Here is a 211,973-nt window from a genome sequence, read left to right as displayed (position 1 = left end):
GTCTCCCACGGTCTGTACTGGTCAGAGTCAGAATCGAGTCTGTAGTCCCGCCCACCCCTTCAAGTCTAAACATACAAGCGAGCCTGCTCGCGAAGGCATCAGTTCAAACAACGCAGATCAACCGGCCGAAACTCAAAGCCCCGCCGTCACCTTGCTCGCCACCTCCCCCGGCACCCACGCCCTCCACACCTGCGGCTGATCGCGTAAAAATGCTTCGGCTACCTGCCGTGGTGGCTGGCGTTTTTCGCTCATCCCGGCCAGCGTCTGGTTCAGCAGATCAATCGGCAAATCGACTTTCTCGAAGAACGACACCAGCTCCGGGTATTGCGCCTTGAACGGCGCCGACACGCCAATCGCCAGGCTGGCCGGCATCGAGCGGGTGCCCTTGGGATTCGGGTTGTTGGCATCGGCCAGGGTTTTCCAGGCTTCAGCATCGAACGGCGGCTCTTCGAGCTTCACCAGTTTGAAGCGCCCGAGCAACGGCGTCGGCGACCAGTAGTAGAACAGCACCGGTTTGCCGCGTTTGATCGACGACGCCACCTCGGCATCCAGCGCCGCGCCGGAGCCGGTGCGGAAGTTGACGTAGCTGTCGGTCAGCGCATAGGCCTTGAGCTTCTGGCTGTTGACGATCTCCGAAGTCCAGCCGGTCGGGCTGTTGAGGAAGCGTCCACGGCGCGGGTCTTCCGGGTCGCGGAACACGTCCTTGTAGCGCGGCAGGTCGGCCACCGATTTCAGCTCCGGGGCCAACGGTTTGATCCCGCGTTCGGGGTCGCCCTTGATCACGTATTCCGGCACCCACCAGCCCTCGGTCGCGCCCTTGACCGTATCGCCAAGGCCGAACACCTTGCCTTCATTGGCCGCCTTGACCCACGCCGGACTGCGCCCGGCCCATTCCTCGCCGATCACCTGAATATCGTTTTTCGCCAGCGCCGCTTCCAGGCTGACGGTGCTGCCCGGCAGCGTGTCGGTCGGGTACCCGTAACCTTTTTCGACGATCAGGCGCAGCACTTCGGTGATGAAACTGCCGCTTTCCCAGGTGATGTCACCGAAGTGGATCGGTGCGGTTTTTTCCGCCGCCGAAACAGCGCCGACGCTCAGGCTCAGCGCCAGCAACGAACGGCCAAGCAGGGTTTTGATCGATCTCATGCGGACCTCTTGTCTGTCAGGATTTGGTTGGCGCTGTGGCGATCGCACAGGGCTTGGGAGCGGCTCATGTAAACGCTGACCGAACGCTGGGAGATGCCCAGTTCGGCGGCGATTTGCGGATAGGTCAGGCCATCGATCCGTGCCAGCAGGAAGGTCGAACGGACCTTGCCCGGCAGGCGTTGCAGGCTGTGATCGAGGCGTTTGAGGGTCTGGCTCAGTTGCGCGAGGTCTTCAGGCGAGATAGCGACCTCGACGTCGATCTGCTGCGCATGCCGGCGCTCCAGATCCGCCCGGCGCCAGCGCTGATAAAGCAAGCGCTGAGCAATCGTGGTGAGCATCGCGCGGGGTTCGCGAATCGCCGTGATACTGGGCGCCTGAAGCAATTGCGCGAAGGTTTCGGCGGCTATGTCTTCCGCGCCTGCGGAGTCGTGCAGATGTCGGCTCAGGTAAGTGCACAGCCAGCGGTAGTGGGCGCGGAACAGAGCGTCGAGATGATTGCGGTGAGCGGTGTCGGCGCCGGACATAAGGGCTCCTGGGTAAGGGTCGCTGAATGTCCGGTGATCCGGTGGCGCGATCGTAGCAAGGCGCCTTATGCATTAATAATATTTATATTTCATCCTTATATTCTTTTTGGCGATATAAGGCTGTTCAGCGCAAGCGGCCGTAGCCCAACTCTTCAGCCTCACGTTGATAGTCGAGCAAGATCTGATAATCGCTTTCGCTGGCGGGCAACACTTCAGGCAAGCCGAGGATCTGCGCCACATCAGGCAATTCACGCAACGCCTGATTCATTACCCGGCGCAACTGTCCGATCTGCTCATTCGTGGCAGTCGCGGCGGTGATAAACGGCAACGTCGGGCTGAACGCACTACGCGCCACAACCCGCAATCCGTTGACCTCCTCAGGTGCGTATTGCGCAAGGCAGGCATAGGTCACGCTGTCGATCGCCGCCAGATCGGCGCGCGCTTCACGCAACCAACGCAGACTTTCGCGGTGCGCCCCACTGATGCCGACCGTGGCGAAAAACTGCCCGTCGCGGTGTAAGGGCGCCAGACGCTGGCGCAACAGGTTCATGCCGCTGTTGGAGTCGTCACTGTTGATCACCCCACGGCTGCCGCGAAAATCCGCCAGGGTTTTGCGCGTATCGTCAGCACGGCTGAGAATCAGGCTGCAGTGATTGCCGGCGCTGGCGTCGGGCAGTTCGTAGCGTGGACGTCCGACGATGCGCACCTGATCGCGCAGCAAGGTCATCAAGGGATAGCCGCAGGTCTGGGTCAGCAGCAGATCCGGCGACAACCAAAGCTCGGGGAGCGACAGGCTTGCGGCGTTGAGGCGGGAGTGGCCGAGATGTTCGAGAATGCGAGAGATCCAGCGTTCGTTGGCCAAGCGGATGGGCTCGGGGGCGGTGTACATCAGCAGTTCGAGGTGGTGTTGGGTCATACACATTATTCCCGGACAACAGATTTCCACTGTAGGCCTTCGCCTGCTCGCGAATGCGGTGTGTCAGCCTCCATATGCGTTATTGACACACCGCTTTCGCGAGCAAGCCCGCTCCCACAGGGGTTTTGTGGTGTTTTTGAGGTTAGTGGTAAGGATGTTGCGGACTGTCGATCGGCCTGAATCCATGCTGCCGCCACAACTGCCCATAACCCTGCACCAGAAACCCGCCACTGCGCGCTACCCACTGCTCGCGGCGCATCCGGTAGGCCGCCGGCAAGTCATACCACGCCAGCCCCGGCAGGTCGTGATGCACCAGATGAAAATTCAGATTCAGAAACAGCCAGCGCCACGGCCAGCCGGCTTCGTTAAGCACGGTGCGCTGCTCCGGCTGAACGTGCGGGCGGTGTTCATAGTAGGAGCGGATCATCGCGATCGACAGTGCCGGCACACTGATCAGCAGCAGGTAATGCCAGACCGGCAACACGCTGAAGCGCGCGATAAACCACAGCATCAACACGCTGAACGCACCGTGGGTCAGCCACATCGACCAGGCCTGACGCTCGCGGTTTTTCAGGCGTTGCAGTTCTTCGGCAGCCAGTGCGATCAATCCCAGCGGCGCACCAATGATGAAGCGGCCGATTACGGTTTTATTCAGCCAGTGCAGGCTGCGTTCGAACAAGGAACTGCCCTGCCAACGCACGGCCGTCAGATAACGGCTTTCCGGATCGATACCGGGCACAGTCAGGTGTTCATCGCGGTGATGCAGCAGGTGGCTGTCGCGATACAAGGTATACGGGTACCACACCGCAAAAGGTGCGTAGCCGAGGATTTTATTGAAAAGCACCGAGCGGGTCGGATGCCCATGCAGCAACTCATGCTGCACCGACAGCCACAGCACCAGCAGCGGAATCAGCAGCAATGTGCTCAAGCCGCGACCGAGCCAGTGGCTGTTGAGGATGATTGCGAACCAGCCGCCATACACGCCGATCAGCAGCAGCCACGTCGGCCATTCGGTGCGGGCGGTGAAGCGCTGGCGCAGGGTTTCGATCTGCTGGCGATGGTCGGCATCGAAGTAATTCGGCATGGCGTGGCTCGGAACGGGAGTCTTCCCCTTCTGTGCAACGAAGCCGAGCAATCTTGCAGATTATTTTTGCGCTGAAACGGGAGCCCGGGGGACGGGCTCCCGAAGGACGTGATCAATGACCGAAAATATCGACCTTCTTGGCTTTCTTCTCCGCACGCTTTTCAATCGCCGTCTTCACCGGTTTCTTCTTCGCGGCTTTCTTTGAATCCATACCTTTGGACATGATGCGTACTCCACTCACAGGGATGTAGGCTCAGGTATACACCTATCGCGCGGCGCGCGTTCTTTTATAATCGGCGCTTTGCCCGCCGCCAGTCCGATCCCATGCCCGATACCCGATACGTCCTGCTCGACGAGCCTTTGTGGCCGTTGATGAACAAGTTTTACCGTAGCCACCAATCGTCGATGAAGGCGGTGCGCGATGCACAGTTGTGGGTGGCGCGGCGCGAGGACATCGTCGCCGCGCTGTGCCTGCGGCCAGTGGCGGGCGGGTATTGGCTGACCGGGCTGTTTGTCGATCCGGGTTGCCGTGAGCAAGGGATCGCCGCGCAGTTGATCGCGGCGGCAGTGAAGGATCTGCAGGAGCCGGTGTGGCTGTTCTGTCATCCGGATTTGCGCGGTTTTTATGAGCGGCGTGGCTTCAGTTTCGACCCTGCCCTGCCCTACGCGCTGGCCGAACGCTTGAGCCGGTATGCGCGGAGCAAGCCGATGATTGCGATGGGGCTGGAACCACATTCAATCTAAGATCACAGATACCCTTGTGGGAGCGAGCCTGCTCGCGAAAACGGTGTGTCAGTCACCAAATTGATCACTGATCGAGCACATTCGCGAGCAGGCTCGCTACCACATTGGAAAGTGAAGGTAGTCTCAGGATCAGTCGTCGGCTGCGGGATCCAGATCCGGGAACATCACTTCGGTAAAGCCGAACTTGCTGAAATCGGTAATCCGCGACGGATACAAGCGGCCGATCAGGTGATCGCATTCGTGCTGCACTACCCGCGCATGGAAGCCTGACGCCACGCGTACGATCGGCTCGCCCTTGGGATCAAAGCCTTCGTAGCGAATCTGCTGATAACGATCCACCGCACCGCGCAGGCCGGGCACCGACAGACAGCCCTCAAAGCCCTCCTCGGTCAGCGGACTCAGCGGCGTGATCAGCGGATTGATCAGGATCGTCTGCGGCACCGCTTCGGCGTCCGGATAACGTTCGCTGTGCTCGAAACCGAAGATCACCAGTTGCAGGTCGACGCCGATCTGCGGCGCGGCGAGGCCGACGCCACCGACACTTTCCATGGTCTGGAACATGTCATCGATCAGTTGCCACAGCTCGGGGCTGTCGAACATTTCCGGTGGCACCGGCGGAGCGATGCGCAGCAGGCGTTCGTCGCCCATTTTGAGGATTTCACGGATCATGGTCGGGCTTCGTCAGTGTCCGGCTTGAGCGAGTGGTCGCGCCCCAGGCCAGAGACATGTTGTTTGGGATATTCATCGAGTTCGCCGGGGACTTTCTCGCCCTCGTCCTTGCCCTCGCTGGACATGTGTTCGATCACCGCATTCATTTCGGCGCCGAGCAGCAGCACCGCCGAGGAAATGTAGAAATACAGCAACAGCACGATGATCGCCCCGATGCTGCCATACATCGCGTTGTAGTTGGCGAAGGTTTTGACGTAGAACGCAAAGCCCAGTGAGGCGATGATCCACACCACCACGGCGAGTACCGAGCCGGGGGTGATGAAACGGAATTCCTGTTTGACGTCGGGCATCACGTAATAGATCAGCGCCACCGCGACCATCATAAGGATCACGATCACCGGCCAGCGCGCAATCGTCCACACGGTGACGATGAAGTCTTCCAGCCCTACCTGCGCGGCAATCCAGCCCATCACTTGCGGCCCGAGCACCATCAGTGCGGCCGCCACCAGCAACATGCCGGCAATGCCGACGGTGTAGAACACCGACAGCGGAAAACGCTTCCAGATCGGCCGGCCCTCGACCACGTCGTAAGCGGCGTTCATCGCACTCATCATCAAGCGCACACCGGCAGATGCGGTGTACAGGGCGATGACGATACCGACCGAAAGCAAGCCGCCCTTGGACTGCTGCAATTGATCGATCACCGGGTTGACCTGTTCCAGCGCCTGCGGTGGCAGCACCAGTTCCGACTGCAGGCGCAACCAGGTGAAGAAGTCCGGCAGGTGCAGGAAACCGATCAGGGCAATCAGGAACAGAATGAACGGGAACAGCGAGAACAGCATCTGGTAGGCCAGTGCCGAGGCGTAGGTCGACATCTCGTCGTCGACGAATTCAGTGACCGTGCGCACCATCACCCGGTGCAGTGGCAGACCTTTCATGTCTGGAAAAATCATTCGCGTCTCCTTTCGCCGCATTACAGGTTGAAGTCGTGGCGACTCAGGGGCCGTTTTCTACATCACGGTAGCCTACTTGGCGACCTTCGTGGATGGCTGTCGGTTTTTGACACAAAAACGGCCATCCTTGGATGGCCGCTCGTGTGTTTCGTTCAAGGCGGAATTACGCCTTGTCGACACCTTTCTTGATGGCGTCTTTGGCTTTGCCGACAGCTTGCTGGGCTTCGCCTTTTTTCTCTTGCAGTTTGCCTTCGGCTTGCAGCTTGGTGTTGTCGGTGGCTTTGCCGACGCCTTGCTTGACGTTGCCGACTGCTTCGTTAGCCATGCCTTTTACTTTATCGCCAGTGCTACTCATGGTGTTTCTCCTTGGTGCATTGAAGGGGAAAAGTCAGTACGTAATGATTGACTGGCCGGGTTTGCCACGAGTTTCATTTATTTTTGCCCTTCATTTCGTCGTGCCATGCAGGTTGGGCTTTATGTTTGCCCCGCAAGCCCCGAGAATGCGCACCTATGGGCGCCGTGCGCCAACGATCAGATCCCGCAGGAATGTTATGAAACTCGATAAAAAGCAGGCCATTGCCCGTCGCAACCAGGAACTGGGCGGCGCTGTGCTCGGCACCAACAACTGCCACTTCGCCGAATTGAACCGCAACCGCAACATCTGGTGGTTCGACCTGCCGGTGACGCGCCTCGCCGTCGGTCAGTACGAGTGGATTCACCTGCTGATGCACACCCCGGCCACCGACGAACTGCTGCACCTGAAAGTGCCGACGGTGTTCCTGCGGGAAAAGCTCGAAGGTCTGGTGATTCGCAACGAAGGCAAGCGCAAGGCGGCGTTGAGCCTGGAATTGAGTGCAGACAAGGATTCGTATCTGCAGGACATGCGTCCGGCGGGAACCAACGTGAATTTCGCGCCGTTCCGGCAGTAACCGAAAAGCTTCGCGAGCAAGCCCGCTCCCACATTTGACTGTATTCCAACTGGAGGAACGCGGTTGAGTGTGGGAGCGGGCTTGCTCGCGAAGGCGGCATCACAGTCACTACAGATCCACCACCTACTCCAACAAAAAGCCCCGCATCTGCGGGGCTTTTGCTTCAGGCGGCGGACTTGGCCTTGATCTTCTTCAGCTCTTCATCACGCAACTCACGGCGCAGTATCTTGCCGACGTTGGTGGTCGGCAGCGCATCGCGGAACTCCACCGAACGCGGCACCTTGTAACCGGTGACGTTGGCGCGCATGTGGTCCATCACGGTTTCCTTGGTCAGGGTCACGCCCGGTTTGGCCACGATAAAGATCTTGATCGCCTCGCCCGACTTCTCGTCCGGCACGCCGATGGCCGCGCACTGCAACACGCCCGGCAGGGTCGCCAGCACGTCTTCCAGTTCGTTGGGGTAAACGTTGAAACCGGAGACCAGGATCATGTCTTTCTTGCGATCGACAATGCGCATGTAGCCATCGGGCTGGATCAGCGCGATATCACCGGTCTTCAGCCAGCCTTCGCTGTCGAGGATCTCGTCGGTGGCTTCCTGACGCTGCCAGTAGCCCTTCATCACTTGCGGGCCCTTGACGCACAGCTCGCCGATTTCGCCCATAGGCTGCTCGACACCGGCATCGTCAATGACTTTGCACAGGGTCGACGGCACCGGAATGCCGATGGTGCCGATCTGAATGTTCTGGATCGGGTTGACCGTGGCCACCGGGCTGGTTTCGGTCATGCCGTAACCTTCGCAGATCGAGCAACCGGTCACTGCTTTCCAGCGCTCGGCGGCGGCCAGTTGCAGGGCCATGCCGCCGGACAGGGTGACTTTCAGATTGGAGAAATCCAGCTTGCGGAAACCTTCGTTGTTGCACAGCGCGACGAACAGCGTGTTCAGGCCAACGAAGCCGCTGAACTTCCACTTCGACAGTTCCTTGACCATCGCCGGCAGGTCGCGCGGGTTGCTGATCAGGATGTTGTGGTTGCCGATCAGCATCATCGCCATGCAATGAAAGGTGAACGCATAGATGTGGTACAGCGGCAGAGGGGTGATCAGGATCTCGCAACCTTCATTGAGGTTGGAGCCCATCAGCGCCTTGCACTGCAGCATGTTGGCGACGAGGTTGCGATGGGTCAGCATCGCGCCTTTGGCCACGCCGGTGGTGCCGCCGGTGTACTGCAACACCGCGACATCGCTGCTGTGCGGATTGGCTTCGGCCACCGGCTGACCCTGGCCCTTGCTCAGCACGTCGTTGAACTTGACGGCTTTGGGCAGGTGATAAGCCGGGACCATCTTCTTCACGTACTTGATCACGCTGTTGATCAGCAGGCGCTTAACCGGCGGCAGCAGGTCGGCGACTTCGGTGACGATGACGTGCTTGACGCCGGTCTTCGGCACCACGGCTTCCGCCAGGTGCGCCATGTTGGCCAGGCAGACCAGGGCTTTGGCGCCGGAGTCGTTGAATTGGTGTTCCATTTCCCGCGCGGTGTACAGCGGGTTGGTGTTGACCACGATCAGCCCGGCGCGGATCGCACCGAAGACGGCCACCGGATACTGCAGAACGTTGGGCAGTTGCACGGCGATTCGATCACCGGGCTGCAAGTCGGTATGCTGTTGCAGATACGCGGCAAACGCACCGGACAATTCGTACAGTTCACCGTAGGTGATTGTCTTGCCCAGGTTGCTGAAAGCCGGCTTGTTGGCGAAGCGTTGGCAGGATTGCTTCAACACTGCCTGAATATTCGGGTACTCGTCTGGATTGATGTCGGCAGCAATTCCAGCCGGGTATTTATCCTTCCAAAAGTCTTCGATCATGGAAGCCCACTCCTCAGCAACGCGAATTCTTCACCGCATTTGATGCGATTATTATTGGTGTGTGTTTTGTATTGGTGAATCTGGCTTTTCTACAGGCCGAGAAGTCACAAAGCGCGCCGAGAGTAGCAGCTTTGCCGAGGGCCGACTAGAGCCAAAAGCGTCCTCCATGGTCACTTTAGTGACTCAAGACTTTCCAGCAGTCATTTTAGAGCAAAAATCCTATACACCCCTGAAAGCCCCGGTTTTCCGGGACTTGAAAGCAAAAGATCGCAGCCTGCGGCAACTCCAACAGGGAATACATTTCCCAGGTAGGAGCTGCCGCAGGCTGCGATCTTTTCGCTTCTGCTCTTTAAGCGATATCGCGCAACTCCCGCCGCAGAATCTTCCCGACCGGCGTCATCGGCAACGACTCACGCAGCACGATGTGTTTTGGCACCTTGTAAGCGGTGAAATTCTCTTTGCAGTACGCCTTCAGTTCTTCGAGGCTGACCCCGGTTTCCCGCGCCACCACAAACAGCTTCACCGCTTCGCCCGAACGCTCGTCCGGCACACCGATCACCGCGCAGTTGGCGACTTTCGGGTGGGCCATCACCACGTCTTCGATCTCATTGGGATACACGTTGAAACCGGAGACGATGATCATGTCCTTCTTGCGATCGACGATGCGCACAAAACCGTCCGGGTCGATCACCGCAATATCACCTGACTTGAACCAGCCCTCGGCATCCAGCACTTCGGCGGTGGCTTCGGGTTTGTGCCAGTAGCCTTTCATGATCTGCGGGCCTTTGATGCACAGCTCGCCACGCTCGCCCATCGGCTGCTCGACACCCTCGTCATCGATGACCTTCAGCAGCGTACGCGGCACCGGCAGACCGACGGTGCCCAGACGCGACTTGTCGCCATACGGGTTGGTGCAGGCCACCGGCGACGTTTCCGTGAGGCCGTAACCCTCGGTGATGCGGCAACGGGTGATCTGCTCCCAGCGCTCGGCGGTGGCCTTGACCAGCGCGGTACCGCCGGAGTTGGTCAGCTTGAGGCTGGAGAAATCCAGAGTCTTGAAGTCCGGGTGCTCCATCAGCGCGACGAATAACGTATTCAGTCCGAGCAACGCCGAGAAGCGCCAGTTCTTCAGCTCTTTGATGAAGCCTGCGATGTCCCGCGGATTGGTGATCAGCACGTTGTGGTTGCCCGATACCATCATGCACATGCAATTCGCGGTGAAGGCATAGATGTGGTACAGCGGCAGTGGCGCCACCATCACCTCCTGCCCTTCGCGCAGCAGCGGCTGACCGTCAGGCCCCAATTGCGCAAGACACGCGCGCACCTGCTGCATGTTCGCCACGAGGTTGCCGTGGGTCAGCATCGCGCCCTTGGCCAGGCCGGTGGTGCCGCCGGTGTATTGCAACACGGCGATGTCGTCGAGACCGACCTTCAACGGCTTGATCCCCAGACCACGGCCCAGGCGCAGCGCACTCTTGAACGAAATCGCCTGCGGCAGCGAATAGTCCGGGACCATTTTCTTCACTTTGCTGACCACGGTGTTGATCAGCCAGCCCTTGGCGGTGGGCATCATGTCGCCCATCTTCGCTTCGATCAGGTACTGGATGTCAGTGTCCGGCAGCACTTCCTGGACCTTCTGCCCGAACATGTTCAGGTACACCAGCGCGCGGGCACCGGAATCCTTGAACTGGTGGCGCATCTCGCGCGCGGTGTACAGCGGGTTGGTGTTGACCACGATCAGCCCGGCGCGCAAGGCACCGAACACGGCAATCGGATATTGCAGCACGTTGGGCATCTGCACCGCGATGCGATCCCCCGGCACCAGATCGGTGTGGGCTTGCAGGTAACCGGCGAACGCCGCGCTGTAGCGCTCGAGTTCAGCGTAGGTCAGGGTCACGCCCATATTGCTGAAGGCCGGACGGTCCGCGAATTTCTTGCAGGAACGCTCAAACACCTCGATCACCGACTTGAACTCGCCCATGTCGATGTCCAGTGGTACGCCGGCGGGGCGTTTGTCATTCCAGAAATCAGGTTGCATTGTTCTTGTCCTCTTTACCTGAATCGATCCGGGAGCCGCTTTTCTGTGGTTTCGCGCTGATCCCTGAGGGCACAAAGCAAAAAGCGGAGCTTCACGGACACTAGCAGTTATGGCCATTGAGGCAAATATGGGCGATGGCGACATTGATCGTATGAATCTTCCTGCCGTGGCGTGAGCTGATCTGACGCGCTATACAATGCAACGACTGCGGGCCGATACCGCTCGATAAAAAGGAATTGCCATGATCCACCGAGGCTTTTGGCTGGACGCGAGTGACCGCAGCCGCCTGTTCGTCAACCAGTGGCTGCCCGCCGCGCCCTTGAAAGCGCTGATCCTGCTGGCCCACGGCATGGCCGAACACAGCGCGCGCTACGAGCGGCTGGCGAATGCGTTCTGTGAACAAGGCTACGGTGTGTACGCCCCGGATCTGCGCGGCCATGGCAAGACCGCCGAACACGGGACGCTCGGGCATTTCGCCGATGACGACGGCTGGTGCAAGGTGATCGGCGATCTGGCCAGCCTCAATCAGCACATCGGCCAGCAGCATCCCGACGTGCCAATCATCCTGCTCGGGCACAGCATGGGCAGCTACCTCGCTCAGGGTTACCTGCTGCATCACAGCGCCAGCCTGCATGGGGCGATTCTCAGCGGTTCGAACTTCCAGCCGGTGGCGCTTTACGGCGCGGCGCGACAAATCGCCCGTTTCGAAAAACTGCGTCAGGGTGGCAAGGGCCGCAGTGCGCTGATCGAGTGGTTGTCGTTCGGCTCGTTCAACAAGAAATTCAAACCGGCGCGCACGCCGTTCGACTGGCTGAGCCGCGACCCGGTCGAGGTCGATCTGTATGCCAACGACCCGTTGTGCGGCTTCCGCTGCACCAATCAATTGTGGATCGACCTGCTCGGTGGCTTGCAGCAGATCAGCAAAGCGTCCAATCTCGCCCAGATCGACCCGGGCCTGCCGCTGCTGGTGATCGGCGGTGAATGTGATCCGGTGAGCGAAGGCAAGCGTCTGACAGATCTGGCCGAAGCGTTGCGCTCGGCCGGCAGCCAGAACCTGCAACTGAAGATCTACCCGCAGGCGCGGCACGAATTGTTCAACGAAACCAATCGCGACGAAGTGATTGCCGATGTGCTGACCTGGATCGACCAGGCGCTGAGCCATCGCCGCCCCCATCGCAGCGAATAATTTTTTGTGGATTCACTTTAATCCGTCACAGGAATCAAGACCGATGACCCAGGTTACCAACATCCCTTACGAAGCCCTCGAAGTCGGCCAGACCGCCAGCTACAGCAAGACTGTCGAAGAGCGCGACATTCAGCTGTTCGCCGCGATGTCGGGCGACCACAACCCGGTGCACCTGGATGCCGAGTTCGCCGCCGCCAGCATGTTCAAGGAACGCATCGCCCACGGCATGTTCAGCGGTGCACTGATCAGCGCGGCCGTGGCGTGCGAGCTGCCTGGGCCGGGCACCATCTACATCGGTCAGCAGATGAGCTTTCAGAAGCCGGTGAAGATCGGCGATACCCTGACCGTGCGCCTGGAAATCCTCGAGAAGCTGCCGAAGTTTCGCGTGCGCATCGCCACTCGCGTGTTCAACCAGCGCGATGAGCTGGTGGTGGATGGCGAGGCCGAGATTCTCGCACCGCGCAAGCAGCAGACCGTGACCTTGCCGACGTTGCCGGCGATCAGCATCGGCTGATCATCAGGTACACAAAACAAAAGTGGGAGCGGGCTTGCTCGCGAAGGGGTCGTGTCAGCAACAGCATCGTTGCATGACACACCGCTTCGCGAGCAAGCCCGCTCCCACAGTTTTTTAGCGTGGCTTACGAACGAGCGCGAGCCTGGTTACGCAGGGCTTTCACCTGGTCGTGATTGCGTTGTACGCCGTGGTACTGACGCTCAACCAGGTCACGAATACCGACCAGGCCGTGCTTGTTGATTTTCTCGATGGCTTCACGATAAGCCTTCAGGGCATGGTCTTCACCGCGCTCGGCTTCGTTCAGTACAGCCTCTTCGTCCTTGCCAGTGAACATGGCTTTGACGTCGACCCAACGACGGTGCAGGTCACCGCTGACGCTGGTAGAGGTTTCCGGATCACCGCCCAGTTTACGCACTTCAGCCTGCAGTTCAGCGGCGGCAGTCGCGCAATCGGCAGAACGGGTCACGAACAGGGTTTTGAGTTCTGGATGCTTGATGTCTTCAGCGCAAGTCTTGAACCCTTCCTGGCCGTCCTTGCAGGTTTCGATCAGGTCGTTGAGTACAGAGATCGCTTCTTTATTCATGTCAGTCATTTTTCAATTCCTTGCGGTTGGTTGAAGATGCAAGGGTTATTGCAGTGTGCGTGCCAGTTTTTCATTCAAAAATAAATCGTTATTTTTCAATAAGTTAAAGATATTTGAACTATCTGTATCACGGTTATTTGCATGATCTGTCATTTGGCCTGCATGCAGAATGCCTGTATTTTCCTGACTGATTGAATCCAGATGACTGCCACTGATGAATCCTGAAAAGCTTGAGCTGTTGATCACCCGTGAAATGCCCTTCGGCAAGTACAAGGGACGGATCATTGCCGACCTGCCGGGGCCTTACCTCAACTGGTTCGCCCGCGAGGGTTTTCCTCACGGCGAACTCGGCGGACTGCTGGCGCTGATGCAGGAAATCGACCATAACGGCCTGTCGGATCTGCTCGAACCACTACGCGCCAAACACGGCAAACCTGCCCCGCGCCACTGAAGCGCCCTCCTCCCTAGAGCCTCGACCATGCCTGACAACACCCGCCGCGCCCGTGACGAAGCATTCTGGCAAACCTTCGCCGATCGTTACGAAGCGCAAACCGGCCCGCTGAACCTGGAGAACGGTTACTTCGGGCGCATGTCGCGCACAGTGATCGAGGACTATCAGCGCAATATCGAGCTGATCAACACCAACAACTCGGTGTACGTGCGCCAGCGTTTCGAACAGCACGACAGCCTGGAGATCCGTGCGCAACTGGCCGAGACCATCGGTGTGCGCGCGCAGAGCGTGGCCTTCACCCGCAACGCCAGTGATGCGCTGCAATCGCTGATCCGCAATTACAATCGCCTGCTTCCGGGCGATCAGGTGCTGATCAGCGACCTGGAATACGACACGGTCAAAGGTGCCATGCGCTGGCTGTCACGCCATCGCGGCGTCGACGTGATCGAGATCAACCACACTCACCCGGCCAGTTTCGACAGCCTGCTGGACAGTTACCGCGAAGCCTTCATCCGCTATCCGAAACTCAAACTGATGGCCCTGACCCATGTCACCCACCGCACCGGTCTGGTGATGCCGGTGCAGGCCATCGCCGAACTGGCGAAACAGCATGGCGTGGACATCATCCTCGACGGCGCTCACGCCCTTGGCCAGATCGAGTTCAATCTGGAAGCGATGGGCATCGCCTTCGCCGGTTTTAACCTGCACAAGTGGATTGGCGCGCCATTGACCCTGGGCTTTCTGTACATCGCCCCGCAGCGCCTGGCCGACATCGATCCGGACATGGGCGAAATGCACTTTCCGGCCAGCGACATCCGCGCGCGCACGCCGTACAGCACGCCGAACATTCCGGCGCTGATGTCGCTGCCGCTGGCGCTCGAGGAGCACCGCTCGCTCGGCGGCGCTGCGGCCAAAAGCGCCCGGCTCAATTACCTGCGCAACCTGTGGGTGAGTGCCGTGCGGCACCTGCCGGGGATCGAGGTGATGACCCCGGACGATCCGCGCCTGTATTGCGGAATCACCTCGATGCGTTTCACTCGCCACGCCGATCAACAGGCAATGGTCGAGCGCCTGCTCAACGAGTACAACCTGTTCACCGTGGTACGCAACGGCGCAGCGAGCGGGCCGAGCATTCGCATCACGCCGGGGCTGACCACCACTGCGGCTGACATGCAGTTGCTGACCCGTGCACTCAACGAGCTGCGTTGATCGGTTCACACGGTGTACTTGTCGAAGTCCTCGGGTTTGATCTGCGACGAGGCGGCAAAGGTGTCGATGCCGATGGTCAGGTGGCCGAAGAAACCGTCCTCGTGAGAGTCGCGGCCGATCGGCCACACGGTCAGGGTCGAATCTTCGCCGCGCATGTTGCTGTAGTAGCTGTCATCGGCATTGTTCAAGGGTGTCGAGGCTCGCCCGCGATAGTCACGGGCATTGAGCACCGCGCGTGACACCACTTCGGGAAAATACAGCTGACCGACCCAGGCCACGTTGCGCTCCTCCAGATATTCACTGCCGCTGACCATGCGCACCGCCACATGAATGTGCAGCGCCCGACCGGCATAGAACCCGGGATAGATGGTGGTGAAGCGCACCCGCCCCTGCTGATCGCAGAACTGGCTGCCACGCAGATAGGTGTCATCGTCGGTGCGCGGCACTGAGCCGATGGCATCGGAGTCGACCTCCAGATCCGGATTGATCCGGCTCCACCCTGAATAGGCGCCTCGTGCATTGCAGTGCCAGATGTCCACCAATGCTCCGCTCACCGGTTGACCGGTCATCGCATCGACAATGCTCAGGCGCAGCAGCAAGGGCAGGCCTTCAGCGCCTTCGCTGATGTTGCGCCGCAGCAATTTGGGATTGCGAAAGTACGGCCCGGCGATCTGCTCGGGGGCCAACTGATAGATCGATGGTGACGGTGCGGTTGAAGTGTCTCGTTCCATGACGCGTTCTCTTTTCCATAAGATGAACGCAGATTAACGGCGCACGAGCCCCGCGGTGCGGTAACTATGTGTCGCGCCGTTTCCATGAGTATTTTTGCCGGGCAAAAAAAACGGTGCACCGACCAAGCGCACCGTAAAGCCGTAGAACACACAACGAAGTGTCAGGTAAAACGTTTAGTCCAGCAGCGCCAGGGCCTCGGCGGTGCATTCCTGAATGCGCGCCCAGTCGCCGTTCTTGATCCATTCGGGATCGAGCATCCAGCTGCCGCCCACGCACATGACGTTTTTCAGCGCCATGTAGCTCTTGATGTTGGCCGGGCCGACGCCACCGGTCGGGCAGAATTTCACTTCGCCGAACGGGCCGCCGAGGGCCTTGATCGCTGCCACGCCACCGCTGACTTCCGCCGGGAACAGCTTGAAGCGGCGATAGCCCAGGCCATAGCCTTCCATGATGCCAGAGGCGTTGCTGATGCCCGGCAGCAGCGGAATCGGGCTGTCGACGCTGGCTTCGAGCAGGTCACGGGTGATGCCCGGGGTGACGATGAATTGCGAACCCGCCGCTTCCGCTGCTGCAAGCATGTTGCGATCAAGCACGGTGCCGGCACCGGTCACCAGTTCCGGACGCTGCTCACGCAGGATCTGGATCGCCTTGAGACCGAACTGCGAACGCAGGGTCACTTCCAGCGCGGTCAGGCCACCGGCGGCCAGAGCGTCGGCCAGTGGCAGCACGTCCTGCTCACGGGCGATGGTGATCACTGGCAGGATCCGCGCCTTGGCGCAGAGGCTGTCGATCAGGGCAACTTTGTCCGCCATGGAAACGGTCGGGGATGGATTTTTCATAGCGGCTGATCCTTGGCTCATGGGCACCAGTAAATCTCTAACGTAGGTTGCAGAAACGCGCGCACCGGCATGGCCGCGACGTCGTCGGATGCCAGTGCGGCATTCAGAGTGGTCAGTTTCGACTGACCGGAAATCGACAGAATCTTGTGCTTCGCCGAAGCCAGCAGCGCACGGCTCATGGTCAGACGTTGACGCGGCACACTCGGCGCCAGCATCGGCCAGCAGCGACGGCTGCCGTCAGCCTGCAAGGCTTCAGTCAGGTTCGGGCTGTCGGGGAACAGCGACGCGGTGTGACCGTCATCGCCCATGCCCAGCACCAGCACGTCGATCGGCGGCAATTCCGCGAGCAGACGGTCGGCCTGTTCCGCAGCCTGCTCGACGTTGGCCGCCGCGCTGTAGAGGCTGAGGAGCTGCGCCTTGGCGGCCGGGCCTTTGAGCAGGTACTGCTTGAGCAGGCCGGCGTTGCTGTCGGCGTGTTCGACCGGTACCCAGCGTTCGTCGGCGAGGGTCACGACGACCTTCGACCAATCCAGCTCCTGCTTGGCCAGGTGCTGAAAAAACGCCACCGGGCTGCGACCGCCTGAGACCACCAGCACCGCGTTGCCGCGTGCAGCGATGGCATCGCTCAACTGCTTGGCGACGTTCAGCGCCAGACCTTCGGCCAACAGCACCGGGCTCTTGAATTCGTGGGCATTCACGCCCGCGGGCAGTTTCACATCAGATATCGCCATACCACGACCTCCCGTCCCGCGTGATCAGTGCAATCGAGCTCATCGGCCCCCACGACCCGGCCGCATACGGCTTGGGCGCGTCACCGGACTTCTTCCAGCCGGCGATCAACTGGTCACACCACTTCCACGCGGCTTCGATTTCATCTTTACGGACAAACAGGTTCTGATTGCCGTTCATCACTTCCAGCAACAACCGCTCGTAGGCGTCGGGGATCCGCGCACTGCGCCAGGTGTCGGAGAAATTCAGTTGCAGCGGGCCGCTGCGCAGTTGCATGCCCTTGTCCAGGCCTTGCTCCTTGGTCATCACACGCAAGGAAATGCCTTCGTCCGGTTGCAGACGGATGATCAGTTTGTTGCTGATCTGCAGACGTTGTTCCGGCGCAAAGATGTAGTGCGACGGTTCCTTGAAGTGGATGACGATCTGCGACAGTTTCTGCGGCATGCGCTTGCCGGTCCGCAGGTAGAACGGCACGCCGGCCCAGCGCCAGTTGCGGATGTCGGCACGCAGGGCGACGAAGGTTTCGGTGTCGCTCTGGGTGTTGGAGTTCGGCTCTTCGAGGTAGCCCGGCACGGACTTGCCTTCGCTGTGCCCGGCGATGTACTGACCGCGCACCACTTGGGTGGTCAGGCCTTCCGGGCTGATCGGCGCCAGGGCCTTGAGCACTTTCACCTTTTCGTCACGGATGCTGTCGGCGGACAGGTCGGCTGGCGGGTCCATCGCAATCAGGCACAGCAGCTGCAACAGGTGATTCTGGATCATGTCGCGCAGCTGGCCGGCCTTGTCAAAGTAGCCCCACCGGCCTTCGATGCCGACCTTCTCGGCCACGGTGATTTCCACGTGGGAGATGTAATTCTGGTTCCACTGGGTTTCGAACAGGCTGTTGGCGAAACGCAGCGCGATCAGGTTCTGGACGGTCTCTTTGCCCAGGTAGTGGTCGATGCGATAGGTGCGGTTCTCCGGGAAGAACTGCGCCACGGCGTCGTTGACTTTGCGCGAGGATTCCAGATCGGAGCCGATCGGCTTTTCCAGCACCACGCGGGTGTTTTCTGCCAGACCGACTTTTGCCAGGTTCTCGCAGATCGCGCCGTACACCGCTGCCGGTGTGGCGAAGTAGGCAATCATGCGTTGCGCGCTGCCGGCCGCTTCGGCCAGCGCCACATAGTCTTCAGCCTTGAGGAAGTCGACGTGCAGGTAGCTCAGGCGCGCCAGAAAGCGCTCGGCCACGGCCTCGTCCAGCTCTTTGCCGACGTAACGGCGCAATTCGGCGGCGATGAACGCCATGTGCTGCTGCTCGGAGCCGGGTTCACGGGCCAGCGCGATGATGCGCGTGTCCTCGTGCAACAGGTCGGCGCCATCGAGGTGATAAAGGGCAGGAAACAGCTTGCGCAGGGCCAGATCGCCCAGAGCGCCGAACAAGGCAAAGGTGCACGGTTCAACCGTAATCGAAGGCATGATGTTTGTTCTTTTATCAAGTTAAGCTACAAATACCTTTTTTCAAGGCATCACTCAAGGGAAAATGTAGTAATAACCACAACATTTTCGCAAAATACAGATTCCGAGTGGTGGTCGGTCGGAGCCACCAGTAGGATAGGCCACCGTTACGGGCCATATCAAAGGCCCAATTTGCATAGCCCGGCGCACCTTTGCGCAGGTGAATTAGGAATTCCATATGGACCGCGTGCGAAATTTACTGGAACAGATCCAGAGTCGCCTTGAAGAGCTTAACAAGGCCGAACGCAAAGTCGCCGAGGTGATCCTGCTCAACCCGCAGCAGGCCACCCGCTTCAGCATCGCCGCCCTCGCCCAGGCCGCATCAGTGAGCGAGCCGACGGTCAACCGTTTCTGCCGTTCGTTCGGTGTCAGCGGCTACCCTGAACTCAAGCTGCAACTGGCGCAAAGCCTGGCCAGTGGCGCGGCATATGTCAGCCGCGCGGTGGAGGCCGATGACAATCCCGAGGCGTACACGCAGAAGATTTTCGGCAGCGCCATCGCCTCACTGGACAGCGCTTGCCAGGCGCTCGACCCGAACCTGATCAGCCGTGCCGTCGACCTGTTGATTCAGGCCCGGCAGATCCACTTCTTCGGCCTCGGTGCTTCGGCCCCGGTGGCGCTGGATGCGCAACACAAATTCTTCCGTTTCAACCTCGCCGTCACCGCCCATGCCGATGTGCTGATGCAGCGAATGATTGCTTCGGTGGCGCATACCGGTGAGCTGTTCGTGATCATTTCCTACACCGGCCGCACCCGCGAACTGGTGGAAGTGGCGCGCATCGCCCGGGAGAACGGCGCTTCGGTGCTGGGCCTGACCGCCGAGAATTCGCCTCTGGCCAAGGCCAGTACCCTGAGCCTGAACATTCCGCTGCCGGAAGACACCGACATCTATATGCCGATGACCTCGCGGATCATTCAGTTGACGGTACTGGATGTGCTGGCGACCGGCATGACGCTGCGTCGCGGGGTGGACTTCCAGCCGCATCTGCGCAAGATCAAAGAGAGCTTGAATGCCAGCCGGTATCCGGTGGGTGATGAGTTCAACTGATCCAGAATTTAGGCTGATTGATCCGGCCTCTTCGCGAGCAAGCCCGCTCCCACAGGTGATCGGGTTCCTTCAATTGGAATGCCATCTACTGTGGGAGCGGGCTTGCTCGCGAAGGCGCCAGTCGACTCACCGCAAATCTAGGCCGCCGCCCACGCCTGCAAACTCAAATGCGCCTTCTCCCCCGGCGCCAGATGCAGGCTGTCGGTACCGCCCGCCGCCGCTTCGACACAGACGAACTCCGTCACTTCATCCCAGCTCACGCCCAACAGGGGGCGCGAGCCAGGATGCCAGACCACGGTATCGCCGCTATCACCGGTATCGATGCACAACTCGCGCTGCCAGGCGTGATCCTTGAGCTGTAATTCGCCGTCGTGCTGGAACACCCGCTGACAGCCGCCATCGACGCGCAACTCGCCTTCCTGCTGACAGGACTGGCGGCTCAGTTGGTCATAACCCTGCGCACCTTCGAGCCCAGACAGCGCTATCTCACCGACATCACCAATACGCCAGTAAGCGTGCAAAGCCTGGCTCAATTGGCACGGCATGTCGTCCTGATGCTCGGTGCTCAGGCGTAACTCCATGCGTTCACCCAGGTGCGCGTGCAGGTCAACCTGCCAGTCGCACAGCTGCAATTGCCAATGCAGACGTACGCCATCTTCGGCGCTGCTGCTGTCGAGCAACTTCCAGTCAAGCAGTCGCGCCCAGCCATGGGACGGCCAGGCGTTTTCGCTCGGATGGCGGCCATACCACGGCCAGCACACCGGCACGCCACCACGAATGGCGCCAACGTGGGGCCACTTTGCCGCACACCACAGCCACGGTTTCTGCCCGCGTGGCTGAAAGTGCAGCAACTGCGCGCCCTGGCGGCTGAACACCGCCTGACACAGCGGATGGTCGATCACCAGCACATCGCGCATCTGATAGCGCTCCCAGGCAAACACCGGTCGTTCGCGCAAGGATTTGAAGAAGCGTTGCAGCGGATGCTCATGCATTGGCTACGGTTCCGAATTCGACTGTCATGGGTTGCGCCACCCTCAAAAAAAAGCGGACAGCCTTGGCTGTCCGCAAATATGCGCACATAGAGAGGAGCTTATCGCAACAACGTCAGAACGTAGACTGAATTTTCAGGCCAGCGACCAATGCGTTGTCCACTTCATCCACACCACCCGGGTGAGTGATGTATTGCAGGTTAGGGCGTACGGTCAGCCAGTTGGTGACGTGGAAGCCGTAGTTGATCTCGTAGTTGTATTCGGTTTCACGAATTGGCGAGAACACCGGATTGTCGTAGTCCGAAACACCGTTGGACGCATTCAGGAACTCGGCGTTTTTCTTCACGTCATCGTTGACATGAATACGCGCCGCACCGATACCGACGTCATCTTTAGGACGCGCGTCGAACGGGCCCTTGTAGACAAACATCACCGACTGGTAGTTGTCGATGAAGTTGGTGTCCTTGTCGTGGAAGGTCGCGTTGGCGGCGATGTTCAGACCGCGAGTAGCATCACCGTTGTGGCTGGTGAGTTGCTGCTGCGCGACGAACCAGTAGCCGTGTTTGCTGCTGTGGGTCTTGTACGCGTCGCCAGTGGTTGCAGCGTCGAAGCCGTTGACGTCTTCACGGACGTCATTGGCGTCAGCCGTGCTCTTGTAGTAACCGACGCGGTATTCGCCCGGCAGGCTGTTGACCTTCGGCGACCAGACCAGTTCGACTGGCAGAACGGTGCCTTTGGTGCCGCTGCCGCTGAGCTTGAAGCCGTTGCCGTGTTCCAGTTGCGACGGGTTCTGGTTGTAAGCACCGATCTGCGCGTAGAGCTCGTCGTTGATGTTGTACTTCACACGGATCGCGGCCTGGCTGACCGGCCAGTTGTACCAGATGTTGGTCGCCCAGTTACCCACTTGCGAGCCGCAGAACGCCAGGTTCTGGAAGTCGCACGGGAAGGTGTTGAAGTCTTCGCCTTCACCGAAGTAACCGGCCTTGACGTCCAGCTTGTTGTCGAAGAACTGGTGCTGAATCCACAACTGGGTCAGACGCACCATGTGGCCACGACCGTAGACTTCCTGCGAAGACGACAGAGTGCCGGCACGCGGATCGCCAACGCGGTCGTTGGAGATGTTTTGCCCGTTACGGTTAGTCAGCTGGATCTTGGCCTGAGTGTTGTCCCAGCCCCAGAGTTTTTGCAGGTCCAGCGCCACGCCCAGACCGAACTGATCGCTGTAGCGACCGGTCTTGTCGTCGTTGTAGCCGCCATGCAGGTTGGCGCCCATTTCCCCAACGTAGTCAGCCTTGATGTCGATACCTTGCTCGATCAGCTTGGTCCGCTCGCCACCCCAGTCACCGGTCATCCATTTCGAGTCGGAGCTGAAGGCATCCGCCGCCATGGCGTTACCGGCCAGCACCAATGCCGCCGCAGCTGACACTTGGCAGATCAACCGGGCATTGACGTGTTTCTTTTTCATCCCTACATCCTCGTCTTTATTGTTATTAACTGTTTTTTTCCAACGCGGTTTACATAAATTGCGATGCTCGACAGGCCGAACACCACTTTTCCCCTGTGGGAGCGGGCTTGCTCGCGAAGGCGTCATGTCAGTCGCCATGTGTGCTGCCTGACACTCCGTTTTCGCGAGCAAGCCCGCTCCCACATTTTTGATCTTCAGCGCCCCTTGAACTGGGCGACGTTGGCGCCGTGCGCTTCGGTCTTCGGTTGCCCCGCAGTCCCCAGACGCTCGCCAGTCTTGGCATCGAACAACAACACTTTCGACGGATCGAATTGCAGGGTCAGGGTCTCACCCACCTGCGGTGCCACGTCCGGCGCCAGGCGGCAGCAGACCTTGGTCTCATTCAGGTTGACGAACACCAGGGTGTCCGGACCGGTCGGCTCGGTGACCTGCACTTCGGCCTTGATGCTCGGCAGGCCATTGCCCTCGCCGTTCGCCAGAACAATCTGTTCCGGGCGCAGGCCGAGGATCACTTCGCGATCTTCCAGCCCTGCATCCTGCATGCTCATCGGCAACTCGCAACGCGCCTGACCGCTGTCGAGCAGTGCCAGCAAACGACCGTCCTTGCGTTGCAGACGCAGCGGAATGAAGTTCATCGGCGGCGAACCGATAAAGCTCGCCACGAACAGGTTGGCCGGATCGTTGTAGATCTCTTTCGGCGTGCCGAACTGCTGAATGATCCCGTCCTTCATCACCGCCACTTTGTCGCCCAGGGTCATCGCTTCGATCTGGTCGTGGGTCACGTAGACCGTGGTGGTTTTCAGGCGCTGGTGCATCAGTTTCATTTCGGTGCGCATCTCGACGCGCAGCTTGGCGTCGAGGTTGGACAGCGGTTCGTCGAACAGATAGATCTTCGGCCGACGCGCCAACGCACGGCCCATCGCCACGCGCTGTTGCTGACCACCGGAGAGCTGGCCCGGCTTGCGGTTGAGCAAGTGTTCGATCTGCAGCAGCTTGGCCACGCGCGCGACTTCTTCGTCGATCGCCGACTGGCTCATCTTGCGGATCTTCAGACCGAACTCGATGTTCTCGCGCACGCTCATGGTCGGGTACAGCGCGTAGGACTGGAACACCATGGCGATGTCACGATCCTTCGGGCTCATGCCGCTGACATCCTGATCGCCGATCATGATCGCGCCACCGGTGATGGTCTCGAGGCCGGCGATGCAATTCATCAGGGTCGATTTGCCGCAGCCCGACGGGCCGACCAGGATCAGGAACTCACCGTCCTTGATCGACAGTTCGATGTTCTTCAGGGTGTCCGGCAGGCCGGCACCGTAGGTCTTGTTGACGTTGCGAAGTTCGAGCGTTGCCATGATTACCCCTTGACTGCGCCGGCCGTCAGCCCGCGCACGAAATACTTGCCTGCGACCACATAGACCAGCAGGGTCGGCAGGCCGGCGATCATCGCCGCTGCCATATCCACGTTGTATTCCTTGGCCCCGGTGCTGGTGTTGACCAGGTTGTTCAGCGCCACCGTGATCGGTTGCGAATCACCGCTGGAGAACACCACACCGAACAGGAAGTCGTTCCAGATCTGGGTGAACTGCCAGATCAGGCAAACCATGATGATCGGGGTCGACATCGGCAGAATGATCTGCCGGAAGATCGTGAAGAAACCCGCGCCATCCAGCCGTGCAGCCTTGATCAGCGCATCGGGAATGCTCACGTAGTAGTTACGGAAAAACAGCGTGGTAAACGCCAGACCGTAGACCACGTGGACGAAGACCAGGCCGGTGGTGGTGCTCGCCAGGCCCATCTTGCCGAGCGTGAACGAGGCTGGCAGCAGCACGGTCTGGAACGGCAGGAAGCAGCCGAACAGCAGCAGACCGAAGAACAGCTGCGAACCGCGGAAGCGCCAGAACGACAGCACGTAGCCGTTCAACGCGCCGATGGCAGTGGAAATGACCACGGCCGGCACGGTGATCTTGATCGAGTTCCAGAAGTAGCCGTCCACCGTGGCCCAGGCCTTGACCCAGCCGATGCCGCTGACCACGGTCGGCCAGCTCAGCAGGTTGCCGGTGCTGATGTCTTCCGGGGTCTTGAAGCTGGTCAGCAGCATCACCACCAGCGGAATCAGGTACAGCAGGACCGCGAGGATCAGCACCGCGTAGATCGCGACGCGACTCAGGCTGAAAGCGGGTTTGGCAGCGAGACTAGTCATTACGCTTGGTCCTCAGCTCGGAGTACAGGTAAGGCACGATGATCGCGAGAATCGCACCGAGCATCAGAATCGCACTGGCCGAGCCCATGCCCATCTGGCCGCGACTGAAGGTGAAGGAGTACATGAACATCGCCGGCAGGTCGGAGGAATAACCCGGGCCACCCGCCGTCATCGCCGCGACCAGGTCGAAGCTCTTGATCGCGATGTGCGCCAGAATCATCACCGCACTGAAGAACACCGGACGCAGGCTTGGCAACACGACTTTCCAGTAGATGGTCGGCATGCTCGCGCCATCGATCTGCGCGGCACGGATGATCGACTGATCAACCCCGCGCAGGCCGGCGAGGAACATTGCCATGATGAAGCCCGAGGCTTGCCACACAGCAGCGATCACCAGGCAGTAGACCACGCGATCCGGGTCGATCAGCCAGTCCAGACGGAAGCCTTCCCAGCCCCAGTCACGCAACAATTTGTCCAGGCCCATGCCCGGGTTGAGCAGCCATTTCCACGCGGTACCGGTGACGATCATCGAGAGCGCCATCGGGTACAGGTAAATGGTGCGGATAAAGCCTTCGCGACGGATGCGCTGGTCGAGGAACACTGCCAGCAGCACACCGATCACCAGGGTGATGCCGATGAACATGCCACCGAACACCGCGAGGTTCTTGCTCGCCACCCACCAGCGATCGTTGTCGAACAACCGCGCGTATTGCGCCAGGCCGGCCCACTTGTAGTTGGGCAGGAACGTCGAGGTGGTGAACGACAGCACGAACGTCCACAGGATGTAGCCATAGAAGCCCACCAGCACGATGAACATGCTCGGCGCCAGCACCAGTTTCGGTAGCCAGCGCTGCAGTGCATCGAACGGCGAGGCCTTGCTGAACACAGCAACAGAACTCATGGGGAAATCCAGTACAGGGAATAAAAACTACAGTGAGATCCCTTGTGGGAGCGAGCTCTGTGGCGAGGGGATTTATCCCCGATCGGCTGCGAAGCAGTCGCAAAAGCTTTGCACGCGGTCTTTCTGTTACTCCACCGCTGCAACTTTCTGGGGCCGCTGCGCGACCCATCGGGGATAAATCCCCTCACCACAAAGCCCGCTCCCACAAAGAGGGGCCTGCGCTACCGACGGTTATTTGGCCGACTGAACCGCCGCGCCCAGTTTCTTGGCCGCATCGGCCGGGTCGGCTTTCGGGTCGTTGATGTAGTTGGTCACGACATCAAAGAACGCGCCCTGCACCGCCAGCGTGGTCGCCATGTTGTGCGCCATGCTCGGCTGCAGGCCACCGGACTTGGCGTCTGCCAGGAAGTCCTTGGCAGCGGTCTGCGCGCAGGAGTCGAAACCGAGTTTGTCCATGTTGTTCAACATGTCGTTACGTACCGGGATCGAGCCTTTGTTGATGCTGAAGACTTTCTGGAAGTTTTCACCCAGCACGACTTTGGCGATGTCCTGCTGACCGGCCGCAGTGCCTTTGTCTTTCTGCTTGAACACCGCCAGGGAGTCGATGTTGTAGGTGAACGCCTTGTCGGTGCCCGGGAAGGCTACGCACTCGTAATCCTTGCCGGCGACTTTCTTGGCAGCGGTCCATTCGGACTTGGCCCAGTCACCCATGATCTGCATGCCAGCCTTGCCATTGATGACCTTGGCCGCTTCCAGGTTCCAGTCCTGACCCTTGCCGTCCTGGTCCATGTAGGTCGCGACTTTCTTCAGCTCGGTCAGCGCCTTGACCATTTCCGGACCGGTCAGCGCTTTGTTGTCCAGGTCGACCAGGGCTTTCTTGTAGCCATCAACGCCCATGACCGAGAGCACCACGGCTTCGAACACGGTGCTGTCCTGCCAAGGCTGACCGCCGTGGGCCAGCGGGATGAAGCCCGCAGCCTTGAGCTTGTCGCCGGCGGCGTAGAATTCTTCGAGGGTGGTCGGGTTCTTGGTGATGCCGGCCTTTTTGAAGACTTCCGGGTTGATCCACAGCCAGTTCACCCGGTGAATGTTCACCGGTACGGCCACGTAATCACCGTCGTACTTCACGGTATCGGAGACTTTCTTGTCGAGCAGGCTGTCCCATTTCTCTTCTTTGGCCACGTCCTTCAGGACGTCGGTGTCGAGCAGACCGGTGGAGGCCCATTCCTGGATGTCCGGGCCCTTGATCTGGGCGACACCCGGCGGGTTACCGGCAACGGCGCGGCTTTTCAGCACGGTCATCGCCGTGGCACCGCCACCGCCGGCGACAGCGCCGTCTTTCCAGGTGAAACCGTCTTTTTCAACTTGTGCCTTGAGCACATCGACAGCGGCTTTTTCGCCACCGGACGTCCACCAGTGCACGACTTCGACCGAACCTTTGGATTCGGCAGCGGAAACACTGAGAGGCAGAATTGCGAGCGGGAACAGGGAGGCGACAGAAATGACAGTAGCGAGGCGAGAAATCGCATTCATCTGAGATGTACCTTTCTTGTTGTTATGCATGCAAGTCTGGTGCTTGCGCTGCACAGGAGTTTAAACAGGGCGATTCCCTTCGCAGGTAACGAAGGGACGCGCAAATGTCACCACATGGTTACACAGGAACAGCCCGGGATATTTGCGCCAGAGCTGTCGCCATACTCGGTGACAAGGGTAGACGAGGGATCAATACCGCCTGCCAGGCATGATACAGATCGGGTTTGCCCGGCCAGATATCGGCGCTCGGACGGTTTTGCGGATCGAGTTCGTGATGCCAGCTGCCGTCGCAGCGATCGATGAAATGGCCTTCACAGAATTCCCAGAACAGCCGGTACCAGGTTTCGTATTGCGCATCACCGGTGCGTTTGAGCAAGGCGCTGGCAGCCGCGCTGGCCTCGGCATGGGTCCAGTGCAAACGGTGACGCACAACGGCTTTGTTGTCCCAGTCGAGGGTGTAGACGATCCCCGGGGCGCCATCGACGTCCCAGCCGTTTCGGCAGTTCTGTTCGAAGAGTTTTTGCGCATCGGTCGCCAGCCAGCCCGGCGTGAGCATCCCGGCCTGAACCCGCGCGGCTTCGAGGTGCAGCAGCAGCCGCGCCCACTCGAAACCGTGGCCCGGGGTGGTGCCGTAAGGGCGGAAGCCGTCGGCCGGATTGTCGCGGTTGTATTCGCGCAGCGGTTGCCAGTCGCGGTCGAAGTGTTCGATGACCATGTAGCCATTGGCGGCGGCGTGACCGTGAATCACCCGCTCGACAATGCGCTGCGCACGCACCAGCCAACGCGGGTCTTCAGTGACATCGGCCAGCGCGAGGAATGCTTCGGTGGCGTGCATGTTGCTGTTGGCGCCGCGATAGGCTTCTTCTTCGCGCCAGTCGCGGTTGAAGAATTCGCGCATGGCGCCCTCTTCTTCGCTCCAGAAATACGTGTCGATGATGTCGATCGCATCATCCAGCAGCGCCTGGGCGCCGGGACGCTGCGCGACCACCGCCGAGCTGGCCGCGAGCGCGACAAAGGCATGCAGATAGGCGTTCTTGCCGGTGTTGCCATCGCGGTGTTCAGCGACCGCAAACCAGCCGCCGTGCAGCGCATCCCGCAACGGCCCGCGCAGCGCCGCAATGCCGTGATCGACCAGCTCCGCGAACCCCGGCAGACCCTGAATGTGAGCCATGGCGAAACTGTGGGTCATGCGTGCAGTGTTCATGGTTTCGGCTTGCGCGTGCGCCGGCAAACGGCCGCGCTCGTCGAGATTGCCGAAACCCTCGGGCAGTCTGGAAGCCTTGGCGAATGCCAGCAGGCGCAGACCTTCGTCGGCGAGCCATTGCTGGTGGGCAGGGGCATTCAGCCAACTGCTGAAGTCTGGGTGAAAGGTGTCCATGAGTGGCCCTTTTTTGTTGTTATGACTGCGGGCAGTCTAAACAACGGGCCGGGGTGGGCTTGTAACGAAGGGGGCGGGTTTTGTCACCAGCTCGTGACATTTGTGTTGGATGGACCGACGCCTTCGCGAGCAGGCTCGCTCCCACATTCGACTGCGTTCCTTCAGTTGAAACGCAATCAACTTGTGGGAGCGAGCCTGCTCGCGAAGAACGATAACTCGGTCTGACTAATCAACACTGCGCGGCAACTGCAACGTCACCCGCAACCCGCCCTCACGCAAATTCTGCAACGTCACCTCACCGCCATGGCTGTGAGCAATGTTGCGCGCAATGCCCAATCCGAGACCATAACCCTGCTGCTGCCCGGCCAAGCGAAAGTGCGGCTCGAACACCTGCTCCAGCCGCTGCTCCGGTACGCCCGGGCCTTCGTCGTCGACGTGCAGGACAAACGCGCGCTCATCGTCATCGATGTGCAGGTGCGCGTTCTGCCCGTACTTCAACGCGTTGTCGATCAGGTTGCCGATGCAGCGCTTCAACGCCAGAGGCTTGCCCGGATACGCCGCCAGTGCCTTGCCCTGCTGGGTCACGCGGCCATTGCCGTTGGGCGCCAGATACGGTTCTACGAGGCAGTCGAGCACATGATTGAGATCCACCGGCTCGATGTTCTCGTGGATGTCGGTGTCTTTCACGCACTGCAGCGCGCCTTTGACCAGCAACTCCAGTTCATCCAGATCGCGGCCGAACTTGGCTTGCAGCTTCTCATCTTCGAGCAGTTCGACGCGCAAGCGCAGACGGGTGATCGGCGTACGCAAGTCATGGGAAATCGCGCTGAACAACTGGCTGCGTTCGGTCAGGTAACGGCTGATGCGTTCGCGCATGGTGTTGAACGCACGGCCCACTTCCACCACTTCACTGCCGCCGCCCTCGGCCACCGGCTCGACATCGGCACCCAGGGACAGATCCCGCGCCGCCCGCGCCAGACGCTTGAGCGGCCGGCTCTGCCAGTGCACCAGCAGGCCGATGAACAGCAGCAAAAAGCCGCTGGTGAGGACGATGAACCACACCTGCTGCGCCGGCAGGCCTTGCTCTTCAAGACTGGTGTAGGGTTCGGGCAACAGCGAGGCGATGTACAGCCATTCGCCCGGCGCCATCTGAATCTGCGTGACCAGCACCGGCGGATTCACCGGTTCCAGCGTCAGCGCGTAATGCGCCCACGAGCGCGGCAGCTCATCAAGCTTCAGCCCGGCATTGAAGATCCGCAAATCCTCGGGGCTGACGAAGGTCACCGAGATATCAGTGTCATGGCCCAGCGACTGGCGCAGCACTTCATCCACCGCTTGAATCACCGCGGCCTTTCGCGGAGTGATCGGCAGCACGTCCATACCCAGTGGCTTGTCGTTGAGCGTCACCACGAAACGGGTGCCGCCCATGCTGCGCAACTGGTCGAGCACCAGCGGCCGGTAAGCCACCGGCAGCGAACGGAAGTAGCTGACGCTGGCGGTCATAGAATGGGCGAGGCTGCGGGCACTGGTGACCAGGCCTTCGAGCTGGGTGGCGCGCAGTTGCGAGACCCAGATCACGCTCGACAACGTCTGCGCAAACAACACCGCCAACAAGGTCAGCAGCAGCATCCGCCCGAGCAGCGAACGCGGCACCGGGACTTTGCTGGCGAGGCGGCGCAGCGACTCAGTGAGCATTGCCGGCAACCACATTGGCTGCCAGTTGGTAGCCACTGCCGCGCACGGTGCGGATCAGGCGCGGCGGTTTTTCTGTATCGCGCAGGCGCTGGCGCAAGCGGCTGACGGCCATGTCGACAATCCGGTCGAGCGGCATCAGGTCGCGGCCACGGGTGGCGTTGCCGATGGTGTCGCGGTCGAGGATTTCCTGCGGATGATCGAGAAACAGCTTCAGCAGCGCGAAGTCGGCGCCGGAGAGAATCACTTCTTCGCCGTCGGTATGGAACAGTCGATGACTGACCATGTCCAGCCGCCACTCGTCGAAGGCCAGTACGTCGCTGCCGCTGCGTTCCTGACCGAACTGCGCGCGACGCAGCAAAGCCTTGATTCGCGCTTGCAGTTCACGAGGGCTGAAGGGTTTGCCGAGGTAGTCATCAGCGCCGAGCTCCAGCCCGATCACGCGGTCGGCTTCGTCGGAACTGGCGGTGAGCATGATGATCGGCACCTGCGCCTGACGCGGATGCTGGCGCACCCAGCGGCACAGGCTGAAACCGTCTTCATCGGGCAGCATCACATCGAGGATCACCAGATCGCTGGGCGCCTCGTTGAGGGCCTGGCGAAAACTGGCGCCATCGGCCGTGGCCCGCACCTGAAACCCGGCGCGGGTCAGGTAGGTTTCCAGCAACTCGCGTATTTCCTGGTCGTCATCGACCAACAATATCGACTTGTTGACTGAGCTCACTTCGAAGGCATCCTTGTTGTTGGAATTGGGGCGGATTATGCCTTAAGCATCGAACTTGCAAACACCACAGAACCACTGTGGGAGCAGGCTTGCTCGCGAAAGCGGTGTATCAGAGACATCTACGGTGACTGACACCCCGCTTTCGCGAGCAAGCCCGCTCCCACAATTGGATCGTGTTTCAGGCAGGGATTGCTTGTTCCAGTGCGACACCGGCCCCCACCAGCCCGGAATACGGCGCCGTCACCAGCCACACCGGAATGCCCTTGAAGTAATCGCTCATGCAGCCCTTGTCGGCAAAGCTGCGGGCGAAGCCGCTTTCGACGAAGAAATCGGCAAAGCGCGGAATCACCCCGCCAACGATGTACACGCCGCCACGCCCACCGGTGGTCAGCACGTTGTTGCCGGCCACGCGGCCGAGCCAGCAGCAGAACTGCTCCAGCACTTCCAGCGCGATCGGATCGCCAGCCAGACCGGCCGCGGTGATCGCTTCCGGCGTATCAAGCGTTGGTTCATGTCCGTCCACCGCACAGATCGCCCGGTACACACGAGGCAAGCCGCCGCCGCTCAACGCAGTCTCGGCGCTGACGTGGCCGATCTCGTTGTGGATGTGCTGCCACAGCTGGGTTTCACGCGGGCTGCTCAGCGGCAGATCGACGTGTCCACCCTCCCCCGGCAGCGCGGCAAACCGGCCTTCGCCGAGATCGAGCAACGTGCCGACGCCCAGGCCGGTGCCCGGGCCGATCACCACCGCCGGGCGCAAAGGTTCCGGCGTGCCTTCGCAGACCACACGGAATTCGCCGGGCTGCAAACGGGTCATGCCCAGCGCCATCGCCGAGAAATCGTTGATCAGCAGCAGTTGCTCGACCTGCAAGGCCTTGCAGAACGCCGTGCGGCTCAGGCGCCAGTGGTTGTTGGTGAACTTGAACTCATCACCACTCACCGGCCCCGCCACCGACAGGCACACCGAACCGATCGAACCCGGCGCCAGACCGAGGCCGCTCAGGTAGAGGCTGATCGCCTCTTCCGGGCTGGCGTGGTCGGCTGTCGCCAGCACCTGAACCGATTGCAGTTGCTGGTTTTTCCACAACGCGAACCGCGCGTTGGTGCCTCCGATATCACCGACCAAAGCCAGTTTCAATTAAGCGTCTCCAGGGCAGAAGTGAAGGCGCTGGCGCCCTGCTCCGCCGAGCTGAAGGCCAAACGCATGAAGCCAAACAGTTCGCGACCGCTGCCGATGTTGTTGCCCAACAGGCCTTTGGCAGGTTCACGAGCTGCAAATTCGGCGGCGTCGACCTTGAGTTCCAAAGTGCCTTTGACGCCATCGACGCGGATGATATCGCCCTCTTGCACCCGCGCCAAAGCACCACCGACATAAGCTTCGGGGCTGACGTGAATCGCCGCCGGGATTTTCCCCGACGCGCCGGACATGCGCCCGTCGGTGACCAGCGCGACTTTGAAGCCGCGATCCTGCAGCACACCGAGGAACGGCGTCATCTTGTGCAGCTCGGGCATGCCATTGGAGCGCGGGCCCTGGAAGCGCATCACTGCGACAAAATCCTTCTCCAGCAAACCGGCCTTGAACGCATCGGCCAGATCCTGCTGATCCTGGAACACCATGGCCGGTGCTTCGACGATCTGGTTTTCCAATGCCACCGCAGAAACCTTCATCACACCGCGACCGAGGTTGCCTTCCATCACCCGCAAGCCACCCTCGGCGGAGAATGCACGGGCAACCGGGCGCAGGATGTTTTCGTCGAGGCTTTCGATCGGGCCTTCGCGCCACACCAGTTCACCGTTATCGAGGAACGGCTCTTTGGTGTAACGGCTCAGACCGTGGCCGAGCACGGTGTTGACGTCTTCGTGCAGCAGGCCGGCTTCGAGCAGTTCGCGGATCAGGAACGACATACCGCCAGCAGCCTGGAAGTGGTTGATGTCGGCTTTACCGTTCGGGTAGACGTGGCTCAGGGTCGGCACGACTTCGGAGAGGTCGGCCATGTCCTGCCAGGTCAGCTGGATGCCAGCGGCCATGGCGATGGCCGGCATGTGCAGGGTGTGGTTGGTCGAGCCGCCGGTGGCGTGCAGCGCGACGATCGAGTTGACCAGCGCCTTCTCGTCGACGATTTCGCCGATCGGCATGAAGTTGCCGTTCTGCTTGGTCAGGCGTGTGACCTGATGCGCGGCTTCGCGGGTCAGGGCATCACGCAGCGGGGTGTTCGGGTTGACGAACGAGGCGCCCGGCAAGTGCAGGCCCATGACTTCCATCAGCAACTGGTTGGTGTTTGCGGTGCCGTAGAAGGTGCAGGTGCCCGGGCTGTGGTAGGACTTCATCTCCGATTCCAGCAGCTCTTCGCGGGTCGCCTTGCCTTCGGCGTACTTCTGCCGCACGTCGGCTTTTTCCTTGTTGGAAATCCCCGAGACCATCGGCCCGCCCGGGACGAAAATCGTCGGCAGATGGCCGAAGCGCAGCGAACCCATCATCAGGCCCGGGACGATCTTGTCGCAGATGCCGAGCATCAGCGCGCCGTCGAACATGTTGTGCGAAAGCGCCACCGCCGTGGACATGGCGATCACTTCGCGGCTCGGCAGGCTCAACTCCATGCCTGGCTCGCCCTGGGTCACGCCATCGCACATCGCCGGCGTACCACCGGCGAACTGGCCGACCGAGCCGATTTCGCGCAAGGCGTTTTTGATCTGCTGGGGAAAGACTTCGTACGGCTGGTGCGCCGAGAGCATGTCGTTATACGAAGAAACAATGGCGATGTTCGCCGAGTTCATCATCCGCAAGCTGTGCTTGTCTTCGCTACCGCACCCGGCCACGCCGTGGGCGAAGTTGGCGCATTGCAGCTTGCCGCGCATCGGCCCGTCGGTGGCGGCGCCGCGAATCAGTGCAAGGTAAGCCTGACGCGTGGCGCGGCTGCGGGCGATAAGCCGTTCGGTGACCTCAAGAACGCGGGGATGCATGTGTAGAACTCCAGGCTAACGGATGTGGCGACCTGATTGTCTATGCTGATCAAACGCCGTTGTTGTTGGAATGACAGACGGCTTTTTTGACCACTCGGACCAGTTGATTCAGGTCACTCGTTGTAGATAAAACAAAATATTGCCACTAAAAAGGCTTGTTTTCTATTTTTATGCGAATAATCTTGTAATTCCAACAACAAAACGACGGCGGCGCTGTTCAATGACTCTTCGAATCGCAATCAATGGTTTTGGCCGCATCGGCCGTAATGTCCTGCGCGCACTGTATACCCAAGGCTATCGACAGGATTTGCAGATCGTCGCCATCAACGATCTGGGCGACAGCGCCATCAACGCCCATCTGCTCAAATACGACACCGTTCACGGCACATTCGACGCCGAAGTGGCCCATGACAATGAGAGCCTTACGGTCAATGGCGACCGCATTGCGGTCAGCGCCATTCGCAACCCGGCCGAGCTGCCATGGGCGGCGGAAAAAATCGACGTGGTGTTCGAATGCACCGGTCTGTTCACCGACCGTGCCAAAGCCGCCGCGCATCTTACTGCCGGCGCGCGCAAAGTCATCATCTCGGCCCCGGCCAAAGGCGCCGACGCCACTGTGGTTTACGGCGTGAACCACGACATTCTGCGCCAGTCGCACCAGATCATCTCCAACGCTTCGTGCACCACCAACTGCCTGGCGCCGGTGGCACAGGTCCTGCACCGCGAGTTGGGGATCGAAAGCGGTCTGATGACCACGATTCATGCCTACACCAACGACCAGAACCTCACCGACGTCTACCACACCGACCCGTACCGCGCGCGTTCGGCCACGCAGAACATGATCCCGAGCAAGACCGGCGCCGCTGAAGCGGTAGGCCTGGTGCTGCCGGAACTGGCGGGCAAACTGACCGGCATGGCCGTGCGGGTGCCGGTGATCAATGTGTCGCTGGTGGACCTGACAGTGCAGTTGAAAAAAGAAGCCTCGGCCGATGAGGTCAACGCGCTGATGAAAGCCGCCAGCCAGCACTCGAAAATTTTGGGTTACAACACGTTGCCGCTGGTTTCCAGCGACTTCAACCACAACCCGCTGTCGTCGATCTTCGACGCCAACCACACCAAAGCCAGCGGCAAACTGCTGAAGGTACTGGCCTGGTACGACAACGAATGGGGCTTCTCCAACCGTATGCTGGATAACTGCCTGGCGCTCTGCAACGCGGAGTAATTCCCTCCTCCCATGTGGGAGCGGGCTTGCTCGCGAAGGCGTCGTGTCAGGCAATTAATGTATCGACTGACTCACCGCATTCGCGAGCAAGCCCGCTCCCACAGGTTTTTGATTTCAATCTGAAATCAACACTTGACCACTCGGATGGATGATAAGCATTATCATTCGCTCGAAATGGATCAGGTTCCCCCGTGAGTCAATCGCGCTTCAATCATGTCTTCCTCTCTCAGCGCACGTCCCTGCTGCGCACGATCGAACGGATGGTCAACAACCACAGCACCGCCGAAGACCTGTTGCAGGAGACCTACCTGCGCGTCACGCGGGCGCTGAGCGAGCGCGCCATCGATCACCTTGAACCCTTCGTGTTCCAGACCGCGCGCAACCTGGCGCTGGATCACCTGCGTGCGCGCAAGATCCATTCGCGGACCATGGTCGATGACGTGCCACAGGACGTGGTGCACAGCGTCGCCGCCCCCGCCAGCAGCGCCGAAGACGCCGCCCACGCCGAACAATTGCTGGAGCGCCTGAACGTGAGCCTCAGTCAACTCAGCCCGCGTCAGCAGCAGATTTTCATCCTCAGCCGCCTGCACGGGCACAGCTATCAGGAAATCGCCGACGAACTGAATGTTTCCCTCAGCACCGTGCAAAAGGAGCTGAAGCTGATCATGACCATTTGTATTGGCGTCGCCGAACGTCTGAATGGCGACTGAAGTCGTAGGGCTTTTCTGTAAGTGTCAGGATCGCCTGCACTGATCATCGGGCTTTGCTACCCTTGGCCGACTTTTACGCTTCACTTAAAAAACAGCCGTGCACAGACACTGCCGAGGAAACACCGTGACGGACACCCACCGCTCGCCTTCGCCGGATTCGGCGCAGGACGCTGCCAACGCAATGGATCAGGCTCTGGACTGGCTCATTGTGCTCGGCAGCCCGGACGAGGAACAGACCCGGCAGTTCCATGCCTGGCTGGCGGCCGATCCGTTGAATGCCGAGGCGTTCGCCAAGGCGCAGGCGATCTGGGACGGGCCGCAAGTCGCCCAGTGCGCGCAAAGCCTCGCGGCCAAACCGGCGAAAGTCACCGTTCTCAAGCGGTTGCGTCCGCACTGGAAACCGTTGGCCACCGCTGCGGTGCTGATTCTGGGCCTGTTCAGTTTCAGCAATCTGCCGATGCGCATTCAGGCCGATCACCTGACCGTGGTCGGCGAGCGTCAGCGCCTGCAACTGGAGGATGGCTCCAAGGTGCTGCTCAATACCAACTCGGCATTCTCCAGCACCATCAATGACCAGCAGCGCGTGGCGCGGCTGTATCAGGGCGAAGCGTTTTTCGAAGTGGCCGCCAACCGTGGCCAGCCGCTGCAAATCGATGCCGGCCCGGTGCAGGCCAGCGTGCGCGACACCGCGTTCGCCGTGCGCTATCTGGACGGCGTCGCGCAGGTCAATGTGCAGCGCGGCGATGTCGATTTGCGTGCCACGCACAACGACGCGCGGGTGCGTTTGAGCGCCGGCGAAAGCATCCGCATCGGCCCCAACGGTTTCGATCGTCCGGCCAAACTGGATACTGCCACCGACCTGGCCTGGGTTCAGGGCCGGTTGATCTTCGAGAACTGTCCGCTCGACAAGGTGCTTGCCGAACTGCGCCGCTACTACCCAGGCTGGATCATCAACACCAACGAGCAGTTGGCCGACGTCAACGTCACCGGCAACTACCGCCTTGACCAGCCGCTGGACGTGGTGCGTTCCCTCGCCCACATCACCTCGGCGCGCCTGCAGGAATTCCCCGCGCTGGTGATCCTGAACTAAATGAGAATTATTTTTACTCGATAGCCAAAGCCCGTTCGTCTCGTTATAGCCAATGCAATTGATTCGCATCTTCGGAGGCGGATCAGCACCTATAAAGATTCGTGCGACACGGAGCGCTATCGATGTCCTCTCGCCTTACCCGCCAGACTGCTACCCCTTCCCGCGTATTGTCGCTGCTGACGGCCGCCATCCTCATGGCCGGCACTGCACCGCTGATGGCTGCCAGCGAACAACCGGCGCGCAACATGGGTGATTATTCGTTCTCGATCGGCCAGCAACCGCTGGTGTCGGCGCTCAATGCCTTCACCAGCGTCACCGGCTGGCAGGTCGGCTTGCCGGCAGAACTGGGTCAAGGCGTGTCGTCGCCGGGTGTGCGCGGTTCGCTGCCGCCGGAAAAAGCCCTGGAGCGCCTGTTGGTGGGGACCAACCTGAGCTTCCGCAAGCTGAGCAACAACAACGTGGTGCTGGAGAAGCGCAGCTCCAGCGGCGCACTCAATCTGGATCAGGTGACCATCAGCGCCACCCGCCAGGAACAGTCGGTCAATAGCGTTCCGGCCACCGTCACTGTGCAGACCCGCCAGGATCTCGACCGCAACAACGTCAACACCATCAAGGATCTGGTGCGCTACGAGCCGGGCGTATCCGTCGGCGGCGCCGGCCAGCGTGGCGGCATCAGCGGCTATAACATTCGCGGCATCGATGGCGACCGCATCCTGACGCAGGTTGACGGCGTCGAAGTACCGGACGGTTTCTTCAACGGCCCGTATGCCAAGACCCAGCGCAATTACGTCGACCCGGAAATCGTCAAACGCGTGGAAATCCTCCGTGGCCCGGCCTCGGTGCTGTACGGCAGCAACGCCATCGGCGGCGCCGTCAGTTACTACACCCTCGACCCGGACGACATCATCAAGCCCGGCAAAGACGTCGGCGCTCGCCTGAAAACCGGTTACAGTTCCGCCGATGAGAGCTGGCTGAAATCCGCCACCGTCGCCGGCCGCGCCGAGCAGTTCGACGGCTTGTTGCATTTCAGCCAGCGCGACGGTCACGAAACCGATTCCTACGGTAGCAACAACAGCACCGGCCTGACGCGCACCGCCGCCAACCCGGAAGACGTCAAAGCCACCAACGTCCTGGCGAAGATCGGCTGGAACTACAACGACGATTCGCGCCTGGGACTGACCTACGAGAAGTACAAGGACGATCGCGACACCGATCAGAAAAGCGCTTACGGCGGCCCGTACTTCAATGGCGCGCCGACCATCCCCAACAGCGTGCTGCCCGGCGGCATGTACCAGTGGCGTACCGGCAACGACACCATCACCCGTGAGCGTTTCGGCCTCGAGCACAGTTTCGCCCTCGACAGCCTGCTGGCCGATAACGTGAAGTGGAGCCTCAATCACCAGATCGCCAAGACCGATCAGAGCACCGAAGAGTTCTACTACCCGATGACCCGTAAAGTGCTGCGCACCCGCGACACGGTCTACGAGGAAAAACAGTGGGTATTCGACGCGCAACTGGACAAGGCCTTCGCCATCGGTGACACCGATCACGTGCTGACTTACGGCACCACGATCAAACAGCAGAAAGTCACCGGCTCGCGCAGCGGCGATGGCAAGTGCCTGGCAGTCGGCCGAGGCTGCACCGCCATCGGCGCCACCAGCGCGGCGGATGTGCTGAAAAAATCCAGCGACTTCCCGGACCCGACCATCAACACCTACAGCCTGTTTGCCCAGGATCAGATCAGCTGGAACAAGTGGACCTTCCTGCCGGGCCTGCGCTACGACCACACCCAGCTCAAGCCGCACATCACCCAGGAATTCCTCAACACCGTGGCCGCCGACGGCAACGGCACCGTCAGCGACGCGAACAAGAGCTGGCACAAAGTTTCGCCCAAATTCGGCCTGACCTACGCCCTGACCGATAACTACACCTGGTACGGCCAGTACGCCGAAGGTTTCCGCACGCCGACCGCGAAAGCGCTGTATGGACGCTTTGAAAACAGCACCACCGGCTACAACGTGGCGCCGAACCCGAACCTGGAACCGGAGAAAAGCAAAAGCTATGAAACCGGTCTGCGCGGCAACTTCGAGCAAGGCTCGTTCGACGTGGCGGTGTTCTATAACAAGTACCGCGATTTCATCAACGAAGACGCGGTCACTCCCGGCTACGACGAGCTGACCTTCCAGTCGAGCAACATCAAGCACGCGACCATCAAGGGTGCCGAAGTCAAAGGTCGTCTGAACCTCGATGCATTCGGCGCGCCGCAAGGCCTCTACACCCAAGGCTCGATTGCTTACGCCTATGGTCGCAACAACGACAACGGCGAGCCGCTCAACAGCGTCAATCCGCTGACCGGCGTATTCGGTCTGGGTTACGACCAGGACAACTACGGCGGCCTGCTGAGCTGGACCGTGGTGAAGAAGAAGGACCGCGTCGACGACAGCAACTTCAAGTCGCCGGATGGCGTCAGCAGCCAGTTCAAGACCCCGGGCTTCGGCATTCTCGATCTGGCCGGCTACTACAAAGTCACCGACGACGTCACCGTCAGCGGCGGCATCTACAACCTGACCGACAAGAAGTACTGGCTGTGGGATGACGTGCGCGGTTACGACAGCGTCGGCGAAGCCTCTGTAACGCAACCGGCCAACCTCGATCGCCTGACCCAGCCGGGCCGCAACTTCGCGATCAATCTGGTCTGGGACATCTGATCCGCACGGCCCTGCGACGCGCATTGATCAGCGCGTCGCGGGGCTTTTTTTACGGTTTGGCAGTTGCCCGTTCGTCTCGTTATCAAGCGCCTCTTTTATCAAGGACACCCCCATGACCACTTCGGAAAAAGCCCTGCGTTCACAACGCCTGAACCAGATCACCCACGAGCCGCACAGCAAGCTCGACGCCCTGGTCAAGGCCCACGCGCCGTTCGAAACCCGCGCCAACTTCGCGCGTTTCGTGGTCGCGCAATACCTGTTCCAGTCGGAACTGGTCGATCTCTATAACAACGCCGAACTGGCTGCCATCGTCCCGGATCTGCCGGCCCGTTGCCGCGCGGATGCGGCCAAGGCTGACCTGGCGGATCTCGACACCGACATCCCGGCACCGGTGGCCGGCGCTCTGAAAAACCCGAGCAAGGCCCGCGCCCTGGGCTGGATCTTTGTCTCCGAAGGTTCGAAGCTCGGTGCAGCGTTCCTGATCAAACGTGCGGTGGCGCTGGAGCTCAGCGAAACCTTCGGCGCCCGGCACCTGGGTGAACCGGAAGGCGGCCGTGCCGAAGGCTGGAAAAGCTTCGTGCGCACCCTCGATTCCCTGCAGTTCACCGCCGAAGAGGAAGCCGAAGTCGAGCAAGGCGCAATCGACGCGTTCAACCGCTTCACCGTGCTGCTGGAACAGGCTTACGCCACAGAAGCCGAACCGGCCTGATACACAGCAAATTCCCCTTGTAGGAGTGAGCCTGCTCGCGATGGCGGTGTATCAGTCGACATTAATGTTGAATGACCGGATGCCATCGCGAGCAGGCTCACTCCTACAGGGGAACGGTGTAAGCCTGTAAGATTCCCGTCCCGCTTCAGAAGCAACCGCTGAGCCCATGCCGCAACCCGCCACCTCAAAACTCGCCCGTCTGTTGTTCGGCCTGCTGGCCTATGTCAGCCTCGGCATTGGCCTGATCGCCATCGTCGTGCCCGGCCTGCCGACCACCGAGTTCATCCTGCTCGCCGCCTGGGCCGCGACTCGCAGCTCGCCGCGCCTGAGTGCCTGGCTGGAAAACCATCGGCTGTTCGGGCCGATCCTGAGCAACTGGCGCAACGGCAAGATCATCGCGCGCAAGGCCAAGGTCAGCGCCACCGTCAGCATGCTGCTGTGCGCGACGCTGATGCTGGTGATGCTCGATCACGGCTGGCCGGTGTATCTGGCGATTGCCGGGATGAGTCTGGGCAATCTGTGGATCTGGTCACGCCCGGAAACCATGCCCTCCTCCTGACTCACAGATCCCCCTGTGGCGAGGGAGCTTGCTCCCGCTGGAGTGCGAAGCGCTCCCCTGCATTTCTTCTGATTCACCGTGTTTACCGGGTTTGCGACGGCTTCGCCGCCGAGCGGGAGCAAGCTCCCTCGCCACAACAGCCTCATCACCTCCCCGGTGTTCATCAGGCTGAAACTTCCCTGTAATTAATCGCCTTTTCAGCACATTCCCCTGCGCAAACGTTTAGCGCTGACCGTTCGTCGGCAAGCGGCTCATGCCCTCTCGCTGCGCGCCGATGAGCAATGCATGGCGCTGAATGGATTTGGCGAACCGGGTAGTTCATCCCGTGGCCACCTGCTCATTCATTCACGAGATCGCCCCATGTTCGACTCTCTCTCCATTCGCCTGAAAATCGTCCTGCTCTCCGGCCTGTGCCTGCTGGGTGTGGTTGCGCTGATCGTCGGCATGAACATTTACCAGACCAACCAGAACGACGAACTGGTCAGCAACTCCAGCAACCAGTTGCTCACTGCCAGTGTGCAGAACCTGTTGCAGGCCAAAGCCGCTGAACAAGCAGTGCGGGTGCAGAAGACCTTTGGCGAAAGCCTGACGGTGATCACTGCGCTGGCCGATCAGATCAAGGACATGCGCGTGCTGGCCGCCAAGCATTCGCTGGACGCCGGGGCCCTGCGTGAAGAGTTGAACCTGAGCCTGAAAACCGCGTTCGAGCGCAACGACAAGGTGCTCGGCATCTGGCTCGCCTTCGAACCCAACGGCCTCGACGGCAAGGACAGCGAATTCGTCAACGACGCCGCGCGTCAATCCAACGAAGCCGGGCGTTTTGCGACCTACTGGAGCCGCGCTGCCGGCTCGGCGCTGAACACGATCATGGTCGAAGAAGACATGACCAAGACCACCCTCAGCGTCAGCGGCACCCCGTACAACAGCTGGTACACCTGCCCTCGCGACAACAAGCGTACTTGCCTGCTCGACCCGTATGCCGACACCGTGGGCGGCAAGGAAATGTTGATGACCACCATTTCCGTGCCGTTGATCGTCGACGGCAAGGCCATCGGCGTGGTCGGTGTCGACATCGCCCTCGATGCCCTGCAAGCGGCGGCGGTGGAGTCGCAGCGCAACCTGTTCAACAACGCCGGGCACATGCTGATCGTCTCCGGCAGCGGCGTGCTCGGCGCCGACAGTTCCGATGCGACCAGGGTCGGTAAAAAGATCAGCGATACCCTCGGCGCCGACGGCAAGGACCTGCTGCAACTGGTCAGCAGCGGCACGCCGAAGATTCTCGAACAGGGCGAGCTGATTCGTGCGGTGTACCCGGTCGACCCGATTGGAAATTCGCGGGCCTGGGGTGTGGTCATCGACCTGCCGAAACAGGTGCTGCTGGCCGACTCGGTGAAGCTGCAGGCAGTGCTCGACGATGCCCAGGAAACCGGTGTGCTCACCGCATTGGCGGTGGCTGCCGTTGCCGGTTTGATTGGCTTGCTATTGATTTGGCTGACCGCCTCCGGTGTCACTCGCCCGATCAACAATGTCGCCGAGATGCTGAAGAACATTGCCAGCGGTGAAGGCGATCTGACCCAGCGCCTGAACTACAGCAAGAAAGATGAACTGGGCGAACTGGTGAACTGGTTCAACCGCTTCCTCGACAAGCTGCAACCGACCATCGCCCAGATCAAACAGAGCATCACCGAAGCGCGTGGCACTGCTGATCAGTCCTCGGAAATCGCCCGCCAGACCAGCGAAGGCATGCAGGTGCAGTTCCGCGAAATCGATCAGGTCGCCACCGCGTCCAATGAAATGAGTGCCACCGCCCACGACGTCGCCAACAGCGCATCGAACGCGGCCAACGCCGCCAAGGGTGCCGATCAGTCGGCCAGGGACGGCATGTCGATCATCGAGCGCAGTACCCGCGACATCAATCAACTGGCCGATGAAGTCAGCAAAGCGGTAACCGAAGTTGAAGCCCTCGCAGTCAACAGCGAGCAGATCGGTTCGGTGCTGGAAGTGATCCGCAGCATCGCCGAACAGACCAACCTGCTAGCGCTCAACGCTGCCATCGAAGCGGCCCGCGCCGGGGAAAGCGGTCGTGGTTTTGCGGTGGTGGCCGACGAGGTGCGCAACCTCGCCAAGCGCACTCAGGATTCGGTGGAAGAAATCCGCATCGTCATCGAACGTATCCAGACCGGCACCCGTGGCGTGGTCGCGACCATGCATTCGAGCCAGACCCAGGCGCACAACAACGCCGGGCAGATCCGTCAGGCGGTGGACGCGCTGGGCAAGATCAGCGACGCGGTCACCGTGATCAGCGACATGAACCTGCAGATCGCCAGCGCCGCCGAACAGCAGAGCGCCGTGGCCGAAGAGGTCAACCGCAACGTCTCGGCGATTCGCACCGTGACTGAAACCCTGACCGAGCAGGCCACCGAGTCGGCGGCGATCAGCAGCCAGCTCAATGCGTTGGCGAGTCAGCAGATGAAGCTGATGGATCAGTTCCGCGTCTAGCAAACTGCAAAAATCCCTGTGGGAGCGAGCCTGCTCGCGAAGACGGCAGCACATTCAACATCAACGTGACTGATCCACCGCTTTCGCGAGCAGGCTCGCTCCCACAGGGGTAAGTGTTCACCTGCCGGAATTTCATCTGGCCCGAGATTTTTTTGCACTATCATCGCCCTCTCTCCCGGAGGGCCTTCGATGACTGATTTACTCACGTCCATTCAAGCCGCGCTCGGCTTGCCCCACACGCCGATTCCGTTCATCGCCACGGGCGCCCTGCCCTCGGCTTTTGCCGTCACCGACCTGGCCTGCGCCAGCATCGGCGCTGCCGGTCAGGCCGTCAGCGAACTGCTCCGGCAACAGACCGGGCACTTGCCCGCCGTGGAAGTCGATCGGCGTCTGGCGTCGTTCTGGTTTGCCACCTCGTTGCGGCCGATCGGCTGGGAAGTCCCGCCGCTGTGGGATCCGGTCGCTGGTGACTACGCAACCAAGGACGGCTGGATCCGCCTGCACACCAACGCCCCACATCACCGTGCTGCGGCTGAAAGCGTGCTCGGTACCTGCGCCGATCGCGCCGCGATGGCGACGAAAGTCGCGCAATGGCGCAGTGCCGATCTGGAGCAAGCGGTGGTCGAGGCCAAAGGCTGCGCCGCCGAAATGCGCAGCTGGGCGCAATGGCAGCAGCATCCGCAAGGGATGGCAGTGAATGCCGAGCCGCTGGTGCATTTCATCGATTCGCAGGATGAAAAGGCCAACGCGTGGCAAGGCTCGGTGGCGCAACCGCTGGCCGGGCTCAAGGTGCTCGACCTGACCCGCGTGCTCGCCGGTCCCACCGCCAGCCGTTTTCTCGCGGGCCTCGGTGCCAACGTGCTGCGCATCGATCCGCCGAGCTGGAACGAGCCGGGTGTCATTCCCGACATGACTCTTGGCAAACGCTGTGCGCGGCTGGACCTGCAGCAACCGGACGATCGTGCAGTGTTCGAAAACCTGTTGAAGGACGCCGACATCCTCATACATGGCTACCGTGCCGATGCCCTGGAACACCTCGGTTTCGGCGCCGAACGCCGCCGACAACTGGCGCCGGGGCTGATCGACGTCTGTCTCAATGCCTACGGCTGGAGCGGCCCGTGGCGCAACCGGCGGGGTTTCGACAGCCTGGTGCAAATGAGCAGCGGCATCGCCGAGGCCGGACAGCGCTGGAAACAGGCTAACAAGCCGACGCCGCTGCCGGTGCAGGCGCTGGATCACGCGACCGGGTATCTGATGGCGGCGAGTGCGATACGGCTTCTGACGCAGCGATTGAAGACGGGCCGCGGTGGTTCGGCGCGCTTGTCGCTGGCGCGTACCGCCCTGCTATTGATCGAACAGGAGCCGGGGTCGAGCGAAGCGTTGCGGGCTGAAGATGCGCAGGATCAAAACTCGCATCTGGAGCAGACCCCGTGGGGGCCGGCGCACCGCTTGCTGGCACCGATGACGATCAGCGGAACGCCGCTGCAGTGGGCGTTGCCGGCCACCGAACTGGGTTCACATCGCCCGTTGTGGTGAATTTGAAATCGCTATCGCGAGCAGGCTCACTCCCACATTTGAAATGCATTCCCCTGTGGGAGCGGGCTTGCTCGCGAAGAGGCCCGCACTGACACCACCGATGCACAATCAATCCACCTACAGCGACAACACCCCACTGTACAAACCATACGCTGCCAGCCCCGCGCCGATCAGCACACAGGCAAAAATACCTTTCTCGACAGGGGTGAACAGCGGCTCGCCCTGCTCATGCTTGGCCTTGGCGAACAGGACCACCCCCGGCGCATACAGCAGCGCCGACAGCAGCAGGTATTTCACCCCGCCGGCATACAACAACCACACCGCATAACACAGAGCAATCCCGCCAATCAGCAGATCCTTGGTACGTTCGGCCGAGGCATGTTCATAGGTTTCGCCACGTCCGCTGAGCAGCACCGCATACGCCGCCGACCACAGGTACGGCACCAGAATCATCGACGAGGCCAGATAAATCAGACTGGTGTACGTGCCCGCCGAGAACAGGGTGATCAGCAGGAAAATTTGAATCATCACGTTGGTCAGCCACAGCGCATTGACCGGCACATGGTTGGCGTTTTCCTTTTTCAGGAACGCCGGCATGGTCTTGTCCCGGGCCGTGGCGAAGAGGATTTCCGCGCAAAGCAGCGCCCATGACAGCAATGCGCCAAGCAGCGACACCGCCAGACCGAGGCTGATCAACAATGCGCCCCACGGCCCGACGATGTGCTCCAGCACCGCCGCCAGCGACGGGTTCTGCAAAGTCGCGAGTTCGGGCTGGCTCATGATCCCCAGCGACAGCACGTTGACCAGCACCAGCAGCGCCAGCACGCCGAGGAAGCCGATCACCGTGGCGCGCCCGACGTCGCTGCGTTTCTCCGCCCGCGCCGAATACACGCTGGCGCCCTCGATGCCGATGAACACGAACACCGTGACCAGCATCATGTTGCGCACCTGATCCATCACCCCGCCGAAGCTCGGGTTGCTGCGGCCCCAGATGTCGCGGGTGAAAATGTCGGCCTTGAACGCCACGGCGGCAATCACGATGAACATGATCAGCGGCACGATCTTGGCGACCGTGGTCACCTGATTGATGAACGCCGCCTCCTTGATCCCGCGCATCACCAGAAAATGCACCGCCCACAACAGCACCGATGCGCAGCCGATGGCGATTGGCGTGTTGCCTTGGCCGAACACCGGGAAGAAGTAACCGAGGGTGCTGAACAGCAGGACGAAATAACCGACGTTGCCCAGCCACGCGCTAATCCAGTAGCCCCAGGCGGACGAAAAACCCATGTAGTCGCCAAACCCGGCCTTGGCGTAGGCATAGACCCCCGAGTCCAGCTCGGGCTTGCGGTTGGCCAGGGTCTGGAACACGAACGCCAGGGTCAGCATGCCGATGGCGGTGATCCCCCAGCCGATCAGGATTGCCCCGGCATCGGCGCGGGCCGCCATGTTCTGCGGCAGGGAAAAAATCCCCCCGCCAATCATCGAACCCACCACCAGGGCGATCAACGCACCCAGTCGCAGCTTTTGCGTCGGTTGCGACATTCTTGTCTCCCTTCATTCATTTGTAACAACTATTAACTAAACGCCTGATACCAGACGACGTTTATCAGGTAATACCGAGAAACACTCGTTTATATATAGCGACTGACGCTAACGCCTAGCACGCTAAGACAGTTTTGTGCGCGAATCCTAATAAATCAATTCTGTACTGAAAACAGATGCTGAAAATTTGCCAAAAGCTGAAAAACAACTAGCGTGATAACTCTAAAGTAATAAGACCAATTCCCAACCACATCAGGCAAAAGCCTCTAGGACGGGCTTTTCAGGCGATAGCGTTATGCCTCCAGTTGTTTCATAAGTCATTCATTAACAATGGAATGTGGCCATGCACTGATCTATGTCAGCTGATTGAACAGACAACAGATCTACGCTGTGAACTCTTCTCTCCTGCAATGGAGTCATGCAATGTCTGAAGCTCCCGGAAAACTACGACTAGGTGCACTGGTTGCCTTGGTAGTCGGCTCAATGATTGGTGGCGGGATATTCTCTTTGCCACAAAACATGGCCGCCAGCGCCGACGTCGGCGCGGTACTGATTGGCTGGGCCATCACCGCTGTCGGCATGCTCACCCTCGCTTTTGTCTTTCAAACCCTCGCCAATCGCAAGCCTGACCTGGACGGCGGTGTCTACGCCTACGCCAAGGCCGGATTTGGCGACTACATGGGTTTCTCGTCCGCCTGGGGTTACTGGATCAGTGCCTGGCTGGGCAACGTTGGCTACTTTGTTCTGTTGTTCAGCACCCTCGGGTATTTCTTTCCGGTTTTCGGTGAAGGCAACACGGTGGCGGCGGTGATCGGCGCCTCGGTGCTGCTCTGGGCCGTGCACTTTCTGGTACTGCGCGGGATCAAGGAAGCGGCGTTCATCAACCTGGTGACCACCGTCGCCAAGGTCGTGCCATTGCTGCTGTTCGTGCTGATCGCGATCTTCGCCTTCAAACTGGACATCTTCACCGCCGACATCTGGGGTGTGAAAAACCCGGATCTGGGCAGCGTGATGAACCAGGTGCGCAACATGATGCTGGTTACCGTGTGGGTGTTCATCGGCATCGAGGGCGCGAGCATCTTCTCGGCGCGGGCGGAAAAACGCTCCGACGTCGGCAAGGCTACCGTCATCGGTTTCATCACCGTGCTGCTGTTCCTGGTGCTGGTCAACGTGCTGTCGCTGGGCATCATGACCCAGCCGGAACTGGCCAAACTGCAGAACCCGTCGATGGCCGCCGTGCTTGAGCACGTGGTCGGTCATTGGGGCGCGGTGCTGATCAGCGTCGGCCTGATCATCTCGCTGCTGGGCGCGCTGCTGTCGTGGGTGCTGCTGTGTGCGGAGATCATGTTCGCCGCCGCCAAAGACCACACCATGCCAGAGTTCCTGCGCAAGGAAAACGCCAACCACGTACCGGTCAACGCCCTGTGGCTGACCAACGCGATGGTCCAGCTGTTCCTGATCATCACCCTGTTTTCGGCCAGCACTTACCTGTCGCTGATCTACCTCGCCACTTCGATGATTCTGGTGCCGTACCTGTGGTCGGCGGCCTATGCCCTGCTGCTGGCGGTGCGCGGCGAAAGCTACGAGGGCTTCGCGGCCGAACGACGCAAGGATCTGATTATCGGCGGCATCGCGCTGATCTACGCGGTGTGGCTGCTGTATGCCGGCGGGGTCAAGTATCTGCTGCTCTCGGCCCTGCTCTACGCACCCGGCGCGATCCTGTTCGCCAAGGCCAAGCTGGAACTCAACCAACCGATTTTCACTAACGTCGAGAAGCTGATTTTCGCCGCAGTGGTTGTGGGTGCCCTGGTGGCTGCCTACGGTCTCTACGACGGCTTCCTGACCTTGTAACCCTTGATTTGTAATCTGGAGGATCACTGCAATGACCACGGAAAAAGTTAAGTACGGCGTCCACTCCGAAGCCGGCAAACTGCGCAAAGTCATGGTTTGCTCCCCAGGTCTGGCCCACCAGCGCCTGACCCCGAACAACTGCGATGAACTGCTGTTCGACGACGTGCTCTGGGTCGCCCAGGCCAAGCGCGACCACTTCGACTTCGTGACCAAGATGCGTGAACGCGGGATCGACGTGCTGGAAATGCACAACCTGCTGACCGACATCGTCGCCATCCCTGAAGCGCTGGACTGGATTCTCGAGCGCAAGGTCACCGCCGACTCGGTGGGCCTGGGCCTGATCAGCGAAGTGAAATCCTGGCTGAAGAGCCTTGAGCCGCGACACATCGCCGAATACCTGATCGGTGGCGTGTCCGCCGACGATCTGCCGGACAGCTTCGGTGGCAAGACCATCCAGATGTTCCGCGACTTCCTCGGCCACTCCAGCTTTATCCTGCCGCCGCTGCCGAACACCCAGTTCACCCGCGATACCACCTGCTGGATCTACGGTGGCGTGACGCTGAACCCGATGTACTGGCCGGCGCGACGTCAGGAAACCCTGCTGACCACCGCCATCTACAAATTCCACCCGCAGTTCACCAACGCCGATTTCGAGATCTGGTACGGCGACCCGGACAAGGACCATGGCAGCTCGACCCTTGAGGGCGGCGACGTGATGCCGATCGGCAACGGCGTGGTGTTGATCGGTATGGGCGAACGCTCATCCCGTCAGGCCATCGGCCAACTGGCGCTGAACCTGTTCAAGAACAAAGCCGTGGAAAAAGTCATCGTCGCCGGCCTGCCGAAGTCCCGCGCCGCGATGCACCTGGACACCGTGTTCAGCTTCTGCGATCGCGACCTGGTGACGATTTTCCCGGAAGTGGTCAACCAGATCGTCGCTTTCACCCTGCGTCCTGACGAAAGCAAACAGGGTGGCATCGACATCCGCCGCGAAGAAGGCAGCTTCCTCGACACTGTCGCCGCTGCGCTAAACCTGCCGAAGCTGCGCGTGGTGGAAACCGGCGGCAACAGCTTCGCCGCCGAACGCGAGCAATGGGACGACGGCAACAACGTGGTGGCCGTGGAACCGGGCGTGGTCATCGGCTACGACCGCAACACCTACACCAACACCCTGCTGCGCAAGGCGGGCGTGGAGGTCATCACCATCAGCGCTGGCGAACTCGGTCGTGGTCGCGGCGGCGGCCACTGCATGACCTGCCCGATCATCCGCGACCCAATCGATTACTAAACCTCTGAGCCTTGGCCGCGACTTACAAAGCGCGGCCAGGGGGATAACCGACACCGAAGGAGATCCATCATGGCTTTTAACATCCACAACCGTAACCTGCTCAGCCTGGAACACCACACCCCACGTGAGCTGCGTTACCTGCTCGACCTGTCCCGCGATCTGAAACGCGCCAAGTACACCGGCACCGAGCAGCAACACCTCAAGGGCAACAACATCGCCCTGATCTTCGAAAAAACCTCGACCCGCACCCGTTGCGCGTTCGAAGTGGCGGCCTACGACCAAGGCGCCAACGTCACCTACATCGACCCGAACTCGTCGCAGATCGGCCACAAGGAAAGCATGAAAGACACGGCCCGCGTGCTGGGTCGCATGTACGACGCCATCGAATACCGTGGTTTCAAACAGGAAATCGTCGAAGAGCTGGCGAAGTTCGCCGGGGTGCCGGTGTTCAACGGCCTGACCGACGAATATCACCCGACGCAAATGATCGCCGACGTGCTGACCATGCGTGAACACGCCGACAAGCCGATCCACGAAATCAGCTACGCCTACCTCGGCGACGCGCGCAACAACATGGGCAACTCGCTGCTGCTGGTCGGCGCCAAGCTCGGCATGGACGTGCGCATCTGCGCGCCGAAAGCCCTGTGGCCGCACGACGATCTGGTCGATCGCTGCAAGAAATACGCGGAAGAATCCGGCGCCCGCATCACCCTGACCGAAGACCCGAAAGCCGCAGTCAAAGGCGTCGATTTCATCCACACCGACGTCTGGGTGTCGATGGGCGAGCCGGTTGAAGCCTGGGCCGAACGTATCCAGCAACTGCTGCCGTACCAGGTCAACAAAGAGCTGATGAAAGCCACCGGCAACCCGCGCACCAAGTTCATGCACTGCCTGCCGGCGTTTCACAACAGCGATACCAAGGTCGGCAAACAGATCGCCGAACAGTATCCGCACCTGGCCAACGGCATCGAAGTGACCGACGACGTGTTCGAGTCGCCCGCCTGCATCGCCTTCGAGCAAGCGGAAAACCGCATGCACACGATCAAGGCGATCCTGGTCTCGACCCTGGCTGATCTGTAAACCAATACAGCTCTCACTGACACGACACGGTCACTGTGGGAGCTGGCTTGCCAGCGATAGCGGTGTGTCAGCCAGCGACAATGTTGCCTGATCCACCGCCATCGCGGGCAAGCCCGGCTCCCACAGGGACCGCATTCGTCCTGCGAGCTTTCACTGTTTTCCAGAAGGACATGCACCATGCGTATCGTCGTAGCTCTGGGCGGTAACGCCCTGCTCCGCCGTGGCGAACCGATGACCGCTGACAACCAGCGCGCCAACATCCGCATCGCCACCGAGCAAATCGCCAAGATCCATCCCGGCAACCAACTGGTCATCGCCCACGGCAATGGCCCGCAAGTCGGCCTGCTGTCGCTGCAAGCGGCGGCCTATACCTCCGTCACCCCTTACCCGCTGGACGTGCTCGGCGCCGAAACCGAAGGCATGATCGGCTACATCATCGAACAGGAACTGGGCAACCTGCTGGACTTCGAAGTGCCGTTCGCCACCCTGCTGACCCAGGTTGAAGTGGACGCCAAGGACCCGGCCTTCCAGAATCCGACCAAACCGATCGGCCCGGTCTACGACAAAGCCGAAGCGGAAAAACTCGCCGCCGAGAAAGGTTGGGCCATCGCTCCGGACGGCGACAAGTTCCGTCGTGTGGTGGCCAGTCCACGGCCGAAACGCATCTTCGAGATCCGTCCGATCAAGTGGCTGCTGGACAAGGGCAGCATCGTGATTTGTGCGGGTGGCGGCGGGATTCCGACCATGTACGACGAGCACCGCAACCTCAAGGGCATCGAGGCGGTGATCGACAAGGATCTGTGCTCGTCGCTGCTCGCCGAGCAACTGGAAGCTGACTTGCTGGTGATCGCCACCGACGTCAACGCGGCGTTCATCGACTACGGCAAGCCGTCGCAGAAAGCCATCGCCGAAGCCCACCCGGATGAACTGGAACGCCTCGGTTTCGCCGCTGGCTCCATGGGACCGAAGGTGCAGGCAGCCTGCGAATTCGCGCGCCATACTGGCAAGGTCGCGGTGATCGGTTCGCTCGCGGACATCGAAGCGATCGTCCAGGGCACTGCCGGCACACGCGTCAGCACGGCGAAGCCGGGCATCAGCTATCGATAATTAGAAACTCAAGGGCAGGCCCAGGGGGCTGCCCTTCTCCCATGCCTTGAAAGGAGAAACCCATGGCCATATTCGAACCGGGTCATTTGCACATCGAGCGGCACGCGTTGACCAAGGACGATGTCGATTACGACCTGTGCCTCGACTACCAAGTGTTCACCGATCCCAAAGAAGGCAAAGGGATGCAGTTCACCCTGCACGGCAATATCCAGGGCAAGGACATGAAGGAAACCTTCTTCCTGCCCAAGGACCAGGCCTACAACTTCGCCAGCAACGTGACCAAGATTGCCGAAAAGTACGGCATTCCCAAAACTCACAGCAGCATCGGCTCGCAGCACAAACATTACGACCTGATGTTCGAGGATGTGCGGGTGCAGTTGAATATGAAGTCCGGGGATCCGGTCAAACCGGAACACCTCGAATAACCCGAACCCAGCACATTCCTCCTGTGGGAGCGGGCTTGCTCGCGAAGGCGCCAGGTCAGTCACCATTTATGCTGTCTGACCTGGCGCCTTCGCGAGCAAGCCCGCTCCCACAAGGTATCAGTGTAGCGCTGACAATCGTTGCAGATTTCACCATTGCCCCGCCCCAAGGCATACTTGCCCCCCTCCGCATTCCAGAACACTGAACCGCCCCCATGCGTATCCACGTCAGCTTCATCGACCGCGTCGGCATCACCCAGGAAGTCCTGGCTATCCTCGGTGGGCGCAATCTCAATCTGGATGCGGTGGAGATGATTCCGCCCAACGTCTACATCGATGCACCGACCTTGAGCCCGCAAGTGCTCGAAGAGCTCAAAGATGCGTTGTTCCGGGTGCGCGGCGTGGAGGCCGTGGTGGTGGTCGATATCCTCCCCGGCCAGCGGCGGCATCTGCAGCTTGATGCACTGCTCGCGGCGATGACCGATCCGGTACTGGCCCTCGATAGCGCCGGCAAGGTGCTGCTGGCCAACCCGGCACTGATCGCCCTGTACGGGCGTGAACCGGCGGGGGAAAGTGTCTCTGAGCTGTTCAACGATCCCGGTCTGCTGGAAACCCTGCTCGAACAAGGCTTCCGCCTGCCGCTGCGGGAGATCACCGTCAATGGCCAGACCCTGCTGCTCGACGCCACACCGATCACCGACGCCGGCGCCTTGCTCACGCTGTATCAACCGAACCGCATCGGTGAACAACTCTCGGCATTGCACCATGACCACGCCGAAGGCTTCGATGCGCTGCTCGGCGAATCCCCGGCGATCCGCACGCTGAAGGCCCGCGCGCAACGAGTCGCAGCCCTCGACGCACCGCTGCTGATTCAAGGCGAAACCGGCACCGGTAAAGAACTGGTGGCCCGCGCTTGCCACGCGATCAGTGCGCGGCACAGTGCGCCGTTTCTCGCGCTGAACTGCGCGGCGCTGCCGGAAAACCTCGCCGAGAGCGAACTGTTCGGCTACGCCCCCGGCGCCTTCACCGGCGCGCAACGTGGCGGCAAACCAGGGCTGATGGAACTGGCCAACCAGGGCACGGTATTTCTCGACGAGATCGGCGAGATGTCGCCCTACTTGCAGGCCAAGTTATTGCGCTTTCTGAATGACGGCAGCTTCCGTCGGGTCGGCGGTGATCGCGAAGTGAAGGTCAACGTGCGGATCCTCAGCGCGACCCACCGCGACCTGGAAAAAATGGTCAGCGAAGGTCTGTTCCGCGAAGACCTGTTCTACCGCCTCAACGTGCTCAACGTCGAAGTGCCGCCGCTGCGTGAGCGAGGTCAGGACATTCTGCTGCTGGCGCGTTACTTCATGCAGCAGGCCTGTGCGCAGATTCAGCGTCCGGTCTGCCGCCTCGCCCCCGGCACCTATCCTGCGCTGCTCGGTAACCGCTGGCCGGGCAACGTGCGCCAGTTGCAGAACGTGATCTTCCGCGCGGCGGCGATCTGCGAAAGCAGTCTGGTCGATATCGGTGATCTCGACATCGCCGGCACCTCGGTGGCGCGGCAGACCGACAGCGACGTCGACAGCCTCGAACAGGCCGTCGAGTCCTTCGAAAAATCGCTGCTGGAAAAACTCTACGTCAGCTACCCCTCGACCCGCCAACTGGCCAGCCGCCTGCAGACCTCGCACACGGCGATTGCCCATCGATTGCGCAAATACGGCATTCCGGGCAAGTCTTAAACTCACCGTAAATTCTCCTGTGGGAGCTGGCTTGCCAGCGATGACGTCGGCACATGCACCAATGGTGGTGACTGATCCACCGCTATCGCTGGCAAGCCAGCTCCCACAGAGTTATGTGGTGGATTCGAAATCTGTTCAAAACCGACCTCCATCTGTACTGAAAGCGCTACAGCGGAACGATATCGCTACACCCTCCTCCGATCACCGCTGCGCAAGGCTTTGATCCGCTTCAGCTTTTCTCCCCGCCCCAAGCTGTAGCGATTTCGCTACAGAAGCCCCACACCCATCACAACCAGAAACACATAACCATTTGATTTATATACATAAATACAATCTGGCCGCGTTCTTGCTAAGTAACCGCTCATAAAACCAGGGCTTTCCCGCCCAAGCCTTCCACCGCGTCCACCAGACGAGTCTGGCCCCTTAGGAGTTTCCATGAGCGAGTTGCGTTTTACTGAAGATCACGAATGGCTGCGCACCGAAGCTGACGGCAGCGTTACTGTCGGCATCACCGCTTTCGCGCAGAACGCTTTGGGCGACGTGGTGTTCGTGCAACTGCCTGAGCTGCAGGCTTACGAAAAAGGCGCTGAAGCCGCCACCGTGGAATCGGTGAAAGCCGCCAGCGGCGTGTACATGCCGCTCGATGGTGAAGTTGTGGAAGTCAACCCGGCACTGGACGGCAGCCCGGAACTGGTCAACGAAGATCCGCTGGGCGAAGGCTGGTTCTTCCGCTTTCAGCCAAGTGACGCCGCCGCTGTCGGCAAACTGCTCGATCAAGACGCCTACGACCGCCTGATCAAAGCTCAAGCCGAAGCCTGAGGAGTAACGACATGACCCAAGTAAACCTCGGCACTGCCAACGAATTCATCGCCCGTCACATCGGCCCGCGCGCCGGTGACGAGCAAGCCATGCTCAACAGCCTCGGCTTCGACTCGCTCGAAGCGCTGAGCGCCAGCGTCATCCCGGAAAGCATCAAGGGCACCAGCGTGCTCGGCCTGGACGACGGCCTGAGCGAAGCCGACGCACTGGCGATGATCAAATCCATCGCCGGCAAAAACCAACTGTTCAAGACCTACATCGGCCAGGGCTACTACAACTGCCACACGCCGTCGCCGATCCTGCGCAACCTGTTGGAAAACCCGGCCTGGTACACCGCTTACACCCCGTACCAGCCGGAAATTTCCCAGGGTCGCCTCGAAGCGCTGCTGAACTTCCAGACCCTGATCAGCGACCTCACCGGCCTGCCGATCGCCAACGCCTCGCTGCTCGACGAAGCCACCGCCGCTGCCGAAGCCATGACCTTCTGCAAACGCCTGAGCAAAAACAAGGGCAGCCACCAGTTCTTCGCCTCGATCCACAGCCACCCGCAAACGCTCGACGTGCTGCGCACCCGTGCCGAGCCGCTGGGCATCGACGTGGTGGTTGGCGATGAGCGTGAACTGAGCGACGTCACGCCGTTTTTCGGCGCGCTGCTGCAATACCCGGCGAGCAACGGTGATGTGTTCGACTACCGCGAACTGACCGAGCGCTTCCACGCCGCCAACGCGCTGGTCGCCGTGGCCGCTGATCTGCTGGCCCTGACGCTGCTGACCGCTCCGGGCGAGTTCGGCGCCGACGTCGCTATCGGTTCCGCGCAACGCTTCGGCGTGCCGCTGGGCTTCGGTGGCCCGCACGCGGCCTATTTCTCTACCAAGGATGCGTTCAAGCGCGACATGCCGGGCCGTCTGGTCGGAGTGTCGGTTGACCGCTTCGGCAAACCGGCCCTGCGTCTGGCGATGCAGACCCGCGAGCAACACATCCGCCGCGAGAAGGCCACCTCGAACATCTGCACCGCGCAGGTGCTGTTGGCCAACATCGCCAGCATGTACGCCGTGTATCACGGCCCGAAAGGCCTGACCCAGATCGCCAACCGCGTGCATCACCTGACCGCGATTCTGGCCAAGGGCCTGAGCGCACTGGGCCAGACCGTCGAGCAGACAAGCTTCTTCGACACCCTGACCGTAGCCACCGGCGCACACACCGCCACGCTGCACGACAAGGCACACGCCGCGCAGATCAACCTGCGAGTCATCGATGCCCAGCGTCTGGGCCTGTCGGTGGACGAAACCACCACTCAGGCTGACATCGAAACCCTGTGGGGCCTGTTCGCCGACGGCAAGGCCCTGCCGGACTTCGCTGCGCTGGCCGCGTCGGTGCAAAGCACCATCCCGGCGGCGCTGGTACGTCAGTCGCCAATCCTCAGCCACCCGGTGTTCAACCGTTATCACTCGGAAACCGAGCTGATGCGCTACCTGCGCAAACTGGCGGACAAGGACCTGGCACTGGATCGCACCATGATCCCGTTGGGCTCGTGCACCATGAAACTCAACGCCGCGAGCGAAATGATCCCGGTGACCTGGGCCGAATTCGGCGCCCTGCACCCGTTCGCCCCGGCCGCACAAAGCGCCGGTTATCAGCAATTGACCGACGAACTGGAAGCGATGCTCTGCGCCGCCACCGGTTACGACGCGATCTCGCTGCAACCGAACGCCGGTTCGCAAGGTGAGTACGCAGGCCTGCTGGCGATTCGCGCTTACCACCAGAGCCGTGGCGACGAGCGCCGCGACATCTGCCTGATCCCGTCGTCGGCCCACGGCACCAACCCGGCCACCGCCAACATGGCCGGCATGCGCGTGGTGGTGACCGCGTGCGATGCGCGTGGCAACGTCGATATCGAAGACCTGCGCGCCAAAGCCATCGAGCACCGCGAACACCTCGCGGCGCTGATGATCACCTACCCGTCGACCCACGGCGTGTTCGAAGAAGGCATCCGCGAAATCTGCGGAATCATTCACGACAACGGCGGCCAGGTGTACATCGACGGCGCCAACATGAACGCGATGGTCGGCCTCTGCGCGCCAGGCAAGTTCGGCGGCGACGTGTCGCACCTGAACCTGCACAAAACCTTCTGTATTCCGCACGGCGGTGGCGGCCCGGGCGTCGGCCCGATTGGCGTCAAGTCGCACCTGACCCCGTTCCTGCCGGGTCACGGCCAGATGGCACGCAAGGAAGGCGCGGTCTGCGCAGCACCGTTCGGCAGCGCAAGCATTCTGCCGATCACCTGGATGTACATTCGCATGATGGGCGGCGCCGGTCTCAAGCGGGCTTCGCAACTGGCGATCCTCAATGCCAACTATATTTCCCGTCGCCTCGAAGAGCACTATCCAGTGCTGTACACCGGCAGCAACGGGCTGGTGGCGCACGAATGCATCCTCGACCTGCGGCCGCTGAAAGACAGCAGCGGCATCAGCGTCGATGACGTCGCCAAGCGTCTGATCGACTTCGGCTTCCACGCCCCGACCATGTCGTTCCCGGTCGCCGGCACGCTGATGATCGAGCCGACCGAAAGTGAATCCAAGGAAGAACTGGACCGCTTCTGCGACGCCATGATCCGCATCCGCGAAGAAATCCGCGCAGTGGAAAACGGCACGCTGGACAAGGACGACAACCCGCTGAAGAACGCCCCGCACACTGCTGCGGAACTGGTCGGCGAGTGGACCCACCCGTACAGCCGCGAGCAGGCGGTATACCCGGTGGCGTCGTTGGTCGAAGGCAAATACTGGCCGCCGGTCGGTCGCGTCGACAACGTGTTCGGCGACCGCAACCTGGTCTGCGCCTGCCCGTCGATCGAAAGCTACGCTTAAACGATGGAGGGGCAGGTTTATCTGCCCCTTTCTCCAGAACACCACAAATCCCTGTGGGAGCTGGCTTGCCAGCGATGAGGGTGGATCAGTCTCCATCTCTGTTGCCTGACACATCGCCATCGCTGGCAAGCCAGCTCCCACAAGGAACGCATCAAGCCTGATATTGCGCCAATTCCTATAACAAGAAACCGGAGAACCACTCATGTCGTTAAGCGTGTTCGACCTGTTCAAGATTGGCATCGGCCCTTCCAGCTCCCACACCGTCGGCCCGATGCGTGCCGCTGCGCGCTTCGCCGAAGGCCTGCGCCGCGATGACCTGTTGTTGGCCACCAGCACCGTCAAAGTCGAGCTGTACGGCTCGCTCGGCGCCACCGGCAAGGGGCACGGCAGCGACAAAGCCGTGCTGCTTGGCCTTGAAGGTGAACACCCGGACACCGTCGATACCGAAACCGTCGCCGCACGCCTGCAGGAGATTCGCGGCAATGGCCGGCTGAATCTGCTCGGAGAACACAGCATTGCGTTCAATGAGAAAGAACACCTGGCGATGATCCGCAAACCGTTGGCCTACCACCCCAACGGCATGATTTTTCGTGCCTTCGATGCTGCCGGTATTCAGATCCGCAGCCGCGAGTACTACTCGGTCGGTGGTGGTTTCGTCGTTGATGAAGATGCGGCCGGTGCCGACCGCATCGTCGAAGACGCCACCCCGCTGACCTTCCCGTTCAAAAGTGCCAAGGACTTGCTCGGCCATTGCGCCACCTACGGTCTGTCGATCAGCCAGGTGATGCTGACCAATGAAAGTGCCTGGCGCCCTGAAGCGGAAACCCGCGCTGGTCTGCTGAAAATCTGGCAAGTGATGCAGGACTGCGTTGCCGCTGGCTGTCGCAACGAAGGCATTCTGCCGGGCGGGCTGAAGGTCAAACGCCGGGCGGCGGCGCTGCATCGGCAATTGTGCAAGAACCCGGAATCGGCGCTGCGCGATCCGCTGTCGGTGCTCGACTGGGTCAACCTGTACGCCCTGGCGGTCAACGAAGAAAACGCCAACGGCGGCCGCGTGGTCACCGCGCCCACCAACGGTGCGGCGGGGATTATTCCGGCGGTGCTGCATTACTACATGCGCTTTATCCCGGGTGCGAACGATGACGGCGTGGTGCGCTTTCTGCTGACCGCCGCCGCGATCGGCATTCTGTATAAGGAAAACGCCTCGATCTCCGGCGCCGAAGTCGGCTGTCAGGGTGAGGTCGGCGTGGCCTGCTCGATGGCCGCTGGCGCGTTGTGTGAAGTGCTCGGCGGCAGCGTGCAGCAAGTCGAGAACGCGGCGGAAATCGGCATGGAACACAACCTCGGCCTGACCTGCGATCCGATTGGCGGGCTGGTGCAGGTGCCGTGCATCGAGCGCAACGCCATGGGCTCGGTGAAAGCGATCAACGCGGTGCGCATGGCCATGCGCGGTGACGGGCAACACTTCGTCTCCCTCGACAAGGTCATCCGCACCATGCGCCAGACCGGCGCCGACATGAAAAGCAAATACAAAGAGACCGCCCGTGGCGGTCTCGCGGTCAACATTATCGAATGCTGATTTATGTCCTCGCCCTTGGGGAGAGGACCGCACTTAGCCCCCTCTCCCTCCGGGAGAGGGCTGGGGTGAGGGGCTTTTGATCTTAATCTAAATCTAGCCCCATGCCCCCAAACTCAAACTTTCAAGGAGCCACGCATGTCCACCGAACAACTGTCGAAAACCCCGCTGCACGCTCTGCATATCGAACTCGGCGCCCGCATGGTGCCGTTCGCCGGCTACGACATGCCGGTGCAATACCCGCTGGGCGTGATGAAAGAACACCAGCACACCCGTGAGCAGGCCGGGCTGTTCGATGTCTCGCACATGGGCCAGATCCGCCTGACCGGCGCCAATGCCGCCAAGGCTCTGGAAACCCTGGTGCCGGTGGATATCATCGACCTGCCGGTGGGCATGCAGCGCTACGCAATGTTCACCAACGACAACGGCGGCATCCTCGACGACCTGATGGTCGCCAACCTCGGAAACGACGAGCTGTTCCTGGTGGTCAACGCGGCGTGCAAGGATCAGGACCTGGCGCATCTGCAAAAACACATTGGCGATCAGTGCACCATTACCGAGCTGTTCGAAGCGCGCGCGCTGCTGGCGTTGCAAGGCCCGGCTGCGGTCACCGTGCTGGCGCGCCTGGCCCCTGAAGTCGCAAAAATGACTTTCATGCAGTTCAACCGCGTGCAACTGCTGGGCGTGGATTGCTTCGTCAGCCGTTCGGGCTACACCGGTGAAGACGGTTTCGAAATCTCGGTGCCGGCCGCCGATGCAGAAAAACTCGCCCGCGCCCTGCTGGCCGAACCGGAAGTTCAGGCCATCGGCCTCGGCGCCCGCGACTCGCTGCGCCTGGAAGCCGGCCTGTGCCTGTACGGGCACGACATGAACACCGAGACCACGCCGATCGAAGCCAGCCTGTTGTGGGCAATCTCCAAGCCACGCCGTGCCGATGGCGCGCGGGCCGGTGGTTTCCCGGGGGCAGAGACAGTTTTTGCTCAGCAGCAGAATGGCGTCGCGCGCAAACGCGTCGGTCTGCTGCCACAGGAACGTACGCCGGTGCGTGAAGGCGCAGAAATCGTCAACGACGCGGGCGAAATCATCGGCAGCGTGTGCAGCGGCGGCTTCGGTCCGACCTTGGGCGGGCCGTTGGCAATGGGTTACCTCGACAGCGCTTATGTCACCCTGGATACGCCAGTCTGGGCCATCGTTCGTGGGAAAAAGGTGCAAATGCTTGTAAGCAAAATGCCATTTGTTCCACAACGCTACTATCGTGGTTGATTGACTGTTTCTATAAGTAACGCGATTGCGTTATGCGTGCACTAATGTGTAACGCAATCGCCACAAAAAAGTGCATTTTCTAACATCTGATTCGATTATGAACTTTACTTATAACGTTCGAAAACTTTTGAACAAGCTAATCGTCTAAGCCGCACTAGCAGACTGACTAACTGCCAGCAGGGACAGTAAAACCGGGGCCTTCGCGGGGCTTGTTTTTTCTCCCGTAGTTGGCGTAGAGTTTGTCCACTGTGTTTGCATGGGTCAGCTTGGAATCGTGACCTGGGCAGTAGCCTACAAGTTAGCTACATCCCGCTCGACGTCTTCTTACTCTCCTGCAACCAGCCCCAGTACTCTTTCATGAGAAAGAGGCTGTCATCAATTTATGCGTCAAAGGAAATAAGAAATGTCCCAACGTCAGAGCGGTACCGTCAAGTGGTTTAACGACGAGAAAGGTTTTGGTTTTATCACTCCAGAAAGCGGTCCGGATCTGTTCGTGCATTTCCGCGCTATTCAGGGCAACGGCTTCAAGAGCCTGAAAGAAGGCCAGAAAGTGACCTTCGTTGCTGTGCAAGGCCAGAAAGGCATGCAGGCTGATGAAGTACAAGCAGAAGGTTAATCTTCTGTAACGAAAAAGCCCCTGATATTGATATCAGGGGCTTTTTTGTGCGCGCGAATCCGTAAAATGGCGCTTCATTTTGCGTCCAGAGGCTGCCATGTCGAAGAACCTGCTCACTCCCCAGGGCGACTTTCCTGCTGTTGGCCTCGGCCGGCGCCTGGCCGCGATGTTCTATGACTTCCTGTTGTGCACTGCCCTGCTGATCGTCACCGGATTCGTCTACAAGTTGATCCAGGCAGCGATCATCGGTGAAGAACGCCTGCGTGTGCTGACCGACGCCGGAAAAATGGATGGCGATCCGCTGTATTCCACAGTGTTGCTGTTGGTGCTGTTTGCGTTCTTCGCCAAGTTCTGGACCCACGGCGGGCAGACACTGGGCATGCAGGTATGGGGCATCCGCGTACAGAACGCCGATGGCAGCGCGATCAGCCTGTGGCAGGCGCTGCTGCGCTTCATGGTATCGATCGCTTCGTGGCTGTGCGCAGGGCTTGGATTCTTCTGGTCGCTGTACGACAAGCAGAAGCGCACCTGGCACGACATCTACTCCGATACCCGCGTGGTGCGGATTCCGAAGAAGAGCAAATAACTTCCTGACACCAGATACCAATGTGGGAGCGGGCTTGCTCGCGAAGGCGGTGTATCAGTCACCTTTTGCATCGACTGATACACCGCCTTCGCGAGCAAGCCCGCTCCCACAGTTTTTTGTCTGGCAGAAAGAGCTTAGGCGTTACCCGCCAGCTTCATCCGCGCCGCCTGGGTGAAATCCAGCATGCGCTTCAACGGACGGATCGCCTGCGGAATCAGCGCCGGATCGACAAAGATCTCGTTCGTCCCTTCCTTCAGGCTCTTGAGCGTGCGCTCAAGGGTGTTCATGGCCATCCACGGGCAATGTGCGCAACTGCGGCACGCGGCGCCGTTACCGGCGGTTGGCGCCTCGATGAAGACCTTGTCCGGGCACAGCTGCTGCATCTTGTAGAAGATGCCACGGTCGGTGGCGACGATCAGGGTCTTGTTCGGGAGGCTTTGCGCAGCAGCGATCAACTGACTGGTGGAACCGACGGCGTCTGCCAGTTCGATCACCGAGGTCGGCGACTCCGGATGCACCAGAATCGCGGCGTCCGGATACAGCGCCTTCATGTCTTCGAGCTGCTTGGACTTGAACTCTTCGTGGACGATGCAGGCACCGTCCCACAGCAGCATGTCAGCGCCGGTCTTGCGCTGGATGTAAGTGCCCAGGTGCTTGTCCGGGCCCCAGATGATGGTCTCGCCGTTGTCCATCAGGCTTTCGACGATCTCCAGTGCGCAGCTCGACGTTACCACCCAGTCAGCCCGGGCTTTGACCGCGGCCGAGGTGTTGGCGTACACCACCACCGTGCGCTCCGGGTGCTGATCGCAGAATGCCGAGAACTCGTCCACCGGGCAACCGAGGTCCAGCGAGCAGGTCGCGTCCAGGGTCGGCATCAGCACGCGTTTTTCCGGGTTGAGGATCTTCGCGGTCTCGCCCATGAACTTTACGCCGGCGACCACCACGGTCTTGGCCGGGTGAGCGTTGCCGAAGCGCGCCATTTCGAGGGAGTCGGACACACAGCCGCCGGTTTCTTCGGCCAGGGCCTGAATCACCGGATCGCAATAGAAGTGGGCCACCAGCACCGCGTCCTGAGCCTTGAGCTCGGCGGCGATGGCGGAACGGTAGTAGGCCTCTTCCTCGGCAGTCAGCGGTTTGGGCTGTTTGGCATCGAGGTGGGCTTGAACCAGAAGGCGTTCGGAAATCTGCGTCATGTTCGCAAGACCTGCAGGCGCTTTCGCGCGAAAGTCGAGTATACACCCGGCTCCGGACCACTTGAGGGTACCGCCGGGAGAGTGAGTATTATCAGGCACGGACAGCGTTGAAGCTGCGCAAGGCTACAGAATATCCCGTTGATACAAAAGATGATTCTGACCTGTGTCAGCGCAGGCAACGATCAAGGGAGAGGTGCCTGAATCGCAGGCAAAAAAAAACCCGGAAATCCTCACTTTCGTGGGCCTTCCGGATTTTCTAAACCGCCAAATATGGTGGGTCGTGTGGGATTCGAACCTACGACCAATTGGTTAAAAGCCAACTGCTCTACCAACTGAGCTAACGACCCGCTGTGTGGTGGCGCGTATAATACTGATTTTTAAGGACTATTCAACACCTTTTTGAAAAAAATCAAAAATAAGGTGTTGGATCGCTTACACCGGCCGCTGCGAAGCCTTCTGCACGCAGGCGGCAGCTGTCGCATTTGCCGCACGCACGGCCGTCATCGTCCGCCTGATAGCAGGAAACTGTCAGGCCGTAATCCACGCCCAGCTTCACGCCCGCCTGGACGATCTGCGCCTTGCTCAGGTTCTGCAGCGGTGCCTGGATGCGGAAACCGTTGCCTTCCACGCCCGCTTTGGTCGCCAGGTTGGCCATGCGCTCGAACGACTCGATGAACTCCGGACGGCAATCCGGGTAACCGGAATAGTCCACCGCGTTGACACCGATAAAGATGTCACGCGCGCCAAGCACTTCAGCCCAGCCCAGTGCCAGCGACAGGAACACCGTGTTGCGCGCCGGCACGTAGGTCACCGGGATGCCCTCGCCCAGCTCTTCCGGGATGTCGATGCTGGTGTCGGTCAGCGCCGAGCCGCCCATGCCGTTCAGGTTCAGGCCGATCACTTTGTGCTCGACCACACCCAGATCGCGGGCGACGCGCGCTGCGGCATGCAGCTCTGCATGGGAGCGCTGGCCGTAATCGAAACTCATGGTGTAGCAGGCGAAACCTTCGGCTCGGGCCATCGCCACGACCGTGGCCGAATCCAGACCGCCCGACAGTAAAATCACTGCACGCTGTTCGGTGGTGTTCAGTTGTTCAGTCATCTCAGCGCCCCGGCTCGTCATTCCAAAGATACTTGTGCAGCTGTAATTGCAGACGCACCGGCAGGTTGTCTGCCACCACCCAGTCCGCCAGATCCCTGGCATTGAGGTCATGATGACTTGGGGAAAACAGCACTTCACCCGCACGTTGATCGAGACCGTACTGGATCAGTTTGGAAACCGCCCAGTCATAGTCGTCCCGCGAGCAGATGACAAACTTCACCTGATCGTTGGGCGTCAACAGTTCGATGTTTTCGTAGCGGTTGCGGTGCGCCTCCTTGGAGTCCGGCGTCTTCAAGTCGACTACGCGACTGACGCGCGAATCTACCGCCGAGATATCGAGTGCACCACTGGTTTCCAGTGACACTTCGTAACCGGCATCACACAATTGCTTGAGCAACGGGATGGCATTGGGCTGCGCCAGCGGTTCACCGCCGGTCACGCAGACGTAGCGCGGGCGAAACCCGGCCACTTGTTCGAGGATATCGTCGAGGGTGCGGATCGTACCGCCGCTGAACGCGTAGGCGCTGTCGCAGTATTGGCAACGCAATGGGCAACCGGTCAGGCGCACAAAAACCGTGGGCAGCCCGGCAGTCCGCGTTTCCCCCTGCAACGAGTAGAAAACTTCGGTAATTCTCAATGTGTCTTGCATAGTCGCCACGGGCGTAACAGCTAAACAGGCTGTCCGCCTCCGTCAGGCACTTCAGGCAACCCCGCCAACGCGTAGATCACCAGAAGCGTGTTTCAGAAAAAGGGCGTGAATTCTAACGAATAAACCCGCGACAAGCGCGGGTTTGTTCCAAACGGGTCAAACACACTTACATGCGTTGCAGATCGCGTTGGGCCAACTGAGCAGCGGAGGTCCCCGGGTATTGGGAAACCACCTGTTGCAAAATGCCTTTGACCTTGTCGGTGTGACCGAGGCGGCGCTCTACATCAGCCAGCTTGTACAGCGAATCCGGCACTTTGGCGTGCTTGGGATAAAGCTGCGACACCTTGGCGAAAGCCTGACCTGCACCTTGCAGATCGCCCTTGGCCAGGTTCACTTCGCCCAACCAGTACTGGGCATTGCCCGCGTATTGGCTGTTCGGGTATTTGCGCAGGAATGCCGAGAAAGCCTGGCTGGCCTTGTCGAAATCCTTGGCTTTGATCAGGTCGAAAGCGGCATCGTAATACAGCTTTTCCTTGGCCGGATCACCCGGTTCGCTACTTGCAGCAGGTGCCTGGGCGGCAGCAGCCCCGGCGCCAGCGGCAGCACCGGCAGCAGCACTTGCATCGCCACCGGCAGAAGAATTCTCAGGAGTCGCGGCAGGTGCAACACCGGATCCTATGCGCCGATCAAGATCCTGGTATCGCTCCAGGGATTCCTGTTTCATGCGCGCAACCTGATTCTGCAGTTCTTCGATCACACCTTGCTGGCGCGATATCTGATCCTGCATCTGTTGCAGTTGGTTGAACAGCATGCCCTGTGCCGAGGCAGGGGCCGAAGCCGCTCCCCCGGCATAGGCGCCGTTCGTACCGTAACCCGCAGGCGGATAACTGCTCCCGCTATTGTTATAACCGGAGTTGTCATCGACCACAGGAACCGCAGCCCACGCCGCAAGCGGCGCGAGGCTGAGAGCCAGAACAGTTACAGCACGACGGCACGTTCGCATATCGAATTACTTACGCAGTTCGACGCGACGGTTTTGAGCCCAGGACTGCTCGTCGTTGCCAGTAGCAACTGGACGCTCTTCGCCGTAGGAAACCAGTTCCAGCTGAGCTGGGGAAACACCTTGCAGTACCAGGTAGCGCTGAACGGCTTTCGCACGACGCTCGCCCAGTGCCATGTTGTACTCACGAGTACCACGTTCGTCGGTGTTGCCTTCCAGAACAACGCGAGCGCCGTTTGCTTTCAGGTCTTTGGCGTGAACGTCCAGAGCGCGCATGGCTTCTGGCTTCAGGTCCGAGCTGTCGTATTCGAAGTAGAAGGTGGTGATTGCGCGCAGAGCAGCTTCTTCGCTCAGGGAACCGTCAACGGCACCAGTGTTTGCGCCGTAACCAGCGTTTGGATCAACAGCGCCTTCACCGGCGTTGTCGCCGCCTTTGGACGAGCAACCTACAGCTACAGCCATGGCCAGAGCCAGCGCAGCAAATTTACCAAACTTCAGCATTTCCATCGTGAAACTCCTAATGAACCCCAGTGTGTTAAGTAAAACGTAAAGCGCCGCGTCAGTTCAGGTAAGGGGACCAGGACGGTTCTCTGACTTCGCCTTGTGCGGTAGGAAGCGGGAGCCTCACGCGTCCATTAATGGACACGAGCATCAAGACTCCCCGGCCCTGCTGGCGGGTGGCGTAGATTACCATGGTGCCGTTGGGCGCAACAGTAGGTGACTCGTCCAGAGTGCTATCAGTGAGGATCTTTACACTACCTCGCTGCAAATCCTGGGCCGCCACCTTGAAATTGGTGAAACCATCCTGGCGATGAATCATCACCAGCGTCTTTTCATCAGCCGACAGCTTCGGGTTGGCGTTGTAGTTGCCAATGAACGTCACACGCTCGGCACCGCCGCCGCTGGCGCTGGTTTTGTAGATCTGCGGCTTGCCACCACGGTCCGAGGTGAAGTAGATGGTCGAACCATCCTTGCCCCAGTACGGTTCGGTGTTGATGCCAGGACCTGCAGTCACGCGAGTGATCTGACGCGAACCCAGGTTCATCACATAGATATCCGGGTTGCCGTCTTTCGACAGTACGAAAGCCAGGCGATTACCATCTGGCGACCAGGCTGGCGCGCCGTTCAGGCCTTCGAAGTTGGTGATCTGCTCACGGCGACCGGTGTCGATGTTCTGCATGAAGATCCGTGGACGCTTCTGCTCGAACGACACGTAGGCGATGCGCTTGCCATCCGGTGCGAAACGCGGCGACAGAATCGGCTCGCGCGATTGCAGCAGAGTCACGGCACGGGCACCGTCGTAGTCCGAACGCTGCAGGGTGTAGCGAGTGTTCTTCTCGGAGAAACGCTCGGCTGTCACGTACAGCAGACGGGTCGAAAACGCACCTTTGATACCGGTGAGTTTTTCGAACGACTGGTCAGAGATGAAGTGCGCCATGTCACGCAGTTGCTCGGTGGTACCGGAAACACTGCCGTCAGCCACTTTCTGCTCGGTGGCCACGTTGAACAGTGCCCATTGCACCTGCAGACGACCGCCCGCAGGAGCAATGCTGCCGACCATCATGTATTGAGCACCCACCGCCTTCCAGTCACGGAAGATGATTTCGCTCGGCTGGCTTGGCTGGCTGATCATGTTTTGCTTTGGAATCGGCGAGTAGTAGCCCGAGTTCCGCAAATCGTTACCAATGATTTCGGCCATGTCGTCCGGCAGCACGGCACCGCCCTGCATACCGAACGGTACGACGGCGATCGGGGTGGCCCGATCGCTGCCGCTGGTGACCAGAATGTTCTTTTCATCAGCCATCGCGATCCCTGCCATGCAGCAGATCACGACCAGCATTCCTCGAAGAAGGTTTCTCACAAGGCTAGATCCTCAGGTGTGAATGTCATCTTGAATGAACGATACGGAGCGAAATCGCTCGGCTTCATTCCCTGCATTTCTGTCAAACGTCCAATATTCTTCACTGCCGCAACTGCCGACGCATCGAACGGACCATCGCCACTGGACTTGGCCACGCTGACCGAAGTCACCGTACCGTCCGGCAACATGCCAATTTGCAGCACGACCGTCATGCCTTTGCGTGCCGAAGGCGGACGCGCCCAACCTTCCGCTGCTCGCGCACGAATCAGGTCATCGAAACTGCCCGCGACTTCGTCACCCTGTTCATCGGCCAAGGCCTGCTGACGCTGTGGCGTGTCGGAAAGCAAATCTGCCAGGGCCTGAGCCTTTTTCTCTTCAGCGGATTTACGTGCCGCTTCCTGCGATTTCTTCTTCGCAGCATCGGCAGCAGCTTTCTTCTTCGCTTCGTCGGCGACTTTCTTCTTCGCCTCTTCAGCTTCAGCTTTTTTCTTGGCGTCTTCGGCGGCTTTCTTCTTCGCGTCTTCGACGATCTTCTTCTTGGCTTCTTCAGCGGCCGCTTTCTTGGCCTCTTCTTCAGCCGCCTTCTTGGCTTCTTCTTCGGCTTTCTTCTTGGCTATATCAGCCAATTGTTTCTCTTCTGCCTTCTTGGCCTCGGTTTTCTTCGCATCGTCGGCTTTCTTGGCTTCATCAGCCTTTTTCGCCTCGTCCGCTTTCTTCGCCTGATCGGCCTTCTTGGCTTCCTCGGCCTTTTGAGCCGCTTCTTCTTTCTTTTGTTCCGCAGCCTTCACCGCTTCCTGCTCGACCTTTTTCTGTTCCATCTGCTCGACTTCGGTCTGGCGCGCGGCGGATTTCTTCGCCTCACCCGCAATCTTCTGATTGGTCTGGGTGGTTGCCTGACTTTTCGATTTCAACTGGTACAGGGTCGCCTGGACAATCGGCTTGGCCGGCGGCAACTCGGGTGTAAAGGCGAAACTGACGAACAGCATGCCGAACACCAGCACGTGCAGGACAATCGCCAGAACACTAGGCCAGAAGTAGCTTTCCGAGGCGGACGGCTCTCGCTGTTGCTGCATCAGGGGGCCTCGGTAATCAAACCAACATTACCGACCCCGGCTTTCTGCAACCCGCCCATGGCACCCATCACGGCGCCGTAGTCGACCGACTTGTCGCCTCGGATAAAGACCTGGGTTCGCTTGCCGCCTTCAGTGCCGGCGCGAATGATCTTGGTCACCGCGTCAGTCATCTGCGGCAGGGTCATTGCCCTGTCCTGCTGCTTTTCGGTATCGACTTCGCTGCCAAGGTTCCAGTAGTAGGTCTTGTCAGCCTTGATCGAAATGGTCAGCACCTGAGTGTTGTTGTCCTGCGGCAAGGCTTCGCTGGAAACCTTGGGCAGATCCACTTTCACGCCCTGATTGAGTATCGGCGCGGTCACCATGAAGATAACCAGCAGCACCAGCATCACGTCGATGTATGGCACCACGTTCATCTCGGCGACCGGCTTGCGCTTGTTTCGGGCTCGAGCGATTAAAGCCATCGGGAAATACCTGCTTATTCTTCGCTGGTGTGCACTTTGCGGTGCAGGATCGCCTGGAACTCATCGGCGAAGGTGTAGTAGCGGCTCAGCAAGGTTTCGCTGCGGGCAGAGAAACGGTTGTAAGCGATAACGGCCGGGATCGCGGCGAACAGGCCGATCGCGGTGGCGATCAGGGCTTCGGCGATGCCCGGGGCCACAGTGGCCAGGGTCGCTTGCTGGGCGCTGGCCAGACCGCGGAAGGAGTTCATGATGCCCCACACGGTACCGAACAGACCGATGTACGGGCTGACCGAACCAACGGTGGCGAGGAACGGCAGGCTCTGCTCCAGCTTCTCTTCCTCACGGGAGATGGCAACGCGCATGGCACGGGCCACACCTTCCATCACCGCTTCCGGGTCGACGCCTGGCTGCTGACGCAGACGGGAGAATTCCTTGAAACCGGCACGGAAGATCTGCTCTACGCCCGAATCCGGATCAGGGTTGCTGCCGGCCTGACGGTACAGCTTGGACAGATCGATACCCGACCAGAAGCGCTCTTCGAAGCTCTCCAGGGCGCGTCGACCGGCACGCAGCAGATTGCTGCGCTGAAAGATCATGATCCATGAGGTCACCGATGCGGCCACCAGGGTCAACATTACCAACTGCACCACGATGCTGGCATTGCTGACCAGGCTCCACATGGAGGAATGGTCGACGACGTTAGCTTCCACGCTTTATCTCCTGCTTTGAGTGTGTACCCGTGCCGCCCGCGTCGGCAAAGGCCGCACGCAAGGATTCGGGCATGGCCCGGGGTTTCAAACTGTCGGTGCGCACGCAGGCCACCAGAAACTGCCCTTCACAGAGCAGCACATTATCCGTGGCCCGCCTGACCTGCTGTTTAAAGCGCAGGCTGGCACGGTTCAATTCGATTACATCAGCGCTTACCAGCAGTTCATCGTCCAGTCGCGCCGGCGCGTGGTAGCGCGCTTCGCTGGAATGCACGACAAACAACAGGTCCTCCCCGGCCAGTTCCGACTGGGCAAAGCCCAGCGTCCGGAGCCGCTCGGTTCGAGCCCGTTCCATAAACTTGAGGTAATTAACGTAATACACGATGCCGCCCGCATCGGTGTCCTCGTAATAAACGCGACAACGATGTGCGAACGGCTCAAGCCCGTTTTGCGCGCGCATACTCTAGTGCTTACTCCTCGGGTTGCCAATCCGGCCAGGCAACTGTTTTTTCAGTGTTTAAGGCTTTACCGCAAAAGTACCGTCCTGTGACAGTACAAACGCTGAATAAATCGCCAAAAAATGTGTATCAATCGTCCACGGCATCGAGAAACTCGTCTGCCACAGGCATTTCACCCATTCGTGACGGAATGTTTAAACCGAAATGCAGGTACGCATGCCGTGTCACCACCCTGCCCCGTGGCGTACGCATGATGTAACCCTGTTGAATCAGGTACGGCTCCAGCACATCTTCGATGGTATGGCGCTCTTCACTGATCGCCGCCGCCAGACTGTCGATGCCCACCGGACCGCCATCGAACTTCTCGATCATGGTCAGCAGCAGGCGCCGGTCCTGATGGTCGAAACCGTGTTCATCGACGTCCAGCAGGTTCAACGCCAGATCGGCAACCGACTTGGTGATATGGCCCTTGGCCCGGACTTCGGCAAAATCGCGCACCCGCCGCAGCAGACGGTTGGCGATCCGTGGCGTACCACGGGCTCGACGAGCGATTTCGAAGGAACCCTCCGGATCCAGCGGCAGACCGAGAATCGCCGCCGACCGACTTACAATCGTCGCCAGATCCGCTGTGCTGTAGAACTCAAGACGCTGGACGATACCGAAGCGGTCACGCAACGGGTTGGTCAGCATGCCGGCACGAGTAGTAGCGCCCACCAGAGTGAACGGTGGCAGATCCAGCTTGATCGAGCGCGCCGCCGGCCCTTCGCCGATCATGATGTCGAGCTGGAAGTCTTCCATGGCCGGGTACAGCACTTCTTCAACGATGGGCGACAGACGATGGATTTCGTCGATGAACAACACGTCGTGCGGTTCCAGATTGGTCAGCAGTGCCGCCAGATCTCCCGGACGCTCAAGCACCGGACCGGACGTGCTCTTGATCGACACGCCCATTTCCTGGGCAATGATGTTGGCCAGCGTGGTTTTACCCAGACCCGGCGGGCCGAAGATCAACGTGTGATCCAGCGATTCACTGCGACCACGCGCCGCCTGGATGAACAGTTCCATCTGCTCGCGCACGGTCGGCTGGCCAATATAGTCGGCCAGACTGACCGGGCGAATGGCCCGATCCTGGACTTCTTCGCGCTCGCGCGGGCTGTGCGCGGCGGCGATCAGACGATCAGCTTCAATCACTTAAATCATTCCCTTCAGGGCGCGGCGGATCAGGTCTTCACTGCTCAAATTCTTGTCCTTGATGGCGGTAATCGCCTTGCTCGCTTCCTGCGGCTTGTAGCCCAGGGAAATCAGCGCGCTGACCGCATCGTTTTCAGCGGTGTTGACCGGCGCCGGGCCGTCCGGCTGATTCGGCACCAGGGCGAACATGGCCGGCGAGGTTTCCCAGGCCTTGAAGCGATCCTTGAGTTCAACCAGCAGGCGCTCAGCAGTTTTCTTGCCGACCCCCGGGACCTTGGTCAGCGCCGAGGTGTCCTGGGATTGCACGCAGCGAATCAGTTCATCGACTTCCAGGCTCGACATCAAGGCCAAGGCCAGTTTCGGCCCGACACCATTGAGACGGATCAACTCGCGAAAAAAGTCTCGCTCACGCTTGCCGGCGAAACCATAGAGTAACTGCGCGTCTTCGCGTACGACCAAATGGGTGTGCAGCGTCAGCGGTTCACCGACCGACGGCAAGCGATAAAGGGTGGTCATGGGCACTTCCAACTCATACCCGAGGCCGTTTACATCCAGAATCAGGTGCGGCGGCTGTTTCTCAGCCAGGGTGCCGCGCAAGCGTCCAATCACGTTTCAGATCCTTGAGCGTTGGCCAGCCGTGGGCTGGCGACAGATGGAAGGCGGGAATCGGGCCGACGACCCAGGCGCGAAATCCGCATTCCGCAAAAATGATTGCTGATGCTATCAGAGACGCAGGCGCCCGCCACGACTGCGTGCGGTTCCCAGGCCATGCGGCAGCAGGCTGGAACGGGTGTGCGCGTGACAAATCGCGATGGCCAGGGCATCCGAGGCATCGATCTGCGGTTTGCTGGTCAGCTTGAGCATGTGCATGACCATCATCTGCACCTGTTCTTTATTGGCGGCGCCGGTGCCGACCACGGCTTGCTTGACCTGGGTGGCGGTGTATTCGGCAATCTCCAGGCACTCTTCAGCGCCAGCCACAATGGCGGCGCCGCGAGCCTGCCCGAGCTTGAGCGCCGAGTCGGCGTTTTTCGCCATGAACACTTTTTCGATGCCCATGGTCACCGGGCCATAGGTCTGAATGATTTCACGCACGCCGCGATAAACGATTTGCAGCCGCTCATGCAGCTCGCCGGCGCCGGTGCGGATGCAACCCGACGCCACGTAGATGCAGCCGCCGCGGCCGGTATCGCGAACAATCCCGTAACCGGTGATGCGCGAGCCGGGGTCGATACCCAGAATTAAAGTCATAACGCCTGCGGAGTCGGTAAAAACAAGAAATTCATAACAGCGAATATCCAATGTGGGAGCGGGCTTGCTCGCGAAGGTGGTGTGTCATTCAGCATTAATGCTTGCTGATACGCCGCCTTCGCGAGCAAGCCCGCTCCCACATTGAAGCCTAGTCGCTCTTAACCGAGCTGAGCGGCCACATCTTCGGGAATGTCTGCGTTGGAGTAGACGTTCTGCACGTCATCCAGATCCTCGAGCATGTCGATCAGCTTGAGCACCTTCTCCGCGCCTTCCAGATCCAGTTCGGCGCTGGTGGTCGGCTGCATGACGATTTCTGCGTCGTCACCCTTGAACCCGGCCGCTTCCAACGCGTTACGCACCGCGTAGAAGCTGGTGAACGAGGTGAACACGTCGATCGAGCCGTCTTCATGGCTGACCACGTCGTCGGCATCCGCTTCCAGCGCCGCCTCGGTCAGGGCGTCTTCGTCGACGCCCGGGGCGAAGCTGATCTGCCCTTTGCGTTCGAACAGGTACGCAACCGAACCGTCGGTACCAAGGTTGCCGCCACACTTGCTGAACGCATGGCGCACGGCAGCTGCGGTACGGTTGCGGTTGTCGGTCATGCACTCGACCATCACCGCCACGCCGCCCGGGCCGTAACCTTCATAGGTCAGCTCTTCAACGTTGTCCGCTTCGGTCGCACCGGCGCCACGCGCAACGGCGCGGTCGATGATGTCGCGGCTCATGTTCGCACCGAGGGCCTTGTCCAGGGCCAGGCGCAGACGCGGGTTGGAACCCGGATCGCCGCCGCCCTGACGGGCCGCAACGGTCAGCTCACGGATCCACTTGGTGAAGATCTTGCCTCTCTTGGCATCCTGACGTTCTTTGCGGTGCTTGATGTTCGCCCACTTGGAATGACCTGCCATAACTCGCTCCGAATTCTCTTGAAACGTTGCCCGCCCTGCTCACGCAGTGGCCAGCAAACAAAAAATCTCGACCTGCTCTCTATAGAAAGAAAAAAGGCGCATCCGAAGATGCGCCTTCAGGCCCGTCTTACTCAGCCTTTGGCGTTTCGCGCAAACGAATGTGCAGCTCGCGCAGCGCCTTGGCATCCACCACACCCGGCGCTTGCGTCATGACGTCCGCAGCACTCTGGGTTTTCGGGAAGGCGATCACTTCACGGATCGACTGGGCGCCGGTCATCAGCATCACCAGACGGTCCAGACCGAAGGCCAGACCACCGTGCGGCGGTGCACCGTACTTCAGCGCGTCGAGCAGGAAGCCGAACTTCTCTTCCTGTTCCGCTTCATTGATACCCAGCAGACGGAACACCGCTTGTTGCATTTCCTTGCGGTGGATACGGATCGAACCGCCACCCAGCTCGGTACCGTTCAGCACCATGTCGTAGGCGCGGGACAGAGCGCCGGCCGGATTGGCTTCCAGCTCTTCAGGGGAGCACTTCGGTGCGGTGAACGGGTGGTGCAGCGCCGAGAAGCTGCCGTCGTCGTTTTCTTCGAACATCGGGAAGTCGACGACCCACATTGGCGCCCACTTGCAGGTCAGCAGATCGAGGTCGTGGCCGAGCTTGATACGCAGCGCACCCAGGGCTTCGCTGACGATCTTGGCCTTGTCGGCACCGAAGAACACGATGTCGCCGTCAACCGCGCCGACGCGATCGAGGATCACGTTGAGGTTGGCTTCAGGGATGTTCTTCACGATCGGCGATTGCAGACCTTCAACACCGGCAGCGCGCTCGTTGACCTTGATGTACGCCAGGCCCTTGGCACCGTAGATGCCGACGAACTTGGTGTAGTCGTCAATCTGCTTGCGCGGCATGCTCGCCCCGCCTGGAACGCGCAGTGCAGCGATACGGCATTTCGGATCGTTGGCCGGGCCGCTGAACACCTTGAATTCGACTTCTTTGAGTTGGTCGGCAACGTCGACCAGTTCCAGCGGGTTACGCAGGTCCGGCTTGTCGGAACCGTAACGACGCATGGCTTCTTCAAAGGTCATGTGCGGGAATTCGCCGAATTCCAGATCCAGCACTTCCTTGAACAGGTTGCGGATCATGCCTTCGGTCAGGCCCATGATGTCTTTTTCGTCGAGGAAGCTGGTCTCGATGTCGATCTGAGTGAACTCAGGCTGACGGTCGGCACGCAGGTCTTCGTCGCGGAAGCATTTGGCGATCTGGTAGTAACGGTCGAAACCGGCAACCATCAGCAGTTGCTTGAACAGCTGAGGCGATTGCGGCAGCGCGAAGAACGAACCGGCGTGAGTACGGCTCGGCACCAGGTAGTCGCGGGCGCCTTCCGGGGTAGCACGGGTCAGAATCGGCGTTTCCACGTCGAGGAAACCGTTCTCGTCGAGGAAGCGACGGATGCTGGTGGTCATGCGCGAACGCAGACGCAGCTTCTCGGCCATTTCCGGACGACGCAGGTCCAGGAAGCGGTAGCGCAGGCGGGTTTCTTCGCCGACGTCGGAGTATTCGTTGAGCGGGAACGGCGGGGTTTCCGACTCGTTCAGCACTTCCAGCTCGTAGCCCAACACTTCGATCATGCCCGACGCCATGTTGGCGTTGGTCGCACCGGCCGGACGCAGACGCACCTTACCGGTGATTTTCACGACGTATTCGCTGCGCACGCGATCGGCGGCGGCGAAGCTCTCGGCGCGATCCGGATCGAACACCACCTGAGCCAGACCATCACGATCACGGATATCGAGGAAAATCACCCCGCCGTGGTCGCGACGACGGTGAACCCATCCGCAAAGGGTAATTTCCTGGCCTTCCAGGCTTTCGTTCAGTTGGCCGCAATAATGGCTGCGCATCATGGTAGTGGTTTCGCTTCTCGTAATTCGAAATTCGGTGGAGATCCCGTCGCACTCAAGCACTGCGAAATCTCACGCGTGTCGTTCGACCTGGGCCTGAACCCTAGTCAGATTTGTCGCCACCGGCCAGATTCTTCTTGGCTCCGGTCTTGAAATCGGTTTCGTACCAACCGCTGCCGCTGAGGCGAAAACCCGGCATGGACAGCTGTTTCTTGAGCTCTGGCGCCTGACAGGCAGGGCAGTCGACCAGCGGTGCCTCGCTGATCTTTTGAATGGCTTCCAACTGATGACCACAGGAAGCACATTGATAATCGTACATCGGCATGGGGGTGTCTCGGCGATCAGATTGCCACCGCGCGCAGGGCTTTGCGGCGAAAGAGCGGGATTATATCCATTAAATGCGGGCTGTGCAGCCGTAAGACTGCACAGCCCGCCACGTCATTTCAAGTATTGCCCGTTCAGGGCATGACGGCCGCCGGAGTATCGCGCAGGCCATTCATCACGCACACCACCCGTACCAGACCACTGAAGTTTTTCACCCCGCCGTGGCGCAGGTGCACTTCGCGGTCCACATGTGACAGCAGCGTGCTGACCGAACAGCCGTTGTGCCCGGCCATGTCACCAAGAATGTTCCAGTAAACCTGCTCGAGCCTCAAGCAAGTGGCAAAGCCGTTCAAACGCACTGATCTGGCCAGCGGCCGGATCAGCTCAAAATCGAAATCGCTGACAAACGGATCGAACTTCATTTCCCGTTGCGAACCGACATGCTCGCATCGCCTGTCTCCACCTACCATATCGCTGACACTCCTTTGTCATCGCTGCTTTTATAAAGACAACATCCTGTGCCTTCATAAAAACGCAGACGCAAAGTCAGCGCCAGATGACTAGTTGCCCAGCAGCGTAGGATAAGCCGACATGTTCAGTAAGATTTGAAACAGTATGCGGACATCCACACCTGCGGACGTCCGCGCACCGAACTATCAGGCCTCGAGCAACGCGCGCAACATCCACGCGGTCTTCTCATGCACCTGCATGCGCTGGGTCAGCAAGTCGGCCGTCGGCTCGTCACTGACCTTGTCCAACAGCGGGAAGATGCCGCGAGCGGTGCGAGTGACCGCTTCCTGGCCATCGACCAACTGCTTGATCATGTCCTCGGCACTTGGCACCCCGACTTCTTCTTTAATAGAGGAGAGACGCGCGTAAGTCGCGTAGGCACCCGGCGCAGGAAAACCCAGAGCGCGGATACGCTCGGCGATCAGATCCACCGCCAGCGCCAGCTCGTTGTATTGCTCTTCGAACATCAGATGCAGGGTCCTGAACATGGGACCTGTGACGTTCCAGTGGAAGTTATGGGTTTTCAGATACAGCACGTAGGTGTCCGACAGCAGCCGCGACAGCCCCTCGACGATGGACTTGCGATCTTCTTCACTGATACCGATATCGATTGCCATGTTTACCCCCTAAGGCGATTGAATTCATCCAACAGGTGCAGACCCACTCTAGCAAGGCAGCCGCCACCTCGCAGCCGACAATCTTCACTCGCCATGCGACAAATCGACCGGGCACGTGCCGCTGGCCGGGGTAATTTGAGTAGCTGCAGGCTTTGCTGTTAAATAGGCAGTGTGTCGCTACGCCCCATTTTTCGGGGGTGTCGCGCATAGGCTGATGCCGGGCACGTGTCCAACGCCTCTTTATTGTTCCGAAGCGAACCGTGCGCCTTCAGCTCTTCCTTGTGAGCCGTCATAACGTGAGCCAATCAAAATGTTGAAAATCGTCCACCTGCTAATGGGCGCAGCGGCCTTGCTGCTGTCGTTCATACCTAGCTTGAAATCCGAAGCCGTTCCTTACCTGCAACAACCCGATGCACTTTACCTGGCCTTTTTCGGCCTGCTGAATCTGGTCATCGCTCCAGTGATTCCTTACTGGAACAAAGGCCCGCGCCAGCATCTGCAAAATCTGGTCAGCGCTCTTCTCGTGCTGACTGTCGTCCTGCAAACCCTGACCCTGATCGCACCGATGCCAGTCATCGCCGGTCAACCGGCGGTGTTGTTCAGCCTGGTGATCGCTCTGGTTGCCGTGGTCCTGCATCTGGCCATCAGCTTCTACAAGTCTTCACCGGCCGCCGCACCGACTACCTATGACATGAGCAACCGCGATACCGGTACCGTCAAGTGGTTCAACACCTCCAAAGGCTTCGGCTTTATCTCCCGGGATTCCGGCGATGATATTTTCGTGCACTTTCGTGCAATCCGTGGCGAAGGCCATCGCGTACTGGTCGAAGGCCAGCGCGTGGAGTTCTCGGTGATGAATCGGGACAAAGGCCTGCAAGCCGAGGACGTGATCGCCGCCCTGCCGCGTCGCTGATCCAAGGCAATAAAAAACCGCGAACAGCCAGGCTGCTCGCGGTTTTTTTACGCCTGCATAAAGGTGTTGGCATCAGTAATGCGGTGGTGGCGCCTCTTCCTCGAAAGAATCGAACTGCCCGACCATCTCCTCCTGACGCTTGAGCAACGCCGCCATTTGCAACTGCAGGCGCTCGATCACCCGCTGCTGCGCCACCAGTTCGTCGTTCAACGCCTGAATGGTGTCATCCTGAAAAGCCAGACGGCTTTCCAGATCGGTGACGCGTTCTTCAAGGTTCATGGTTCAACCCTCCAGAAACGTGAAGTGTTCGGTCAGCACCAGACGCAGCCGCTCACGAATGCTCGCGACCTGCTCGGCGCTGTAGGGTTTGGCCGGGTGTTTGCCCCAGACCGGCGCCGGCCATGCCGCGTCGTCACGCTTGCGCACGATCACATGCATATGCAACTGGCTGACAACGTTGCCCAGCGTCGCGACGTTCAGCTTGTCGGCATCGAACAAGTCCTTGAGCAACTCGGCCAGCGCCGTGGTTTCCTGCCACAACTGCTGCTGGTCGGCGACATCCAACTGAAACAACTCGCTGATATCGTCGCGACGAGGCACCAGGATGAACCACGGGTAATTGGCATCGTTGGACAGCAGCAGCCGGCAGAGCGGGAAATCGCCGATGGTCAGGGTGTCCTGTTGAAGTCGTGAATCTAAAGCAAACACTGCGTGCACTCCCGGCTGATCTACACAATTCAGCTTAGCGGCCCTCCAGACAGGCATGGCGCCAAGCGACAGGCAGGCAGCATACCTGCGAATGCGCCGGGCTTCACGATGAGCGTGCCAGGACAGACATTGCTCAACGCTCCTGCATGCGACATTTTCGGGAGGCACGCACCATGACGGAACCGACTGCGCGGTGCAGCACAATGAAATGACCAGAAAAGCCCAAAGCGTTCATCCCCTGCTCCCGCTCAAACTGTATGAATCCGGAACAACTGGAAAAATTTTTGCACCAAAACCGCACAGCGCGTCTACGCTCAGTGCGTCGGGCATCCGCCGAATACTCACCGGCGGGGTGAACCGGTAACGTTTTTCGTTGTCGCGCGCACGAACCTGCTCGACAACACCAAGCAAGGGATGGCGTCAAGCCCTGATAAAGAAGGGCTTGAGGCCCAGTATTTATGAGGTTTTTACAGCGAGTGACGAGTGTTCAGAAAAATAACCGCATAGAGAAAGCGGTTTGTGCACGCTTGTTGCATTCGTACCCATATGGACTATAAGCGCACCACGGGAAGTGGGAGCCTTAGGCCCAACAAAAACAGTGGCAGGGTTGCCCGATGGAGATTCAAGTGTTTTGCCAGGGACTCTTTTTTAGCGATGCAAAAGGCTAGAAAAACAGCGAGAAAGTTGTCGATCCGATTGCATCGGTACTGTGAATTTGCGACATCTACAAAGCCATCTGCGACAGCGTCGTAAAGAAGGTGAAAGGTTGGATTAGCAAGTATCGCCAACATTGTCGGCGTGATATAAGTTTGCGCCGACACAAAAAGAAAGAGCCGCCCAGATAATAAAACAGGTGGGACGGCAGTACTCTTCTAAAAACCAAAGGAGCAAATCACGATGCGCGTGATGAAGTGGAGCATGATCGCCCTGGCTGTTGCAGCAGGCACCTCGCAGTTCGCAATGGCATCTTCGCAGGATGACGCCAAAGGGTTCCTGGAAGACCAGAGTCTGAAACTGAAGACTCGTATGGAATACATGAACCGCGATTACAAAAATGGTGCCGGTAACGTTGCAAAGAAAGACGGCACCCCGGGTTTTGAAAGCGGCTATCGCCAGGACACCGGTGTCAGCCAACTGCTGACCTACGAATCGGGCTTCACTCAAGGCACCGTAGGTTTCGGTCTCGACGCCATGGCCATGGGTTCGGTCAAGCTGGACGGTGGCTCGGGTCGTCGTGGTAACGGCCTGTTCGCGATTGATAGCGACGGCAACGAAGAGAAATCCCAAGGCAAGATCGGCGGCGCTGTCAAATTCCGCGTTTCCGACACTGTGCTGAAATACGGTCAGCAATTCGTTGCCAGCCCGGTCTTCGCCACTGACGACAGCCGTCTGTTGCCAGAAGTGGCTACCGGTACCTTGATCACTTCCAAAGAGATCAAAGGCCTGGAACTGAGCGCAGGTCGCTTCACCGCCCTGAGCAAGCAAACCGGCATGGGCCGCGACAGCATCGGCGGTCTGCCTGATGAGAACGGCAACGGTGGCAAGGGCCTGACCAGCATCAACATCTTCGGCGCCAGCTATGCTTTCACCGACAACTTCACCGGTGCATTTGCCGCTTCGGATGCCGACCAGTACTTCAAGAAGCAATACATCAATCTGAACTACACCCTGCCTATCGCCGAAGACCAGTCGCTGAACTTCGACTTCAACGGTTATAAAACCGAAGGCGAGAAGCGTGGCAACCTGGTCAGCGCCATTGGCGACGAAACCCCTGACAACGACACCCGTGGCGTAGACAACAAACTGTGGTCCCTGGCAGCAGCCTACAGCCTCGGCGCGCACAAGTTCACCATCGCTCACCAGCGCTCCAGCGGCGACAATGCCTACTACTATGGCGTTGACGGCAACAGCACCATCTTCGTTGCCAACTCCATTCAGATCTCCGACTTCGTGGGCCGTGAAGAACGCTCCTGGCAAGCTCGTTACGACCTGAACATGAAGACTTATGGCGTTCCTGGCCTGAGCTTCATGACCCGCTACGTGAAGGGTGACAACATCAAGACCAACGGTCTGGGTGAAGGTAAAGAAAACGAGTGGAACGCCGAGTCCAAGTACGTGATCCAGGAAGGTCCAGCCAAGGATCTGTCGTTCCGTCTGCGTTACGCCATGTACCGTTCGAACGGCGCGTACAGCGGCTACGCGTCTGACAACAACGACACCCGTCTGATCGTCGAGTACCCACTGAACATCCTCTAATCGGGATATGCAGCTGACGTACTGTAGAGCTTTGCTCTAACAAGAACCGCTCACCTGACTCAGGTGAGCGGTTTTTTTATGAATCAAGTTCGCCCTGCCTTCCTGTTTCTGACCGTACAAACAATAGTAGCTAGCTACTTATTAGCCAACGAACATCTAGATCAGACATAAAAAACCCAAGAGTGCGGACAGCTCTTGGGTTAGTCCACTCATTAACTGACCGCAAGGCCAAGTATCAGTGGTATTACTGAACAGCCGATTCCTGAACTACTCGAATAACCCGCTGTGGAAACGGAATATCAATACCGGCAGTTTTCAAACGGTCACGGGACTGTTCGTTAAACATGAACATCACGTCCCAATAGTCTGCAGTTTTAACCCACACACGCAGGGAAACAGTGATCGAACTGTCACCCAACGTCGAAATGACCGCTTGTGGCGCAGGGTCCTGCAATACGCGCTCATCCTTGGCCAGATCCAGCAGCACCTGACGGGCCTTTTGCAGATCAGCTTCGTAATCCACACCCACGTCAAACACCACTTTGCGGGTTGGTTGACGGTTGGTGTTGGTGATGATGCCGTTCGACAGATTGCCGTTCGGGACGATGATGGTCTTGTTGTCACCGGTACGCAGCACGGTGTGGAAAATCTGGATGCTGTCGACCGTACCCGCCACACCTTGCGCTTCGATCCAGTCACCGATACGGAACGGACGGAACAGCAGAATCAACACGCCGCCGGCGAAATTCGCCAGGCTGCCCTGCAACGCCAGACCGATGGCCAGGCCGGCAGCACCAATCGCGGCCACGAACGAGGTGGTTTCCACGCCGATCATCGAGGCCACGCTGACGATCAGCAGCACCTTGAGAATGATGTTCGCCAGACTGCTGATGAAGCCTTGCAGTGCCAGATCGGCATTGCGCAGGGCCAGCAGACCGCCGAGTTTTTGCGTGACCTTGTTGATCAGCCACCAGCCAATGGCCAGGGTAATCACCGCCAGCAACACACGGCTGCCGTATTCCATGATCATCGGAATCCACGCCTGGGACGCCTTGACCAGGTTGTCTACCTCAGCATTCAAATCCATCTTCCATCTCCTGATTTCCGGCCATTCGGCACGCGAAAGATAAGCGGCAGAAACCCGCCGGGGTGCACATAAATCAAATGTGGGAGCGAGCCTGCTCGCGAAGGCGGTGTGTCATTCAGCCAGGAGGTTGACTGACACGCCGCCTTCGCGAGCAGGCTCGCACCCACAAATCTTCTGACCGGACTTAGTCGCGGAAGTTGTTGAACTGCAGTGGCATGCCGAATTCCTTGGCGCGCAGAGCCGCGATGGCTTCCTGCAGGTCATCGCGCTTCTTGCCGGTCACCCGCACCTGCTCGCCCTGAATGGCGGCCTGCACCTTGAGCTTGGCGTCCTTGATGTGCGCGACGATTTTCTTTGCCAGCTCCTTGTCGATGCCTTCCTTGAGAATGGCGTCCTGCTTCATCAGCTTGCCCGAGGCGTAAGCATCTTTGACTTCAAGGCACTGCACATCGATCTTGCGCTTGGTCAGGGCCAGCTTGAGGATCTCGATCATCGCTTCCAGCTGGAACCCGGCTTCAGCGGTCAGGTTGACGGTCAGGTCCTTTTCCTTGAACTCAAAGCTGCCTTTGCCTTTCAGGTCATAGCGACGATCAAGTTCCTTCACGGCGTTCTCGACCGCGTTGGTCAGCTCGTGTTTGTCCAGTTCGGATACCACGTCGAACGACGGCATGTAATCTCTCCAATAAAAAGGCGCGCTCGATCAGGAGGGAGCGCGCTTGGCTTGCGGTTAAAATCCGGCTCATTATAACGGGTCTTTTCCCACCGATACGGCGAGCCTTGCATGCCAGTACCTTACCGAGTGAAAAACTGATGTCCACCCCTTGGCACGTTCTTGGCGCCGGCAGCCTCGGCACCCTGTGGGCCACGCGTCTGGCCCGGGCCGGGCTGCCGGTGCGGCTGATCGTGCGGGATGCCGAGCGTTTGCGCAGCTATCAGGTGGCCGGCGGCCTGACGCTGGTCGAACACGGCGCAGCCACGACCTATGCCGTCCCCGCGCAAACGGCGGACGACCCGGAGCCGATCCGCCGCCTGCTGGTCGCCTGCAAAGCCTATGACGCCGAAAACGCCGTCGCCCGCCTCGCCCCGCGTCTGAGCGCAAATGCCGAGCTGATCCTGCTGCAGAACGGCCTCGGCAGTCAGGACGCCGTCGCAGCGGTGGTTCCGCAGGCACGCTGCATCAGCGCCTCCAGCACCGAAGGCGCATTCCGCGACGGCGACTGGCGCGTGGTGTTTGCCGGCCACGGTTTCACCTGGCTGGGCGATGCCGGCCATCCGGTGGCGCCGATCTGGCTGGACGATCTGGGCGCAGCAAAAATACCCCACGAATGGAGCACCGACATCCTCACCCGGCTGTGGCGCAAACTGGCGCTCAATTGCGCGATCAATCCGCTGACCGTGCTCCATGATTGCCGTAACGGCGGGCTGGAGCAGCACCAATGCGAAGTCGCAACGTTGTGCAACGAACTGGCCGAATTACTGGAGCACTGCGGTCAACCGGCCGCAGCGGTCAATCTGCAACAGGAAGTCGAGCGGGTGATTCACGCCACCGCAGCCAATTACTCGTCGATGTATCAGGACGTGGCGAACCAGCGCCGCACCGAAATCAGTTACCTGCTGGGCCACGCCTGCAAAGTCGCCACCCGTCACCAGTTGAACCTGCCACACCTCAATCAATTGCAGCAGCGTCTGATCGCTCATCTGCACAGCCTTGGATTGCCCAGCGACTGAGCAGCGGCTACGCTGGCCACTTGTTCCTTTGCTGCGATAAACCTGATGCCATTGCGCCAGCGCCTTGAAAACCTGCCGGTCGGCCAGAAACTGCTGGCCGCCCTGCTGGTGTTGTTGACCACCGTCCTGCTGGTCGCCAACCTGACCTTTATCAGCGCCGCCTATTACATCTCCCAGGAAAGCATGGCGCCGCAAGCTTTGCAGACCATCGGCCGGCTGATCTCCAACCCTAGCCTGGTCGCACAAGCCCTCGAGTCGCCGCAAAGCGCCGAACGCCTGCTCAAGGAACTCGACAGCTATTCGCCGCTGCGCGCGGCGGCGTTGTATGACGGCAAGGGTGACCGCATCGCCCAGGTGCAGCGTGGCGACAAGCTCAATCTGCCGGAACGCTATCGACACGTCGAAGCCTGGCAGCTCACCGAGTTTCGCAGCAATCAGTTGATCACCCTGCCCCGCCCCGGCACCGCGCCCGGGCACTTGCTGCTGGTCGCCAGCAGTGAACTGCCGATGGCGTTCTACACCGGCACCCTGACTGCCAGTCTCGGCATCCTGATTTTCAGTGTGCTGCTGTGGCTGGTGATTGCGCGGCAGATCAAACGCCTGATCACCCGCCCGATCCATGAGCTGGAAGAACTGTCGCGTCAGGTCACTCGCGAAGAGAACTATGCCCTGCGCGCCTCACGCGGCAACCACGATGAAATCGGCAGCCTCGCCGAAGCGTTCAACACCATGCTCTCGCGCATCGAGGCTCGCGAACAGCAGCTCAAGCGCGCCCGCGATGACTCGCAGGCCGCCTACGATCAGGCGCAGGGCCTGGCCGAAGAAACCCGTCACACCAACCGCAAACTGGAACTGGAAGTCCAGGTTCGGAGCAAGATCGAGAAGAAGCTCACCGGATTCCAGAACTACCTCAACAGCATCATCGACTCCATGCCCTCGGCGCTGATCGCTCTCGACGAGCAGCTCTACGTGACCCAGTGGAACCAAGAGGCAAGCGCCCTCTCCGGCACGCGCCTGGATGAAGCGCTGAACCAGCCGATCTTCCTCGCCTTCGAACCGCTCAAGCCGTTTCTGCCGCAACTGAAGCAAACGGTCGAAGAACACACCGTGGCGAAGATCGAACGGGTGACCTGGTTCAAGGATGACGAACCCAAGCACTACGCCCTGACCTTTTATCCGCTGATGGGCGGCGCCGGGCGCGGTGTGGTGATCCGTATCGACGACATCACCCAGCGCCTGTCGCTGGAAGAAATGATGGTGCAGTCGGAAAAAATGCTTTCGGTCGGTGGCCTCGCCGCCGGCATGGCCCATGAGATCAACAACCCGCTGGGCGCGATCCTGCACAACGTGCAGAACATTCGCCGGCGGCTGTCGGCGGATCTGCCGAAGAACCTCGAAACCGCCGAACAGCTCGGCATCGAACTGGACACCGTCAACCGTTACCTGCAAAGCCGCGAAGTACCGAAATTGCTCGACGGCATCCAGCAGGCCGGCGCCCGCGCGGCAAAAATCGTCACGCACATGCTCAGTTTCAGCCGCCGCAGCACCCGGCAAATGGCCCCGTGTGATCTGCCGGCATTGATCGATCAGGCGGTGGAAATTGCTGGCAACGACTTCGATCTGGCGATCGGTTTCGACTTCAAGGGCCAGGCGATCATCCGCCAGTTCGACCCGGCGCTCGGCCCGGTTCCGGGCACCGCCAACGAACTGGAACAAGTGCTGCTCAACCTGCTGAAAAACGCCGCGCAAGCCATTCACCAGCGCGAAGATGACAGCGAGCCGGGGCGGATCATCCTGCGCACCAAACTCAATCCGCCATGGGCCGAGATTCAGGTCGAGGACAACGGCATCGGCATGAGCGAAAACGTGCGCAAACGCACCTTCGAGCCGTTCTTCACCACCAAGGAAATCGGCCAGGGCACAGGGCTGGGGCTGTCGGTGTCGTACTTCATCATCACCAACAACCACAAAGGGCAGATGGAAGTGCAATCGGCGCCGGGCCAGGGCACCTGTTTCACCCTGCGCCTGCCACTGACCCAACCGGCGGCCATCGCCGCCGAAACCAATCAACTACCGAGGTAACCCATGGGCTTTCGCTTGTCGAAGATCTACACCCGCACCGGCGACACCGGCGAAACCGGCCTGGGCGATGGCCGCCGCGTCCCCAAGGATCACCCGCGGATCGAAGCGATTGGCGAAGTCGACACGCTGAACAGTCAGGTCGGTGTGCTGCTGGCCGGGTTGATTGCCGAGCGCGAGGCGTTCCCCGATCTGAATGAACTGATCGAGGTGCTCGCGCCTTGCCAGCATCGTTTGTTCGATCTGGGCGGTGAGCTGGCGATGCCGGCCTATCAGGCGCTGAACACGACGGAAATCGAACGCCTGGAAGCAGCGATTGATGCGTGGAATGAAGAATTGGGGCCGCTGGAGAATTTCATTCTGCCCGGCGGTTCGATGCTGATTGCCCAGGCCCATGTGTGCCGCAGCCTGGCGCGCAGTGCCGAGCGCCGTTGTCAGCATTTGAATGCGATCGAGCCGCTGGCCGGGGTGGGGTTGGCGTACATCAATCGGTTGTCGGATTTGCTTTTTGTGGCCGCAAGGTTGATTGCGCGGCGGCAGGGGATTGCGGAGATTCTGTGGCAGCCAGCGGCGAAGCCTTCAGGAACGTAGTGTTTGATCGGCCGCCATCGCTGGCAAGCCAGCTCCCACAAGGTTTTGTGTCGTTCTCCGCATTTGCGGTGCACCCAATACCTGTGGGAGCTGGCTTGCCAGCGATGAGGCCAGTGGCCTCAGCACATAATCAAGCTTCCGGCCAGAACGCGCGAATCCCCGCTACACCCTGAGCGCCAACACCCCAAGCCTTCTCGCGCTCCACCGGACCAACACCGCCGAGCAAGAACACCGGCTTGCTGAAGCCCTCAATCAACGTCGACGCCTGCTCCCAACCCAACGGCTGCGCATCCGGATGGGTCAAGGTCGGCTGAACCGGCGACAGCGTGACGAAATCCACGCCCATCTGCTCGGCCAGCGCCAGCTCTTCAGCGTTATGGCACGAAGCCGCGAGCCAGCGCTCCGCCGGCAACGGGCGCCCCGCTTCGGCGTATTTGCGCAGTTGCGCGGCGGTGATGTGCCAGCCGGCGGCCGGGAAATCGCCAAGCCACTCGAACGGCCCCTTGATCATCAACTGCGCCTTGCCAGCACACAGGCCGACTGCATCCACCGCCAGGTCTCGATACTTGGGGTCATAGCCGTTCGGTGCGCGCAGCTGAATCAGTTTGATCCCGCCGGCAATTGCCTTCTGAATGCCGCGCAGCAGGGCCGGGGCTTCCAGATCGTCCGGGGTGATCAGGTATTCGCCGGGCAGGCGCGCCGCGGCCACGATCGGCTGATTGGCCGCCGGGAACTCGTAGTTCAGCAGATCCTTGGCGGTCACCCAGGCCAGTGGCTGACCTTCGGCACCGTGTGGTTCACCGCTGAAGCTCGACACTTCCCAGACATCCAGCAATACCTGCTTGTCGGGGTAATCATGGCGGACCTTGATCAGTGGACGAGCGGCGCCAACGACAATGCCCAGCTCTTCGTGCAGCTCGCGCGCCAAGGCGCTTTCGACCGATTCGTCAGCCTCGACCTTGCCGCCGGGAAATTCCCACAAGCCGCCCTGATGCTGGGTGTCGGCACGACGGGCGATGAGGATTTTGCTGCTGTCGTCACGAATGACGGCAGCCGCGACATGTACGCGTTTCACGGATTCAACTCCTCCAGTCCAGCCTTTTGCCACGCCTTGAAGGCGGGCCATTGGTAGACGGTTTCAACATAGGCTTCATCAACCGCCGGCAACTGCACCTGGTAAGTCCGCAGGCGCACGGCAATCGGGGCGAAGAACGCGTCAGCCAGGCTCACTCGGCCAAACAGATACGGCCCAGGCTCAGTGGCCGCCGCGCGGCATTCAGCCCACAGCGCGAGCATGCGTTCGATATCGACCTTTACTTCCGGCGGCACCGGGTTGAGCGGCGCGTCGTGGCTCAGGTTGAACGGCATGTGATTGCGCATGGCGAAGAAGCCGCTGTGCATCTGCGCGCAGGCGGATCGCGCCTGGGCACGGGCAAACAGGTCGGTTGGCCAGAGCTGTTCGGACGGGAACTGCTCGGCCAGGTATTCGGCGATCGCCAAAGAGTCGGCGATGGTGCCGCGAGAGGTTTGCAGCAATGGCACCTTGGCGGTCGGCGAATGCTTGAGCAGCCGCTCGCGGGTGTCGGGCTTGCCGAGCTTGATCAGTTCTTCGCTGTAGGGTGCGCCGGTCAGTTCCAGCGCCAGGGCGGCGCGCAAGGACCAGGAGGAAAGCAGTTTGTCGCCGATGATCAGGTGCAGGGACATGGTGTGGCGCCTTTTCGTCAGTGGAAAGCTTCAAGACTTAGAGTGACTGGGCCGACGCTTTCGCGGGCAAGCCCGCTCCCACAGTAGTTTCGGTCGTGCACAAATCTCGTGTACACCACAAATCCCTGTGGGAGCGGGCTTGCCCGCGAAGAGGCCGGCACATTCAACATTGATAATGCCTGACACAACGCCATCGCGAGCAGGCTCGCTCCCACATTGGATCGTGTTGTCACAAATCCCCCTGTGGGAGCGAGCCTGCTCGCGAAAGAAGCGACCCGGTCTTGGATCAGGTGCGGTACTCGGCGTTGATCTTCACGTATTCATGCGACAGGTCGGTGGTCCAGATGGTTTCGCTGCAATCACCGCGACCCAGTTCGATACGGATGGTGATCTCTTCCTGCTGCATCACCGCCGAACCCTGCGCCTCAGTGTAGGTCGCTGCGCGTGCGCCACGGCTGGCGATGCACACGTCGCCGAGGAACACGTCGATCTTGCTCACATCCAGATCCGGCACGCCGGCACGGCCGACAGCGGCCAGAATACGGCCCCAGTTCGGGTCGGAGGCGAACAGCGCGGTCTTGATCAGCGGCGAGTGGGCCACGGTGTAACCGACGTCGAGGCATTCCTGATGATTGCCGCCGCCGTTGACTTCAACAGTCACGAACTTGGTCGCGCCTTCGCCGTCACGCACGATGGCCTGGGCCACGTCCATGCACACTTCGAACACAGCCTGTTTCAGCTTGTTGAACAGCTCGCCTTCGGCGCGAGTGATTTCCGGCAGTGCAGCCTTGCCGGTGGCAATCAGCATGCAGCAGTCGTTGGTCGAAGTGTCGCCGTCGATGGTGATGCGGTTGAACGACTTGTTCGCGCCGTCGAGCATCAGGTTGTGCAGTACGTCGCGGGAGACTTTGGCATCGGTGGCGATGTAGCCGAGCATGGTCGCCATGTTCGGGCGAATCATGCCTGCACCTTTGCTGATGCCGGTGACAGTAATGGTCACGCCATCATGCTCGAACTGGCGGCTGGCACCCTTGGGCAGGGTGTCGGTGGTCATGATGCCAGTGGCGGCAGCTTCCCAGTTGTTTTCCGACAGATCATCCAGTGCGGCCTGCAGCGCGCCTTCGATCTTCTCGACCGGCAGCGGCTCACCGATCACGCCGGTGGAGTACGGCAGGATCTGGCTGGCATCGACACCTGTCAGCTCGGCCAGTTTGGCGGTGGTGCGCTCGGCAGCCGCCAGACCCGGCTCACCGGTACCGGCGTTGGCATTGCCGGTGTTGGTCAGCAGGTAACGCACGTCGTTGTGCACGCGTTTTTTCGCCAGGATCACCGGCGCGGCGCAAAAGGCGTTCAACGTGAACACACCGGCCACGGTCGAACCTTCGGCGCAGCGCATCACTACCACATCCTTGCGCCCGGGGCGCTTGATGCCGGCCGAGGCAATACCGAGTTCAAAACCGGCAACCGGGTGCAACGTTGGCAAAGGACCAAGACCAACAGCCATGAATGCGCTCCTTACTCAATGATGTCAGCACCGCTCACAGGGATGGCGGTGGTGTAAATGGCAAAACGCCGCGACGGCAGGAGCCGGTCGCGGCGCGGGTATTTCAGCGATTGAAACGGGGGTTAATGGATCTGCCCGTGGCAATGCTTGAATTTCTTGCCCGAACCGCAGTAGCACAGTTCGTTGCGACCCAGCTTCTGCTCGTTGCGCACCGGCGCGGTGGCGAGGGCGACATCGACCTCTTCACCCAATACTTCCGGCTGCTCCAGACCAGGGGCCTCGGCGTGTTCGAACTGCATGCGCGCGGCCAGTGCTTCGGCTTCCTCACGCAGGCGTTGCTCTTCGGCTTCCGGATCTTCGCGGCGCACCTGAACGTGCGACAGCACACGGATCGAGTCGCGCTTGATCGAATCCAGCAGCTCGGAGAACAGCGTGAACGACTCGCGCTTGTATTCCTGCTTCGGGTTCTTCTGAGCGTAGCCACGCAGGTGGATGCCGTGACGCAGGTGATCCATGGTCGACAGGTGGTCTTTCCACAGGTCGTCCAGCACGCGCAGAACGATCTGCTTCTCGAACGAGCGCAGTGCTTCGGCACCGGCCTGATCTTCTTTCTCGTTGTACGCTGCCATCAGCTCGACCATCAGCTTCTCGCGCAGGGTCTCTTCGTACAGGTGATCGTCTTCGTCGAGCCATTGCTGGATCGGCAGTTTCACCCCGAAGTCGCTGGCAATCGACGCTTCCAGACCGGCCACGTCCCACTGCTCTGGCAGCGATTGCGGCGGAATGTGCGCGCTGACGGTGGCGTTGAGCACGTCCTGACGGAAGTCGGCGATGGTTTCACCGATGTTGTCGGCGGCCAGCAACGTGTTACGCATGTGATAAATCACTTTACGCTGTTCGTTGTTGACGTCGTCGAACTCGAGCAGTTGTTTACGGATGTCGAAGTTGCGACCTTCCACCTTGCGCTGCGCCTTCTCGATCGCGTTGGTCACCATGCGGTGCTCGATCGCTTCGCCCGGCTGCATGCCCAGGGCTTTCATGAAGTTCTTCACCCGGTCAGAGGCGAAGATGCGCATCAGGCTGTCTTCCAGCGACAGGTAGAAGCGGCTGGAACCGGCATCACCCTGACGGCCGGCACGGCCACGCAACTGGTTGTCGATACGACGGGATTCGTGACGCTCAGAGGCGATCACCTGCAGACCGCCGGACTCCAGCACCTGCTGGTGACGCTTCTGCCAGTCGGCCTTGATCTGGGCGATCTGCTCGGGGCTCGGGTTTTCCAGCGCCGCGACTTCCACTTCCCAGTTACCGCCCAGCAGGATGTCGGTACCACGACCGGCCATGTTGGTGGCGATGGTCAGGGCGCCCGGACGACCGGCTTGCGCGATGATCTCGGCTTCTTTTTCGTGGAACTTGGCGTTCAGCACCTTGTGTTCGATGCCTTCCTTGTTGAGCAGGTTGGACACATGCTCGGAAGTTTCGATGGTCGCGGTGCCCACCAGGATCGGACGGCCCTGGGCCATGCCTTCCTTGATGTCATTGATGATCGCCGCGTATTTCTCTTCGGCGGTCAGGAACACCAGGTCGTTGAAATCTTTACGCGCCAACGGCTTGTTCGGCGGAATCACCATGACCTGCAAGCCATAGATCTGGTGGAATTCGAACGCTTCGGTGTCGGCGGTACCGGTCATGCCGGACAGCTTGGTGTACAGACGGAAGTAGTTCTGGAACGTGGTCGAGGCCAGGGTCTGGCTCTCGGCCTGGATGTTCAGACCTTCCTTGGCTTCGATGGCCTGGTGCAGGCCTTCGGACAGACGACGACCCGGCATGGTGCGGCCGGTGTGTTCGTCGACCAGTACGACCTGGCCGTCCTGCACGATGTATTCGACGTTGCGATGGAACAGCTTGTGCGCCCGCAGACCCGAGTAGACGTGGGTCAGCAGGCCCAGGTTATGCGCCGAGTACAGGCTCTCGCCTTCGGCCAGCAGGCCGACGCCGGTGAGCATTTCTTCGATGTACTGGTGACCGGCTTCGTTGAGTTCGACCTGACGGGTCTTCTCGTCGATGGTGTAGTGACCGGCTTTGGTGACCTGGCCTTCGACTTCTTCGACGTGCAGTTCCAGCTGCGGGATCAGTTTGTTGATCTCCATGTACAGCTTGGAACTGTCCTCGGCCTGGCCGGAAATGATCAGCGGGGTACGGGCTTCGTCGATGAGGATGGAGTCGACTTCGTCGATCACGGCAAAATTGAGTTCGCGCTGGAATTTCTCTTCCATGCTGAACGCCATGTTGTCGCGCAGGTAGTCGAACCCGAATTCGTTGTTGGTACCGTAGGTGATGTCGGCAGCGTAGGCGGCGCGCTTCTCTTCCGGCGGCTGGAACGGCGTCACGACGCCGACGGTCAGGCCGAGGAATTCATACAGCGGGCGCATCCAGTTGGCGTCACGGCGGGCCAGGTAGTCGTTCACGGTTACAACGTGCACGCCCTTGCCGGACAGCGCGTTGAGGTAAACGCCCAGGGTCGCTACGAGGGTTTTACCCTCACCGGTACGCATTTCGGCAATCATGCCTTCATGCAGGGTCATGCCGCCGATCAACTGGACGTCGAAGTGGCGCATGCCCATGACGCGCTTGCCGGCTTCACGGGCGACCGCGAAGGCTTCAGGCAACAGCTTGTCGAGGGATTCCCCTTTGGCGATACGGGCCTTGAACTCATTGGTCTTGGCGCGCAATTGATCGTCCGAAAGGGCCACCATTTGCTCTTCGAAGGCATTGACGAGCTGCACCGTCTTGAGCATGCGTTTGACTTCACGCTCGTTCTTGCTTCCAAAAAGTTTCTTTAACAAAGGCGCAAACATATCGGCAGGATCTTCCACACTAAAGGGATGGAGGGCGGCCCCGTGAGTCGCCCGTGCAGCCCTCATGGCCGCATGCGAACGAGCATTCTACCCGGAAACGGTGGTGAGGAAAGTGGCGATATTCCACGATGCTGGCACTGCGCTTTGACGGGGCTCACTTAAAATAAGGGCGTTTTGCTCAACTTCAACCCATCAAGGCAAGAAGTTAGTTGTTGATTTAATGGGTAAAGCAGGGACAAAAGCAATGGGCGAGTGGTTCCGTTGCTTTCTGCTAACATGGCGCTTCTGTTACTTCAGGTGTTCGATCATGGCATTTCGCCCCCTTACAGCCAGAGCGCCCGCCGTTCTGCTACGCGAAGCCAAGCCGCTCAAAGCCATTCTTGGTCATGCCCAACGCCTCGCTCATCTGCAACGCCTGCTTGAAAGCCAGCTGCAACCTGCCGCCCGCGCACATTGTCATGTGGCCAAGTGGCGTGAAGGCGAACTGTCGCTGGTGGTCACCGACGGCCATTGGGCGACACGCCTGCGCTACCAGCAAAAACGCCTGCAACGGCAATTGCAGCTGTTCGAAGAGTTCGCCAACCTGACGCGAATCAAATTCAGCGTGCGACCACCGATCGTCCAGCCTGGGGCTGTCGGGCACACGATGGACCTGTCGAGCAATGCGGCGGCGACCATTCAGTCCACGGCGGACGGGATCAGCGATCCCGCTCTGCGTGCGGCACTTGAGCGCTTGGCGGCACACGCCAAAGACAAATCCTGATCTCAATCCAGAAAACTGCCACTTATCTAATGTGGGAGCGGGCTTGCTCGCGAAGGCGCCCTTTCAGTCAACATTATTGTTGACTGGCAGACCGCTTTCGCGAGCAAGCCCGCTCCCACAGTTTGGATCAACGCCGTTTGCTGCCACCGAGCAACGACCCCATCAAGCCGCGCACCAGTTGTTTACCCAGATTATTGGCCGCCTGACGCATGGCTGACTTCAACGCCTGCCCCGCCGCCGTGCCCAGAAACTCTCCGGCACGATCAGCCAGGCTCGGCTCTTCGGCTGCCGGCTTACCCGCTGGCGCATCCGCCTCCGGCGCCAGATCCTTGCGGCCCATCAGGATTTCATATGCCGACTCACGATCGATCGGTTTGTCATATCGGCCCTTGAACGGCGACCCGGCGATCAGCATCGTACGTTCGGTTTCGCTCAACGGCCCGATCCGCGACTGTGGCGGCGCCACCAGCACCCGCTGGACCATCTCCGGCGTGCCTTTTTCCTGCAGCGTCCCGACCAGTGCTTCACCGATGCCCAGCTCGGTCAGTACCGACAAGGTGTCGAACGCCGGATTCGGCCGGAAGCCATCGGCTACCGCTCGCAGGGATTTCTGTTCCTTGGCGGTGAACGCACGCAAGCCGTGCTGAATCCGCAGGCCAAGTTGCGCCAGCACGTCATCCGGCAGGTCGCCCGGCGACTGGGTGACGAAATACACGCCGACACCTTTCGAGCGAATCAGCCGCACCACCTGCTCCAAACGCTCCTGCAACGCCTTGGGCGTATCGCCGAACAACAAATGCGCTTCATCGAAGAACAGCGCCAGCAGCGGTTTGTCGGCATCGCCGCGCTCCGGCAATTGCTCGAACAGCTCGGCCAGCAGCCACAGCAGGAACGTCGCGTAGACTTTTGGCGCCTCATGTACCAGACGACTGGCATCGAGCAAATGAATCCGCCCACGACCATCGGCGGCCGGTTGCAGAATGTCTTCGAGTTGCAGCGCCGGTTCGCCGAACAACGCTTCAGCGCCCTGCTGCTCCAGAGTCGCCAGCCGGCGCAATAGTGCCTGACTGGAACCGGTGGTCATCAGCGCCGCGTCTTCGCCGAGCAGCTGCGGGTTGTCCTTGAGGTGATTGAGCAGCGCCTTGAGGTCTTTCAGGTCGAGCAGCAACAGGCCTTCGCGGTCGGCCACTTTAAACGCCGCGTACAGCGCCGACTGCTGGCTGTCGGTCAGTTCCAGCAGGCTGCCAATCAGCAACGGGCCCATTTCACTCAACGTGGTGCGCAACGGATGACCGGACTCCCCGTGAATATCCCACAGCGTCACCGGATAAGCCTGCGGTTTGTGGTCGAGCCAGGGCATCCCGGCGATGCGCTCGGCGACTTTGCCCTGCGGATTGCCGGCGGCGCCCAGGCCGCACAGATCGCCCTTGATGTCGGCGGCGAACACCGCGACCCCGGCGTCACTGAATGCTTCGGCAAGGCGTTGCAAAGTCACGGTCTTGCCGGTCCCGGTCGCACCGGCGATCAGCCCGTGGCGGTTGGCCAGGCGCATGGCCTGAGCAATCGGTTGCCCCGCCAGATCGGCGCCGATAACGAGTTGCGATGTGTCAGGCATTTTGTCACCTATGGTTAATCTTTAATCCGCTGTGGCCGATAGATAAGGGCGAGAACCTGACTGAAAAGTCGGTCGGACATTTCCCTAAGGAGAGTCGGAAATATCAGTTTGTTTCACCCTTGCCCATTTTGCGCGTCTTTATAAAAGCACGCCCAGGACATTAAGACCTTAGCGGAACCCCAAGCCATGAACAAAAACCTGCGCTTCAGCCATAAAATTTTGCTTGCCGCCGCCCTCATCGTCATCGCCGCTTTCGCCTCGTTCACGCTGTACAACGACTGGCTGCAACGCAACGCGATCCGCGATGACCTGAACAACTATCTCAACGAGATGGGCGAAGTCACCGCCGATAACATCCAGACCTGGCTCAACGGGCGCATTCTGCTGGTCGAGAACGCCGCCCAGAATATTGCCATCAATCCGGACCCGGCCAACGTCGCCAGCCTGCTGGAACAGAAATCCCTGACCTCGACGTTCATGGCCACTTACCTGGGCGATGCCACCGGTCACTTCACCATCCGTCCGGACGTGAAGATGCCGGACGGTTTCGATCCTCGGGTGCGCCCTTGGTATAAAGGGGCCGAGAGCAGCAGCGCGTCGACCCTGACCGAACCGTACATCGACGCCGCCACCGGGCAGTTGATCATCTCCATCGCCACCGCCTCGAAAAAGGCCGGTCAGAGCGTCGGCGTGGTGGGCGGCGACCTGAGCCTGCAAACCCTGGTCGACACCCTTACTGCGCGAGACTTCTCCGGCATGGGCTATGCGTTCCTGGTCAGCGCCGACGGCAAGATCCTCGTGCACCCGGACAAGGCACTGGTGATGAAATCACTGAAAGAAGCCTATCCGCAGGACACTCCGCGCATCAGCAGCGACTTCAGTGAAATCACTGTCGATGGCAAGACGCGCATCGTCAGCTTCACCCCGATCAAAGGCCTGCCGTCGGTCAACTGGTACATCGGGCTGTCGGTGGACAAGGACAAAGCCTTCTCGATGCTCAGTGAGTTCCGCACCTCGGCGGTGATTGCCACGGTGATTGCGGTGGTGATCATCATCGCGCTGCTGGGCATGCTGATTCGCCTGCTGATCCAGCCACTGCACGTCATGACCCGCGCCATGGAAGACATCGCCGACGGCGAAGGCGACCTGACCAAGCGCCTGACCATCGTCAATAACGATGAGTTTGGCGTGCTGGGTACCGCATTCAACCGTTTCGTCGAGCGTATTCACGGCTCGATCCGGGAAGTGTCGTCGGCCACCGGCCAGGTCAACGAGGTTGCGCTGCGCGTGGTCGCGGCGTCCAACTCGTCGATGTACAACTCCGACCAGCAAGCCTCGCGCACCAGCAGCGTCGCCGCCGCGATCAATCAACTGGGCGCCGCCGCCCAGGAAATCGCCCGCAACGCCGCGCAAGCCTCGAACCAGGCCAGTGACGCCCGCGGCCTCGCCGAAGACGGCCAGCAAGTGGTGGATCGCAGCATCAAGGCGATGAATCAACTGTCGAGCATGCTCAGCGCCTCCAGCAGCAACATCGAGTCGCTGAACAGCAAAACCGTGAACATCGGGCAGATCCTCGAAGTGATCACCAGCATCTCCCAGCAGACCAATCTGCTGGCACTCAACGCCGCGATCGAAGCCGCGCGGGCCGGTGAGGCCGGACGCGGTTTTGCCGTGGTCGCCGACGAAGTGCGCAACCTGGCGCACCGCACTCAGGAATCGGCGCAGCAGGTGCAAACCATGATCGAGGAGCTGCAAGTCGGCGCCCGTGAATCGGTGAGCACCATGAGCGACAGCCAGCGCCACAGCCAGGACAGCGTGGAAATCGCCAACCTCGCCGGCGAACGCCTCAACAGCGTGACCCAGCGTATCGGCGAAATCGACGGAATGAACCAGTCGGTGGCAACAGCGACCGAGGAGCAGACCGCGGTGGTGGAATCCATCAACGTCGACATCACCGAGATCAACACGCTGAACCAGGAAGGCGTCGAGAACCTGCAGGCGACCTTGCGCGCTTGTTCGGATCTGGAGCAGCAGGCTTCGCGTCTGCAGCAACTGGTCGGCAGCTTCAGGATTTAAGGCGCAGCCACTGGCCTCTTCGCGAGCAAGCCCGCTCCCACATGGGATCTGTGTCGTTTGCAGATCCCTGTGGGAGCGGGCTTGCTCGCGAAGGCATCCTGACAAACACCGCAACACCTCCCTGACACTCCCACCGCGCAATCCCGACCGAACATCTATTCTGGATAAAGGTCAACCAAGGGAGTGCAACGCAGCGGAGGGTTGATCACTGTGCATATCGCCGACATCACCATGTTCTACGCCCCGGCCAGCGGCGGCGTACGCACCTATCTGGATGCCAAGCATCGCCGGTTGGGGGGCAAAACGGGCATTCGTCATAGCCTGCTGATTCCCGGCGCGCATTTCGGTGAAAACGACGGTATCTATACCGTGCCCGCACCCGCCCTACCCTTCGGCAAAGGCTATCGCTTCCCGCTGCGCCTCGCGCCATGGCGCAATGTCCTGCAGGGTTTGCAGCCGGATCTGATCGAAGTCGGCGACCCGTACCTCACCGCGTGGGCGGCGCTGGATGCACGGCGCCAGCTGGATGTACCGGTGATCGGCTTTTATCACTCGGACCTGCCGCTACTGGTCGGCAATCGCATGGGCCATTGGGTCACGCCGAACGTCGAGGCGTACGTCACCAAGCTCTATGGCAACTTCGATCGAGTGCTGGCGCCCAGCCAGGTGATGGCCGACAAGCTCACCGGTTTGGGGGTGCGCAATGTATTCGTGCAGCCATTGGGCGTGGATCTGCAAACCTTTCACCCTGACGCCCGCGACAACGGCCTGCGCGCCGAACTGGGAATTGCCGAAGACACGCGCCTGCTGATCTTTGCCGGGCGCGGTTCCAAAGAGAAGAACCTGCCGGTGCTGCTCAAATGCATGCAGCGCCTCGGCCCACGCTATCACCTGCTGCTGGTTGGCTCGTCGATGCCGGCCGCCGTCCCGGACAACGTCAGCGTGATCGACGCCTTCTGCCCGGCGCCCACCGTCGCCCGCTTGATGGCGAGCGCCGATGCCCTGATCCATGCCGGTGACCAGGAAACCTTCGGCCTGGTGATCCTCGAAGCCATGGCCTGCGGGATTCCGGTGGTCGCGGTGGCGGCCGGGGCGTTTGAAGAGATCGTCGCCGACGACTGCGGCTTGCTCTGTGCACCGAACAACCCACAAGCCATGGCCAATGCCGTGCGCGAGCTGTTCAGTCGCGGCTGCGTGAAACTCGGCCAACAGGCGCGGCAACACGTCGAACGGCGTTATTCCTGGGACAGCGTGGTCGACAGCCTGCTCGGCCATTACCACGCGGTGCTCGGTCACTCGCTGCCAAGGGTGGCCAATGGCTGATTCCTTGAATGACCGCGCAGTGCTACTGGTGCTGCACGACGTGGCACCGTCAACGTGGGCGGATTATCGGCCATTTGTCGAGGCGGTCGACGCAATGGGCGGCGTGCCGATGACCTGGCTGGTCGTTCCGGATTTCCATGGCCACGACGCGCTTGAGGATCATCCCGCGTTTTGCCGAATGCTCGGCGAGCGGCTGGCCCGTGGCGATGAACTGGCCTTGCACGGCTATCACCATGACGACCGCGAGCCAGCGCCAGCCACACCCCGCGACTGGTTCATGCGCCGAATCTATACCCACGAAGGGGAGTTTTATCGCCTGTCCCACGAAGCCGCCCTGGCGCGACTGCGCGACGGCATCGAACTGTTCCGGCGCAATGACTGGCCGTTGCACGGCTTCGTCGCCCCGGCCTGGTTGATGAGCGAGGGCACGCGCCAGGCCCTTCGCGAAACACCATTGAGCTACACCAGCGACCCGCAACATCTTTATCAATTACCGGATTTCACCGCCATCAACGCCCCGGGCCTGGTCTGGAGTGCGCGCAGCGCCTGGCGCCGAGGTCTGTCAAAACTCGTCAGCGAGCAACGCCAACAGCAGTGGCGCGACGCCGCGGTGATTCGTCTAGGCTTGCACCCGGTAGACATGCGCCACGCCTTCGCGCGTGATTACTGGCTGCAAACCCTTGAACGGCTGCTGGCAGAAGGACGCACGCCCATGAACAAAATCGACTGGTTCACCCGGCAACGCAGGCGAATGGAGCGCGCTGCATGAGTCGCGGCATTGTGCTGTTGATCGGCCTGCTCGCCGCCGTGCTGATTCCCGTGCTGCTCGGCGGCGGCGAGATCGGTGCGCGGCTGCAGAATTTTCCGCTGCACTGGCTGCTGATCATGTTCGGCATGATCCTGCTCTGCTGGGGCATCAACACCCTGCGTTTGCGCCTGCTGCTGGGTGATCAGCGCGAACGGGTCACGCCGCTGAAAAGCCTCGGCGTGGTCATGGCCGCCGAGTTCGCCTACTGCGCCACTCCCGGCGGCAGTGGCGGACCGCTGACGATCATGGCGTTGCTGGCGCGCTGCGGCGTACGCCCGGCCCGTGGCAGCGCAGTGTTTGCCATGGATCAGTTGAGCGATCTGCTGTTCTTTCTCTGCGCCCTGAGCGGCATCCTGATTTACGCGTTGTTTCAGCATCTCAGTGACCGCCTGGAGTGGTTGCTGATGGTCAGCGCCGTGTCGCTGTTCGGTGGGCTGTTCAGTTGCGTGCTGCTGGCGCGCTACCACCGCCGCCTGATCCTTCTGAGCGGACGCCTGCTTGCCCGCCTCAACGTGCAACCGGCCACGCGTCGGCGCTGGGCGCGCAAGCTGCTGCATTTTCTCGACGCGTTTATCGACACCCTCAAGTTGCCGTGGCAAACCCTGGTCAAGGTGTTCGCCCTGACCTGCATGCACTGGCTGCTACGCTACAGCGTGTTGTATCTGGCCCTGCGCGGACTGGGCGCGGATCTGCAGTGGGCCTGGAGTTTTCTGGTGCAGATGCTATCGCTGGGGGCTGGTCAAATGAGCCTGTTGCCCGGTGGTGCGGGCGCCGCAGAGCTGACCTCGGCGGCGCTGCTGGCGCCGATGGTCGGCAAATCCACTGCGGCGGCAGCGATTCTGATCTGGCGGGTGGTGACGTTCTATTTCTATCTGGTGGTGGGCGGCCCGGTGTTTCTATTGATGCTCGGGCGGCCGCTGCTCAAGAAGCTGTTGAAGATCAGGCAGGCTTCTCAGGTTCGTCCGCCTGCTCCTTGAGCTGCTCCCACAGCTCGGCGGCGCCGGGAAACTCGGTGCCGTCTTCCGGGCTCAGGTCATCCGGGTCGTAGCGGCTCAAACAGCCCTCCCCCAGGGTGGCAGGCGCTTTCGAAGTGGCTTTGTCCAATGGGTCGCTCACGGGCAGTTCCTCAAGGGCTGAAACGAAAAAAGGGCCTGGGACGATTGAACGCCCAAGCCCTTCTTTATTCAAGCACGCGCAGGTTCGATCAGAACACCACGGTCTTGTTGCCGTGCACCAGCACACGGTCTTCGAGGTGATAACGCAAGCCTCGGGCCAACACCATCTTCTCGACGTCACGGCCGAAACGCACCATGTCTTCGATACTGTCGCTGTGGCTGACACGCACCACGTCCTGCTCGATGATCGGGCCGGCGTCCAGCTCTTCGGTGACATAGTGGCAGGTCGCGCCGATCAGCTTCACGCCGCGAAGCGACGCCTGATGGTACGGCTTGGCGCCGACGAACGACGGCAGGAAGCTGTGGTGAATGTTGATCACCTTGTGCGCGTATTCGCGGCACAGGGCCGGCGGCAGGATCTGCATGTAGCGCGCCAGCACCACCACTTCGGCATCGTGCTGTTTGACCAGACGCGAGACTTCGGCGAACGCCGGCTCCTTGTCCTGCGGATTGACCGGGACATGGTAATAAGGAATGCCGTGCCACTCGACCATGCTGCGCAGGTCATTGTGGTTGGAAATCACGCAGGAGATTTCGCAATCGAGCTCGTCGCTGTGCCAGCGGTGCAGCAAGTCGGCCAGGCAGTGGGATTCGCGGCTGGCCATCAGCACCACGCGTTTCTTCTGCTCGGTGTCGGTGATGCGCCAGTCCATCGAGAACTCTTCGGCGATCGGCGCAAACTTCTCGCGCAGCACTTCAATACCGAACGGCAGCGAATCGGCGCGGATCTCGTGACGCATGAAGAACCAGCCGTTCTGATTATCCGAGTGGTGGCTCGCTTCGGTGATCCAGCCGTTGTGGGATGCCAGAAAGTTACTGACTTTGGCAACGATGCCAACGCGGTCAGGGCAGGAAATCACCAACCGAAAGGTGCGCATGGGGGGAAAACTCCAGAACTTCGCAAAGGCGGCCATTCTAGCGACTGTGCGCGGAAACTGCAGTATTGATGACCACATGTCCGCAGGCAGGCCCGATTAGCGACGCCTGACGCCACGCGCGGCGAAACGATAGTCCTGCAGTGAAGCTGTTCGGCCAGATAATTGTGAATATTCGTGATGACTGCATCACATTATTTAAATGACCATTCAATTTACCGGTTATTCCTTGCAACTAATTCAAATAAAAAAACCGGTTAAATGTTTACTTGATGAAACAGCCTGACTATTATTGCGGCACTGTCCCCTGCCATTCAACACATCTGCATAAGGTAGTTACCATGTCCTTGATCAACGAATATCGCGCCACCGAAGAAGCAATCAAAGAGCTGCAAGCGCGTTTGAAGAACCTGTCGCAAGACGACAAACTGCAAGCCGAGCTGGAATTCGAAGGCAAACTGCGCACCCTGATGGGCGAATACTCCAAGTCCCTGCGCGACATCATCGCCCTGCTGGATCCGGAATCGAAAACCAAAGGCACCCGTGGCGCCGCAGTAAAAACTACCGGCACCAAGCGCGCGCGCAAAGTTAAACAATACAAAAACCCGCATAACGGCGAAGTCATCGAAACCAAAGGTGGCAACCACAAGACTCTGAAAGAGTGGAAAGCCAAGTGGGGCGGTGACGTGGTTGAAGGCTGGGCTACCCTGCTGGGCTAAGCCGCAACGCCTGTCGCAGACTGATTCTGCGGCCCATGAAAAACGCCAGCATACGCTGGCGTTTTTTTATGCCCGGCATTTCATGGGCGCACTATGTTCGATTTCAAAGATTCAAACGTTTGCGCAATGCCTCGACATAATTCTGCCACTCATTGAGCACTTGATTCTGTATCGGCGTAGCACTAAGCGCCCATTGCTGCGCGGCCTCGGCAAAAGATTGCAGGGTATTAGGCGCGCCCATTTGCGGCTCGGACAAACGCTGCTGACAGAATATTCTCCAGCGTTCTTGCTCCTCGAAATTCAACGTGTCGGGAAAGTTGCGTGCGCGATATCGAAAGAGTAATTCCGGCAGACGTTCATCATCGAACGGCCAGTGCTCTTGCGCTAATTGCGCCGGATCCGCCGTTCTCACTTGCTCGCATAGACGCCGATCGCGATCACCGATAAATCCATCGTACAACTGCTGTTCCGGATCTTCGCTGGGCGTGAAGTCTTCGCTGGCGTAAATCGCCGCGACTTTATCTTTCCAAACTTGTTGTGCGTCACTTAGCCGCAGTGCACGTGCCTGATACAGCGCCATGTCCAGGCCCAGACGCTGCTGATCGTCGGCACGCAACACCGACAACGGCGCCACCACCGGGCAGCGATTGATGTGAATCAGTTTCAGCGGCACCGGCAGTTCACCCTCGGCGAGGTCGTCGCGGCGGGTGTACAGGCGCCGGCGCAGGGTTTCGGCGTCCAGGTCCAGCAAGCCTTGCGGATCAAGGTGCAGGTCACAGACGATCAGCGCATTGCGATTACGCGGATGCCAGGCCAATGGCAGCACCACACCGACATAGTGCCGCGCCGCCGAGAAGCGTCCGGAGATATGCACCAGCGGTTGCAGCAGGCGAATCTGATCCATGACCTTCTGTTTGCTACGCAATTGAAACAGCCAGTCATACAACTTCGGCTGTTTCTCGCGGATCAACCGCGCCAGCGCAATGGTGGCGCGCACGTCCGAGAGCGCTTCGTGCGCATGCCCATGGTCGATGTGGTTGGCCGCCGTCAGGCGTTCGAGCTTGAGGGTGACCTTGCCTTCGTCGTCGGTCGGCCAGACCAGGCCATCCGGGCGCAACGCATACGCGGCGCGCACCACATCGATCAGGTCCCAGCGACTGTTGCCGCCTTGCCATTCACGGGCGTAGGGGTCGAAAAAATTGCGGTACAGGCTGTAGCGGGTCATCTCGTCGTCGAAACGCAAGGTGTTGTAACCCGCACCGCAAGTGCCGGGCGCCGCCAGTTGCGCGTGTACGCGGGTCATGAAGTCGGCTTCGCTCAAACCCTGTTCGGCGAGACAGCTCGGGGTGATACCGGTAATGGCGCACGCCGCCGGGTGCGGCAGGATGTCTTCGCTGGGCTGGCAGTAGAGGTTGACCGGTTCGTCGATTTCATTGAGGTCGTGGTCGGTGCGAATCCCGGCGACCTGCAGCGGACGGTCGTTGCGCGGATTGATGCCGGTGGTCTCGTAGTCGTACCAGAAGATTGAAGTCACGGGCGGTTCCTGAACTGAAGATCGGCAAAGTCTAGGCGTTGAACCGCGGTCGCGGCCAGCGCTGTGTCATTCAACCACCGCGCATCACACGATGTGCAATACATAGTTATGTCGTTTTCCCCCAAGAGGCTGCTAGCATCGGACCGACTTCGCATCCCGATCCGGCCCCATCAGGTAGCCCATGCTCGAGAACACAGCACTGCCACGGAAAGCACCGCTGAAACCGCCACTCGATACCCGCTATCAAGTGGAAACCCCGGAGGGCATCGACCTGCCGCTGCGCCCGGCCGGTCTGATGGTGCGCAGCCTCGCCTTCGGTATCGACCTGGGCATTCGCGGGGCCATCCTCGGCGTGCTGTTTCTGCTGCTGGCGTTTCTCGGCCAGCTCGGCATGGGCCTGGGCTCACTGCTGCTGTTTGCCGTCAGCTGGTGGTACATGGTGCTGTTCGAAGTGTTGCGTCAGGGCCGTTCGCCGGGCAAGCAATGGATGGGCCTGCGGGTGATCCACGATGACGGCACACCGATCGGCTGGTCGGCCTCGCTGCTGCGCAACCTGCTGCGTTTTGTCGATCTGCTGCCGTTCGGTTATTTCCTCGGCGCCATCAGCTGCCTGCAACACCCGACCTTCAAACGCCTCGGCGACATCGCCGCCGGCACGCTGGTGGTCTACAGCGAACGCGCCCTGCTCCGCCCGCAATTACCTGACGCCCAGCCACGCAGCTCGCCCGTGCCGCTCAACCTCGGCGAACAACGCGCCTTGCTCGCCTTCGCCGAACGTCAGGCTGAACTGTCGCCGGCGCGGGTCAATGAGCTGGCCGCGCTGCTCGCCCAACCGCTGCACATCTCGGCGCCCAAAGCGGTCAGCGAACTCAATGGTATCGCCCACGGCTTGTTGGGTCCGACATGAAGCAGAGTCTTTTCGAAGCTCGTCACAAGGCCGAATGGGAGCGCTTCACCCTGGCCCTCGAACGCCTCGAACATGGCAAGGACACCTCGCAGGCAGCCAGTTTCCCCAAGGCTTATCGACGCCTCTGCCAGCATCTGGCGCTGGCACAGGCGCGTGGCTACAGCAGTTTTCTGATCGACTCGCTGCAACAACTGGTGTTGCGCGGCCACCAGCAGCTGTATCGGCACCGCAGTCGATTCGGCGCCAACCTCCTGGGTTTCATCCTCGCTGACTTTCCTCGACTGGTGCGTGCCGAATGGCCGTTTGTGCTGGCCGCTGGTCTGATGTTTTTCGGCAGCCTGATCGGCTTTGCCTTGCTGGTGTATGCCTTTCCCGAACTGATCTACAACCTGATCCCCGCCGAACAGGTGCGCGACATGCAGAGCATGTACGACCCGGTCGCCGGGCACCTCGGGCGCTCGGCCGAACGGGCGGCCAGCGAAGACTGGGTGATGTTCGGCTATTACGTGATGCACAACATTGGCATCGCCTTTCAGACTTTCGCCAGCGGTTTGCTGCTGGGCGTCGGTAGCGCGTTCTTCCTGTTCTATAACGGCTTGATCATCGGCGCGGTGGCCGGGCACCTGACCGAAATCGGTTTTGGCCAGACGTTCTGGTCGTTCGTGATCGGCCACGGCGCCTTCGAGCTGAGCGCCATTGCCCTGGCGGGCGCGGCGGGGCTAAAGCTCGGCTGGGCAGTGATTGCACCGGGGCGGCTGACCCGTGGTGAAGCGCTGGTGCAGGCGGCGCGCAAAAGCGTGCTGCTGGTGTGCGGGGTCATGCTGTTCCTGCTGATCGCAGCATTCATCGAAGCGTATTGGTCGTCGAAGACCGGGGTCACACCGCCGATCAAATATGCGGTCGGTGCCGCGTTGTGGCTCGCAGTGGCGGCCTATCTGCTGTTCGCCGGAAGGACACGCCATGCGCCTGAGTGACGCCACCGTGGCGATCCGCCCGCGCAGCACCTGGGAAGCCATGGACCTGGGCGTGCTCATGAGCCAGCAGCACCGACGCCTGCTGATGACCAGTTGGGCCATCGTCACCCTGCCGCTGTTCGCGGTGCTGACGTTGTTGCTATGGGATTCGCCGTCGCTGGCGGTATTCATTTTCTGGTGGCTGAAACCAGCCTACGAACGCCTGCCGCTGTACATCCTGTCCAAAGCCCTGTTCGGCGAAACACCGACACTGAAACAGGCCCTGCGCGAATTTCCGCGACTGCTCAAACCGCAATGGCTGGCCAGCCTGACCTGGCGCAGGTTGAGCTTGAGTCGCAGCTTCTTGCTGCCGGTACTGCAACTCGAAGGCCTCGACGGCACCGCCCGTCAGCAACGCTTGCAGGTGTTGCTGCAACGCAATGCCGGCGCCGCGCAATGGCTGACGATCATCGGCATGCATCTGGAGACCGCACTGTGGATCGGTCTGATGGTGCTGTTCTACATGCTGCTGCCGCAGCAGATTGAAACCGACTGGGACTGGCAGTCGCTGATCCTCGATGCGGATCACCATTGGCGTTGGCTGGAACACCTGACCAACGCCTTCTACGCGTTGGTGCTGGTGGTCTGGGAACCGATTTATGTCGCCTGCGGTTTCAGCCTGTACCTGAACCGGCGCACGGCACTGGAAGCGTGGGACATCGAGCTGGTGTTCCGCCGTTTGCGCCAGCGCCTGAACACCAGCGCTCTGGGCCTGCTGCTGGTTATCTGTCTGTTGCTGCCAGCGGTGCCACCGGCGTGGGCGGATGCGCCGGCAAACGCTCCGGAAGCACCCCGCCTGCTGAATCAGCCGCTGACCAGTCAGGCTGCGCACGACAGCATCAAGGCGCTGCTCGAACAACCACCGTTCAAGAACAAGGAAAGCGTGACCCGCTATCGCTTTGGCGACGATCCGGCAGCCCCGGCCGAGGACAAACCCGGCGAGGCACCGCAATGGCTGAAAACCCTGCTCGGCTGGCTGGACAGTCAGCGCTTCAATGCGCTGGCCGGCCTGATTGAAGTGTTGTTGTGGGGAGCGTTGATCGCCGCTGTGGGCTGGCTGATCTGGCGCTATCGCGAGTTCCTGCGCACCTTCGTCAGTCGCCGGGCGAAGTTGCGCGCCCGCGTCAGGCCACCTGCGCCGCAACAAGCATTTGGCCTGGACCTGACCCCGCAATCCTTGCCCGACGACATCGCCGCCAGTGCCGAACAACTCTGGCAGACCCAGCCGCGCGCGGCGCTGGGCTTGCTCTATCGCGGATTGCTCAGCCGTCTGCTGCACGATTTTGCCCTGACCTTGAAACCCGCCGACACCGAGCATCAGGTGCTGCTGCGGGTCGAGCAACTGCAGCGCCCTGAACTGCTGGCGTTCAGTCGCACCCTGACGCTGCACTGGCAGAACATGGCCTACGGGCACCGCGTGCCGGCGGCACATCTGCAACAGGAACTGTGTGACGGCTGGCGTGCCCTGTTCGGCTCGGGAGCGCGCGCTTGAACCGGCGCAGCGCGTGGCTGCTCGGCGGGCTGATGGTCGCCCTGCTCGCGGCGTTGAGCGTTTATCTGTACCTCAAGGCGCGGCCCTATCAGGAAGTGATCGATCACGGCCCCTCGCCCCAGGCGCAGGCCAATCCTTATCTGGCGGCAGAACTGTTTTTGCGCGAGCGCGGCCTCAACGTCGGCCAGGCCGAAACACTGGCGGCGCTGCCCGATATCGATCCGCGTCGGCACACCCTGCTGTTGTTCGGCGAGCGCTCGCGCATGACCCCGCGTCAGGTCGATCAGGTGTTGAACTGGGCCCGCGCCGGTGGGCGCCTGGTATTCGTGGCCGAAGCGCTGTGGGACAAGCAGGCCAGACAAAGCGATGATCTGTTGCTGGATCGGGTGCAGTTGCACCAGTCCCTGAGCAAGGACCTCAAGGAGCCGCCGGCGGAGCTGGCCGATGATCCGTACCCGAATCTGACCAAGCTCTACCTGGAAGATGAGGACGCTCCCGCCTACGCCGGTTTCGACACCGCGTTCCATCTGGACGATCCGAACAATCTCGCCCAGGCCTGGGCCAACAGCGCCAAGGCCACGCACATGATGCAACTGCCGTACGGCCTCGGCTCGATCACCGTGGTCACCGATGCCGAACTGTGGAAAACCCCGGCCATCAGCAAGCATGACAACGCCTGGCTGCTCTGGTACCTGAGCGCCGACACCGACGTCACGCTGATTTTCAACACGGCGCACGATGGTCTGCTGACCTTGCTCTGGCGTTACTTCCCGCAAGCCATCGTCGCCCTGCTGGCGCTGATCGGCCTCGGCCTGTGGCACGTTGCTGCGCGCCATGGACCACTGCAGGCACCCGCCCCGAGTGGCCGCCGGCAGTTGCAGGAACACCTGCGCGCCAGTGCCGATTTCATCCTGCGCCACAACGGTCAGCACGTCCTGTTGCAAGCCCTGCAACAGGACGTGCTGCGCTGCGCCCGCCGCCGCTATCCCGGCTTCGACCAATTGAACGTGGCCGAGCAATGGCTGGTGCTGTCGCGCCTGACCCGCCAGCCAACCCGCGCAATCAGTCAGGCCCTCAGCCCGGTGCCGAAACAGCGCATGAGCAGCGCTGATTTCAGTCGCCAGGTGGCCCACCTGCAAACCTTGAGGAACACGCTATGAGTGAACAGATCGAGCCCGGCAGCGCCAGCCACGCCGCCCAGCAACGCCAGCGTGCCAGCCAGTTGGCGCAAGCGCTGCGCGGCGAATTGCAGAAGGCCCTGATCGGCCAGAACAGCGTGATCGACGATGTGCTGACCGCGCTGATCGCCGGCGGTCACGTGCTGCTTGAGGGCGTTCCGGGGCTGGGCAAGACCTTGCTGGTGCGGGCGCTGGCGCGCTGCTTCGGCGGCGAGTTCGCGCGCATCCAGTTCACCCCGGACTTGATGCCCAGCGACGTCACCGGCCACGCGGTGTACGACCTGCACACCGAGCAGTTCAAGCTGCGCAAGGGGCCGCTGTTCACCAACCTGCTGCTGGCCGACGAGATCAACCGCGCACCGGCGAAAACCCAGGCGGCGTTGCTCGAAGCGATGCAGGAGCGCCAAGTCACCCTCGAGGGTCGGGCGCTGCCGATCGCCCAGCCGTTCATGGTGCTCGCCACCCAGAATCCGATCGAGCAGGAAGGCACTTATCCACTGCCGGAGGCCGAACTTGACCGCTTCATGCTCAAAGTGCGCATGGACTACCCGGAGGCCGAGCAAGAGCTGAACATGGTGCGTCAGGTCAGCCGCTCGACCCGCGCCGACATGCTCGACGTGCAGCCGTTGCGTACGGTCCTGCAAGCCAAGGACGTGCAGGCCTTGCAACGCATCGCCAGTGACCTGCCGATCGACGATCAGGTGCTCGATTACGCCGTGCGGCTGGCGCGCAGCACCCGCTCCTGGCCCGGCCTGACCCTCGGCGCCGGGCCGCGAGCCTCGATTGCGCTGGTGCGATGCGCCCGCGCCCGTGCGTTGCTGCGCGGCGGCGAGTTCGTGATTCCCGATGACATCAAAGGTTGCGCGCTCTCGGTGCTGCGCCATCGGGTGCGAGTGGCGCCGGAGCTGGACATCGAAGGTCTGCAGGTCGATCAGGTGCTGCAGCAACTGCTCGACCAAGTGCCGGCGCCGCGCCTGTGAAACCGTCACGCCTGCTGCTGATCTGGCTCGCGATTCTGCTGGCCGTCGGCACGCTGCTGGGCACGCTGCAAGCTCTCGACATCGACGTGCCCGCCACGCTGTTGTCGATCAACTGGGGCTTGCTCCTGGCTCTGCTGGTGCTGGCGCTCATCGATGCGCTGCGCCTGAACAACCTGCCCTCGCCGCGCATCCAGCGGCAGATGCCCGGCAGCCTGGCACTCGGCCGTTGGAGCGAGGTGCGGCTGCAGCTCAGCCATGACTTCAATGAGCCGGTCGCGGTGGAGATTTTCGACCACGTGCCACAGGGCCTGAGCTTCGAAAACCTGCCGCTGGCGATTGAACTGCAACCCGGGCAATTCAGCGCGGTCGGCTACCGTCTGCGCCCGCTCAAGCGCGGGCACTTCAGCTTCGAACAGTGCGAAATCAACCTGCCCAGCCCGTTCGGTCTGTGGACAGGCAAACGCCTGCTCGCCGTGAGCGGCGAGATCCGCGTCTACCCGGACTTCGCAAAGCTCTACGGTGGGCAGTTGCTGGCGGTGGACAACTGGCTCAGCCAGCTCGGTGTGCGCCAGCGCCAGCGTCGCGGGCAGGGTCAGGAATTTCATCAGTTGCGCGAATTTCGCGAAGGCGACAGCCTGCGCCAGATCGACTGGAAAGCCACCGCCCGTCAGCGCACGCCGATTGCCCGCGAGTATGAAGACGAGCGTGATCAACAGATCATGTTCATGCTCGATTGCGGGCGGCAAATGCGCAGCCATGATGGCGAGCTGTCGCATTTCGACCATGCGCTGAATGCGTGTCTGCTGCTGAGCCATGTCGCGCTGCGTCAGGGCGATGCGGTGGGATTGAGTACATTTGCAGACGATCAACCGCGATATCTAGCTCCGGTAAAAGGCAGCGGGCAACTCAACGTCCTGCTCAACACGGTCTACGATCTGGCGAGTAGCCAACGTCCGGCGGACTATCAGGCAGCCATTCGGCAACTACTAACACGTCAGAAACGACGGGCACTGGTCATCCTTATGACCAACCTGCAGGATGAGGACCATGGCGAACTGACCAACGCAGTCCAACACCTGAGCCGCCAGCATCAAGTGTTAGTGGTCAGCCTGCGCGAAGAAACGCTCGACCAAATGCGCCAAGACTCGGTACAAACCCTTCCTGAAGCATTGGCCTATTGCGGCGCAGTGGATTACCTAAACGCTAGGGCCGAACTGAATGAGCGCCTGATGGCTCATGGCACACCTGTGCTGGATGTCCCTACCAGTAAGCTAAATACTGAACTAGTGTCAATTTACTTAAGCTGGAAGAAAGCTGGAGCCCTATAGACATTGTAGATTTCACGCCGGCGGGGTGTTTCAAATTGGCAAGCGGGTGTAGATTTCTTAATAAGAAATACCGCTGCTAAAAGGGCTTTTCCATTGATCGGTATCTCACTCCACTTATTTAAAGGAGTGCCAGTCCGCTCCTTGAGGCGGCCCATCCCGCGCTATCGGATTGCCCGCTAAATTTTCCCATGCAGCCATGCTCGAAGCCTCTCGAACGGAGTCGAAGAATGCCCACTAAATATTCATTATCTGATGTGTTGGAAAGGATTTATCAGAATCAGCTTGGGCTGGAGGCAGCCCTAATGGAGCTAACACTCCAGGTCGAAGAGAGGGGGTTTACCGAGATCGGAGAAAACGTCCGCTCTGCGCTTTTTGTCATTGGAGAAAATGCCGGCTATATCAAGCAGGGCTTGGCGAAACTCAGAGCAAAGGAAACGGACTAGGCCTCAAAAACTCAATGAATTTTGTCGACCGCTTTGGTGTTATCCACAGGGTGATTATCGAAGCGATTTGACGATTCAAAAACCTTCCAACACCCCACCTAAAATCCCCCCGTCTTATATCGAAATGAAACAGATTGATGCGTTCGGGTACACATATCCGTCATCCGAATGAAGTCTTTCCCCAAACCTAGGAATTTAGGCTACACGACGTGGCGCCTTTGCCTACGAACACACCAGAATGCTCTGTCTTGTACGCATTGGTGAGGCTCCGTAACTTGATCTTGGCCGCTGAATCAGCGGTCGAAATTAATTGTCCGGGGCAATGTCGAGGCAGTAGCTTCAGTCAGGCTAGTAACATTTTAGCTGTTAGCAGGACGTCTCTAGGTGAGCCGAACAGCTCACCTCCCCCCGGCCGAATAACCTCTTCATAGCAGTTTCCGTTCACGTTCACCCGAACTGGAAGCCAAGCAAAAAGGATATAAAGCCATGAACAGTGCAACATCAAATCCTCCAGAATCTGACGCGACTTCCAGCTGTCTCCCCCCTGATTCAGAGAGGTTTCAGGAAGCCGCAGAACGCGCCCTCGACCACTACCTCAAACCAAAATCGCCCTCACGCAATTCCGTGGATCGCGGCATGCAGATGTTCGTTGTCGCCCCCGACCTCAACCCCGAAGCCATCGCCATCCAGACCTACGAAACCTTCTCGTCGGTGAGCATTCTGCTGCTGGATCTGGCGGACAGCCTGGAAGACAAACCACGGCATCTGGCGATGGCGATCTATCAGTTGAGCGAGATGGGTTTGTTGCTGGCGGAGAAGACACTGGACAGTGAGCGGGCGATTGCCTTGAAGGCTTGAAGATCAAAAGATCGCCGCCTGCGGCAGCTCCTGCAGGAAAATTGCATTTCCACTGTAGGAGCTGCCGCAGGCGGCGATCTTTGGTTTTGGCTGTATCAGGCAGACGCCGGCAGGGGCTGAAAACTGAAGTACTGCTTCAACGCCTGCACCAGTTGCGCATATTCCGGCGGCGGGCGTTGCAGGCTGAAGCCGGCGTCGTAGTGCATCGGGGTCGCGTCTTCATGGCACCACAGGCAGCACGCCGTCAGGTCGATGACCTGCTGGCAGCCATCGCCGAGCGGAATTTTGAGACGCAGACTGAAATCGACACCGGTCATCATCGGTAACTGGCTGATGAGCATCAGCCCGTCTTCGGACACATTGCCCAGAAAACCGATGGGTTTGTCGGTGACGCTGTTGAACACCCTGAGGAAGTACGGCAACTGGTGCCGTTCGATTCGTCGGTCGGTAAACATGCGAGGTACGCCACGCAAGGCCCCATCACAGAGCCGCACCTTTGCTTCGGAACACGCCTGTGTCACAGACACGCTCTCCCCGCTTCCGGTGGCATGGTCGCCAATACGCCATCGCCTCAACATCGACCAGTCGCAGGTGTTGCCCCATGTTTAGAGGCCAGACTCTAAACCGGATCACTGGACTATAGCTCAACCTGTACAGTCAGCCAGCGTTTGTATGACATCCGGCATCAGAAGCGTTGCGCACTCGGCACCGCCGCCGCACTGCGAGTCGGGTAATGTCCCAGGCTCTGCAGGGTTTCCAGGCGGGCGCGGGCGCGGAAGGCGTATTCGCTGTTGGGGTACGAGGCGATGATGAACTGGTAGGTCTGCGCAGCGTCGATGTACATTTTTTGCCGTTCCAGGCACTGGCCGCGCATCATCGACACTTCCGGCCACACATACGGACGGGCCCGGCTGGCGCGTTCGACCTTGGACAGTTCGAGCATCACCTGCTCGCAATTGCCCCGGTCGTAGGCGCTGTAGGCGTTGTTCAAATGATGGTTCATCGACCAACGGGTGCAGCCCGTGACGGCGAGGACGCTGAGGGCAAGGGCGGCAATGGGCAACAATCGCATGGGGAGGTTCTCCTGTCTTGAGCTCTGTATCGACCCCTGGTCGTAAATCTTCAGGCGCGTTTGTCCCAAAGTTGCCACGTTCAATAAAGAAAACAATAAGTAGTGCAAACGAACAATGACTACACCCCAAGAGCATAGTAGCCTCTGCTAGCGCTTGAACTCAGGAGTCTTTGCATGTCCGTCCGTCGTACCAAAATCGTCGCTACCCTTGGCCCGGCCAGTAACTCGCCGGAAGTTCTCGAACAGCTGATTCTGGCTGGTCTGGACGTCGCCCGTCTGAACTTCTCCCACGGCACCCCCGACGAGCACAAGGCTCGCGCGAAGCTGGTGCGTGACCTCGCCGCCAAGCACGGCCGTTTCGTCGCCCTGCTGGGTGACCTGCAAGGCCCGAAAATCCGTATCGCCAAATTCGCCAACAAGCGCATTGAGCTGAAGATCGGTGACAAGTTCACCTTTTCCACCAGCCATCCGCTGACCGAAGGCAACCAGCAAGTGGTCGGCATCGACTACCCGGACCTGGTGAAAGACTGCGGCGTGGGCGACGAGCTGCTGCTCGACGACGGCCGCGTAGTGATGCGCGTCGAAACCGCCACCGCTACCGAGCTGCACTGCGTCGTGACCATCGGCGGCCCGCTGTCCGACCACAAAGGCATCAACCGTCGCGGTGGCGGCCTGACCGCACCAGCCCTGACCGAAAAAGACAAGGCCGACATCAAGCTCGCCGCCGAAATGGAAGTCGACTACCTCGCGGTGTCCTTCCCGCGTGACGCGGCTGACATGAACTACGCCCGTCAACTGCGCGACGAAGCCGGCGGCACTGCCTGGCTGGTGGCGAAAATCGAACGCGCCGAAGCCGTGGCCGACGACGAAACCCTCGACGGTCTGATCAAGGCTTCCGACGCAGTGATGGTTGCCCGTGGCGACCTCGGTGTGGAAATCGGCGACGCCGAGCTGGTGGGCATTCAGAAGAAGATCATTCTGCACGCACGCCGCCACAACAAAGCGGTGATCGTTGCGACCCAGATGATGGAGTCGATGATCCAGAACCCGATGCCGACCCGCGCCGAAGTGTCCGACGTGGCCAACGCCGTGCTCGACTACACCGACGCCGTGATGCTCTCGGCCGAATCCGCTGCCGGCCTGTACCCGCTGGAAGCCGTTCAGGCGATGGCGCGCATCTGCGTCGGCGCTGAAAAGCATCCGACCAGCAAGACTTCCAGCCACCGTATCGGCAAGGAATTCGAGCGCTGCGACGAAAGCATCGCCCTGGCAACCATGTACACCGCCAACCACTTCCCGGGCGTGAAAGCGATCATCGCTCTGACCGAGAGTGGCTACACCCCGCTGATCATGTCGCGCATCCGCTCCTCGGTGCCGATCTACGCGTTCACCCCGCACCGCGAAGCCCAGGCTCGCGCAGCGATGTTCCGCGGCGTGTACACCGTGCCGTTCGACCCGGCCTCGCTGGCCCCGAACGAAGTCAGCCAGAAAGCGATCGACGAGCTGGTCAAGCGCGGCGTTGTGGAAAAAGGCGACTGGGTCATCCTGACCAAGGGCGACAGCTACCACACCACCGGTGGCACCAACGGCATGAAGATCCTGCACGTGGGTGACCCGCAGGTCTGAGTGATTCGCTGAAAAAACAAAGCCCCGGCATGTGAGTGCCGGGGCTTTTTGTATTCTGATCCTGAAGATGTGTTGGCTGATCCAATGCTATCGCGAGCAGGCTCACTCCTACATTTGAAGTGCGTTCCCCTGTAGTAGTGAGCCTGCTCGCGATGAGGGCAGTACAGCCACCCGAAGACTCAATGCCGTTTGATAAACCCGGTCAACGCCGTCAACGCCTCCGGCGAGCGCAGTCGCTGAGTGAACAACGCGCCCTCCTCCTCGATTACTTTACGGATCAGCTCGCGATCCGGCGCCTTCATCAATTGCTTGCTGATGCGCACTGCATCTACTGGCAGTTCATCGAAACGCAACGCCATCTCCCGCGCCTTGTTCAGCGCCGCTTCGCCACTGCCCAACGCCTCAGTGGCAATGCCCCACTGCGCCGCCTGCTCACCGCTGAATCCTTCGCCGAGCAGCAACAGCTCCGCCGCTTTCGCGTGTCCGAGCAAACGCGGCAGGATCAGGCTGGAACCGAACTCCGGGCACAGCCCGAGGTTGACGAACGGCATGCGCAACCGGGCATCGCGGCTGACGTAGACCAGATCGCAATGCAGCAACAACGTGGTACCGATGCCCACCGCAGCGCCGGCCACGGCGGCGATCACCGGTTTGCGGCATTCGAGCAGGTTGAGCATGAAGTGGAACACCGGGCTGTCGAGGTCGCTCGGCGGTTGCTGGATGAAGTCGGCGATGTCGTTGCCGGCGGTGAAACACTCGGCGCTGCCGGTGATCAGCACGGCGTTGATGTCAGGATCGTTGTCGGCCAGCCTCAAGGCCTCGGCGAGGCGGCTGTACATCGCACGGGTCAGGGCGTTTTTCTTGTCCGGGCGATTGAGGCGCAGGGTGAGCAAACCGCGTTCGCGTTCGAGCAGGATGGCTTCGGTCATCAGCGTTACTCAACATTTAAAAGGGCTGACAAAGTTCTTTTGTGGTGAGGCTGGATTGCTGTGGTGAGCCAGAACTTCTGTGGTCAGGCTGATCCCCTCACCACAGGAGTTCACCTTCACATCAGATTCAGCGCTCAACCGCGGGACAGAAACACATCGGCCAGCAGTTGATTGCGCGGCAGTCCGGCCAGGTACAGACGCTTGGCAAACGCATCGACGCTGGCAGTCGAGCCGCAGACTAAGGCCAGGGTTTGCCGGGAAACAAGGCGCAGTTGCGCCAAAGCGGCGGCTGACTCGGCCGCCGTCCACAGCTCGACGCTGAGGTTTTCGCGCTGCGCAGCAAGCGCCGCCAGGGGTTTGGCCAGATAGTGCTCGCGTTCGTCATGGGCCAGGTGAATGACGCGGATGGCGCCTTGGTGATCCTGACGCAAAGCTTCGCGCAGCACGCCGAACAACGGGCCCAGCCCGGTGCCGGCCGCCAGCAGCCACAGCGGTCGGGTGTGCCAGTCCGGGTCGTAATGCAACGCTCCGCCACGCAGTTCACCGAGGCGGATCGGGTCGCCGATCTGCAGGCGCCGCGCCGCATCGCTGAATTCGCCGGGCTGGCGACAGTCGAGGTGGAACTCGAGAAAGCGGTCTTCTTGCGGCAGGCTCGCCAGCGAATAGGGTCTGGCGATGTGGTTGATCCACAGCACCAGATGTTGCCCGGCGCTGTAGCGCAGCGGTCGCTGCGGGGTCAGGCGCAAACGCAGGACGTTATCGCTGAGCCAGTCCAGCGCCTCGACCACCGCCGGGCGCCCGTCGGTGACGGGGTCGAAGGTGTGTACCTGCAAATCTTCCGTGACCTGACACTGACAAGCCAGCCGCCAGCCTTGCTGGCGCTGTTCGGCGCTCAAGGCATCCGGGCGACTGTCGGCGGGCAAGCCCCTCACGCACTGCACCAGACAGGCATGGCAACTGCCGGCGCGGCAGCTGTAAGGCACCGCGACGCCGTTCTGATTCAGCGCGTCGAGCAAATTGCTGCCCGCCGCCACCGGCCATTGCCGATCACCGACGCGAAGTTCAGGCATCCACATTCTCCCATGCTGCTGCACAGCGATTGCGCCCGTCGCGCTTGGCCCGGTACAGCGCCTGATCGGCACGCTGCAAAGCGTCGTCCAGATCATCACCCAGTTCCAGCAGGGTCATGCCTGCCGACAGGCTCAGGCTGCGCACATTCAGGCCCACCAGTTCGACGTCGGTGAAAGCAATGCGCAGGCGTTCACAACAGGCGGTCAGGCGTTCGGCATCGCAGTCGGGCAGCAACACTACGAATTCCTCGCCACCGTAACGCGCCAGCACGTCGCCGTCACGCAGGCAGGCACCCGCCACGCCGGCGAACGCCTGCAACACCTGATCGCCGGCGGCATGGCCGTGCAGGTCGTTGATGCGCTTGAAGTGGTCGAGGTCGATCAGCGCCAGACCATGCACCACGCCCGGTTCCATCTCCGCCAGCTCCCGTGAGGCCAGACGCAGAAAATGCCGGCGATTGAACAGTCCGGTCAGTTCATCGGTGGCCACCAGATCTTCGAGTTGGCGCATCATCCCGCGCAGGGTGTCCTGATGCGCCTGCAAGGCAAACCGGCGCTGGCGCATGCGCTGACGTGAAACCTGGACGAAGCGTGCGTAAATCACCAGCCACGCCAGCACCATCGCCAGAATGCACACCTGCAACGCCGCCAGCGCCGGATCCGGCAGACGGAAGTGGTAGCCGTCCCAGAGGGTGATCGCACAGAAACTGAAGAACACCAGCAGCGCGCAACGAATGAACGCGCGCCGGGTTAAATGGAACAGGCCGAACAGCAGGATCAGCACGTAGAACACCAGAAACGCGCCGCGTGCTTCATCCAGATGGGCGATCAGCCAGGTCTGCCAGCCGAGCCCGAGCAGCACTTGCGCTTCAGTCAGACTGGGGTCGGCAAAGCGCTGGTTGCGCCCGGACCAGAACAGCGTAAACAACGTGGCCTGGCAGATGACCACCAGCGCGCTGCCGATGGCCACGCTGTTCAATGATTGCGGGTAATGCCCGGTGAAAAACGCCAGCCACAGCAGCAGCAAAGCCAATCCATAGGTGGCTGCGGCGAGGGCAAAGCGCTTGAGCAAAAGACGTTGAATGGCGTTATGGGTCAATCGTTGACTCACCGTGCGATAGGAGGCTGACCGAGTGTCCTACTCTACAGACCGGATGCCACTTTAGAGGGGCGGTCGATAAATGACCACCGATTTTCGGGCTCGAAAATTGACGTCAAAAGTGTGGCCTCAAAAGCCCCTCACCCTAGCCCTCTCCCCGAGGGAGAGGGAACTGACCGCATTGTTTATTTGAGATACGCCGACCTGATACATCATGCCGAACTCAGGTTTTGAATTCGCCACAAATCGGCTCCCTTCCCCCCTCGCCCCCTTGGGGGAGAGGGCTGGGGTGAGGGGGTGGGTATTGAAGTGCAAACCCGATGTTCGATATTCGCCCAACCATGCGACCAACGAATGACTGCCGACGCGTGTATGCCCCGAAGAGGCGCGGTATACTGCCGCGCCTTTTTAGCGTCGCGCCAGCAGCCCGGCGTGCCTTGAAAGGTGCTTGCGACCGACCGATGCACCCAAGCCGCAGGCACCTTATTGAATGTTCCCGTCTTTTAGAGGAGCGCGACTCATGACCGTGATCAAGCAAGACGACCTGATTCAGAGCGTTGCCGACGCCCTGCAGTTCATTTCCTATTACCACCCCGTGGATTTCATCCAGGCGATGCACGAAGCCTACCTGCGCGAAGAATCGCCAGCGGCCCGTGACTCGATCGCGCAGATCCTGATCAACTCGCGCATGTGCGCCACCGGCCACCGGCCGATCTGCCAGGACACCGGCATCGTCACCGTGTTCGTGCGTGTGGGCATGGACGTACGTTGGGATGGCGCGACCATGAGCCTGGACGACATGATCAACGAAGGCGTGCGCCGCGCCTACAACCTGCCGGAAAACGTCCTGCGTGCCTCGATCCTCGCCGACCCGGCGGGCGCTCGCAAAAACACCAAGGACAATACCCCGGCAGTCATCCACTACTCCATCTTCCCGGGCAACACCGTGGAAGTGGACGTGGCGGCCAAGGGCGGCGGTTCCGAGAACAAGTCGAAAATGGCCATGCTCAATCCGTCCGACTCGATCGTTGACTGGGTGCTCAAGACCGTTCCGACCATGGGCGCCGGCTGGTGCCCACCGGGCATGCTGGGCATCGGCATCGGCGGCACCGCCGAGAAAGCCGCGGTCATGGCCAAGGAAGTGTTGATGGAATCCATCGACATTCACGAACTGAAAGCCCGTGGCCCGCAGAACCGTATCGAAGAGATCCGTCTGGAGCTGTTCGAGAAGGTCAACCAGCTGGGCATCGGCGCCCAGGGTCTCGGTGGCCTGACCACCGTGCTCGACGTGAAGATCATGGACTACCCGACCCACGCCGCTTCGCTGCCGGTGTGCATGATCCCGAACTGCGCCGCCACCCGTCACGCGCACTTCGTGCTCGACGGTTCTGGCCCGGCCTCGCTGGAAGCGCCATCGCTGGATGCCTACCCGGAAATCGTCTGGGAAGCCGGCCCGTCGGCCCGTCGCGTCAACCTCGACACCCTGACCCCGGAAGAAGTGCAGAGCTGGAAGCCGGGCGAAACCGTCCTGCTCAACGGCAAGATGCTCACCGGTCGCGACGCGGCGCACAAGCGCATGGTCGAGATGCTGAACAAGGGTGAAACCCTGCCGGTGGATCTGAAAGGTCGCTTTATCTACTACGTCGGCCCGGTTGATCCGGTCGGTGACGAAGTGGTTGGCCCGGCTGGCCCGACCACCGCGACGCGGATGGACAAGTTCACCCGTCAGATCCTTGAGCAGACCGGCCTGCTGGGCATGATCGGCAAATCCGAGCGTGGCCCGACCGCGATCGAAGCGATCAAGGACAACAAGGCCGTGTACCTGATGGCCGTGGGCGGCGCCGCTTATCTGGTGGCCCAGGCCATCAAGAAGTCCAAGGTGCTGGCCTTCGCCGAGCTGGGCATGGAAGCGATCTACGAGTTCGAGGTCAAGGACATGCCGGTCACCGTCGCGGTGGACAGCAACGGTGAGTCGGTACACATCACCGGCCCGGCGATCTGGCAACAGAAGATCGCCGAAAGCCTGGCGGTAGAAGTGCAGTAAGCGTTTCGCAGCTGTAAAAAGGCCGGCCCGTCATACGACAGGCCGGCCTTTTTTATGCCTGGGAGAACGACACATACCTTGGGCTTGAGCGCACCTGTCAGATCTGACAGGTGCGCGCTGCCATGATTGTTGTTAGCGTCAATCCATCTGCGTCTTCGCCTGTGCAATGTATGTGACTCATGGCTGATCAAGACCTCAGTATCACCCCGCCCTCCATCGCCAAGAGTTCGACGATTGCCACTTTCAGCAAGCGTTTGGTTTGTTCGAGTGACAGCGTCGAAAGCCTGACACAGGCCACGCAAGCCATCATTGGCGAGCTGGCTTATACCCGCACCATGCTGCTTTCACACTCACACCGGTTCACGGCGGTCTGATCAGGTAACGCGTCAGACGAGAAGGACGGGCAGGCCCATGCTATCGTGCCCGCCCGTCCCTCTATCCATTAGCCCAGCATGCTGCCGACTTCCCGTACCCTGCGTTTGTCGTTGTACACCCTGCTGATCATTGCCGGTGCGGCCATCGCCGCGACCCTTGCCATCCGCCACGCCGAACGCCAGGCGATGGAGGAAGACGCCACCCGCGCCAGCCAGCAATTGGCGCTGTATGCCAACTCGTTGCACACCCTGATCGACCGCTATCGCGCCCTGCCCGCCGTGCTGGCGCTGGACCCGCAATTGCGCAGCGCGCTGGCCGGGCCGGTGGGCGCGGAACAACAGAATGTGCTGAATCTGAAGCTGGAGCAGATCAACGGCGCGGCGCAGTCCTCGACCCTCGAACTGCTCGATCACAGCGGCCTCGCGGTGGCCGCCAGCAACTGGCGCCTGCCGAGCAGTTACGTCGGCCACAACTACGGTTTTCGTCCGTACTTCAGCCAGACCCGCACTCAGGGCAGCGGGCGCTTTTATGCGGTGGGGGTGACCAGCGGCATCCCCGGCTATTTTCTGTCCAGCGCGGTGCTCGGCGACAACGCCGAGTTCCTTGGCGCGATGGTAGTCAAACTGGAGTTCCCCGAGCTTGAGCGCGAATGGAGCCAGGGCAGCGACACGCTGCTGGTCAGCGATGCACGCGGGATCATCTTCATCGCCAACCAGCCCGGCTGGCGCTATCGCTCGTTGCGGCCGCTGGACAGCCGCGACATGGACGAGATCAAGCGCACGCGCCAGTACGACAAACAATCGCTGATCCCGCTGACGCATTTGTCGCTGCGTCACTTCGACGACAACAGCGACCTGCGCCGGGTCGAAGGCCCGGACGGAACGGCGGACTACTTGTGGGAATCGCTGCCGCTGGCCACCGAAGGCTGGACTCTGCACCTGTTGCGGCGCCCGCAAGTGGCCTTCGAAGACTTGCGCAACGCCGGGCTGGCCGCCGCAGGAGTGTGGCTGGCGCTGGTGTTCCTGCTGTTGTTCCTCAATCAGCGCTGGCGCCTGTCGAAAGTCCGTCAGCGCAATCGCGAGGAACTCGAACAACTGGTCGAAGAACGCACCCGCGATCTGCGCACCGCGCAGGACGGTCTGGTGCAATCGGCCAAGCTCGCGGCGCTGGGGCAGATGTCCGCCGCACTGGCCCACGAGATCAATCAACCACTGACCGCGCAACGCATGCAGCTCGCAACGCTGCGCCTGCTGCTCGAACATGGCCGCGTCGATGACGCGTACAAAGCGCTCAAACCGGTGGACGATATGCTCACGCGCATGGCCTCGCTTACCGGCCACCTGAAAACCTTCGCCCGCAAAAGCCCCAGCGGCCTGCGCGAACGACTGGATCTGGCGACCGTGGTCGATCAATCGCTGCAACTGCTCGATGCGCGCCTGCGCGACGAACAGGTCAGCCTGGTGCTGCACCTGACACGTCCGGCGTGGGTGCGTGGCGATGCGATCCGCCTCGAACAGGTGCTGATCAACCTGCTGCGCAACGCCCTCGATGCGATGCAGGGCAAACCGTGCAAGCGTCTGGAAATCCGTCTGGAGACCGATGAACAGCTGTGGCGTCTGAGCGTGATCGATAATGGCGGCGGGATTGCCGAACAGCACTTGAACCAGGTGTTCGACCCGTTCTTTACCACCAAACCGGTGGGTGACGGTCTGGGTCTGGGGCTGGCAGTATCCTTTGCCATCGTGCATGAATCCGGCGGGCGTCTGAGCGTTGAAAATGGCGAGGCCGGCGCGGTATTCAGCCTGACCCTGCCGATCGATCTGGAGGCACATATCTGATGCTCAACTCAGTGATGGTGGTCGATGACGAAAGCAGCATTCGCAGCGCCGTCGAGCAATGGCTGAGCCTGTCGGGGTTCGAGGTGCAGCTGTTCAGCCGCGCCGAAGATTGTCTGGCGGCACTGCCGGCGCACTTTCCCGGGGTGATTCTCAGCGATGTGCGCATGCCCGGGCTCAGTGGTCTGCAGTTGCTGGCCGAAGTGCAGAAACGTGACGCCGATCTGCCGGTGATTCTGCTGACCGGGCACGGCGATGTGCCGATGGCGGTCGAAGCGATGCGTGACGGCGCCTACGACTTTCTGGAAAAACCGTTCAGCCCGGACACCCTGCTCGGCAGCCTGCGCCGGGCGCTCGACAAGCGTCGGCTGGTTCTGGAAAACCGTGCCCTGCATGAGCAGGCCGATCACCGCGCCAGACTCGATGCCACGCTGCTCGGCGTGTCCCGTGGCATGCAGACCTTGCGTCGCCAGGTGCTGGATCTGGCGGCGCTGCCGGTCAACGTGTTGATCCGTGGCGAAACCGGCAGCGGCAAGGAACTGATCGCCCGTTGCCTGCATGATTTCGGCCCGCGCGCCGCCAAGCCCTTCGTGGCGCTGAACTGCGCGGCGATCCCCGAGCAGTTGTTCGAAGCCGAGTTGTTCGGTCATGAAAGTGGCGCCTTCACCGGCGCTTCTGGCAAGCGCATCGGCAAGCTGGAATATGCCGACGGCGGCACGCTGTTTCTCGATGAGATCGAAAGCATGCCGCTGGCCCAGCAAGTGAAACTGCTGCGGGTCTTGCAGGAACAGAAGCTGGAGCGGCTGGGGTCGAACCAGAGCATTCGCGTCGATCTGCGAATCGTCGCCGCGACCAAGCCTGATCTGCTGGATGAGGCCAGGGCCGGCCGTTTTCGCGAAGACCTGGCGTACCGCCTGAACGTCGCCGAGCTGCGCCTGCCACCGCTGCGCGATCGCCGCGAAGACATTCCGCTGCTGTTCGAATCCTTCGCCTTCAGCGCTGCCCAGCGTCTGGGCCGCACCTTCCCGCCGTTGAGCGGCGCGCAATTGAGCCACCTGCTCAGCCACGACTGGCCGGGCAACGTGCGTGAACTGGCGAATGTCGCCGAGCGCCAGGTGCTGGGCCTGGATGAGCCGGTGCAGGGCATCGATCCGGGCCAGTCTCTCGCCGCGCAGCAGGAAGCCTTTGAAGCGCAATGCCTGCGCGCGGCGCTGACCCGGCACAAGGGCGATGTGAAAGCGGTGCTGGAAGAGTTGCAACTGCCGCGCCGGACCTTCAATGAAAAGCTGCAGCGGCATGGGTTGAGCCGGGAGATGTTTGTTCCGGGCAGCTGATTTATTGATTGCCGCTAGTGGCCACTTCGCGAGCAGGCTCGCTCCCACATGGGATTTGTGCTCGCCGCGTCTTCCTCTGTGGGAGCGAGCCTGCTCGCGAAGGGGCCCGTTGAGCCGCAGCAAATATCCACTCTAATGAGCGATTTTCCGCTCAATCAAATCAGGCAATAAGCGGATTTCCGCTCATAAAATCCTGCCGTCCCCTCTAAACCGGCCCTCCCCCGTTGGCACAGCTCCTGCTATAGCCCCAGCAGGCTGCGTTCCAACGCGCTCCACAAAAACAATTAAACGAAGGATCCTTCAATGGATAACTCCAACGCCCTGCCCCTTGGGTCGGCTGCCGCGCCCGCCAAAGAAAAAACCACCGCCAGCCGGATCAAATCGATCTTCAGCGGCTCGGTCGGCAACATGGTCGAGTGGTACGACTGGTACGTCTACGCCGCTTTCTCGCTGTACTTCGCCAAGACCTTCTTCCCCGCCGGCTCCACCACCGCGCAACTGATGAACACCGCCGCGATCTTCGCCGTGGGCTTCCTGATGCGCCCGATCGGTGGCTGGCTGATGGGTCTCTACGCCGACAAGGTCGGTCGCAAGAAAGCCTTGATGGCCTCGGTCTACCTGATGTGCTTCGGCTCCTTGCTGATCGCCCTCAGCCCCAACTATGAAACCATCGGCATCGGCGCGCCGATCCTGCTGGTCTTCGCCCGCTTGCTGCAAGGCCTGTCGGTCGGCGGCGAATACGGCACCTCGGCCACCTACCTGTCGGAGATGGCGACCAGGGAGCGTCGCGGCTTCTTCTCCAGCTTCCAGTACGTGACCCTGATCTCCGGCCAGCTGATCGCGCTGGGCGTGCTGATCGTGCTGCAGAACATGCTGACCACCGAACAGCTGTACGCGTGGGGCTGGCGTATTCCGTTCGCCATCGGCGCACTGTGCGCGATCGTTGCCTTGTACCTGCGTCGCGGCATGGAAGAAACCGAATCGTTCACCAAGAAAGAGAAGTCCAAGGAAAGCGCGATGCGCACCTTGATGCGCCACCCGAAAGAACTGCTGACCGTGGTCGGCCTGACCATGGGCGGTACGCTGGCGTTCTACACCTACACCACCTACATGCAGAAATACCTGGTGAACACCGTCGGCATGAGCATCTCCGACTCGACCACCATTTCTGCCGCCACGCTGTTCCTGTTCATGTGCCTGCAACCGATCATCGGTGGTCTGTCCGATAAAATCGGTCGTCGTCCGATCCTGATCGCTTTCGGCGTACTCGGTACGATCTTCACCGTGCCGATCCTGATGACCCTGCACACCATCCAGACCTGGTGGGGCGCATTCTTCCTGATCATGGCGGCACTGATCATCGTCAGCGGCTACACCTCGATCAACGCTGTGGTGAAGGCCGAACTGTTCCCGACCGAAATCCGCGCGCTGGGCGTCGGCCTGCCGTACGCACTGACCGTGTCGATCTTCGGCGGCACCGCCGAATACATCGCACTGTGGTTCAAGAGCATCGGCATGGAAACCGGTTACTACTGGTACGTGACTGCGTGCATCGCGGTGTCGCTGCTGGTGTACATCACCATGAAAGACACGCAGAAACACTCGCGGATCGTGACTGACTGATCGGGTTTTCACAGCCACTGCAACGGTGGCTGTGATGGCCCCTTCGCGAGCAGGCTCGCTCCCACATTGGATCTGTGATCGACACAAATCCCTTGTGGGAGCGAGCCTGCTCGCGAATGAGGCGACTCGATTATCAAGTCAACTCGGCCACCGGCGGCTTGCCATAACGCTTCTGCGCATACGACGCGCCGACAATCATCACCAGCAGAATCCCCGCCAACACTGCCGACGAGCCGATGGTGCCGAAGTCCAGGCCGCCCTTTTCATGGGACTTGGTCAGCAGGTCGCCCAGGGTCGCACCGAACGGCCGGGTCAGCACGAACGCCACCCAGAACAACAGCACCGACGAAATCTTCGTGAAGTATTTGAGCGCCACGACCACGGCAATGGTCGAGCCGATCAGCAGCGCGCCACCGGCAAAACCCAGGCCCGAATCATCGGCCAGGTAATCGCCGAGCGCAGTGCCCAGGGTGTTGGAAAACAGAATCGCCATCCAGTAGAACATCTCGCCGCGGAAAGTCTGCACCTTGCTGACGTTCAACGAGTCGCCGCTCAGGCGCCAGGCCGCGAAGATCGCCAGCAGAATCGCAATCAGGATCATCGATCCGGTGGCGTAGCCCAGTTCAAGGGTGCGGTCCATGAAGTCGGACATGGTGGTGCCGGCGGTGCTGGTCGACAGAATCACGATCCAGTACAGCAGCGGCTTGTAGGTCTTGGCCATCAGTTGGCTGATCAAGGTCAGCACGAACACGCTGATCAGGATCAGCGAGCTGAGGGCGTACCCGACGTTGAGCGTCATCGACAGCAAGTCCCCCGCGGTTTCCCCCAGGGTCGTCGCGCAGATTTTCATGACCCAGAACGCCAGGGTGATTTGAGGCAGTTTGTTCATCGCAAGCAAAGCTCCAGTGTGGGACGGCCGGTTCTTGGTTTTCTGGCCGTGGGCAGACTGGCGTCGCACCGGTGAAAAACCGGTCGGCAACAGATGAAAAATCCGTCATATCGCGAAAAACAGCGATTAATCCCCCATTAATGCTGCCCCGGCATCCTGCCACTTACCTGATCGATGACCCGCGTGGCGTTCGCTCCCGACAGTGGAAGCCCATTCAATGCGCCGCCCTTAATATCAAGTTAATCGATTGTTTTTAGCATTTATTTGCGCTTTTTTATCAATTTAGTTGGCGTAGCATTAAACCCATGCAAGACACACCCGCCAACGAATCTGGAGTCACTCACATGAAAACCAAACTGATCCTCGCTTTCGCCTTGTCCGTAATGGCCGCCAACACCTTTGCTGCCGACGGTTTTGATCGCACTGGCTCGGCCGTCGCTGCCGATGGTTATGACCGCACTGGCTCGGCCGTCGCTGCCGATGGTTACGAACGCACTGGCTCGGCCGTCGCTGCCGATGGTTACGACCGCACTGGCTCGGCAACCGTCGCCGAGGATGGCTACGACCGCACCGGTTCGGCGACCTTTGCTGAAGACGGCTACGACCGCACCGGTTCGGCTGCCTTCGCCGCTGACGGCTACGACCGCACCCAATCCGCTTCGATCAGCTGATTGCAGTTGTAAAGCGCACAGCCCGGCTTCGGCCGGGCTTAGTCATTTCTGGGGCACGGCAAACATCCCCTGTGGGAGCGGGCTTGCTCGCGAAAGCGCCGGGTCAGTCAACCACTGTGGCAACTGAAAGATTGCATTCGCGAGCAACCCGCTGCCACAAAGGGGATTGCATCAACTGGAATATCTTTGTGTGACTGGAAAATGCTGTTTCAGACTTGCACTATTGCCTCCTACAAACGCCCTCCAGGAACCTCCAGCCATGTCCGATGACATCCACTTCTACGAACCCGCCAACGGCCACGGCCTGCCCCACGATCCGTTCAACGCCATCGTCGGCCCGCGTCCCATCGGCTGGATTTCTTCGCAGGATGCCGACGGCCAGCTGAATCTAGCGCCTTATAGCTTCTTCAACGCGTTCAACTACATTCCGCCGATCATTGGTTTTTCCAGCATCGGGCGCAAAGACAGCCTGAACAACATCGAGCAGACCGGCGAGTTCGCCTGGAACCTCGCCACTCGCCCGTTGGCCGAGCAGATGAACCAGAGCTGCGCGATGGTCGCGCCTGAGGTCAACGAGTTTGAACTGGCGGGGCTGACGCCCGTGGCGTCGAAGGTGATTGCGGTGCCACGGGTAGCCGAAAGCCCGGTGTCCTTCGAGTGCAAGGTCACGCAGATCATTCAGTTGCAGCGCGCCGATGGCGAAACCGTACCGAGCTGGCTGATTCTCGGCGAAGTGGTCGCCGTGCATATCGCCAAATGGCTGTTGAAGGACGGGATCTACGACACCGCCGCGGCAGAACCGATTCTGCGCGGCGGCGGGCCGGCGGATTATTTCCAGTTGGGGCCTGAAGCCCTGTTCAAGATGTGGCGCCCGGGGGCGGGCAAGTAAGCGCAGTTACCAGATCAGCTCGGCGTCATCAGTGACGCCCTTGAGGCGGTCCAGCTCATTGATGGCAGCCTCATCGGCAGCGATGGCGCCGGGGAAAACCTGATCACCCAGCAGTTTATGGAAACGTGGCGCACCGCCATCGACCAGGGCCTTGACCGCGATTGCCGCGTGGTAACCCTTGTTGCCGCCCAACTCGACGGGGACGACTGCGGAGACTGCTTCGAAGTGTTCAAACTCTTTACGTGCCATGGCACACATCCTGGCTCAGATGAATAAGCCGGACATTAAACCCTCAACCGGCGAGTTTGTGTATCGGTGCCGGGCATTGTCCGAGCGCCTGCGCCGCCGACACTTCTTTGAAGGTGTGGAAATCCAGGCTGTTGACCACCAGATCCTGAACCAATTCGGCAAAGATCTGCATCGACGGGCTGTTGAAATACGCGGTCATTGCCTGTTGATGGCTCCAGAAACCGGAGACCAGCCACAGCTCCGGATCGCATTGCGAATGCTGCAGGGCAAAGTTCAGGCAACCGGGGGCGTTGCGTGACGGTTCGATCAAGGCACTGAGGCGTACACCCAGTTCGGCGGAGCGTCCGGCGCGCGCTCGAACGAAGGCCATATGACTGACGGGAATCTGCTTGGACATGTTCAACCCTCCCAGGGAGTCGCGTGGCAGCCGGGGGACGGGCTGCGACAGGATCAAAGGTTAAGGGCCGGGCGCAAGGTGCCGTTAGTCGATTCCTGCCGCTGCGTTGCACAATCCTGCGAGACTGCACAAACGCCCGGCGTCGGTGAGTAGAAACCTGTAACACCGCTGTCACAACGCTTTTGTGTAGGAGCTGCCGAAGGCTGCGATCTTTTGACTTTTGTTTTTAAAATCAAAAGATCGCAGCCTTCGGCAGCTCCTACAGGGGTCTTCGACCCAAGGGGTAAGGTGGCGGTCGCGGGCTGATGGCCGGCACGCAAAAGCAGCCCATGCAGAATCAGGCAAGCATTTGACAGGATGTGTCTACCGCTGGCGCTTGCACAAATATAGGCTCTGCCCCATTCCACCGTCTTAGCCGAGGATGCCGTGCATGACGTCATTCGATCGTTTCCAGTCTCCGCCCGATGCCGACATGGAAAAACAGCGTGCAGAACTCGCGGCGATCATCCGCCGCAACACCACGGACGACGGCAGTTATCAGACCGCCATCGGCTCGCTGTTCATGTCGCGCCATACCCAGTCCCATGACTTCGCCCCGGTACTTGCGCAACCGGCGCTGTGCATCATGGCTCAGGGCCGCAAAGAGGTGCGCCTGGCCGATGAGTTCTTCAATTACGACCCGCTGAATTACCTGGTGGTCTCGGTCTCCATGCCGCTCAGCGGACGGGTGGTGAATGTCTCGCCGGAGGATCCGATTCTCGCCGTGCGCCTGGACATCGACCCCGCGGAAATCACCGCACTAATCGCCGACGCCGGCCCCATGGGCGTGCCGACCCGACCGACCGGGCGCGGCCTGTATGTGGAAAAGATCGACAGCGCGATGCTCGACGCGGTGTTGCGTCTGGCGCGACTGCTGGATGCGCCGAAAGACATCGCCATGCTCGCGCCGCTGATTCGCCGGGAGATTCTTTATCGCCTGCTGCGCAGTCCGCAGGGTCACCGTTTGTATGAGATCGCGATTGCCAACAGCCAGAGCCACCGCATCAGCCAGGCGATCAAATGGCTCAACGGCAACTTCGAACAGCCGCTGCGCATCGATGATCTGGCGAAAGAGGTGAACCTCAGCGTCTCGACCTTGCATCACCGTTTCAAGGCGATGACCGCGATGAGTCCGTTGCAGTATCAGAAGCAATTGCGCCTGCAGGAAGCGCGGCGCCTGATGCTGGCCGAAGGGCTGGAAGCGTCGGCGGCGGGCTATCGCGTGGGCTATGAAAGCCCGTCGCAGTTCAGCCGCGAGTACAGCCGCTTGTTTGGTGCACCGCCGTTAAGGGATCTGGCGCGGTTGCGGCAGTCGGTCTGATCCGGACTTGGCGTTGCTGCATCTGGCGCTTTCGCGAGCAGGCTCGCTCCCACAGAGGAACGCATTTCCAAATGTGGGAGCGAGCCTGCTCGCGAAGTTGCCAGCGAGGCCAACATCAAATCCGGATCAAGCCCCCAACACCCGACACGCCTCGCTCGGCAACGTCACCGACACCGGATGCCCGATCCCCAAACCGATCCCCTGACACGGCGTACTCAACGCGGTGAACGTCACCCCGGAACACTCCACCGTGGTCTCGATGGTCGCGCCGATATCGCGCACGAACGTCACCTTGCCGAGCAAGCGATTGCCCGCCGTGGCTTGTGGCGCGGACAGTTGCAGATCCTCCGGACGAATCAGCATCTTCACCTTCTGCCCCGCTTCGATGCTGCTGCAGATCGGCACTTGCAGCGCATCACCGCCCGGCAAACTGACCTTGCCGTCACCCAGCGCCGTGGCCGGAAAAATGTTGCCCGAACCGATGAAGTCGGCGACGAACTCGTTGGCCGGGTGCCGGTAGATTTCGATCGGTGTGCCCACCTGCTGCACCTTGTGCTCGCCCAGCACCACGACGATGTCGGCCATGGTCATGGCTTCGCGCTGATCGTGGGTGACCATGATCGTGGTGATGTTCAAGCGCTGTTGCAGCTGACGTATTTCCACCTGCATCGACTCGCGCAGCTTGGCGTCCAGCGCCGACAACGGTTCGTCGAGCAGGAGGATTTTCGGCCGCGAGGCGATGGCCCGGGCAATCGCCACCCGCTGCCGTTGCCCGCCGGAGAGTTTCGCCACCGGCCGGTCGATCATTGCTTGCAGCTGAATCAACTCTAGCAACTCCACCACCCGCGCCTGCTGCTCGGCCTTGCTCACGCCGCGCAGTTTCAGCGGGTAGGCGATGTTCTCGCCGACGGTCATGTGCGGGAACAGCGCCAGCGACTGGAACACCATGCCGAAGTTGCGCAGGTGCGCCGGGGTGTGGCCGATGTTCTCGCCGTCCAGGCGAATCTCGCCGCCGGTCAGGGTTTCCAGCCCGGCGATCATCCGCAGCAAGGTGGTTTTGCCGCAGCCCGACGGGCCGAGAAAACACACCAGCCTGCCTTCCGGCAAATGCAGGTTGACGTCCTGTACCGCGCAAGCCGAGCCGTAGAATTTCTCGACGTTTTCCAGAATCAGACCAGTCATGTTGCACCTCAAATCAAAAGGAAACGCCGCCCTCGCCCACCAGCTTCTCCAGCGCCCAGATCAGGACGAAGTCGATCAGCACGATCAGCACGGCAAACGAGAACACGGTGGGGTCGAGCGATGACACGGTGCGGCTGTACATCCAGATCGGCACGGTCATGACGTCGATGGTGTAGAGGAAATAGGTCACGGTGAATTCGTTGAACGAGACGATGAACGCCAGCAGCATCCCCGCCAGAATTCCCGACTTCATCAACGGCACCACCACGTCGACAATCGCCCGCAGCGGTGAAGCGCCGAGCATCCGCGCCGCCTCTTCGACTTCGCTGCCGATGGAGAGCATGGCGGCGGTGCAGTTTTTCACCACGAACGGCAGCGCCAGAATCACGTGGGCAATCACCAACCGCGAGGTGGTCAGGTGAAACGGCAGGCTGTCGAACACCAGCAGCAACGCCAGCCCCAACACCACCATCGGAAACACCAGCGGCAGCGACATCAGTTGCAGCGCCACGGCTTTACCACGGAACTCGCAACGGGTCAGCGCATAGGCGGCGGGCACCGCGATCAGCGTGGCGAAAACCATGGTCAGGCACGACACCAGCAGGCTGGTGGCCATGGCCTGGCCGAGGCTCAGCACGTCGCTGGCGTCTGGCGAGACGAAGGTGTGCCAGGCCGCCTTGTACCACTGCAGGCTGTAGCTGCTCGGCGGGAAGTCGAGGTTCGACGCACCGCTGAACGACATGACGATCATGGTCAGGATCGGCAACACCGCCAGCAGCAGAATGAACCCGGAAAGGATCCCGGCGAACTTGCCGGTGTCGCCGGGCAGCAGCGCCATGCGCTTGTTGATCAGGGTACTCATTGCGAAGCCTCCAGCAGGCGCCGACGACGGCCGGTGATGTATTCGGACAGGGTCATGATCGCCAGCGTGGTGACGATCAGCACCACCCCGGCCGCCGATGCCGCGGGCCAGTTCATCAGCGGCGCGATCTGGTCATGCACCATCACCGCGAGCATCGGTACACGGCGGCCACCGAGTAGCAACGGCACGACAAAGCTGCTGGCGTTGTAGGCGAACACCAGCGTCGCTCCGGTGATGATTCCCGGCAGACTCATCGGCAACACCACCTGACGGAACACCTGAAAACGACTGGCGCCCAGTGTCGCCGCCGCCTCTTCGTAGGTACGCGCAACACCGCGCATGGCGCTGGCAATCGGCAGCACGGCCAAAGGAAACGCGGTCTGCACCAGGCCCATCAGCACGCCGTTCTGGTTGTACAGCAGCATGATCGGGCGCTTGATCAGGCCCAGGCCCATCAGCGTCTGGTTGAGCATCCCGCCCGGGCCGAGAATCACCAGCCAGCCGTAGCTTTGCAGCAGCAGGTTGACCAGCAGCGGCAACAGCACCGCCGCGAGGAAAATCCGCCGCACGAACGGCGAGGTCAGCCGTGACATGGTGTACGCCACCGGGATCGCCAGCAGCACCGCGATCACTGCACTGATCAGCGCCAGACGCAGGGTCAGCAGCAGGGACTTGAGATAATAGGGTTCGAGCAATTGCGCGTAGCTGGCGAGGCTGAACCCGCTCCATTCCGCGCCCTTAGTGCCGACGCTCATGCGCAGCACCAGCAGGCTGGCGGCGATCAGCACGCCGAGAAACAGCATCGACGGCGTGAGGAAAAACCACGCCCGGGCGGTCGGCGAAATACCGCGCGCCGGGCGCACGTCAGCGGCGCCAACCGGTTGGGTCAGGGATTGATGTTCCATAGCAATGATCTCGTCAATGGAAAGCTAATCTCGCAAACACCTCAATCTCCTGTGGGAGTCATTTTTTGTGGTGAGGGGATTTATCCCCGACCGGCTGCGAAGCAGTCGCAAAACCATCGTGCGCGGTACATTTGATGCACCGTATTTGCTGATCTTGGGGCAGCTACGCTGCCCATCGGGGATAAATCCCCTCACCACAGGACTCGCTCCCACAGGGGGCCCATGGTGTTCGGGAGGCCGGCGTCAGGAAGAAAAAATTTCCGTATAGCGACGAATCCATTGGTCATGCACGGTCGCCAGGAAGGCGTTGTCGTGCATGATCGCCTTCTCGGCAATCTGCTCCGGCGTGAGGATGTACGGGCTCTTGCGCGCTTCGGCGGAGATGATCGCCTTGGCGTTGACCGGGCCGTTGAAGATGTCTTCGGCCATCTTGCCCTGCACCAGCGGGTCGAGAGAGTGGTCGATGAAGGCGTAGGCCAGGTCGGTGTCGCCCGGACGGTTCTTCGGCATCACCGAGAGCATCAGGTCGGTGTAAAAACCTTCCTTCATGCCGAACGTGGCACCGAGGCCGTAGTTCGGATCGCGGATCTGCTTGGGGAAGAATGCCGGAGCATACAAGCCGCCCATGTCCAGGGAACCGGTGCGGAACAGTTCGGCGATCTGGTTCGGGTTCTCGCCGAGGGTGACCACGCGATCCTTCAGCTCGGCGAGTTTCTTGAAGCCCGGCTCGATGTTGTGTTCGTCACCGCCTGCGAGTTTCGCGGCGATGATGATCAGGTCCATGGCCTCGGTCCAGTTCGGCGGCGGCAGGAAAATGTTCGGCGCCAGATCGGCATCCCACAGCGCGGCATAACTGTCCGGTGCCTGTTTGAGGGTGCGGGTGCTGTAGACCAGACTGTTGCACCACAGCAGGTAACCGATGCCGTGCCCGTTGGCGCCGGTGCGGTATTTTTCCGGTACGTCGATCAGGTTTGGAATCCGGTTGAGGTCGGGTTTTTCCAGCAGCCCGGCGGCGGCCAGACCTTCGGCGCCGACCCCGGCCAGGGTGATGATGTCGTACTGCGGACGGTCACCGCCGGCCTTGAGTTTGGCGACCATTTCCGAGGTGCTGCCGGTGCGGTCGGCGATGACCTTGGCGCCGGTCTTGGCCTCGAAGGTGGCGGCAATGTTGCGCAGTGCGGCGAGGCCGGTGTCATCCGACCAGGTCAGCAAACGCAGAGTCTTGCCGGCGAACCGAGTGTCGCTGGCGCTGGCCCGGATGAAGGGCATGCTCAGGGCCGCCGCCGCTACCGAGGCGACGCCGACGGTTTTAATGAATTGACGCCTGTTCAGATCATGCTCGCCCATGAAGGACTCCCTTTGTTCTTTTAAGTATGAGGTTGGTCGCAACCGTTGCATCCGCGCGGCCGGATCCGCTGCAGGCCTTGTATTAAAAGGCCTGCAGCGCTGCCGACGGGTTCATCCTGAGGTCGTGCAATACACCTGACTATCGATAAAAACTCATCGAAGCCATGACACCGACGCATGCCTCGTTGCGAGGCATGCACTCACCGTTTTCGGGCGTTCAGAGCGCCCGGATCACGTGTTTGATTTCCTGAAACGCAGCCAGGCCCCACGGCCCCAATTCACGGCCGATGCTGCTCTGCTTGTAGCCGCCCCACGCCGTCTGCGGGAAGATCACTTGCGGCGCGTTGAGCCATACAAGCCCCGCCTGCAGGGCATTGGCGACCCGGTCGGCGGTCTCGGCGTTACGCGTCACCACACTGGCGACCAGCCCGAACTGGCTGTCGTTGGCCAGGGCAATCGCCTCGGCTTCGCTGCTGAAACTGCGCACGCAGAGCACCGGGCCGAAAATCTCTTCACACCACAACGCACTGTCGAGGGGCACGTCGGTGAACACTGTCGGCTGCAAAAAATAGCCGCGTGGCAGATGCGCCGGACGATTACCGCCGCACACCAGCTTCGCCCCGGCACTCAAACCGCGGTCGATGTGGCCGAGCACGCGCTGGTATTGCGCCTGATTGACCAGCGCGCCCATCTCCACGTCCGGGTCGAACGGATCGGCCACGCGAATCGCTTGTGCGCGCTTTTGCAGACGCTCAAGAAACTCATCGGCCAGCTCATCGGCGACCAGCACCCGGCTGGTGGCCGAGCACATCTGCCCGGCGTTGAAGAAACCGCCGCCGCAGGCCAGTTCCACCGCCAGTTCCAAATCGGCATCTTCAAGCACCAGCAGCGAAGATTTTCCGCCCAGTTCCAGGCTCACGCCCTTCACCGTTTCGGCGGCGCGCTGCATCACCTGCACGCCGACGGCATTGCTGCCGGTGAAGGAAATCTTGGCGATACGCGGGTCCGCCGACAGCGGCGCACCGACCGCCAGACCGGTGCCGCAGACCAGGTTGAACACACCGTTGGGCAGACCGGATTCAGCGATGATCGCCGCCAGTTCCAGCTCCGGAAGCGGCGTGACTTCCGACGGTTTGAGCACCACGCAGCAACCGGCGGCCAAGGCCGGGGCGAGCTTCCACGCGGTGGTGACCATCGGGAAATTCCACGGCACGATCAGCCCGACCACACCGCACGGTTCACGACGCAGACGCGCGCTGAAGTCATCGCTGGGCAGCGCCACGTCGCTGTCGAGTTGTGCGTCGAGGCCTTCGGCCAATTCGGCGTAATACTCGAAAGTGGCGATCACATCATCGACATCGATCGCCGCTTCGAATTGCGGTTTGCCGTTGTTGCTCGACTGCAACTTCATCAAGTGGTCACGCCCGTTGCGCACACCGTTGGCAATGTTGCGCAGGATCGCGCCGCGTTCGGCGCCAGTGGTTTTCGACCAGTTCTTGAACGCTTCAGTGGCGGCGCTGACGGCCAGATCAACCGCGCGTTCATCGCCGCCATTGACCGTGGTCAGCAGCGCTTCGGTCGCCGGATTGATCACCCGCAGATGCTCACGCCCGGCCGACCAATGACCGTTGATGTACAGGCCATCGAGGGTGGTTGGGAAATTGATCATTGGGCCACCGCCTGCATCCATTGGCTCTGGTCGATTTCGATCAGGGTCGGACCCTGACGATCGGTGGCAGCACGCAGCGCGCCGCGCAATTGTTCGACCGAGCTGATCGCCTCGGCGGCGCAGCCCAGGGCCTTGGCCACGCCGATGAAATCCGGGGTGTAGATATCGACGCCGACCGGTTCGATGGCGCGGTTGACCATGTATTTTTTGATCTCTTCGTAACCCTGGTTATTCCACAGCAGGATGATCACCGGCGTACGCGCTTCAACCGCGCTGGCCAGTTCCGGCAGGGTGAACTGCAAGCCACCGTCGCCGATCAGGCACACCACTGGCGGACGAGCACCGTCCTCGACGCTACCGCCGAGCCACGCGCCAATCGCCGCCGGCAGGGCGTAACCGAGGGTGCCGTAGCCGGTGGACGAGTTGAACCAGCGCCGTGGACGTTCCGGGTTGAACGTGAGGTTGCCGGTGTACACCGGTTGTGTGGAGTCGCCGACGAATACTGCGTCCGGCAACTCGTGCAGCACGGTTTCCAGAAAACGGGTCTGGGCCAGGGTTGGCGCATCCCAGGTCGCGGCCAGTTCATCGCGCAGACGCGCTGCCCGCACCTGGCCCCAATCGTTACGCCGCTCGGCCAGCGCCTGCTGCGACAGTGCGCCGAGCAGCGCTTGCGCGGCGTTGCGCGAGTCGGCGACCAACGCCACGTGCGGCGGATAGTTGCGCACGGTCTGATCGGCATCGATGTCGATGCGCAGCAACTTGCCGGGGATTTCAAATCCGCCGGCGAAGGTCACGTCGTAATCGGTTTCGGCCAGTTCGGTGCCGATCGCCAGCACCACGTCGGCATCGGCCACCAGTGCGCGAGTGGCGACCAGGCTTTGCGTCGAGCCGATCAGCAGCGGATGGCTGGACGGCAACATGCCTTTGGCGTTGATGGTCAGCGCCACCGGGGCGTCGAGCAGCTCGGCCAGCTCAGTCAGTTCGGCGGCGGCATCGATGGCACCGCCACCGGCGAGAATCAGCGGACGCCGAGCGCCGGCCAGCAACTCAGTCATGCGCCGTACTGCAGCCGGTGCAGCCCCGGCGCGGTCGATGTGCACCGGAACGCTGGCGAGCAGCTCATCAGCCTCTTCTACCAAAACATCCAGCGGAATCTCGATGTGCACCGGACGCGGACGCCCGGCCTGAAACAGTGCGAAAGCACGGGCCAGCACGCCGGGCAATTCCGCCGCCGACATCAGGGTGTGGGAGAACGCCGCGACGCCGCCGACCAGCGCACTCTGGTTCGGCAACTCATGGAGTTTGCCGCGACCGCCACCCAACTGGCTGCGGGTCTGCACGCTGGAGATCACCAGCATCGGGATCGAGTCGGCGTAGGCCTGGCCCATCGCGGTGGTGATGTTGGTCATGCCCGGTCCGGTGATGATGAAGCACACACCCGGTTTGCCGCTGGTGCGCGCATAGCCGTCAGCCATGAATCCGGCGCCCTGCTCGTGCCGTGGAGTGACGTGGTTGATGCTCGAACGGGCCAGCCCGCGATACAGCTCCACGGTGTGCACCCCGGGAATGCCGAACACCTGCTCGACCCCGTAATCCTCGAGTAACTTGACCAGTACTTCGCCACACGTCGCCATGTCGATTGCCCTTTTGTCAGCTAAAAACACAGATCCCGTGTGGGAGCGAGCCTGCTCGCGAAAGCGCTGGATCAGCCAACATCAATGCTGAATGTGAAACAGCCTTCGCGAGCAGGCTCGCTCCCACATGACCTGAACATGGGCTCATTGAACGGGCGGCAGGTAGCGGCAACAATCGATTAAAAGTCATACTAGCCATGTCCTCACGTCATACCTTGGATCCACATGAAACGACTGCCTCCCCTGCCCGCCCTGCACACGTTTCTGATTACTGCGCAGTGCTGCAACTTCACCCGGGCGGCCGAGCAGTTGCACATCACTCAGGGCGCGGTGAGCCGGCAGATTGCCGGGCTGGAAGCTCATCTGGGGTATGAGTTGTTCATCCGTCTGGCCCGAGGCCTGGAACTGACCGCCGAAGGACGCGAATGGCTGCCACGGGTGGAAAAGATCTTCGGCCTGATCAGCGAGGCCACCGAGCAGATCGGGCGCAAGCGGCAAACCCTGCAGCTCAAGGCGCCAAGCTGCGTGATGCGCTGGCTGGTGCCGCGCCTGCTGCAATGGCAAAAGGAACGCCCGGACGTGCCGGTCAAACTGACCACCACGCTGGCCCATGGCGTCGACTTTCAGCGCGAGCAATTCGATGCGGCGGTGATCTACGGCACGCCGCCGGACAACTCCTCGACCGCGCTGCATCTGTTTGATGAACAGCTGACACCGGTCTGCTCGCCAGCTTTATTGAAAGGCCCACCGGCGCTGAGCGAACCGGCCGACCTGCAACAGCATCTGCTGCTGCATCCGACCCGCGACACCCAGGACTGGACGGTGTGGCTGACCGCCGCCGAATTGCAGTTGAGCAACGTCAACATGGGGCAGCATTTCGAGACGCTGGATCAGGCGATGTCGATGGCGTCGCATGGGACGGGTGTGGCGATTGGCGACTGGTCGCTGATCGGCGATGACCTGCGCGCGGGGCGGCTGGTGATGCCGTTTGAGCTGAAGGTGAAAACGGGGCTGGGCTACTACGTGGTGATGCCGCAGGGCGGGGAAGCGTCGCCGCAGCTGGAGGAGTTGATGATCTGGCTGGTGGAGCAGGCGCATACCCGCTGAAGTACACAGATCCCCCTGTGGGAGCGGGCTTGCTCGCGAAAGCGGAGTGTCAGCGACATTTTAAGTGACTGACACACTGCATTCGCGAGCAAGCCCGCTCCCACATTGGGTCTGCGTCGTTGCTTAATACCCGACCGTAAACCGCTGACGCGAATGCTTCGGCGTTTCCACTTCGTCAATCAGCGCAATCGCGTAATCGGCGAAAGTGATCCAGCTGCGACCTTCAGCACTGAACAGCAAATGATCCTTGCCAACGCGGAAGGTGCCGGTGCGCTCACCTTCGACGAACTCTGCCGATGGCGAGAGGAAAGTCCAGTCCAGATTCTTCTCCTGACGCAAGGCATCAAGAAACGCCGCGCCAGCGCTGGCCTCGGTTTTGTACTCAGCGGGGAAACCGGCGCTGTCGATCACTCGGGTTTCGTCCGGCAGCAACAGCGAACCGGCACCGCCAACCACCAGCAGACGCTTCACACCCGCCTGCTTCACCGGGCCGACCAAGGCACTGGCCGGTACCGTGGCGAAGTGCGCGGCGCTGATCACCACGTCGTGACCGGCCACTGCCGCTTGCAGCGCCGTCGAATCCAGCACATCGACATTCTTGCTGACCACACCGCCACGCGCGCCGATCTTCGAGGTGTCGCGGGCGATGGCAGTGACGCTATGCCCGCGACGCAGGGCTTCTTCCAGCAATTGGCTACCGGCACGGCCGGTGGCACCAATGATTGCGATCTTGCTCATGACATTCTCCAGTTGGCTTGAGAGTGCTGCGTTTTCAGAATCGGGTTACCACTTCATCTCGCCCTTGGCGACTTTGGCGCTCAGCTCCAGCGAGCTTTCTTCGCCGAGTTTCGGGTAGCGCTTGTGCATGGCCTTGATCAGTGCAGCGGAATCCTTGGCCTTGGCGGTTTCTTCGTCGAAAGCCTTAATGTAGTCGGCGGTGAATTTCACGCTGGCCAAAGAGCGGCTGCTCTCGCCCAGGTAGTGACCCGGCACCACGGTTTTCGGCTTCAGGGTTTCGATCGAGTGCAGGGTTTGCAGCCAGTCGGCGTGGGATTGCGCGGTCTGGGTATCGGCCATCCACACATGAATGTTCTCGGCGACCACGACGCCACCGACCACCGCCTTGAGCGACGGAATCCACACGAAGCTGCGATCCGGTTGTTTGCCTTCAAGACCGACCACCTGCAACTTCTGCCCTTCGAGCATCAGGCTGTCGCCCTTGAGCACGCCCGGCACGATGGTTTTGGCCGGTACGTCGGCGCCCATTTTCGGGCCCCAGAAGGCGAGTTTGCCGGCGACGGTTTTGTTGATGTGATCCACGGTCGGCTGCGAGGCCAGCACTTCGGCGTCGGGGAAAGCCTGGGTCAGGGTGTCGAGGCCGAAGTAGTAATCCGGGTCACCGTGGCTGATGTAAATGGTGGTCAGGTGCTTGCCGCTGGCGCGGATCTTCTCCACCACCTGCTCGGCCTGGGACTTGCCGAATTGCGCATCGACCAGAATCGCGTCTTTCTCGCCGCTGACCAGCACCGAAGTCACCGGAAAAATCGCGTGGGTGCCCGGGTTGTAGACATCCAGGCTCAGATTGGCGGCAGCGGCGTGGGCCGCGAAACCGAGAGCGGCGGTGGCCAGTAAAACGCGCTTGAGGGTAGTGAAGCCGATCATCTGTTGCTCCGTGGTCCGAATGCCGTGTTTGGCGATGGGACAGAGCTTAGTTGCCTGACTCGGTACAAAAAATGCGATGCTTGGACATAGTTTGTTTCTGAAAGCGGGCAAATCATGGATCGTCTTCAAGCAATGCGCGTGTTTGTCACAGTGGTGGATCTGGGCAGCCAGTCGGCGGCGGCCGATCATCTGGACCTGTCACGGCCAGTGGTGTCGCGTTATCTGGCGGAGCTGGAAGACTGGGTCGGCGCGCGCCTGATGCACCGCACCACGCGCAAATTGAGCCTGACCGCCGCCGGCAGTGAAATCCTGCCGCGCTGCCGGCAGATGCTCGAACTCTCGACCGACATGCAGGCCGCCGTCAGCGAACCCGACGACGCACCGCGCGGGCTGCTGCGCATCAGCGTCAGTACCTCGTTCGGTCAGGCGCAACTGGCCGATGCGATGGCGGCGTACGTCAAACGCTACCCCGGGGTCAGCATCGACCTGCAGATGCTCGACCGCACGGTGAATCTGGTGGATGAGCGCATCGATCTGGCGATCCGCACCAGCAATGACCTCGATCCGAACCTGATCGCCCGGCGCCTGACCGTGTGCCGCTCGGTGGTCTGCGCCGCACCGGCTTATTTGCGCGACAACCCGCCACCGCAACGGGTCGAGGACCTGAGCCGACACAACTGCCTCACCCACTCCTACTTCGGCAAGAGCCTGTGGCATTTCGAGGAGGACGGCGAGCCCGTGTCGGTGCCGGTGCAGGGCAACATCAGCGCCAACGAGGCCAGCACCCTGCTGCGCGCAACCCTGGCCGGTGCGGGCGTGGCGATGCTGCCGACCTATCAGGCCGGGGTGCATGTGCATGCCGGTGAACTGGTGCGCCTGCTGCCGGGTGCCGAGCCACGGCAGATGAACATCTACGCGGTGTACGCCTCACGCAAGCATATGCCGGCGGCGTTGCGCAGCATGCTGGATTTTCTCGTCGAACGATTCCCGGAAAATCCCGAATGGGATATGGGCCTGTAAATCCGATGCCCCTGTGGGAGCGGGCTTGCTCGCGAAGGCGGTGTATCAGTCTGGATTGTCATCGACTGACACCACGCCTTCGCGAGCAAGCCCGCTCCCACAGGGGGGATGTCACATAGGCCGAATCCGTGGCTGGCAACTCTATGCCGCTGACCTATGCTGAAAGTAATACCGCAGGGTATGCGTTCAGAGGTCTACGCCATGAACATCAGAACAAGAAGGTACTTCGCGATTTTCATCACCTGCGCCGCCACGCTGGCGCTGTACGGCACCGCGGCCTGGCGGGTCGAGCAACTGCGACAACTGCCGCGCGAATACGCCAGCTGCAATTTCGAGCGCTGTATTCCGCATAACGCGACGCTTAATGCGCTGCGCTGAATGATCTGAGCTGGCATGCAATCCTGTGGGAGGGGGCTTGCTCCCGAATGCGGTGTGCCATTCAGCATTGATGCACACTGATACACCGCTTTCGGGAGCAAGCCCCCTCCCACAGGATATCGCCAGGTTTACAAGATCACTGATCGGCCTTCAGCCGGTCACGAAACGCCTTTGGCGAAATGCCCACCCTGCGCCGGAACAGGCGCGTGAAGTTGGTCGGATCGGAAAACCCCAACAACTCCGACATCTCATAAATGGTCATGCTGGTGTAGGTCAGCAAACGTTTGGCTTCCAGTAACTGGCGTTCGTGCATGATCTGCAGCGCTGGCTGCCCTGCCAGTTCGCGGCAGGTGCCGTTGAGGTGTGACACCGAAATCCCCAGACGATGGGCGAGGTCTTCGACCTTCACATGCTGGCGGTACGTCTCCTCCACCAATTGAATGAACCCGTTGAGGTATTCGCGCTGGCGTTGCGGCCGCTGGCTGGCGTTATGGCGCACGAGCGCCTGACGGCTGACCCAGACCATGATCACGCTGACCAGCGAATGCATGAGCATTTCCCGCGCGGGTTGATGGCCGTTGTACTCGGCCTGCAACGCTGAAAACAGACTGTTCAGGTACTCCGCGTCCTTGCCCGCCGGGTAGTGCTCGGCCTGGGCCAGTGCGTGCACCGAACTGCCCAGTTGCGCCTGCAGGTGATTGATCAGCGGATTGGCGAGGGTGACGACGAATCCTTCGACGTCCTCGGAAAAGCGAAAGCCATGCACCGACAACGGTGGCAGGACTTGAATCGCGGGTTCATCGAGCTGCGTGCGTTGACCTTCGATTTCAAGCTCTGCCTGACCTTTGAAGACGAAGAGCAACTGGCACAAATCGGCGTGGCGGTGGGGTTTGATTTCCCATTGATGTTCGCGGCTGCGTTTGGAAATGGTTTCACAGTGCAGCAAGTCAGGGGTCGGCCAGTCCAGGCTTTCACCGTAGAGCTTGAACACCGGAATCGAAGGCAGGTCAGGCTTGTTCATCACTTCAATCCAGGCCTCGAGGTTGCGGGCGATAATCGCACCGATTGGCAGAATGTACAGGTATCGGCTCAGTTTTCACCTTCAATTGACAGACCCGCAAGGGAAAAATGCAAGCACTCGATCCATAAAAATCATTCACCGGCGCCTGTCGCGTGAAGCTTGCGAGTCATAAAAACAATGAAAACGCTGAAAACCCAAGTCGCCATCATTGGCGCCGGTCCGTCCGGATTGCTCCTCGGTCAGTTGCTGCACAACGCCGGCATCGACACCCTGATTCTCGAACGCCAGACACCCGACTATGTCCTCGGACGAATTCGCGCCGGCGTGCTTGAACAAGGCATGGTAGAGCTGTTGCGCCAGGCCGGCGTAGGCGCGCGCATGGATGCCGAAGGGCTGGTGCACGCCGGCTTCGATCTGGCACTGGATGGGCGTCTGGCACACATCGATCTGCAGGGTTTGACCGGCGGCAAAACCGTCATGGTTTACGGTCAGACCGAAGTCACGCGCGACCTGATGGCCGCTCGTCGGGAGGCTGGCGCACTGTCGTTTTATGAAGTGAGCCATGTCGTTCCTCACGGCATGAAAAGCGACGAGGCCTTTGTCACCTTCGAAAAGGATGGCGAAACCTGGCGCGTCGATTGCGATTACATCGCCGGTTGCGACGGCTTTCATGGCGTGGCCCGGCAGTCAATTCCCGAGGACTGCCTGAAGATCTTCGAACGGGTGTATCCGTTCGGCTGGCTGGGGATTCTCGCCGACACCCCGCCGGTGCACGAAGAGCTGGTCTACGCCCGGCACGACCGCGGCTTCGCCCTGTGCAGCATGCGTTCGGCCACCCGTACCCGTTATTACCTGCAAGTACCGGCCCAGGAGAACGTTGCCGACTGGTCCGACGAGCGCTTTTGGGCTGAGCTGAAAACCCGTCTGCCCGCCGCGCTTGCCGAAAAACTGGTCACCGGCCCGTCGATTGAAAAAAGCATCGCGCCGCTGCGCAGCTTTGTCGTCGAGCCGATGCAGTACGGACGGATGTTTCTGCTCGGCGATGCTGCGCACATTGTGCCGCCCACCGGCGCCAAGGGCCTGAACCTGGCCGCCAGCGATGTCAGTACGCTGTTCAACATTCTGCTGAAGGTTTATCGCGAAGGGCGCACCGATCTGCTGGAGAAATACTCGGAAATCTGCCTGCGCCGGGTATGGAAAGCCGAACGTTTCTCCTGGTGGATGACCTCAATGCTGCACCGCTTCGACGAGCATGATGATTTCAGCCAACGGATCAGCGCCTCGGAACTGGACTACTTTGTCAGTTCAGAAGCGGGTCGAAAAACCATTGCAGAAAATTACGTCGGACTTCCGTACGAGGCTATCGAATAGCCTGCTACCGACTTACACTGGCGAGCATCCACCCGCGCGCAATGGCCGTGCGGGTCCATCACTGCCCGCAGGCTCGCCCGTGACCAATCTCAATCACCCTGAAACGCCCAAACCGGCCATTCGCAGCGTGCTGGTCGCGTTGATGATGGCGATTTTTCTCGGCGCGCTGGATCAGACCATCGTCGCCGTCTCGATGCCCGCCATCTCCGCACAGTTCAAGGACGTCAGCCTGCTGGCCTGGGTGATTTCCGGGTACATGGTGGCAATGACCGTGGCGGTGCCGATCTACGGCAAGCTCGGCGATCTGTACGGACGGCGCAAACTGATGCTGTTCGGCATGGGCCTGTTCACCCTCGCCTCGCTGTTCTGCGGCATGGCGCAAAGCATGGAACAACTGGTGCTGGCGCGGATTCTCCAGGGCATCGGCGCCGGCGGGATGATTTCGGTCAGTCAGGCAATCATCGGCGACATCGTTCCGCCGCGCGAACGCGGACGTTATCAGGGTTATTTCAGCAGCATGTACGCGGTGGCCAGCGTCGCCGGGCCGGTGCTCGGCGGCTACATGACCGAATACCTGTCGTGGCGCTGGGTGTTTCTGATCAATCTGCCACTGGGGCTGGGCGCCTGGTGGGTTGCCAATCGCAATCTGCGCGGCCTGCCGATTCCGCAGCGCAAACCGATCATCGACTACCTCGGCACGCTGTTGATGATCATCGGTTTGACCGCCTTGCTGCTGGCCATCACTCAGGTCGGTCAGGGCCATTCGTGGCGCAGCAGCGAAGTGCTCGGTTTGTTCGCCTGCGCGGTGCTGGTGCTGGCGGTGTTCGTGTGGCATGAACGCCGGGCGCGTGAGCCGCTGCTGCCGATGCACTTGTTCACCAACCGCAACGCGTTGCTGTGCTGGTGCACGATTTTCTTCACCAGTTTTCAGGCGATCTCGCTGATCGTGCTGATGCCGCTGCGCTTTCAGAGCGTCACCGGTGCCGGGGCCGATGCGGCGGCGTTGCACTTGCTGCCGCTGGCGATGGGCCTGCCGGTCGGCGCTTATTTCGCCGGACGTCGGACGTCGGTGACCGGTCGCTACAAACCGCAGATTCTGACGGGCGCACTGTTGATGCCGATCTCGATTCTCGGCATGGCGTTCAGCCCACCCGATGCGACGCTGGTCAGCAGCCTGTTCATGCTGCTCAGCGGGATTGCCGGCGGCATGCAGTTCCCGACTTCACTGGTGGGTACGCAGAACTCGGTGGAGCAACGCGACATCGGCGTCGCCACCAGCACCACCAACCTGTTCCGCTCGCTGGGCGGCGCAGTGGGTGTGGCGTTGATGTCGGCGCTGTTGCTGGCGTTGTTGCAGGATTCGAGTTTCGCCCATCTGGCGAGCAACTCGCTGCTCAGCGAGGGGCATTCGGGCAATGTGCTGCTCGACGGTTTGAACGCCGCACCGGGCGATGCGCAGAACGCCTTGCGCGCCGAACTTTCGGTGACGTTCCGGCATCTGCTGTGGGTGAGTACGGCGGTGTCATTGCTGGGGCTGGCGGCGGCAATTGCGATGCCGAACAAGTTGCTGCGCGGGCGCGAGCACGGCGCCAAATAGGCACAGGTGCCATGAAAACCTGTGGGAGCGAGCCTGCTCGCGAAAGCGGTGTGTCATTCAACTGTGATGTCAGCTGACACTATGCCTTCGCGAGCAGGCTCGCTCCCACAGGGGGGCAAAGGTGTTTTCAAGGGCTGTAGTAACCCACCGCCACCAGGAAATGCCCGACCTTCTTCAGGTAGGCATGCTTGTCCTCGACCTTGCCGGTCACCGGGTTTTTCCAGCGGTATTCGTATTCACCGTCATCCTGTTTGGCGATCAGCGCCAGAATCGGCTCGCCCACCGGTTTGCCTTCCGGGTCCTTGATCTTGCTGAAATCGGTGTTGATCAAGCGCAGGTTGGTGCCGTGGACAACGTAGCGTTGGGTGTCCAGATCGACCACGAACACGTACAGGTCATCCTGCAGATACCCGCCCTTGAGCGAGTTGATGGCCGTCAGCGTGTCCTTCTCGTTTTTCCCCAGATCGGTTGCAGCCTTGTCGAGAAGTGCCTTGGCCTGCTCGGCTGAAGCACGCGGCAGGTAATAACCGACGGCCAGAATGCGCTGACCGATGCGCTGGTAATACACATGTTTGCGCTCGACCTTGCCGTCCGCCCAGTTCTGCCAGCGGTATTCGGCCTGTTGAATGCCGTTGCCTTCCGGCACTAGCAAGGCGTCCTTGAAGGCCTTCTGCAAATCCGGCGCAAGCACTTCGCTGACGTCACGGCCGATCAAGGCTGAGGACGGCCCGCCGCTGGCGAGCATCACGCCTTTGGTGTCGACCACGAACACGTAGCGATCCTTGTCGACGAACTCGCCCTGACGGCTGAACGCGGCGAAGGCCTTGTCGCCATTGTCGTGGTAATAGGCCAGCGCCTTTTCCAGCAGCGCAATGGCGGCCTTGCTGTCGTCCTTCTGCGCGGTGGCGGCGTTGACCTGCCCTGCCCCCACAAAAAGCATCACCCCGAGCCACGCCACTTTATGCAAAAACCCCATAACGCTTCCCTCGTTCTTGTTGGTGTTTCAAGAGCGTAGACGGCTTGGGGTCGGACGGAGCGCCGAATCCTGTAGCGAGGGGATTTATCCCCGATGGGCTGCGCAGCAGCCCTGATGGAGAGAACACATATTTTCTGACGCACCGAGCTGATGGTTTGGGAGCTGCTGCGCAGCCCCATCGGGGATGAATCCCCTCACCACAAAGATCCCTGGCGACAGTTCATCAGGTTCTACGGCCGGGCATTGATCTGCTGTTGCAGGTTCTGGATCTGCGCCTGCAGGGTGTTGAGGTTGCGGGTCATCTGCCCGCGGAATGCGTCGAACTCGGCGGTATTGCCGCCACCCTGCGCAGCGGCCGGACGGTTGTCCTGTTCACTCTTGAGAACGACGATTTCCTGCTCCAGACTCTCGATCGCCGCGCTCGGATTGCCTTGCTTTTTCAGCGCGGTGATATCAGCGCCGAGGCTTTTCAGTTGAGCGTCATAACTCTTGAGCTGCGCATCGACCTTGCCGGTGTCGGCCGGGGCGCTTTTCAAGGTTGCCAGTTCGGCGCTCAAGGCTTTGACCTGAGCCTGCAACTGGGTATTGGCGTTCTGTTGCTCGGTGGTCTGCGCGGTCATCTGCGCCAGACGCTTGTCCAGATCGCTGGCCTGACCGACCACGCCTTGCTGCTGTTTGCTCTGATCCAGCAACTGGGTTTCCAGCTGTTTGATCTGCAGCTTCAAGGCTTCGCTGTCGCTGTTGACGTTGCTCTGGCTGGCGACGACCTTGCCGGAAATGTCCTGCAGGCGCCCTGCCGCTTCCTCGCTGATGCGCGCAAAGCTTTCCTGGGTCGCGACCAATTGCTGCTCCATCAGCGAAATCTGCTGGAAGCTCCACCAGGCCAGGCCGATGAAGGCAAAGAACAACGCGCCGACCAGTGCCCACAGCGGCCCGGTACTCGCAGCCTTGACCTTGACCACCGGCGGCGTGCGCGAGTGCACCGAGGTGCGAGCGGAGGGCGGAATGTCATCGTCGTCAAAGGTGTCGGCCCGCAGGCTCGGTACATCGTCGAAATCGTCGTTGGCATCGTTACGCATGGACATTGAGGCAACCTTTGTGGAACGCGGTGATGGCTAAATGCTGCGAAGTATAACCGCCGCAGCCGCAGGGATTGACCCTCAAGCGGCAGTGCGGTTCATTGCCGGCCGACCGACTTGTATCAACGGATGTCCTGAGCTTTCCACCAGCCACAGAACTCGTCGAGGGCCGACCACAGGCTGACTTTCGGATCGTAGTCCAGATAATGCCGGGCGCGACTGATGTCGAGGGTGAAATTTTTCTTCATGACCTGCATGCCCAACCGCGAGAGGGTCGGCTCCGGGCGGCCCGGCCAGAGTTTGCACACGCCTTCGTTGATCGCAGCAACGCTGTAGGCCAGACCGTACGAGCGGTATTTGCTGACCTGCGGCACTTCCATTTTGCGCATCACATAATTGACCACATCCCACAACGGCACCGGCGCGCCATTGCTGATGTTGTAGGCCTTGCCCAACGCGGAACCGGCCGCCAGCAGGCTGCTGAGCAGCGCTTCGTTGAGGTTCTGCACGCTGGTGAAGTCGACCTTGTTCAGACCGTCGCCGATGATCGCCAGACGCCCCTTGCGCTGCATGTTCAGCAGGCGCGGGAAAATGCTCATGTCGCCGGCGCCAGTGACGAAACGCGGGCGCAGGGCGATGGTTTCCAGACCGAATTCCTGTGCGCCAAAGACCTTTTGCTCGGCCAGGTATTTGGTCGCCGCGTAGTGATGTTTGAAGCGCTTGGGCACTTGCTCTTCGGTCAGGCCGAGGTGATCGCGGCCATCGAAATAGATCGACGGCGACGACAGATGCACCAGTCGCCGCACGCGCTGCTTGAGGCAGGCTTCGACGACGTTTTCGGTGACCTGCACGTTGCCCTGATGAAAGTCCTGATAGCGCCCCCACAAGCCAACGGCGCCGGCGCAGTGCACCACGGCTTCGACGTCGGCACAGAGCTCGCGCACCAGATCCGCATCGGTGAGATCGCCCGGGACGAACTCGGCGCCACGGCGCACCAGATGCTCGACGCTTTCGGCCCGGCGACCGTTGACCCGCACGTCCAGGCCCTGCTCCAAAGCGAAACGCGCAAAGCGTCCGCCAATGAAGCCGCTTGCGCCGGTGACCAGAATTTTCATGTAACGCTCCGATGTCTTTCGTTTACCTGATACGTCTGTCTTGACGCTGACCATCAGCTCAAGGGCACCAGCCAGCGCGGTGAAGAACGTAGCAATTGCTCGGTCAGCAAGGCCAGCAACTGACCGCCATTGCGCCAATGATGCCAGTACAACGGCACATCGATCGGTTTATCTGGCAACAGTTCGCGCAATACGCCGCGTTGCAGCTGATCACGCACTTGCAGTTCCGGCACCAGGCCCCAACCAAACCCGGCTTCGGTCAGACGCACAAAACCTTCGGAGGACGGGCACAAATGATGCTCGAAACCACCATCGACACCGAGCGATGCGAGGTAGCGATGCTGGAGAAAATCGTCCGGGCCGAACACCAGCGCCGGGGTACGCGGCAACTGCTCGGCGCGCACCCCGTCGGGGAAATGCCGCTCGATAAACGCCGGACTGGCCAGCGCCCGATAGCGCATCGCCCCGAGCAACACGCTGCGCGCACCGGCCACCGGGCGCTCGCTGGCACAGACACACGCCGCCACTTCCCCGGCACGCATGCGCTTGAGGCCGACGGTCTGATCCTCCACCACCAGATCCAGCAATAAATGCTGCTCGGCGCAGAAATCGCCCACGGCCTCGGCCCACCAGGTGGCGAGGCTGTCGGCGTTGAGGGCGATGCGCAGACGCTCCGGCAGGCCTTCTTCGTCGAGCGCTGGCACCAGGGTCTGCAAGTCACGTTCGAGCAGGCGCACCTGCTGCACATGGTTGAGCAGCCGCCGGCCAATCTCGGTCGGCGATGGCGGCGTGCCGCGTACCAGCACCGGTTGGCCGACCCGCGCTTCCAGCAGTTTGATCCGCTGGGAGATCGCCGATTGCGACAAGCCCAGCACCTGCGCGGCGCGCTCGAATCCAGCCTGCTCGACCACGGCGGCCAGAGCGGAAAGCAATTTGTAGTCGAACATCAGTTTTCCTAATGAGCGATCAGCACTATTGGTTTTTCTTATACCGCTTTCGACCGGAGAATAGCCAGCAAGCACTCTTTATCAAGGAACACGGCAATGGCTGGCGAAACCTCACTCACGACCTTGCTGCGCAGCATGAGCCCGCAGCTCAATGCCGGCGAATACGTGTTCTGCACCTTGCGTGACGGCCAGTTGCCGAGCGGTGTGGAGATTGTCGGCAGTTTCCGCGAGCAGGAAGGCCTGACCGTGATTCTGGAGCGCTCCCAGGCTGAACGTGCCGGGTTCGCTTTTGATTATGTGGCGGCGTGGATCACCCTCAATGTGCATTCGGCGCTCGAAGCCGTTGGCCTGACCGCCGCGTTCGCCAGTGCGCTGGGCAAGGCCGGAATCAGTTGCAACGTGATCGCCGGTTATTACCACGACCATTTGTTTGTCGGTCAGGCCGACGCCGAGCGTGCCATGCACGTGCTGCGCGATCTCGCAGCCAACGCGGAGTAAATTTTATGTGGCAAAGCTATGTGAACGGCCTGCTGGTGGCCTTGGGGCTGATCATGGCGATCGGCACCCAGAACGCTTTTGTGCTGGCGCAGAGTCTGCGCCGCGAACATCATCTGCCGGTGGCGGCGCTGTGTGTGGCGTGCGATGCGCTGCTGGTGGCGGCCGGGGTGTTTGGCTTGGCCACCGTGTTGGCGCAGAACCCGACATTGCTCGCGGTGGCACGCTGGGGCGGCGCGGTCTTTCTGATCTGGTATGGCAGCCAGGCGCTGCGAAGGGCGTTCTCGAAACAGAGTCTGGATCAGGGTGAAAACCACACCGTACGCTCGTTGCGCGCGGTGATGCTCAGCGCGCTGGCGGTGACGCTGCTCAATCCGCACGTTTATCTGGACACGGTGTTGCTGATCGGCTCGCTGGGGGCGCAGCAGTCGGTGCCGGGCGCTTATGTCGTGGGCGCCGCGAGTGCGTCGCTGCTGTGGTTTTTCACCTTGGCGCTAGGTGCCGCGTGGCTTGCACCATGGCTGGCTCGACCGAGTACCTGGCGGATTCTTGATCTTCTGGTGGCAGTGATGATGTTCACGGTGGCGGGCCAATTGATTATCGCCAACTGATTTATTCCAAAAGGCTCTGGAACCTCTATCCCACACAGTTGTTGCGTGGTTAAGCCTTGACCCCGGTGCTATGATCCGAACCCTGCGCCGCAAAGAGTAAAAACTCGTCGGTGCATTTCTGGCCGCCCGTGATCGGCCTTGCGCTCACCGCAACAGACCTGATTAGGAGAATCATCATGGCTTTCGAATTGCCGCCGCTGCCTTACGCACACGATGCCCTGCAGCCGCACATTTCCAAGGAAACCCTGGAATTTCACCACGACAAGCACCACAACACCTATGTCGTGAACCTGAACAACCTGGTGCCAGGCACCGAGTTCGAAGGCAAGACCCTGGAAGAGATCGTCAAGACTTCCTCGGGCGGCATCTTCAACAACGCCGCTCAGGTCTGGAACCACACTTTCTACTGGAACTGCCTGGCGCCAAACGCCGGCGGTCAACCAACCGGCGCACTGGCTGAAGCGATCAACGCAGCCTTCGGTTCGTTCGACAAGTTCAAGGAAGAGTTCAGCAAAACCTCGATCGGCACCTTCGGTTCCGGCTGGGGCTGGCTGGTGAAAAAGGCTGACGGTTCCCTGGCTCTGGCCAGCACCATCGGCGCCGGCAACCCGCTGACCAGCGGCGACACCCCGCTACTGACCTGCGACGTCTGGGAACACGCTTACTACATCGACTACCGCAACCTGCGTCCGAAGTACGTTGAAGCGTTCTGGAACCTGGTCAACTGGAAGTTCGTCGCTGAGCAGTTCGAAGGCAAAACCTTCACCGCTTAAGCTGCGCGCCAGATAAAAAACCCGGCTACGGCCGGGTTTTTTTATGCCTGCTTTTTTTCACGATGAACGCTGGCTCCGGCCACTTGCCGGTGCAGCACAGCGGGCTACCATCAAATCAGCGAAAATTTGTTCCAGACTGCTCAAGTTGAGGGCCGAAACTACCGACACAGTACAAATAGAGCTGAGACTCCAGACAGCAGTATTTCGGCCAAGGCCACGGGCAAATGTTCCGAGGCTTGATTGTCCCTTTGACTGCCAACACGGGATTGCCAATACTCATGGCAACTTGACGCTACCCGCACGGAACAAGGAATAACCCTTTGAAGCTGGAACTCAAGAACAGCTTGTCGGTGAAGTTGCTCCGGGTCGTGCTCCTTTCGGCATTGATCGTCGGCGTGGTCTTGAGCTGCGCCCAGATTGTTTTCGATGCCTATAAAACCCGCCAGGCGGTGGCCGGCGACGCTCAGCGCATCCTCGACATGTTCCGTGATCCCTCGACTCAGGCGGTCTACAGCCTGGACCGGGAAATGGGCATGCAGGTGATCGAAGGCCTGTTTCAGGACGACGCGGTGCGCCAGGCTTCCATCGGCCATCCCAACGAAGCGATGCTCGCGCAAAAGTCCCGTGAGCTGCAGCACTCCAACAGCCGCTGGCTGACTGACCTGATTCTCGGTCAGGAACGCACCTTCACCACTCAATTGGTCGGTCGCGGTCCCTACAGCGAGTATTACGGCGACCTGAGCATCACCCTCGACACCGCCACCTATGGCGAGAGTTTCATCGTCAGTTCGGTGATCATTTTCATTTCCGGCGTACTGCGCGCCCTGGCCATGGGCCTGGTGCTGTACCTGGTCTATCACTGGCTGCTGACCAAGCCGTTGTCGCGGATCATCGAGCATCTGACCGAAATCAATCCCGATCGCCCCAGCGAGCACAAGATTCCGCAGCTCAAGGGTCACGAAAAAAATGAACTCGGCATCTGGATCAACACCGCCAACCAGTTGCTCGAATCGATAGAACGCAACACGCACCTGCGCCACGAAGCGGAAAACAGCCTGTTGCGCATGGCCCAGTACGACTTCCTCACCGGCCTGCCGAACCGCCAGCAATTGCAGCAGCAACTGGACAAGATTCTGGTCGACGCCGGCAAGCTGCAACGCCGGGTCGCGGTGTTGTGTGTGGGGCTGGATGATTTCAAAGGAATCAACGAGCAGTTCAGCTACCAGACCGGCGACCAGTTGCTGCTGGCGCTGGCCGACCGCCTGCGCGCCCACAGCGGTCGCCTCGGCGCCCTCGCCCGTCTGGGTGGCGACCAGTTCGCGCTGGTGCAGGCCGATATCGAACAGCCTTACGAAGCGGCAGAGCTGGCGCAGAGCATCCTCGATGATCTGGAAGCGGCGTTCGCCCTCGACCATCAGGAAATCCGCCTGCGCGCGACCATCGGCATCACCCTGTTCCCCGAGGACGGCGACAGCACCGAGAAGCTGTTGCAGAAGGCCGAGCAGACCATGACGCTGGCCAAGACCCGCTCGCGCAACCGCTATCAGTTCTACATCGCCAGTGTCGACAGCGAGATGCGTCGCCGTCGCGAGCTGGAAAAAGACCTGCGCGACGCACTGATTCGCGACCAGTTCTACCTCGTCTATCAGCCGCAGATCAGCTACCGCGATCACCGCGTGGTCGGGGTCGAAGCGCTGATTCGCTGGCAGCATCCGGAACACGGTCTGGTGCCGCCGGACCTGTTCATTCCGCTGGCCGAACAGAACGGCACGATCATCGCCATCGGCGAGTGGGTGCTGGATCAGGCCTGCAAGCAATTGCGCGAATGGCACGATCAGGGCTTTGTCGATCTGCGCATGGCGGTCAACCTGTCCACCGTGCAACTGCACCACGCCGAGTTGCCGCGGGTGGTCAACAACCTGCTGCAGATCTACCGCCTGCCGCCGCGCAGCCTGGAGCTGGAAGTCACCGAAACCGGCCTGATGGAAGACATCAGCACCGCCGCCCAGCATCTGCTGAGTCTGCGTCGTTCCGGGGCGCTGATCGCCATCGACGACTTCGGCACCGGCTACTCATCGCTGAGTTACCTGAAAAGCCTGCCGCTGGACAAGATCAAGATCGACAAGAGCTTCGTCCAGGATCTGCTGGATGACGACGATGATGCGACCATCGTTCGCGCGATCATCCAGTTGGGCAAGAGCCTGGGCATGCAGGTGATTGCCGAAGGCGTTGAAACCGCCGAGCAAGAGTCCTACATCATCTCCGAAGGCTGCCACGAAGGTCAGGGCTACCACTACAGCAAGCCGCTGCCTGCCCGGGAGCTGACGGCCTACCTCAAGCAAGCCCAACGCAGCAACGCGGCTATTTTATAAAGTCAAAAGATCGCAGCCTGCGGCAGCTCCTACAGGGATCGCATTCCCCTGTAGGAGCTGTCGAATGAAACGAGGCTGCGATCTTTTGATCTGCGCCATCACACCGGCGTAAACAAGAAATATTTCCAGCCACAGCCCTTTACACATAATGCGAAAGATTTGCATTATGTCGCAGCTTTGCGCACCCCCGCGCCCTGTCCATTCCATTACCGAAGCAGGATGTTCGCCATGATTCGTATGCCTCTGGCTACCGCCAGTCTGCTGGCCATCGCTATTTCCCTCGCCGGTTGCGGCGAAGGCAAAGACAAGGCTGCCGCCCCGGCCGCGCCGACGCCGGCCGCCAGCACCGCCGCCGCTCCAGCACCTGCCGCTGCCGGTAAAGTCGATGAAGCCGCCGCCAAGGCTGTGGTCGCGCACTACGCCGACATGGTCTTCGCCGTCTACAGCGATGCCGAATCCACTGCGAAAACCCTGCAAACCGCGGTCGACGCGTTCCTCGCCAAGCCGAACGCCGACACCCTGAAAGCCGCCAAGGCTGCCTGGGTCGCTGCGCGCGTGCCTTACCTGCAGAGCGAAGTGTTCCGCTTCGGCAACACCATCATCGACGACTGGGAAGGTCAGGTGAACGCCTGGCCGCTGGACGAAGGCCTGATCGACTACGTCGACAAATCCTACGAGCACGCGCTGGGCAACCCGGGCGCCACCGCCAACATCATCGCCAACACTGAAGTGCAGGTCGGCGAAGACAAGGTCGATGTGAAAGACATCACCCCGGAAAAACTTGCCAGCCTCAACGAGCTGGGCGGTTCCGAAGCCAACGTCGCCACCGGCTACCACGCCATCGAATTCCTGCTCTGGGGCCAGGATCTGAACGGCACCGGCCCGGGCGCCGGCAACCGTCCGGCGTCGGACTACCTGGAAGGCGCTGGCGCCACCGGTGGTCACAATGATCGTCGCCGTGCCTACCTCAAAGCCGTGACCCAACTGCTGGTCAGCGACCTGGAAGAAATGGTCGGCAACTGGAAGCCGAACGTGGCTGACAACTACCGCGCCACTCTGGAAGCCGAGCCGGCTGAAAGCGGCCTGCGCAAAATGCTCTTCGGCATGGGCAGTCTGTCCCTGGGCGAACTGGCGGGCGAGCGCATGAAGGTTTCCCTGGAAGCCAACTCCCCGGAAGACGAACAGGATTGCTTCAGCGACAACACCCACAACTCGCACTTCTACGATGCCAAAGGCATTCGTAACGTGTACCTGGGCGAGTACACCCGCACCGACGGCACCAAAATGACCGGTGCCAGCCTGTCGTCGCTGGTGGCCAAGGCCGACCCGGCTGCCGACACCGCGCTGAAAGCCGATCTGGCCGCGACCGAAGCTAAAATCCAGGTCATGGTCGATCACGCCAACAAGGGTGAGCACTACGACCAGTTGATCGCTGCGGGCAACACCGCCGGCAACCAGATCGTGCGTGACGCCATCGCCGCACTGGTCAAGCAGACCGGCTCGATCGAAGCCGCCGCCGGCAAGCTGGGCATCAGCGACCTGAACCCGGACAACGCTGATCACGAATTCTGATCACGCGCGTTCGACTGAAAAAGGCGACCTGCGGGTCGCCTTTTTCATGCCTGCCGTACACAAAACCCTGCTCCATGGTGTGTTCGATATCAGGTACACCACCAAATCCTGTGGGAGCGAGCCTGCTCGCGAAGGCGTCATCTGGCGCAACATCGTCAGCGCGGCGGACACCGCTTTCGCGAGCAGGCTCGCTCCCACAGGGTTTGCATGAGTTTCAAGGCTTGCGCCATATCAAGCAAACGATAATTCCTCTTATTCAAACTCACTCGCCCTGTTAGACTTTGCGCCTTTGTTTTCGCCCGTCCGCAGGATGTCTGATGCCCTCGCTGCCGCTTCGCTTGTCCGCACTGTTTCTGGCCCTGGGCCTGAGTGCCTGCGATGACGCCCCGCGTTTTACCAAGGCTGAGCCGGGTGAAGCGCGTTCGGGCGGGGCGGCGACTGTGCGCAAGACCGATCAGAATGCGTTCTCGCTACCTTCGGCCAATCTGCCGCCGTCGCGCCGGGTCGACTTCAGCGTCGGCAACAGCTTCTTCCGCAGTCCGTGGGTGATCGCCCCTTCAACCACCACCGCCCGCGATGGCCTCGGCCCGTTGTTCAATACCAACGCCTGCCAGAACTGCCACATCAAGGACGGTCGCGGACATCCGCCAACGCCGGATGCGGCGAACGCGGTGTCGATGCTGGTGCGTCTGTCGATCCCTGATTCACCGGCCTATGCCAAAGTCATCGAGCAAGTCGGCGTGGTGCCCGAGCCGGTCTACGGCGGCCAGTTCCAGGACATGGCCGTGCCCGGGGTCACCCCGGAAGGCAAGGTGCGCGTCGAGTACACCCCGGTGCCGATTCGTTTCAAGGACGGCACCGAAGTGGAGCTGCGCAAACCGGTTCTGCAATTCACCCAGTTGGGCTACGGCCCGATGCATCCGGACACGCGTTTCTCGGCCCGCGTCGCACCGCCGATGATCGGCCTCGGCCTGCTCGAAGCGATCCCGGAGGAAGCGATCCTCGCCAACGCCGCCGCACAGGCCAAAGAGAACAACGGCATTAAGGGTCGCGTAAATCGGGTCTGGGACGATGAGTTACAGAAAACCGTGGCCGGCCGTTTTGGCTGGAAAGCCGGGCAACCGAATCTCAATCAGCAGAATGTCCACGCGTTTTCCGGAGACATGGGCCTGACCACCAGCCTGAGACCCTTCGATGACTGCACCGACGCGCAAACCGCGTGCAAACAGGCGCCGAACGGCAATGGCCCGGGCGGCGAGCCGGAAGTCAGCGACAACATCCTGCGTCTGGTGCTGTTCTACACACGCAACCTCGCAGTGCCGGCACGTCGCGGCGTCAACGACGAACAAGTGCTGGCCGGCAAGAACCTGTTCTTCCAGGCTGGCTGCCAGTCCTGCCACACGCCGAAATACACCACCGCCGCCAACGTCGCCGAACCTGAACTGGCCAATCAAGTGATTCGCCCGTACAGCGATCTGCTGCTGCACGACATGGGCGACGGTCTGGCCGACAACCGCACTGAATTCCAGGCCTCCGGCCGCGACTGGCGCACCCCGCCGTTGTGGGGCATTGGCCTGACGCAGGCAGTCAGTGGTCACACCCAGTTCTTGCATGACGGCCGCGCCCGCAACCTGCTCGAAGCCGTGCTCTGGCATGGCGGCGAAGCGCAGCAGGCGCAGCAACAGGTTTTGTCTTTCAACGCCGAGCAGCGTGCTGCGCTGCTGGCGTTCTTGAACTCACTTTAAACACTTAAAAGAATCGGGAGCCCGACATGTTCCGTCCCAAGTTGTTGTTCACCAGCCTTGCCGCACTCGCCCTCGGCGCCTGCTCGCCGCAGGACCCGCAAGCAGTCACGTCGGCGGCCATCGCCAAATCGGTGATCCTGCCGACTTACACCCGTTGGGTCGAAGCCGACAAGCAACTGGCGGTCAGCGCCCTCGCCTACTGCCAGGGCAAGGAAACCCTGGAAACCGCCCGCGCCGACTTCCTGCACGCGCAGAAAGCCTGGGCCGAGCTGCAACCGTTGCTGATCGGGCCGTTGGCCGAGGGCAACCGTTCGTGGCAGGTGCAGTTCTGGCCGGACAAGAAGAACCTCGTTGGCCGTCAGGTCGAGCAACTGGTGGTCGCGCAACCGCAGATCGACGCCGCCGCACTGGCCAAATCCAGCGTGGTGGTGCAGGGCCTGTCGGCTTACGAATACATCCTGTTCGATGAAAAACCGGACGTCGCCAACGCCGAGCAGAAAGCCAAATACTGCCCACTGTTGATCGCCATCGGCGAGCGCCAGAAGCAACTGGCCGAAGAGATTCTGCAGAGCTGGAACAACACCGACGGCATGCTCGCGCAAATGAGCAAGTTCCCCAACCAGCGCTACGCCGACTCCCACGAAGCGATCGCCGATCTGCTGCGTGTGCAGGTCACCGCCCTCGACACCCTGAAGAAAAAACTCGGTACGCCGATGGGCCGTCAGAGCAAAGGCGTGCCGCAACCGTTCCAGGCCGATGCGTGGCGCAGCCAGTCGTCGCTGACCGCGCTGGAAGCCAGCCTCGCTGCAGCCAAAACCGTCTGGGAAGGCGTCGATAACAAAGGCCTGCGCGGTCTGTTGCCGGCCGAGCAGAAACCGTTGGCGGACAAGATCGACGCTGCCTACGCCGCGTCGCTGAAACTGTTCGACAGCAGCCAGCGCTCGCTGACCGAAATGCTCCAGGACGACGCCGGTCGTCAACAACTCAACGATCTCTACGACAGCCTCAACGTCGTCCATCGCCTGCACGAAGGCGAACTGGCCAAGGCGCTGGGCATCCAACTGGGCTTCAACGCCAACGACGGTGACTGATGAGGGCAAGTGCCATGCTGCGACGCCAGGCTCTGACTTTAGGTAGTTTGCTGCTGGGAGCAGTGACACTGGGCGGCTGGACGCTGTTCAAGCGCAAGGATCAGAGCCCGCTGTTGCTCTCGGCGCGCGACGACACCGACGGCAAGCATTACGCCGTCGGTTATCGGCTGGACGGTACGCGGGTGTTCGCCACCGAGGTCGGCCAGCGCTGCCACGACATCATCAACCACCCGACGCTGCCGATCGCGCTGTTCGTCGCCCGCCGCCCGGGCACCGAGAGCTACCTGATCAATCTGCGCGACGGGACCTTGCTGCAAACCGTGACTTCGCAGCCGAACCGGCATTTCTACGGTCACGCCGTGGTGCACAAGGACGGCGAATACCTGTACGCCACCGAGAACGACACCACTGATCCGGGGCGTGGCCTGCTCGGGGTGTACAAGTTCGAAGGCGAGCGGCTGGTGCACAGCGGCGAGATTTCCACCCATGGCCTCGGCCCGCATCAGGTGTCGTGGATGCCCGATGGCGAAACCCTGGTGGTGGCCAACGGCGGGATCCGCACCGAGGCCGAAAGCCGCGTCGACATGAACCTCAACGCCATGGAACCGAGCCTGGTGCTGATGCAGCGCGACGGCACCCTGCTGAGCAAGGAAACCCTTGCCCAGCAGATGAACAGCGTGCGTCATCTGGGCATCGCCAGCGACGGCACCATCGTTGCCGGCCAGCAATTCATGGGCGCCTCGCATGAGCGCTCCGAGCTGTTGGCGATCAAGCGTCCGGGCCAGCCCTTCGTGGCATTCCCGGTGCCAGAGCATCAGTTGCAGTCGATGGGTCATTACACCGCCAGCGTCGCAGTGCACAGCGAACTGCGGCTAGTGGCGCTGACCGCGCCGCGCGGCAATCGCTTCTTCATCTGGGACCTGGACAGCGGCGAAGTGCGCCTCGACGCGCCGCTGCCCGATTGCGCCGGTGTTGGTGCGGTGCAGGACGGTTTCGTCGTGACCTCGGGTCAGGGCCGTTGCCGCTACTACGATTGCCGCCAGGATGAGCTGCTGGCCAAACCGCTGGAATTGCCGGCGGGGCTCTGGGATAACCATCTGCATTTGATCGCATAACCCACCTGTTCTGAGTACGACTCATAACCTGTGGCGAGGGGATTTATTCCCGATCGGCTGCGCAGCAGTCGCAAAACCATCGCACACGGTTCAATTGACAGACCGCGGTTTCAGGTTTTGGGGCGGCTTCGCCACCCATCGGGGATGAATCCCCTCACCACAGGTTCAGTGTTTAGACTTCCTCACTCCGTCCTCCCCTGTAATAACTGCCAGTTGGAATCCCCACCTGACTCGGAGTAATGTGCCCGCCTGTCTCACCTGATTTATCCAAGGAACTGGAAATATGCTGCGTCGCCGCATGCTGATCATGTTGGGTGTTGTCTTGCTGGTCGTCCTGGTATTGGGCGGGTACAAAGCCTTTTCGATCTACACCATGATCCAGGGCTTCTCCAAACCAAAACCGCCGATCAGCGTCGCCGTGGCCCGCGCCAGCGAACAGCCGTGGCAGATGCGTTTGCCCACCGTCGGCTCGCTGAAAGCCTTGCAAGGCGTCGAGCTGAGTCTGGAAGTCGCCGGCACCGTCACCGAACTCAAATTCGAATCCGGACAGAAGGTCAAGGCCGGGCAACCGCTGCTGCAACTCGACAGCGCGGTCGAGACCGCCCTGCTGGAAACCGCCAAGGCTGACTTGGGACTGGCACAACTGGACTTCGGCCGTGGCAGCCAACTGGTCGACAGCCGCGCGATCTCCAAAGGCGAGTACGACCGTCTCTCCGCCGTATTGCAAAAGAACAAGGCCACGGTCCATCAGCTCAACGCTTCGCTGGCGAAAAAACGCATCCTTGCGCCATTCAGCGGCACCATCGGCATCCGTCAGGTGGATGTCGGCGACTACCTCGCCAGCGGCAGCAAAATCGCCACCCTGCAGGATCTGAGCAGCCTCTACACCGACTTCTATGTGCCCGAGCAATCGGTGCCAAAACTGGCCATCGGGCAACCGGTGCAGATCGGTGTCGCGGCCTATCCCGGGCAGAACTTCCCCGGCGCCATCAGCGCGATCAACCCGATTGTCGAGAGCACCACGCGCAATATTCTGGTGCGCGCGACCCTGGCCAACCCCGACGGCAAATTGCTGCCGGGGATGTTCGCCAGCCTCAACGTGTTGCTGCCCGACCCGCAGAAACACATCGTGGTCCCGGAAAGCGCGATCACCTACACCCTCTACGGCAACTCGCTGTACGTGGTCGGGCAGAAAAAGGCCGAGGACGGCAGCGTCGAAAAAGACGACAAGGGCCAACCGGTACTGATCGCCGAACGCCGCTTCATCGAGACCGGTGAGCGCCGCGATGGCCTGGTGATGATCAACAAGGGCGTACAGAGCGGCGAACAAGTGGTGACTGCCGGCCAGATCAAACTGGACAACGGCGCACACATTGCCATCAGCGACGACAAGACCCTCGGCGAGCAGAACAGTCCGCCTCGCGCCGACTGATCAAGGAATCCCCATGGCTTTTACCGATCCGTTCATCCGCCGTCCGGTGCTCGCCACCGTGGTCAGCCTGCTGATTGTGCTGCTGGGTTTCCAGGCCTGGAGCAAGCTGCCGCTGCGCCAATACCCGCAAATGGAAAACGCCCTGATCACGGTGACCACCGCCTACCCCGGGGCCAACGCCGAGACCATTCAGGGCTACATCACTCAACCGATGCAGCAGAGCCTGGCGAGCGCCGAAGGCATCGACTACATGACCTCGGTCAGCCGGCAGAACTTCTCGGTGATCTCGATCTACGCGCGCATCGGTTCCAACACCGACCGTTTGTTCACCGAACTGCTGGCCAAAGCCAACGAGGTCAAGAACAAACTGCCGCAGGACGCCGAAGACCCGGTACTGAGCAAGGAATCGGCCGACGCCTCGGCGCTGATGTACATCAGTTTCTTCAGCAAGGACTTGAGCAACCCGCAGATCACCGACTACCTGTCGCGGGTGATCCAGCCGAAACTGGCGACCCTGCCGGGCATGGCCGAGGCGGAGATTCTCGGTAATCAGGTATTCGCCATGCGCCTGTGGCTCGACCCGGTGAAGCTCGCCGGTTTCGGCCTCAGCGCCAGCGACGTGACCAACGCGGTGCGCCAGTACAACTTCCTCTCCGCCGCCGGCGAGGTGAAGGGCGAGTACGTGGTCACCAGCATCAACGCCAACACCGAACTGAAATCCGCTGAAGCCTTCGCTGCGATCCCGCTCAAGGTCAGTGGCGACAGCCGCGTGCTGCTCAGCGATGTCGCGCGGGTCGAGATGGGCGCGGAAAACTACGATTCGATCAGTTCGTTCGGTGGCACGCCGTCGGTGTACATCGGCATCAAGGCCACGCCCGGGGCCAACCCGCTGGACGTGATCAAGGAAGTACGCAAGCTGATGCCGGAGCTGGAAGCGCAGTTGCCGCCCAACCTCAAGAGCGAGATTGCCTACGACGCCACCCAGTTCATTCAGGCCTCGATCGACGAAGTGGTGAAAACCCTGTTTGAAGCGGTGCTGATCGTGATCGTGGTGGTGTTCCTGTTCCTCGGCGCGTTGCGCTCGGTGGTGATCCCGGTGGTGACCATCCCGCTGTCGATGATCGGCGTGATGTTCTTCATGCAGATGATGGGCTACTCGATCAACCTCCTGACCCTGCTGGCGATGGTGCTGGCCATCGGTCTGGTGGTAGATGACGCGATTGTGGTGGTGGAGAACATTCACCGACACATCGAGGAAGGCAAGACGCCGCTGGAGGCCGCACTGGAAGGTGCGCGGGAAATCGCCATGCCGGTGGTGTCGATGACCATCACCCTGGCGGCGGTGTATGCGCCGATCGGTTTCCTCACCGGTCTGACCGGGGCCTTGTTCAAGGAGTTCGCCCTGACTCTGGCCGGCGCCGTGGTGATCTCCGGGATCGTTGCCCTGACCCTGTCGCCGATGATGTGCGCCCTGCTGTTGCGCCACGAAGAAAACCCCAGTGGTCTGGCGCACCGCCTCGACCGCATCTTCGACGGCCTCAAACGCCGTTACCAGAGCCTGCTCCATGGCACGCTGAATACGCGGCCGGTGGTGTTGGTGTTCGCAGTGATCGTGCTGTGCCTGATCCCGGTGTTTCTCAAGTTCACCAAGTCGGAACTGGCGCCGGACGAGGATCAGGGCATCATCTTCATGATGGCCACGGCCCCCCAGCCGACCAACCTCGATTACCTGAGCACTTACACCGACGAATTCATCAAGATCTTCAAGGAGTTTCCGGAGTACTACTCCTCGTTCCAGATCAACGGCTACAACGGCGTGCAGGCGGGCATCGGTGGCTTCCTGCTCAAGCCGTGGAACGAGCGCAGCCGCACGCAGATGCAGATCCTGCCCGAGGTGCAAGGCAAACTGGCGAGTATCCCCGGCCTGCAGATTTTCGGTTTCAACCTGCCCTCCTTGCCCGGCACCGGTGAAGGTTTGCCGTTCGAATTCGTGGTCAATACCGCCAACGACTACGAATTGCTGCTGCAAGTGGCCGACCGGATCAAGAAACGTGCGATGGAGTCGGGCAAGTTCGCCTTCGTCGACCTCGATCTGGCGTTCGACAAGCCGGAAGTGGTGGTCGATATCGACCGTGCCAAAGCCGCGCAGATGGGCGTGTCGATGCAGGATCTGGGCGGCACCCTGGCGACGCTGCTGGGTGAGGCGGAAATCAACCGTTTCACCATCGAAGGCCGCAGTTACAAGGTGATTGCCCAGGTCGAGCGACCGTACCGCGAAAACCCCGGCTGGCTGAACAACTACTACGTGAAGAACACCCAAGGCGAGCTGCTGCCGCTGTCGACCCTGATCAAGGTCAGCGACCGGGCGCGACCGCGCCAGCTCAACCAGTTCCAGCAACTCAACGCGGCGAAGATTTCCGGATTCCCGCTGGTCAGCATGGGCGAGGCCATCGACACCGTGCTGCAGATCGCCCGGGAGGAAGCGCCAGCCGGGTTTGCCTTCGACTATGGCGGCGCCTCGCGCCAGTACGTGCAGGAAGGCAGCGCTCTGTGGGTAACCTTCGCCCTGGCGCTGGCGATCATTTTCCTGGTGCTGGCGGCGCAGTTCGAGAGTTTCCGTGATCCGCTGGTGATTCTGGTGACGGTGCCGCTGTCGATCTGTGGTGCGTTGATTCCGCTGTTCCTTGGCTGGTCGAGCATGAACATCTACACCCAAGTCGGACTGGTGACCCTGATCGGGCTGATCAGCAAGCACGGGATCCTGATCGTCGAGTTCGCCAACCAGCTGCGCAAGGACAAGGGCCTGACCGCGCGCGAAGCGGTCGAGGAAGCGGCGGCAATCCGCTTGCGCCCGGTGTTGATGACCACGGCGGCGATGGTGTTCGGCATGGTGCCGTTGATTCTGGCGACCGGTGCGGGCGCCGTGAGCCGGTTTGACATCGGCACCGTGATTGCCACGGGGATGTCGATCGGCACGTTGTTCACGCTGTTTGTGCTGCCGTGCATCTATACCCTGCTGGCGAAACCGGATGCCAAAACATGACCCTATCCCTGTCCCTATCTCTGTCCCTGTAGGAGCTGCCGCAGGCTGCGATCTTTTGATCTTGGGTTACAAAAAAACAAGATCAAAAGATCGCAGCCTGCGGCAGCTCCTACAGGGGATTTTCATTGATCCATAAAAAAGGCCTCGCATCTGCGAGGCCTTTCATTTTGGCTTCAATCGGTTCAACTCTGTGGCCTCATCCCTTGAGAAAGTCCGAACATGAACAACAACAGATCATGGTCAGGTTTAGTCGCCACGGAGGCTTTCGCCACCCGTGGTACTGCGCAGTGAGCATCGCCTGTGGTAGCACCGATCACCTGCATGCGGGGCTGCTCCCAGGCCGCCACCGCCAATGAAGCAACTGCCAAGGCTCCAACCAAAAACAAACCTCGTGCAATTTCGAGTTTCATCGCTATAAACCTTTGATAGCGCTGCCAAACGCCGTCTCATAAAAGTAGACGAGTTTTTTCCAGTCCGTGTCGCTGAACGACGAATGGCGACGCAATTGCTTCATGTCATGGGAGGCCGCGCGATAAGCGGTCAGACGCTGACGGCATTTCTCCAGATCGATCAATGCCACTTCGACCTGGGCCGAATCACCTTCGCCGGTCACCCGTACAAAAACGTGTTTGATATAGATGCAGCTGTGCTGCCAACGGCCCTTGTGCATGCGCGCGAGGTTTTCGGCCAGGTCTTTGAGGACGCGCTCGTAAACGGCTTCGCCATATTGGGCACGGCCGCCGGCGGCTTCCCACTTCTCGAGTTCGTCGAAACCGTCCAGCGACTTGGTCACCAGCAGCGCACGCCACTTGTGTTGCGGATCGGGCTGTGCACCGCAGAAGACGATTTGCGGGACGCGTACGCCGAGGCGGCTGACACCGGTCAGGGCATCCAGCTCTCGCAAGACTGTCGGCCGGCCGAAGGGATGCAGCCAACTGCGATAGATATGTCCGGTCTGGCGCTTGGCATACAGCAACTGGCCGTCACGGCCCACGACTCGTTGCACACCACTTTCCCCACCACGGCGCACGTTGGGTTCTTCCACCCATTCACCGCGCTGGTTCCAGTAGTAGTCGAAGCGATCCTGGGGAGCGACTTCCGTTTCTGCTGCTATTTGCACCGCCATCCTGTTACCTCTTGCGTAATACGTAAACCCGCCACATGGCATACAGCGGAATGAAGTCCAGTTGTTCCTGAATGCGAAAACCTGCGTCTTCGAACTCTTTTTCTACTGTCACAGCCGGTAACACAAACCGGTTTTGGTAACCTTCCTGCCCACGGCGCTGTTCAGCGCGTTTGCGTTTCCAGGCCTTGAAATTACCGTCCACCCACAACGAAATGATTACGCTGTCACGGGTGACACGCTCGAATTCGCGCAAAATCGTCCGCCGATGTTCGGCTTCACCGATGTGATGCAGCAAACGCATGCAGAAAATGCTGTCGACGGCGTTATCAGGTAAGGCAATGTCGAACGCAGACGTGTGCAAAGGTTGTACCCGTTTCACCACATCAGCCGGTTGCGCCTGCATCGCGGTCTTGATCATAGACTCGGAATTGTCCGCGCCAATGATCACCCGATTGGGTTTTTCCGCCAGCAACGGCCAGAAACGCCCTGCACCACACGGCAGATCCAGAACCAGCCCCGGCTCGCCCGCCAGCGTCAGTGCCTTGCGGGCCAGCTGCTCGTCCCGCCAATGTGACAACCGACGACCTAAACCGTCCTGGTGCTTGCGCAAATATTTTTGTGCATGCTGGTCATCATACTTTTCGGAAAAATCGAGCTTGATCGGACTGCTCATTTCAGGACTCCTGAATAACTGATGCCCCTACCATAGGTAGTGGCATGTCAGCGTCAGGTCGTCCCTTTGTGAAAATTACGTCAGGTAAACCGGCAAACTATTACAGGGTTTTACAGGGAGAAAGCAATAGCGCGGGGCCATCAGCTGAATCCGGCGGCCACTGATGATTCAATACTGCCGTTCAATCCCCTTCGCGAGCAGGCTCGCTCCCACCTTTGTACCGCAGATATCTGTGGGAGCGAGCCTGCTCGCGAAGGCGTCATCAAATACCAGCACTCAGGGCGCGGCCGCTTGGGTTTGGGGTTCATCGCTGCCCCAGCGTCACCTCAAAGCGGCAGCCATTGGGCTGCATGGTGCTCAACGTCACCTCCCAGCCCTGGTTTTCACAGATCCGCTGCACCAGCGACAAACCCAGACCCAGGCCTTCGCCGCGCTTCTCATTGCCGCGCACGAAGGGCTGGAACATGGCCTCGCGTTTTTCCTCGGGAATGCCGACGCCCGAATCTTCGACGACGAATCCATTGTCGTTGAGCGTCAGGCGGATGAAGCCCTGCTCGGTGTAGTGGCAGGCGTTGCGCAACAAATTGCCCATGACCGCGCTGAGCAGAGTCGCGTTGAAGCGAGTGTCCGGCGGATTGCCCGGCTCGAACATCAGCTGCAGCCCTTTCGATTCGATCGGTTCACGCCAGATACTCAACAAGCCATCGGCCACCTGACTGATGTTCTGCTGCGGCGCCGAACCGGCGTCTTCACGCTGGGCGCGGGCGAGCATCAGGAAGGTCTGCACCAGTTCACGCATTTCTTCGCTGGCGCGGGCGATGCGCTCGACCTGGGCACGACCGCGTTGATCCAGCCCCGGATTTTCCAGCAGCAGTTCACAGGAACTCGCCAGCACCATTAACGGTGTGCGCAGCTCGTGGCTGACGTCACTGGTGAACAGCCGCTCCCGAGTCAGTGCCTGACGCAGGCGCCCCAGCGTGGCATCGAACGCCACCGCCAGCTCGCCGACTTCGTCAGCCGCATAGTCCGGCGCCAGTGGCGGCGCCAGACCGAGCAACTGATCGCGATGCCGTACTTGCCGTGCCAGGCGCACCACCGGCGCCATGACCTTGCGCGCCAGCACCCAGCCGAGAAATACCGCCAGCGCCAGACTTAGCACAAAGCCCACCAGCACCACGGCGAACAGCACGCGCTCGCGTTCTTCGAAATCGCTTTGATCCTGCAGCAGCACGTAGCGCCGACCGTCGACGATCTCGACCATCGCGTGATACGACAGCTGCTCGCGGAACACTTCGTGGAACCCCGCATCGAGGTGACGCAGATCCTTGGGCAGCTCGAAATCACCCGGTCCGCCGCTGAAATAGAACAACTGGTCCGGTTCCGGGCGATGGCTCCAGTCCGATACGTTGTCCATCAGCAGCAGACGCTGCAGGTCGCCGCCCAGCCCCGCCGAAATCAGTTTCTCCTCCACCAGGTGCACGGTCGCCACGATGCCCATGGCGAAGGCCCCGGCCACCAGCGCACTCATCAGCGCAAAGGCGATGATGATCCGCTGGGAAAGGCTTTGCTTAAACTCCATCACGCCCCTCGGCCAAGCGGTAACCCACGCCGTGCACGGTTTGCAGCAACGGCTTGGCAAATGGCTTGTCGATCACCTGACGCAATTGGTGGACGTGGCTGCGCAGGCTGTCGCTGTCCGGGCAGTCATCGCCCCACAGCGCTTCTTCGAGAATTTCCCGGCGCAGGACATGCGGACTCTTCTGCATCAAGACTGCCAGCAGCTTGAGGCCGACCGGGTTGAGCTTGAGCAGCTTGCCCTCGCGGGTCACTTCCAGCGTGTCGAGATCGTAGGTCAGGTCACCCACCTGCAGCGCACGGCGTCCGCCACCCTGAGTCCGGCGCATCACCGCCTCGACCCGCGCCGCCAGCTCGGACAGGGCAAACGGTTTGACCAGATAATCGTCGGCCCCGGACTTGAAGCCCTGCAGCCGGTCGTCGAGTTGATCGCGGGCGGTGAGCATGATCACCGGCGTATCGCGCCGGGCATCTTCACGCAGGCGCTTGCACAGGGTATAGCCGTCGATCCCCGGCAGCATGATATCGAGCACGATCAGGTCGTAATGCTCGGTGGCAGCCAGATGCAGGCCCGACAAGCCGTCCTGGGCACAATCGACGGTATAGCCTTTGAGTCCCAGGTAATCGGCCAGGTTGGCTAGGATATCGCGGTTGTCTTCGACCAATAGAATTCGCATTGGCATCTCCTCCGTACACAGTGACGGCCGTCATGGCCCGCGCAGCTTAAGGCCAACGCCGGTTCAGGGCTAGGGCCGACAGGCGTGCAAATCAATTTGCCCTGGCAAATTAAATGTTTAACAAAGTTTTCACTATCGATTCACAACCTGACTACAGTGACGCCGCGAAACTCGCGCGCCATTGATATAAGGAAAACTAGACAATGGACCTTCTCAAGACCGCGCCCGTGCGCTTTCTGCTGCTCATCACCGGCGCCTGGCTGGTCATCTTTCTTCTGACTCGAGCGGTACTGCTGCTGACTCACCTGGATGAGGCCGGCGGCTTCGCCCTGTCGGTGTTCGGCATCGGCGCGCTGTACGACCTGGGTTTCCTTGCCTATGCGGCATTGCCGATGGGCTTGTACCTGCTGCTCTGCCCGCCGGGCCTGTGGCGGCGTCGTGGACATCGCGGGTTTCTGCGCGCCCTGCTGACAGTCAGCCTGTTCGCCATGCTGTTCGTGGCAGTGGCCGAATGGCTGTTCTGGGACGAGTTCGGCGTGCGATTCAACTTCATCGCCGTCGATTATCTGGTGTACTCGGACGAAGTGCTGAACAACGTCCTCGAGTCGTACCCGATCGGCAAGCTGCTGAGCCTCCTCGCCGTGCTGGCCGTGGTGATCAGCTTTGCCTTGGGCAAGCCGTTCAATGCTGCCATGAATGCCCCGCTGCCGTCGTTGCGCGGGCGTCTGCTCAGTGCCCTGGGCCTGTTGATCGTTGCGGGCCTCAGCCTGCAACTGCTCAGCCAGGACGCCCCGCGTGCCCAGGGCGGCAACGCCTACCAGAACGAACTGGCCAGCAACGGCCCGTATCAGTTCTTCGCCGCGTTCCGTAACAATGAACTGGACTACACCCAGTTCTACAAGAGCCTGCCGGCGGAAAAAGTCGCCAGCCAGATCCGCGCCGAGCTGAGCGAAAGCGACGCGCGCTTCATTGGCAAGGATCCACAGGACATTCGCCGGGTGATCGACAACCCGGGCACCCCGCGCAAGCCAAACATTGTGCTGGTGACCATCGAAAGCCTCAGCGCCAAGTACCTGGGCAGCAATGGCGACGGTCGCAACCTGACGCCAAACCTCGACGCGTTGCGCAAGCAGAGCCTGTATTTCAATAACTTCTACGCCACCGGCACCCGCACCGATCGCGGTCTGGAAGCGATCACCCTGGCCATCCCGCCGACGCCGGGCCGCTCGATCGTCAAACGCATCGGCCGTGAAAGCGGTTTCGCCAGCCTTGGCCAGCAACTGAGCGCGGTGGGTTACGACAGCGTGTTCGTCTACGGCGGCCGCGGCTACTTCGACAACATGAACGCGTTCTTCAGCGGCAACGGCTATCGTGTCGTCGACCAGAGCAGCGTCGATGAAGCCGAGATCCACTTCAAGAACGCCTGGGGCATGGCCGACGAAGATCTGTATCGTCAGACCCTGAAACTGGCGGATGCCGACTACGCCAAACAGCAACCGTTCCTGCTGCAACTGATGACCACCTCCAACCATCGCCCTTACACCTACCCGGACAATCGAATCGACATCAAATCCGGCAACGGCCGTGATGGTGCGGTGAAGTACACCGACTATGCGATTGGTCAGTTCCTGGAGCAGGCGCGGCAGAAGCCGTGGTTCGACAACACGATCTTCATCTTCGTCGCCGACCACACCGCGGGCAGCGCCGGCAAGGAAGACTTGCCGATCAGCAACTATCAGATTCCGCTGTTCATCTACGCGCCGAAAATGATCGAAGCTCGCGAGAGCGCGCAACTGGCCAGTCAGATCGATCTGGCGCCGACACTGCTGGGCTTGCTCAACCTGGATTACACCTCGACGTTCTTCGGTCGCAACCTGTTGCAGGACAACCCGCTGCCACCGCGCGTGGTGGTCGGCAACTACCAGCACCTGGGTCTGTTTGATGGCAAGGATCTGGCGATCCTCAGCCCGCGCCAGGGCTTGCGTCGGCATGACGATGCGTTGACCGAAAGCCGCGAGTCGCGGGTCAGCAGCGACGATCCGCTGGTCAGCCGGGCCATTGCGTATTACCAGGCGGCCAGTTATGGCTTCAAACAGCAGTTGTTGAGCTGGAAGCCGGCGAAGGACAGCACTGTCCAGGTCAGCGAACAGTAACCGTCAATAGAAACGCCCCGGGCTGATGCACCGGGGCTTTTTTTTGCGCAACCGGTTATCACAGGAAATCCAGATCCCAATGTGGGAGCGAGCCTGCTCGCGAATGCTGTGCATGCGTCACAGCTGTAGTGACGGGGTGATTGATTTCGCGAGCAGGCTCGCTCCCACAGGGGATGGTGTGAAGCCTGGAGTCCGGGCAATAAAAAACCCCGCCTGCTCAGCGCAGGCGGGTTTTTTCGTTACAGGGGTAAGGCTGGCTTACATCATGCCGCCCATGCCACCCATGCCGCCCATGTCTGGCATACCGCCGCCAGCCGAGCCTTCTTTCTTCGGTGCATCAGCAACAGCTGCTTCGGTGGTCAGGATCAGACCGCCGATCGAGGCTGCAGCTTGCAGAGCGGAACGGGTTACCTTGGTTGGGTCCAGGATGCCCATTTCGATCATGTCGCCGTATTCGCCCGAAGCAGCGTTGTAACCGAAGTTACCTTTGCCGTTCTTCACTTCGTTGACGACTACGCTTGGCTCGTCACCGGAGTTGGCAGCGATCTGGCGCAGCGGCGCTTCAACAGCGCGACGCAGCACAGCGATACCGACGTTCTGGTCAGCGTTGTCGCCGGTCAGTTCGGTCAGGGCTTCCAGAGCACGGATCAGCGCAACGCCACCGCCAGGTACCACGCCTTCTTCAACGGCTGCACGGGTTGCGTGCAGGGCGTCTTCAACGCGGGCCTTCTTCTCTTTCATTTCAACTTCGGAACCAGCGCCAACCTTGATCACTGCAACGCCGCCGGACAGCTTGGCCAGACGCTCTTGCAGTTTTTCACGGTCGTAGTCCGAGGAAGTTTCGGCAACCTGGGCACGGATCTGAGCGATACGGGCTTCGATGTCGCCTTGTACGCCAGCACCGTCAACGATGATGGTGTTTTCCTTGGACAGGGTCACGCGCTTGGCGTTACCCAGGTGCTCCAGGGTGGTGCTTTCCAGGCTCAGACCGATCTCTTCGGAGATCACGGTACCGCCGGTCAGAACGGCGATGTCCTGCAGCATGGCCTTGCGACGGTCGCCGAAGCCTGGAGCCTTGACGGCTGCAACCTTGACGATGCCACGCATGTTGTTCACGACCAGAGTCGCCAGGGCTTCGCCTTCAACGTCTTCGGCAACGATCAGCAGTGGACGGCCGGCTTTGGCAACGGCTTCCAGCACTGGCAGCATTTCGCGGATGTTCGAGATCTTTTTGTCGACCAGCAGGATCAGCGGGCCGTCGAGCTCGGCAACCATGGTGTCCGGCTTGTTGACGAAGTACGGGGACAGGTAGCCACGGTCGAACTGCATGCCTTCTACAACCGACAGTTCGTTTTCCAGGCCCGAGCCTTCTTCAACGGTGATCACGCCTTCTTTACCGACTTTTTCCATGGCTTCGGCAATGATGTCGCCGATGGAGTTGTCGGAGTTGGCGGAGATGGTACCTACCTGAGCGATAGCCTTGGTGTCAGCGCATGGCTTGGACAGGGCTTTCAGCTCTTTGACGATGGCGATGGTCGCTTTGTCGATACCGCGCTTCAGGTCCATCGGGTTCATGCCGGCAGCGACGGCTTTCAGGCCTTCGTTGACGATCGACTGAGCCAGAACGGTCGCGGTGGTAGTACCGTCACCTGCGTCATCGTTGGCACGGGAGGCAACGTCTTTGACCAGCTGCGCGCCCATGTTTTCGAAGCGATCTTCGAGTTCGATTTCCTTGGCGACGGAAACGCCGTCCTTGGTGATGGTCGGAGCGCCGAAGCTCTTCTCGAGAATCACGTTACGGCCTTTCGGGCCCAGGGTCGCTTTTACCGCGTCAGCCAGAACGTTGACGCCTTTGAGCATCTTGGAGCGAGCGGCATCGCCGAACTTAACTTCTTTAGCAGCCATGATCGATATTCCTTAAATACTTTGTAGTAACGGGAAAATGAACGGGGGGTATCAGCCTTCGATAACAGCGAGGATTTCGTTCTCGCTCATTACCAGCAGGTCTTCGCCGTCGACTTTCACAGTGTTGCTGCCGGAGTAAGGACCGAACACAACCTTGTCGCCTTCCTTCACGGACAGTGCACGCACTTCACCGTTTTCCAGAGCCTTGCCCGGGCCTACAGCGAGAATCACACCGTGGTTGGCTTTTTCAGCAGCCGAACCTGGCAGGACGATACCGCCAGCGGTTTTCTTTTCTTCTTCGCTGCGACGGATGACGACGCGGTCATGCAGAGGACGAAGCTTCATTGTCGATCTCTCCTAATTGTGGTTTTCATCGGCCGGTGTAGTCCCGGCGGGTTTAACGAATCCGGCCTGCGCCGGTTGCGGTTCGTCGAGCGAACCGCGGAAGTCTGTCCGGCTTGAATGCCGGAAACCTTTCGGTGACCGATACATAAGGGCGCATAAGCTTATTACAAGGGCGGGGGCAGAAAATTTTTCATCGGTTGCCCCTTGAATGCCGCGCATAAACAAACGGCACCCGATGGTGCCGTGTCGAAGCAGGGGTTACTTGCTGTCGCGATGTTCGAACTCGCCTTCGATCACATCACCCTCGCGGCCCAGAGGCTGGCGCGGTGCAGGACCGCCACGCGGTTGCAGGTCGTCGGCGAAGGCACGCTGACGAATTGCCTGTTCTTCGGCGCGCTGGCGCATCTTGTTCGCCAGCAGGCGACGGGTAAACGGCAGCAGCATCACCAGACCGACCACGTCGCTGACGAAGCCCGGCAGGATCAACTGGCCACCGGCCAGTGCCAGCATCAGGCCTTCAAGCATGGTCTGCGCGGGCAATTCACCGCGGTTCAGGCTTTCACGGGCACGCAGTGCCGTGGCCAGACCGGCGACGCGCAGTACGAACACACCGAACATCGAGCCGAGAATGATCAGCAGCAGGGCCGGGAAAAACCCGATCGCCCCTGCCACTTTGACGAATACGAACAGCTCCAGCACCGGAAACAGCAGAAAGAGCAACAAAAAAGGGCGCATCAAAGATTCCTCAACGCAAGAAATGCCTTGCAGTAAGCCTTAGATGACGTCGCCCTTTCGTGAATTCAAGCGTCAGCCACCGCATTTTTTGGCCAGACCTCGGCGTGAGCCAGAGAAACCAAGGCCTCGCGCACTTGTATCGGCGTATGACAAGGCGCTGGAAACGCCAGCCAATACAGTGCCTGACCGATGCGCAGGTGCATGCCTTCGCTGTCGATCCCGGCCAGTTGCGCCGGTACGGTTTTCGGCAACCCGCTGAGTTCGACGTAGTGGGCAATGGCTTTGGCGTGATCGCTGTTCATGTGCTCGACCATGCTGATTTCCGCCTTGCCGGCAAACGGGTTGGCCAGGGTCACTTGATCGACCCAGTGAATCGCACCGAAACCACCGATGTAGCGGTGACGCACCGGGTTGAGCACCCAGAAATCAAAGTCGTGGGCCTTGTGGTAGTTCTGCGAGTCGGGGAAATACCGGTAATAACGCTCGGCGGCGGCCTCGATGGCCGCCGGGTCTTCGAGCTTCTGCGCTTCGGCCAGATAGGTCAGGCGACCAACGGCCTGCACGTCGTCGGCTTCGCGCTCACCTACCAGCAGCGAACATTTCGGATCTTTCTGCAGGTTGTGGGTGTGCTGGGCGATGCGGCTGATCAGGATCAGCGGGCAGCCCTGCTCATCCAGGCAATACGGCACCACCGAGCCAAACGGGAAACCGGGCATCGATTTGGAGTGGGTGGACAATACGCCACGGTATTCCTTGAGAAGCAATTCTCGGGCATTCTTGGCCGCTTCAACGCTCAATTTATGACTCCTTAAATAGAATCCGTCGAAAAAACGGACAGGCGCCTGGGGATAAGTCCCGGTCACGCCATCGGGCAATGCTCATGTGCAATCCGGCCATAATCGATTCGGATCGAGCGTCGCCAATAACAAAAACCACTCAGACCGGCTATCGGGGCATGCGAATGCAACTCAACGACAAAGTAATCATTATCACCGGCGGTTGCCAGGGTTTGGGCCGTTCCATGGCCGAGTATTTCGCCGGCAAAGGCGCGAAGCTCGCGTTGGTCGACCTCAATCAGGAAAAACTCGATGACGCGGTGGCAGCCTGCAAGGCCAAGGGCGTCGAGGCGCGCAGCTATCTGTGCAACGTGGCCAATGAAGAACAGGTTGAGCACATGGTCGCGCAGGTTGCCGAAGATTTCGGCGCGATCCATGGCCTGATCAACAACGCCGGGATCCTGCGTGACGGCCTGCTGCTCAAGGTCAAGGACGGCGAAATGACCAAGATGAGTCTGGCCCAGTGGCAGGCGGTCATCGACGTCAACCTGACCGGCGTGTTCCTGTGCACCCGTGAAGTGGCGGCGAAAATGGTCGAGCTGAAGAACAGCGGCGCCATCATCAATATTTCTTCGATCTCCCGTGCCGGTAACGTCGGCCAGACCAACTACTCTGCCGCCAAGGCTGGCGTGGCCGCAGCCACTGTGACCTGGGCCAAGGAACTGGCGCGTTACGGTATTCGTGTGGCAGGCATTGCGCCGGGCTTCATCGAAACCGAGATGACTCTGGGCATGAAGCCGGAAGCGTTGGAGAAGATGACCTCGGGGATTCCGCTCAAGCGCATGGGCAAGCCGGAAGAGATCGCCCATTCGGCGGCGTACATCTTCGAGAACGACTACTACACCGGGCGGATTCTGGAGATGGATGGCGGCTTGCGGATCTGACTGCAAACACAGAAACCTATGTGGGAGCGAGCCTGCTCGCGAAAGCGGTGGATCAGACAACTCATCGGTTGAATGACACGCCGAATTCGCGAGCAGGCTCGCTCCCACATTAGATTGTGTTTCTGCTTATCAATCGTCGCTGATGCTGATATTAGGCATCGCCGGTGTCGCCGCTTCCTGCAACACAATGCGTGCGCCGACGTGGCGGGCCAGTTCCTGATAGACCATGGCAATCTGGCTGTCCGGTTCGGCGATCACCGTTGGCTTGCCGCCATCGGCCTGCTCGCGGATCAGCATCGACAGCGGCAGCGAGGCCAGCAGTTCGACGCCGTATTGGGTCGCCAGCTTTTCGCCACCGCCCTCACCGAACAGATGTTCGGCATGTCCGCAGTTCGAGCAGATGTGCACGGCCATGTTTTCCACCACGCCCAGCACCGGAATGTTGACCTTGCGGAACATTTCCACGCCTTTGCGCGCGTCCAGCAACGCCAGATCCTGCGGCGTGGTGACGATCACCGCACCGGCCACCGGGACTTTCTGCGCCAGGGTCAGCTGGATGTCACCGGTGCCTGGCGGCATGTCGATCACCAGATAATCCAGATCGCCCCACGCGGTTTGCGTAACCAGTTGCAGCAGCGCGCCGGAGACCATCGGCCCGCGCCAGACCATCGGCGTGTTGTCGTCGGTCAAGAACGCCATCGACATGACTTCGACACCGTGGGCCTTGAGCGGCACGAACCACTTCTGATCCTTGACCTCGGGGCGGGTGCGCTCGGGGATACCGAACATGATGCCCTGGCTCGGGCCATAGATGTCGGCGTCGAGAATCCCCACCTTGGCGCCTTCGCGGGCCAGCGCCAGCGCGAGGTTGGCCGCGGTGGTCGACTTGCCCACGCCGCCCTTGCCCGAAGCCACGGCGACCACGTTCTTGACGTTGGCCAGGCCCGGGATCTGCGCCTGGGCCTTGTGCGCGGCGATCACGCTGTTGACCTCGACCTTGGCGATCGTCACCCCATCAAGATTTTCGATTGCCAGCTGCAGCAACTGTGCCCAGCCGCTCTTGAACAGACCGGCGGCGTAGCCGATTTCCAGCTGCACATTGACGCGATCAACGACGATCTCGATGTGCTTCACGCAACCGGCGCTGACCGGGTCCTGGTTCAGGTAGGGGTCGGTGTATTGGCTGAGGACGGCTTCCACCGCTGCGCGAGTGACGGCACTCATGGGCAACTCCGATAACAAGACTGGGAAAAGATGGCGGGTATCGTACGCTGGACGCAGATTTGTGGCGAACTGATTACTTGAGCAAGTCAGCACCTGTGGCGAGGGGATTTATCCCCGATCGGCTGCGCAGCAGTCGCAGAACCATCACCCGCGGTGTACCTGATAGGCCCTGATATCGGGTTTGGGGGCGGCTTCGCCACCCATCGGGGATGAATCCCCTCGCTACAAATGCTCTCAAAGTACCCAGCGGCACAGGGTGAAAAATATGCGCCAGCGCTTTATAGTGGCCGACCTCCGTTTCATCAAGTAGCGAAGCCCCACATGTCCGAACCACGCAAGATCCTCGTCACCAGCGCCCTGCCCTACGCCAACGGTTCGATCCACCTTGGCCACATGCTGGAATACATCCAGACCGATATGTGGGTGCGCTTCCAGAAGCATCGCGGCAATCAATGCATCTATGTCTGCGCCGACGACGCCCACGGTTCGGCGATCATGCTGCGCGCGGAAAAGGAAGGCATCACCCCGGAACAACTGATCGCCAACGTGCAGGCTGAACACAGCGCCGACTTTGCCGAGTTCCTGGTCGACTTTGACAACTTCCACTCCACTCACGCCGAAGAAAACCGTGAGCTGTCGAGCCAGATCTATCTGAAGCTGCGTGAAGCCGGGCACATTGCCCAGCGCTCGATCACCCAGTATTTCGATCCGGAAAAGAAAATGTTCCTGGCCGACCGCTTCATCAAGGGCACCTGCCCGAAATGCGGCACCGAAGACCAGTATGGCGACAACTGCGAAAAATGCGGTGCGACCTACGCGCCAACCGATCTGAAGGATCCGAAGTCGGCGATCTCCGGCGCCACGCCGGTGCTCAAGGATTCCCAGCATTTCTTCTTCAAACTGCCAGACTTCCAGCAGATGCTGCAGACCTGGACCCGCAGCGGCACCCTGCAGGACGCCGTGGCCAACAAGATCGCCGAGTGGCTGGACGCCGGCCTGCAACAGTGGGACATCTCCCGCGATGCGCCATACTTCGGTTTCGAGATTCCGGACGAGCCGGGCAAGTACTTCTACGTGTGGCTGGACGCGCCGATCGGCTACATGGCCAGCTTCAAGAACCTGTGCGACCGCACGCCGGAGCTGGACTTCGACGCGTTCTGGGGCAAGGACTCGACCGCCGAGCTATACCACTTCATCGGCAAGGACATCGTCAACTTCCACGCCCTGTTCTGGCCTGCCATGCTCGAAGGCGCCGGTTTCCGCAAGCCGACCGGGATCAACGTGCACGGCTACCTGACCGTCAACGGCCAGAAGATGTCCAAGTCCCGTGGCACGTTCATCAAGGCCCGTACCTACCTGGATCACCTGTCGCCGGAATACCTGCGCTACTACTACGCGGCCAAACTGGGCCGTGGCGTCGATGACCTCGATCTGAACCTCGAAGACTTCGTGCAGAAGGTCAACTCCGACCTGGTCGGCAAAGTGGTCAACATCGCCAGCCGCTGCGCCGGTTTCATCCACAAGGGCAACGGCGGCCTGCTGGTCGACAACAATGCCGCGCCAGAGCTGACCGAAGCCTTCCTCGCCGCAGCACCAGGCATTGCCGACGCCTATGAAGCCCGCGACTTTGCCCGCGCCATGCGTGAAACCATGGCCCTGGCCGACCGCGCCAACGCCTGGATCGCCGACAAGGCCCCATGGTCGTTGAACAAACAGGAAGGCAAGCAGGATGAAGTCCAGGCGATCTGCGCCACTGGCATCAACCTGTTCCGCCAGCTGGTGATCTTCCTCAAACCGGTGCTGCCACTGCTGGCCGCCGACGCCGAGGCATTCCTCAACGTCGCCCCGCTGACCTGGAACGACCACACCACGCTGCTGGCCAACCATCAGTTGAACGAATTCAAGCCGTTGATGACTCGCATCGACCCGGTAAAAGTGCAAGCCATGACCGACGCCTCGAAAGAAGACCTGACCGCCAGCCAGACCGACACCGGTGCCGCCGCGCCTGCGGGCAACGGCGAACTGGCCAAGGATCCGCTGTCGCCGGAAATCGACTTCGACACCTTTGCTGCCGTCGACCTGCGCGTGGCTTTGATCGTCAAGGCTGAACACGTGGAAGGTGCGGACAAGCTGCTGCGCCTGACGCTGGACATCGGTGACGAGCAGCGCAACGTGTTCTCCGGGATCAAGAGCGCTTACCCGGACCCGTCGAAACTCGACGGTCGCCTGACCATGATGATCGCCAACCTCAAGCCGCGGAAAATGAAGTTCGGCATCTCCGAAGGCATGGTGATGGCCGCCGGCCCTGGTGGTGAAGAAATCTACCTGCTGAGCCCGGACAGCGGCGCCAAGCCGGGTCAACGCATCAAGTAAGACCCAGCGCTGAAACGATCCCACAGGCATGTTCTGCAGGCCTGTGGGATTTTTCATATCTGGCCCACCCATCGCGGGTGCCGGATAATGCCTAACCTTAAGTGACACCCGCCCGTTGCTGCCGGCAGAACCATGACCGAACTTGCGCTTACGCTGATCAGTGCCGCCCTGCTCAACAACTTCGTGTTGCACTGGCCGCTGGGTGTCGATCCGCTGCTGGCCGGCAGTCGGCGCCAGGTGCATGCGCTGGGGTTGGCGACGGCGTGCCTGATGCTGAGCGTCGGCTTCATCGGGTACGTGCTCTGGCACTGGCTGCTGGTGCCGCTGCAATTGCAGGCACTGCAGCTGTTTGTGTTCTTGCCGCTCAGCGTGCTGCTGATCGCGCCGCTGCTGAAGCTGTTGGCTCGTGCGCTGCCAGACTGGCCGTTCGACGGACTGTGGCCGCTATTGCTGGGTAATGCCGGCGTACTGGGGCTGGCCTTGATCAACGCGCAAAATGATCGCGGCCTGCTGCAAGCAGCAGCGCTGAGCATCGGCGCCGGGCTGGGTTTCTGGCTGGTGCTGAGCCTGTTCAGCGACTTGCGTGAACGCACGGCGGACAACGACATTCCCCTGCCCTTTCGCGGCTTGCCGATCGACCTGATCGGCGCCGGACTGATCGCAGTGATTTTTCTCGGATTCAGTGGACTGATCAAAACATGAGTCTGATTCAACTCATCGATGCCCTCCTGCCGCAGACCCAATGCGGCAAATGCGGCCACCCCGGGTGCAAGCCGTATGCGCAAGGCATCGTCAATGGCGAACCGATCAACAAGTGCCCGCCCGGCGGTGACGAAACCGTCGCCGCCTTGGCTGAACTGTTGAACGTGCCGGTGCTGGAACTGGACGTCAGCCGTGGCTCGGCACCGCCACAAGTGGCGTACATCCGCGAGGCCGAGTGCATCGGCTGCACCAAGTGCATCCAGGCCTGCCCGATCGACGCCATCGTCGGCGCGGCGAAACTGATGCACACCGTACTGATCGACGAATGCACCGGTTGCGACCTGTGCGTGGCGCCGTGCCCGGTGGACTGCATCGAGATGCATCCACTGCCGCTCGGCACCTTGCCTGTGGTCGGTGGTCTGGCGTTGAGCCTTGAAGAGCAGCGCGCGCGCGCAGCCAAACGCGATCATGCGCGCCAGCGGTTTGAACGCCGCAACACCCGCCTGCAACGCGAGGAACAGCAGAAACAGGCTGAGCGCGAAGCCCGGGCGCAGCGTGCAGCGCAACCGGCGGTGGTTACTCTCGATCCGGTGCAGGCCGCTCTGGAACGGGTGCGCGCGCAGAAAGCCGCAACCGCCGACGCGGCATTGAAAAAAGCCAAGATCGATGTCGCCATGAGCCGCGCGCAATTGCACAAATCGCTGAAAGCCTTCGGCCATCCGCCGACCTTCGAACAGCAATCGCAACTGATCGTGTTGCAACAGCAGTTTGAAGCCGCCGAACAGGCGTTGGCGAAACTCGAAAGCAGCGCCGCCACCGCTCCAGCCGCTGCGGCCCCGGTTCCGGCGAAAGACGCCGACCTGAAACGGGCGAAAATCCAGCTGGCCATGCGGCGCGCCGAATTGAAAAAGGCCCAGACCGCCGAAGCGCCAGCCGAGCAAATTGCCACGCTGGAACAGGCACTGCGTGATGCCGAGCAAGCCCTTCACGCCGCCGAGACGGCGAGCGAGCAGCCTGCGCCTGACCTGGTGCGGGTGGAAAAGCGCCCGCTCGACAACCAGCTTCGCCAGTTGAAAACCGAACTGGCCTACGCCCGCGCCGACCTGAGCAAACTCGAACGCCGCGCCGACACGCCGAACAACATCCTCGACAAGGCCCGCGCCCGCCTGCAGGCCGCCGAGCGTCAGGTGCAAGATCATGTCGCCCCGTGAAGCACCGGATGATCGCCTGCAACAGGCGATGATGCGGGTGCTACTGGCCACGCTGCCGGGGCTGTTGGCGTTGTTCTGGTTTTACGGCTGGGGCGTGTTGATCAACCTGATCCTGGCGGCGAGCACCGCGCTGCTGATCGAGGCTGGCGTCGCCCGCCTGCGCCGACAACCACTGCAACCAACGTTCAGCGATGGCAGCGCACTGGTCAGCGCGACACTGCTGGCCGCCGCCCTGCCACCTTATTGCCCATGGTGGCTGACAGTTACGGCGGTGGCTTCGGGCCTGCTGTTCGGCAAACATTTATACGGTGGCATCGGCAAGAATCCGTTCAATCCGGCCATGCTCGGTTTCGCCCTGGCGATGCTGCTGTTCCCGCAGCCAATGACCCACTGGCCGGCGCATGGCATGAGTCTGCAGGCCGCTTTTGCACAGGTCCTGAATCTGGGCCAGGCTCCGGATGCCTGGGTTCAGGCCACCGCGCTGGACAGCCTGCGCATCAACAAAAGTCTGACCATGGATGAATTGTTCGCGGCCAATCCGGCATTCGGCCGTTTCGGTGGACGCGGCGTGGAGTGGATCAATCTGGCGTTTCTCGCCGGTGGACTGTTTTTATTGCAGCGCCGGGTGATTGCCTGGCAAGCGCCAGTTGGCATGCTGGCCAGCCTGTTTTTCGTCAGCCTGCTCTGCTGGAACGGTTCGGGTTCGGATTCCCACGGCTCGCCGCTGTTTCATCTGCTGAGCGGCGCGACCATGCTCGGTGCGTTTTTCATCATTACCGAACCAGTATCCGGCGCCAAAAGTTCGCTGGCCCGACTGCTGTTCGGCGTGGGTGTCGGCTTGCTGACCTACCTGATCCGCACCTGGGGCGGCTACCCGGACGGTGTCGCGTTTGCCGTGTTGCTGATGAATCTGTGTGTACCGGCTCTGGAACGTTTTGCCGCTGCCCGCCAGACGCAGGTGCAATCATGAGCCGCGCAGCTGCTTTCGTGGCGCTTGTGCTGCTGGCCGGTGCCGGTCTCGGCCTGACCTATGTCGTGCAGCGCGCCAGTGCGCCGCAGATTGCCAGCGAGCAACGCCTGCTCGACAGCCGCAAGTTGCTGGATCTACTCGCGACCGATGCCTACGACAATCAGCCGCTGGAGCAGCCGCTGGCGCTGACTGATACAACGTTGAGCCACAGCACGCTGCTGGCTGGTTACCGCGCAAGCAAATCCGGTCAGCCGGTGGCAGTGTTGTTGCGTACCCAGACCGAGGGCTATGCCGGCGCTATCGAACTGCTGATCGCCATCGATGCCAACGGCAGACTGCTGGGGGTAAAAACCCTGCGGCACAACGAAACGCCGGCGCTCGGCGGACTTATCGGCGACTGGCCGAACCACTGGCTGGCGACATTTACCGGCAAGTCGCGCAACTCACCTGACGACGCAGGCTGGGCGCTGAAAAAAGATCAGGGACAGTTCGATCAACTGGCCGGGGCAACCGTCACTTCCCGGGCCACCGTCAATGCCATTCATGACGCCCTGCGTTACTTTGATGAGCACCGCGCAACCTTGCTGGGGAGCGGATCATGATCCGGCCAACGAATCTGACAAACACGTTGATGCTGATGCTGCTGCTTGGCACCAGCGCGACATTGGCTGGCGCGCTGGGCATGCTGTTGATGTCGAGCGTTGTGGTGGTGGTTTACGGCGCATGCATCGGCCCGCTGCGCTCGCGGTTGTCTGGCAACAACCTGATGCTGGCCAGTCTGCTGCTGGCCGCCACCCTGACCAGTTGCGCCAATATCCTCGCGCAGCGCTGGGCGTTGCAGTGGCAACAGTCACTCGGGATCTATGCCGGGCTGATCGCCTTGCAATGCGTAGTGCTGGAATACAATGGATTCTTTCGTCAGGCATTTGGCCTGCGCCTGACGTTTTTTGGCCTGTCGAGCGGGCTGCTACTGGCGCTGGCGGTACTGCGCGAACTGTTCGGTCAGGGCCACATCGGCCGTGGCCTGTCGGAACTCTGGCAAGGCCTGATTCTGTTCAACGAAGGGCTGCACTTGCTCACCCTGGTTCCCGGCGCCTTCATCGTGCTCGGACTACTGCTCGCCGCCCGCCAGGCCTGGATCCGCTCGAACGCTCTCTCCAAGGAAACACATCACCCATGAATGCCGCCAAACGTCTGGAAATTTTCCGCAGACTTCATGAAGACAATCCCGAGCCGAAGACCGAGCTGGCCTATTCCTCACCGTTCGAGTTGTTGATCGCGGTCATTCTTTCGGCGCAGTCAACCGACGTCGGCGTCAACAAGGCTACGGCCAAACTGTTCCCGGTGGCCAATACCCCGGCGGCGATCCACGCGCTGGGCGTCGAAGGGCTGTCCGAATACATCAAGACCATCGGCCTCTATAACAGCAAAGCGAAAAACGTGATCGAGACCTGTCGCATGCTGGTCGAGTTGCACAATGGCGAAGTCCCGCAGACGCGTGAAGAACTGGAAGCGCTGCCCGGCGTCGGTCGCAAGACGGCCAACGTGGTCCTCAATACCGCTTTTCGCCAGTTGACCATGGCGGTCGACACGCACATTTTTCGCGTGAGCAACCGCACCGGCATTGCCCCGGGTAAAAATGTGGTTGAAGTGGAAAAGAAGCTGATGAAGTTTGTGCCAAAAGACTACCTGCTAGACTCCCACCACTGGCTGATTCTGCACGGTCGCTATGTGTGCCTGGCGCGCAAGCCACGCTGTGGCAGCTGCCGCATCGAAGATTTGTGTGAGTACAAACACAAAACCTCGGACGATTGATTGGCTATTGGAATAATTGATTCTTCGATTGAAAAAATCTTTTTTACCCGCAGCAGGAATATCGATATAAGGGGCGCCAAAGGCAGTCTTAGCCTGGAGTTCACCTTATGACTGACAGCAAAGAACAACTGGACGTAGATGAAGATTTTACCGTTGTGGATACCGACGACGCCGAACCGGTGGTCGAGGTCGCCAAGACCAATCTGAGTAAACGTCGCACCATCGATAACCTGCTTGAGGAGCGCCGACTGCAAAAGCAATTGGCCGATTACGATTTTGATCTGTGACACTTGAAAGCCTCCCGAACCGGAGGCTTTTTACTTTCTGCTGAATCCGACACTGAGCGGCCCATGCCCCGTCGGTATTCCTGATCATCAGACCAGTCCGTTGCGTTGTGCCAATTCAATCAGATCCACCAGCGAGCGGGCATTGAGCTTCAATAACAGACGGGTCTTGTAAGTGCTGACCGTCTTGTTGCTGAGAAACATGCCGTCGGCGATTTCCTTGTTGGTCTTGCCACGCGCCAATTGCTGCAACACCATCATTTCCCGCCCGGAGAGGCGATCCACCATATCGGCCTCACTGGCATTACCAAGACTGGTACGCACGGTGTGCAGGGCCTGGTTTGGAAAATAGCTGTAGCCGGACAGTACCGCTTTGATCGCACTGAGCAACTCAGTCAAATCCTGTTGCTTACATACATACCCCGCAGCACCTGACTGCATGCAGCGCATTGAAAAATGACCCGGTGCCTGGGAGGTCAACACCAGTACTTTCAACGGCATGGGTGTCGAGTTCAGACGCGCAATAACTTCAAGACCATCGAGTTTCGGTATTCCAATATCCAGAATAACGATATCCGGCATCTGTTCACGCGCAAGTTGCAAAGCATCCACACCATTATCCGTTTCTGCAATGACTTCGTAGCCATGACGCTCCATCAGCATACGCACAGCAAGACGAATGACGGGATGATCATCCACGATCAGCACTTTATTCATGGGCAAGTCCAGTTTCGCTGTTCGAATTTTTAGAGCACGCACAATAGCCCAGTCACTTCTGACATGGCACAAGAGAGTTTCATTGCAATCCCAGCAAAAGACATTCCCTACAGCAAATAAAGATTATTCCTACAAAAAAATCCATACAGGCGATTTTCAAATGGGACGACGCATCTCCTGGCCTTCACATCGACGCGAAAAACATGACGTCCTGAACACCACGCGAACTGTTCTTTCGAGGCAGACGGCTCAGCGAGCGGCTGAAAAAACGCGATAATCCATTGACTGCACATCGCTACGCAGCGCCAGCCCCGGCAGCTTATAAGTTTAAATAAACAACGTGAAAACAATCAAAAACCCTTTGATAGATCAACATCTGAAACAAGATACTTCTATCCAAACGTTATCATTTAATATAAAAATTATCTCGACCAGCAAGTTGCAACACCCCATACAAAACAACTCAACATACGTATTGGAAACACACAATTAATGAGCACCTTCCATGATAAAAATCAGAAGAAAAATTACCAATCCCATGACTGTAATTGCGATATTTGCATTTATTTCCGAATCGTCGGCTGCCATTTCCTTACCCTTTCTTGATAACGCCGAAAGAGAAGTCTACATCTGGTTCCTGATCAGCTTTCCGTTTTACTTGCTATTGCTATTCTTTTTAACGCTGAACTTCAACTACCGTTCGCTCTATGCGCCCTCGGACTTCGATAAGGACGACAGTTTTCTAAAAAGTTTCGAGGAGTTGAAACAGCCCGAGCTCCACTCCTGTTCGCCTCCAGCAAGAGCGTCTGTGGTAGGCGAAGTATCAGCTGCCAACGGATTGGAGTGGACGTTGTCTGTACATAGCGTTGACCTCAGACAACTCCCTCCTTGCAGCGCTGGCGAATCCTGCCCGGAGCGACCGTGGATTGAGCACAACATTCAGCTGCCTAAATCCATCGGCACATTGTGCGCCATAGACGTACGTCGGTTGAGTAGCGCACAGGCGTTCAATGCGCTGGCAGAACACTTTCCGCATCTTGGCAAACACTCAGCCAAGGCAGTGGTATTTTTGACCGACTCTGCGTGCGACGTTTTGCTCAAGCAAATTATCCCGACCCTTATCAAACAGTCGAAAAAAAGCGGAGGCGCCAAACTTCTCGTTGCTTACAACGTAAGCACACAAAGCACCACGGTTTTGAGAGGAGCATGAGCGTAGAGTAGATGCCTGAAGTGGACATTCAAGAAAATGCTGGAGTTGGCGGCAATGACCAAAGCTCTGGATTAACGTCAGACAAACACAGAAAAGAAAATGGCGGCATTGTCATTGAGACAAGCCGCCATTTTTACAGCCCTGCAAGGCTTAGAACAGCTTGCGGCCCTTGTTGGCAGCAATGCGCATGCGCAGTGCGTTGAGCTTGATGAAGCCCGCCGCGTCGGCCTGGTTGTAAGCGCCGCCGTCTTCTTCGAAGGTCGCGATGTTGGCGTCGAACAGCGAGTCGTCGGACTTGCGGCCGGTAACGATCACGTTGCCTTTGTACAGTTTCAGGCGAACCACACCGTTCACGTTGACCTGCGAAGCATCGATCATCTGTTGCAGCATCAGACGCTCCGGGCTCCACCAATAACCGGTATAGATCAGGCTGGCGTATTTCGGCATCAGCTCGTCTTTGAGGTGAGCGACTTCGCGGTCCAGGGTGATCGATTCAATGGCGCGGTGCGCGCGCAGCATGATGGTACCGCCCGGGGTTTCGTAGCAGCCACGGGACTTCATGCCCACGTAACGGTTTTCAACGATGTCCAGACGACCGATACCGTGAGCGCCACCGATCTTGTTCAGCGTTGCCAGTACGGTGGCCGGAGTCATTTCGACGCCGTCCAGCGCGACGATATCGCCGTTGCGGTAGGTCAGTTCCAGGTATTGCGGGGTGTCAGGAGCCTTCTCCGGGGAGACGGTCCAGCGCCACATGTCTTCTTCGTGCTCGGTCCAGGTGTCTTCCAGCACGCCGCCTTCATAGGAGATGTGCAGCAGGTTGGCGTCCATCGAGTACGGGGACTTCTTCTTGCCGTGACGCTCGATCGGGATCGCGTGCTTCTCGGCGTAGTCCATCAGCTTCTCGCGCGACAGCAGGTCCCACTCACGCCATGGCGCGATCACTTTGACGCCAGGCTTGAGTGCGTAGGCACCCAGTTCGAAACGCACCTGGTCGTTGCCCTTGCCGGTGGCGCCATGGGAAATGGCGTCGGCGCCGGTTTCGTTGGCGATTTCGATCAGGCGTTTGGCGATCAGCGGACGTGCGATGGAAGTACCCAGCAGGTACTCGCCCTCGTAAACGGTGTTGGCGCGGAACATCGGGAACACGAAGTCACGCACGAATTCTTCGCGCAGGTCGTCGATGTAGATTTCTTTGACGCCCATGGCCTGAGCCTTGGCGCGAGCCGGCTCGACCTCTTCGCCCTGACCCAGGTCAGCGGTGAAGGTCACCACTTCACAGTTATAAGTATCCTGCAGCCACTTGAGGATCACCGAAGTGTCCAGGCCGCCGGAATACGCCAGAACGACCTTGTTTACGTCCGCCATGCCATCACTCCACGGGGTTCTACGGAAAGCCGAGGAGTCTACCGCTCAAATGCAATAATTTACAGAGGCGCGACAGCTTAAGACGACAAAGCGACAGAATCTGTCGACAGCGCGACGATGACCAGCGGGTCAGGAAGTCGCCGCGGCGTTGGCAGGCGTACTGGCTTGCGGTGCTGGCGCGGTAGTCGGCGCCACTCGCGCGAGCTTCACGCTGACCCGACGATTCTTCGCCCGGTTGGCCGCATTGTTGTTCGGCACCAGCGGGTATTGCTCGCCGTGGAAACGCACGGTGATCTGCGATTCGGCGATGCCGTTGGCCTTGAAAAAGTCGACCACCGCCAGCGCGCGACGACGCGACAGCTCACGGTTGGTCAGACGGTTGCCGCTGTTGTCGGAATAGCCATCCAGTTCGATGTGATTGACCGTCGGATCGGCCTTCATGAACTCGAGCATCACCTGCAGCTTGGCTTTGGCGGCGGCATCCAGATCTGTGCCTTCGCCGGGGAAGCCGATCTGCGATTGCTTCACCTGATCGAAATTCTGCGGCAGCAACTTCGTCACACACGTCTGGTAATCATTGAACGCTTTGCTGAACTTTACCGGCAGCAGACGCACTTCTGAAACCCGGCCATCGCCGGACGCACGGCGCACCACCGGACTGCGGCCGTCCAGCAAGCCACTGATCAGCCCCCCGGCCTGTGATTGCGAACTGTTGAACAGCACATTGCCGGTACCGATCCTGACGCTGCCCAGATTGATGTCGTTGCGCCCCGGCTGCCATAGCGCCGCCGCGGCAAGCAACGTCGCCGAACCGCCGCCGAGCATGGCGTTGTAGGCATTCAGGCGGAATATCGCTTGTTCGCCGGCCTTACGCACGAACTGGCCCGAACCGAAATCAGTGATCGGCTGGGTCAGGCGGCACTCGAACTTGTCGCCCTCGACTGTCCACTCAATGTTCTCCAGACGCGTCTGGTAGGTCAGCGCCATCGCGGGGAGGCTGGCAAACACACTGAGCAAGGCTAAATATCGCTGGCGCACGGGAGGCTCCATTGGCTTCTGTCACACAAAGACCGATTCACACTATGTTTACGGCATACCTACGGGATATCGGAAGGTTCCTGCAAAACTTGATAGCGGGTGCCTGCAAGAGTCTTTTCCGGTAGCATTCCCCTCAGTTTGACCCGCCTGGAATCCCCTCATGTCCGACCGCCTGACCCTGCTGCGTCCCGACGACTGGCACATTCATCTTCGCGATGGTGCCGTGTTGACCAATACCGTTGCCGATGTTGCGCGCACCTTTGGCCGCGCCATCATCATGCCCAACCTGGTACCACCGGTGCGCAACGCCGCTGAAGCCGACGGCTATCGCCAGCGGATTCTCGCTGCCCGCCCGGCCGGCAGTCGCTTCGAACCGCTGATGGTGCTGTACCTCACCGACCGCACCCAGCCTGAAGAAATTCGTGAGGCCAAGGCCAGCGGTTTCGTGCACGCCGCCAAACTGTACCCGGCCGGCGCCACCACCAACTCCGATTCCGGCGTGACCAGCATCGACAAGATCTTCCCGGCGCTGGAAGCCATGGCCGAAGTCGGCATGCCGCTGCTGATCCACGGCGAGGTCACCCGTGGCGATGTCGACGTCTTCGACCGCGAAAAGATCTTCATCGATGAGCACATGCGCCGTGTGGTCGAGCGTTTCCCGACGCTCAAAGTGGTGTTCGAACACATCACCACCGGCGACGCGGTGCAGTTCGTCAACGAGGCTTCGGCCAACGTCGGCGCCACCATCACCGCGCATCACCTGCTGTACAACCGCAACCACATGCTGGTGGGCGGGATTCGGCCGCACTTCTATTGCCTGCCGATCCTCAAACGTAATACCCATCAGGAAGCCCTGCTCGACGCCGCCACCAGCGGCAGCGCGAAGTTCTTCCTCGGTACCGACTCGGCGCCGCACGCCCAGCACGCCAAGGAAGCCGCCTGCGGCTGCGCCGGCTGCTACACCGCGTACGCCGCCATCGAGCTGTATGCCGAAGCGTTCGAACAGCGCAACGCGCTGGACAAGCTCGAAGCGTTCGCCAGCCTCAACGGCCCACGCTTCTACGGCCTGCCGACCAACACCGATCGCATCACCCTGGTTCGCGAAGAATGGACCGCCCCGACCAGCCTGCCATTTGGCGAGCTGAACGTTATCCCGCTGCGCGCCGGTGAAAAACTGCGCTGGCGCCTGCTGGAGGAACACGCGTGAGTGAAGACCATTTCGACGACGAACTGGACGGTCAAGGTGGCGGCGGCGGTTCCCGTCACCCAATGGCAGCGCGTTTTCGCGGTTACCTGCCGGTTGTCGTCGACGTAGAGACCGGTGGCTTCAATTCGGCCACCGACGCTCTGCTTGAGATTGCCGCGACCACCATCGCCATGGACGAAAAGGGTTTCGTTTACCCAGACCACACCTACTTCTTCCGCGTCGAACCGTTCGAAGGTGCCAACATCGAAGCGGCAGCGCTGGAATTCACCGGGATCAAGCTCGATCACCCGCTGCGCATGGCGGTCAGCGAAGAAACTGCGCTGACCGACATCTTCCGTGGCATCCGCAAAGCGCTGAAGGCCAACGGCTGCAAGCGCGCGATTCTGGTCGGCCACAACAGCAGCTTCGACCTCGGCTTCCTGAATGCTGCGGTTGCGCGTCTGGACATGAAGCGCAACCCGTTCCACCCGTTCTCCAGCTTCGATACCGCGACGCTGGCCGGTCTGGCTTACGGTCAAACCGTGCTGGCCAAGGCCTGTCAGGCAGCGGACATCGACTTCGACGGCCGTGAAGCGCATTCGGCGCGTTACGACACCGAGAAGACCGCCGAGCTGTTCTGCGGCATCGTCAACCGCTGGAAACAGATGGGCGGCTGGGAAGACTTCGACGACTGATCCTCGTCGGGTATTTCCCGCGCATAAAAAAACCGGCCACATGGGCCGGTTTTTTTGTACCGCGACGTTGCGCCTTACAGGGCAGCAGCGTTCTCGGTCAGGTAAGCCGCAACGCCTTCTGGCGAAGCGTTCATGCCTTTGTCGCCTTTTTTCCAGTTGGCAGGACAGACTTCGCCGTGCTCTTCGTGGAATTGCAGCGCGTCGACCAGACGGATCAGCTCTTCCATGTTACGGCCCAGCGGCAGGTCGTTGATGATCTGCGAGCGGACAACGCCCTTGTCGTCGATCAGGAACGCGCCACGGAAAGCCACGCCGCCTTCGGACTCAACGTCGTAGGCCTTGGCGATTTCGTGCTTCATGTCGGCAGCCATGGTGTATTTCACCTGGCCGATGCCGCCATTGTTGACCGGAGTGTTGCGCCAGGCGTTGTGGGTGAAGTGCGAGTCGATCGACACGGCAACCACTTCCACGTTGCGCGCCTTGAAGTCGGCCATGCGGTTGTCCAGAGCGATCAGCTCGGACGGGCAGACGAAGGTGAAGTCCAGTGGGTAGAAGAACACCAGGCCGTATTTGCCTTTGATGGCCGAGGACAGGGTGAAGCTGTCAACGATCTCGCCATTGCCGAGTACGGCCGGGACGGTGAAGTCTGGGGCTTGTTTGCCTACGAGTACGCTCATGGATATCTCCTGGTGAATAACTTGAAGTTCAGGGCCCGGGCCAGCCTGCCACCTTGAGGCGACAGCCCTGTGACACGAACCCTCTTCGCAAGGGCCGACCATCATACACTGCGTTTTTCGCCTGTCCTTAACGGTTTTTTGCCCAAGGCGGATAACGGACCAGCATTTTCGGGGCCAGGCAATTCGCCATTAATCACCGTTCGTCAGTGACCGGCCTTTCGATCGAAAACCATTCAGAAAGCACTTTGACAATCATTCTCGTTAACATTAAGATCCATCGCAATTGAGTCACAACCAGCGACGGTTCTCACTTATGTATGTTTGTCTCTGCACTGGCGTCACCGACGGACAAATCCGCGAAGCGATCTATGAAGGTTGCTGCAGCTACAAAGAAGTCCGCCAGGCCACCGGCGTCGCCAGCCAATGCGGCAAATGTGCGTGCCTTGCCAAGGAAGTGGTTCGCGAAACCCTGACCAAGCTGCAAACCGCTCAGGCTGCGATCCCCTACCCTGTAGAATTTACGGCGGCATAATTACCCCCTATTTCAAAAAACCGGACATATGTCCGGTTTTTTTATGCCCGCAAATCAAGCGCTTAGGCGCTAGACGCGGAACACAAACATTCTTATTCAGATTTAATTTCATTTATTATTCAATAACTTAGGTTTGACACTTATAAGTACCAAGCTCAAACTCCGCCTTATATACAGCTAATACAGGGCAGGACTCCCATCATGAAAGGCGACATTACAGTCATCCAGCATCTCAACAAGATCCTTGCCAATGAACTGGTCGCGATCAATCAGTACTTCCTGCATGCACGCATGTATGAAGATTGGGGCCTGAACAAGCTGGGCAAGCACGAGTACCACGAATCCATCGACGAGATGAAACACGCGGACAAGCTGATCAAGCGCATTCTGTTCCTCGAAGGCCTGCCGAACGTGCAGGATCTGGGCAAGCTGCACATCGGCGAGCACACCCAGGAGATGCTGGAATGTGACCTGCGTATCGAGAAGACCGGCCACGCCGATCTGAAAGCCGCCATCGCCCATTGCGAATCGGTTGGCGACTTTGGCAGCCGTGAACTGCTCGAAGACATTCTCGAATCCGAAGAAGAGCATATCGACTGGCTGGAAACCCAACTGGGCCTGATCGATAAAGTCGGTCTTGAGAACTATCTGCAATCGCAGATGGGCGAAGAGTAAATAAGCGCCCGCTGAATTCGCGACACTAAAAAGCCCCGCCCTCTTTCGAGGTGCGGGGCTTTTTATTGGCAAATCCCGAATCAGATGCAGATCCCTGTGGGAGCGAGCTTGCTCGCTCCCACAAAAACCGGATCAGGCTTCGGACTTGGTCGCAGCAGCCTTGGCCGATGCTTCCTTGACCAGAGTCTGCAGCTCACCGTTGGCGAACATTTCAGCCATGATGTCGCTACCGCCGACCAGCTCACCGCCGACCCACAGTTGCGGGAAAGTCGGCCAGTTGGCGTACTTTGGCAGATTGGCGCGGATTTCCGGGTTCTGCAGGATGTCGACGTAGGCGAACTTCTCGCCACAGCCCATTACAGCCTGCGCAGCTTTCGCGGAGAAGCCACACTGCGGGGCATTCGGCGAGCCTTTCATGTAAAGCAGAATGGTGTTGTTGGCAATCTGCTCTTTAATCGTTTCGATGATATCCATGGAGCACCTCGGCTGAACTTTCCGACTCATGGGTCGGCACGGTGACGCATTGTAACGGAATCCCGAGCGCCATGCTCGGTCTCCCCGACGGTCACGTTCAGGCCGCCGCCACCGTCACCGGTACGCCATTGAGCGCGGCGTTACCCGACAACTCGTCGAGCTGGCATTCATCGGTCAGGTCGTTGGCACTCGATCCCGGCTGCCCACTGGCGATTGCCATTTGCACGCCCGGCCGAGCATGTCCCCAACCGTGCGGCAGGCTGACCACGCCCTTCATCATGTCCAGACTGCCGAGCACCTCGACCTCGATCTGCCCTACCCGCGAGCTGACGCGAACTAACTGACCATCGTTGAGCCCACGGCTGGCGAGGTCATCCGGGTGCATCAGCAATTGATGCCGTGGCTTGCCCTTCACCAGACGATGGTAGTTATGCATCCACGAATTGTTGCTGCGCACATGGCGCCGGCCGATCATCAGCAGCTCATCGGCCGCCGGCGCCTGCAAGGCCGCAAAGCGTGCGAGATCAGCGAGAATTTCCGGCGGCGCAGCCTGCACCCGTTGATTTGGCGTCTTGAGGCGTGCAGCCAGATTAGGCTTCAACGCCCCAAGATCAATCCCGTGCGGATGATCGAACAACGTCGCCAATGACAGCTTTTGCTCGGACGCATCGCCATACAGGCCCATGCGCAGGCCCATGTCGATCATCTTCGCCGGCGGCATCGTCGGTTTCAGCTCCTTGCCGGTCTTCTCGGCAAACGCCTTGGCCAGGCCGACGAAGATCTCCCAGTCGTGCAATGCGCCCTCAGGCTTGGCGAGAATCGCCCGGTTGAAGCGAGTGACGTTGCGCACCGCGAACAGGTTGAACGTGGTGTCGTAATGATCGTTCTCCAGCGCCGAGGTCGACGGCAGGATCAAATCGGCGTAACGCGTGGTTTCGTTGATGTACAGGTCGATACTGACCATGAACTCCAGGCCGTCCAGCGCCTGCTCCAGTTGCCGGCCGTTCGGAGTCGACAATACCGGATTGCCGGCCACGGTGATCAGTGCGCGAATCTGCCCTTCGCCTTCGGTGAGCATCTCTTCGGCCAGCGCCGACACCGGCAACTCGCCGCCGTACTCGGGTCGCCCGGAGACCCGGCTTTGCCATTTGTTGAAATGCCCGCCCGAGGTCGATGCCACCAGATCCACCGCAGGCTCGGTGCACAACGCTCCGCCAACCCGGTCGAGGTTGCCGGTGACCAGATTGATCAACTGCACCAGCCAGTGGCACAACGTGCCGAACGCCTGAGTCGAAACGCCCATGCGCCCGTAGCACACCGCGCTCGGTGCCGCCGCGAAATCGCGCGCTAGTTGGCGGATCTGCTCGGCTGGCACGGCGCAAAGCGGGCTCATGGCTTCGGCAGTAAACGTGGCGACGGCTGCGCGCACTTCATCAAGGCCATCAACCGGCAAGTGACTGTCACGGGTCAGGCCTTCGCTGAAAAGCGTATTGAGTAAGCCAAACAACAGCGCCGCGTCGCCACCCGGCCGCACAAACAAGTGCTGATCGGCGATAGCTGCCGTTTCGCTGCGCCGTGGATCGACCACCACCACTTTGCCGCCGCGGGCCTGAATCGCCTTCAGGCGTTTCTCGACATCCGGCACGGTCATGATGCTGCCGTTGGATGCCAGCGGGTTGCCGCCGAGGATCAGCATGAAATCGGTGTGATCGATGTCCGGAATCGGCAACAGCAAACCGTGGCCGTACATCAGGTAACTGCTCAGGTGATGCGGCAACTGATCGACCGAAGTCGCCGAGAAGCGGTTGCGCGTCTTCAGCAGCCCGAGAAAGTAATTGCTGTGGGTCATCAGCCCATAGTTGTGCACGCTCGGGTTGCCCTGGTAGACCGCCACCGCATTCTGCCCGTGACGCTCTTGAATCGCCGCCAGACGCTCGGCCACCAGCGCAAACGCCTCGTCCCACTCGATCGGCAGCCATTCGCTGCCGACCCGGCGCATCGGCTGGCGCAGACGGTCGGGATCGTTCTGGATATCTTGCAGGGCTACGGCCTTGGGGCAGATGTGCCCACGACTGAACGTGTCAAGCGCGTCACCCTTGATCGAGGTGATCGCGACGTTGCCATCGGTTTCGGTGGTCTCGATGGTCAGACCGCAGATGGCTTCGCACAGGTGGCAGGCACGGTGATGGAGAGTCTTGGTCATGGCCAGTCTCTGTCTTGTTCTGGGCAGGCAATCAGGCCCGCGGGAACAAAACTATGGCCCCGGCGCAGATCCTGCGCCAGCGACGTTCGTCTTGTGAATCGACGGTTATCAGGCGAGCCGATACACCGCCATGCTCAGTTCGACGGCAGCTGCGGCGGCGCGGCCAACTGAATTTCCTGAATGGTTTCGATCTGCTCGTGGGCGACATGCACGCCGGTGAGTTCGCCGATCAACCGCCAGTGCTCGTCGAGCCCGGCACTGATGGTCGCCATGCGATCGATCATGTGGCGGCCGGCGGTCTTGACCACTTCGTCCTCGCTGCGCAGCAGCTCGAAAGACATCGAAGTGACCGACGCGGTGAGATGGGTCAGTGAGCGAGCTGTGTGGCCCAGCAGTTCCATTAACAGTTTTTCTTTCGATTCCATGCGGAGGCTTCCTGCGTCGCTCGAAACTTATTTATAACCCAGCACTTTGCTTTAGCAAATGTTTCAGTCTGAGCATCCGACCAAGTGATGGCATGGCGCCACGCTCGTAAACCGACCTGGTCGACGTGATCCCCGCCACGCCGCATTGCCAAGCCCCGCGAGGCCGGTGTACAAAGAGGCTCGCTGCTGTCCTGAACCCGGCTTCAAATGCGCGGCTGTAACATCCAGTGCGCTCTCCGAATCCCGCAAAAATCGTAGCCTATTGGCGTAACGCGACATTTAGTGTCAATATCGCGCCTTCCCCTATTTCGTCGCCCCGTGCGGCTTACGCCGCAGGTCTCGCCCGTTGTTCCGTTAAACAAGGCTTTGAGCATCTGCGGTCTGTAGCAAAAAGGTAGTCAATGATGAGCGCAAGGCACTTTCTCTCCCTGATGGATTGCACGCCCGAAGAGCTGGTCAGCGTGATCCGTCGAGGCGTTGAGCTCAAGGACCTGCGTAACCGCGGCGTACTGTTCGAGCCGCTGAAAAACCGCGTCCTGGGGATGATCTTCGAGAAATCCTCGACCCGTACCCGGATCTCCTTCGAGGCCGGCATGATCCAGCTCGGTGGCCAGGCGATCTTCCTCTCGCCACGCGACACCCAGCTGGGCCGTGGCGAGCCGATCGGCGACTGCGCCATCGTCATGTCGAGCATGCTCGACGCGGTGATGATCCGTACCTTTGCCCACAGCACCCTGACCGAATTCGCCGCCAACTCGCGCGTGCCGGTGATCAACGGCCTGTCCGATGACCTGCACCCGTGCCAGTTGCTGGCCGACATGCAGACCTTCCTTGAGCACCGTGGCTCGATCCAGGGCAAGACCGTGGCCTGGATCGGCGACGGCAACAACATGTGCAACAGCTATATAGAAGCGGCGATCCAGTTCGACTTCCAGTTGCGCGTTGCCTGCCCGCAGGGCTACGAGCCTAATCCGGAATTTGTCGCCCGCGCCGGCGATCGCGTGACCATCGTCCGTGATCCGCAAGACGCCGTGCGCGGTGCGCATCTGGTGAGCACCGATGTCTGGACTTCGATGGGTCAGGAAGAGGAAACTGCCAAGCGCCTGAAGTTGTTCGCTCCGTTTCAGGTGAACCGCGCCCTGCTCGATCTGGCGGCCGAAGATGTGCTGTTCATGCACTGCCTGCCGGCGCACCGCGGTGAAGAAATCAGCCTCGACCTGCTTGATGACCCGCGTTCCGTCGCCTGGGATCAGGCAGAAAACCGTCTCCACGCACAGAAGGCCCTGCTCGAGTTCCTCGTCGAACCGGCATATCACCACGCATGAGCCATGAATTACTGCTGAACCTGCGCAACCTCGCTTGCGGCTATCAAGATCAACGCGTGGTGCAGAACCTCAATCTGCACCTCAACGCCGGTGACATCGGCTGCCTGCTCGGCTCGTCCGGCTGCGGCAAGACCACCACCCTGCGCGCGATTGCCGGTTTTGAACCGGTGCACGAAGGTGAAATCACCCTGGGAGGCGAAACCATTTCCAGCGCCGGTTTCACCCTGGCGCCGGAGAAACGCCGGATCGGCATGGTGTTTCAGGATTACGCGCTGTTCCCGCACCTGAGTGTTGCAGACAACATCGCCTTCGGTATCCGCAAGCACCCGAACAAGGAGCGCGTCACCGAGGAGCTGCTGGAACTGGTCAATCTGAAGAATCTAGGCAAGCGCTTTCCCCACGAGTTATCGGGTGGCCAGCAACAGCGTGTCGCCCTAGCCCGGGCACTGGCGCCGGAGCCGCAATTGCTGCTGCTCGACGAGCCATTCTCCAACCTCGATGGCGAACTGCGGCGCAAGCTCAGCCACGAAGTGCGCGACATCCTCAAGGCCCGTGGCACCAGCGCGATTCTGGTGACTCACGATCAGGAAGAAGCCTTCGCCGTCAGCGATCATGTTGGTGTATTCAAGGAAGGTCGCCTGGAGCAATGGGATACGCCCTACAACCTTTACCATGAGCCGGCGACGCCGTTTGTCGCCAGCTTCATCGGTCAGGGTTATTTCATCCGCGGCCAGCTCGGCAGCCCGGAATCGGTTCAGACCGAACTCGGCGAACTGCGCGGCAACCGGGCCTACACCTGGCCGGTGGGCGGTGCGGTGGATGTATTGCTGCGTCCGGATGACATCGTTTATGCGCCGGACAGCGGGTTGAAAGCGCGGATCGTCGGCAAGACGTTCCTGGGTGCCTCGACCCTGTATCGCCTGCAACTGCCGACCGGTGCGCAGCTGGAATCGATCTTCCCGAGCCATGCCGACCATCAGGTGGGTGCGGAGGTGGGAATTCGGGTCGCCGCCGAACACCTCGTCCTGTTCCAGGCCAGCGGCAGTACCGCGGCACAAATCCCGGCGGTGGAAAACGGCGTCCGCCGCTACAGCGCCGCCCTCTGATCCGCCCCGGATCAAAACTGTGGGAGCGGGCTTGCTCGCGAATGCGCTGTGTCAGTCAACGAAGAGGTCGTCTGACACCCCGCATTCGCGAGCAAGCCCGCTCCCACATTTGGTTTTGGGTTCAACCCAGGATCAGCGTGCCGCTGGCCACCAGCGTCGCATTCCCGCCGATCTTCACCCGCTCCCCCTCCAGCCGACAGAACAACTCCCCGCCCCGCGCCGAACGCTGGCACGCGGTCAAACTGGATTTGCCCAAACGTTTCGACCAATACGGAATCAGGCTGCAATGCGTCGATCCAGTGACCGGATCTTCATTGATGCCGATCGCCGGGGCGAAGTAGCGCGAGACGAAATCGTGCTGATTGCCGCGCGCGGTCACGATGGCGCCGAGCCACGGCAGTTTTGCCAGTGCAATCATGTCCGGCGTGCAGTCGAGCACTGCCTGCTCCGACTCCAGCACCACAAACAATTCATTGGAACCGAGCACATCCACCGCCTCGACGCCCAGCGCACGCTCGACATCCAGCGTCACGCCAATTTCTGACGGCACAATCGACGGGAAGTCCAGCCACAGACGATCGCCCTCGCGGCTGACGCTAAGCGGCCCGGACTTGCAGATGAAGTCCAGTCGCTCGGCATTTTCCTTGTAGACCTCGAACAACACATAGGCGCTGGCCAGTGTGGCATGCCCGCACAGCGGCACCTCGGTGGTCGGGGTGAACCAGCGGATGTGCCACGCCGCGCCTTCGCGCACCACGAACGCGGTTTCTGCCAGATTGTGTTCGGCAGCGATCTTCTGCATCAAATCGTCCGCGAGCCATGCATCGAGCCGATACACCATCGCCGGGTTGCCACTGAACGGCCGATCACTGAACGCATCAACCTGATGAAATTCGAGCTGCATAACCTTCTCCCTGAGTGAGTCGGCAGAGCATGCAGCCACGCTGCGCTCAGCGCCAGTGACAGAACCGGGCAATTTTCTTCATACAGAACGCAAGTTCATGCACGACCGATGTCGGCAAATTTGGCTTGGGTGTGTTCAGCCAGAACCGCCGGCGCCAATTCGACTTCCAGGCCACGTCGGCCAGCACTGACATAAATAGTCGCAAAGCCTTGGGCCGAGTTATCGATGAAGGTGCGCAGACGCTTCTTCTGCCCCAGCGGACTGATGCCGCCCAACAGGTAACCGGTGGATCGCTGTGCCGCAGCCGGGTCAGCCATTTCGACTTTCTTGACGCCCGCCGCGTGTGCCAGACCTTTGAGATCAAGACTTCCGACGACCGGCACCACCGCCACCAGCAATTCACCTTTTTCGCTGGCAGCGAGCAGCGTCTTGAACACCCGCGCTGGCTCCAGCGCCAGTTTCTCGGCGGCCTCCAGCCCATAGGACGCGGCCTTGGGGTCATGTTCGTAACTGTGCACGCGATGTTCGGCACGAACTTTTTTCAACAAGTCCAACGCAGGGGTCATGGCAGCTCCAGGCTCGGCATCAACAGAAAAATCCTGCGCCGGATTCTAGGCCATCACCTCGCAAAAGGCTCTAGCGCAGGCCCCGTTTTCCGGGTGTTGCAGGTGAATCACCGGGCTATCGCCCCCGTCCTCCGCAGGATCATTCAGCAGGCTGATAGTTTAATTGTGACCGATTGTTCACTTTCGACCTTTGACAGGTTTGTTTCTTGTCTATATTTTTTCGAATCTGAATAATGTAAGAATTATCATCACCGCAGCACCCAGCAGTAAACCGGGAACAGGATGGGGATCCTGCCCCGGGGAAAATCGCGCCTTGCCCTGACGGCAAACGCGCCAGACAACAACAAAAATCGAGGTTTTCAATGACAACTGCTTTACAGCAACCATCGCTTTCCGGCCAATGCCTGGCCGAGTTTCTGGGGACTGCACTTCTGATCTTTTTCGGCACTGGCTGCGTCGCCGCGCTCAAAGTCGCGGGCGCCAGCTTCGGTCTGTGGGAAATCAGCATCATCTGGGGCGTCGGCGTGAGCATGGCGATCTACTTGACCGCCGGGGTTTCCGGCGCGCACCTGAACCCCGCCGTGAGCATTGCCCTGAGCATTTTCGCCGACTTCGAAAAGCGCAAACTGCCGTTCTATATCCTGTCGCAGATCGCCGGCGCGTTTTGCGGTGCGCTGTTGGTGTACACGCTGTACAGCAATTTATTCTTCGATTACGAACAAACTCACCACATGGTGCGTGGCACCGCTGCCAGCCTTGAGTTGGCCTCGGTGTTCTCGACCTTCCCCAATCCGGTACTGTCCACCGCTCAGGCATTCCTGGTCGAGATGATCATCACCGCGATCCTGATGGGCGTGATCATGGCCCTGACCGATGACAACAACGGTCTGCCGAAAGGCCCGATGGCTCCGCTGCTGATCGGTTTGCTGATTGCCGTAATCGGCAGCTCGATGGGCCCGCTGACCGGTTTTGCGATGAACCCGGCGCGTGACTTCGGTCCGAAACTGATGACTTTCTTCGCCGGCTGGGGTGAAATTTCCTTCACTGGCGGCCGCGATATTCCGTACTTCCTGATTCCGATTTTTGCACCGATTGTCGGTGCCTGCCTCGGCGCTGCCGGGTATCGCGGGCTCATCGCCCGTCACCTGACCGGCGCCACACCTGCTACAAAGGATGCAGAACCGGCCATTGACGGCAAACCAAGAACTTCTTGAAACAGTCGGCGCGGGCTCCTGCCCATTTCGAACCCGCGCCCCGGCCCACTCTCCCTTATTTAGTCCAAGGCAATCGACATGACCGACATTCAGAATAAGAACTACATCATTGCCCTCGATCAGGGTACGACCAGCTCCCGCGCGATCATTTTCGACCGCGATGCGAACGTGGTCTGCACCGCCCAGCGCGAATTCGCCCAGCACTACCCGCAAGCCGGTTGGGTCGAGCACGATCCAATGGAAATCTTTGCGACCCAGAGCGCGGTGATGGTTGAAGCACTGGCACAGGCCGGTCTGCATCACGATCAGGTCGCCGCCATCGGTATCACCAACCAGCGTGAAACCACCGTGGTCTGGGACAAGACCACCGGTCGTCCGGTGTACAACGCAATCGTCTGGCAGTGCCGCCGCAGCACCGAGATCTGCCAGCAGCTCAAGCGCGATGGCCACGAAGAGTACATCCGCGACAACACCGGTCTGGTTACCGACCCGTACTTCTCCGGCACCAAGCTGAAGTGGATCCTCGACAACGTCGAAGGCAGCCGCGAGCGTGCGCGCAATGGCGAACTGCTGTTCGGCACCGTCGATAGCTGGCTGATCTGGAAATTCACCGGCGGCAAGGTACACGTCACCGACTACACCAACGCCTCGCGCACCATGCTCTTCAACATCCATTCGCTGGAGTGGGATTCGAAGATGCTGGAAATCCTCGACATCCCGCGCGAAATGCTCCCGGAAGTCAAAGCCTCTTCGGAAATCTATGGTCGCACCAAGAGCGGCATCGCCATCGGCGGTATCGCCGGTGACCAGCAAGCGGCACTGTTCGGCCAGATGTGCGTCGAGCCGGGCCAGGCGAAAAACACCTACGGCACCGGCTGCTTCCTGCTGATGAACACCGGCGACAAAGCGGTGAAATCGCAACACGGCATGCTCACCACCATCGCTTGCGGCCCGCGTGGCGAAGTGGCTTACGCTTTGGAAGGCGCGGTGTTCAACGGCGGTTCGACCGTGCAGTGGCTGCGCGATGAACTGAAGATCGTCAACGACGCTCACGACACCGAATACTTCGCCAATAAAGTGAAGGACAGCAACGGCGTGTACCTGGTACCGGCCTTCACCGGTCTGGGCGCTCCGTACTGGGACCCGTATGCCCGCGGTGCACTGTTCGGTCTGACGCGCGGCGTGCGCGTGGATCACATCATCCGCGCTGCGCTGGAATCGATCGCCTACCAGACCCGCGACGTACTCGACGCCATGCAACAGGACTCCGGCGAACGCCTCAAGGCCCTGCGCGTGGACGGCGGCGCGGTCGCGAACAACTTCCTCATGCAGTTCCAGGCCGACATCCTCGGCACCCAGGTCGAGCGTCCGCAAATGCGCGAAACCACTGCACTCGGGGCGGCGTATCTGGCCGGTCTGGCGTGCGGTTTCTGGGGCAGCCTCGACGAACTGCGCGGCAAGGCCGTGATCGAGCGTGAGTTCGAACCGAGCCTGGAAGAAGTCGAGAAAGAGAAACTGTACAAAGGCTGGAAAAAAGCCGTCAGCCGCACCCGTGACTGGGCGCGTGAAGACGCTGAATAAGCCAACCTTCAGAGACTGATAGGCAACTAACTGGTCGGGAGCGGATTCCTGCGGCATCATGGGCAAATTTTGCACGGCAGCCCAAAGGAAGCCCCATGAATCTGCCTCCCCGTCAGCAGCAAATCCTCGAGCTGGTCCGCGAACGCGGCTATGTGAGCATCGAGGAAATGGCTACGCTGTTCGTTGTTACCCCGCAAACCATCCGCCGCGATATCAATCAGCTCGCGGAAGCCAATCTGTTGCGCCGCTACCATGGCGGCGCGGCCTATGATTCCAGCGTCGAAAACACCGCCTATGCGATGCGCGCCGACCAGATGCGCGACGAAAAACAACGCATTGGCGAAGCCATCGCCGCGCAGATCCCCGATCACGCCTCGCTGTTCATCAACATCGGCACCACCACCGAATCCATTGCCCGCGCCCTGCTCAATCACAACCATCTGAAGATCATCACCAACAACCTGCACGTCGCCTCGATGCTCAGTGCCAAGGATGATTTCGATGTGCTGCTGACCGGCGGCAACGTGCGCCGTGACGGCGGTGTGGTGGGTCAGGCGAGCGTGGACTTCATCAACCAGTTCAAGGTCGATTTCGCACTGGTGGGTATCAGCGGCATCGACGAAGACGGCAGCCTGCTCGACTTCGATTATCAGGAAGTGCGCGTGTCGCAGGCGATCATTGCCAATGCTCGGCAGGTGATTCTGGCGGCGGACTCGAGCAAGTTCGGGCGCAATGCGATGATTCGATTGGGTCCGATCAGCCTGATCGACTGCCTGGTGACCGATCAGCAGCCAGTGCCGGCACTGGCGCAACTGCTGAGCCAGCACAAGATTCGTCTGGAAGTCGTTTAAACCCTCAACATTCCCATGTGGCGAGGGGATTTATCCCCGATGGGCTGCGAAGCAGTCCCAAAACCATCCAATGCGGTGTGCCTGATACCCCACGGTAGTTGATTGAGGGGCCGCTATGCGGCCCATCGGGGATGAATCCCCTCGCCACAAAAAGCATCCCTCGACTCAATAATGTTCGAAAATTTTCTTTTAGCCGCCCTTCGATGAGTTTTTTCAATCGAACGCGACTGGCTGCGCGCGTCTTTATGGGCTACCATTTTCGCAAATGAACATTTATGTTCGATTTCCAAGACAGAAAATCAAAAGAGCCCGAGGCCAGCCGATGTCCACATCTACCTTGCGTACGCCCCCTATCTCCGAGATCTACGACGTTGCCGTGATTGGCGGCGGGATCAATGGCGTGGGGATCGCAGCGGATGCCGCCGGTCGCGGGCTTTCGGTGTTCCTTTGCGAAAAGGATGACCTGGCCAGCCACACCTCGTCGGCCAGCAGCAAGCTGATCCACGGTGGCCTGCGCTACCTCGAACATTACGAATTCCGTCTGGTGCGTGAAGCGCTGGCCGAGCGCGAAGTGCTGCTGGCCAAGGCGCCGCACATCGTCAAGCCGATGCGTTTCGTGCTGCCGCACCGTCCCCACCTGCGCCCGGCGTGGATGATCCGCGCCGGTCTGTTCCTCTATGACAACCTCGGCAAGCGTGAAAAGCTGCCAGGTTCGAAAAGCCTGAAGTTCGGTGCCGACAGCGCATTGAAAAGCGAAATCACCAAAGGCTTCGAATACTCCGATTGCTGGGTCGATGACGCCCGCCTCGTCGTTCTGAACGCCATGGCCGCCCGGGAAAAAGGTGCCCACGTACACACCCAGACCCGTTGCGTCAGCGCCCGCCGCGCCAAGGGCCTGTGGCACCTGAATCTGGAACGCGCCGACGGCAGCCTGTTTTCGATCACTGCCAAAGCCTTGGTGAACGCCGCCGGCCCGTGGGTCGCCAAGTTCATCCGTGACGACCTGAAAATGGAATCGCCGTACGGCATCCGCCTGATTCAGGGCAGCCACATCATCGTGCCGAAGCTGTACGAAGGCGATCACGCGCACATCCTGCAAAACGAAGATCAGCGCATCGTCTTCACCATTCCATACCTGAACCACTTCACCCTGATCGGCACCACCGACCGTGAATACACCGGCGATCCGGCGAAAGTGGCAATCACCGACGGCGAAACCGATTACCTGCTGAAAGTGGTCAACGCGCACTTCAAGCAGCAGATCAGCCGCGACGACATCCAGCACAGCTACTCGGGCGTGCGTCCACTGTGCAACGACGAATCCGACAACCCGTCCGCCGTGACCCGCGATTACACCCTGGCATTGTCTGGCGGTGGCGAAGAAGCACCGCTGCTGTCGGTGTTCGGCGGCAAACTGACCACCTACCGCAAACTCGCCGAGTCAGCGATGGCCCAGTTGATGCCGTACTTCACCCAGATGCGCCCGAGCTGGACCGCCACCGCGACCCTGCCCGGCGGCGAAGACATGACTACGCCGCAAGCCTTGAGCGCGCAGATCCGCGACAAGTTCGATTTCGTCCCGACCGAGATCGCCCGCCGCTGGGCCACCACCTACGGCAGCCGCACCTGGCGCATGCTCGAAGGCGTGGAAACCCTCGCCGACATGGGCGAACACATTGGTGGCGGGCTCTACACTCGCGAGGTCGATTACCTGTGCAGCGAAGAATGGGCCACCACGGCGCACGACATCCTGTGGCGTCGCAGCAAACTGGGCCTGTTCACTACCCCGGCCGAGCAAGAGAAACTGGCGGCCTACCTGGGCAAGGTCGAGCAGAACCGCAAGATTGAAGCGGCGTGATTTGAACATCGCTTAAACGAAAGCCCCTGAATTGAGAGATTCAGGGGCTTTTTGCTGCGTGACTTACTTTGCCTGCCACTAACCCTGTGGCGAGGGGATTTATCCCCGATGGACTGCGAAGCGGTCCTCGCCTTTGCGCTGAAAGAAGGCCGCTTCGCGACCTATCGGGGATAAATCCCCTCGCCACAAGGGAATGTGGGCTCGAACGATCATCAATATGAGGGCAGCGATTAAAAGAGCGTTCGGATTTCCGAACGCGACCTCCCGGTCGATTCGGATAACCGGATCAGTTTCATCGAAAAACACCGACACAAAACTTTAATCACCTTATAAATCAAGCCATTAGCCACTATCGACTGCTCTGGCACGACTCATGCTCTACACTCTCTCGACGAATGCCTGCCGTGCCAACACTTCAGGAGCCGTCAGGCATTCGAAGCACAAAAGGGCCGACGAACTGGCTCCATAAAAAAAACAATTCGAGGAAAATTTGATGCGCATCGTTCCCCATATCCTGGGCGCAGCCATTGCGGCCGCTCTGATCAGCACTCCAGTTTTCGCCGCCGAACTCACCGGCACCCTGAAGAAAATCAACGATTCCGGCACCATCACCCTCGCTCACCGCGACAGCTCCATCCCGTTTTCCTACATTGCGGATGCTTCCGGCAAGCCAGTGGGCTACTCCCACGACATTCAAGTGGCCATCGTTGAAGCCCTGAAAAAAGACCTGAACAAGCCAGACCTGCAGGTCAAATACAACCTGGTGACCTCGCAAACCCGTATCCCGCTGATCCAGAACGGCACCGCGGATATCGAGTGCGGTTCCACCACCAATAACGCCGAGCGCGCCCAGCAAGTCGACTTCACCGTCAACATCTTCGAAATCGGCACCCGTCTGCTGGTCAAGAAAGACAAGGATGGCAACCCGTCCTACAAAGACTTCGCCGACCTCAAAGGCAAAAACGTCGTGACCACCGCCGGCACCACGTCCGAGCGCATCATCAAAGCGATGAACGCCGACAAGCAGATGGGCATGAACATCATCTCCGCCAAGGACCACGGTGAATCCTTCAACATGCTGGAAAGCGGCCGCGCCGTTGCCTTCATGATGGACGACGCCCTGCTGGCCGGCGAAGAAGCCAAGGCCAAGAAGCCGGACGACTGGGTCATCACCGGTACTCCGCAATCGTTCGAAGCCTACGCGTGCATGGTTCGCAAAGACGACCCGGCCTTCAAGAAGGCTGTGGATGACGCCATCGTCGGCCTGTACAAATCCGGCAAGATCAACGAGATCTACAAGAAGTGGTTCGAAACCGCGATTCCGCCAAAGGGCCTGAACCTCAACTTCCCGATGAGCGACAAGGTCAAGGAACTGATCGCCAACCCGAGCGACAAGCCGGCGCCTGACGTAAAAATCTGATTCCTGACTAACCTTATCCCCTGAGGGAGCCACCCTCCCTCAGGCGTCTGTTACCTGCTGGTTTTACAGTGGAACACTCGACCTGGCGGTTTTCGAGCCGATCGCGTGTGCCCGGCGTTCAACGTCGGACGGGAAAGGATCTTCCCCAAGCGGGTGCTTGTACATCGATCGATTTCGAGGGGAGACCCTAATGAATTACAACTGGGACTGGGGCGTGTTCTTCAAGTCCACCGGCGTGGGCAGCGAGACTTATCTCGACTGGTACATCGCCGGCCTGGGCTGGACCATTGCCATCGCCATCGTGGCATGGATCATCGCCTTGCTGCTGGGCTCCATTCTGGGGGTCATGCGCACGGTGCCGAACCGCCTCGTATCGGGCATCGCCACCTGCTACGTCGAACTGTTTCGCAACGTGCCGCTGCTGGTGCAGCTGTTCATCTGGTACTTCCTGGTGCCCGATCTGCTGCCGCAGAACCTGCAGGACTGGTACAAGCAGGATCTGAACCCGACCACCTCGGCCTACCTGAGCGTGGTCGTATGCCTGGGTCTGTTCACCGCCGCCCGGGTCTGCGAGCAAGTGCGCACCGGCATCCAGGCGTTGCCACGCGGCCAGGAATCCGCCGCCCGCGCCATGGGTTTCAAGCTGCCGCAGATCTACTGGAACGTGCTGCTGCCCCAGGCCTACCGCATCATCATTCCACCGCTGACCTCGGAATTCCTCAACGTGTTCAAGAACTCCTCCGTGGCGTCCTTGATCGGCCTGATGGAACTGCTGGCGCAAACCAAACAGACCGCCGAGTTCTCGGCCAACCTGTTTGAAGCCTTCACCCTGGCCACGCTGATCTACTTCACCCTGAACATAAGCCTGATGTTGCTGATGCGCATGGTCGAGAAGAAAGTCGCAGTGCCCGGCCTGATCTCCGTGGGGGGTAAATAATGGACTTCGATTTCAGCGGCATCATCCCCGCGATCCCCGGCCTGTGGAACGGCATGGTCATGACCTTGCAACTGATGGTCATGGGCGTGATCGGCGGCATCGTGCTGGGGACGATCCTCGCACTGATGCGCCTGTCGTCCAGCAAACTGCTGTCGCGCGTCGCCGGCGCCTACGTGAACTACTTCCGCTCGATCCCACTGCTGCTGGTGATCACCTGGTTCTACCTGGCGGTGCCGTTCGTGCTGCGCTGGATCACCGGCGAAGACACCCCGATCGGCGCGTTCACCTCCTGCGTCGTGGCTTTCATGATGTTCGAAGCCGCGTACTTCTGTGAGATCGTCCGGGCTGGCGTGCAGTCGATCCCCAAAGGCCAGATGGCCGCGGCCCAGGCGATGGGCATGACCTATGGCCAGACCATGCGTCTGATCATCCTGCCCCAGGCGTTCCGCAAGATGACCCCGTTGCTGCTGCAACAGTCGATCATCCTGTTCCAGGACACCTCGCTGGTCTACACCGTGGGCCTGGTGGACTTCCTCAACTCCGCCCGCTCCAGCGGCGACATCATCGGTCGTTCCAACGAGTTCCTGATCTTTGCCGGTGTCGTCTACTTCATCATCAGCTTTTCCGCCTCGCTGCTGGTCAAGCGTCTGCAAAAAAGGTTTGCCGTATGATCTCCATCAAGAACATCAACAAGTGGTATGGCGACTTCCAGGTGCTGACTGATTGCAGCACCGAGGTCAAGAAAGGCGAAGTGATCGTGGTCTGCGGTCCGTCGGGTTCGGGCAAGTCGACCCTGATCAAGTGCGTCAACGCGCTGGAGCCGTTCCAGAAAGGCGACATCGTCGTCGACGGCACCTCGATTGCCGACTCCAAGACCAACCTGCCGAAACTGCGTTCGCGCGTCGGCATGGTGTTCCAGCATTTCGAGCTGTTCCCGCACCTGACCATCACCGAAAACCTGACCATCGCGCAGATCAAGGTGCTGGGCCGCAGCAAGGAAGAGGCGACCAAGAAAGGTCTGCAACTGCTGGAACGCGTCGGTCTGTCGGCACACGCCCATAAGCACCCGGGGCAACTGTCCGGCGGTCAGCAGCAGCGTGTGGCGATTGCCCGTGCGCTGGCGATGGACCCGATCGTCATGCTGTTCGACGAACCGACCTCGGCGCTCGACCCGGAAATGGTCAACGAAGTGCTCGACGTGATGGTGCAACTGGCCCACGAAGGCATGACCATGATGTGCGTGACCCACGAAATGGGCTTCGCGCGCAAAGTGGCTGACCGCGTGATCTTCATGGACGCCGGCAAGATCATCGAAGACTGTCCGAAAGAGGAGTTCTTCGGCGACATCAGCGCCCGCTCCGAACGCGCGCAGCACTTCCTCGAGAAAATCCTGCAGCACTAAAAGCAACAGACTGAACTCTGTGGTGAGGGAGCTTCTGTGGTGAGGGGATTTATCCCCGATGGGCTGCGAAGCGGCCCCAGCATTCCAAAGTCAGACCGCATGCAATGGTTTGACGACTGCTGCGCAGCCGATCGGGGATAAATCCCCTCGCCACAGAGTCCACCTCGAAACCAGCGCGGATTCACCAATAAGTGTGGTGGTTGACCCAAGGCAACTGTGATGAAATGCGACCCCAATCTCTATCGCGCAGCGCCGCCATCACTTGCCGTGAAGCCCCGTCTGATTCGCCATCTGTTCCTGCCGCCGCTGATCATCATCCTGATGATCGGACTGGGTTACATCGGCTACTGGACCAGTGAACATTTCGGCATCCGCAGCCTCAGCGAAAACGGCCAGCGTCAGCTCGAACTGCACGCGCGCACCGTTGAAAGCGAGATCAGCAAATACACCTACCTGCCCAGCCTGCTGGAACTGGAAACCAGTGTCCCGCAATTGCTGGCCGACCCGACCCCGGAACACCGGCAAACGGTCAATGCTTACCTTGAAGGCCTGAACCGGCGCAGCCGCAGTCGGGCCATCTACGTGATGGACACCACCGGCCGCGTCATGGCCACCAGCAACTGGCGCGACGTCGACAGTTATCTGGGGGAAGACCTGTCCTTTCGCGCCTATTTCCAGAACGCCGTGCGCGGCGAACCCGGACGTTTCTACGGCATCGGCAGCACCAGCGGCGAACCCGGTTATTACCTCGCCCACGGTCTGGAAGAACACGGCAAGATCATCGGCGTCGCCGTGGTCAAGGTGCGCCTCGAAGCGCTGGAAGAGCGCTGGCAACGCGCCCGCCTGGAAGCCTTCGTCAGCGACGAGAACGGCATTATCATTCTTTCCAGCGATCCGGCGCGGCGCCTGAAATCGGTGGTGCCGCTGAGCGATGAAACCAAAGAGAAGCTCGCGCGCAGCCTGCAGTATTACTGGTTCCCGCTCAACGAACTGCAACCGCTGGCCCGCGAAACCCTGGCCGACGGTGTGGAGAAACTGACCTTCCCGGCCAACAGCGAACTGAGCGCCGATGACGACAGCATCAGCTATCTGGCGCAGACCCGGCCGCTGAGCGACACGCCATGGAATTTCACCCTGCTCACGCCGTTGCAGGACTTGCGTCGTGAAGCGATCAATCAGGGCATCCTGGTGGCCGTGGCCTTCGCGCTGGTGGCGTTCCTGCTGATCGCCTGGAACGAGCGGCGCAAGGTCATCGCCACCCGCCTCGCCGCCCGCGAAGCCTTGCAGGAAGCCAACAATCAACTGGAGCGTCGGATTACCGAACGCACCGGCGATCTGCGCGCCAGCAACGAACGGCTGAAGAGCCAGATCCGCGAACGGCGCCAGGCCGAAGAAACCTTGCGCCGCGCTCAGGACGAACTGGTGCAGGCCGGCAAACTCGCGGCCATCGGCCAGATGTCGACCAGCATCGCCCACGAACTGAACCAGCCGCTGGCGGCGATGCGCACCCTGTCCGGCAACACCATTCGCTTTCTGGAACGCGGCCAGCTCGATGTCGCCAGCACCAACCTCAAGACCATCAACGACCTGATCGACCGCATGGGCCGGATCACCGCCAGCCTGCGCTCGTTCGCCCGGCGCGGCGACAATGAAGGCCAGGCCAGTCTCGGCAAAGCGGTGGACGCGGCCCTGCAACTGCTCGGCGCGCGGGTCGAGGGCATGGCGCTGCAACTGCACCGGCAGTTCAGCGACGTACAGGTGCAGATCGACCAGACCCGCCTCGAACAGATTCTGGTCAACCTGATCGGCAACGCCCTCGACGCCATGCAGGCGCAACCTTCACCGCAGCTGTGGCTGGAAGGCGAAGAGTTCAACGGCAAATATCGCCTGCGGGTGCGCGATAACGGCCACGGGGTCGATGCCGAAGCACGCAAGCATCTGTTCGAGCCGTTCTTCACCACCAAACCCGGCGAACAGGGTCTGGGCCTAGGCCTGACCCTCTCCGCCAGCCTCGCTGCCGCCACCGGCGGACACCTGGGTGTCGAACACCCGGCCAGCGGTGGCACCACCTTCGTCCTCAGTTTACCGTTGGTAAGCCCTACTCCTGCCGAGCCAATATGAACCACGACCTTAGTGTGCTGATCGTCGAAGACGACCCCCATGTGCTGCTCGGCTGCCAGCAGGCGCTGACCCTGGAAGACATTCCCTGCATCGGCGTCGGCAGTGCCGAAGAAGCGCTGGAGCAGGTCGGCGACAACTTTGCCGGGATCGTCATCAGCGACATTCGCCTGCCCGGCATCGATGGCCTGGAACTGCTGACGCGCCTCAAGGCGCGCGACCGCAGTTTGCCGGTGGTGCTGATCACCGGTCATGGCGACATCTCCATGGCGGTCGGCGCGATGCAGAAAGGCGCCTACGATTTCATGGAGAAACCGTTCTCGCCGGAGCGCCTGGTGGACGTCGCTCGTCGCGCACTGGAACAACGCAGCCTCGCCCGGGAAGTGTCTTCGCTGCGTCGGCAACTGGCCGAACGCGATTCCCTCGAAGGCCGGATCATCGGGCGCTCGCCAGCCATGCAGAACCTGCGCGAACTGATCGCCAACGTCGCCGACACCTCGGCCAACGTATTGATCGAAGGCGAGACCGGCACCGGCAAGGAACTGGTCGCCCGTTGCCTGCACGACTTCAGTCGTCGGCATGCCAAGCAGTTCGTCGCGCTGAACTGCGGCGGCCTGCCGGAAAACCTCTTCGAAAGCGAGATCTTCGGTCATGAGGCCAACGCCTTCACCGGTGCCGGCAAACGGCGCATCGGCAAGATCGAACATGCCGACGGCGGCACGCTGTTCCTCGATGAAGTGGAAAGCATGCCCCTGCCCTTGCAGATCAAACTGCTGCGGGTGTTGCAGGAACGCACCCTCGAACGCCTCGGTTCGAACCAGAGCGTGGCGGTGGATTGCCGGGTGATTGCGGCGACCAAATCCGACCTCGACGAAGCGAGCAAGGCCGGCGAGTTTCGCAGCGACTTGTACTACCGCCTCAACGTGGTGACGCTGGAGCTGCCGCCGCTGCGCGAGCGCCGTGAAGATATCCTGCAACTGTTCGAACACTTCACCCAGCAGTCGGCGCTGCGTTTCGACCGGGTATTGCCCGAGCTGGACAACCAGACCCTGTCGAACCTGATGAGCCACGACTGGCCGGGCAACGTGCGTGAGTTGCGTAACGTCGCCGAGCGCTTTGCCCTCGGCCTGCCGGCGTTCAAGAAGTCCGGCGCCAGCAGCGGCGGTCAGGGGCTGGCGTTCGCCGAAGCGGTGGAAGCCTTCGAGCGCAACCTGCTCAATGACGCCTTGCAACGCAGTGGCGGCAACCTGACCCAGGCCAGTCAAGAACTGGGCATGGCCAAGACCACGCTGTTCGACAAAGTGAAAAAGTACGGGCTGAGCCACTGATGGATCTGATACTCAAAGCAGCACTCGGCGCGGCGGTGGTGCTGATCCTCGCCGCGCTGTCGAAGACCAAAAACTATTACATCGCCGGACTGGTGCCGCTGTTTCCGACCTTCGCCCTGATCGCCCACTACATCGTCGGCAAAGGTCGTTCGATCGACGATCTGAAGGCGACGATTGTGTTCGGCATGTGGTCGATCATTCCGTACTTCATCTATCTGGCGACGCTGTACGTGATGGTTGACCGCATGCGCCTGGAGGCTTCACTGGCGGTGGCGGTGGTCGCGTGGCTGATCGCGGCGACCGTGCTGGTCACGGTCTGGGTGCGCCTGCACAGCTGATCACAGCCTTGGCTTCACTCAGGATCTGCCGGCTCGCCCTGGATACACCTGCCTACTCATTGAGTGACAGTGATGGCCCCTTCGCGAGCAAGCCCGCTCCCACATTTGAAATGCGCTCCCCTTGTGGGAGCGGGCTTGCTCGCGAAGAGGCCCGAATCAACACCGCCAAAACCTCAGCTACAGCAGGTTGCCGCTTGCCACCGGCTCGATCTGCGCCCAGTGCGAGGTGTCTTCACGGTGCTCTTGCAAATACGGCAAAACCGCCGCCAGCAATGGCGCCTTGAACGCCTCCTGAAAGCGATGAGCCAGCCCCGGAATCAGCTTCAACTGACTGCCACGAATGTGCGCCGCCAGATGCACGCCGTGCATCACCGGCAACAGCGGATCGGCCGTGCCGTGCACCACCAGGGTCGGCACCCGCAGTTGATTGAGCAAGGCCACCCGGCTCGGCTCGGCAAGTATCGCCATGATCTGCCGTTTCACACCTTCAGGGTTGAACGCCCGGTCGTAGGCTACCGCCGCCTGATGCAGCAACGCTTGCCGGTCATCGGTGACCGCCGGGCTACCGAGCGCCGCCAGCAGATCGGCCTGCTGCTCCAGCGCCACCTCGCGATTCGGCGCACCACGCCGCGCCAGCAATTGCACGAGCGCCGCACTGGGCGCCGGCAAACCTTCGGCGCCGGAACTGGTCATGATCAGCGTCAGACTCTCTACCCGCTGCGGTGCCATCGCCGCCAGATGCTGGGCGATCATCCCGCCCATGCTCGCGCCCAATACGTGAAACTGGTCGATGTGCAACGCGTCCATCAAGCCCAGCGCATCGTCGGCCATGTCCGTCAGCGAATAGGGCGCCGACACCGGCAAGCCGAGTTTGTAGCGCAGCACTTCAAAGGTCAGGTTGGCCTCGACCGGGGCCTGCCGCCAGGTCGACAGGCCGACATCGCGGTTGTCGTAGCGGATCACCCGAAAGCCCTGCTGACACAGCGCAACCACCACTTCGTCCGGCCAATGGATCAACTGACCACCCAGGCCCATGACCAGCAACAGCGCCGGATCCGAGGCACGGCCGATGCTCTGGTACGCCAGGCTCACCTGTGCCAGATCGACCCGTTCAGTCGGTACATTGACGTCGCAACGCGAAGCCGCCATCGACGGCAGGCCGAACAACAGCGCGGCCAACAGAAAAAATAAACGCATGAAGAAACACCGAAACGCAGAACCCCAGTAGAGCGCGAGTCTGATGAAGTTTGTTCAAGCGCGCTGCCACAGTTGCGTGACAGTTTGATGAAGATTGCCGAGCGGTCATCCTGCACAGCGTTCCGACGTCCGACACGATCTTCCACGCCAGCGCGATGAAGGCAACGAATCAGGCCGGAGCGGTCTGTACATCCTCTGAAACAAAACCACTACCCAGCGATAACCATGTACCGCATGGGGCTGTGAGAGCGCGCCTCTAATAGGCACGAAGGCCGGGATTACCCGGTCTGCATGCCCTCTGGAGCCTTGTCGCATGTCCCACGCACTGCCCTCTGCAACGGCCGACTTCGGCCTTGATCAACGATTACAGCCATACGTCGATCAAACGCTTTACCTGTTGGCGACGGCTCGTTTGAACGACTGTCACCAGCAATGGCTGGATCTCCTGGCCCACCATCCCCAACAACCCGAAAGCGCTTGGTGGGATGTCCGCGCGCCCGGCACTGCGCTGTCGCGGCGCGAGCATGCCTTGAGCCTCTATCACCGGCATTTCGAGGCCGCGCTTCATTGG

At 60.4% G+C, this 211,973-nt stretch carries 196 protein-coding genes, 1 tRNA gene and 2 pseudogenes (1 of these 199 cut by a window edge); 101 read left to right on the top strand and 98 right to left on the bottom strand.

Annotation, left to right across the window (positions count from 1 at the left end; genetic code table 11):
* Positions 1-132: 132 nt before the first annotated feature.
* The 4 genes from HDC30_RS17205 to HDC30_RS17190 form a co-directional block, all read right to left on the bottom strand.
* Positions 133-1,146 carry an ABC transporter substrate-binding protein gene (locus HDC30_RS17205; protein ID WP_027612580.1) on the bottom strand — a complete coding sequence of 338 codons (1,014 nt, stop codon included), beginning with the start codon at positions 1,144-1,146 and terminating at the stop codon, positions 133-135.
* Positions 1,143-1,670: a sigma-70 family RNA polymerase sigma factor gene (locus HDC30_RS17200; protein ID WP_027612579.1), complete on the bottom strand. Its 528-nt coding sequence runs from the start codon at positions 1,668-1,670 to the stop codon at positions 1,143-1,145. The genes HDC30_RS17205 and HDC30_RS17200 overlap by 4 nt, the downstream gene beginning before the upstream one ends.
* 124 nt (positions 1,671-1,794) lie before the next feature.
* Positions 1,795-2,586 (bottom strand): phosphate/phosphite/phosphonate ABC transporter substrate-binding protein, encoded by a 792-nt coding sequence (locus HDC30_RS17195; protein ID WP_183784128.1) that lies wholly within the window; start codon positions 2,584-2,586, stop codon positions 1,795-1,797.
* Between the two features lie 142 nt (positions 2,587-2,728).
* Entirely contained in the window at positions 2,729-3,670 is a 942-nt protein-coding gene (locus HDC30_RS17190; RefSeq protein ID WP_183784126.1) for a fatty acid desaturase, read from the bottom strand.
* A gap of 324 nt (positions 3,671-3,994) precedes the next feature.
* Here HDC30_RS17190 and HDC30_RS17185 point away from each other — a divergent pair, with 324 nt between their 5' ends.
* Positions 3,995-4,414 carry a GNAT family N-acetyltransferase gene (locus HDC30_RS17185; protein ID WP_183784125.1) on the top strand — a complete coding sequence of 140 codons (420 nt, stop codon included), beginning with the start codon at positions 3,995-3,997 and terminating at the stop codon, positions 4,412-4,414.
* A 129-nt stretch (positions 4,415-4,543) separates the two neighbouring features.
* On the opposite strand, the gene def is transcribed toward HDC30_RS17185, so the two are convergent.
* The 3 genes from def to HDC30_RS17170 all read right to left on the bottom strand — a co-directional run bounded on the left by def (position 4,544) and on the right by HDC30_RS17170 (position 6,391).
* Complete coding sequence (gene def, locus HDC30_RS17180) at positions 4,544-5,083, bottom strand: peptide deformylase (protein WP_103522058.1); 540 nt, start codon at positions 5,081-5,083, stop codon at positions 4,544-4,546.
* The gene (locus HDC30_RS17175) at positions 5,080-6,036 is read right to left on the bottom strand and encodes a YihY/virulence factor BrkB family protein (protein WP_183784123.1); all 957 of its coding nucleotides are present in this window, start codon (positions 6,034-6,036) and stop codon (positions 5,080-5,082) included. The genes def and HDC30_RS17175 overlap by 4 nt, the downstream gene beginning before the upstream one ends.
* A 163-nt stretch (positions 6,037-6,199) precedes the next feature.
* Positions 6,200-6,391, bottom strand: coding sequence for a CsbD family protein (locus HDC30_RS17170; RefSeq protein ID WP_027612573.1), 192 nt, complete (start codon positions 6,389-6,391; stop codon positions 6,200-6,202).
* A gap of 196 nt (positions 6,392-6,587) precedes the next feature.
* Between HDC30_RS17170 and HDC30_RS17165 the strand changes: the two genes are divergently transcribed.
* On the top strand, positions 6,588-6,965 hold the full coding sequence (locus tag HDC30_RS17165) for a hypothetical protein (RefSeq protein ID WP_007969330.1): 378 nt from the start codon (positions 6,588-6,590) through the stop codon (positions 6,963-6,965).
* 163 nt (positions 6,966-7,128) lie between these two features.
* Here the strand turns inward: HDC30_RS17165 and fadD1 are convergent, their stop codons facing one another.
* Positions 7,129-8,826, bottom strand: a complete 1,698-nt coding sequence (gene fadD1, locus HDC30_RS17160) for a long-chain-fatty-acid--CoA ligase FadD1 (RefSeq protein WP_183784121.1) — start codon at positions 8,824-8,826, stop codon at positions 7,129-7,131.
* A gap of 349 nt (positions 8,827-9,175) precedes the next feature.
* The gene (fadD2, locus tag HDC30_RS17155; protein WP_183784119.1) at positions 9,176-10,864 is read right to left on the bottom strand and encodes a long-chain-fatty-acid--CoA ligase FadD2; all 1,689 of its coding nucleotides are present in this window, start codon (positions 10,862-10,864) and stop codon (positions 9,176-9,178) included.
* Between the two features lie 241 nt (positions 10,865-11,105).
* Between fadD2 and HDC30_RS17150 the strand changes: the two genes are divergently transcribed.
* Both HDC30_RS17150 and HDC30_RS17145 read left to right on the top strand, forming a co-directional pair.
* Positions 11,106-12,050: an alpha/beta hydrolase gene (locus HDC30_RS17150; RefSeq protein ID WP_096795063.1), complete on the top strand. Its 945-nt coding sequence runs from the start codon at positions 11,106-11,108 to the stop codon at positions 12,048-12,050.
* A gap of 43 nt (positions 12,051-12,093) precedes the next feature.
* Complete coding sequence (locus HDC30_RS17145; RefSeq protein ID WP_003227420.1) at positions 12,094-12,564, top strand: MaoC family dehydratase; 471 nt, start codon at positions 12,094-12,096, stop codon at positions 12,562-12,564.
* A 124-nt stretch (positions 12,565-12,688) separates the two neighbouring features.
* On the opposite strand, the gene HDC30_RS17140 is transcribed toward HDC30_RS17145, so the two are convergent.
* Positions 12,689-13,156 (bottom strand): PA2169 family four-helix-bundle protein, encoded by a 468-nt coding sequence (locus tag HDC30_RS17140; RefSeq protein ID WP_003227422.1) that lies wholly within the window; start codon positions 13,154-13,156, stop codon positions 12,689-12,691.
* A gap of 205 nt (positions 13,157-13,361) precedes the next feature.
* On the opposite strand from HDC30_RS17140, the gene HDC30_RS17135 reads away from it, so the two are divergent.
* Entirely contained in the window at positions 13,362-13,598 is a 237-nt protein-coding gene (locus HDC30_RS17135; protein WP_003227425.1) for a DUF3820 family protein, read from the top strand.
* 27 nt (positions 13,599-13,625) lie between these two features.
* Positions 13,626-14,807 carry an aminotransferase class V-fold PLP-dependent enzyme gene (locus tag HDC30_RS17130; RefSeq protein ID WP_183784117.1) on the top strand — a complete coding sequence of 394 codons (1,182 nt, stop codon included), beginning with the start codon at positions 13,626-13,628 and terminating at the stop codon, positions 14,805-14,807.
* Between the two features lie 5 nt (positions 14,808-14,812).
* Here HDC30_RS17130 and HDC30_RS17125 read toward each other — a convergent pair whose 3' ends face one another.
* The 4 genes from HDC30_RS17125 to zwf form a co-directional block, all read right to left on the bottom strand.
* Positions 14,813-15,538, bottom strand: coding sequence for an intradiol ring-cleavage dioxygenase (locus HDC30_RS17125; RefSeq protein ID WP_098965238.1), 726 nt, complete (start codon positions 15,536-15,538; stop codon positions 14,813-14,815).
* Positions 15,539-15,712: 174 nt separating this feature from the next.
* Entirely contained in the window at positions 15,713-16,378 is a 666-nt protein-coding gene (locus tag HDC30_RS17120) for a bifunctional 4-hydroxy-2-oxoglutarate aldolase/2-dehydro-3-deoxy-phosphogluconate aldolase (RefSeq protein ID WP_003227433.1), read from the bottom strand.
* A 17-nt stretch (positions 16,379-16,395) separates the two neighbouring features.
* A complete protein-coding gene (gene pgl, locus HDC30_RS17115) occupies positions 16,396-17,109 on the bottom strand; it encodes a 6-phosphogluconolactonase (RefSeq protein WP_097085911.1) in 714 nt (237 codons plus the stop codon).
* Positions 17,096-18,562 (bottom strand): glucose-6-phosphate dehydrogenase, encoded by a 1,467-nt coding sequence (gene zwf, locus HDC30_RS17110; RefSeq protein WP_097085913.1) that lies wholly within the window; start codon positions 18,560-18,562, stop codon positions 17,096-17,098. Before zwf ends, pgl begins: the two co-directional genes overlap by 14 nt.
* A 226-nt stretch (positions 18,563-18,788) precedes the next feature.
* Here zwf and HDC30_RS17105 point away from each other — a divergent pair, with 226 nt between their 5' ends.
* Positions 18,789-19,649, top strand: a complete 861-nt coding sequence (locus HDC30_RS17105; protein ID WP_169842436.1) for a MurR/RpiR family transcriptional regulator — start codon at positions 18,789-18,791, stop codon at positions 19,647-19,649.
* A 137-nt stretch (positions 19,650-19,786) separates the two neighbouring features.
* Here HDC30_RS17105 and HDC30_RS17100 read toward each other — a convergent pair whose 3' ends face one another.
* The 11 genes from HDC30_RS17100 to edd all read right to left on the bottom strand — a co-directional run bounded on the left by HDC30_RS17100 (position 19,787) and on the right by edd (position 33,495).
* Positions 19,787-20,641 carry a D-hexose-6-phosphate mutarotase gene (locus HDC30_RS17100; protein ID WP_007969321.1) on the bottom strand — a complete coding sequence of 285 codons (855 nt, stop codon included), beginning with the start codon at positions 20,639-20,641 and terminating at the stop codon, positions 19,787-19,789.
* A gap of 112 nt (positions 20,642-20,753) precedes the next feature.
* Positions 20,754-22,103: a carbohydrate porin gene (locus tag HDC30_RS17095; RefSeq protein ID WP_096795066.1), complete on the bottom strand. Its 1,350-nt coding sequence runs from the start codon at positions 22,101-22,103 to the stop codon at positions 20,754-20,756.
* 194 nt (positions 22,104-22,297) lie between these two features.
* On the bottom strand, positions 22,298-23,458 hold the full coding sequence (locus HDC30_RS17090; RefSeq protein ID WP_097085915.1) for an ABC transporter ATP-binding protein: 1,161 nt from the start codon (positions 23,456-23,458) through the stop codon (positions 22,298-22,300).
* Between the two features lie 2 nt (positions 23,459-23,460).
* Entirely contained in the window at positions 23,461-24,306 is an 846-nt protein-coding gene (locus HDC30_RS17085) for a carbohydrate ABC transporter permease (RefSeq protein ID WP_007969317.1), read from the bottom strand.
* The gene (locus tag HDC30_RS17080) at positions 24,299-25,207 is read right to left on the bottom strand and encodes a carbohydrate ABC transporter permease (protein ID WP_007917874.1); all 909 of its coding nucleotides are present in this window, start codon (positions 25,205-25,207) and stop codon (positions 24,299-24,301) included. Before HDC30_RS17080 ends, HDC30_RS17085 begins: the two co-directional genes overlap by 8 nt.
* A gap of 231 nt (positions 25,208-25,438) precedes the next feature.
* Entirely contained in the window at positions 25,439-26,740 is a 1,302-nt protein-coding gene (locus HDC30_RS17075) for an ABC transporter substrate-binding protein (RefSeq protein ID WP_027612563.1), read from the bottom strand.
* A gap of 118 nt (positions 26,741-26,858) precedes the next feature.
* The gene (locus tag HDC30_RS17070) at positions 26,859-28,118 is read right to left on the bottom strand and encodes an AGE family epimerase/isomerase (RefSeq protein ID WP_183784115.1); all 1,260 of its coding nucleotides are present in this window, start codon (positions 28,116-28,118) and stop codon (positions 26,859-26,861) included.
* Positions 28,119-28,343: 225 nt separating this feature from the next.
* Positions 28,344-29,813, bottom strand: a complete 1,470-nt coding sequence (locus tag HDC30_RS17065; RefSeq protein ID WP_027612561.1) for an ATP-binding protein — start codon at positions 29,811-29,813, stop codon at positions 28,344-28,346.
* Positions 29,803-30,534, bottom strand: coding sequence for a response regulator (locus HDC30_RS17060; RefSeq protein WP_007917879.1), 732 nt, complete (start codon positions 30,532-30,534; stop codon positions 29,803-29,805). Before HDC30_RS17060 ends, HDC30_RS17065 begins: the two co-directional genes overlap by 11 nt.
* 178 nt (positions 30,535-30,712) lie before the next feature.
* Positions 30,713-31,672, bottom strand: coding sequence for a glucokinase (locus tag HDC30_RS17055; protein WP_183784113.1), 960 nt, complete (start codon positions 31,670-31,672; stop codon positions 30,713-30,715).
* On the bottom strand, positions 31,669-33,495 hold the full coding sequence (edd, locus tag HDC30_RS17050; protein ID WP_047599558.1) for a phosphogluconate dehydratase: 1,827 nt from the start codon (positions 33,493-33,495) through the stop codon (positions 31,669-31,671). Before edd ends, HDC30_RS17055 begins: the two co-directional genes overlap by 4 nt.
* A 220-nt stretch (positions 33,496-33,715) precedes the next feature.
* Here edd and gap point away from each other — a divergent pair, with 220 nt between their 5' ends.
* From gap to HDC30_RS17010, 9 genes and pseudogenes are all read left to right on the top strand, one after another.
* Complete coding sequence (gene gap, locus HDC30_RS17045; RefSeq protein ID WP_027612558.1) at positions 33,716-34,717, top strand: type I glyceraldehyde-3-phosphate dehydrogenase; 1,002 nt, start codon at positions 33,716-33,718, stop codon at positions 34,715-34,717.
* Between the two features lie 191 nt (positions 34,718-34,908).
* Entirely contained in the window at positions 34,909-35,427 is a 519-nt protein-coding gene (locus tag HDC30_RS17040; protein ID WP_047599555.1) for an RNA polymerase sigma factor, read from the top strand.
* Between the two features lie 124 nt (positions 35,428-35,551).
* Positions 35,552-36,517, top strand: coding sequence for a FecR domain-containing protein (locus tag HDC30_RS17035; protein WP_183784111.1), 966 nt, complete (start codon positions 35,552-35,554; stop codon positions 36,515-36,517).
* Positions 36,518-36,639: 122 nt separating this feature from the next.
* Positions 36,640-39,225, top strand: a complete 2,586-nt coding sequence (locus HDC30_RS17030; RefSeq protein WP_183784109.1) for a TonB-dependent receptor — start codon at positions 36,640-36,642, stop codon at positions 39,223-39,225.
* Between the two features lie 112 nt (positions 39,226-39,337).
* Positions 39,338-39,934 (top strand): biliverdin-producing heme oxygenase, encoded by a 597-nt coding sequence (locus tag HDC30_RS17025; protein ID WP_183784107.1) that lies wholly within the window; start codon positions 39,338-39,340, stop codon positions 39,932-39,934.
* Between the two features lie 166 nt (positions 39,935-40,100).
* Positions 40,101-40,493, top strand: coding sequence for a YbaN family protein (locus HDC30_RS17020; RefSeq protein ID WP_183784105.1), 393 nt, complete (start codon positions 40,101-40,103; stop codon positions 40,491-40,493).
* A gap of 285 nt (positions 40,494-40,778) precedes the next feature.
* Positions 40,779-42,086 (top strand): annotated as a pseudogene (locus HDC30_RS29590) (cache domain-containing protein); the annotation flags it as partial.
* Between the two features lie 150 nt (positions 42,087-42,236).
* Positions 42,237-42,992: a methyl-accepting chemotaxis protein gene (locus HDC30_RS29585; protein WP_371260381.1), complete on the top strand. Its 756-nt coding sequence runs from the start codon at positions 42,237-42,239 to the stop codon at positions 42,990-42,992.
* 189 nt (positions 42,993-43,181) lie between these two features.
* Entirely contained in the window at positions 43,182-44,528 is a 1,347-nt protein-coding gene (locus HDC30_RS17010) for a CoA transferase (protein ID WP_183784101.1), read from the top strand.
* 117 nt (positions 44,529-44,645) lie between these two features.
* Here the strand turns inward: HDC30_RS17010 and arcD (HDC30_RS17005) are convergent, their stop codons facing one another.
* Positions 44,646-46,073, bottom strand: a complete 1,428-nt coding sequence (gene arcD, locus HDC30_RS17005; RefSeq protein ID WP_027612550.1) for an arginine-ornithine antiporter — start codon at positions 46,071-46,073, stop codon at positions 44,646-44,648.
* Positions 46,074-46,496: 423 nt separating this feature from the next.
* On the opposite strand from arcD (HDC30_RS17005), the gene arcD (HDC30_RS17000) reads away from it, so the two are divergent.
* From arcD (HDC30_RS17000) to HDC30_RS16945, 12 genes are all read left to right on the top strand, one after another.
* Entirely contained in the window at positions 46,497-47,924 is a 1,428-nt protein-coding gene (arcD, locus tag HDC30_RS17000; RefSeq protein WP_183784099.1) for an arginine-ornithine antiporter, read from the top strand.
* 31 nt (positions 47,925-47,955) lie between these two features.
* The gene (gene arcA / locus HDC30_RS16995; RefSeq protein ID WP_027612548.1) at positions 47,956-49,212 is read left to right on the top strand and encodes an arginine deiminase; all 1,257 of its coding nucleotides are present in this window, start codon (positions 47,956-47,958) and stop codon (positions 49,210-49,212) included.
* 69 nt (positions 49,213-49,281) lie between these two features.
* On the top strand, positions 49,282-50,292 hold the full coding sequence (locus HDC30_RS16990; RefSeq protein WP_003227481.1) for an ornithine carbamoyltransferase: 1,011 nt from the start codon (positions 49,282-49,284) through the stop codon (positions 50,290-50,292).
* A gap of 177 nt (positions 50,293-50,469) precedes the next feature.
* Positions 50,470-51,399 carry a carbamate kinase gene (gene arcC, locus HDC30_RS16985; protein WP_096795079.1) on the top strand — a complete coding sequence of 310 codons (930 nt, stop codon included), beginning with the start codon at positions 50,470-50,472 and terminating at the stop codon, positions 51,397-51,399.
* Positions 51,400-51,461: 62 nt separating this feature from the next.
* A complete protein-coding gene (locus HDC30_RS16980; protein ID WP_027612545.1) occupies positions 51,462-51,824 on the top strand; it encodes a DUF5064 family protein in 363 nt (120 codons plus the stop codon).
* 212 nt (positions 51,825-52,036) lie between these two features.
* A complete protein-coding gene (locus HDC30_RS16975) occupies positions 52,037-53,545 on the top strand; it encodes a sigma-54-dependent transcriptional regulator (RefSeq protein WP_096795080.1) in 1,509 nt (502 codons plus the stop codon).
* A 435-nt stretch (positions 53,546-53,980) separates the two neighbouring features.
* Complete coding sequence (gene gcvH / locus HDC30_RS16970) at positions 53,981-54,364, top strand: glycine cleavage system protein GcvH (RefSeq protein ID WP_027612543.1); 384 nt, start codon at positions 53,981-53,983, stop codon at positions 54,362-54,364.
* Between the two features lie 11 nt (positions 54,365-54,375).
* A complete protein-coding gene (gene gcvP / locus HDC30_RS16965; RefSeq protein WP_409347914.1) occupies positions 54,376-57,228 on the top strand; it encodes an aminomethyl-transferring glycine dehydrogenase in 2,853 nt (950 codons plus the stop codon).
* A 202-nt stretch (positions 57,229-57,430) separates the two neighbouring features.
* Positions 57,431-58,807 (top strand): L-serine ammonia-lyase, encoded by a 1,377-nt coding sequence (locus tag HDC30_RS16960; protein ID WP_183784097.1) that lies wholly within the window; start codon positions 57,431-57,433, stop codon positions 58,805-58,807.
* Positions 58,808-58,942: 135 nt separating this feature from the next.
* Positions 58,943-60,067: a glycine cleavage system aminomethyltransferase GcvT gene (gene gcvT, locus HDC30_RS16955; protein ID WP_096795084.1), complete on the top strand. Its 1,125-nt coding sequence runs from the start codon at positions 58,943-58,945 to the stop codon at positions 60,065-60,067.
* A gap of 403 nt (positions 60,068-60,470) precedes the next feature.
* Positions 60,471-60,683: a cold-shock protein gene (locus tag HDC30_RS16950; protein ID WP_007934683.1), complete on the top strand. Its 213-nt coding sequence runs from the start codon at positions 60,471-60,473 to the stop codon at positions 60,681-60,683.
* A gap of 97 nt (positions 60,684-60,780) precedes the next feature.
* On the top strand, positions 60,781-61,269 hold the full coding sequence (locus tag HDC30_RS16945; protein WP_098965267.1) for an RDD family protein: 489 nt from the start codon (positions 60,781-60,783) through the stop codon (positions 61,267-61,269).
* A gap of 134 nt (positions 61,270-61,403) precedes the next feature.
* Here the strand turns inward: HDC30_RS16945 and nadA are convergent, their stop codons facing one another.
* The 19 genes from nadA to HDC30_RS16850 form a co-directional block, all read right to left on the bottom strand.
* The gene (nadA, locus tag HDC30_RS16940) at positions 61,404-62,462 is read right to left on the bottom strand and encodes a quinolinate synthase NadA (RefSeq protein ID WP_003227499.1); all 1,059 of its coding nucleotides are present in this window, start codon (positions 62,460-62,462) and stop codon (positions 61,404-61,406) included.
* Positions 62,463-62,733: 271 nt separating this feature from the next.
* Positions 62,734-62,809: transfer RNA gene (locus HDC30_RS16935), tRNA-Lys, on the bottom strand.
* A gap of 62 nt (positions 62,810-62,871) precedes the next feature.
* Complete coding sequence (queC, locus tag HDC30_RS16930; RefSeq protein ID WP_096795086.1) at positions 62,872-63,564, bottom strand: 7-cyano-7-deazaguanine synthase QueC; 693 nt, start codon at positions 63,562-63,564, stop codon at positions 62,872-62,874.
* Between the two features lies 1 nt (position 63,565).
* Positions 63,566-64,213: a 7-carboxy-7-deazaguanine synthase QueE gene (gene queE / locus HDC30_RS16925; protein ID WP_027612537.1), complete on the bottom strand. Its 648-nt coding sequence runs from the start codon at positions 64,211-64,213 to the stop codon at positions 63,566-63,568.
* A 166-nt stretch (positions 64,214-64,379) separates the two neighbouring features.
* Positions 64,380-65,216, bottom strand: a complete 837-nt coding sequence (ybgF, locus tag HDC30_RS16920; RefSeq protein ID WP_047296035.1) for a tol-pal system protein YbgF — start codon at positions 65,214-65,216, stop codon at positions 64,380-64,382.
* Between the two features lie 6 nt (positions 65,217-65,222).
* On the bottom strand, positions 65,223-65,720 hold the full coding sequence (gene pal / locus HDC30_RS16915; protein WP_003178634.1) for a peptidoglycan-associated lipoprotein Pal: 498 nt from the start codon (positions 65,718-65,720) through the stop codon (positions 65,223-65,225).
* Between the two features lie 52 nt (positions 65,721-65,772).
* On the bottom strand, positions 65,773-67,053 hold the full coding sequence (tolB, locus tag HDC30_RS16910; RefSeq protein ID WP_164747834.1) for a Tol-Pal system beta propeller repeat protein TolB: 1,281 nt from the start codon (positions 67,051-67,053) through the stop codon (positions 65,773-65,775).
* A 17-nt stretch (positions 67,054-67,070) separates the two neighbouring features.
* Complete coding sequence (tolA, locus tag HDC30_RS16905; RefSeq protein ID WP_183784095.1) at positions 67,071-68,147, bottom strand: cell envelope integrity protein TolA; 1,077 nt, start codon at positions 68,145-68,147, stop codon at positions 67,071-67,073.
* A complete protein-coding gene (gene tolR / locus HDC30_RS16900) occupies positions 68,147-68,599 on the bottom strand; it encodes a protein TolR (protein WP_183784134.1) in 453 nt (150 codons plus the stop codon). The genes tolA and tolR overlap by 1 nt, the downstream gene beginning before the upstream one ends.
* Before the next feature lie 23 nt (positions 68,600-68,622).
* Positions 68,623-69,318 carry a protein TolQ gene (gene tolQ / locus HDC30_RS16895; RefSeq protein ID WP_007912733.1) on the bottom strand — a complete coding sequence of 232 codons (696 nt, stop codon included), beginning with the start codon at positions 69,316-69,318 and terminating at the stop codon, positions 68,623-68,625.
* Positions 69,308-69,775, bottom strand: a complete 468-nt coding sequence (gene ybgC / locus HDC30_RS16890) for a tol-pal system-associated acyl-CoA thioesterase (protein WP_027612533.1) — start codon at positions 69,773-69,775, stop codon at positions 69,308-69,310. The genes tolQ and ybgC overlap by 11 nt, the downstream gene beginning before the upstream one ends.
* A 127-nt stretch (positions 69,776-69,902) precedes the next feature.
* A complete protein-coding gene (gene ruvB / locus HDC30_RS16885) occupies positions 69,903-70,964 on the bottom strand; it encodes a Holliday junction branch migration DNA helicase RuvB (protein WP_007962024.1) in 1,062 nt (353 codons plus the stop codon).
* On the bottom strand, positions 70,965-71,573 hold the full coding sequence (gene ruvA / locus HDC30_RS16880) for a Holliday junction branch migration protein RuvA (RefSeq protein ID WP_003227522.1): 609 nt from the start codon (positions 71,571-71,573) through the stop codon (positions 70,965-70,967). It abuts the gene before it with no gap.
* Between the two features lie 114 nt (positions 71,574-71,687).
* On the bottom strand, positions 71,688-72,215 hold the full coding sequence (gene ruvC / locus HDC30_RS16875) for a crossover junction endodeoxyribonuclease RuvC (RefSeq protein ID WP_007962095.1): 528 nt from the start codon (positions 72,213-72,215) through the stop codon (positions 71,688-71,690).
* 158 nt (positions 72,216-72,373) lie between these two features.
* Positions 72,374-73,120, bottom strand: coding sequence for a YebC/PmpR family DNA-binding transcriptional regulator (locus HDC30_RS16870; RefSeq protein ID WP_003227527.1), 747 nt, complete (start codon positions 73,118-73,120; stop codon positions 72,374-72,376).
* Between the two features lie 127 nt (positions 73,121-73,247).
* The gene (gene aspS, locus HDC30_RS16865) at positions 73,248-75,023 is read right to left on the bottom strand and encodes an aspartate--tRNA ligase (protein WP_003227530.1); all 1,776 of its coding nucleotides are present in this window, start codon (positions 75,021-75,023) and stop codon (positions 73,248-73,250) included.
* 100 nt (positions 75,024-75,123) lie between these two features.
* Positions 75,124-75,345, bottom strand: coding sequence for an FmdB family zinc ribbon protein (locus HDC30_RS16860; protein WP_003227532.1), 222 nt, complete (start codon positions 75,343-75,345; stop codon positions 75,124-75,126).
* Between the two features lie 133 nt (positions 75,346-75,478).
* The gene (locus tag HDC30_RS16855) at positions 75,479-75,814 is read right to left on the bottom strand and encodes a ribbon-helix-helix domain-containing protein (protein WP_183784094.1); all 336 of its coding nucleotides are present in this window, start codon (positions 75,812-75,814) and stop codon (positions 75,479-75,481) included.
* Positions 75,815-76,000: 186 nt separating this feature from the next.
* Positions 76,001-76,471 carry a Dps family protein gene (locus HDC30_RS16850; RefSeq protein WP_007912745.1) on the bottom strand — a complete coding sequence of 157 codons (471 nt, stop codon included), beginning with the start codon at positions 76,469-76,471 and terminating at the stop codon, positions 76,001-76,003.
* Positions 76,472-76,781: 310 nt separating this feature from the next.
* Between HDC30_RS16850 and HDC30_RS29360 the strand changes: the two genes are divergently transcribed.
* Entirely contained in the window at positions 76,782-77,384 is a 603-nt protein-coding gene (locus HDC30_RS29360) for a cold-shock protein (RefSeq protein ID WP_027612531.1), read from the top strand.
* Positions 77,385-77,456: 72 nt separating this feature from the next.
* On the opposite strand, the gene HDC30_RS16840 is transcribed toward HDC30_RS29360, so the two are convergent.
* On the bottom strand, positions 77,457-77,663 hold the full coding sequence (locus HDC30_RS16840; protein ID WP_007962092.1) for a SlyX family protein: 207 nt from the start codon (positions 77,661-77,663) through the stop codon (positions 77,457-77,459).
* Positions 77,664-77,666: 3 nt separating this feature from the next.
* Complete coding sequence (locus tag HDC30_RS16835; RefSeq protein WP_027612530.1) at positions 77,667-78,092, bottom strand: HIT domain-containing protein; 426 nt, start codon at positions 78,090-78,092, stop codon at positions 77,667-77,669.
* A gap of 897 nt (positions 78,093-78,989) precedes the next feature.
* Here HDC30_RS16835 and HDC30_RS16830 point away from each other — a divergent pair.
* Positions 78,990-80,348, top strand: coding sequence for an OprD family porin (locus HDC30_RS16830; RefSeq protein ID WP_027612529.1), 1,359 nt, complete (start codon positions 78,990-78,992; stop codon positions 80,346-80,348).
* Positions 80,349-80,592: 244 nt separating this feature from the next.
* Here HDC30_RS16830 and HDC30_RS16825 read toward each other — a convergent pair whose 3' ends face one another.
* Entirely contained in the window at positions 80,593-81,435 is an 843-nt protein-coding gene (locus HDC30_RS16825; protein WP_027612528.1) for a mechanosensitive ion channel family protein, read from the bottom strand.
* Between the two features lie 184 nt (positions 81,436-81,619).
* A complete protein-coding gene (locus HDC30_RS16820; protein WP_003227548.1) occupies positions 81,620-82,105 on the bottom strand; it encodes a YajQ family cyclic di-GMP-binding protein in 486 nt (161 codons plus the stop codon).
* A gap of 140 nt (positions 82,106-82,245) precedes the next feature.
* Between HDC30_RS16820 and HDC30_RS16815 the strand changes: the two genes are divergently transcribed.
* From HDC30_RS16815 to HDC30_RS16805, 3 genes are read left to right on the top strand one after another with little or no spacing between them, the layout of a single operon-like run.
* The gene (locus HDC30_RS16815; protein WP_183784092.1) at positions 82,246-83,163 is read left to right on the top strand and encodes a putative 2-dehydropantoate 2-reductase; all 918 of its coding nucleotides are present in this window, start codon (positions 82,246-82,248) and stop codon (positions 83,161-83,163) included.
* 45 nt (positions 83,164-83,208) lie between these two features.
* Positions 83,209-85,245 carry a HAMP domain-containing sensor histidine kinase gene (locus HDC30_RS16810; protein WP_007962086.1) on the top strand — a complete coding sequence of 679 codons (2,037 nt, stop codon included), beginning with the start codon at positions 83,209-83,211 and terminating at the stop codon, positions 85,243-85,245.
* 3 nt (positions 85,246-85,248) lie between these two features.
* Complete coding sequence (locus tag HDC30_RS16805) at positions 85,249-85,833, top strand: cob(I)yrinic acid a,c-diamide adenosyltransferase (RefSeq protein ID WP_183784090.1); 585 nt, start codon at positions 85,249-85,251, stop codon at positions 85,831-85,833.
* A gap of 130 nt (positions 85,834-85,963) precedes the next feature.
* Here HDC30_RS16805 and HDC30_RS16800 read toward each other — a convergent pair whose 3' ends face one another.
* The 4 genes from HDC30_RS16800 to secA all read right to left on the bottom strand — a co-directional run bounded on the left by HDC30_RS16800 (position 85,964) and on the right by secA (position 91,899).
* Positions 85,964-86,908 carry a Nudix family hydrolase gene (locus HDC30_RS16800; protein ID WP_183784088.1) on the bottom strand — a complete coding sequence of 315 codons (945 nt, stop codon included), beginning with the start codon at positions 86,906-86,908 and terminating at the stop codon, positions 85,964-85,966.
* Positions 86,905-87,537 (bottom strand): glutathione S-transferase family protein, encoded by a 633-nt coding sequence (locus HDC30_RS16795; RefSeq protein ID WP_183784086.1) that lies wholly within the window; start codon positions 87,535-87,537, stop codon positions 86,905-86,907. Before HDC30_RS16795 ends, HDC30_RS16800 begins: the two co-directional genes overlap by 4 nt.
* Before the next feature lie 286 nt (positions 87,538-87,823).
* Entirely contained in the window at positions 87,824-89,041 is a 1,218-nt protein-coding gene (argJ, locus tag HDC30_RS16790; RefSeq protein ID WP_097085964.1) for a bifunctional glutamate N-acetyltransferase/amino-acid acetyltransferase ArgJ, read from the bottom strand.
* Between the two features lie 122 nt (positions 89,042-89,163).
* Positions 89,164-91,899 (bottom strand): preprotein translocase subunit SecA, encoded by a 2,736-nt coding sequence (gene secA / locus HDC30_RS16785; protein ID WP_183784084.1) that lies wholly within the window; start codon positions 91,897-91,899, stop codon positions 89,164-89,166.
* 307 nt (positions 91,900-92,206) lie between these two features.
* Here secA and HDC30_RS16780 point away from each other — a divergent pair, with 307 nt between their 5' ends.
* Entirely contained in the window at positions 92,207-92,662 is a 456-nt protein-coding gene (locus HDC30_RS16780; RefSeq protein WP_096795098.1) for a DUF721 domain-containing protein, read from the top strand.
* Between the two features lie 127 nt (positions 92,663-92,789).
* On the opposite strand, the gene HDC30_RS16775 is transcribed toward HDC30_RS16780, so the two are convergent.
* A complete protein-coding gene (locus HDC30_RS16775) occupies positions 92,790-94,277 on the bottom strand; it encodes a helicase HerA-like domain-containing protein (RefSeq protein WP_096795099.1) in 1,488 nt (495 codons plus the stop codon).
* Positions 94,278-94,463: 186 nt separating this feature from the next.
* Here HDC30_RS16775 and HDC30_RS29580 point away from each other — a divergent pair.
* The 5 genes and pseudogenes from HDC30_RS29580 to HDC30_RS16755 all read left to right on the top strand — a co-directional run.
* Positions 94,464-95,495: pseudogene (locus tag HDC30_RS29580) on the top strand (cache domain-containing protein); the annotation flags it as partial.
* A gap of 93 nt (positions 95,496-95,588) precedes the next feature.
* Positions 95,589-96,353, top strand: coding sequence for a methyl-accepting chemotaxis protein (locus HDC30_RS29575; protein WP_409347916.1), 765 nt, complete (start codon positions 95,589-95,591; stop codon positions 96,351-96,353).
* 231 nt (positions 96,354-96,584) lie between these two features.
* Complete coding sequence (locus HDC30_RS16765) at positions 96,585-97,676, top strand: glycosyltransferase family 1 protein (protein WP_183784132.1); 1,092 nt, start codon at positions 96,585-96,587, stop codon at positions 97,674-97,676.
* Positions 97,669-98,445, top strand: coding sequence for a DUF2334 domain-containing protein (locus HDC30_RS16760; RefSeq protein WP_183784079.1), 777 nt, complete (start codon positions 97,669-97,671; stop codon positions 98,443-98,445). The genes HDC30_RS16765 and HDC30_RS16760 overlap by 8 nt, the downstream gene beginning before the upstream one ends.
* A complete protein-coding gene (locus tag HDC30_RS16755; protein ID WP_115984285.1) occupies positions 98,442-99,461 on the top strand; it encodes a lysylphosphatidylglycerol synthase transmembrane domain-containing protein in 1,020 nt (339 codons plus the stop codon). Before HDC30_RS16760 ends, HDC30_RS16755 begins: the two co-directional genes overlap by 4 nt.
* Here HDC30_RS16755 and HDC30_RS16750 read toward each other — a convergent pair.
* Positions 99,424-99,600 carry a hypothetical protein gene (locus HDC30_RS16750; RefSeq protein ID WP_167797083.1) on the bottom strand — a complete coding sequence of 59 codons (177 nt, stop codon included), beginning with the start codon at positions 99,598-99,600 and terminating at the stop codon, positions 99,424-99,426. The genes HDC30_RS16755 and HDC30_RS16750 overlap by 38 nt on opposite strands.
* Before the next feature lie 88 nt (positions 99,601-99,688).
* Positions 99,689-100,537, bottom strand: coding sequence for a formyltetrahydrofolate deformylase (gene purU, locus HDC30_RS16745; RefSeq protein ID WP_003227580.1), 849 nt, complete (start codon positions 100,535-100,537; stop codon positions 99,689-99,691).
* Positions 100,538-100,875: 338 nt separating this feature from the next.
* On the opposite strand from purU, the gene mvaT reads away from it, so the two are divergent.
* On the top strand, positions 100,876-101,253 hold the full coding sequence (gene mvaT, locus HDC30_RS16740) for a histone-like nucleoid-structuring protein MvaT (RefSeq protein ID WP_003227581.1): 378 nt from the start codon (positions 100,876-100,878) through the stop codon (positions 101,251-101,253).
* Positions 101,254-101,356: 103 nt separating this feature from the next.
* Here mvaT and sbcB read toward each other — a convergent pair whose 3' ends face one another.
* The gene (sbcB, locus tag HDC30_RS16735; protein WP_183784077.1) at positions 101,357-102,787 is read right to left on the bottom strand and encodes an exodeoxyribonuclease I; all 1,431 of its coding nucleotides are present in this window, start codon (positions 102,785-102,787) and stop codon (positions 101,357-101,359) included.
* A 181-nt stretch (positions 102,788-102,968) separates the two neighbouring features.
* Between sbcB and HDC30_RS16730 the strand changes: the two genes are divergently transcribed.
* The 8 genes from HDC30_RS16730 to HDC30_RS16695 all read left to right on the top strand — a co-directional run bounded on the left by HDC30_RS16730 (position 102,969) and on the right by HDC30_RS16695 (position 110,986).
* The gene (locus HDC30_RS16730) at positions 102,969-103,694 is read left to right on the top strand and encodes an RDD family protein (RefSeq protein ID WP_183784075.1); all 726 of its coding nucleotides are present in this window, start codon (positions 102,969-102,971) and stop codon (positions 103,692-103,694) included.
* The gene (locus tag HDC30_RS16725) at positions 103,691-104,668 is read left to right on the top strand and encodes a stage II sporulation protein M (protein ID WP_183784073.1); all 978 of its coding nucleotides are present in this window, start codon (positions 103,691-103,693) and stop codon (positions 104,666-104,668) included. The genes HDC30_RS16730 and HDC30_RS16725 overlap by 4 nt, the downstream gene beginning before the upstream one ends.
* Complete coding sequence (locus tag HDC30_RS16720) at positions 104,655-106,199, top strand: DUF4129 domain-containing protein (protein WP_183784071.1); 1,545 nt, start codon at positions 104,655-104,657, stop codon at positions 106,197-106,199. Before HDC30_RS16725 ends, HDC30_RS16720 begins: the two co-directional genes overlap by 14 nt.
* On the top strand, positions 106,196-107,359 hold the full coding sequence (locus HDC30_RS16715) for a DUF4350 domain-containing protein (protein WP_183784069.1): 1,164 nt from the start codon (positions 106,196-106,198) through the stop codon (positions 107,357-107,359). Before HDC30_RS16720 ends, HDC30_RS16715 begins: the two co-directional genes overlap by 4 nt.
* On the top strand, positions 107,356-108,357 hold the full coding sequence (locus tag HDC30_RS16710; protein ID WP_007965902.1) for a MoxR family ATPase: 1,002 nt from the start codon (positions 107,356-107,358) through the stop codon (positions 108,355-108,357). Before HDC30_RS16715 ends, HDC30_RS16710 begins: the two co-directional genes overlap by 4 nt.
* A complete protein-coding gene (locus tag HDC30_RS16705; RefSeq protein WP_183784067.1) occupies positions 108,354-109,685 on the top strand; it encodes a DUF58 domain-containing protein in 1,332 nt (443 codons plus the stop codon). Before HDC30_RS16710 ends, HDC30_RS16705 begins: the two co-directional genes overlap by 4 nt.
* Before the next feature lie 227 nt (positions 109,686-109,912).
* Complete coding sequence (locus HDC30_RS16700) at positions 109,913-110,128, top strand: hypothetical protein (protein ID WP_007965898.1); 216 nt, start codon at positions 109,913-109,915, stop codon at positions 110,126-110,128.
* Positions 110,129-110,614: 486 nt separating this feature from the next.
* Entirely contained in the window at positions 110,615-110,986 is a 372-nt protein-coding gene (locus tag HDC30_RS16695) for a DUF6124 family protein (protein ID WP_007965896.1), read from the top strand.
* A gap of 95 nt (positions 110,987-111,081) precedes the next feature.
* Here HDC30_RS16695 and HDC30_RS16690 read toward each other — a convergent pair whose 3' ends face one another.
* Positions 111,082-111,441, bottom strand: coding sequence for a PilZ domain-containing protein (locus HDC30_RS16690; RefSeq protein ID WP_027612508.1), 360 nt, complete (start codon positions 111,439-111,441; stop codon positions 111,082-111,084).
* Between the two features lie 230 nt (positions 111,442-111,671).
* Positions 111,672-112,058: a tol-pal system YbgF family protein gene (locus HDC30_RS16685; protein ID WP_007965893.1), complete on the bottom strand. Its 387-nt coding sequence runs from the start codon at positions 112,056-112,058 to the stop codon at positions 111,672-111,674.
* 174 nt (positions 112,059-112,232) lie between these two features.
* Between HDC30_RS16685 and pyk the strand changes: the two genes are divergently transcribed.
* Positions 112,233-113,684 carry a pyruvate kinase gene (gene pyk, locus HDC30_RS16680; protein WP_003227610.1) on the top strand — a complete coding sequence of 484 codons (1,452 nt, stop codon included), beginning with the start codon at positions 112,233-112,235 and terminating at the stop codon, positions 113,682-113,684.
* 179 nt (positions 113,685-113,863) lie between these two features.
* Here the strand turns inward: pyk and HDC30_RS16675 are convergent, their stop codons facing one another.
* The 3 genes from HDC30_RS16675 to HDC30_RS16665 all read right to left on the bottom strand — a co-directional run bounded on the left by HDC30_RS16675 (position 113,864) and on the right by HDC30_RS16665 (position 116,782).
* Entirely contained in the window at positions 113,864-114,613 is a 750-nt protein-coding gene (locus HDC30_RS16675) for an enoyl-CoA hydratase-related protein (protein WP_183784065.1), read from the bottom strand.
* A 134-nt stretch (positions 114,614-114,747) separates the two neighbouring features.
* Positions 114,748-115,683, bottom strand: a complete 936-nt coding sequence (locus tag HDC30_RS16670; RefSeq protein WP_183784063.1) for an iron-sulfur-binding ferredoxin reductase — start codon at positions 115,681-115,683, stop codon at positions 114,748-114,750.
* Positions 115,676-116,782, bottom strand: coding sequence for a GGDEF domain-containing protein (locus tag HDC30_RS16665; protein ID WP_027612505.1), 1,107 nt, complete (start codon positions 116,780-116,782; stop codon positions 115,676-115,678). The genes HDC30_RS16670 and HDC30_RS16665 overlap by 8 nt, the downstream gene beginning before the upstream one ends.
* Positions 116,783-117,302: 520 nt before the next feature.
* On the opposite strand from HDC30_RS16665, the gene HDC30_RS16660 reads away from it, so the two are divergent.
* The 5 genes from HDC30_RS16660 (at position 117,303) to HDC30_RS16640 (ending at position 123,993) form a co-directional block, all read left to right on the top strand.
* Entirely contained in the window at positions 117,303-118,826 is a 1,524-nt protein-coding gene (locus HDC30_RS16660; protein WP_183784060.1) for a fumarate hydratase, read from the top strand.
* A gap of 179 nt (positions 118,827-119,005) precedes the next feature.
* The gene (locus HDC30_RS16655) at positions 119,006-119,200 is read left to right on the top strand and encodes a hypothetical protein (protein ID WP_027612503.1); all 195 of its coding nucleotides are present in this window, start codon (positions 119,006-119,008) and stop codon (positions 119,198-119,200) included.
* Between the two features lie 78 nt (positions 119,201-119,278).
* The gene (locus tag HDC30_RS16650; protein ID WP_183784058.1) at positions 119,279-121,039 is read left to right on the top strand and encodes an ATP-binding protein; all 1,761 of its coding nucleotides are present in this window, start codon (positions 119,279-119,281) and stop codon (positions 121,037-121,039) included.
* Positions 121,039-122,370, top strand: a complete 1,332-nt coding sequence (locus HDC30_RS16645) for a sigma-54 dependent transcriptional regulator (protein ID WP_183784056.1) — start codon at positions 121,039-121,041, stop codon at positions 122,368-122,370. Before HDC30_RS16650 ends, HDC30_RS16645 begins: the two co-directional genes overlap by 1 nt.
* Before the next feature lie 303 nt (positions 122,371-122,673).
* Complete coding sequence (locus HDC30_RS16640; RefSeq protein WP_183784054.1) at positions 122,674-123,993, top strand: MFS transporter; 1,320 nt, start codon at positions 122,674-122,676, stop codon at positions 123,991-123,993.
* Between the two features lie 133 nt (positions 123,994-124,126).
* On the opposite strand, the gene HDC30_RS16635 is transcribed toward HDC30_RS16640, so the two are convergent.
* A complete protein-coding gene (locus HDC30_RS16635) occupies positions 124,127-124,882 on the bottom strand; it encodes a hypothetical protein (protein ID WP_183784052.1) in 756 nt (251 codons plus the stop codon).
* Positions 124,883-125,226: 344 nt separating this feature from the next.
* Between HDC30_RS16635 and HDC30_RS16630 the strand changes: the two genes are divergently transcribed.
* The gene (locus HDC30_RS16630; RefSeq protein ID WP_183784050.1) at positions 125,227-125,553 is read left to right on the top strand and encodes a hypothetical protein; all 327 of its coding nucleotides are present in this window, start codon (positions 125,227-125,229) and stop codon (positions 125,551-125,553) included.
* A gap of 259 nt (positions 125,554-125,812) precedes the next feature.
* Positions 125,813-126,442 (top strand): flavin reductase family protein, encoded by a 630-nt coding sequence (locus tag HDC30_RS16625; protein ID WP_183784048.1) that lies wholly within the window; start codon positions 125,813-125,815, stop codon positions 126,440-126,442.
* Positions 126,443-126,448: 6 nt separating this feature from the next.
* On the opposite strand, the gene HDC30_RS16620 is transcribed toward HDC30_RS16625, so the two are convergent.
* Both HDC30_RS16620 and HDC30_RS16615 read right to left on the bottom strand, forming a co-directional pair.
* The gene (locus tag HDC30_RS16620) at positions 126,449-126,691 is read right to left on the bottom strand and encodes a hypothetical protein (protein WP_007965872.1); all 243 of its coding nucleotides are present in this window, start codon (positions 126,689-126,691) and stop codon (positions 126,449-126,451) included.
* A gap of 43 nt (positions 126,692-126,734) precedes the next feature.
* Entirely contained in the window at positions 126,735-127,088 is a 354-nt protein-coding gene (locus HDC30_RS16615) for an antibiotic biosynthesis monooxygenase family protein (protein WP_027612495.1), read from the bottom strand.
* Between the two features lie 430 nt (positions 127,089-127,518).
* On the opposite strand from HDC30_RS16615, the gene HDC30_RS16610 reads away from it, so the two are divergent.
* Positions 127,519-128,448, top strand: a complete 930-nt coding sequence (locus HDC30_RS16610) for an AraC family transcriptional regulator (RefSeq protein ID WP_027612494.1) — start codon at positions 127,519-127,521, stop codon at positions 128,446-128,448.
* Between the two features lie 126 nt (positions 128,449-128,574).
* Here HDC30_RS16610 and HDC30_RS16605 read toward each other — a convergent pair whose 3' ends face one another.
* The 6 genes from HDC30_RS16605 to HDC30_RS16580 form a co-directional block, all read right to left on the bottom strand.
* Entirely contained in the window at positions 128,575-129,630 is a 1,056-nt protein-coding gene (locus HDC30_RS16605) for an ABC transporter ATP-binding protein (RefSeq protein WP_103367398.1), read from the bottom strand.
* 13 nt (positions 129,631-129,643) lie between these two features.
* Entirely contained in the window at positions 129,644-130,492 is an 849-nt protein-coding gene (locus HDC30_RS16600; protein ID WP_095668437.1) for an ABC transporter permease, read from the bottom strand.
* Complete coding sequence (locus HDC30_RS16595) at positions 130,489-131,397, bottom strand: ABC transporter permease (protein WP_025111659.1); 909 nt, start codon at positions 131,395-131,397, stop codon at positions 130,489-130,491. Before HDC30_RS16595 ends, HDC30_RS16600 begins: the two co-directional genes overlap by 4 nt.
* Positions 131,398-131,640: 243 nt before the next feature.
* Positions 131,641-132,744 (bottom strand): ABC transporter substrate-binding protein, encoded by a 1,104-nt coding sequence (locus HDC30_RS16590; RefSeq protein WP_027612490.1) that lies wholly within the window; start codon positions 132,742-132,744, stop codon positions 131,641-131,643.
* 217 nt (positions 132,745-132,961) lie between these two features.
* On the bottom strand, positions 132,962-134,413 hold the full coding sequence (locus tag HDC30_RS16585) for an aldehyde dehydrogenase family protein (RefSeq protein WP_183784046.1): 1,452 nt from the start codon (positions 134,411-134,413) through the stop codon (positions 132,962-132,964).
* Complete coding sequence (locus tag HDC30_RS16580) at positions 134,410-136,047, bottom strand: 5-guanidino-2-oxopentanoate decarboxylase (protein WP_183784044.1); 1,638 nt, start codon at positions 136,045-136,047, stop codon at positions 134,410-134,412. The genes HDC30_RS16585 and HDC30_RS16580 overlap by 4 nt, the downstream gene beginning before the upstream one ends.
* Positions 136,048-136,272: 225 nt before the next feature.
* On the opposite strand from HDC30_RS16580, the gene HDC30_RS16575 reads away from it, so the two are divergent.
* A complete protein-coding gene (locus tag HDC30_RS16575) occupies positions 136,273-137,154 on the top strand; it encodes a LysR substrate-binding domain-containing protein (protein WP_183784042.1) in 882 nt (293 codons plus the stop codon).
* Between the two features lie 123 nt (positions 137,155-137,277).
* Here HDC30_RS16575 and HDC30_RS16570 read toward each other — a convergent pair whose 3' ends face one another.
* Together HDC30_RS16570 and HDC30_RS16565 are read right to left on the bottom strand one after the other, a co-directional pair.
* Positions 137,278-137,892 carry an NAD(P)-dependent oxidoreductase gene (locus tag HDC30_RS16570; RefSeq protein WP_183784040.1) on the bottom strand — a complete coding sequence of 205 codons (615 nt, stop codon included), beginning with the start codon at positions 137,890-137,892 and terminating at the stop codon, positions 137,278-137,280.
* Between the two features lie 45 nt (positions 137,893-137,937).
* The gene (locus HDC30_RS16565; RefSeq protein ID WP_183784038.1) at positions 137,938-138,816 is read right to left on the bottom strand and encodes an MBL fold metallo-hydrolase; all 879 of its coding nucleotides are present in this window, start codon (positions 138,814-138,816) and stop codon (positions 137,938-137,940) included.
* A 114-nt stretch (positions 138,817-138,930) separates the two neighbouring features.
* Between HDC30_RS16565 and HDC30_RS16560 the strand changes: the two genes are divergently transcribed.
* Together HDC30_RS16560 and HDC30_RS16555 are read left to right on the top strand one after the other, a co-directional pair.
* Positions 138,931-139,836 carry a LysR family transcriptional regulator gene (locus HDC30_RS16560; RefSeq protein ID WP_221303437.1) on the top strand — a complete coding sequence of 302 codons (906 nt, stop codon included), beginning with the start codon at positions 138,931-138,933 and terminating at the stop codon, positions 139,834-139,836.
* A 201-nt stretch (positions 139,837-140,037) separates the two neighbouring features.
* Positions 140,038-140,214, top strand: coding sequence for a hypothetical protein (locus tag HDC30_RS16555; RefSeq protein ID WP_007964044.1), 177 nt, complete (start codon positions 140,038-140,040; stop codon positions 140,212-140,214).
* Positions 140,215-140,350: 136 nt separating this feature from the next.
* On the opposite strand, the gene HDC30_RS16550 is transcribed toward HDC30_RS16555, so the two are convergent.
* Positions 140,351-141,235: a helix-turn-helix domain-containing protein gene (locus tag HDC30_RS16550; protein ID WP_183784036.1), complete on the bottom strand. Its 885-nt coding sequence runs from the start codon at positions 141,233-141,235 to the stop codon at positions 140,351-140,353.
* 177 nt (positions 141,236-141,412) lie between these two features.
* Between HDC30_RS16550 and pobA the strand changes: the two genes are divergently transcribed.
* Entirely contained in the window at positions 141,413-142,606 is a 1,194-nt protein-coding gene (gene pobA, locus HDC30_RS16545; RefSeq protein ID WP_183784034.1) for a 4-hydroxybenzoate 3-monooxygenase, read from the top strand.
* A 79-nt stretch (positions 142,607-142,685) separates the two neighbouring features.
* The gene (locus tag HDC30_RS16540; RefSeq protein ID WP_115989004.1) at positions 142,686-144,203 is read left to right on the top strand and encodes an MDR family MFS transporter; all 1,518 of its coding nucleotides are present in this window, start codon (positions 142,686-142,688) and stop codon (positions 144,201-144,203) included.
* A gap of 127 nt (positions 144,204-144,330) precedes the next feature.
* On the opposite strand, the gene HDC30_RS16535 is transcribed toward HDC30_RS16540, so the two are convergent.
* From HDC30_RS16535 to HDC30_RS16520, 4 genes are all read right to left on the bottom strand, one after another.
* Positions 144,331-145,179, bottom strand: a complete 849-nt coding sequence (locus HDC30_RS16535; protein ID WP_183784032.1) for a cache domain-containing protein — start codon at positions 145,177-145,179, stop codon at positions 144,331-144,333.
* Positions 145,180-145,409: 230 nt separating this feature from the next.
* Complete coding sequence (locus HDC30_RS16530) at positions 145,410-146,264, bottom strand: ATPase (RefSeq protein ID WP_183784030.1); 855 nt, start codon at positions 146,262-146,264, stop codon at positions 145,410-145,412.
* Positions 146,265-146,380: 116 nt separating this feature from the next.
* Positions 146,381-147,373, bottom strand: coding sequence for an NAD(P)-dependent oxidoreductase (locus HDC30_RS16525; RefSeq protein ID WP_183784028.1), 993 nt, complete (start codon positions 147,371-147,373; stop codon positions 146,381-146,383).
* 53 nt (positions 147,374-147,426) lie between these two features.
* Positions 147,427-148,320: a LysR family transcriptional regulator ArgP gene (locus tag HDC30_RS16520; RefSeq protein WP_183784026.1), complete on the bottom strand. Its 894-nt coding sequence runs from the start codon at positions 148,318-148,320 to the stop codon at positions 147,427-147,429.
* Between the two features lie 96 nt (positions 148,321-148,416).
* On the opposite strand from HDC30_RS16520, the gene HDC30_RS16515 reads away from it, so the two are divergent.
* The 10 genes from HDC30_RS16515 to HDC30_RS16470 all read left to right on the top strand — a co-directional run bounded on the left by HDC30_RS16515 (position 148,417) and on the right by HDC30_RS16470 (position 162,569).
* Entirely contained in the window at positions 148,417-148,818 is a 402-nt protein-coding gene (locus HDC30_RS16515) for an ACT domain-containing protein (RefSeq protein ID WP_027612477.1), read from the top strand.
* A gap of 5 nt (positions 148,819-148,823) precedes the next feature.
* Complete coding sequence (locus HDC30_RS16510) at positions 148,824-149,426, top strand: LysE/ArgO family amino acid transporter (protein ID WP_027612476.1); 603 nt, start codon at positions 148,824-148,826, stop codon at positions 149,424-149,426.
* 176 nt (positions 149,427-149,602) lie between these two features.
* Entirely contained in the window at positions 149,603-150,199 is a 597-nt protein-coding gene (locus HDC30_RS16505) for a superoxide dismutase (protein ID WP_003227660.1), read from the top strand.
* Between the two features lie 320 nt (positions 150,200-150,519).
* Positions 150,520-152,571, top strand: coding sequence for a bifunctional diguanylate cyclase/phosphodiesterase (locus HDC30_RS16500; RefSeq protein WP_096795124.1), 2,052 nt, complete (start codon positions 150,520-150,522; stop codon positions 152,569-152,571).
* 228 nt (positions 152,572-152,799) lie between these two features.
* On the top strand, positions 152,800-154,143 hold the full coding sequence (locus tag HDC30_RS16495) for an imelysin family protein (RefSeq protein WP_134787216.1): 1,344 nt from the start codon (positions 152,800-152,802) through the stop codon (positions 154,141-154,143).
* A 317-nt stretch (positions 154,144-154,460) separates the two neighbouring features.
* On the top strand, positions 154,461-155,888 hold the full coding sequence (locus tag HDC30_RS16490) for a di-heme oxidoredictase family protein (protein ID WP_183784024.1): 1,428 nt from the start codon (positions 154,461-154,463) through the stop codon (positions 155,886-155,888).
* Between the two features lie 26 nt (positions 155,889-155,914).
* Positions 155,915-156,979 (top strand): imelysin family protein, encoded by a 1,065-nt coding sequence (locus HDC30_RS16485; RefSeq protein WP_096795126.1) that lies wholly within the window; start codon positions 155,915-155,917, stop codon positions 156,977-156,979.
* Positions 156,980-156,993: 14 nt separating this feature from the next.
* Positions 156,994-158,094, top strand: a complete 1,101-nt coding sequence (locus tag HDC30_RS16480) for a DUF1513 domain-containing protein (protein WP_183784022.1) — start codon at positions 156,994-156,996, stop codon at positions 158,092-158,094.
* A gap of 283 nt (positions 158,095-158,377) precedes the next feature.
* A complete protein-coding gene (locus HDC30_RS16475) occupies positions 158,378-159,526 on the top strand; it encodes an efflux RND transporter periplasmic adaptor subunit (protein WP_183784020.1) in 1,149 nt (382 codons plus the stop codon).
* 13 nt (positions 159,527-159,539) lie between these two features.
* Positions 159,540-162,569 (top strand): multidrug efflux RND transporter permease subunit, encoded by a 3,030-nt coding sequence (locus tag HDC30_RS16470; protein WP_183784018.1) that lies wholly within the window; start codon positions 159,540-159,542, stop codon positions 162,567-162,569.
* A 182-nt stretch (positions 162,570-162,751) separates the two neighbouring features.
* Here HDC30_RS16470 and HDC30_RS16465 read toward each other — a convergent pair whose 3' ends face one another.
* The 5 genes from HDC30_RS16465 to HDC30_RS16445 form a co-directional block, all read right to left on the bottom strand.
* Positions 162,752-162,979, bottom strand: coding sequence for a hypothetical protein (locus HDC30_RS16465; protein WP_025111684.1), 228 nt, complete (start codon positions 162,977-162,979; stop codon positions 162,752-162,754).
* 2 nt (positions 162,980-162,981) lie between these two features.
* Positions 162,982-163,695 carry a lipopolysaccharide kinase InaA family protein gene (locus HDC30_RS16460; protein ID WP_096795130.1) on the bottom strand — a complete coding sequence of 238 codons (714 nt, stop codon included), beginning with the start codon at positions 163,693-163,695 and terminating at the stop codon, positions 162,982-162,984.
* Positions 163,696-163,699: 4 nt separating this feature from the next.
* Entirely contained in the window at positions 163,700-164,368 is a 669-nt protein-coding gene (locus tag HDC30_RS16455) for a class I SAM-dependent methyltransferase (protein ID WP_027612050.1), read from the bottom strand.
* A gap of 304 nt (positions 164,369-164,672) precedes the next feature.
* The gene (locus HDC30_RS16450) at positions 164,673-165,947 is read right to left on the bottom strand and encodes a HAMP domain-containing sensor histidine kinase (RefSeq protein ID WP_097086030.1); all 1,275 of its coding nucleotides are present in this window, start codon (positions 165,945-165,947) and stop codon (positions 164,673-164,675) included.
* Positions 165,937-166,620: a response regulator transcription factor gene (locus HDC30_RS16445; protein ID WP_025111688.1), complete on the bottom strand. Its 684-nt coding sequence runs from the start codon at positions 166,618-166,620 to the stop codon at positions 165,937-165,939. Before HDC30_RS16445 ends, HDC30_RS16450 begins: the two co-directional genes overlap by 11 nt.
* A 203-nt stretch (positions 166,621-166,823) precedes the next feature.
* Here HDC30_RS16445 and HDC30_RS16440 point away from each other — a divergent pair, with 203 nt between their 5' ends.
* Positions 166,824-168,773, top strand: a complete 1,950-nt coding sequence (locus tag HDC30_RS16440; protein ID WP_103367380.1) for an LTA synthase family protein — start codon at positions 166,824-166,826, stop codon at positions 168,771-168,773.
* A gap of 258 nt (positions 168,774-169,031) precedes the next feature.
* Here the strand turns inward: HDC30_RS16440 and groL are convergent, their stop codons facing one another.
* The 4 genes from groL to HDC30_RS16420 all read right to left on the bottom strand — a co-directional run bounded on the left by groL (position 169,032) and on the right by HDC30_RS16420 (position 172,555).
* Entirely contained in the window at positions 169,032-170,678 is a 1,647-nt protein-coding gene (gene groL / locus HDC30_RS16435; RefSeq protein ID WP_007964008.1) for a chaperonin GroEL, read from the bottom strand.
* Positions 170,679-170,729: 51 nt separating this feature from the next.
* Complete coding sequence (locus HDC30_RS16430; protein ID WP_007916610.1) at positions 170,730-171,023, bottom strand: co-chaperone GroES; 294 nt, start codon at positions 171,021-171,023, stop codon at positions 170,730-170,732.
* Between the two features lie 258 nt (positions 171,024-171,281).
* Complete coding sequence (locus tag HDC30_RS16425) at positions 171,282-171,758, bottom strand: FxsA family protein (RefSeq protein WP_183784016.1); 477 nt, start codon at positions 171,756-171,758, stop codon at positions 171,282-171,284.
* Between the two features lie 65 nt (positions 171,759-171,823).
* The gene (locus tag HDC30_RS16420; RefSeq protein ID WP_183784014.1) at positions 171,824-172,555 is read right to left on the bottom strand and encodes a HugZ family protein; all 732 of its coding nucleotides are present in this window, start codon (positions 172,553-172,555) and stop codon (positions 171,824-171,826) included.
* A 164-nt stretch (positions 172,556-172,719) separates the two neighbouring features.
* Here HDC30_RS16420 and HDC30_RS16415 point away from each other — a divergent pair, with 164 nt between their 5' ends.
* Positions 172,720-173,478 carry an SDR family oxidoreductase gene (locus tag HDC30_RS16415; protein WP_016773416.1) on the top strand — a complete coding sequence of 253 codons (759 nt, stop codon included), beginning with the start codon at positions 172,720-172,722 and terminating at the stop codon, positions 173,476-173,478.
* A 129-nt stretch (positions 173,479-173,607) separates the two neighbouring features.
* On the opposite strand, the gene apbC is transcribed toward HDC30_RS16415, so the two are convergent.
* Positions 173,608-174,702 (bottom strand): iron-sulfur cluster carrier protein ApbC, encoded by a 1,095-nt coding sequence (apbC, locus tag HDC30_RS16410; protein WP_115988998.1) that lies wholly within the window; start codon positions 174,700-174,702, stop codon positions 173,608-173,610.
* Positions 174,703-175,023: 321 nt separating this feature from the next.
* Here apbC and metG point away from each other — a divergent pair, with 321 nt between their 5' ends.
* The 8 genes from metG to HDC30_RS16370 all read left to right on the top strand — a co-directional run bounded on the left by metG (position 175,024) and on the right by HDC30_RS16370 (position 182,060).
* Positions 175,024-177,075, top strand: a complete 2,052-nt coding sequence (metG, locus tag HDC30_RS16405) for a methionine--tRNA ligase (RefSeq protein ID WP_183784012.1) — start codon at positions 175,024-175,026, stop codon at positions 177,073-177,075.
* Positions 177,076-177,207: 132 nt separating this feature from the next.
* Complete coding sequence (locus tag HDC30_RS16400) at positions 177,208-177,777, top strand: Rnf-Nqr domain containing protein (RefSeq protein ID WP_097086036.1); 570 nt, start codon at positions 177,208-177,210, stop codon at positions 177,775-177,777.
* Complete coding sequence (rsxB, locus tag HDC30_RS16395) at positions 177,774-178,988, top strand: electron transport complex subunit RsxB (protein ID WP_183784010.1); 1,215 nt, start codon at positions 177,774-177,776, stop codon at positions 178,986-178,988. Before HDC30_RS16400 ends, rsxB begins: the two co-directional genes overlap by 4 nt.
* Positions 178,975-179,958 carry an RnfABCDGE type electron transport complex subunit D gene (locus HDC30_RS16390; RefSeq protein ID WP_183784007.1) on the top strand — a complete coding sequence of 328 codons (984 nt, stop codon included), beginning with the start codon at positions 178,975-178,977 and terminating at the stop codon, positions 179,956-179,958. Before rsxB ends, HDC30_RS16390 begins: the two co-directional genes overlap by 14 nt.
* A complete protein-coding gene (locus HDC30_RS16385) occupies positions 179,955-180,560 on the top strand; it encodes an RnfABCDGE type electron transport complex subunit G (protein WP_150368554.1) in 606 nt (201 codons plus the stop codon). Before HDC30_RS16390 ends, HDC30_RS16385 begins: the two co-directional genes overlap by 4 nt.
* Entirely contained in the window at positions 180,557-181,138 is a 582-nt protein-coding gene (locus HDC30_RS16380) for an Rnf-Nqr domain containing protein (RefSeq protein WP_183784005.1), read from the top strand. Before HDC30_RS16385 ends, HDC30_RS16380 begins: the two co-directional genes overlap by 4 nt.
* The gene (gene nth, locus HDC30_RS16375; RefSeq protein WP_003227707.1) at positions 181,135-181,773 is read left to right on the top strand and encodes an endonuclease III; all 639 of its coding nucleotides are present in this window, start codon (positions 181,135-181,137) and stop codon (positions 181,771-181,773) included. Before HDC30_RS16380 ends, nth begins: the two co-directional genes overlap by 4 nt.
* 107 nt (positions 181,774-181,880) lie before the next feature.
* Positions 181,881-182,060 (top strand): PA3496 family putative envelope integrity protein, encoded by a 180-nt coding sequence (locus HDC30_RS16370; RefSeq protein WP_027612063.1) that lies wholly within the window; start codon positions 181,881-181,883, stop codon positions 182,058-182,060.
* 87 nt (positions 182,061-182,147) lie between these two features.
* On the opposite strand, the gene HDC30_RS16365 is transcribed toward HDC30_RS16370, so the two are convergent.
* A complete protein-coding gene (locus HDC30_RS16365; RefSeq protein ID WP_003227711.1) occupies positions 182,148-182,774 on the bottom strand; it encodes a response regulator transcription factor in 627 nt (208 codons plus the stop codon).
* A 505-nt stretch (positions 182,775-183,279) separates the two neighbouring features.
* On the opposite strand from HDC30_RS16365, the gene HDC30_RS16360 reads away from it, so the two are divergent.
* Positions 183,280-183,984, top strand: a complete 705-nt coding sequence (locus HDC30_RS16360; protein ID WP_183784003.1) for a hypothetical protein — start codon at positions 183,280-183,282, stop codon at positions 183,982-183,984.
* 150 nt (positions 183,985-184,134) lie between these two features.
* Here HDC30_RS16360 and HDC30_RS16355 read toward each other — a convergent pair whose 3' ends face one another.
* Both HDC30_RS16355 and HDC30_RS16350 read right to left on the bottom strand, forming a co-directional pair.
* On the bottom strand, positions 184,135-185,352 hold the full coding sequence (locus HDC30_RS16355; protein ID WP_027612065.1) for an argininosuccinate synthase: 1,218 nt from the start codon (positions 185,350-185,352) through the stop codon (positions 184,135-184,137).
* 129 nt (positions 185,353-185,481) lie between these two features.
* On the bottom strand, positions 185,482-186,390 hold the full coding sequence (locus HDC30_RS16350; RefSeq protein WP_183784001.1) for an OmpA family protein: 909 nt from the start codon (positions 186,388-186,390) through the stop codon (positions 185,482-185,484).
* A 160-nt stretch (positions 186,391-186,550) separates the two neighbouring features.
* On the opposite strand from HDC30_RS16350, the gene pyrC reads away from it, so the two are divergent.
* Both pyrC and rnt read left to right on the top strand, forming a co-directional pair.
* Entirely contained in the window at positions 186,551-187,597 is a 1,047-nt protein-coding gene (pyrC, locus tag HDC30_RS16345; protein ID WP_095136952.1) for a dihydroorotase, read from the top strand.
* Complete coding sequence (gene rnt, locus HDC30_RS16340) at positions 187,594-188,271, top strand: ribonuclease T (protein WP_007963973.1); 678 nt, start codon at positions 187,594-187,596, stop codon at positions 188,269-188,271. Before pyrC ends, rnt begins: the two co-directional genes overlap by 4 nt.
* Positions 188,272-188,345: 74 nt before the next feature.
* Here rnt and HDC30_RS16335 read toward each other — a convergent pair whose 3' ends face one another.
* The gene (locus HDC30_RS16335; protein WP_007963972.1) at positions 188,346-188,948 is read right to left on the bottom strand and encodes a peroxiredoxin; all 603 of its coding nucleotides are present in this window, start codon (positions 188,946-188,948) and stop codon (positions 188,346-188,348) included.
* A gap of 313 nt (positions 188,949-189,261) precedes the next feature.
* Here HDC30_RS16335 and HDC30_RS16330 point away from each other — a divergent pair, with 313 nt between their 5' ends.
* A complete protein-coding gene (locus tag HDC30_RS16330; protein ID WP_003227725.1) occupies positions 189,262-189,480 on the top strand; it encodes a bacterioferritin-associated ferredoxin in 219 nt (72 codons plus the stop codon).
* A 201-nt stretch (positions 189,481-189,681) separates the two neighbouring features.
* Positions 189,682-190,155 carry a bacterioferritin gene (bfr, locus tag HDC30_RS16325; RefSeq protein ID WP_003227727.1) on the top strand — a complete coding sequence of 158 codons (474 nt, stop codon included), beginning with the start codon at positions 189,682-189,684 and terminating at the stop codon, positions 190,153-190,155.
* Positions 190,156-190,287: 132 nt separating this feature from the next.
* On the opposite strand, the gene grxD is transcribed toward bfr, so the two are convergent.
* The 3 genes from grxD to HDC30_RS16310 form a co-directional block, all read right to left on the bottom strand.
* Positions 190,288-190,629 (bottom strand): Grx4 family monothiol glutaredoxin, encoded by a 342-nt coding sequence (gene grxD / locus HDC30_RS16320; protein ID WP_183783999.1) that lies wholly within the window; start codon positions 190,627-190,629, stop codon positions 190,288-190,290.
* Positions 190,630-190,726: 97 nt separating this feature from the next.
* Positions 190,727-192,832, bottom strand: a complete 2,106-nt coding sequence (locus HDC30_RS16315) for a molybdopterin oxidoreductase family protein (protein WP_183783997.1) — start codon at positions 192,830-192,832, stop codon at positions 190,727-190,729.
* 134 nt (positions 192,833-192,966) lie between these two features.
* Positions 192,967-193,257 (bottom strand): hypothetical protein, encoded by a 291-nt coding sequence (locus HDC30_RS16310; protein ID WP_027612069.1) that lies wholly within the window; start codon positions 193,255-193,257, stop codon positions 192,967-192,969.
* A 404-nt stretch (positions 193,258-193,661) separates the two neighbouring features.
* Between HDC30_RS16310 and argF the strand changes: the two genes are divergently transcribed.
* On the top strand, positions 193,662-194,582 hold the full coding sequence (gene argF / locus HDC30_RS16305) for an ornithine carbamoyltransferase (RefSeq protein WP_095136949.1): 921 nt from the start codon (positions 193,662-193,664) through the stop codon (positions 194,580-194,582).
* Entirely contained in the window at positions 194,579-195,688 is a 1,110-nt protein-coding gene (locus HDC30_RS16300) for an ABC transporter ATP-binding protein (protein WP_096795147.1), read from the top strand. The genes argF and HDC30_RS16300 overlap by 4 nt, the downstream gene beginning before the upstream one ends.
* A gap of 121 nt (positions 195,689-195,809) precedes the next feature.
* Here the strand turns inward: HDC30_RS16300 and HDC30_RS16295 are convergent, their stop codons facing one another.
* Both HDC30_RS16295 and ybaK read right to left on the bottom strand, forming a co-directional pair.
* Positions 195,810-196,592 carry a PhzF family phenazine biosynthesis protein gene (locus HDC30_RS16295; protein WP_027612072.1) on the bottom strand — a complete coding sequence of 261 codons (783 nt, stop codon included), beginning with the start codon at positions 196,590-196,592 and terminating at the stop codon, positions 195,810-195,812.
* 95 nt (positions 196,593-196,687) lie between these two features.
* Complete coding sequence (gene ybaK / locus HDC30_RS16290; protein WP_097086054.1) at positions 196,688-197,158, bottom strand: Cys-tRNA(Pro) deacylase; 471 nt, start codon at positions 197,156-197,158, stop codon at positions 196,688-196,690.
* 362 nt (positions 197,159-197,520) lie between these two features.
* Here ybaK and HDC30_RS16285 point away from each other — a divergent pair, with 362 nt between their 5' ends.
* From HDC30_RS16285 to HDC30_RS16235, 11 genes are all read left to right on the top strand, one after another.
* Positions 197,521-198,372 carry an MIP/aquaporin family protein gene (locus tag HDC30_RS16285; RefSeq protein WP_027612073.1) on the top strand — a complete coding sequence of 284 codons (852 nt, stop codon included), beginning with the start codon at positions 197,521-197,523 and terminating at the stop codon, positions 198,370-198,372.
* Between the two features lie 78 nt (positions 198,373-198,450).
* Positions 198,451-199,953 (top strand): glycerol kinase GlpK, encoded by a 1,503-nt coding sequence (glpK, locus tag HDC30_RS16280; protein ID WP_095136946.1) that lies wholly within the window; start codon positions 198,451-198,453, stop codon positions 199,951-199,953.
* Between the two features lie 95 nt (positions 199,954-200,048).
* Entirely contained in the window at positions 200,049-200,804 is a 756-nt protein-coding gene (locus HDC30_RS16275; protein ID WP_007916700.1) for a DeoR/GlpR family transcriptional regulator, read from the top strand.
* A gap of 322 nt (positions 200,805-201,126) precedes the next feature.
* A complete protein-coding gene (gene glpD, locus HDC30_RS16270) occupies positions 201,127-202,662 on the top strand; it encodes a glycerol-3-phosphate dehydrogenase (protein WP_115988991.1) in 1,536 nt (511 codons plus the stop codon).
* A 493-nt stretch (positions 202,663-203,155) separates the two neighbouring features.
* Positions 203,156-204,082 carry a glutamate/aspartate ABC transporter substrate-binding protein gene (locus HDC30_RS16265; protein WP_027612076.1) on the top strand — a complete coding sequence of 309 codons (927 nt, stop codon included), beginning with the start codon at positions 203,156-203,158 and terminating at the stop codon, positions 204,080-204,082.
* 190 nt (positions 204,083-204,272) lie between these two features.
* Positions 204,273-205,019, top strand: coding sequence for an amino acid ABC transporter permease (locus tag HDC30_RS16260; RefSeq protein ID WP_183783995.1), 747 nt, complete (start codon positions 204,273-204,275; stop codon positions 205,017-205,019).
* Positions 205,019-205,690, top strand: a complete 672-nt coding sequence (locus tag HDC30_RS16255; RefSeq protein WP_007963949.1) for an amino acid ABC transporter permease — start codon at positions 205,019-205,021, stop codon at positions 205,688-205,690. The genes HDC30_RS16260 and HDC30_RS16255 overlap by 1 nt, the downstream gene beginning before the upstream one ends.
* On the top strand, positions 205,687-206,421 hold the full coding sequence (locus tag HDC30_RS16250; protein WP_007963947.1) for an amino acid ABC transporter ATP-binding protein: 735 nt from the start codon (positions 205,687-205,689) through the stop codon (positions 206,419-206,421). The genes HDC30_RS16255 and HDC30_RS16250 overlap by 4 nt, the downstream gene beginning before the upstream one ends.
* 219 nt (positions 206,422-206,640) lie before the next feature.
* Entirely contained in the window at positions 206,641-208,542 is a 1,902-nt protein-coding gene (locus HDC30_RS16245) for a sensor histidine kinase (protein ID WP_183783993.1), read from the top strand.
* Positions 208,539-209,867, top strand: coding sequence for a sigma-54 dependent transcriptional regulator (locus HDC30_RS16240; protein WP_183783991.1), 1,329 nt, complete (start codon positions 208,539-208,541; stop codon positions 209,865-209,867). The genes HDC30_RS16245 and HDC30_RS16240 overlap by 4 nt, the downstream gene beginning before the upstream one ends.
* Positions 209,868-209,875: 8 nt before the next feature.
* Positions 209,876-210,205, top strand: coding sequence for a GlpM family protein (locus HDC30_RS16235; RefSeq protein WP_178083237.1), 330 nt, complete (start codon positions 209,876-209,878; stop codon positions 210,203-210,205).
* A 177-nt stretch (positions 210,206-210,382) separates the two neighbouring features.
* Here HDC30_RS16235 and HDC30_RS16230 read toward each other — a convergent pair whose 3' ends face one another.
* Entirely contained in the window at positions 210,383-211,402 is a 1,020-nt protein-coding gene (locus HDC30_RS16230) for an alpha/beta fold hydrolase (RefSeq protein ID WP_027612081.1), read from the bottom strand.
* A 313-nt stretch (positions 211,403-211,715) separates the two neighbouring features.
* Here HDC30_RS16230 and HDC30_RS16225 point away from each other — a divergent pair, with 313 nt between their 5' ends.
* A protein-coding gene (locus HDC30_RS16225; RefSeq protein WP_183783989.1) for a dermonecrotic toxin domain-containing protein crosses the window boundary here: on the top strand, positions 211,716-211,973 show its start. It continues 4,905 nt past the right edge of the window; 258 of the gene's 5,163 nt are visible here — the first part of the coding sequence; its start codon is at positions 211,716-211,718; the stop codon falls past the right edge of the window.

The organism is Pseudomonas sp. JAI115, from assembly GCF_014200835.1.
GTDB lineage: Bacteria > Pseudomonadota > Gammaproteobacteria > Pseudomonadales > Pseudomonadaceae > Aquipseudomonas > Aquipseudomonas putida_A.
This window is presented reverse-complemented; position numbering and strand designations above follow the sequence as displayed.

Bases quoted from the DNA above. Each gene is read 5' to 3' on its own strand.
- HDC30_RS17205 (WP_027612580.1), bottom strand. From the start codon at position 1,146: ATGAGATCGATCAAAACCCTGCTTGGCCGTTCGTTGCTGGCGCTGAGC.
- HDC30_RS17200 (WP_027612579.1), bottom strand. From the start codon at position 1,670: ATGTCCGGCGCCGACACCGCTCACCGCAATCATCTCGACGCTCTGTTC.
- HDC30_RS17195 (WP_183784128.1), bottom strand. From the start codon at position 2,586: ATGACCCAACACCACCTCGAACTGCTGATGTACACCGCCCCCGAGCCC.
- HDC30_RS17190 (WP_183784126.1), bottom strand. From the start codon at position 3,670: ATGCCGAATTACTTCGATGCCGACCATCGCCAGCAGATCGAAACCCTG.
- HDC30_RS17185 (WP_183784125.1), top strand. From the start codon at position 3,995: ATGCCCGATACCCGATACGTCCTGCTCGACGAGCCTTTGTGGCCGTTG.
- def (WP_103522058.1), bottom strand. From the start codon at position 5,083: ATGATCCGTGAAATCCTCAAAATGGGCGACGAACGCCTGCTGCGCATC.
- HDC30_RS17175 (WP_183784123.1), bottom strand. From the start codon at position 6,036: ATGATTTTTCCAGACATGAAAGGTCTGCCACTGCACCGGGTGATGGTG.
- HDC30_RS17170 (WP_027612573.1), bottom strand. From the start codon at position 6,391: ATGAGTAGCACTGGCGATAAAGTAAAAGGCATGGCTAACGAAGCAGTC.
- HDC30_RS17165 (WP_007969330.1), top strand. From the start codon at position 6,588: ATGAAACTCGATAAAAAGCAGGCCATTGCCCGTCGCAACCAGGAACTG.
- fadD1 (WP_183784121.1), bottom strand. From the start codon at position 8,826: ATGATCGAAGACTTTTGGAAGGATAAATACCCGGCTGGAATTGCTGCC.
- fadD2 (WP_183784119.1), bottom strand. From the start codon at position 10,864: ATGCAACCTGATTTCTGGAATGACAAACGCCCCGCCGGCGTACCACTG.
- HDC30_RS17150 (WP_096795063.1), top strand. From the start codon at position 11,106: ATGATCCACCGAGGCTTTTGGCTGGACGCGAGTGACCGCAGCCGCCTG.
- HDC30_RS17145 (WP_003227420.1), top strand. From the start codon at position 12,094: ATGACCCAGGTTACCAACATCCCTTACGAAGCCCTCGAAGTCGGCCAG.
- HDC30_RS17140 (WP_003227422.1), bottom strand. From the start codon at position 13,156: ATGACTGACATGAATAAAGAAGCGATCTCTGTACTCAACGACCTGATC.
- HDC30_RS17135 (WP_003227425.1), top strand. From the start codon at position 13,362: ATGAATCCTGAAAAGCTTGAGCTGTTGATCACCCGTGAAATGCCCTTC.
- HDC30_RS17130 (WP_183784117.1), top strand. From the start codon at position 13,626: ATGCCTGACAACACCCGCCGCGCCCGTGACGAAGCATTCTGGCAAACC.
- HDC30_RS17125 (WP_098965238.1), bottom strand. From the start codon at position 15,538: ATGGAACGAGACACTTCAACCGCACCGTCACCATCGATCTATCAGTTG.
- HDC30_RS17120 (WP_003227433.1), bottom strand. From the start codon at position 16,378: ATGAAAAATCCATCCCCGACCGTTTCCATGGCGGACAAAGTTGCCCTG.
- pgl (WP_097085911.1), bottom strand. From the start codon at position 17,109: ATGGCGATATCTGATGTGAAACTGCCCGCGGGCGTGAATGCCCACGAA.
- zwf (WP_097085913.1), bottom strand. From the start codon at position 18,562: ATGCCTTCGATTACGGTTGAACCGTGCACCTTTGCCTTGTTCGGCGCT.
- HDC30_RS17100 (WP_007969321.1), bottom strand. From the start codon at position 20,641: ATGCATGAGCATCCGCTGCAACGCTTCTTCAAATCCTTGCGCGAACGA.
- HDC30_RS17095 (WP_096795066.1), bottom strand. From the start codon at position 22,103: ATGAAAAAGAAACACGTCAATGCCCGGTTGATCTGCCAAGTGTCAGCT.
- HDC30_RS17090 (WP_097085915.1), bottom strand. From the start codon at position 23,458: ATGGCAACGCTCGAACTTCGCAACGTCAACAAGACCTACGGTGCCGGC.
- HDC30_RS17085 (WP_007969317.1), bottom strand. From the start codon at position 24,306: ATGACTAGTCTCGCTGCCAAACCCGCTTTCAGCCTGAGTCGCGTCGCG.
- HDC30_RS17080 (WP_007917874.1), bottom strand. From the start codon at position 25,207: ATGAGTTCTGTTGCTGTGTTCAGCAAGGCCTCGCCGTTCGATGCACTG.
- HDC30_RS17075 (WP_027612563.1), bottom strand. From the start codon at position 26,740: ATGAATGCGATTTCTCGCCTCGCTACTGTCATTTCTGTCGCCTCCCTG.
- HDC30_RS17070 (WP_183784115.1), bottom strand. From the start codon at position 28,118: ATGGACACCTTTCACCCAGACTTCAGCAGTTGGCTGAATGCCCCTGCC.
- HDC30_RS17065 (WP_027612561.1), bottom strand. From the start codon at position 29,813: ATGCTCACTGAGTCGCTGCGCCGCCTCGCCAGCAAAGTCCCGGTGCCG.
- edd (WP_047599558.1), bottom strand. From the start codon at position 33,495: ATGCATCCCCGCGTTCTTGAGGTCACCGAACGGCTTATCGCCCGCAGC.
- gap (WP_027612558.1), top strand. From the start codon at position 33,716: ATGACTCTTCGAATCGCAATCAATGGTTTTGGCCGCATCGGCCGTAAT.
- HDC30_RS17030 (WP_183784109.1), top strand. From the start codon at position 36,640: ATGTCCTCTCGCCTTACCCGCCAGACTGCTACCCCTTCCCGCGTATTG.
- HDC30_RS17025 (WP_183784107.1), top strand. From the start codon at position 39,338: ATGACCACTTCGGAAAAAGCCCTGCGTTCACAACGCCTGAACCAGATC.
- HDC30_RS17020 (WP_183784105.1), top strand. From the start codon at position 40,101: ATGCCGCAACCCGCCACCTCAAAACTCGCCCGTCTGTTGTTCGGCCTG.
- HDC30_RS29585 (WP_371260381.1), top strand. From the start codon at position 42,237: ATGCAGGTGCAGTTCCGCGAAATCGATCAGGTCGCCACCGCGTCCAAT.
- HDC30_RS17010 (WP_183784101.1), top strand. From the start codon at position 43,182: ATGACTGATTTACTCACGTCCATTCAAGCCGCGCTCGGCTTGCCCCAC.
- arcD (WP_027612550.1), bottom strand. From the start codon at position 46,073: ATGTCGCAACCGACGCAAAAGCTGCGACTGGGTGCGTTGATCGCCCTG.
- arcD (WP_183784099.1), top strand. From the start codon at position 46,497: ATGTCTGAAGCTCCCGGAAAACTACGACTAGGTGCACTGGTTGCCTTG.
- arcA (WP_027612548.1), top strand. From the start codon at position 47,956: ATGACCACGGAAAAAGTTAAGTACGGCGTCCACTCCGAAGCCGGCAAA.
- HDC30_RS16990 (WP_003227481.1), top strand. From the start codon at position 49,282: ATGGCTTTTAACATCCACAACCGTAACCTGCTCAGCCTGGAACACCAC.
- arcC (WP_096795079.1), top strand. From the start codon at position 50,470: ATGCGTATCGTCGTAGCTCTGGGCGGTAACGCCCTGCTCCGCCGTGGC.
- HDC30_RS16980 (WP_027612545.1), top strand. From the start codon at position 51,462: ATGGCCATATTCGAACCGGGTCATTTGCACATCGAGCGGCACGCGTTG.
- HDC30_RS16975 (WP_096795080.1), top strand. From the start codon at position 52,037: ATGCGTATCCACGTCAGCTTCATCGACCGCGTCGGCATCACCCAGGAA.
- gcvH (WP_027612543.1), top strand. From the start codon at position 53,981: ATGAGCGAGTTGCGTTTTACTGAAGATCACGAATGGCTGCGCACCGAA.
- gcvP (WP_409347914.1), top strand. From the start codon at position 54,376: ATGACCCAAGTAAACCTCGGCACTGCCAACGAATTCATCGCCCGTCAC.
- HDC30_RS16960 (WP_183784097.1), top strand. From the start codon at position 57,431: ATGTCGTTAAGCGTGTTCGACCTGTTCAAGATTGGCATCGGCCCTTCC.
- gcvT (WP_096795084.1), top strand. From the start codon at position 58,943: ATGTCCACCGAACAACTGTCGAAAACCCCGCTGCACGCTCTGCATATC.
- HDC30_RS16950 (WP_007934683.1), top strand. From the start codon at position 60,471: ATGTCCCAACGTCAGAGCGGTACCGTCAAGTGGTTTAACGACGAGAAA.
- HDC30_RS16945 (WP_098965267.1), top strand. From the start codon at position 60,781: ATGTCGAAGAACCTGCTCACTCCCCAGGGCGACTTTCCTGCTGTTGGC.
- nadA (WP_003227499.1), bottom strand. From the start codon at position 62,462: ATGACGCAGATTTCCGAACGCCTTCTGGTTCAAGCCCACCTCGATGCC.
- queC (WP_096795086.1), bottom strand. From the start codon at position 63,564: ATGACTGAACAACTGAACACCACCGAACAGCGTGCAGTGATTTTACTG.
- queE (WP_027612537.1), bottom strand. From the start codon at position 64,213: ATGCAAGACACATTGAGAATTACCGAAGTTTTCTACTCGTTGCAGGGG.
- ybgF (WP_047296035.1), bottom strand. From the start codon at position 65,216: ATGCGAACGTGCCGTCGTGCTGTAACTGTTCTGGCTCTCAGCCTCGCG.
- pal (WP_003178634.1), bottom strand. From the start codon at position 65,720: ATGGAAATGCTGAAGTTTGGTAAATTTGCTGCGCTGGCTCTGGCCATG.
- tolB (WP_164747834.1), bottom strand. From the start codon at position 67,053: ATGCTGGTCGTGATCTGCTGCATGGCAGGGATCGCGATGGCTGATGAA.
- tolA (WP_183784095.1), bottom strand. From the start codon at position 68,147: ATGCAGCAACAGCGAGAGCCGTCCGCCTCGGAAAGCTACTTCTGGCCT.
- ybgC (WP_027612533.1), bottom strand. From the start codon at position 69,775: ATGCGCGCGCAAAACGGGCTTGAGCCGTTCGCACATCGTTGTCGCGTT.
- ruvC (WP_007962095.1), bottom strand. From the start codon at position 72,215: ATGACTTTAATTCTGGGTATCGACCCCGGCTCGCGCATCACCGGTTAC.
- HDC30_RS16870 (WP_003227527.1), bottom strand. From the start codon at position 73,120: ATGGCAGGTCATTCCAAGTGGGCGAACATCAAGCACCGCAAAGAACGT.
- aspS (WP_003227530.1), bottom strand. From the start codon at position 75,023: ATGATGCGCAGCCATTATTGCGGCCAACTGAACGAAAGCCTGGAAGGC.
- HDC30_RS16860 (WP_003227532.1), bottom strand. From the start codon at position 75,345: ATGCCGATGTACGATTATCAATGTGCTTCCTGTGGTCATCAGTTGGAA.
- HDC30_RS16855 (WP_183784094.1), bottom strand. From the start codon at position 75,814: ATGGTAGGTGGAGACAGGCGATGCGAGCATGTCGGTTCGCAACGGGAA.
- HDC30_RS16850 (WP_007912745.1), bottom strand. From the start codon at position 76,471: ATGGCAATCGATATCGGTATCAGTGAAGAAGATCGCAAGTCCATCGTC.
- HDC30_RS29360 (WP_027612531.1), top strand. From the start codon at position 76,782: ATGTTGAAAATCGTCCACCTGCTAATGGGCGCAGCGGCCTTGCTGCTG.
- HDC30_RS16840 (WP_007962092.1), bottom strand. From the start codon at position 77,663: ATGAACCTTGAAGAACGCGTCACCGATCTGGAAAGCCGTCTGGCTTTT.
- HDC30_RS16830 (WP_027612529.1), top strand. From the start codon at position 78,990: ATGCGCGTGATGAAGTGGAGCATGATCGCCCTGGCTGTTGCAGCAGGC.
- HDC30_RS16825 (WP_027612528.1), bottom strand. From the start codon at position 81,435: ATGGATTTGAATGCTGAGGTAGACAACCTGGTCAAGGCGTCCCAGGCG.
- HDC30_RS16820 (WP_003227548.1), bottom strand. From the start codon at position 82,105: ATGCCGTCGTTCGACGTGGTATCCGAACTGGACAAACACGAGCTGACC.
- HDC30_RS16815 (WP_183784092.1), top strand. From the start codon at position 82,246: ATGTCCACCCCTTGGCACGTTCTTGGCGCCGGCAGCCTCGGCACCCTG.
- HDC30_RS16810 (WP_007962086.1), top strand. From the start codon at position 83,209: ATGCCATTGCGCCAGCGCCTTGAAAACCTGCCGGTCGGCCAGAAACTG.
- HDC30_RS16805 (WP_183784090.1), top strand. From the start codon at position 85,249: ATGGGCTTTCGCTTGTCGAAGATCTACACCCGCACCGGCGACACCGGC.
- HDC30_RS16795 (WP_183784086.1), bottom strand. From the start codon at position 87,537: ATGTCCCTGCACCTGATCATCGGCGACAAACTGCTTTCCTCCTGGTCC.
- argJ (WP_097085964.1), bottom strand. From the start codon at position 89,041: ATGGCTGTTGGTCTTGGTCCTTTGCCAACGTTGCACCCGGTTGCCGGT.
- secA (WP_183784084.1), bottom strand. From the start codon at position 91,899: ATGTTTGCGCCTTTGTTAAAGAAACTTTTTGGAAGCAAGAACGAGCGT.
- HDC30_RS16780 (WP_096795098.1), top strand. From the start codon at position 92,207: ATGGCATTTCGCCCCCTTACAGCCAGAGCGCCCGCCGTTCTGCTACGC.
- HDC30_RS16775 (WP_096795099.1), bottom strand. From the start codon at position 94,277: ATGCCTGACACATCGCAACTCGTTATCGGCGCCGATCTGGCGGGGCAA.
- HDC30_RS29575 (WP_409347916.1), top strand. From the start codon at position 95,589: ATGTACAACTCCGACCAGCAAGCCTCGCGCACCAGCAGCGTCGCCGCC.
- HDC30_RS16765 (WP_183784132.1), top strand. From the start codon at position 96,585: ATGTTCTACGCCCCGGCCAGCGGCGGCGTACGCACCTATCTGGATGCC.
- HDC30_RS16760 (WP_183784079.1), top strand. From the start codon at position 97,669: ATGGCTGATTCCTTGAATGACCGCGCAGTGCTACTGGTGCTGCACGAC.
- HDC30_RS16755 (WP_115984285.1), top strand. From the start codon at position 98,442: ATGAGTCGCGGCATTGTGCTGTTGATCGGCCTGCTCGCCGCCGTGCTG.
- purU (WP_003227580.1), bottom strand. From the start codon at position 100,537: ATGCGCACCTTTCGGTTGGTGATTTCCTGCCCTGACCGCGTTGGCATC.
- mvaT (WP_003227581.1), top strand. From the start codon at position 100,876: ATGTCCTTGATCAACGAATATCGCGCCACCGAAGAAGCAATCAAAGAG.
- HDC30_RS16730 (WP_183784075.1), top strand. From the start codon at position 102,969: ATGCTCGAGAACACAGCACTGCCACGGAAAGCACCGCTGAAACCGCCA.
- HDC30_RS16725 (WP_183784073.1), top strand. From the start codon at position 103,691: ATGAAGCAGAGTCTTTTCGAAGCTCGTCACAAGGCCGAATGGGAGCGC.
- HDC30_RS16720 (WP_183784071.1), top strand. From the start codon at position 104,655: ATGCGCCTGAGTGACGCCACCGTGGCGATCCGCCCGCGCAGCACCTGG.
- HDC30_RS16710 (WP_007965902.1), top strand. From the start codon at position 107,356: ATGAGTGAACAGATCGAGCCCGGCAGCGCCAGCCACGCCGCCCAGCAA.
- HDC30_RS16700 (WP_007965898.1), top strand. From the start codon at position 109,913: ATGCCCACTAAATATTCATTATCTGATGTGTTGGAAAGGATTTATCAG.
- HDC30_RS16695 (WP_007965896.1), top strand. From the start codon at position 110,615: ATGAACAGTGCAACATCAAATCCTCCAGAATCTGACGCGACTTCCAGC.
- HDC30_RS16690 (WP_027612508.1), bottom strand. From the start codon at position 111,441: ATGTTTACCGACCGACGAATCGAACGGCACCAGTTGCCGTACTTCCTC.
- HDC30_RS16685 (WP_007965893.1), bottom strand. From the start codon at position 112,058: ATGCGATTGTTGCCCATTGCCGCCCTTGCCCTCAGCGTCCTCGCCGTC.
- pyk (WP_003227610.1), top strand. From the start codon at position 112,233: ATGTCCGTCCGTCGTACCAAAATCGTCGCTACCCTTGGCCCGGCCAGT.
- HDC30_RS16675 (WP_183784065.1), bottom strand. From the start codon at position 114,613: ATGACCGAAGCCATCCTGCTCGAACGCGAACGCGGTTTGCTCACCCTG.
- HDC30_RS16670 (WP_183784063.1), bottom strand. From the start codon at position 115,683: ATGCCTGAACTTCGCGTCGGTGATCGGCAATGGCCGGTGGCGGCGGGC.
- HDC30_RS16660 (WP_183784060.1), top strand. From the start codon at position 117,303: ATGACCGTGATCAAGCAAGACGACCTGATTCAGAGCGTTGCCGACGCC.
- HDC30_RS16655 (WP_027612503.1), top strand. From the start codon at position 119,006: ATGGCTGATCAAGACCTCAGTATCACCCCGCCCTCCATCGCCAAGAGT.
- HDC30_RS16650 (WP_183784058.1), top strand. From the start codon at position 119,279: ATGCTGCCGACTTCCCGTACCCTGCGTTTGTCGTTGTACACCCTGCTG.
- HDC30_RS16645 (WP_183784056.1), top strand. From the start codon at position 121,039: ATGCTCAACTCAGTGATGGTGGTCGATGACGAAAGCAGCATTCGCAGC.
- HDC30_RS16640 (WP_183784054.1), top strand. From the start codon at position 122,674: ATGGATAACTCCAACGCCCTGCCCCTTGGGTCGGCTGCCGCGCCCGCC.
- HDC30_RS16635 (WP_183784052.1), bottom strand. From the start codon at position 124,882: ATGAACAAACTGCCTCAAATCACCCTGGCGTTCTGGGTCATGAAAATC.
- HDC30_RS16630 (WP_183784050.1), top strand. From the start codon at position 125,227: ATGAAAACCAAACTGATCCTCGCTTTCGCCTTGTCCGTAATGGCCGCC.
- HDC30_RS16625 (WP_183784048.1), top strand. From the start codon at position 125,813: ATGTCCGATGACATCCACTTCTACGAACCCGCCAACGGCCACGGCCTG.
- HDC30_RS16620 (WP_007965872.1), bottom strand. From the start codon at position 126,691: ATGGCACGTAAAGAGTTTGAACACTTCGAAGCAGTCTCCGCAGTCGTC.
- HDC30_RS16615 (WP_027612495.1), bottom strand. From the start codon at position 127,088: ATGTCCAAGCAGATTCCCGTCAGTCATATGGCCTTCGTTCGAGCGCGC.
- HDC30_RS16610 (WP_027612494.1), top strand. From the start codon at position 127,519: ATGACGTCATTCGATCGTTTCCAGTCTCCGCCCGATGCCGACATGGAA.
- HDC30_RS16605 (WP_103367398.1), bottom strand. From the start codon at position 129,630: ATGACTGGTCTGATTCTGGAAAACGTCGAGAAATTCTACGGCTCGGCT.
- HDC30_RS16600 (WP_095668437.1), bottom strand. From the start codon at position 130,492: ATGAGTACCCTGATCAACAAGCGCATGGCGCTGCTGCCCGGCGACACC.
- HDC30_RS16595 (WP_025111659.1), bottom strand. From the start codon at position 131,397: ATGGAACATCAATCCCTGACCCAACCGGTTGGCGCCGCTGACGTGCGC.
- HDC30_RS16590 (WP_027612490.1), bottom strand. From the start codon at position 132,744: ATGGGCGAGCATGATCTGAACAGGCGTCAATTCATTAAAACCGTCGGC.
- HDC30_RS16585 (WP_183784046.1), bottom strand. From the start codon at position 134,413: ATGATCAATTTCCCAACCACCCTCGATGGCCTGTACATCAACGGTCAT.
- HDC30_RS16580 (WP_183784044.1), bottom strand. From the start codon at position 136,047: ATGGCGACGTGTGGCGAAGTACTGGTCAAGTTACTCGAGGATTACGGG.
- HDC30_RS16575 (WP_183784042.1), top strand. From the start codon at position 136,273: ATGAAACGACTGCCTCCCCTGCCCGCCCTGCACACGTTTCTGATTACT.
- HDC30_RS16570 (WP_183784040.1), bottom strand. From the start codon at position 137,892: ATGAGCAAGATCGCAATCATTGGTGCCACCGGCCGTGCCGGTAGCCAA.
- HDC30_RS16565 (WP_183784038.1), bottom strand. From the start codon at position 138,816: ATGATCGGCTTCACTACCCTCAAGCGCGTTTTACTGGCCACCGCCGCT.
- HDC30_RS16560 (WP_221303437.1), top strand. From the start codon at position 138,931: ATGGATCGTCTTCAAGCAATGCGCGTGTTTGTCACAGTGGTGGATCTG.
- HDC30_RS16555 (WP_007964044.1), top strand. From the start codon at position 140,038: ATGAACATCAGAACAAGAAGGTACTTCGCGATTTTCATCACCTGCGCC.
- HDC30_RS16550 (WP_183784036.1), bottom strand. From the start codon at position 141,235: ATGAACAAGCCTGACCTGCCTTCGATTCCGGTGTTCAAGCTCTACGGT.
- pobA (WP_183784034.1), top strand. From the start codon at position 141,413: ATGAAAACGCTGAAAACCCAAGTCGCCATCATTGGCGCCGGTCCGTCC.
- HDC30_RS16535 (WP_183784032.1), bottom strand. From the start codon at position 145,179: ATGGGGTTTTTGCATAAAGTGGCGTGGCTCGGGGTGATGCTTTTTGTG.
- HDC30_RS16530 (WP_183784030.1), bottom strand. From the start codon at position 146,264: ATGTCCATGCGTAACGATGCCAACGACGATTTCGACGATGTACCGAGC.
- HDC30_RS16525 (WP_183784028.1), bottom strand. From the start codon at position 147,373: ATGAAAATTCTGGTCACCGGCGCAAGCGGCTTCATTGGCGGACGCTTT.
- HDC30_RS16520 (WP_183784026.1), bottom strand. From the start codon at position 148,320: ATGTTCGACTACAAATTGCTTTCCGCTCTGGCCGCCGTGGTCGAGCAG.
- HDC30_RS16515 (WP_027612477.1), top strand. From the start codon at position 148,417: ATGGCTGGCGAAACCTCACTCACGACCTTGCTGCGCAGCATGAGCCCG.
- HDC30_RS16510 (WP_027612476.1), top strand. From the start codon at position 148,824: ATGTGGCAAAGCTATGTGAACGGCCTGCTGGTGGCCTTGGGGCTGATC.
- HDC30_RS16505 (WP_003227660.1), top strand. From the start codon at position 149,603: ATGGCTTTCGAATTGCCGCCGCTGCCTTACGCACACGATGCCCTGCAG.
- HDC30_RS16495 (WP_134787216.1), top strand. From the start codon at position 152,800: ATGATTCGTATGCCTCTGGCTACCGCCAGTCTGCTGGCCATCGCTATT.
- HDC30_RS16490 (WP_183784024.1), top strand. From the start codon at position 154,461: ATGCCCTCGCTGCCGCTTCGCTTGTCCGCACTGTTTCTGGCCCTGGGC.
- HDC30_RS16485 (WP_096795126.1), top strand. From the start codon at position 155,915: ATGTTCCGTCCCAAGTTGTTGTTCACCAGCCTTGCCGCACTCGCCCTC.
- HDC30_RS16480 (WP_183784022.1), top strand. From the start codon at position 156,994: ATGCTGCGACGCCAGGCTCTGACTTTAGGTAGTTTGCTGCTGGGAGCA.
- HDC30_RS16475 (WP_183784020.1), top strand. From the start codon at position 158,378: ATGCTGCGTCGCCGCATGCTGATCATGTTGGGTGTTGTCTTGCTGGTC.
- HDC30_RS16470 (WP_183784018.1), top strand. From the start codon at position 159,540: ATGGCTTTTACCGATCCGTTCATCCGCCGTCCGGTGCTCGCCACCGTG.
- HDC30_RS16465 (WP_025111684.1), bottom strand. From the start codon at position 162,979: ATGAAACTCGAAATTGCACGAGGTTTGTTTTTGGTTGGAGCCTTGGCA.
- HDC30_RS16460 (WP_096795130.1), bottom strand. From the start codon at position 163,695: ATGGCGGTGCAAATAGCAGCAGAAACGGAAGTCGCTCCCCAGGATCGC.
- HDC30_RS16455 (WP_027612050.1), bottom strand. From the start codon at position 164,368: ATGAGCAGTCCGATCAAGCTCGATTTTTCCGAAAAGTATGATGACCAG.
- HDC30_RS16450 (WP_097086030.1), bottom strand. From the start codon at position 165,947: ATGGAGTTTAAGCAAAGCCTTTCCCAGCGGATCATCATCGCCTTTGCG.
- HDC30_RS16445 (WP_025111688.1), bottom strand. From the start codon at position 166,620: ATGCGAATTCTATTGGTCGAAGACAACCGCGATATCCTAGCCAACCTG.
- HDC30_RS16440 (WP_103367380.1), top strand. From the start codon at position 166,824: ATGGACCTTCTCAAGACCGCGCCCGTGCGCTTTCTGCTGCTCATCACC.
- groL (WP_007964008.1), bottom strand. From the start codon at position 170,678: ATGGCTGCTAAAGAAGTTAAGTTCGGCGATGCCGCTCGCTCCAAGATG.
- HDC30_RS16430 (WP_007916610.1), bottom strand. From the start codon at position 171,023: ATGAAGCTTCGTCCTCTGCATGACCGCGTCGTCATCCGTCGCAGCGAA.
- HDC30_RS16425 (WP_183784016.1), bottom strand. From the start codon at position 171,758: ATGCGCCCTTTTTTGTTGCTCTTTCTGCTGTTTCCGGTGCTGGAGCTG.
- HDC30_RS16415 (WP_016773416.1), top strand. From the start codon at position 172,720: ATGCAACTCAACGACAAAGTAATCATTATCACCGGCGGTTGCCAGGGT.
- apbC (WP_115988998.1), bottom strand. From the start codon at position 174,702: ATGAGTGCCGTCACTCGCGCAGCGGTGGAAGCCGTCCTCAGCCAATAC.
- metG (WP_183784012.1), top strand. From the start codon at position 175,024: ATGTCCGAACCACGCAAGATCCTCGTCACCAGCGCCCTGCCCTACGCC.
- HDC30_RS16400 (WP_097086036.1), top strand. From the start codon at position 177,208: ATGACCGAACTTGCGCTTACGCTGATCAGTGCCGCCCTGCTCAACAAC.
- rsxB (WP_183784010.1), top strand. From the start codon at position 177,774: ATGAGTCTGATTCAACTCATCGATGCCCTCCTGCCGCAGACCCAATGC.
- HDC30_RS16390 (WP_183784007.1), top strand. From the start codon at position 178,975: ATGTCGCCCCGTGAAGCACCGGATGATCGCCTGCAACAGGCGATGATG.
- HDC30_RS16385 (WP_150368554.1), top strand. From the start codon at position 179,955: ATGAGCCGCGCAGCTGCTTTCGTGGCGCTTGTGCTGCTGGCCGGTGCC.
- HDC30_RS16380 (WP_183784005.1), top strand. From the start codon at position 180,557: ATGATCCGGCCAACGAATCTGACAAACACGTTGATGCTGATGCTGCTG.
- nth (WP_003227707.1), top strand. From the start codon at position 181,135: ATGAATGCCGCCAAACGTCTGGAAATTTTCCGCAGACTTCATGAAGAC.
- HDC30_RS16370 (WP_027612063.1), top strand. From the start codon at position 181,881: ATGACTGACAGCAAAGAACAACTGGACGTAGATGAAGATTTTACCGTT.
- HDC30_RS16365 (WP_003227711.1), bottom strand. From the start codon at position 182,774: ATGAATAAAGTGCTGATCGTGGATGATCATCCCGTCATTCGTCTTGCT.
- HDC30_RS16360 (WP_183784003.1), top strand. From the start codon at position 183,280: ATGATAAAAATCAGAAGAAAAATTACCAATCCCATGACTGTAATTGCG.
- HDC30_RS16355 (WP_027612065.1), bottom strand. From the start codon at position 185,352: ATGGCGGACGTAAACAAGGTCGTTCTGGCGTATTCCGGCGGCCTGGAC.
- pyrC (WP_095136952.1), top strand. From the start codon at position 186,551: ATGTCCGACCGCCTGACCCTGCTGCGTCCCGACGACTGGCACATTCAT.
- HDC30_RS16335 (WP_007963972.1), bottom strand. From the start codon at position 188,948: ATGAGCGTACTCGTAGGCAAACAAGCCCCAGACTTCACCGTCCCGGCC.
- HDC30_RS16330 (WP_003227725.1), top strand. From the start codon at position 189,262: ATGTATGTTTGTCTCTGCACTGGCGTCACCGACGGACAAATCCGCGAA.
- bfr (WP_003227727.1), top strand. From the start codon at position 189,682: ATGAAAGGCGACATTACAGTCATCCAGCATCTCAACAAGATCCTTGCC.
- grxD (WP_183783999.1), bottom strand. From the start codon at position 190,629: ATGGATATCATCGAAACGATTAAAGAGCAGATTGCCAACAACACCATT.
- HDC30_RS16315 (WP_183783997.1), bottom strand. From the start codon at position 192,832: ATGACCAAGACTCTCCATCACCGTGCCTGCCACCTGTGCGAAGCCATC.
- HDC30_RS16310 (WP_027612069.1), bottom strand. From the start codon at position 193,257: ATGGAATCGAAAGAAAAACTGTTAATGGAACTGCTGGGCCACACAGCT.
- argF (WP_095136949.1), top strand. From the start codon at position 193,662: ATGAGCGCAAGGCACTTTCTCTCCCTGATGGATTGCACGCCCGAAGAG.
- HDC30_RS16300 (WP_096795147.1), top strand. From the start codon at position 194,579: ATGAGCCATGAATTACTGCTGAACCTGCGCAACCTCGCTTGCGGCTAT.
- HDC30_RS16295 (WP_027612072.1), bottom strand. From the start codon at position 196,592: ATGCAGCTCGAATTTCATCAGGTTGATGCGTTCAGTGATCGGCCGTTC.
- ybaK (WP_097086054.1), bottom strand. From the start codon at position 197,158: ATGACCCCTGCGTTGGACTTGTTGAAAAAAGTTCGTGCCGAACATCGC.
- HDC30_RS16285 (WP_027612073.1), top strand. From the start codon at position 197,521: ATGACAACTGCTTTACAGCAACCATCGCTTTCCGGCCAATGCCTGGCC.
- glpK (WP_095136946.1), top strand. From the start codon at position 198,451: ATGACCGACATTCAGAATAAGAACTACATCATTGCCCTCGATCAGGGT.
- HDC30_RS16275 (WP_007916700.1), top strand. From the start codon at position 200,049: ATGAATCTGCCTCCCCGTCAGCAGCAAATCCTCGAGCTGGTCCGCGAA.
- glpD (WP_115988991.1), top strand. From the start codon at position 201,127: ATGTCCACATCTACCTTGCGTACGCCCCCTATCTCCGAGATCTACGAC.
- HDC30_RS16265 (WP_027612076.1), top strand. From the start codon at position 203,156: ATGCGCATCGTTCCCCATATCCTGGGCGCAGCCATTGCGGCCGCTCTG.
- HDC30_RS16260 (WP_183783995.1), top strand. From the start codon at position 204,273: ATGAATTACAACTGGGACTGGGGCGTGTTCTTCAAGTCCACCGGCGTG.
- HDC30_RS16255 (WP_007963949.1), top strand. From the start codon at position 205,019: ATGGACTTCGATTTCAGCGGCATCATCCCCGCGATCCCCGGCCTGTGG.
- HDC30_RS16250 (WP_007963947.1), top strand. From the start codon at position 205,687: ATGATCTCCATCAAGAACATCAACAAGTGGTATGGCGACTTCCAGGTG.
- HDC30_RS16245 (WP_183783993.1), top strand. From the start codon at position 206,641: ATGAAATGCGACCCCAATCTCTATCGCGCAGCGCCGCCATCACTTGCC.
- HDC30_RS16240 (WP_183783991.1), top strand. From the start codon at position 208,539: ATGAACCACGACCTTAGTGTGCTGATCGTCGAAGACGACCCCCATGTG.
- HDC30_RS16230 (WP_027612081.1), bottom strand. From the start codon at position 211,402: ATGCGTTTATTTTTTCTGTTGGCCGCGCTGTTGTTCGGCCTGCCGTCG.